The organism is Staphylococcus arlettae (genome assembly GCF_025560845.1).
Classification (GTDB): Bacteria; Bacillota; Bacilli; order Staphylococcales; family Staphylococcaceae; genus Staphylococcus; species Staphylococcus arlettae.
Genome location: NZ_CP094803.1, coordinates 2,364,525 through 2,595,210, shown reverse-complemented (window position 1 = coordinate 2,595,210; position 230,686 = coordinate 2,364,525). Strand labels below are relative to the sequence as shown.

Below are 230,686 nucleotides of genomic sequence, written 5' to 3'. Positions count from 1 at the left end.
TGTAAAAGTAATGATTAAATTTACGCGAGGCAATGTTATTATTGTGGCTGTTGTGACCGCACTAATTGGAACATGTGCACAGTTAGATGGTGCAGGAGCAACAACATTTTTATTAGCAATACCCGCATTATTACCTTTATATCGTGCACTAAAAATGAGTCCGTATTTATTAGTATTATTGTTAGCCCTAAGTGCTGCAATCATTAATATGGTCCCATGGGGTGGCCCAATGGCTAGGACAGCGTCAGTTATTGGCGTCGACAATATTAATGACCTGTGGTATCAAGTCATTCCATTACAATTAATCGGTATTGTGTTAGTCGTATTATTTGCGATGTTCCTAGGTATGCGAGAAAAAAGAAAAATTGCCCGTAGTTATAGTGATATGGATAGGGAAAAAATAGATATTCAAAGTATTGTTGAGGGTTATGAGCAACAACAAAATGAAAATTCTCCTATTATAGGTGAAGCGGCTAAACATAAATATATTTTATGGCTTAATTTAATTTTAACTATAATTATTGTCGCTATGATGCTCTTAGATATAGTTCCACCTGAGTTGGCGTTTATGATTGGTGTGGCGATTGCACTACCGCTTAACTTTAGAAATGTAGACTATCAAATGGAACGTATACGTGCCCATGCACCAAATGCTTTAATGATGGCAGCAGTAATTTTAGCAGCAGCTGTGTTTTTAGGTATTTTAAATGAAACGGGAATGTTAAAAGCCATAGCATTATCATTAATTACGATATTACCAACAGCTGTCGGAACATACTTACATATTATAGTTGGTATGTTAGGTGTACCTTTAGATTTATTAACTAGTACAGATGCATATTATTTTGCAATATTACCAATTGTAGAGTCTACTGCAGGCCAGTTTAATGTGCCTACAGAATCTACAGCTTTTGCACTGATGATTGGAAATGTTATCGGTACGTTTGTGAGTCCATTTGCACCAGCAGTTTGGTTAGCAGTTGGTCTTGCTGAAATTAATATGGGTAAATATATTAAATACGCCTTTTTCTGGGTGTGGGGATTCTCAATTATAATGTTAATTATCGCAATTTGCTTAGGTATTGTAACGATTTAGTTTAGATTATAGTCTTAATATATTATTATTGATAATTTTATAAAAAAGCTGGGACATGTATGAACTTGTCCCAGCTTTTAATTGTATCGACTATAAAGTTACAATTGTACTTCTTCTTATGCATACATAGTAATAGACAGACTTTATAAGTGTGTGTCTTGAAGCTGTTTGTTGCTCTCTGTGAGTTGATTTTTATCTTATGGTGTATCTTTGTTTATTGCAGCCATTTGTTGAGAGAAATGCTCAAAAGTGATTTCATTTTTACCCATCGCCGCCAATTGAAGATACATCTGCTCGTTTTTACTATAGGTCTCTTTATACAAAGTGGATAAAAGTGATGCTTCATTTGGTAATGGTGACAACACATCTTTGAGTTGTGAAAATGCATGATAATAACGTATACCAAAAATTCTTTGGGAACGCGCGTTAATGTGTATACCATCTGGGTTAGGGCGTAATCCTTGTCCAGTTACGAAATAGCAGTATGGATCTGAGTTGCTCACTGATTGTATAATTTGATTGATTTCTTGGTATTGTGTTGTACTTTGGCCGAAACCAGATTGTCCTAAATAATCTCCTAGACCACCGACAATAAAGGGGAGGTCAGGTTGATCTAATGCATGACGCATATGTGCGATAAACTGCTGTAATTTCTCTTGGTAGTTTTGAAATTTATCATTATTACTATCATTTTCGCCTTGATGCCATAACACGCCAATGAGTTCACTTGTTTCCATTGCAAAATGCGCTTCAGATATGGCATGTCGTGTCAATATTTGATCAGGTGCCCAGTCGTCTATAGAGGTGCCACCATCTGCGCAAGGGATGAGACCTAGTGTTTCATTTGGATGCGCCTCTACCCATAATTGTGCGAAGGCAGCGGCAGGTCCAATACCGGCGACTGCTCTATCTTGGTGAATAGGTTCTTCCATAAATTGCCAACGTCCGTTTTTTAATACTTTAATGCGCTCGTTAATAATAGGTTCGACCTCTGTCATAAATCCGCGTCCTGCCATATTTGACTGGCCGACTAATAAGATTGATTTCATCGACGTTCACTCCTTTGTTGGTATACAACGTATCGTATATGCTCATTTAAATATAGAATGTTTGCTAATGTAAAGGATTTTGTGTGCGATGCTTTATCGCATAGTTGATTCTTGCTATAATAGGCGAGTATGTTTTAGCACACGTTGGATATTTTAGTCTCAGGGGAGTGTTAATTTAAAACCCAAGTTGGAGTTGCAACTGAACGAAAACACGTACAATAGACAGTAACATTAAGTCAGGGAGGACATAGCATTGAATCAAATTAAAAGCGTATTAGCATCTTTGTTTGAACCTTTAACCAAAGTTGAGACGTATCAAACCTTAATATCTAACATTATTATGGTAGTAATATATATTGTCGTTGCTTGGTTTGCGATACGTATTATTAATAAAGTGATAGAACAATTTTTTAAAGTGCAAAACAAAGGCAGAAATGCCAATAAAAAACGCTCACAGACATTAATTTCACTAGTACAAAATATTGCTTCATATGTAGTATGGTTTATAGTCATTACTACTATTCTTAGTAAGTTTGGTATTAGCGTAGAAGGTATAATTGCCAGTGCTGGTGTTGTTGGTTTAGCTGTTGGTTTTGGTGCGCAAACAATTGTTAAAGACATCATTACTGGGTTCTTTATTATTTTTGAAAACCAATTTGATGTTGGCGATTATGTTAAAATTAATAGTGCCGGAACAACTGTAGCTGAAGGAACTGTAAAAGCAATTGGATTACGTTCAACGCGTATTAATACGATAAGTGGCGAATTAACAATCTTACCAAACGGTAGTATGGGAGAGATTACTAACTTTTCAGTATCAAATGGTACAGCGATTGTGATGATGCCTGTGGCAATTGATGAAGATATAGATCGTGTGGAAACATTATTAAATGAATTATTTACTTCAATGCGTTCTAAATATTACTTATTCATTACTACTCCAGAATTCGTAGGTGTCGATTCCATTACGAGAGATGAAGTATTGATTCGTATTTCAGCAGAAACGATACCTGGTGAAGGCTTCTCAGGTGCGCGTATTTTACGTAAAGAAATTCAACAATTTTTCAAATTAAAAGGTATTAAAACACCGCAACCAGCCATGGTACAATATGACTCGAGTAACCCAAATCAAGCACAATAACTTCGGAGGTGTGACAGAATGACAGCTAAATACGGTCTGAATGATATAGTAGAAATGAAAAAGCAACATGCATGTGGTACGAATCGTTTTAAAATCATTCGTATGGGCGCAGACATCCGAATTAAATGTGAAAATTGTCAACGCAGTATTATGATTCCTAGACAAACGTTCAATAAAAAATTAAAAAAAGTACTTGAGTCTTATCAAGTAACTGATGAAAAGGAGAATGACTAATGGCTTTAACAGCAGGTATCGTAGGCTTACCTAACGTAGGGAAATCTACTCTATTTAATGCAATTACAAAGGCTGGCGCATTGGCAGCTAACTACCCATTCGCAACAATCGACCCTAACGTAGGTATTGTAGAAGTACCGGATAATAGATTGAATGTATTAACAGAGATGGTACAACCTAAAAAGACTATACCAACTACATTTGAATTCACTGATATTGCAGGTATCGTGAAAGGTGCTTCAAAAGGTGAAGGATTAGGGAATAAATTCTTATCTCATATTCGCGAAGTTGATGCAATATGCCAAGTAGTGCGTGCTTTTGATGATGATAATGTTACGCACGTTTCTGGACGTGTAGATCCTATTGATGACATTGAAGTTATTAATATGGAATTAATTTTAGCTGATTTAGAATCAGTGGAAAAACGTTTGCCGAAACTTGAGAAAATGGCAAGACAAAAAGACAAAAATGCAGTTAATGAAGTACGTATATTAACTACAGTAAAAGAAGCATTAGAAGAAGGTCGTCCAGTACGTAGTTTAGAATTTAATGAAGAAGACCAAAAATATATTAACCAAGCACAATTATTAACGTCAAAAGATATGTTATATATCGCCAATGTTGGTGAAAATGAAATTGGTGACGAAGATAATGAAAAAGTTAAGGCTATCCGTGAATACGCAAGTAAAGAAGGATCAGAAGTTATTGTAATCAGTGCTAAAATCGAAGAAGAAATTGCTACATTAGATGATGATGATAGAGCAATGTTCCTTGAAGATTTAGGTATCGAGGAACCAGGTTTAGATATTTTAATACGTACAACATATAATCTATTAGGCTTAGCAACATATTTCACAGCAGGTGTTGAAGAAGTACGTGCCTGGACCTTTAAGACGGGAATGACAGCACCACAATGTGCGGGCATCATCCATACAGATTTTGAACGCGGGTTCATCCGTGCAGAAGTAACGAGTTATGATGACTATGTAGAATTTAATGGTGAGCATGGTGCCAAAGAAGCGGGTAAACAACGTTTAGAAGGTAAAGATTACATCATGCAAGACGGTGACGTTGTTCACTTTAGATTCAACGTATAAAATTTTCAAAAGTTCCTGATTATGTCAGGAGCTTTTTTAATATCAAAGTACATAAAACACCTCCCAAGTTGCAATAGTGAAATGGGAGGTGTTGTTGTAGTGGTATTATTTTGGAGTGTTTACGACGTGAACCATTCGCTGCTGACACCAGACGAGATATAATTGGCATCGACTTTTTGATCTAATTCTTCAGAATAATGTTCATCGGTGTATTGCCATAAGGCATGATTCGTAGATGGTTGTTGCTCATTATAATTAGCCAACCAAACACCGTCATAATTATTAGGTGCTTGTGGAACATTTTCATTGATAAAGTTTTCGTATGAATAGAAAAGTACTTTATGATTTCCTGCTAGGCTTTTCATTTCATCGTACCAAGCTTTAGTACTTTGCTCCACGCCACCAGAAGTGACACTATTTTCTTCTAAATCATTGACATAAAATTCAGCTTTGGGTGCACGGTTGTGAAGTGTTCGAGCTTCATAGCGTGCATCGTCTGGATTTTCATACATACTATATGAATAGACGCCAAAATCTAAATTATATTTATCGAGTAGTGCTGAATTATGTTCGAGTGCAGCATCTTCAGTTTCAGAACCGTATTGGGCACGAATGATAATGAAGTCATAGTTTGCTTTCAATGCTTTAACTTGATTGGCAGTTAACTCTCCTTGCCATTCAGAAATGTCTAAAACGCGATTGTCGCTTTTTGCTCCGCCTGCTTCTCGTGTCACACTGTTATTTTGTGTTGCCATTGGATGTTCTTTGAGATAGTTTTCATATCCAGCGCCCATTGTGCCACGATGTGATGAATCTTCGTCGGCCGCATAAACTGTCGCACTAGCGAGTGGTGCACTGGCTAGCACTGTTGTTGCGACGATGCTTTTTTTCAAAAACGAAATCATAAAAGTACTCCTTTAGTTTGCTATAGTGAATTGTTGAATATGTAATTAATGGTGTCATAAATTTCTGACAAAGCTCATGCTAAAATAATTAGATTTTTTCGCAACCTTACTTCGTACAAGATTAAAGTGTAAAGAAAATTAATTAATTCAGAAATAAAATAATCGTTATTAACAGCAAGAAAATATTAATTCAAGTAGATTGTCACCTTTCGTATTATTGTAAATTGTAAAAGCTTATGCTATAATTCTTGATTGTGAGTAATGAAAATTATTCCTTGCCTATTGTTTTTATTGATAGGCCGTATAGACCACAAGGAGGTGCAATTATAAAATGAGAACATATGAAATTATGTACATCGTTCGTCCAAATATTGAAGAAGATGCTAAGAAAGCAGTAGTTGAGCGTTTCAACGGTATTTTAGCTTCAAACGGATCAGAAGTCCTAGAAGCAAAAGATCAAGGTAAACGTCGTTTAGCTTATGAAATCAACGATTTCACTGAAGGTTACTACAACTTAGTTCGTATTCAAACAGAAGGTAACGAAGCTACAGACGAATTCCAACGTTTGGCTAAAATCTCTGACGATATTATTCGTTACATCGTTATCCGTGAAGACGAAGATAAGACAAGAAAATAATTGGGGGCGCTTAAATGATAAACAGAGTTGTTTTAGTAGGTCGTTTAACAAAGGATCCAGAATATAGAACAACACCCTCAGGCGTGAGCGTTGCGACTTTTACTTTAGCAGTAAATCGTACGTTTACAAATGCGCAAGGGGAACGCGAAGCAGATTTCATTAACTGTGTAGTTTTTAGAAAACAAGCAGAAAATGTGAATAATTACTTATCAAAAGGTAGTTTAGCTGGCGTTGACGGTCGCATACAATCACGTAACTATGAAAACCAAGAAGGGCGTCGTGTGTTTGTCACTGAAGTTGTTTGTGACAGCGTTCAATTCCTTGAACCGAAAAATCAAAACCAACGTCACAATCAGTCTTCCGGTAATAATTTCCAAGATTATGGACAAGGTTTTGGTGGTCAACAAGCAGGTCAAAACACGTCATCTTATCAAAATAATAACAACAACAATTCATCAAACTCAGGTCAATCTGATAATCCTTTTGCGAATGCAAATGGACCGATTGATATCAGTGATGATGACTTACCGTTCTAAGCTCTGTATTTTGTGTGAATTTACAAGAGCAATAAATTAAAAGATTTTTAAAGTGTGAAAAATTGCATTATCGTGTGTGTAAATTGTGTGTAAAGTAATGCAATTTAAAGCGTATGTCTTCAGTGTGTGAAGATATACGCTTTTTTTGTGTTCAAATTGTTCTTCATTGAATAAAACAACTATTGTACGAGTTTTAGTAGCGATGTCGCGTTATTAAAATTATGAATATTCAGATGGAAAGTTACATATTACATCACTTATAAAACGTGGCTGGAGTTAATAAGTTTTAACACAAATTATATGCAATTTTAATAAAATTAACAAAACATTAATATACAAATATTTTAGAAATTAAAAGTTTTAAAAAATACAAAACAGGATAATTATTATTATATCTTAATGTATTATGTTTTATTAATGATTTGAAAAGATGTTAAAAGAATATTAATATTGAAGATGTATCCAATTGATAGGAGGCTTATTAAAATAGATGGAAACAAAATTATTGTCTTATGCACAAAATGAAATACTACAGATAGAACAGTACTATGAAAACACAAGTATTAACAACATTGCGGGAATTATGCACATGCGTAATGGTCTTGAATATGCAGAAATCAATGCAGCATTTAACGCATTGGTTGAAAGTCATGATAGTTTTCGACTGCAAGTTACACGACATGACGGTGAATATAAACAATATGTTACAGACTTTCAATATCATGACTATCCGTATTTAGATTTCTTCGAAGACGAAGTCGGTTACAATAAATGGCGTAATGAAACAGCGAGAAAAAATATCTTTGAGTTAGATGAACAGTTATTTAAATGCGTCTTACTTAGATTTCCAGAAGGTCATAATGGGCTATTTTTATTACAACACCATTTAATAAGTGATGGTTGGAGTATGACACTTGCTGTGAATTTTTTGATACGAAAGTTAGCGGGCAAAAATACAGAGAAAGATGCACGTGCCTCGTATTTAGATACAATCGCAACTGAAACAAAATATGAACAATCTCCTCGTTTTAATAAAGATAAACAATTTTGGCTAGAAAAGCTTGAAAATTTTGAAAATAATACCCTATTTGAAAAGACAACATTGGATAGTGCAGTAGGTAAGCGTCGAAGCTTTAGCTTATCAAACGCAGACACAAAACGAATTAAAGATTTTTGTGAAAATAATCAAATAAGTATTAGTAATTTATATTCCTCAGTGATGCTTATTTTAAAATATAAACAAACGTTGTCACAGACAAATTCCGTTGGTTTACTCATACATAATAGAGATAGTAAAAAAGAAAAGATTACTACTGGAGTCTATTCAAGAGTATTACCAATGATTGTGGAAGTCGACAAAGATCTATCAATCACAGAGTATCTAAATAAAATAAAACTAGAAACGTTTAATCTACTTAAACATAGAAAATATCCGTATGATTATATTGTCGAAGATAGCGGTAACAAAAAAGGTTTGTTGGATTGCTTCGTGTCTTTCCAAAATACACAATATAATACGGAATTTATTGAAGATGGCTTTTCGGATGAATGGTTAGATTCGGGGACGAATAACGCACCGTTAAGTTTAAATATCAGTAATAGAAGTAGTAAAAATGGTTTGGATATTGATTATGATTACCAAATTGATGCTTTGAATGATCGAGAAGTATGTCAATTGCACGATACTATTCAAAATGTTTTGAATAGTATGATAAATAATCCGGAACAAAAAATTAGTGATATTGAAATTGTGACACCGGAAGAAAAACAACAAATTTTACACACTTTTAATGATACTGCGAGAGCGTTAGATAATAGTCAAACATTTGTAGAACGCTTTGAAAGACAGGTTGCACTAACACCAACGAAAACTGCCATCACTTATGAAGGTACGAGTTTATCATATAATGAGTTAAATGAACGTGCGAACCAGTTGGCAGTAAAATTACGTGATGCCAATATTAAACCCAATGATTTTGTAGGCATTATGACCAATCGATATTTAGAAATGATGATTGGTATTTATGGCATTTTAAAAGCTGGAGGTGCTTATGTACCTATTGATCCGAATAATCCTAGTGAGCGTATTAATTATATTTTAGAGGACAGTCAACCTAAGGTGTTGTTAACGGATCGATCCATCGATGAGGCAATTACTTATAATGGACATGTGATTGATTTAACAACGGATAGTACTTTATCGTCGCTACCAACAGAAAATTTACCCCATGTGACTCAAGTTTCAGACTTAATGTATGTCATTTATACATCTGGTACAACTGGGAAACCTAAAGGCGTGATGGTACCTTATAAAGGTGTAATCAATCGCTTGAATTGGATGATTGATGAGTTTAACGTAAGTGAACAAGAAAAAGTGTTGTTTAAAACACCATTTACATTTGATGTATCCGTTTGGGAAATTTTTGGTTGGGCTATGGTCGGAGGTCAAGCAGTATTATTACCTTCAGGTGAAGAAAGTAATCCGGCAAAAATTACAAAACTTATTGAACAACATGATATTACGATGGTTCACTTTGTGCCATCAATGTTAAGTGTCTTTATTGATTTTATTAAAGCGTCTAACAATGTCGCAGCTATATCTTCAGTGAATAATGTTTTGGCGAGTGGTGAAGCGTTGAAAACTGAACACGTTAATCGTTTCAATGAGCGTATTGGTAGTCCTAATGAGACGTTGCTTATCGATTTATACGGACCAACTGAAACATCTATAGAAGTTATTTATTACCCATGTCACGCCGATAAAATCTATGACACAATACCTATCGGTAAGCCCATTGCCAATATTCAAGCTTTAATTTTGAATGAAGATAATAATTTATTAGGTATTGGTGTAGCAGGCGAGCTGTGTATAGGTGGAGTTGGAGTCACAGATGGTTATTTAAACCGTCCTGAATTAACAGCCGAACAATTTATCGATAATCCTTATGGTGAAGGTAAATTATATCGAACAGGCGATTTAGCTAAATGGAGCGAAGATGGCAATATAGAGTACATCGGACGTATCGATGAACAAGTAAAAATACGTGGTTATCGAATTGAGCTTGGGGAAATCGAAAGTTTATTACGACAAATGGATAATGTATCGGATGTTGCAGTAGTGGCCAAGCCAGTTCAAGGTTCTGAGTTGGCAATTTGTGCTTATTTGGCGTCTGAAGAGGCACTTGATTTTAATAGTACTAAGTCACTTTTAGCGAAAAAGTTACCGGAATATATGATTCCGTCCTACATGATGCAATTAGAACAATTACCAGTAACAGCTAACGGTAAATTAAATAAAAAAGCATTGCCTGACATTAAAATAGAAACAAAAACGTATGTTGCACCATCGACGGATATGGAGGCTGAAATAGCCAAAACTTTTGCTCAAGTGTTGAATGCACCGCAAGTTAGTGTGCAAGATAGTTTCTTTGAAATTGGTGGACATTCTTTAAGAGCAATTAGTGTAATTAATGATATAGAAAGTCGTATGGGTATACGATTACCATTAAAAGCTATCTTTGAACATCCAAGTGTAGCGCAATTAGCCACAGTCGTTGAAGCGCAAGCCAAAGAGACTGCAGGACATGACATTCCACAAGCTACAGACAAACCTTATTATCTGACGTCATCACCACAAAAACGACTTTATGTGTTACATGAGATGACGGATAGTCCAACGGCTTATAATATGCCAAGTATGTTAGAAATACGTGGGGATGTTGATATCACACGTGTACAAGAGGCTTTCCAAACACTGTTTAATAGACACGAAGCGTTAAGAACACATTTTGAGACGATAGACGGCGAACCAGTACAAGTCATTGAAGAACAAGCGACGATTAGCGTAGATTACGAAGTAGCACATACTGAAGATTATGATAGTTTGTTAACGGCTTTTGTACGTCCATTTAATTTAGCACAAGCACCGTTACTGAGAGTGAAAATCGTTAAATGTGCAGAACAGCGTTTTATTTTATTATTTGATATGCATCATATTATTTCTGATGGTTTATCAATTAATATTATCATCAAAGAATTTTCAGCACTTTATCAAGGTTATGCATTAGAAGAATTAAAAGTGCAATACAAAGATTATAGTGAATGGATGCACACACGTGATTTAACGAGTCAACGTACTTATTGGTTAGAACAATTTAAAGAGGAAGCACCCGTTTTAGATTTACCTTATGACCATGCTAGACCGAATAAACAAAATTTTGATGGGCGTTCTATTACAGTGCGTATGCCTGATGAAACACGTAGTGCTATTAGTCAGTTAGCGCAAACAACAGGCAGTACAGATTATATGATTTTACTAACGTCATTCATGGTATTATTACACAAATATAGTCGCCAAGAAGATGTGGTGATCGGTAGTCCAATTTCCGGACGTACACACAAAGATACTGAAAATATGTTAGGGATGTTTGTTAATACATTAGCTATGCGTGGTTATCCTGAACGTAATAAATCCTTTAACCAATTGTTGTCTGAAACGAAAGATGCATCTATAAAAGCGTTTGATAATCAAGAATACCCACTTGAAGCTTTAGTAGATGAAATTGTAGAAAAACGTGATTTAACGCGAAATCCGTTGTTTGATGTCTTATTTACGTTACAAAATAATGAACAACAAAAATTAGAAATCAATAATTGGGCGATTGAACCTAAGGCGGCTACACATACAGATGCGAAGTTTGATTTGAGTATGACTATAGAAGATGGTGAACACTATGATGTGTCATTAGAATATGCGAGTGAATTATTTGAAGAGGCAACGATTCAACGTATGCTTGGGCACTTCTTCGAAATTTTAGGTAATATCACGACAAATCCTGAACAAAAAATTAGTGACATTAACATAGTTACAGAGTCAGAAAAAACGACAATTTTTAATGATTTTAACGACACACAAGTTAACTTAAATAATACACAAACATTTGTCGAACGCTTTGAAGCACAAGTGGCGAAAACACCTGAACAAACTGCAATTATGTATGAAGGCGCAAGCTTAACGTATCGTGAATTAAACGAACGTGCGAATCAATTAGCGCGTGTGTTACGAGCACAAGGTGTAGCAGCAAATCATTTAGTTGGTTTAATGACAAACCGTCGTTTAGAAATGATGATTGGTATATACGGTATTTTGAAAGCTGGTGGTGCTTATGTACCAGTAGATCCTAACTATCCTAGTGATCGTGTGAATTATATTTTAGGAGATAGCCAACCGGACGTCTTATTAACAGATCATAATTTAAACGCTTCGATTGATTATGACCAACAAGTTATTAATTTAACAGATTCAGCCGTATATGAGAACCAAGCCAAAACAAATCTACCACATGCCACTGATGTGACAGACTTAATGTATGTCATTTATACGTCGGGCACAACAGGTAAGCCGAAAGGTGTAATGGTACCATACAAAGGTGTTATGAATCGCCTGAATTGGATGATAGATAAATATCACTTCAGTGCGCATGATACTGTGTTATTTAAAACACCATTTACGTTTGATGTGTCGGTATGGGAAATCTTTGGATGGGCAATGGTTGGCGGTCAAGCTGTACTACTACCTTCAGGTGAAGAAAGTAATCCAGAAAAAATTGCCGCACTCTTAGAACATCATCTCATTACAATGGTGCACTTTGTACCGTCAATGCTTGGGGTCTTTATCGACTTTATTAAAAATACGAATAAGCAACAAGCTATCGCTTCAGTTAATCACGTACTCGCAAGTGGTGAAGCGTTAAAACCAGAACAAGTAAATCAATTTAACACGATTATTGGTACACCAAATAATACTTTGTTACTTGATTTATATGGTCCGACAGAAGCATCAATTGAGGTTATTTATTACCCATGTCATGCTGGACAAACGTATGACACTATTCCAATCGGTAAGCCAATTGCTAACATTCAAGCATATATTATGAATGAAGATAATAACTTAATGGGGATCGGTGTTCCCGGCGAGTTATGTATCGGTGGTGTAGGTGTCACAGATGGTTATTTAAATAGACCTGATTTAACGCAAGAAAAATTTATAGATAATCCATTTGGTGAAGGTAAATTGTACCGTACCGGTGATTTAGCGAAGTGGAGTGCAGAAGGTAATGTTGAATATCTTGGACGTATTGACGAACAAGTAAAAATCCGTGGGTATCGTATTGAACTTGGTGAAATCGAAAGTACTTTAGGTCAAGTCGATGGGATTTCGGATGTGGCTGTCATCGCCAAAGCAGTCGTTGGTGACGAATTATCAATTTGTGCATATCTAGTGTCAGATGATGCGATTGATATAGAAACGATTAAAGCAACACTTGGACAAAAGCTACCAAGTTATATGGTACCGACTTTTATGACGCAACTTGAACAATTGCCTGTAACAGCCAATGGTAAATTAAATAAAAAAGCATTACCAGATATTAAAGTAGAAACAAAGGCTTATGTTGCACCAACAACACCAGAAGAAGCAAGTATCACTCAGGCTTTTGAAACTGTTTTACATTTAGAACAAGTCAGTGTATATGATGATTTCTTTGAAATTGGCGGACATTCATTAAAAGCAATAAGTGTAGTCAATGAAATTGAAAGTCATCTAGGGGTAAGACTGCCACTTAAAGCAATTTTTGAGAATCCTACTGCAGCCCAACTTGCAAAAGTAGTACTCAATAGTAGTGACAAAGCCCATACTCAAGCGATTGCTCCGGCTGAACATAAAGCACATTACTATGCATCATCACCACAAAAACGTTTATATGTGTTAAATGAAATGGTATCTGGTCAAACAGCATACAATATGCCGAGCATTTTAGAAATTCATGGGAACGTTGATGTAGAGCGTGTACAAGAGGCATTCCAAGCGTTAATTGACCGTCATGAATCATTACGCACACATTTCGAAGCGATTGATGGCGAGCCAGTACAAATTATTAATGAGCAAGCAGAAATCGCAGTGGATTATGAAGAAAATGCTAATCCTGATTATGATGCTTTATTAGAGGATTTTGTAAAACCATTTGATTTAGCGCAAGCACCATTGTTACGCGTGAAAATTGTGAAACAAGCAGAGCAGCATTATATTTTACTCTTTGATATGCACCATATTATTTCAGATGGTTTTTCTATTAATTTAATTATGAAAGAATTCTCTGCATTATATCAAAACCAAGCATTAACACCATTGACAGTACAATATAAAGATTATAGTGAGTGGATGCACAATCGCGATATGAGTGCACAACGTGCTTTCTGGTTAGCTCAATTTGAAGAAGAAGCACCAGTACTTGATTTGCCTTATGATCGTGCGCGTCCAAATAAACAAAGCTTTATTGGTGGGACAGTCTCAGTGGATGTGCCAGCGAAAATCACTCAAGACATCCATCAATTAGCACAAGAAACAGGTAGTACTGATTATATGATTTTATTATCATCGTTTATGGTGTTATTACACAAATATAGTCGTCAAGAAGATATCGTCATCGGTAGTCCAATTTCAGGACGGACACATAAGGATACTGAAAGTATGTTAGGAATGTTCGTTAATACGTTAGCAATGCGTGGCTATCCAACACGACAAAAAACATTTAATCAATTATTGGCCGAACTCAAAGAAACGTCGTTACAAGCATTTGATAATCAAGAGTATCCACTTGAAGCGTTGGTAGATGAAATTGTGGAAAACCGTGACTTAACACGTAATCCATTATTCGACGTACTATTCACACTACAAAATAATGACAAACAGAGCATAGACATTGAAGATTGGAACATTGAAACTAAAGAAGCAACAAACACCAATGCGAAATTTGATTTGAATATGACTATCGAAGAAGGCGACACGTATAAAGTGTTATTAGAATACGGTCAAGAGTTGTTTGATGCTGAAACAGTGCAACGTATGCTCGGACATTACATGGAAATCTTAAAAAATGTTACGCAAAATCCACAACTTAATATTGGAGAAATTGAAATTATTACCGCAGCAGAACAAACTGAAATCTTTGAAGTCTTTAATGATACGGCTGAATCGTTGAATAATTCGCAAACGTTTGTAGAACGATTTGAAGCACAAGTGGCACAAACACCACAACAGACGGCAGTTACGTATGAAGGAGAAAGTTTAACGTATAGTGAGTTAAACTCAAGAGCGAATCAACTTGCATATCGTTTACGTGAATTAGGCGTACAGCCAGATGATCTTGTAGGTCTTATGACATATCGCCGTTTAGAGATGATGGTTGGTATTTTCGGTATCTTAAAAGCAGGTGGCGCTTATGTGCCAGTCGATCCAAATTATCCAGTTGAGCGTATTGAGTTCATGTTAGAAGATAGTCAACCAGACATCTTATTAACAGACCATACACTTAATAGTGAATTAGCTTATGATAATACTGTTATTGACCTATTAACTACAGATTTAACTACATTACCAAAAGATAATTTACCGCATGTCACAGATGTGTCGAACCTTATGTATGTAATTTATACATCTGGTACAACTGGCAAACCTAAAGGTGTCCTTGTACCATACGAAGGTGTCCTTAATCGCCTGAATTGGATGATTGATAAATATAATTTCGATGAAAGTGACATTATATTATTCAAAACACCATTTACATTCGACGTATCAGTGTGGGAAATTTTCGGTTGGGCAATGGTTGGTGGCCAAGCTGTACTACTTCCGAGTGGTGAAGAAGTGAATCCAGAGAAGATTATGAACTTAATTCATGATCATCATGTGACGATGGTTCACTTTGTGCCTTCAATGTTAGGTGGCTTTATCGATTACATTAAATCGACGGACAATGTACCTAGCTTAGCATCATTAGAAACATTGTTAGCAACAGGTGAAGCGCTTAAACCTGTACTTGCAAATGAATTTAACACTGTAATTGGAAAAAGAAATAATACATTACTCGTCGACTTGTATGGACCAACAGAAGCATCGATTGAGATGTTACACTATCCTGTCCCTCATGGTAAGACACATGAAGTGATACCAATTGGTAATCCAATTGCAAACGTACACGCACATGTGATAAATGAAGATAATAAGTTGATGGGTATCGGTGTTCCGGGAGAACTATGTATTAGCGGTATCGCTGTAACAAGAGGCTATTTAAATCGCCCTGATTTAACTGCTGAAAAATTCATTGATAATCCATTTGGCGACGGTAAACTTTACCGTACTGGTGACTTAGCAAAATGGCGTGGCGACGGAATGGTGGAATACTTAGGTCGTATGGATGAACAAGTGAAAATCCGTGGCTATCGTATTGAACTGGGAGAAATTGAAAGTGTCTTAGGTAAAATGAGTGCAATTACTAATGTTGCAGTTGTTGCTAAACCAATGGCTGGTTCTGATTTAGCGCTATGTGCGTATCTCGTTGCCGAAGAAACATTAGATTTTGAAGCTATTAAAGTAGCATTAAATCAGCAATTACCAGAATATATGGTGCCAGCTTATATGATGCAATTAGATGCGTTACCAGTAACAGTAAATGGTAAGTTGAATAAGAAAGCATTACCAGAAATTGAAGTCGAAAGTGCTACTTATATTGAACCAAGCAATGATATGGAAACTACAGTCGCTGAAGCGTTTGAAACAGTATTGGACAGAGAACGCGTGAGCATTCAGGACAGTTTCTTTGAAATTGGCGGAGATTCAATTAAAGCTATTAAATTAACGTCGCTACTCTCTAAATCATATAATATTTCTATTAAAGATATTTTCGAATTACAGACCGTTGAAAGTATTAGTAAAGCATTAATCGAACGTGCAGATACTAATATTATGGCTAAATTGAGTGCTTTAAAAGAAGTAACAGTAGAGCATGAACATCGTTTCAGCAGCGACTTTATGAAAGAAGTAAATGACTACAAAGAGAAAAGTGCTCAGCAATATCAAGCTATTGATAAAACTGCGGTTAAACGAGATAAAAAAGTATTGTTAACAGGTGCTACAGGGTACTTTGGTATTCATGTCTTAAAAGATTTACTTGCGCGCACAGATTTTACTATTTATGTCATGGTGCGTAATAGTAATGAGTTAAGTGGTGAATCAAAACTTAACAATAATTGGCAGTATTACTTCAATGCTCAATTGAATTCAGCAGATACTAGTCGTATTCATTTAGTGGAAGGTAATATTGAAGCGGATGGCCTAGGCTTTGCAACGCAAACTTATGATTATTTAGCAAACAACATCGATATTATTATTAATGCTGCAGCTAATGTTAATCACTTTGCCACGGAAGCTTCGTCTTATGACACGAATGTTAATGCAATAAATAATATAGTTGATTTTGCCAAAGACCAAAAACTAAAAGAAATCCATCATATGTCAACGATGTCTATTGCTTCTGGTCATATCGAAGACAAAAAACAAGTGACGTTCTCGGAAGATGATATTGATTTAGGCCAAAAACCGAATAACGTATATTTAGATGGGAAAATTGAAGCTGAAAAACGCTTAGTAGCATATCGTGACGAAGGTGTAGAAACGAATATTTACCGTTTAGGTAATTTACAATGTGATTCTGAAACAGGTATTTTCCAAAAAAATGAAGAAAATAATGCCTTTTATAGTATTATCAAATCATTTAAAAAGTTACAAAAATTCCCTAACTTAGCACATGATGATGTTGATTTCACACCTGTTGATCAAGCAGCACAAGCGTGCAACAAGTTGATTTTAAATAATCAACTACGTAACGAAACGCACCATATTTATAACAATCAATTATTATCATTGAAAACTTTGATGGACGTCTATAACGACAACAATCATCGTATTGATGATATTCAGTGGAATGACTTTATGGATTACTTGATGCAGTGTATCGAACAAGGTGTAATGAGTGATGAAATCAATGACTTCTTATTACACACTGGTATTTTAGATAATACATTGTTTAACAAATCACATTTTGAAATCTTAGATTATAAAACAAACTTCGTGTTAGAACGATTAGATTTCCAATGGAAACCAACTAGTACAGAGACATTAGAGAAAATGATTAACCATCCTAAAAATAATTTTTAACAGTTAGGTAAGTGTTTAATAGTCGTACCATTTAACATGCGATGATTACACTGAAGATTTGAGTTACGTGTCGTTGTAATCATTTATGTAAGAGCATGCCGGAATTCACCAGTTGGATTCTGAGATGCTCTTGCATTTACATAATTTACTTAATGGGATGTGTCAGCATGGACGTAACAATTTACGTATTGAACACGAGTAATGCCGAGTATCAACATAAACAATATCAGCGATGGTACTCTCAACAATTTAAGCACTTTTGTATTGCTCAACATACAGGTTGTAATATGAAAGATATTACTTTGCATCGAGGCGAATATGGTAAACCGTTAATCACTACACCATCCCAATACTACTTTAATACTTCCCATACTAGTGGTTATTCTGTATGTATTGTGAGTGATTATAATGTTGGTGTAGATATCGAGAAAATAGCACCCATTGATTTATCAATTCCAGATAAATATTTTGCTGTAGAAGAAGCCCACTATATTAGAGCAGGTCGCATTGAGCAACAATTACTACGATTTTATGAACTCTGGACATTAAAAGAATGTTATTTAAAGTTAATTGGTACAGGATTGTATAAATCATTAGATTCATTTGCGATTGTGCCAGGCCATAACAACTATAGTATCAAAGATGATATGGCAACTCGGCCTGATCAACTATCAGTCTTTTCTCGGCAATTTAATAGAGATTATAGGTTGTCTATCATTATGGACACAGCAACAGCTAGCACTTTAAATGTCGAAATAACAAATATCACGCCAACATTTAACAAAGATTTTATACTTTAAGGGGTTGAGTATATGGTAAAAACAACATTATTTTGTATTCCATTTGCAGGAGGCAATAAGTCATTATATTATCCATTGAAGGATAAACTCCCAAGTGATATCATCTTAAAACCCTTAGAATTACCTGGTCGAGGTGAACGGTTAATAGAAGAACCATTAGAAGAAATTGAAGATATGGTAGATGATTTAGTAAAACAAATCATGCAAGAACGACCGGAAAAATTTATCATATTGGGTTATAGTTTAGGGACAATTTTAGCTTACGAAATATATTTTAAACTTTCAGAAATAGGTTATACGGCACCACGACATATGATTTTATGTGCATGTGAGCCAATAGGTTATACAGAGCGCAATAATAACATTGAGCATATGAATGATCTAGAATTTAAACGCTTCATCCAAAATAAAGGTGGGACACCGGAAGAAGTGCTAAATCATGAGGAGTTATGGGTTTTAGTGAAGCCATCACTAAAAAATGACTTTTTAGCTATTGATAATTACCACAATAGTCAACATGAAGACAAAGTAGAGACGACATTGTCTGTATTTGTCGGTGAAAACGATGATATAGCAACTGACACTGTCTATAAATGGTCGGAATTGACGGAAGCCGCAGTAGATTACAAATTTTTCCATGGGGACCACTTCTTTATTAATAATTCGTATGATCAACTGAGCGAGGAAATTAAAGCGCTTATTAATTAACTTCGCATTGATAAATGTAATTACCATAAAAATCTACTATCATTTATATTTTCCAATACAACGTATTGACAAATGACAGGCTATTTTATATTATTGATAGTGCACATATACACACACACAAGATTTTGCCGATACTTCACACATATCTATAAAAAATCTTTTAATAATAATAGAAATGATAACTAACAATCACAACACACACATAGTGATTGATAAACATTCTAATAATTGAGCGTATAAAAAACAAATTATCGTAAAAGGAGGCAGTTAACCATGGCAGGTGGACCAAGAAGAGGCGGACGTCGTCGTAAAAAAGTTTGTTATTTCACAGCAAATGGTATTACACACATCGACTATAAAGACACAGAATTATTAAAACGTTTTATTTCTGAGCGTGGTAAAATTTTACCTCGTCGTGTAACAGGCACTTCAGCTAAATATCAACGTATGTTGACTATCGCTATCAAACGTGCTCGTCATATGGCATTATTACCATATGTTAAAGAAGAACAATAATAAATATTGTATCTGCAAAACCCTCTAGTAAACAGACTAGAGGGTTTTTGGTGTTTTATTTGGAGATTTTATCTATTACATCATTGTTGGATAAGTCTAATATAAAATCCGAATGTTTTAATAAATCGTTATTTATTTTTTTGGTGCCTATTTTAACTAGTTTAATTTGAATACCATCTCTTCTTGCTTGTTTTAATGCAGGGATAAAATCAGCATCTCCAGTAACCATATATATTCTATCTACTATATTGTTATTTGATAGCCAGGCAACATCTAAACCAATCTTTATATCTACACCTTTTTGTTGGAAATCAGGTGTGAAATCATCATCACTTAACTTTGAAGTGTCTTTAATTATACCTTTTCTAATTTTTTCTAGAACTGGAATTTTTAGTTTCCAACCTCTAAAGAAAGTGTCCCCAAGCCTCATAGCAACAAAATCTTTGTTTGATAATTCGGTGATAAGGTTACTGGAATATTTATTAATTTGAGATTCTGAAAAATTTATTTTATCTTTTGAAATGGGTTTGTCTACAGTTTGTTTATTTGGGCTACCTTGATAATAAAAAATTCTAAAAAGTTCTTCGTCATTTGAATTAATAAGATTAGTTAAAAAATTATATTGATCTTCTAGGTTTGGATATTGTGTAGAAGATTGTGCATCTCTTATTCTATGTAATAAAAATTGTCCATCAACTATTATTGCTACTTTTTTCATGACTATCCCCTTTTATAAAAAAGCCCTGCCCAAGTATATTAAATGGCAGAGCTACAGGTATTTTAGTATTTTTATAGGTCTGTATTCGTGACCTTATGCTAAATATAATACATCTCAGTTTAAATATAGTCAATTCTAACTATCAATCTTTTCTAACTTCTTTATCATATCCCTACGGTATCATTATCTTCTTTATTATCATTTCCAATTAGTGAACTGTCCAAAATTTGGAAACCATTCTTGAGTACATATGCGTAACAACTCACAGGTGATATAATAATGAAGTCGCCTATTCCTCAGGCGTCAAGTTGACGTAGAGAGGAGGTGTATAAAGTGATACTTATTTTCGTTCACATCATAGGGCCAGTCATTAGTGGCTGTGCCATCGCGTACTTTACTTATTGGCTAAGTAAACGCAATAAAAACTAGGCGACCTTAAGCCACACCAACAAAAATCCCCTCACTATGACAGTAGTGAGGGGATTGGTGTATAAGTGAATACTTATTTTCGTTACGCATATTATAACACCATAGTGGATGGGAATGCAAAAATAGTTAACTGAGATATTTCTGTATTTCTTAATTAGCCTTATACCTAATATGATTTTGTTTCTTTTTCACTACAATTACTCTTCTTAGTTAAGATTTTCTTTGATAAGTACATATAAGCAGTTAACATTAGAAAAGCTACAAAGAAAATAGTAATAGCAAGTGCAATTGTGAAGTTATTAATAAACTTAACTATAACTATCAAAACAAAACCAATAGATATAAAATCAATAAAACTATGTATTTGAACTTTTCCTTTTTTATAATACTTAGGAATATCTTCTTCAAAACCAAAATAAATATTGATTAGTATATCGTATGTAGCTTTCATTGAAGTACCAAAGAATAATGTTGCTAGTGTTAATACTAAAGGGTTCATATATTCCACATCATTAGGTAAATTATCTATGTAATTATAAACAAAAAAATATAGTATAAATACTAGAATAAAAAAAGCCCAATTGAATACACTTATAACTTTCTTCTCCTTATTCTTTTCCGTATTACTCATATGTATATCTACCTCTCTATATAATTAAGTTAATTAGTATTATACATATTCATATACTTGCTATCACGTAACTCTAAAAAAATATAATAGATATAGTATAGTTTTCACCTATCTTATCTCTTAACATTTAACTATAGAGTATACTCCCAATGTAAATAGGACTATACAAAAAGTAACAACACCTGCAATTATTATAACACTTGATGTGAAGAGCCCTAGAAAGAAAAATGATTTATTACAATGTATTAGTAGAATAAAAATTTTGTACTGGCACTTTAATAAATCTATACATAGTATTACACCTCTCACGTTACAGATAATGTGAGAGGTGTAATCAAATATGAAAAGATCAAATTCGTATTTTTAAAACTACAAACATTAGCATATTTAATTAAAATAGCATCATGATTTCAATCTTTGTTTGGCTGAATGTATGTGTTTATTTACTTTTACTGGCTGTTCAACTTTTCCTAAACCAAAGTCTGGCATATTAATATAAATATTTTCATATGCTTGAGCTTTGACGTTATACGTTTCATGATAAAATCCAACAGCATCATTATTTTGAGTACGTTTCATAAATTTTTTCCAAGCTTTAAGATGATTGGGCATTTTTGAATAGGCGAGTAGCTTGTCATTCGATTCCCAATATTGCACTACTATATTTCCACGATATTTAAAAAACATTTCGAAAGATAAGCACCCCAGTGATTTATCACTCATTAATTCTTTCATCATTGGTGGCATAGCTAAAAAGACTGGTAGCCATTTGTGAACTGCGAACCATTTGTTGACACGCATGCCTATAAGAAATACAGTTACATCTTTATGCGGTAAAACAGTGTATCTACCATTATTCATACTAATCAGTCCTTTGCTTTTTTTAGTTGTTTATTAATAGCTTCAATATCTTTTTGATTTTTAGTATTAAGTATTTTCCAAATCACTACATAAATAATCACAAATATTATAATAAATATGACGATTGCCGAGATTTTGAAAGGAAACCAACCAGCTAGTATTGCTAAAGGAAAGAAGATAAAAAGCATGATGATAAAGTGAAGCATGGTGGTTTTTACTCGTGTATATCGCAAATGTGAAAAGACTAAACTGCTCGTGCTGAAAGTAATACCTAACAATATCCAAATCACTACAGCTATAATAAATGTTTGGATTTCAGTTAAGTGTTCATTGTAGATTTCCCCCATAAAAGAATGCGGATTGACTGGGTCATAGCTACCATCAGCAAAGATCAGTGAAAATATTATAGAGATTAAAACCCCTAGTGCAATGCCCATAGTACTTCCCATCAATAAACGTTTCATAATTTTAATGCCTCCTTAATAGACTTTAAATATCTTCTGGAAGAATACGTAGAGTCATTGTTGGTAAATATAATTTCGATAATGCCGTTTTTATTTAAAACTAAGTGATCGATAAACATTGTATTGATAATTTCAGATTTAGATATTTGTAAAAAATGACTTGCTAAATGTTCTTTAACTTTATAAAGTCGTTCATTTAAAATAAAAGTACCTTTTAATGTATAAATTTTTAATAACCTATTTTCAAAACGAAAACTATATATATCGTGTTGCGCAATAAAATAAATATCATTGTTGAGATCACGAACTTGGTAACTTGGCTGATTATAAAAATCATTAATGAGAGTCAATAATTTATCGATATCATGGTTGTGTTTATTACATGTAATGAGCAATTCATCGTGTGTCATTTGTTCACTATAGTCAACTTGAATTTTCAATTCCGTCCCCCCTTAAAGTAAGTTAATCAAATTTATAACAAAATTACTATAGCAATTGAACAAGTGGTGCACTATACAAGCTAAGTGGTATGGTGATGTAGTTCTGATTCATTGTGTAGTGGTTAACAATAGTACGTAATTAAAAGTATGAGGTTCGTACATATGAGTAGCTAAAATGTAATGGTGACAAGTTGTACGATAAAAGTGGATTGTGTGAAAAAACACGATATAAATAATGGCGTCGCTTTTAAATAAGGTGTAGACAATAAAGAATATTTCCCAAGAAATAACAAAAGCTACACCTAAGCATAGTGTTATAACTAGGTGTAGCTGCTTGTGCTCACAATATCAGAAGGGTACATTTTAGCGATTGTATTCACTACGCAGTAAACTGAAAACATAGCTATCTGAATATGAGCCGTTTAATTTTTCATTTTGTCTTAATATGCCTTCTTGTGTAAAACCAAGTTTTTTAGGAATGTTTTGGCTTTTCGTGTTTCGTGTTGCAGTACTGATTTCAATACGATTAAGCTTTAATTCTGTAAAACAATAATCTATTAAAAATTGTGTGCATTCAGTCATGATACCTAACTTTTGGTAGTCTTGATGTAGGTAATAACCAATTGAGGTAGTTTCATTTAACCAATTTATATAATGTAAACCGATGACACCTACTAATTTATCGTTATACCAAATGCCACAATGAAAGCCATCATGTGCAACGAATTGTTGTAATGCTGATTTAATAAATTGTTTCGTATCATCACTGCTTTTCGTTAAATTAACAAATGGTAACCATTCAGCCAAGTATGTACGAGATTCATCGACGACATTAAATAAAGCTTGAGTGTCGGATTCTTCTAATATTTTTAAACTTAATTGCTTATTAATATATGTTTTGAACATTGTACCCCTCATTTCATCTGCATTGTATTGTTTCAGTTTACACTAAATTGCTATAGTGGTGAACAGGAGTAGGTGTAATTTGGATAAATTAAAAATTGTGAACATATAGGTACTCATGTACAATTAATTTCAAATCCAGTATACATAGAGGGTGATGTTAATGAAAAAAGTTGTTGTTATGGGTTCTTCTGGTTCAGGAAAATCTACTTTGTGTCGCACATTAGCTAGCGAATTGCAATTACCGCTATATCACTTAGATGTGCTTTTTTGGAAGCCTCAATGGATAATGACAAGTGAGGATGAACAAGAAGAAATATTACAAAACATCATACCCAAACAATCATGGATTATAGATGGTAGTTATAGTGCTTGTTTAGCAGAGCGACTAAGCGCAGCAGATACTGTTATTTTTTTAGATTTGCCTCGTAAAATTTGCCTTTTTAGAATAGCTAAAAGATTATTGCAAAATTTAGGCAAGACACGAAAAGATATGGGTGAAGGATGTAAAGAAAGATTTAATCTAGAGTTTATTAAGTACATTTGGGATTATCCAAAAAAGCGTAAACCGTACATTTTAAACACAATAAAGCAAACAGTAAATCAGCAAAATGTCCATATTTTAACGAGTCCAGCTGCAGTTAAAGCGTTTATAGTTGCTAAGAAAATTGAGAATGAGAGGGAGAATTAACATGAATATCGTCGTTTATTGTGGTGCGAGTAAAGGAAACAAACAAGAATATGAAGACAGTGCGGTTCGATTAGGCGAATGGATAGCTAAAAATAATCACACTTTAGTATTTGGAGGGGGCAATGCAGGCTTAATGGGTACTGTAGCCAATACAGTAATACAACATCACGGCAAGACAATTGGAGTTATGCCTACATTTTTACAAGAGCGAGAATTAGCACATGATCAATTAGATGAACTTATTATTGTAGACAGTATGTCAGTAAGAAAAGAAACGATGTTAGCAAAAGGAGATGTTTGTATTGCCTTACCCGGAGGCCCAGGTACATTAGAAGAAATTACAGAAGTCGTTTCATGGACAAGAGTAGGCCAGAATAACAATCCTTGTATTTTCTTTAACACTGATAATTATTACGATTTGATCCAACAATTCTACGATCAAATGGTTACGAACGCATTTTTAACACAAGAAGATAGGGATAAGATTTTATTTTCTGATGCTTTTGATGAAATTGAAGACTTTATTGCGAATTATAAATCGCCGACAGTAAGAACGTACTAGCTATAGTAAACAATTTTGAATGAAAGTTTTACTGTGAAATTAACAGACATCATTTTACTTTTGGCACACTAATTATTACTGTTTGTTGGTGGAACGTTTACAATCAACAGAATATCCAGTATTTTTAAAGTTACAATTGATCAGCGTGCTGTTCAATTGTGTGTATCTCTTTTTTATATTGTACGTATTTTTAATAGTCTGAGCACTCTGAAGAGAATGCTCTCAAAACGTAAACAAACCCTTCGCTAATTAATGCGAAGGGTTTATTTGATAGCGAATAAACTTTGAATAAATAATCTGGGCAGTACTTTTGGCAGACTCCTACGGAAATAGCACTCACCGAAGTCTACAGGATAAGGCAGTGCCCGTGGAAAAGCGTGCACCAAAAAACTGACAACAAAGTCGAAAATTGACTGTGAGCACCTTGAAAAGAGTGTTCTTATTTTATTAATCTTTTTAATAAAACTTTACGAAAATGAAAACTAAGTGACATTAAAACATTTTAACATATATGATATATTAAAAATTGAATAGACAACTATTTATTTGTTTTAACAATATGATTGAATGACACTATTACAAGGAAAAGAGAACTACTTTTACGTCTTTAATGTGTGGTCATTTAATTTAAAAGTGATTAGAATACGCTTTGTCTATCACTATTACAAACAAAAAATAAAGTGCTAATAAAATTTTATTTGGTAACGTATTAAATTCATTACATATAGGTATAAAAACGTAATATAGTTTTATACTCATGTAATAGTGTAGCTTATGTCACTGTGTTATGGTTTATTAGGAATTTAGTTAATAAAAAAATAAACAATTAATTATAAAATTATTTATTTGAAAGGAAACTATTATGACTAAGGTTGTTACATATACATGTCTATTGATTGCTGTAATGTTAGTGTACGTCGTTGTGCAGAGTAATGGTAATACTGCAAAAGCAACAGCAAAAGTAACACATACAGAAGCAATGGACTATGCGGAATCATTAGAAGGAAAAGGCTGGGACTATGACAATGAATATGGTTGGCAATGTTTTGATTTAGTAAACATGCAATGGGATTATTTGTTTGGTCATGGCTTGGAAGGGGATTATGCTAAAGACATCCCAATGGAAAATAATTTTGATGGTGAAGCAACAGTACATAAAAGTACAGAAGGGTTTAAAGCACAAAAAGGCGATATCGTAGTTTTTAATGAAAATTACGGTGGGGGCGCTGGTCACACGGCAATTGTCACAAATGGTAATGAAGATGGTAACTATCAAAAGTTTGAATCTTTAGATCAAAACTGGGAAGGCAAAGGTGCTGAAAAAGAAGAAGTCGCACATAGAGTAGTTCATGATTATGAAAGTGAAATGTGGTTTATTCGCCCGGAATATAAATAATAAAAGGGTTAATGACAAAATTAAGTTAATGATTTTATTTAGGAAAATTTTAAATTTAATTGATCATTTACTTGACTTTACATTAAATTAAATATAGACAATAATTCTATCTATTTTTGGGGCGAGTGCTATCTAGTACTCGTCCTTTTTTATGCGTATTACTATCTAAAGACGCATGATTGAACTAAGTTTGATATAGTTATAGTCATCGTTATTTTGTGGTGCTACATAGTATTAATCATTGAATAAATTGTGTGAATTTTATTAAGAATCAGAAATTAAGTTGCACAATTCATAAGTGTAAGTTTATAATTAACAAGAGGTCTATAAGTGTAATAGGCCTCACTGCTCAGACAACAACCGGGGTAAGTATATAATTTTATATACTTACCTCTTCTATGTTAGCTATAAAACAGAAAAGTTTCTCAAAATATAAAAATAAAGTTATTGTATTGTGTTGTTATTTTTGCTATGCTTAACTTTGAAGATACACATTAGTTGTATTTTCGCCCTTTTGGCCGCCTTCGGGTGGCTTTTTTTATTTGTAACAAAAAATAATTGTATATATATCAAAAAAAGCGTTGCAAAAGTAAGTTTGCAATATATATAATATTGTTAGAATCAGTTTTTTGAATACTCTCTCTTTTCACTGATTCTAATAACAAACTATTGTAAGTCTTGGGGCAGGTACAAGAGTGCTTGCCTTTTTAGTTATAGGAGTAGATTGAGATGAAGAGCTATATGTATAGTATTCTTAAAAGTATAGTTTTGGCATTATGTATTTTTCTATTCATGATAGTAATTTGTGGTATAGAGGATTGGCTAGGTATTACTATTTTTTCTATACTAATAATGATTACCAGTTGTATATCAAATATTGTGGAAGCTAAACATAAAAGCAAACATAATTAGAGGATAGAAATGACAGACGCGATGGCGTCTTTTTTTAATTTTGGTGAAAAGTTAATGATTAAAAGTGAGCGGGTATAGTATGATTGACTAAGAAATGTAAATTAAGGAGAGGAATTATATGTTGATAACAGCAATAGTTTTCATCATTGTGGGGCTGATTTTATTAATCGTAGGTAAAAAAACCTCTCAACAAAGATCAGGTAAAAAACAAAGTTTCATCAGTTTTGGGGTAGTCTGTATTGTACTTGGTGTTTTCGCACTTGTAGGACAAATTATTAATGTTACTTTGGATAAGTAGTATGAATTATGAAGCGTCCGGGATATAAACAGCTCTGATTATAAAATAAACCTTACACTAGGCAAGCATGAACAATTAAAATCATAAAATTAACTATAAGCGGACCAATCCTTAATATAGATTGGTCCGCTTATTTTGAGTATAGGGATTTATGTCCTGTGCTCTTTTATAGTTAATTATTTTTTAGCTTGCTCGCCAGCTTTAATGCCTTGGCTTACGGCTTCAGCAAAATCATACATGTCCTGTCGATAATTGTTAGTGTTTTCGCGAGACTCTAAATCGGTATCATCGTCTTCAAAGAAAGATTCCCGCAACCCTTTGGAAATTTCTAATTGCACGCCAGATTTCGATTCATTTTTATTAATGATATTATCGCCGGAATTACCATTTATCATCTCCGGACTATGCGTTGCATTAAAACCTTTGTCTTCTAATTCTTGCTTTATTGCTTTGGCCATTTTTGTATCTTTGCCACCAACGTAAACAATTTCTTTACTTTCATCAACGCCGTGAATAGATATAGCCTCTTCTGATTTTTCAATAATATCAAGTAGTTTGGGTTCATCAAAATTCGTAGAAGTTATGTGTAAGCTTCGATTGTTTGAAGGTAGTAATCCTTCAAAACTGTAGAGTCCAAAGCTTCCTTTTTTGGCAATTAATTTCGCTAGTTCTGAAGTTCCTGGTTCTATACTGCCACCATGAATAGCGGTTATTAAAATATTGTCATCTGTGTCTTTGACATTGATTTGCCAATCTTTACCTTCTTTTGTGTCAGCTTTTAAAGCTGCAAAGTTATCATAAATATCGTTATTATTAGTGTTTTGTTGTTTCGTAATATAAAACCAATATAAGCCACTTAAAAATACTACAATAATAATAAATAGAATTACATAATACAATTTGCCATATAATTTCTTAAAGTGTTTCATACTAACTCCTTTAATCATACAATCCCATAGTGTTTATTACACTATGCAAACTGTATTTTACAATATCAAGCAAGTTATTACCATTTCTAGTTCTTAAAGGGGTATAAATAAAATATAAATATAATTCAATAATTAGGGAATAAGCAACTAATTAAACAGTTACATAATTAAATATAAATGTTGTTGCTAGTGAATAAAGTGATAGTACTTACGAAAATGATAAGAGGGTGGGATGAAAGATGAAAAGAATTTCCATTAATTTTTCTAAGGCTCACAAGAATTTATTACGTGCTAAGCTAGAATATGCTAAATGGCCTGTGCAGTTAGATGAGGACATTAATAATGGTATTTCTATTGAGCAAGTCAAGGAACTCACAGATTATTGGTTGAATGTATATGATTGGTCGAGTTTAGAGCGTCATTTAAATCAGTTTAATCATTATGAAACAGAAGTAGCAGGACAGCATCTGCATTTTATTTATGAACATGGTAAAACCGAACGTCGTATTCCATTGTTATTATTACATGGTTGGCCAGATAGTATTTTACGCTATACGAAAGTGATTGATAGTTTGACTCAAGGCTTTACGCTTAATGGTGAAAAAGTATCTTATGATGTCATTATCCCTTCATTACCAGGGTTTGGCTTTTCTAAATTCCAACATGGTGTAAGCAATGAAGAGATTGCTGAAATTTTAGTACAACTGATGAAACAAGCAGTGGGGGATCGTCCTTTTATAATATCTGGTGGAGATGTAGGTTCAAGTGTCGCACGATATATGGCTTCACAAAGTCCACAAGCGTTGTTAGGACTACATTTAACTGATGTAGGAATCATACGACCATTATTGAAGAAAACACATAGTCTTTCATTAGAAGAGGCTGATTACCAAGAACGTGCGCAAACGTTTTTTGAAACTGAAACAGGCTATATGGAAATTCAAGCGACTAAACCACAAACACTATCATTTGGTATTTCAGATTCTCCTGTGGGTTTGTTGGCTTGGTTAGGTGAAAAATATTGGGCATGGAGTGGTAAAGATCAAAATGGAGACAGTTTACTTTCACCGGAAGACATGATTCACCTTGTGTATTTATATTGGGAGACGAATTGTGCTGCTACAGCTGCCAATGTTTATTTGGAAAATGCGACTAAATTATTACCATTAGCGAACTTAACTGTGGCGACCGGTATTTCATTATTTGAACAAGATGTCATGTTACCGCCGACGACTTATGTGAAAGAACATTATAATTTGACATACTTACACGAAGTAGCACAAGGTGGACATTTCACTGCAATGGAAGTACCTAAACTTTTTGTGAATGAAATTATGGCATTTACTCGGACTGTATGGACAGAATAGCAAAAGACCTTGAGTCAATTTTCTTTCTTAAGCGCACTATTAATATATAAATGAACGCTCAAGTGTTTTATACTACTGAGCGTTCAATTGTTGGGATTAAGTTGTGTAGCTAAGTAAAAGTACAATGATTATTTAACTCGTGGCATTGCTTGCTCAATTATTAATTATCTTTAACAGAAAAATAGTTATCTTCATAGTCTGAGAAGTTGAATACTCTTCCCATAGGTAATGTCATTATTTCACCTACATTAACCCCTTGTTCTGTTAGCGATTGATAGAGATGGTCAAAGTCATTTGTAGAAAAAATTAATGACGGTGTCGTTGTACTGACTCCCATATCCATGGCATCAACTTTCGCTTTGTCTTGTAAGACAACGAGCGTTTGTGCTTGTGTGCTTGGTCGTAATTTGACTACACGCATCTCCATTTCTTCTGTATCTTCAACTATGCTGAAATTTAAATGTTCAGTCCAAAATTGTATCGCTTTATCATGATCGTAAACATAAACCATTATTTCTGCTACGTGGTTCATCATTGCAACATCTCCTCTAATAATGTTGTTTTAATACAATGTAAGTATACCCATTAGTTTTCTGTGGTACTCATGAGACTGATACAGAGTAATGTTTGAGTTAAGATAAAAACGTTAATAACTTATACTGTGTAAATAACTCTTAACAGATTGGGGAATTTTATAGATATTGTAACGAAAATGACGATTGCTGCACCTGCAGAACGTATTTTTGAAGCGTTTGTGGATAAGGATGAAATTGGAGGATTTTGGTTTTCTTCTAGCTCAGAGTCGTGGTCAGAAGGAAAAGAAATAACGTTAATATATGCAGAGTATAACGCTGAAGTAACTATCAATATTAAGGAGTTAGTACCTAATCAATATATTACATTTACTTGGGGCGACAAAACTGTAACGATTACTTTTACCGAACAAGATGGTGCAACATTAGTAACAACTACGGAAAATGGTTTTGATTCGGATGAACTAGAGGTTATGTTAGGGCAAAAGGAAGGATGGGTTTACATGTTAAGTTGCTTAAAAGCATATATAGAACATGGCGTTAAAATTAGAGCGGTATTACAGTAAGAATAAAGGAGTTAGTTAAACATGAAAATTGTAGCAACAAGTATTTTTGTAGAAGACCAAGAACGAGCACGTGATTTTTATACCGAAAAATTAGGATTTGAATTGAAACATGATATGGATATGGGCGATGCTAAATGGTTAACTGTGACTGAACCCAATAGTGACAATCCAGTAGAAATTGTTTTAGAACCTAATGCGCATCCTGTCGCGAAAAACTACCAATTAGGTTTGTTTAATGACGGCATTCCAGTTACGATGTTTGCGACTTCTAATCTAGCTGAAGAGTATGAGGCATTAGTAGCAAGAGGTGTGCAATTTACTACTGAGCCTAAAGAAGTTGAGGGTATTAATCTAGCAGTTTTTGATGATACATGTGGCAACTTAATTCAATTAATTGAACAATAAAAAGAGTTAGAGACATTCAGAGCTCTGACTAAAAAATTAACGCCAATTTCTAGCGCGATAAACTAGAAATTGGCGTTTTCTTTATTCGGAATTACAATAGCAATTTACTTCGATAGTGTAAGAGGAGCTGTGTTGTATTTTTACACAAGTCACTTTGTAACGTGCAGCAGCTAGAGAAACTATATGTTTGAATTATAGTTATAGGCAAGCATACACAACGGTCAAAATCGTAAACTTTTTATTTTGAGAATTCGCTCCTTTGTTTTATATCCAGTTGGAGTACAGTGTGTAAATCATGCAATGTTATTATGCTAAATGGCAATCAGTGCTAATAAAGCAGTTATTCTATCGCGGATATTTTATTAATTTTATCAAAAGAATCAGCATAAAAACCAAAGTCCAAACGATCTAATGGAGCATATCGCATGGAGACTTTGCCGACGACATCTTCTTTTTCAATTAAGCCTAATGAGCTACGACTATCTTTGCTAATTGCACGATTGTCACCGAGCACTAAATACTTACCTTTAGGAATAGTTTGTTGCTGATTAGCATGTTCGATATCTGCAGTATCAAAATCTTCAGTAAGTTGATTGCCAATTTTATGTTGCTTATTATAGTTGAGGTAAGGTTCTTTAACATACTGATTGTTAATATATAAGCGATCGTTTTTATAACGTACTTTATCACCAGGCATACCGATTAATCGTTTGATATAATCTTTGTCTTTAGTAGCATGGAAAACAATAACATCGCCACGACTAAAACTATCCATAGAAATGGAGAATTTGTTGATAAGTAAGCGATCATTATTTTTAAATGTTGGATACATCGAATCGCCGTTGACGTGATATTTGCTAAAAATAAATGTCGTAGCTATCCAAGCAATACTAATGCCGATAACAATTGCAATAAGCCATTCTATGACATTTTTACGCATGATGAAATAACCTCGATTTTAATATAGTATTATTAAATAATATTACCAAAAATAATAAATAACTTAAATTAATATATAAACAGTTTGAAGCGTAAGATATATTATTTTGACGATTTGTATATAAGTGCAAAGTTACTATGCTAAAAAGTGACAGTGAAGGTTAATGATAACGCGCAATAATGCTCTGCATTTGGTGTAAATAACTCTTTTTTAATTGCTCAGGATAGATAATGTCGACGTGTGTACCAAGAGACATTAAATAATGAGTCATGTAGTCTAATTCATCTATATTATAGCCGCCTACGATGTAGGGAGAACCGTCAATATATTGTAATTCCATATTAGGGTAGTGGTTTTTAGTAAATAATTCGACGCCAAAGGTTGAGAGTTTACATTTGAATGGAATATCGTGATATGTATCTTCGTATTGTGTTTGAAATTCGGCCAAAGTACTTCGTGCATAACTAGGGTGATCAGTAGTGTTAGCCTGTAGTTCTAAAATGCAATCGCAACGATAGATTCCCCACGTTTCACTTGGTATATCTAACGCACTACAAAACCAGACGCCGTTACGATAAAATAACTCATACACTTGAATGTCGGTTTCTATACATTGGTGTTGGTTGTAGCTAATATGCAAAGTGTATTCGTGAATAATCGAGTCTAAAATGTCGGACAGATAAAGCGTTTGTTGCTGTGTTGAAGCGTTATAATATTGAATAAAATCTAGAACAGTAGAAATTTCACTTTTTAATTGAGTTGGTATCGTGTGGTACAGTTTTTCTCTAATTTGTTTGTATGATTTTTCGAAAGGTGTACTAGACAACAAATCTAATGATTTTAAAGCGAAAAAAATGGCTAGCATTTCGTTGTTATTAAAGTATATTGGAGTTAATAAATTTTGAGATAAAATTTTATAACCACCATAACGGCCATTTTCTACATATAGACTTAAGCCCATTGCTTCCAAATCATTGATATCTCTGAGGGCTGTACTTTTGGAAATATTAAATTCAGACATTAGTTCTTTTAGATGAAAACTATGTTTTTGACTTAAGTATATTAACTCTTGATTTAAGCGTTCAGATTTTTTCATAATTTCTCCTTTCAAAAGTTTCGTTATTTGACACCATTGAGCGATATACTTAATTTATCAAGTTTAAAGGAGTATGTTCAATGAAAACGTTAATTATTAATGCCCATCCCGATTATCAAAATGAAACAACTTTCTCTGCTAAGCTACAACAGTTATTTTTGCAGCATTATCAAACCATCTGTCCAGCTGAAGAAGTAGAGATCTTAAATTTATATCAAACTGAAATTCCTCGTATTGAAACGACGCAACTATTAAAAATATGGGAAAAAGAAAGCCAGCAGCAAGAAATGACACGTGATGAACAAAAAATTGCGCAACGCTCGAAAGCATTAATAGCGCAATTTAAAGCCCATCATCGTATTGTTATTGTGACACCAATGCACAATTTTAATATTACTTCTCGGTTGAAAGATTATATGGATAATATATTAGTACCGCGACAAACCTTTAAATATACTGATACGGGTTCAGTAGGTTTAATGACTGATGACTATCAGGCATTGCTACTTCAAGCAAGTGGTTCGGTGTACACTAATGATGATCGTTATACAGCTTTAGAATTTTCATATCATTACTTGAAAGGTATGTTTGAAGAAATAATGGGATTTGATGCTTTGCATATTGTGCGTGCCCAAGATACTGCTACGACAGATGAAGCAACTGTAATGCAACAAGCAGCTAATGACTTAACAACACCACTATCTACTATGTATAATATATAAATATAGCGTGCGTAACTAAGCTTTATTAAAGTGATGTTACGCATTTTTATGCTCTTTGATGAATTATTAAAGATATATATGTTATTGTATATAATTATTATGATTATTTGTAGTCTAGTTTACATTTGACGATTTTAATAGTAAAATGATGATTCCGGCTTTATTTACTGAATTTTCTAACTATTAAGTTAATTTTAGTAATGCCAAAATTTCATTGTTAAAGGCAATGTTATTTCAAAAGAGAATGAAAAGTAAAGTAATAAATTAAGAAAGAGGCGAGATGTGAATATGACAGAAAATAGTAATTTAGTATCTTCTACACAAGAAATTATAGAAGAAGCTTTACATAATTTAGGTTTTGATAACGGTATGTTTGATTTAATAAAAGAACCATTAAGATTTCTAGAGGTACGAATTCCAGTGAAAATGGATGATGGTACTGTAAAAACATTTACAGGTTACCGTTCACAACATAATGATGCTGTAGGACCAACGAAAGGTGGTATTCGTTTCCATCCAGATGTTACTAAAGAGGAAGTAAAAGCACTTTCTATGTGGATGACTTTGAAAAGTGGTATTGTCGATTTACCTTACGGCGGTGGTAAAGGTGCAATTATTTGTGATCCACGTCAATTAAGTCAATTAGAATTAGAACGTTTATCTCGTGGTTACGTTCGTGCAATTTCTCAGTTTGTGGGGCCAGATAGTGATATTCCAGCACCAGATGTTTATACAAATGCACAAATAATGTCGTGGATGATGGATGAATATAGTAAAATCAGTCGAGCGAATGCATTTGGATTTATTACTGGTAAGCCAGTTGCGCTTGGCGGTTCTGAAGGAAGAGAACAAGCTACTGCATTAGGTGCTGTAATTACTATAGAAGAAGCAATTAAACGTTTGGGACGTGACATTAAAGGTGCACGAGTTGTAGTGCAAGGTTTTGGTAATGCTGGTAGTTTTATTGCAAAGATTTTGTACGATAAAGGTGCTAAAATTGTCAGCGTTTCTGAAAGTTTAGCTGGTGTATATGATGCGAATGGACTAGACATTGATCGTTTAATAGAATTGCGTGCTGAACATGGACGCTTTACTAATGTGATTGATGATACTATTTCTAATGATGAATTGTTAGAAGTAGATTGTGACATTTTAGTTCCAGCAGCTATTGCGAATCAAATTACAATTGATAATGCACATAAAATTAAAGCAAGTATCATTGCAGAAGCTGCGAATGGACCAACAACTAAAGAAGCAACACGTATTTTAACTGAACGAAATGTGTTATTAATACCGGATGTGTTAGCTAGTGCTGGCGGTGTTACAGTATCTTATTTCGAATGGGTGCAAAATAAGCAAGGCTTATATTGGTCTCAAGAAGAAGTTAATGAGCGCCTAAGCGTGAAGATGGTAGAAGCGTTTAACACGATTTATGATTTAGCGCAAGATCGTAACATTGATATGCGTCTAGCGGCTTATGTTATAGGTGTGAAACGTACTGCAGAAGCAACTCGTTTCCGTGGTTGGGCATAAACAAATGTCTTAAAACCTATATTGTGTTTATAATTACATATAAACACAATATAGGTTTTTTATTATTGCCCTTAATAACATAAGTGGCTTCTCTATATATAATGAAATTTTGATACACTTGTAGGTAATAACTAAACGTAAGGAGAGACGAGGATGAATTTAGATGCGTTTCGCATAGGTGACACATATACTACGCAAAGCTATACAGTAACAGAAGCAGATATTATGGAATTTGCACAAATGTATGATCCGCAATATATGCATATTGATAAAAACCAAGCAGCAGATACGCGCTTTAAAGGTATCATTGCTTCGGGCATCCATACATTGGCATTGACTTTTAAATTATGGGTAGAAGAAGGTAAATATGGTTCAGAAGTTATAGCAGGAACTGAAATGAATAATGTTAAATTTATGAAACCTGTTTATCCTGATGATCGCCTATATGTCATAGTGGAAGTCATCGATAAAACTCATATGAAAGAGACTACGGGGAGACTGACGGTTGCGTTAAATACTTATAATCAAAATGAGCAGAAGGTATTTGCAGGTGAAGTGACGGCCTTAATGCATCGTTAAATATTAATAAATATAGGCAGCTGCTTAGTCGAAGCATTGTAGTATGATGTTGGTGGGTATGTGTTCTTAATAATCAAAACAAGGTATGAAAATAGAGCTGGGACATTAATCATGTTCCAGCTCTAAGTGTTGTTGGTTAGTGTAAATATTTAAATAATCAGTTGCGATACAGTAGTGCATAATTAATAAATATTTGTCTGCGTAAATTCTTAAAGTTAATCGAGCTGATGTATTGCATGACGTGCTGCTTGTGCAACTAACTCATCTTGTGGTTGTGCGTCTTGTTGCTGATGTTTCGTAAAGACGACTAAAATAATTGGTTTTGTTTGATGTTTTGGATAGATGACGGCAACATCATTACGCGTGCCATAAGTTGTACCTTGGCCACTTTTGTCACCTACTTTATAACTGTTAGGGACACCTTTTTTGATTAAACTCTCACCTGTTTTATTGTTCAACATTAAATTTTGTAAAAACTTACGCTGTTGTGGTGCAACGGCATCTGTTGTTAATAGATTTTGCAAATTATGGGCAGTAGCACGAGGTGTTGATGTATCTGCCGTACTTTGTGGATCATAGTTATTTAATTCGGGTTCATAACGTTGTGGGTTTGTTGTTGTATCTCCGAGTGCTTGTAAGCGAGACGAAAGCTGATCCAGACCACCGAGTTGTTCCATTATGATATTGCTAGCAGTATTGTCACTCTGTAACATAGCAGCGGAAATGAGTTGACGTAGGGTCATTGTTTTTCCAACATATTGTTCAGTAACAGGTGAATATGCCACGATATCTGATTCTTTTATTGTTACAGTTTTGTTTAATGCTTCAGGAGAATTTTGCTGTAATAATAACCCACTCGTAATGGCTTTAAAAGTTGATGCATAAGCAAAACGGGTATCAGCGTTGTGCGAATAAGTTTGTCCAGTAGCAGTATTAATGCCATAAACACCTACTGTGGCATCATTTTTATGTTCTAATTTAGTTAAACCTTGCGCTGAAGCAGTAGCAGTTGTGTAAGCGAAGCAAACACAGAGTAAGACAAAGATAGTAAAAAACTTTTTCATAGTTACCTCCTAAATATTACAAATGTAATCTTCGTGAATGATTATATTACACTTGTAATATTTAAGTCAAGCAAGTATCATGGGAAATAATGAAAGAGGTGAATGTGCGAGTGTTGAAATTTGTAATATTGAGTACATTAAGTGCGGTAATAGTTTATGCTTTTTTATATTTATTTAAAGCGATATGTACGAAATACTGGCATAGCACTATAAGCTATAAAATGTGGTATTTAGTTTACGTAGCGATGTTTATACCATTATTACCTCAACAGTGGATTAGAGGATTAGTGAGCTCGCACAAACAGGGTGATGTTGGTCAATCTGCAACTACAACAGGAGCAACGAGTACACCCAATGCTTGGTCGCAAACAAAAGATTATGCTTTAAATACAACGCAAATGAATTGGGAAGCTATTACTTGGCTTGTAACGACATTGTGGCTTATAGGCGTGTTTGTAGGGGTTGTGTATTTTGTGCGTGGTTGTTTACAACTGCGCAATTTGGTGCGCTCAACAGTATCGATTAGCGAGGGTGAAAGTTTAAATATAGTAAAGTTACACAGTGCTCATAAACGCATATCTGTAGCAGAGAGTCCTCTAGTGGAAACTCCTGTTTCATTTTGGTGGGGAGGTTATTGGATTATTATACCGACCAATATGGATCAACGCTTTAGTGCACAAGCATGCAAATATATGATGCTACATGAACTAGCGCATATTCAACGCAAAGATCCCTTACATGTATTGTTTATTAACTTATTAACTAAATGTTTTTGGTTTAATCCCATACTTTATTATGTGCGTCGCCATATGAAAAAAGAATGTGAATTGATTGCAGACCAAAAAGTATTAACTCAATTGCAACCAGCAGAGTATAAATTATATGGACAGACACTTATCGCTAGTACAATGTCTAGAGTACAAAAAGAGCACAGTATCTATGTTCAGTCATTCAGTGGAAAAAAAGTAGAACTAAAACAAAGAATATTGCAAATCAAAAATTTTCATAAACAGACACACCGCCGTTTGCTTTTGATGATAGGTGTAGTACTATGTTCTAGTTTATTAATAGTCCAAATACCTTTAGTAGGCGCACAAGAAAATGCTAATGGACGTTACACAAAGGCATTAGATAATTTAAGACACATAGATGAACATGAACATTTTCGCCAATTAGAAGGTTCTTTTGTATTATTTGACCAGCAACGACAACAGTACGCTGTTTATAATGAGGCAGGGAGTAGAGAACGCTTTGCACCGGATTCGACTTTTAAAATATATTTAGCGCTGTTTGGATTAGATCAAAAGAAAATATCAGCACAACACTCTACAAAACAGTGGCAAGGTGAATCATATCCTTTTGCTGAATGGGAACGTGATCAAGATGTCCAGAGTGCTATTAGCTATTCAGTAAATTGGTATTTTGAACAACTGAATAAACAATTGGGTAACCAAGAGGTGCGTAACTATCTACAAAAGTTAAATTATGGTAATGAAACGTTGAGTAATGCATCTGCATACTGGCAAGAAGATGCCCTCAAAGTTTCTAATTTAGAACAAGTGAAAACTTTAGCAACGGTAAAACAACAACAGTTAGACTTTCGCGCAAGTGATGTTGCTTATTTAGATACATTGCTACATGAACAAGACTATCAAAAAGCGCAACTCTATGGGAAAACAGGTACTGGTAAAGTAAATGGCAAACTACAAAATGGTTGGTATACAGGATATGTGACAACAGCTAATAACACATATTACTTTTCAACACATGTACATGGAGCAGCAAATGCATCAGGAACACAAGCTAAAGCTATAAGTAAGGCTATTTTGAAGGAGAGAGGAATAATTAATGACTGAGAAAGCACCTGATATTTCAAATGCAGAGTGGGAAATTATTAATGTCTTATGGACACAGTCCCCCTTATCTGCGAATCATATTATTGAGCAAGTACAACAGTCTAAAGCGTGGAATGAAAAGACGATACGTACATTAATTACGCGTTTATATAAAAAAGGACTGTTATCTAGGGAAAAACAAGATGGCGTTTATCAGTACACACCAACAGTGGAGGAAGATTATATGAAATATGAAAAAACTAAAACGTTAGTTAATCAACTCTATGGTGGTGATGTGAAATCCCTAGTATTAAATTTCGTTGAACAAAAAGAATTAAATGAACAAGACCTTCAAGAATTACATGATTTATTGGAAGACCTTGATAAATGATAAGTTGTTGACGTGTAATACTGATGCGTAACTATAAATGTTTTAGTAGAAAGTGTAAGATGGAGAAGCAGCAATTAGTAAGTAGAAGAGGTGAGTTATGTTTTTAGCTTGGAATGAAATCAAACGCAATAAATTAAAATTCAGTTTGATCATTGGTGTGTTAATTATGATAAGTTATTTACTGTTTTTATTATCGGGTTTAGCCAATGGCTTAATGAATATGAATAGAGAAGGCATAGATAAATGGCATGCTGACGCTATTATTTTAAATAAGGATGCAAATCAAACAGTGGAACAATCGTTGTTTAACGCAGATGATGTGAAAGGTACGTATGATAAACAAACGACATTGAAACAGACAGGTGTTATTGCGTCTAATGGTGATGTCGAAGAAAATGCATTGCTTTTTGGTGTGACAAAAAATAGTTTTCTAATGCCTGATTTGATTGATGGTCGTCAAGCCACAGCCGATAATGAGGTTGTCGGTGATGAAACATTGAAAACAAAAGGCTTTCAAATTGATGATACTTTAACGTTATCGCAATCGGACGAAAAGTTGAAAATAGTTGGTTTTACTGAAAGTGCTAAATACAATGCTTCACCAGTACTATTTACGAATAATAATACAATAGCAAATATCAATCCGAAATTACAAAATGACCAAACTAATGCAGTCGTCGTTAAAGATGATAACTGGTCGTCACAGCAACTAGAGAATGATAAAGAAGCGGTGTCTATAGATAACTTCATTGAACAATTGCCAGGCTATCAAGCACAAAACTTAACATTAAACTTTATGATTACGTTTTTATTTGTTATTTCTGCTACTGTTATTGGTATTTTCCTATATGTGATTACATTACAAAAAACACATTTATTTGGTGTTTTAAAAGCACAAGGATTTACGAATAGTTACTTGGCACAAGTAGTAGTAGCACAAACGTTTATATTAGCTTGTATCGGCACGGTTATAGGTTTAGGATTAACGTTACTAACGAGTCTCTTTCTACCTGAAGCGGTACCGGTGAAGTTTGAAGTTTTAACGTTACTCATTTTTGGCATCGTCTTAATCTTAGTATCATTACTAGGTAGTTTGTTTTCAATTTTATCTATTAGAAAAATTGACCCATTAAAAGCGATTGGGTAATAGGAGGATACAGTATGCTAATTTGTGAGAATGTCTCGAAATCATTTAAAGATGGCAATCAGATAATAGAAGCGGTCAAACCTACTAGTATTACGTTTCAACAAGGAGAATTAAATGCCATTGTTGGCCCATCTGGTTCTGGTAAAAGTACGTTTTTAACTATAGTAGGTGCTTTACAAACACCGACATCTGGAGAAGTTACTATTCAAAATCAAGCTATTTCTATGATGAATCAAAAACAACTTGCACGTACACGGTTACAAGAAATTGGATTTATTTTACAAGCGACGAATTTGGTGCCCTTTTTAGATGTGAGTCAACAGTTCAAATTATTACGTAAACAAAAACAAGAGGTTATGTCTCAAAGTGAATATAACAACCTGATGACTCAGTTGGGGTTAACAGGCGTGCAACACAAATTACCAAGCGACATCTCAGGTGGTCAAAAACAACGTGTAGCTATAGCCAAAGCCTTGTACACTAAACCATCCGTAATTTTAGCTGACGAACCAACAGCAGCTTTAGATACCGAAAATGCGATTGCTGTCATGGAGATTTTACAGCAACAAGTGAAAGCACTGAATAAAACTTGTATTGTTGTGACACATGATGAGCGCTTAACAGAGTATTGTGATCACGTCTATCATATGGAGGACGGCGTACTTACAGAAAAGTAAGGTACTAGGAAATACTTTTCTGTGGAATAGCCTTGTATTCTGGACTTTTAATTTAATGACAAACAATAATTAAGTGTTCCGGACATAAATATACCTGACTAAAAATAAACGTCAATTTCTATTGAGAAAATATAGAAATTGACGTTTATTTTAGTTTTATAAAATTTTGTATACTTAATGATATTAAGAAATAACCAAGTTCTTGGTTAACTTATTGTACTAATTTTTTAGCGTGCTGACGCCCGAAGGGAAATAGTGTGAGAATACATGCTAAGGCAGTGCCCGCGGAATGCGTGCACAGAAACTGCCAACAAAGTCAGAGACTTTATATATCTTGTTATAGATGTCATTACGATAATAAACGAATTATATTATTAATAATGATTATGCTAACAATTAACACAATAATACTCGACACTTTATTCAACAGTAAGATGTATTTACCAGTCTTATCTATTGAGCCTAGTAATTTTCCCAGTATAGCTAGTAAGATAAACCATAACCACGATACAAGAATAGTAGCCAGACTAAATAATAGTTTATCTGAGCCAGTATAGACTGATGCGCTAGTGCCAATTACACCAATAGTATCCATGATGGCATGTGGATTCAATAATGATACGGACAGCGCAAACCCTATTTGTTTTTTAGCTGACATTGAGTGTTGTTGAGCCAAATTATTTGGTTGTTCATGCCAAAGTGACCAAGCCATATAAAATAAAAATATCAAGCCGATAATATAGATAACTAATTGTAATGCAGGTAAAGACATTAAAACTAACGAAACGCCCAAAATCGCTAAGATAATAAGTAACGTATCACAAAGACCGGCAGTGACGATGACAGGCACGGCATGTATTAATTTGCGATGGTTTGCCCCCTGATTAAAGACAAAGACATTCTGTGCACCTAAGGGTAAAATGAGCCCTAAAGCGAGTAAAAAGCCGTGTAGTATAGGTTGTAACATAATATGCCTCTACTTTCATGAAGTATTTTAAACCGATATAAACCAACCAGATTGGATGGTTGTAGCTATAATGGAATGTGAATTATAGCTAATATGGTTATATGATACAATAACTATTATTCAAATAAACCAACCAGTTGTGAATTAAAATCCCAACCAAGGGAGAGTGCAAAATGAAGCAAGCAAAGTACCAATATATTGTTGATGATATTTTAGCGCAAATGACTGACAATAGCTTACGGCCAGGAGATAAATTACCTAGTCAACGTGTACTTGCGCAACAGTATCGAGTTAATCGTTCTACAATCATAGAAGCATTTGATATTTTGGAAAGTTACGGTGCAATAGATCGCATCGAAAAACGTGGTGTCTACGTTTCGCAGTACAAATGGAATCAATATGTTAAAGATAATATACGGTGGCATGATTATTTTGGCCATAGCAGGTCACAAAATAATCAATATTATATTCGCAAAATTAATGAGTTAGAATTTGATACACACTTAATACGCACGGGAACTGGTGAATTAGAACCAGAATTAATCCCTAATGATTTGTTTAAAGAGATAATCGCACAAGATGTGGAAGGCGCGTTAACAACTAATTACGAACCACCGAAAGGGAAATTAGCTTTACGTCATGCTGTTGTCGAGCATTTGGCACGCAAAGGCATTAGTTGTAATGTTGAGCAAATTTGTATCGTGTCAGGTGCGTTACAAGGGTTGAAGTTAATTGCCGATGGTTTATTAGTACCACAGTCTAAAGTATTAATTGAAACCCCATCGTATATTAATTCTGTGCATACGTGGCATAGTATGAAAGCAAAGATGTTACCGATACAAATAGAAACAATAGAACAACATATTAATCATATTTTTCGTGCAAATAGTGAGTATAAGCATAGTATATTTTACTGTATTCCAACGTTACATAATCCTACACAACATACGTACAGTAAGACACAAAAGCAAAAAATTATTAATCAATGCCAACAACAAGGTATACCTATCGTTGAAGATGATGTGTATGGTGATTTATGGTTTGAGGGTGACAGACCGTTACCAATGAAGGCGCTCGACAATAACGATAATGTATTATATTTAGGAAGTTTATCCAAAACGGTAAGTCCTGGTTTGCGTGTAGGTTGGATTGTCGGTGATGAGCGTGTCATTAGTCATTTAGCAGATTTGAAAATGCAAAATGACTATGGTGCCAGCTCTATAGCACAATTTATCGCCCAAAAGTGGTTAACAGAACCTAAATATTATCATAATCATTTAATACAATTACGGCAGAGATTACAGCGTAAAAGTGCACATTTTATTCAATGTTTAGAAACATATCTAGCTGATTGTGGTACATGGCAACAACCTCAAGGCTCTTTTTATATTTGGTTTCAGCTGACGGTACCTATAGATATGAAAACACTATTCAACCAAGCGCTTGAGCAAGGATTAATTATTTATCCAGGTGAAATTTATGACAATGAAGCCAAACTATATTTACGTTTTTCTTACGCCTATATCGCTGAACAAGATATGGAGCCAGCCATTCAATGTTTGGCAGAATTGATAATGCAGCATCAACATTAAGGGCAAATGACCTATTTTGTGAAAATGAGGAGCTCCATGTTGACTGTTCTTTTTACTATTATTTGAAAAATGATATTTTACACTATCAAGAGGCTAGGACAATATTGATTCGTCCTAGTCTATTTTCATATGGGCAGTAGCTGACTGTATTGAAAATGCGCTTCAAATCAAGTTTTTTTCAATACTAGTCATCCTTGCCGGGGTGGGACGACGAAATCATTTTTTCAAAATCAGATTTCTGTCCCACTCCCTTTTGTTTAGACGTTAATTATAATTATCATTTATATCTAATGATTATCAATTTAATCAACAAATTAATATAAAATTATCGACAATACAGGAAAAGTTGATATAATAGATTATAATAATTACAAAAAAGTAATTGTTATAAAGTGTGTAACTAATGAGCTATTATGTGTGACGGTTAAAGCACAAAGTGGAGCTCATAGTTATAGCTTTAAATATGATTACACGTAAAGTGTACACGCGACACATCGTTATCATAGAGACATCAATATATAGAATCGAGAAGGAGTATAGAGATGAATAATAAATTAACAGGTTTATTCGGGACACCCGTTTCAGATAGAGAAAATAGTATGACAGCTGGTCCAAGAGGGCCTTTAGTAATGCAAGATTGGTATTTCTTAGAGCAAATGGCACATTTTGATAGAGAAGTAATTCCAGAACGTCGTATGCACGCTAAAGGATCTGGAGCTTTTGGTACGTTTACTGTAACAAATGATATTACGCAATATACTTGTGCAGATATCTTTTCAGAAGTTGGTAAACAAACAGAAATGTTTGCACGCTTTTCAACGGTAGCTGGTGAACGTGGTGCTGGTGATGCAGAACGTGATATCAGAGGTTTTGCCTTGAAGTTTTATACTAAAGAAGGGAACTGGGACTTAGTTGGTAATAATACGCCAGTCTTTTTCTTTAGAGATCCTAAGCTATTTCCAAGTTTAAACCATGTCGTGAAACGAGATCCAAAAACAAATATGAAAAACCCACAAAGTAATTGGGATTTTTGGACATTGTTACTTGAAGCATTACACCAAATCACTATTTTGATGACTGATAGAGGTATTCCAAAAGGTTATAGACATATGCATGGATTCGGCTCACATACATATTCAATGTATAATGCTGAAGGCGAACGCTTCTGGATTAAATTCCACCATAGATCTCAACAAGGTATTGAAAACTTTACAGCAGAAGAAGCAGAACAAGTTATAGCAAAAGATAGAGATTCATCACAACGTGACTTGTTTAATGCTATAGAAGAAGGGAATTTCCCTAAATGGAAAATGTATATTCAAGTTATGACAGAAGAACAAGCACGTAACCATAAAGATAATCCATTTGATTTAACTAAAGTATGGTATAAAGATGAATACCCATTAATCGAAGTAGGAGAATTTGAGTTGAATCGTAACCCAGAAAACTACTTCCAAGATGTAGAGCAAGCAGCGTTTGCACCAACTAATATCATTCCTGGTTTAGATTTTTCTCCAGATAAAATGTTACAAGGTCGTTTATTCTCTTATGGTGATACACAACGTTATCGTTTAGGTGTGAACCATTGGCAAATACCAGTCAATCAACCTAAAGGTGTTGGCGTCGAAAATATTTGTCCATTTAGTCGCGATGGTCAAATGCGTATTTTGGATGGCAATCAAGGTAGCAGTACACATTATTATCCAAACAGTTACGATGCCTTTCAAGATCAACCACAACACAAAAAACCTGCATTAGAACTGGAAGGCAGTGTTTACGAACATGATTTCCGTGAAGATGATGATAATTATTTCGAACAACCTGGGAAACTATTCCGTTTATTATCAACAGAACAACAACAAGCATTATTTTACAATACCGCAAATGAAATGGCACCCGTTACTGATGAGTTGAAACATCGTCATATTAGACATTGTTATAAAGCAGACGTACAATATGGTCAAGGCGTTGCACAAGCAATGGGTATAGACATCAATGACGTAGATCTAGAAAAAGCAGATTAATCTATAGATGAGGTGAGAGCATGATTTTAGATAATGTAAATCCGGATGATTTATATCCTACAGAAACAAAAGGACCAGCAGTACTAGGTGACATGCCTTATACGATACAAGGTACAGAACATATATACCAAGGTGCATATATTGCAACGAATGAACGTTTAATTTTAAATGTAGATATGGATGGTCAATTTTATTATAGAAGTATTCGTTATGATGAATTACAACATATTTCACATGATGAGTCTTCAGTAGAATTACGTTTTGATATCGGTGCCTTTCCTATTTCTAACATTGAAAAAGGGGATATAGCAGCTTTTGTTGACTATGTAAAAGCACAAGCACAACTGTAAATAAATACAAAAAGCTTAGCAATCTGTCGTGGATTGCTAGGCTTTTTTTAATTAATCTAATGTTTGAGTTTTAGGGAATTTGTATTTCATCATCCAGCTAAAGAATAGCACGATCAATGATATAACAATTAAAATAATAAGATATATCACTGCATCATGATATGGTATTGCTCCTGTGAAGCCGAAGATACTTTCTCTAATTCCTTTAATCACATAAGTCATAGGTAAGATAGGGTTAAGGAATTGGAAAAAGCCATTCGACGTTTCAATTGGGAACGTACCTTCACTTGAACCTAATTGTAAGATTAATAGCATTAAGGCTAAGAACTTACCAACATTGCCTAATAGTGTTGTTAATGTAGTGACAAGGAACATAGAAGCTAAGCCCCATAATACAATTAAAGTTATAAATCTTACAATATCATCGATTTCGATTTGGAATACAAAGACAAGGAACAGTGTTAGGATAGCACTCGTTACAATACTTTGAATGAGGTATAGCAAGAATTTACTCATAAACGTTTGACCAACAGAATTGCGTGTTAGCATATTTTTGCCTACAGGGTAGACTGCACTGAAAGTTATAGCGCCGACAAATAAGCTCACAGCAATAATGTATGGTGCGAAACTTTGACCATAGTTTTCAACTTCAGTAACATCTTGTTGCTTCATATTTATTGGATCTGCAACATACTCTGCATTTTTTTCTTCAAAATGTGTATCTGAAGACTGTTGCATATTTGCTTTAAGGTTATTATTTAATTTTTCATTGTTTTCTTGTAATGAAGCTAAACCGTCAGTCACTTGGGTATTGCCTTGTGCAATTTGACCTACTGCATTTGGGTTTAAAGGTTTCAGTTGTTCTAAACCAGCTTGCACTTGTTGGTTACCATCTATCAACTGTTGTTCAGCATTATTCATGTCATCTAAGGCTTGGATTGTTTGTTCATTACCTGCGATTAACTTTTTCATATTGCTGAATACTTCCTTAGTATAAGTGCTACGAATTTCATCGCTTAATTTTTGTTGGATACCTGTTGCTGATTGGCCACCGATATTAGCACCGATATAATTATATCCAGGATTAGTTTTCACTGTGATATTAGCTTTTTCGGGTTGTTCATCTAATAGTGTGCTTGCTTTTTTAGAAGTGTTTGCCGGTATCTCTATATAAGCAAAGGATTTACCTTTATCAATATTTTCTTTCGCTTCTTTACTGTCTTCATGGAATTGCCAATCGAAGTTATCATCATTCTTTAATTTATCTTCGAGTTTATTACCAATATTAATCTCTTCGCCATTAATTTTAGCCCCATCATCTTTATTGACAATATCTACAGTTAATGACTTTGTTTCATTATATGGATTCCACATCGATCCGATAAATACAGCGCTATAGATTAACGGTATTAACGCTATAGCAATCATAGAAACGAGTTGGAAAGGATGTTGTTTTAAATATTTTAAATCTGCAAACATAATTGATCGTGTCTCCTTTATATGGTTGTGCACCTTGTATATAATACATTTTTAGTTTACAGGGGTCAACAACTTTGCGTAATTAAATTTAACAAAATTAAAACACTAAAAGAACTGTGTTGACGGGCCAGTATATGGTAACGCTAACACAGTTTTTTAGTGCAATAGTAATTTTAGTCAACGATAAAGGCGTGCTGTTTTAAATCAGTGATCGCATTGTCTAAAATTTTTTCGGTGTGTGCAGAAATGGTATGTAAATGCACGCCTTGCGTAAGATTAGCGAGCATTTGACCTTGGTATTTCGTCATTTGTGTTAAAAATTGTTGTAAATCTTCGTTAGTTTCAATCATTAATTTTGCTTTGATGGTGCCATAAACAGGATGGTCTATAGCTACATCATCTATCATTGCCCCGTTATCTAAAATGATTTGTAATTCTTGAGCCATCCTATCGCGTGTATGTTGGCAGGCGATGACACGTTTGAATGATTTACCTTGAGGTTCTTGATTGAGGATATAACCTTTACTTGTGGCATGTATAGTATAATCTTGTGATTTTAGTACCGAAATATCTTTGACGATAATTTGGCGAGAAACAGCAAAGTGTTCGCTAAGTTGTTTGCCACTCAGCGGTGTAGTAGCTGATTCAAGTAAATGTAAGATTTGAGCTCTACGCTTATTAGGTGTATCCATAGCTTTCGTCTCCTTGAATAAGTGTGTGTAAATGTTGGAAACACGTCGCAATATCTTGTTGAGTCGTATATTTTGAAAATGATAAACGTAAATATTGGTCGTGTACATGATTAGGTATTGTCTTTATTTTAACCTGTAAACCGTCACTTAACAACATACCATGACCACAAGCGGTACCGGTAGATACACAGATGTTTTTACTGGCGAGATACTGCATGACATATTGCCCTTCGAATTGCGGTGAGAGGAGCGCTAAAATATGTGGCGCAGTTTGATCGTACTCAATAGGAGTGAAACCTGAGGCTATCGCTTGTTGTAGTGCAAAAGATTTGATTTGACTAAGATAATCGCTATGTGTATCCATAGATAGTGCTTTAGTCATCGCAACTATACTTGGTGTATCTATTGTGCCATTTTGTGTCGCAGATTCATGTAAGTAATGGCTGTTTAATGGTTGAATGTAACTATGGTCTATCAATAAAAATCCTGCACCTTTCGTACTGTGAAATTTATGACCTGAACCTACATAAGAGGTAATAACATCTAATGTGAGGTTCGGTACTTTGGTAATTGCTTGTACGCCATCGACATGGACCGGAATAGCAAATTGGTGCGCTAAAGTTGCAATTTCACTAACTGGTAAAATATATCCTGTTTCTGAATTAACATGCTGCATGATAATCAAGGCAACATCATCTGTTAATAGATGTTGTGTTGCACTGACATCAATAGCACCGTCTGCTGTCAAAGGTAGCGTCACGATATTAAAAACATCTTCGTAAGGTGCTAATGCTGCAGCGATTGATGGATGTTCATAAGGCGATACTAAAATTTGGGTTTTTGTTGTATGCTCCAAATAACTGCGGATAGCAATGTCATTAGCATGAGAGCCACTGCGCGAGAAAATAACTTCTTTATCAGTATGAAAGTATTTTTGAATATAGTAACGACATGATTGTAAAAGCTGTGAGACATGTAAACCACCCACATGTAAACTTTCGCTATTATAAAAAGCGTTGGTTTGTGTATCGTTGAAAATCGTTAATATTTGAGAATCAGGTTGTGTAGTTGATGCATTGTCTAAATAAATCATAGGCTTACCTCACTTGTATTATAATCGGAAATATGTAAATATATGTGTATACTAAATGTAACATAAGTGTAAAGTTAGGTGTAAACATGAAAAGAATTATTTTAATTGGCAGTGGTCTTGCTGCGCTATCTTTTATTGAAGCATTAGAAGAAGATGTACACGTTATTTGTCTTACTAAAGACAGTAAAACTACAAACAACAGTTATTTAGCTCAAGGAGGTATTTGTTTTTCAAAATACGAACATGACTCTGGTGCATCACATGCGCAAGACACATATGAAGCTGGTCATCTTTTAGGTGACCAGCGTGTGATTACGTCGATGATTTGCGCCAGTTATGAAGCTATTCAAAAATACATAAATCAAGGTATCAACTTTGATCGACAAGTAGACACTCACGATTTTGACTGGGCTTTAGAAGGGGCACATACGGTACCACGCATTTTACATATAGGAGGAGATCGTACAGGGTACGGCTTAATGCAACATCTAACAGCATGCCTGACTCGACATTCGCACATCACTACTTATGAGCAAGCTGAAGTCATTGATTTAGTGCATGATAGAGACGGCAAGATATGTGGTGTCTATATGTTTGATCAGAATAACGAATTGCAACAAATATTAGGACATGAAGTTGTATGTGCAACCGGAGGATATAGTAATATTTTTCGTCATAATTCTCATGCTGCGTCGACAGTCAGCTCGGGTCATATTATTGCTTTTCATCATGGGGTGCCATTACGGCATATGGAGATGATTCAATTTCATCCTACATTATTAGGTACGCCAACCAACAATTATGGCTTGATTTCTGAAGCGGTTCGAGGAGAAGGCGGTATTTTAAAGAATGCACAAGGCGTTCGCTTTATGGATGATTATCATCCTTTGGGTAGCTTGGCACCTAGAGACATTACAAGTAGGGCGATCTTCGAACAGCACCAACAATGCTATATAGATATTCGTCAGGTACGGGGTTTTAAGCAAAGATTTCCCGGGATATATCAACAAGCACAACGCTATTGCTCAGATGATTATTCGCAAGGATACCTACCAGTAACTGTTGGTGCACATTATACAATGGGGGGTATTAAAACAGACCTAGCAGGCCGTACAAATTTACCTCATTTTTATTGTATTGGTGAAGCAAGCAATACTAACTTTCATGGTGCGAACCGTTTGGCAAGTAATTCTTTATTGGAAGCTATTGTAATGGGGCAACATTGTGCTGCAGTGATTAATCAACAGCCCAGCCGTCCACTCGTAGATCCTCAACCGTCGTTAGTGCAGATACCTAAAATTTCTGAGGCTGTGTTAAAACCACTACAAGCAGAAAGCGAGGCTATACTTGGGATTGAACGACATGGAGCGTGTATGACAGGTTATTTAACACGTTTACATCAGGCTTTAGAGCAAGCTGAGCATATCACTCTAACTCAACTTACACCCACATTGTGGCAACGCTATGTCAGAGTAAAAATGTTAGAAATCATCTGTGAAGCTGCCTTACATCGTACAGAATCTCGAGGTGCACATTATCGGTTAGATAAACCAAAGATGCAAACAGCATTACAACAAATAGACATTGAAATTGTAAAGGGGGAAGACATGCATGCTCAACATATTAAGCGTACAAGAGAAAATCAAACAGTTTTACCTGGAAGATAATCATTATGGTGACTTAGCAACGAGTATTTTTGACACAACACAACGTGGCACTATGAATCTAATTGCCAAAGAAAGCGGAATATTTTGTGGTGAGGTCATATTACATAATAGTTTTACATTGTTAGAACCAGAAATAGCTATTGAGTTATATATTGATGATGGCGATCAAATACAACATGGACAACATATTGCTAAGATTAGCGGCAAAATACAAACGTTACTCACTATGGAAAGAATTGTCTTGAATTTAATTCAACGCATGTCCGGTATAGCAACTAAGACACACCAGATGGTTGAGCTTATTCAGCATACATCAGCACAATTAGTTGACACTCGTAAAACTACTCCCGGATTGGGCATGTTTGAAAAATATGCGGTACGCGTTGGGGGTGGGGTAAACCATCGTCGCACACTTAATGATGGAATTATGTTGAAAGATAATCATATCGCAGCACAACAATCATTAAGTACAGCAGTGGCTATGGCACGTCAATTGCAAGGACCGATGGATAAAATCGAAGTAGAAATAGAAGATGAAACGATGCTACAAGCAGCAATAGCAGCAGAAGTTGATGTGATTATGTTTGATAATCGACAACCAGCATGGATTGCGGAACAACTGTCACATGTACCAAAACATATCAAAACAGAAGCTTCTGGTAATATTCAACAACATAATATTGTAGCTTATGCCGAAACAGGTGTGGATTATATTTCTGTAGGTTCACTCTTTTATGCGACACACGCACTCGATATTTCAGCAAAGGTGGTTTTATAATGTTTAATCCAATATTAACGGATGCACAAGCGTTACCAGAATACTATTTACAACTTTCAAATCAAGAATTAGAAGAAAAAATTTGGCGTATTAAGGAACAATTAGGGTCACAGTTGTTTATGCCAACCCATCACTACCAAAAGGATGAAGTTGCACAATTTGCAGATGTTATGGGAGACTCATTAGAATTGGCAAGAATTTGCCGCACGAATACTGAAGCGCGTTATTTTGTGTTTAATGGTGTACATTTTATGGCGGAAACTGCAGATATTTTGACGTCTGAGGATCAACATATATATTTGCCTGACTTGTCAGCTGGATGCTCGATGGCAGATATGGCAAACATTACACAGGCACAGTATGGCTATCATTATTTAACAGAAATGTTAGGAGATAATATTTTACCGTTAACATATGTTAATTCTACAGCAACAATCAAACAGTTTGTGGGTGAACATGGAGGGTCATGTGTGACCAGTGGCAATGCAGCTACAGTCATACAATGGGCTTTGGATCAAGGGCAGCGTATTTTATTTTTGCCAGATCAACATTTAGGTCGTAATACTGCCTATCAGCTTGGTGTGGATTTAACCGAAATGGCCGTATGGAATCCTTTGACTAAGAAATTAGAATACGATGGCGATGGTGACAATATTAGAGTTATTTTGTGGAAAGGTCATTGTTCCGTACATGAAAAGTTTCATGTTAGTCATATTAAACAAGCACGTCAACGTAACCCACACGTGAATGTTTTAGTACATCCAGAATGTACATTCGATGTGGTCCAAGCAGCAGATTATGCTGGTTCGACTAAATATATCATTGATAAATTAAATGATGCACCACAAGGGAGTGAATGGGTCATCGGTACAGAAATGAATTTAGTAGAGCGTTTGAAAAAGCAACACCCTGAATTAAATATTCGTTCATTGAATCCGTTGATGTGTGCGTGTTTGACGATGAATCGCATAGATTTACCACATCTCGCATGGTGTCTGGATAAAATTCAACAAGGTGATTTATCGAACCGTATCGCAGTCGATAGTAACGTAGCATATAGTGCCAAACAAGCTTTAAATCGAATGTTAGAATTAACCTAATATAAAAAAATCAGCACCGTTCTCAACTCTGAGAACGGTGCTGTTGTATTAATGCATAGAACTTGTGTGACTGTATGGTTGTTCTGAGCATTTATATTACGCTACATGGATAATAGCGTTATTATGTAATAATGGTATTTATTGAAGAAGGGAGTAAGCGCCTAAGTTGATATATGGATTAGTAGATGATGTAAATTGTAAATTTTCCGACTTTTTACTTATCAAATCGACGGTATAGGCGTAATATATATGCTAGGATTGAGCATATAGCTTATGAAATGTTAGAATGCTTTATTTAGTATAAGGATGTATATTGAAGGAGAAAATTATGAAAAAAGAAGATTTAATAGCCCCACAAACATATAATATAGTTTCAGAAATTGAAAAATACGCGGAAAATCCTGCGAAAGAAGCAATTTTATTTGAAAATGAAGCGGGAGAAACGCAAACAATTACTTATGCAAATCTAATTAAAAATGCGAATCGTGTTGGGCACGTTTTTTTAAATCATGGGCTAACTAAAGGTGACAAAGTATTAATTTTGATGCCTCGTGCCATTGAAACGTATGAAATTTACTTAGCAGCACTAAAATTAGGTTTGGTGATTATTCCAAGCTCCGAAATGTTACGGACAAAAGATTTACAACATAGAATTTCGCATGGTGAAGTCAGTGCAGTAGTTGCTATTGCTGAGCATCTGGATGAATTCACTCAAATTGCAGAATATGAGCAATTAATTAAATTTGTGGTTGGTGGACAAGCAGAGCAGTGGCATGATTTAACTGCAGAAAAACATAATGCATCAGCTGAACTTGCCATGGTAGAAACATCTAAAGATGATATTGCATTATTGTCTTATACATCAGGTACGACAGCTAAACCGAAAGCAGTGATTCATTCACATGGCTGGGGTTATGCACATATGCAAACTGCACCTAAATATTGGTTAAGTATTGAAGAAGGCGACACTGCTTGGGCTACTGCAGCACCAGGTTGGCAAAAATGGGTTTGGAGTCCATTTTTATCTATCATGGGTTCAGGTGGTAAGGCATTTGTTTATAATGGTAAATTTAATGCTGAGAAGTATTTAGAGTTACTACAAAAGCATCAGATTAATGTCTTATGCTGTACACCAACAGAATACCGTTTAATGGCAAAGTTACCTAATTTGAGTGACTATGACTTATCACAATTACACAGTGCAGTATCTGCAGGTGAACCATTAAACCAAGAAGTCATTGAACAATTTCGCAAAAACTTTGACCTTACTGTTAGAGATGGTTATGGTCAAACTGAAAATACGTTGTTAATAGGTTCATTGAAAGGTACGGAAACACGTATTGGTTCTATGGGTCGAGCGATTTTAGGAGATCAAGTGGCTATTATTGATGAAGATGGCAATCGTATAGAAGACGGTACAACTGGAGATATTGCTGTTGCTTTAGATTCTCCAGCATTATTTAAAGGTTATTATAAAGATGAGCAACGTACAGCAGACTCCAAACGAGGTAACTATTATGTGACTGGAGACAGAGCACGCGTTGATGAAGATGGTTATTTTTGGTTTGAAGGTCGACGCGATGATATTATCATAAGTTCAGGCTATACTATTGGTCCATTTGAAGTTGAGGATTCCTTAATTGGGCATCCAGCCGTCAAAGAGTGCGCAGTAGTTGCGAAACCACATGATATTCGTGGAAATATTGTCAAAGCCTTTGTGATTTTACAAGATAATTACTCGGCAGATGATGCATTAGTAAAAGACTTACAAAATTATGTCAAACAGGACGTAGCACCATACAAATACCCACGTGAAATTGAATTTGTCACTGATTTACCGAAAACAAATTCAGGTAAAATACGTCGTGTAGAGTTAAGAGAAGCGGAAATAGCAAAATATAATAATCAATAACACAGTAGACAGGTGTCTTGCGTGTCAAAATTAAAATGACTAATCCATTAATTGTAGGATTAGTCATTTTTTATAGTTGAACAGGTTTAGTATAGTCTATTGTTAGGTTAGTACTGAGGCAAAATAGTTGTATAGTTGCTTGAGTGCACAGTATAATTTTGATTAAGTTCTATTGAATTAAGTACAATTGAATGTTTTTTAATATTATAGAATGATAATTTAAAATTTAAAAGAGGTGCTTTATATGTCAAAAGCAATTTATACAACTAGTATGATCAGCAATGGTGGTAGAGATGGACGTGTCTTTAGCCCTGATAATACATTTACCCATAACTTAGCCACACCGAAAGCTATGGGTGGTAATGCTGTAACTGAAACCAACCCAGAACAATTATTTGCAGCTGGTTATAGTGCTTGTTTTAATAGTGCGCTTTCTCTCATATTACAACGTAATAAAGTGACAGATGCACAACCTGAAGTTGAGGTGACGATTGATTTATTGACCGATGAGGAAGACAATGGCTTTAAATTAGGTGGTACGATAAATGTCACACTAAATAATATGTCTCAAGAAGTTGCGGAAGACTATGTTAATCAAGCCCATGCATTTTGTCCATACTCTAAAGCGACCAAAGGAAATATTGAGGTGCAAATAGAGGTTACCGCACAGTAATAAGTACACATTAGCAGAATAAGCGATAAGAGGCCCGAATTGATAGTCAGTTCGGACCTCTTGTTAATAAGGGCGTGTATAGCATCGCCTGGCGTTATATTGTTGACCCAGATACTGTAGACGCATTTGTAAAGCATAGTAATAGTAGGTATTTGAAAGGGCATAAAAAAAGTACACAACTGATGTTTTCAACAATTGTGTACTCATAATGGTTTGAATGTGACTACTTTATAAAGAATATTCATGCACGTCCTTATAATCAAAGTTTTTAATAATAGCACAACCTAAAGGATGGAAGCCATTATCAACATGTTGATTAATTTCTTCTAATACAGCTAAAATTTCATATTCTGGTGTGTGAATATCGAAAGTATATTTGAATAAGTGCTGTTTATCTGAACGTACAGTTGCAACGAGTTTGTCTTGTTCCATTTTATAATCAAGTAATTGCATAACGATCTCACCTTTCATCAAATTTTAAATCTCTAATATGTGCTTAAAACAAGTTTTAATCCATTTAGCTAGTGTGTCTTACGTGATTGTGTTAGTTTGGTATACTACGAAAAATCAAAGTGACAACTTACTATTACGAAATAAATCTTGTGATACTTTATTATTCTCAATTTCACATTAGAATAATTCTAATGTGATTTCATTATACATTAAAACGATTAAAATGTGGAGAGTTTTGGCTTAATTTTTGATATAATGAAAACGTATTTATAGAATCAAAAGTAAAATAAAGTGAAAAATGAAAAGTTTTATTGACCGAGTATGGACTATTTGATAAGCTAAAAGTAATTAAATAAAAGCTTTCTAGGGTTCCGTAACAGTCGTTAGTCTGGTCCGAGAGAAAGCCACATGTATTCATGTGACACGGAAGGATAAAAGCCTGGGAGATAGTGATAGCACTATTTCTCAGGCTTTTTATTTTATAGGAGGTTTAAAAAATGAACTGGTTGAAAATTATTATTGCAGCTATTTTTGAAGTAGGATGGGCTGTCGGATTAACGCATGCAAGTACTACATTAGAATGGTTATTAACTATCATTGCTATTATTGTTAGTTTCTATTTACTAATTAATGCATCACAATATTTGCCGGTAGGTACATCATATGCAGTTTTCGTTGGATTAGGCACGACTGGCGTAACGATTCTTGATTTTGTAGTATTTGGGCAACCCGTAATAATAGGGAAAATCGTCTTGATTTTTGCTTTGTTAGCCGGTGTTATTGGCTTGAAACTTGTAACGCCAAGTGAAGGAGGTAAAAAATAATGGTTTGGTCAATTTTAATTTTAGCAGGTATATTTGAAATGTTAGCAATTACAGCATTAAACGCATACACACATCATAAACGTAGTAAGGACTTGTTAGGCATGTTAATATTGTTTGCCTTGAGTTTTGTAGCGTTAACTTATGCTATGCAAAATTTACCAATGAGTACTGCTTATGCTGTATGGACTGGAATAGGTGCAGTAGGTGGTGCCTTGATAGGGATGTTGTTTTTCAAAGAATCTAAAGACATTAAACGGATTATATGTATTGCAGTGATTTTAGCAAGCACAGTGGGGTTAAAGTTATTGAGTTAAAATATAAAAAAAGAGGCAACACATAGTTGCCTCCAAGAGTAATATGTTCATGAATATAAAAGACTAGTAGTCGGATTCCAACTACACCATTAATATATCATATATACGAGTCAATAATCAATGAAATCAAACAATATAATAGTAAAAATAACATAATAATATAATAAAATGTATAGCTATATAGAGTAGGGAGCGACTCTATAAATTTAGCGTAGGTAATTGCGCAGTTGATGCTAGATTGATAAGCTAACAATAAAAAATAAAGGGGGAAGCTGTGTTGGAAGGATTACTTACGTTTATTACCATCACGCTAATGATTATTATTGTGCCTGGACCTGACTTTTTTATTGTAATGAAAAATTCTATTTCTTCAGGTCGTGTTAACGGGACAATGGCAGCATTAGGCATTACATCAGGCCATGTTATTTATTCGTTATTAGCGATCTTTGGTATCATTTTTATTTTAGCGCAAATGTATTATGTGTTTTTAATAATAAAAATATTGGGAGCATGTTATTTAATTTACTTAGGTATTCGCAGTATTATTAGTGCACGCCAAGGTCTAAATTTCAATCCAGAAACAATGAAAATAGCTCAAGTTAGTTATTTGAATTCTTATAGACAAGGTATTGTAAGTACTTTATTAAACCCTAAAGCGTTACTATACTATATTAGTATTTTACCGCAGTTTCTTTCTACTGGTGAGGCAGTGACATCACAAATAGCTATCTTATCAGCTATTGTGACTTTAGTTATTTTATTATGGTTTATTTTTTGTGTATTTATTTTCCAATATATTAAAAAATATTTGCTAATCGTAAAATTAAAGCACTATTTGATTACGCTGTAGGTTTTATTTTAGTAGGTTTATCTATTAATTTATTGTTGAGTAAAGCAAATTAATTAAAGGTTGAGTTGTCGAAGTGTGAGTGTTAACACTAAGCAACCCAACCTTTTTATGGATAAAAATAAGTTGTTTCAGAAACAAGAACTTTTACACCGCGATAAACATTCTTAATTGTATACCATATAGTTAAGATAATTAAAATAATAGTAATAATTATAGCTGTTACTGTCACCCAATTAGACGTAGCGTCTTGCATGGTAGATAGACTTAATCCACCACTGATCATTAAAGCGAAAGGGCAAATTAATGTAATGATATGATAAATTAATGCTTTCATAGCGTGTGAAGATGCTGGTTTGTGAGCAAAGATCCACACGATAAGTGGTAAAATTAAAGGTGCAAAAAAGATGCTAAAATAACTGATTGCAGCTAGTACACGACCACCTTGTGTATCTTGAGTACTTGTTTGATATTCCATAGTAATCACCTCGGTTCACAGCATAACAAATAGTGCACCATTAATATAGTTGTGAAGTACGATGTGACAGTATTGTTAGCTTGAGCTAAAATGAAAATATAATAGAAGTGAAAGAAAAGAGGCGAGTGTAGTGAAAATTTATTTAGTAAGACATGGGGAATCTCAATCTAATTATGATAAAAAGCAAGGTAATAATTATTTTTGTGGACAATTGGATGTCCCGTTAACTGAAAAAGGTACGCGAGACGCTCAATTTTTACAATCATATTTTGATAAGCATCACGTACAACAAATTTATTTATCTGATTTGCAACGTACAAGACAAACATATAATGCAATTTTTGATAAAGATATACCTGCCCAGCCAACAGCGTTACTAAGAGAACGCTCCCTTGGTATTTTTGAAGGATTACATGTAGCAGATGTAGAACAACAAAGCGAGTATGCGCATTATTTTAATGATGACAATTTTAAAGATTTTAGACATAGTTTTACTCAAAAAGCACCTGATGGCGAAAGTTATGAAGACGTATTAGCACGTGTGAGACAATTTTTCGAGCAAGAAGTTGATAAGTCGCTGGATAGTATTGCTATTGTAGCGCATCAAGTAGTGATTCGTTGTATTTTTGTCTATTTAGGCTACGAAACTAAAGAACAAGTAGTAGATAAAAAAATAGAAAATTGTAAGCCTTATTACGTTGAGTTGTAATAAGGCTTAAGTATGTATCGTTATGAAGCGACGCACAGTGTAGTGATCGCACTTGCAGTAATTACTATTGTTGATAAAAATAAGACAAAAACAAGTATCGGTACTGCAGTTGTAAAGAGGATACCTAACGTTAAAATAAATGCAGGTATCGCAAACAAAATTTGATATATGCTAGAAAGTACACGAGTAGCTGTAGAATTAAAAATTCCTAGTATTAGCGCTGGCAAAAAGATACCTACTGTAAAACCAACAATCATCCATATATCTTGTGGTTGATCAATAGCGACACCACTTCCCCCTGACGGATTGTTAGATGCAATAGTAAGGATTGACAGCGAAATGGACATAATAGCTAAAAATAACATAGGAAGACGATATTTCATTTTTCCTGACACCCCAATGTTTATAATATTGTTTATATTGTCACATAACTTAAATGTATAGTAAAGAACAATTTACATTTTTTGTAGCTTAATATCATCAAAAATCATTTTAAAAAATTATAAAATGAATATTCCTAAACTAAAACGGTGTACAGCAAAGTAGTCAAAAACTAAAAAGGGAGTGGGACAGAAATCTGATTTTGAAAAAATGATTTCGTCGTCCCACCCCGGCAAGGCTGACTAGCGTTGAAAAAAGCTTGGTTTGAAGCGCATTTTCAATGCAGACAGCTACTGCCCATATGAAAAGAGATTTCGAATAAAACATGAAGTGGGACAGAAATCTGATTTTGAAAAAATGATTTCGTCGTCCCACCCCGGCAAGGCTGACTAGCGTTGAAAAAAGCTTGGTTTGAAGCGCATTTTCAATGCAGACAGCTACTGCCCATATGAAAAGAGATTTCGAATAAAACATGAAGTGGGACAGAAATCTGATTTTGAAAAAATGATTTCGTCATCCCACCCCGGCAAGGCTGACTAGCGTTGAAAAAAGCTTGGTTTGAAGCGCATTTTCAATGCAGACAGCTACTGCCCATATGAAAAGAGATTTCGAATAAAACATGAAGTGGGACAGAAATCTGATTTTGAAAAAATGATTTCGTCGTCCCACCCCGGCAAGGATGACTAGCATTGAAAAAAGCTTGGTTTAAAGCGCATTTTCAATGCAGTCAGCGACTGCCAATATGAAAAGAGACTAGGACAAATCAATATTGTCCCAGCCTCTAATATTTTTTGGCTGCTGTTATACTATTGTGAAAGCCTTCGAAAAAGACATCGATGTTATCTAAGACACTGCCAACTACAACTGCAATCACTACATAAGTAATGCTTAAAAGAATGTGTTTAGCAGAAATAAAGCCATATTTTTCTTGTTTATCTACGAGACCTAGTGCGATGAAGACAGCAGCCATTGCTCCAATTAAAATTGTAAGAACCATGTGTGCCTCCAGTCTGAGTTTATACTCTGTGCTAATACAAACTCAGTTTAACAAATAGAACTTAGTGTCAAAAGTTAAATAACAATAAAAAACCTTACAATTATGTAAGGTTTTTTACGAAAAGTATGCTATTAAAGAACATGCATGATGTGTAACATTGCTTTAAACGGTTAGTAGCGGTGCTATTGGACGTTGTCATCATTTTGTAATGATTGTATTATTTTGTTGATAGGTGTTAATGAAATAACTCAATGATTGTGCAATTTTTCTTGTGAATTTATAATTTGTACTTTATTTATCGATAGCATCGCTGTTAATATCATGTTTTTCTAAAAATTGCTTAATTTTCTTTTGTTGCTTACCATTAACGTCACCAGCATGTTTGGCTGATACATCAACAACATTTAGTTTATTTTGTGGTTGATAATCTAATTCTTCAATATCTTTATCGACATTTTTGATTGTAGAGTTTAAGGCAGTGAAATATTTTAAGATTCGTTCAGCATGGGGTTTATATCCTTCTGGCAAGTCGTTAGATTCGATGAATTTTTTGAAACGAACATCGTTTTTAACAGCGTTTTGAGATAATTTAGATAAGCGTTGTGCTTGTTTATCAGTGATTTTAGTATCGGTACCAGTTTGTCTATCTAATTTGTATTGCATAAGATATTTGTTATCGATAATGTCAGAGTTAACATCAAGGTATTTTTTAATAGCTTTATTCATTTCTGCTGTACTTATTTTTTCTCCAGTTTTTGAGGATGAAAATATGTCATCTTCAGAAATATTTTGGACATTTTTAGGTGCATTTTTTTGACTGTGTTTATTATCATCATCCTCGTTATTAGAACATGCAGCAAGCATGAATAGCGTAGCAAATAATAATAACAAAATTCTAAATTTCTTCATTCAGTAATTTAACTCCTTTATATTGTTTAATCGTGTTATTTAATTAACGACGGTAATTTGTTCAGTATATAGAGCAATATATAATAACCTCTTAATATTATAGGCATTGCTAACTGAGATAACAAGAAAAGATATTTACTGAAGTTGTTTTAATTTACGTTCTATTAATCTATAGATAATTATAAGTAGTAATAAATAGATAATGACCTCAATAATTAAAATGATACCATTGCGATAACTTATGAATAACCATATATCGATGAGTGTTAAAGGCAAGGCGATGACAAAAACTTTGCGAAATATATATGTAGTTAATCGTTGGTACATATGCTGTGCTGTTTTCCAATAAAGGGGACCTAACATGGCGCGCTTTGATTGGTAAGCTGTGCCGTTATGACTTGAATTATTTGTTGGAGATGTAGTTTTCAAACGTTTCATTAAGTAGAGATGGATGCTGGCAACAATAAGTAAAAACATAAAAACACCTAATTTCTAGTACTTTAGAGCCGATTATAACATAAAAAGGAGAGTCAAAAAGACTCTCTTCAGACTGTCGACAAATTATACCTATGTAGGCAGTTTATTTATGCACGCTTTGCGCGGGCCCTTGCATTAGCCTGTAGTCTTTGGCTAATGTTATTCCCACAGAAGTCGGCATAAAACACTGTCAATCTATAAAAGATTTTAGGAGAACTAATATTTAAGGTCCTTACAGACAAAAAATTATATATAGAAAATAAAAACCCCTTCGCAAATTAATGCGAAAGGGGTTGTCTACTTTGTGTGTTATCGTCAATTTATTGATGTACAGGTTCAGCGCTATTACGAATAATATAATCAAATGCATTAAGTGCTGCATTTGCGCCTGCACCCATAGAAATAATAATTTGTTTATTGCGATCATCTGTTACATCACCAGCAGCGAATACGCCTGGCATACTTGTCGCATTACGACGATCAATTTTAATTTCATGTGCTTCATTTAATTCAACAGCGTCATCTAACCATTCTGTATTTGGTAATAGACCGATTTGAACAAAGATACCGTCAAGAGTAATGTCATGTTTGGCACCAGTTGCTAAATCTTCATAGGCAATACCAGTTACAGCATTGTCGCCCAATACTTCAGTTGTTTGAGCGTTTTTGATTATTGTTACATTTGATAGTGAAGTTAAACGCTGTTGTAATACATCGTCAGCACGTAATTCAGCATTACGTTCTAATAAGGTTACGTGGCTTGCTATACCAGCTAAGTCTATTGCTGCCTCAACACCAGAATTACCGCCACCTACAACTGCAACATCTTTATTTTCGAATAATGGACCATCGCAGTGAGGGCAGAAAGCAACACCTTTATTAATTAAGGCTTCTTCACCAGGCACTTGCAGTTTACGCCAACGTGCACCAGTAGCAAGAATAACTGTTTTACTTTGTAACTTAGCACCATTATCTAAAGTTACAAAAATACCACTGTCAGTTTTTTCGATATCATCCGCACGCACACCAGTCATAACGTCGATATCATAATGGTTAATATGGTCCTCAAGTGCTGAAGAGAACTTAGGTCCGTCAGTTTCTTTAACGGTAATGAAGTTTTCGATAGCTGCTGTATCATTAACTTGACCACCAATACGGTCAGCAACAATACCTGTACGCAACCCTTTACGTGCAGTGTAAATACCAGCACTACCACTTGCAGGACCGCCACCAATGATTAATACATCGTATGGCTCTTTGTTATCAAACTCAGCTGGATCAGCTGTACTACCTAAACTTGTTAAGATATCTTGTACTGTCATACGACCATTACCAAATTCTTCTCCGTTAAGGAAAATGGCAGGTACGGCCATAATGTTTTCAGCTTCCTCTCTGAAAATAGCACCGTCAATCATAGTATGAGTGATATTAGGATTTAATAAACTCATTAAGTTTAGGGCTTGTACTACATCCGGACATTTTTGACATGTTAAACTAATATATGTTTCAAAATGTAGTGGACGATCTAAAGCTGAAATTTGATCGATAACCGCTTGTTCTTCTTTTGGTGCTCGACCACTTACTTGTAATAAGGCAAGAACAAGTGAGTTAAATTCGTGACCCATTGGTAAACCAGCAAAAGTAATACCAGTCTGTTCATTAGGACGGTTGACTGAAAAGCTAGGTGTACGTTTAAGGTCAGCATTTTCTACTGAGATATGAGATGATATACTTGCAACTTCGTCTAATAATGTTTCTAATTCTTTAGATTTATCATCAGAACCGATACTTGCTTGAAGTACTACATCGCCTTCCATAAGTTCCAGTAGTTGTTTAAGTTGTGATTTTAACTCATCATTAAGCATTCGAATCAATGCCTCCTTAAATTTTACCTACTAAATCAAGACCAGGTTGTAATGTTTCTGAACCTTCTTCCCATTTAGCTGGGCATACTTCACCTGGGTGTTGACGTACATATTGAGCTGCTTTAAGTTTGTGTACTAACGTACTAGCATCACGGCCAATACCATCAGCATTTACTTCAGCTGCTTGAACTACACCATCAGGGTCAACAATGAAAGTACCACGTTGTGCAAGACCAAGATCTTCGTCTAACACATCGAAGTTACGAGTGATTGTTTGAGAAGGGTCTCCGATCATAGTGTATTTGATTTTGTTGATTGCTTCTGAATGATCGTGCCAAGCTTTGTGTACGAAATGTGTGTCAGTTGATACTGAGAATACATTTACACCAAGCTCTTGTAATTTATCATATTGACCTTGTAGGTCTTCTAATTCAGTTGGACATACGAATGAGAAATCTGCAGGATAGAAGCATACTACACTCCAAGAACCTTTAAGATTTTCCTCTGATACTTCGATGAACTCATCTTGTTGTGGATCATAAGCATTCGCTGTGAATGGTAAAATTTCTTTATTGATTAAAGACATGAAAAACATCCTCCTAAATTGTATGTTACTTTTATTGACACGAAGATTGTAACAATTGATTATTTCAATTGTTTGATGATAATTATTCTAATCTCCGATATTCATTATCACATGACATTGTGAAATAGTCAACAAACAACATTGCATAATAAATGTTTATTACGACCTAGTTTCTATAACTATCAGTGTCATTCTGATATCGTATTCGGTAAAGTGTATTTTGTTAGGTAGTAATAACTTATTTAGCAATCTACTAATATCAATTAGCCACTTTTATTCTCAACTAAACATCATTTAGAAGATGAAAATACCCTAAAATAATAAAAAGGGAGTGGGACAGAAATCTGATTTTGAAAAAATGATTTCGTCGTCCCACCCCGGCAAGGATGACTAGCGTTGAAAAAAGCTCGGTTTGAAGCGCATTTTCAATGCAGTCAGCTACTGCCCATATGAAAAAGGTTTCGACTAAAACAGGGAGTGGGACAGAAATCTGATTTTGAAAAAATGATTTCGTCGTCCCACCCCGGCAAGGCTGACTAGTATTGAAACAAGCTTGATTTGAAGTGCATTTTCAATGCAGTCAGCTACTGCCCATATGAAAAAGGTTTCGAATAAAACATGAAGTGGGACAGAAATCTGATTTTGAAAAAATGATTTCGTCGTCCCACCCCGGAAAGGATGACTAGCATTGAAACAAGCTTGATTTGAAGCGTATTTTCAATGCAGTCAGCTACTGCCAATATGAAAAGAGACTAAGACAATCAATATTGTCCCAGTCTCGTTTTATCAGGCATGTATGGTAGCTTAATCAACAAAGGTTACGCTAATTTCACCAATATCAGTAAAAGTAGCGTGGTACGTACCATGAGTTATTGGTAAGGCTCTTATAAACGTACCGGAAGCCACAAGTTGACCTTTCGTTAATTGTTTGTTGTGCTGTTGTAATTTAGAAACTAACCATGTTAATGATTTGAAGGGGTTTCCCAAGACGATTTCGGCGGAACCTTCAGCAACCTCTATACTATTGTGTGTTAATGTCATTTCTACATTCGCTAATGCGGAAATTGTTGATGCTGGAACAATTTCTCCAACGACAACAAGTCCTGTGGCTGAATTATCTGAGATAAAATCACTTAAAGTAAAGTTGGGGAACCAATTTTTATAGCGGGCGTCGGCAATTCCTAAACCTGGTGCGATATCAACACATGACAAAATAGTAGCATCATCAGCATCCATAGGAATGTCGTCTGTTACGATAAACATAATTTCAGGTTCTATGAGAGGATTAAATAGGCTCGATAATGAGATAGATTCATTGGATTGAACAATTTTACTGGATAAAATAGTCCCGTATGCAGGTTCATTAGTATTCGCAAGTATTTGAGTAGCGTCATTAGTCATATTAACACGATAGCCAGCGATATTAGAGTTATCAACAGTTTGCAATTGTTCTATTAATAATGATTGCGTATGATATGCGTCAGCTTCAGTTATATTATATGTGTTGCTCACAAAATCAATAGGTTCATGCGCCTTGAAAGCAGTGAAAAGTGAATCTGCAATAACTTTAGTATCCTTTGACATATAATCTCTCCTTAAATTTTCAGAAAATTGTTACTATTATCATTATAATTATCATAACGAGAAATGATTTTACTTTCAATATATTTAAAAGTTGAGAAAACGGGTAAGCATTATAATAAGGGTTAATCGATTTTATTTGTTAAAGTGAAGTATGAAATTTACAAATAAGGAGCGATTAATGTGACAGATTATGTATATAACTTATTGAAACAACATCATTCAGTAAGAAAATTCAAGCCTAATGACATTCCCGAGGAAACGATAAAAGAATTAATAGAAGCAGGTCAAAATGCTTCTACATCTAGTTACCTACAAACGTATTCGATTATCGGAATTAATGATCCTACTATTAAAGAGCAATTAAAAGAAGTGTCAGGACAGCCTTACGTTGTTGAAAATGGATATTTATTAGTGTTCGTTATGGATTATTACAGACATGCTACGATTAACGACGATAAAAAAGTAGACATGAGCGTGTCTTTTGAATCTGCTGAAGGTCTATTAGTCGGTGCAATTGATGTGGCTTTAGTAGCACAAAATATTGCCGTTACTGCTGAAGATAAAGGTTATGGCATGGTTTATTTAGGATCTTTACGTAACGACGTAGCACGTGTTAAAGATATTCTTGGTTTACCTGAACATACTTTCCCACTATTTGGTATGGCTCTCGGCGAACCTGCAGACGATGAAAATGGCGAACCTAAGCCACGTCTACCTTTAGAACACATCTTCCATCAAAACAAATATAATAGCGACAAAGAACGTCAACGACAAGAAATTGAAGCTTTTGACCAAACAGTAAGTGAATATTATCGTAATCGTACGAATGGAGAACGTTCAGAAACATGGTCAGATCAAATTGCTGGCTTTATGAGTAGTAAACAAAGACTTGAAATGTTGGAACAACTGAATAAGTCAGGTTTTATTAAGCAGTAAGCAAGCTATACCATGACATGGTGTTAGTGTCGAAAAGTTTTTTAGTTTTGTGTAACTATAGAGAGGGGTTGGTTGTGTTGAGCATGTTTGATAAATTATTTAAGAAGAATGAAAACACAGATGTAGTGGGTCCAAGTGAAAAAAAGCGTGATACACATATAGATAACAACCAACTTACTCCAGAAGAAGCACAACAATATTGGGCGAAAATAGCGAGTAAAATCATTGTAAGTACATTAAACTGCGTAGATCATACGGCAGAACGTATATTTATATTAATTTCCTTTGATGAAAAAGATCCAACTATGGACATTTTCTTTCAAATGAATGGTCAGGTAAGAATGTGGAATGATTTGGATAATACACAGCACAAAAACATCATTGCACACAATCTATTGCCGCAAGTGGATAATATTGTAAAACAAGCACATTGTTTATATGATCGTGCACACTTAACGCGAATGGCTTACACACAAATTCAATTCGAATTTGAAAGTAAAACCTGGTATTTACATGACATTTCGGAAGAAAGTATGGAAGCCCAACTTGATAAATATGCAGCATTTTTAAAGTGGTTTGATGACGTCTCTCATGAGATTAAGCAAACGCCATTAGATAGTAAGAAGAAGATTACTTGGGGCCCTTTCAAACCTATAGCATAAAGAAGCTAGCAATTTGAGTGTCTGGTGAAAACATACAAATAAAGACAAAAGCTGTAGCAAGATGAACAACGACTTATTCCTCTAACGAAAAGGGTTAAGTCGTTGTTTTTAAATTGGTGAATAATAGGAAGGGCATAGGGAGACTTGTTACTAAAAAAGTAAGCAATCTATATAAAAAAACACTTCGTTAAAATTCATGCTGTGATGAATTTAACGAAGTGTTTTTTGTTAGATAAATATTACATAGTAACTAGGTGTTTAATTATTGGCAGTAAGTTCATCGTAAGTACTATCGTTGTACGTATCTTTATCTAAGTTATCTGTAAGTTTAGCAGTACCTGCACCAGCAAGCATAGAATCGTTGACGTTTAATGCCGTACGACCCATATCGATTAATGGTTCTACTGAGATTAAGACACCTGCTAATGCGACAGGAAGATTTAATGTTGATAATACGAGTATAGAGGCGAAAGTTGCACCGCCACCAACACCGGCTACACCGAATGAACTTATAATAACAACACCGATAACGGATAAAATGAATTGTAAATTCACTTCAACGCCAGCTGCTGGCGCAACCATCACAGCTAACATTGCGGGATAAATACCGGCACAACCGTTTTGTCCTATAGACAAACCGAATGATGCGGAGAAGTTAGCAATACCATCAGGTACACCTAAACGTGTTTTTTGTGTTTGCACATTAAGTGGTAATGTACCAGCGCTTGAACGTGATGTAAAAGCGAAAAGTAATACTTCTCCCGTTTTTTTCACGAAGGTAATAGGATTTAATCCAATACCACCAATAATAATTAAATGGATAATATACATAGTAATAAGTGCTGCATAAGATGCAATTACAAATTTACCAAGTGTCCAAATTGCCGCAAAGTCACTTGTAGCAATAGTATTAGTCATAATTGCTAAAATACCATAAGGTGTTAAGCGTAATACGAACGTTACTATAGACATGACTAATGCGTATAATGCATCGATACCACGTTTTAAAACATTGCCACTTTCAGGTTGTTTACGCATAACACGTAAAAATGCAAAACCTATAAAGGCTGCAAAGATAACGACTGCAATTGTTGATGTAGTACGTTGTCCTGTGAAGTCTAAGAATGGGTTACTTGGTAGTAACTCTAAAATTTGTTGAGGTAATGTTTGTGCTGTCATATCTTTTGCTTGGCTAGCAATTTCACTACCACGTGAGCTTTCAGCATTACCTAAGTCAATTGTTGAAGCATCTAATCCAAATATTAATGCTGAAATAATACCAACAATAGCTGCAATAGCTACTGTACCAATTAAGAATACGAAGATCCAAACGCCTATCTTCGCAAATTTTTCACCGATTTGTATTTTGGTGAACGCTGAAACAATAGAAATAAAAATTAATGGAATAACAATCATTTGTAACAAGGCAATATAACCGTCTCCGACAACACTAAACCAATCAGTTGTTTGTTTAGTTATACTACTATCGACATCATAGATAAGATGGATGGCTACCCCGTATAAAATCCCTACACCTAATGCAGTGAATACACGTTTAGGGAAAGATACGTGTCTTTTAGCCATAATATATAATCCGATGATGAAGGCCACAAATACAATTATGTTAATAATAGTAAATAACATAGTAAAGACCTACACTTTCTTTTAATATAATTTAATCCGACATACCTAATAAGGATAGTAGCAAAACAATATTTATTCAAGAGGAAAAACTCAAATATTACTATAAAAATTATAGTCAGAATATTATTACAATCTTTAGAGCATTAAAAAAAGTCTAGACCGGAATCTAGACTATAAAAATAGCTTTATATTATAAATTAAACAGACGTGCAAAGAAGCCTTTTTTCTCACCTTGTGATTGTGAATTGTATTGTGCAGATTCACTTGCTGGTTCGGATTGAGCTGAGTCATTTATGCTGAATGTATTAGTTGTCTCACTGTGATCTTCAGATTTTGTCGTTGATTCTTCAGATGATGATTCAGATTCAGCAACATTTGTTGATGAAGTACTTTCCGCAGTTGATTCAGTAATTTCATCTGTAGTTGTTTTAGCTGAAGTTGCTTCAGTCGTACTTGCAGTTTGTGGTGTTTTTGCTGCATGGTTTTCAGAATTAGTTGAAGTAGATGTAATCTCGTCTTCAGTTAATTTAGCTGACGCTGTTTCTGATTGACTGTCGTTCGTTGACGTAGCAGTTTCAGTATTAGCTTCAGATGTTGCCGTCTGAGCTTCCTGCTTAGGTTTAGCTGCAATTGTTTCATTTGCCACACTGGATTTTACTAATTCAGATTGCTCTTTTTGCGCACTTTGAATATCAGACTGAGTTGTTTTAATTTCTTCAGTAGATGTTTGTAATGCAGTCAGTGATTCCGTATTTGCGTCTATTTTTGTAGTGATTTGATTTTGTAACTCACGTAATTCGTTTTGTTGATTATGTACTTGGCTAATCATTTGACCAAGCATGTGGCGCTCTTCACGCATTTTTTCCAATTCTGTACGTAAGTCTTCAATGACATTAGCAACATTTTGGTCAGCTGGTAATTGTTCGTCTGTGTCTTTGACTAATACTTGTAAGAAGTCTTTTTCTTTTTCTAGTTCGTCAAAGGCTAAATCGTAACTATTTGTTTGTTTGACTTTTTCTGCGATATCTTGGAATAATTCAATATCTTCTTCATGGAAATCAGTAGCTTCACGGCCACGGTATTCAGTTTTACTAAGTTGATAACCACGTTCTTCTAAATGTTGTACTATTTTACGTACTTGTTTTTCACTTAGTTCAACACGTTGAGCAAATTCTTTCGTTAACATAGAGATAATCCCTTTCTTAATATGTGATTATGTATACGGACGTTTGTCTTCGGTTAGTGAAACGTCAGCCTTACTTCTATGTTAGTTTAACCCCTTTAAGTCTTCATTTCAAGTGTTCCTTGTAAAATTAAGACTGCTTACGTAGGTCCATTTCCTCTAAAAGGGGGTAGATTTCACTGCGAGGTATTTTGTTAGCGAAAACGTATTTTAAGATATAATTTGATTTGATACTAGCGCCATAAATATCTTTTGTTAATTCGATATTTGGTTTAATAAATAAATCCATAGGTGACTCTAGACTTTCCCCTTTACGTTGCGGTGCGATATAGTCAATGTCGTTTTGTTTTTCAAAGCCATGTTCAAACAGAAAGCGGCGACGATTACTTAAAATAGTTGATTGGTCTTCAAGTTGTTCTGTGTCTTCAGGCTCTTGTTTCACTTCTAGCATAATAAAGTTAACATCTCGTGAATGTAATTGATTGGATAAATGGTTAATCTCTTTTTGAATTTCTTCTAATGTTAAAGCGATAACTTCGTCGTGGTTCGGGTTGTCTTTAGCGATGAGATAAATTAAAAATGATGAGTTGGTCGTAGCTTCGTAATGTGCAGTTGCTAAACTAACTGCAACGCCATTTTCAAGACCTACTAGGAAGATATAATCATCTTTAGTATATTTATTTTCTAAAGATTGGCGAAATATTTTTTCTCCTTCAGCTAAAGATACGTCTAATTTAGCATCATAAAGCTGGATTGCTTCTTTAAATAATGGATCATTGACGGATTTCACTACTTTAAATTCCATACTTAAACCTCCACGTTTGTTGTTTTGCCCATTATAGCATATGGCTTTTTCTATGTATGGATGAAATATTTTTTTATTATGAAAAGGAATGCAGCATAGCTTCCTGCTATGTTGGCAGTTTTTGTGCACGCTTTCCGCGGGCACTGCCTCAGCCTGTAGTCTTCGCTGAGAGTTATTTCGCAGGATTTTGCCCATACCCATATTTATGAAAAGTAGTAGCAGAACTGATACCTAAAGTGTAACTACAGACAATATAAAAAGACTGGACTATTATTAAAAATAGTCCAGTCTTTTACTGTTTGTAGCTTTAAGATTTTGGTCCGCGTGTTTCTTCAGAAAAATGTTTACCGAGAATCTTTTCATCATATGCGGCATTTAAGTGATTCACTTCTTCATGGGAACTTGTATCTTTAGCAGCAACTAAAATAAATTTATTGTCCATAAGTTCTTTTTTATAACGTTCAGACGCTTCATCAGAAAGGTTGTAGTTTGCAAGTACTACACTTTCAGTATCTTCGCCAGTCATGATTTTAGCCACTTTATCACTAAATGTGCCACCAGTAGATGTTAGATTGATTTCTGAATCATGTAATTCATCTAAATGTAATTTAGATTTACTTAACACAGTTAGTTCATAATCTTTATACCCCTCTGCTCTTTTGCCATCAATTGCTTGATATAAAGCCTCTGCATTATCGACTACAGTAAATTCTGTCATGGTTACCCCTCCACTTGTTGTTTTCACTTATTGCATGTTTACCCTTGAAGCATGAAAATAAAACGAATTTATTAAATTATATAATGTTTCTCTTATCTTGACAAACACCATGAAAACACTATAGAAAACGATTGCAACGTGCAGTGTAACCGCGCTCACAAAAATATTGTGGACAATGTATATATTGAAAAAAAAGGTGGAATTTGGTATTATCGTATAATAATTTATCTAACTCATATAATCTGAAGAATACGGCTTTAGAAGTTTCTACCATGTCGCCATTAACGATATGACTATGAGTAACACCCCAATACAAAACAATGTAAAACTATTGCTTTTATTATTCACATGATTATAAAAACAATAGGGCTTATCATACATAAAGTACTTGCACAGAATAGCAACGGGAAATGTTTATTCAACTTTAGTACTTAGATAAGCAATTATCTGGCTTTTAAATGCTAGTTACATAGTTGTATGGCTTGTTCACTCGTAGATCCTGAAACTTTGTTGGTTTAGGGTTTTTTTTGTATACAAATTGAGGAGGTTTTTTCGAGTGGATTTGTTGGAACGCAAAGTAAAAGAGGACGGTATTGTAATTGATGAAAAGATTTTAAAAGTAGATGGTTTTTTAAATCATCAAATCGATGCAGACCTGATGCAACAAGTGGGACAAACGTTTTATGAGCAATTTAAGGATGAAGGCATTACTAAAATATTAACGATCGAAGCTTCAGGTATCGCGCCTGCAATAATGGCAGCATTACAGTTTAATGTACCGTGTTTGTTTGCGAAAAAAGCAAAACCAAGCACTTTAACACAAGATGTCTATCATGCTGATATTCATTCATTTACTAAAAATACAACGAGTACGGTTATTGTCTCAAATGAATTTTTAGACAAAGATGACCGAGTACTTATTATTGATGACTTTTTAGCTAATGGAGATGCCTCATTAGGATTGAATGAAATTGTTAAACAAGCCCAAGCTTCAACAGCGGGAGTAGGCATTGTTATCGAAAAAAGTTTCCAACCTGGCAGACAACGATTAGAGGACGCAGGATTACGTGTTTCTTCATTATGTAAAGTAGCTTCATTGCAAGGTAATAAAGTGACATTTGCCAGCGAAGAAGTAGGCACACAAATATGAAGACGTTTATTTTAAGTGTTCAACATTTATTAGCTATGTACGCGGGAGCCATTCTCGTACCTATTATTGTAGGGACTAGTTTAGACTTTACGCCTGAACAAATTGCATTTTTAGTTACGATAGATATTTTTATGTGTGGTGTCGCGACATTTTTACAAGTATGGAAAGGGACGGGGACAGGTTTACCTATAGTTCTAGGTTGTACATTTACAGCCGTAGCTCCAATGATTTTAATAGGACAGACTAAAGGTATAGATGTATTATATGGCTCATTATTCTTATCAGGTATTTTAGTCGTCATCATTGCACCGTTTTTCTCGCAACTCGTTAGATTTTTCCCGCCTGTTGTAACAGGTAGTGTCGTTACAATTATTGGGATTAATTTAATGCCAGTGGCTATGAATTATTTAGCTGGTGGTGAAGGTGCTAAAGATTACGGCAATGGCAATAATATTGTGTTAGGTGTTGTTACATTGTTAGTCATCTTGATTATTCAACGTATGACAACTGGATTTTTTAAGTCTATCGCAATTTTGATTGGATTAATCGTTGGGACTTTACTTGCATCGGCATTTGGTATTGTTGATGTGAAGCAAGTAGGAGAAGCGCATTGGTTTGCATTACCTCAGCCATTTCGTTTTTCAATGTTTAGTTTTGATTTTGGAGCAACACTTGTATTCTTTATTGTAGCTTTAGTGAGTTTAATCGAATCGACTGGTGTGTATCATGCGCTAAGTCAAATTACAGGAAAACAATTAGAACGTAAAGATTTTCGTAAAGGTTATACTGCCGAAGGACTTGCGATTATGTTAGGTTCTATATTCAATGCTTTTCCGTATACGGCATATTCACAAAATGTAGGCTTGGTTTCATTGTCAGGTGCTAAGAAAAACAATGTTATCTATGGCATGGTTATTCTGTTGTTGATATGTGGTTGTATCCCAAAATTGGGTGCATTGGCTAACATGATACCATTACCGGTATTAGGCGGTGCCATGATTGCTATGTTTGGCATGGTTATGGCATATGGTGTTAGTATATTAGGTAATATCGATTTTAAAAATCAAAATAATTTATTGATAATTGCGGTATCAGTTGGACTAGGAACGGGTATAAGTGCAGTACCTCAAGCGTTTGAATCATTAGGCGAGCAATTTGCCTGGTTAACGCAAAACGGTATTGTTCTAGGCGCATTATCAGCAATTATTCTGAATTTCTTTTTTAATGGTATAAAGTATCAACAAACGACAGAAGTTATGAAATAATGTAACTATAAATAAAAATTGGAGGCTGTACTAAATGTGGGAAAATAAGTTTGAAAAAGAATCTTTAACTTTTGATGATGTATTATTGTTACCGGCGGAATCAGATATCTTACCGAAAGACGTGGATTTAAGCGTGCAATTATCGGATAGAATTAAATTAAATATTCCAGTTATTTCTGCTGGTATGGATACAGTTACTGAATCTAAAATGGCAATTGCTATGGCACGTCAAGGTGGACTTGGTGTTATTCATAAAAATATGAACATTGAAGATCAAGCTGATGAAGTACAAAAAGTAAAACGCTCAGAAAATGGTGTTATTACTGATCCATTTTATTTAACACCAGAAGAAAGTGTATATGAAGCAGAAGCATTAATGGGTAAATACCGTATTTCAGGTGTGCCAATTGTTAATAACAATGAAGAGCGTCAATTTGTTGGTATCATCACAAACCGTGATTTACGCTTTATTGAAGATTTTTCAATTAAAATTTCAGATGTTATGACAAAAGAAGACTTAGTCACAGCACCAGTAGGTACAACACTTGATGAAGCAGAAGAACTGCTACAAGAACATAAAATCGAAAAATTACCACTTGTCGAAAATGGTCGTTTAGAAGGTTTAATTACAATTAAAGATATTGAAAAAGTATTAGAATTCCCACAATCAGCTAAAGACGATCACGGTAGATTACTTGTTGGTGCGGCAATTGGTATCGCAAAAGATACAGATATTCGTGCTGAAAAATTAGTTGAAGCAGGCGTTGATGCTTTAGTTATCGACACAGCACATGGTCATTCTAAAGGTGTCATTGAACAAGTAAGACATATTAAAGAAACATTCCCAGAAGTAACATTAGTTGCGGGTAATGTTGCTACAGGTCCAGCTACAAAAGCGTTATTCGAAGCAGGCGCAGATGTTGTGAAAGTTGGTATCGGCCCAGGCTCAATCTGTACTACTCGTGTCGTTGCAGGCGTAGGTGTACCACAAATTACAGCTATTTATGATTGTGCATCTGAAGCACGTAAACATGGTAAAGCGATTATTGCTGACGGCGGTATTAAATTCTCTGGTGACATCATTAAAGGATTAGCTGCTGGAGGACATGCTGTAATGTTAGGTAGCTTACTTGCAGGTACTGAAGAAAGCCCTGGCGAAACTGAAATTTTCCAAGGTAGACAATATAAAGTATATCGTGGCATGGGCTCTCTAGGAGCTATGGAAAGTGGTTCAAACGACCGTTACTTCCAACAAGATAAAACGCCTAAAAAATTCGTACCAGAAGGTATTGAAGGACGAATTGCTTTCAAAGGTTCATTACAAGATACTGTATACCAATTAATGGGTGGCGTAAGAGCAGGAATGGGTTACACAGGTTCAAGAAACTTAGAAGCGTTAAGAGAAGAAGCTCAATTTACACGCATGGGACCTGCTGGTTTAGCAGAAAGTCATCCACACGATATTCAAATTACTAAAGAATCACCAAACTATTCATTCTAAGTTAAAGGAGATAAACAATTATGGAAATGGCGAAAGAGCAAGAATTAATCCTTGTACTAGACTTTGGTAGCCAATACAATCAATTGATTACGCGACGCATTCGTGAGATGGGCGTCTACAGTGAACTACACGACCATGAAATTTCAATAGAAGAAATTAAACGTATGAATCCAAAAGGAATCATATTATCAGGTGGACCGAATTCAGTATATGAAGAAGGCTCATTTACAATTGATCCAGCAATTTATGATTTAGGTATTCCTATTTTAGGTATTTGCTATGGTATGCAACTAACTACTAAATTATTAGGTGGTAAAGTAGAGCGTGCAAACGAGCGTGAATATGGTAAAGCTGTGATTAATGCTAAAACAGATGAATTGTTCTTTGGTTTACCTGAAGAGCAAAATGTTTGGATGAGTCATTCAGATAAAGTAATTGAAATTCCAGAAGGTTTCGAAGTAATTGCAGATAGCCCTAGCACAAATTACGCTGCAATTGAAGATAAAGCACGCCGTATTTACGGTGTGCAATTCCACCCAGAAGTACGTCATACTGAATTTGGTAATGACTTATTACGTAACTTTGTACGCCGTGTTTGTGAATGTACAGGCGAATGGTCAATGGAAAACTTTATCGAAATTGAAATTGACAAAATTCGCGAACAAGTTGGTGACCGTCGTGTCTTATGTGCGATGAGTGGCGGTGTAGATTCATCAGTAGTAGCAGTGCTGTTACACAAAGCGATTGGTGACCAATTGACATGTATTTTTGTAGACCATGGTTTATTACGTAAAGGTGAAGGCGACATGGTTATGGAACAGTTTGGTGAAGGCTTCAATATGAATATTATTCGTGTAGATGCCCAAGAACGTTTTATGAATAAGTTAGCAGGCGTATCTGACCCTGAACAAAAACGTAAAATTATTGGTAACGAATTTGTTTATGTCTTTGACGATGAAGCTTCAAAACTAAAAGGTGTCGATTTCTTAGCACAAGGTACGTTGTACACTGACGTCATTGAATCAGGTACTAAAACTGCACAAACAATTAAATCACACCATAACGTTGGTGGATTACCAGAAGACATGGAATTCCAATTAATCGAACCAATCAATACACTATTCAAAGATGAAGTCCGTGCATTAGGTATCGAATTAGGTATTCCAGAGCATTTAGTATGGAGACAACCTTTCCCGGGTCCAGGACTAGGAATCCGCGTGTTAGGTGAAATTACTGAAGACAAATTAGAAATTGTACGTGAATCAGATGCTATTTTACGCCAAGTCATTCGTGAAGAAGGGTTAGAACGTGAAATCTGGCAATACTTTACAGTATTACCAGGCATTCAATCTGTAGGTGTCATGGGAGACTACCGTACATACGATCATACGGTCGGAATCCGTGCTGTAACATCGATTGATGGTATGACAAGTGACTTTGCCCGTATCGATTGGGAAGTCTTACAAAAGATTTCAAGTCGTATCGTTAACGAAGTAGATCGCGTGAACCGCGTAGTCTACGATATTACTTCTAAGCCACCAAGCACAATCGAGTGGGAATAATATATAAGCATAAGAAAAGAGTTAGAAACGTTGCTATAATGCACTTTCTAGCTCTTTTTATTTTGCTTTGAATACGTTTTGAATACGTTCCGTCTAAAAATTGATATAGTTAGCGAATTTATCGGCAACTTTATCACGTTGTTTTTCAGTAACATGTGCGTATATATCCATTGTGGTTTTAATATCGCCATGACCTAACCTATCTTGTACTTCTTGTATAGTTAGACCAGCTTCAAATAAAAGCGAACAATGAACATGACGAAAACCATGTACCTTAATGCGTTTAAAGTTGTTGTCGTTACAAATATCATTTAACGCTTTATTAACGTGTTCAGGATATAAAATTTTATTAGTAGTAACATCAGTAAATACATGCTGCTTCTTATCCATCGTATTGTGACCGAATTTCAATGATTCAATACGTTGTTGCGTTTTCCAATACTTTAATACATCTAACGTTTTATCATCAATACTGATTGTTCTTAATGATGATTTAGTTTTAGGTGCTTGAATAACCAGCTTGTAGTCTTTACCTCTAGCACATGTTTTGTTGATAGATATAGTTTTCTTCTCAAAGTCGACATCTTCCCAAGTTAAAGCCATCAATTCACCACGTCTAAAGCCCATAAACGCCAAAGTTCTAAATATGGCATGATACATTGGTTTATCTTTTACAAAGCCTAGAAACGTCTGTAATTCGTCACTAGAGTAATATGTGAGTGAATCATCTTGCTTAACCTCATTCTTACGTGGTTGCTTCGTATGCTTAAATGGATTATCGGCAATGATTTTTAAATTTACAGCATAATCAAGCACATTAGATGCATATATTCTAATTGCCTTCATATCCTTATATTTTTTATTCCATTTATTAATAACCTTTTGACAGTAAGGAATAGTAATTTTCTTAACTGGTACATCTTTGAAATGTTCTAGTATTGCAGTATCAAATAAAGTGAGTACACGCTGGTACGTGCTTTCTCTTACAGTATTTTGATATTGTTCTAACCACAACTCGTAAACCTCTTTAAAAGTTGTAATTTCGTTATTCAAAAATCCGTTTTGTTGTACTTCTGTTTGCAACTTAGCTTCTGCAATTTTTGCTTCTCTTTCAGATTTAAAACCACGTCTAGTAGTACGTTTTTGTTTTCCAGTAACTGGATCAATGCCTAAATATGCAACAAACATATAGGCGTTAGTACCGTCTTTTTTCTTATATTTCTTAATCATAAAACCAATCCTTTCCTCTTTGCCCGCATGCGTGAGATTGGATTGACACACCAATAAGGAGTGGTTACCTCATGGTGTGATTAATTATTATTATTATTATTGACCTCTTGTTTTATCTCATTTATTTTTTTATACATTTTTTCTTTTTCTTTATCCTCAAAAGGCATAACATCAACTAGAGATTTTAATTCTTCAGCTAAACTCACAAAAGTTTTATCAGTTCTCTTCATTCCTTGTATTCCAACTTCATAATGTTTAATTCTAAAATTTGTATCAAGGTTAGCTTCGCTTAATTTTTCTTTAATAACACTTTCTAAATCAATAGAATTATTATAAATTTTCACAAAATTATGTTTAAAACCTTTAGATTCTAACGCATTCAATTCATCTTCATAGATTAAGCTATTAAAAAAGAATTTTCCCGAATTTTTAAGTGAATTACTTGTTTTCGTAACGCTAAGGTTTGTATCAAATTCAAGTTCTATTCCATTAATATCGTAAATTAAAGAAACTGCAACACTAGAGTTTTCTTCAGTAACTTCAAAATCAGTTGTCATTGGTACATCTTCTAATAAAACATTTTTTAATTTTACTTCAACCGGTGAGTAAACTAACAGTTCACTCATATCCACATCGAAAAATTTACATAATTGATTAATTGTTTCATATCGTATGCTTTGGTTATCATTTCTTATTAAAGATAGCAATGTAGGTCGAGTAATACCAGTTTTACTAGCTACTTCACTTTGAGTTTTATCGTTTACTTCCATTAATTTGTTTAAAGTACATATAATCATTTTCTCACCTCTCACATCATTATGAATGATTCCTTTACAAAAATCTACAAATATTGAAAAAAACTTGCACTTATTTTATTTATGTGATTTAATTATATTTGTAAAGCAATCGTTCAAATTATTAATTTTTTGAATGATTTCAATTCAAAAGACTGGAGGTATAAAAAATGAGTATCTACATCAAAAACCATTATTTAAAGAAAGTCATGTTTTTAAAAGGTTACAATCTTTCACAACTAGCCATTGAAACTGATGTGAGCCTTTCATACATGAGTTTAATAATGAATGGTAAACGTAATCCTAGCGCAAAATTAGCAAAGAAAATTGCTGGTATTTTAGAAGTAGAAATCCAAGATCTATTCATTTTTGAAGAAAGTGTGGTGAATTAAATGAATCAACTATTAAGCAATGAAGCAAGTCAGCAACTTGTGAATGACATTGTAAGCCTTGCCGAGAAGTTAGCAATAGAAAAGGCTAGGCAGTCACAGAAACGTTGGCTAAGACAGAATGAAGTTATGAAAGAGTACCGTTGTACACATGGTGATATTACAAATTGGGAAATTGCTGGACTTCGCAAACGTAGACAAGGTAAGTCATGGTATTACGATCGTAAGGATATCGACGAAGTATTGGAAACATTAAAACAATAACGCCCGCAAGCGTGAGATTAAGTTTGAAATTTAAGGAGGATAACATGAAATTATTTGCAACACTTATCGCAGCAAGCTCATTGACTTCATTTACAGTAGGTTATGTGACAGAAGATATTTTTAATAGTATGGCTTTATATAGTCCACTAGCTATTACATCATGGGCAATAACAGAATGGTCTAATGATAGAAAAATTAGAAAACAATTATTGGAGGAAAAATAAAATGAATCAAGAAATATTGAACGCATTTGAAGAAATGTCGAGCGCTTCTAATAAAGTTTATTCAATAGGTGGTGAAATAGATAGACTTTCAGAACTGTCAGGAGTATTAAGTGAAAAAGTTACAACGTACAGAGAAGTAGGAGATTATGACGGTGCAAATGCAATTAGTGTGATATTGATAGACGATATCAAATCAGAATTTGATGATTTGTTTGAACAATTTCATGAAGCTATGGAAATATTCAAACGAAAAGCAAAAAAATTAAAAAATGTATGTGCTTATCATGGGATTAACATCAAATTAAGCAAAAGCGATAATGTCGTTAAATTTAATAAACAAGGAGAGTTATAAAATGACAAAAGATGAATATATAGAGCAGACAGAAAAAATGCATCATTTAATGGGTCAAAGTGATTACTCAAACGAATTAATGCAGTGGTTAGTTGATTACTGTAATTCAAAACCACTTGAAAAAGAAATTAGCGAAGATTTGGGAGAATTGCTTTTTAATTTAAATAACAAGTTAACTATCGATTTAGCAGATTTAAAAATGCAAATGACAAATATTAGAAAAGGGAGTAAGTAATATGAATTTTGAAATGGATAATATAGGTACACAACTAGAATTATTGAAGGAAAATTTTGAAGATTTGAAAGAAGCGCAAGGTTGGTTTGACGATGAGTGTTTACCGTATGACCGCAATTACCTTATGACTAAAGATGAAGCTCTTTCATACGCTCGTGCTTATCACGAACATCGTGTTCACAGTAAACAAATGTTTGACCTATTGAGATTGTATATAAACGAATTTGATACGATTATTAAAGAGTTTAGAGAATTAGAAAAAGCGTCATCTGTAATGTCGGCAAACGGAACAGATAACGCTTAAACACAGATATTTAATTAAATACCTAACAAGAATATAACATATATGAAAGGTTGATTGTATGGACGAAACAACACTTTATAAGCAACATTTTGAATTTCATTCAAATTTAGATTATATCAATACGCAAAGTTTATCAAAAATTAAGGAGATTAGTAAGCGAATTAATTTCGCTTCTATCTCTAGTGATAAACAAGTTTTTAATAATAAAGGTAATTTATACCATCGTGAAAAAAATGATATAGGCGATTACATTAGTAACCTTACTTTAGATTATATCATAATTCCTAAAGAAATTGGGATTATTTATGGAATTGTAACTTCAAAAATTACAGAAAATGATAATGGAGAAGAAGAAAAGAAAGCAAGTTTTACAGCAGGCTCATTTAATAACTACGCAAGATTTATTGCAAATCTAATTACAGATAAAGTGATTTATTCAGATGAACTAGATTGTTTTATTATAGTGAAAAATAACACATACGAAGTGATAGATGAAACTAATTTCGCTTTAAAATATCCAGTAGATAATAAGCACCAGATAAACGACTTTTTAGAAGTCATGCTTGAAATGTATCGAGAACACTTAAATGTAGAGCATGGTTACAATATCTTCCCGTATACCATTGCAGGTAATGACTGGATATATGATTGTCGAAATTTAGAGTTTAGGAAGAAATCACTCAATTCAGATGAACTATACGCCAAAAAGTACGATGTAAAGGAATCAGATATTAATTTAGAAACGCCTAAGAAATTCTATGATTTGGTAACTGAAAATGAAAAGAGTAAAAATAACTTAATGCTAGTACATGCATATACAATGTATCGAAAAATGGAACTTATCCAAGCAGAAAAATGGATGCTAATGAAGGACTTCGGTCGTTCGGGTAAAGGATTGTTTATGACTACATTTGAAGCATTGTTACAAGTTAATAAAGTGAATTTCGACAGTTTTATTTCTGGTGGTTTTGAAGCATCTAATGAGTGGATGAACTTTTACGGTGCAGATATTGCACATGCAAATGAAACAGGCGAAATTACTAAAGGTATGATGCGTATATTGAGAAAAATTGCGACTGGTGAAGTGATTTCAGGACGCGGTATTGGTAGGAATGCATTCACATTCGAGAATAGAGCCGTATTAGTTCTTGATACAAATGAAAGTGTAGATACAGGAGAAATTACAGCGAACACTACAAGAACAATTAAAATTTCACTCAAAGATAGACCACTCAATGAAACAGATGAAGAACGCTATCAAGTGTTTAAGCCATATTGGGATTTTGTAAAACCTAATGGCAAGAAATCAGTTGCTGCTGCCGTTTCATTCTTAATTGCTAGTTTAGAATACCTTAAAGAAATCGGCAGAGAATTTAAGTTTAACGATGTAACACTTAAACATTACTTTAGTGAAGATGAGTTAACGGAAACACAAGTTGCATTGTTGAAATCATTATCTAGGCAAAATTTCATTTTTGCTGGAGATGAAACGTTACAAAAGTTAATTGAACAAGATTATAGAAGTTTACGTTACAAACAAGCTAAAGATGATATGAAAAAAATCGGTATCAGTATTAATAATCAAAAATGGATAGATGGAGTAAATACAAGGGTTCATAACGTGGGAAATCCAGAATTGTTTAATATGGCATTAGATTTAATTAATGAAGATTAAGGGTTAGTATAACTCTTACTAACTCTTAATATAACTCTTAAAACATTGTAACAACAGTCACTAACTCTTATATCTCTGATTTCTATAGCGTTTATTATAAGGTAGAAATAATTTAGCTACTATAGAGAAAATATAGGTTATAAGCGTTAGTAAAGGAGGTATTCAATGACAGGTTATCATGTAGCAAAATATTTATTAAATAAGAATATTCAAGTTATACCTTTAAATGAGTACAAAAAGCCAAGTGTTTCATTTGCTGATATAGATATTACTGATGATTTCATTGAATATCATTCTATTCTATACAATAAAACAAATGTGTTAGGCGTGCTTACACGTGGTCTGTGGTGTATCGATATTGATGTAGATCACGCTAAAGGTAAAAACGGATTCGAGAGTTTAAAGATGATTCCTTACAAAGATGAGATTGTAGCAAACGCTCAAAATACTTTGGTACAAACTACACCTAGTGGTGGCAAGCACATAGTATTCAAAAAACGTGTCGGTATTGAATACGGTCAAAAAATAGATTATTTACCATCAGTAGATATAAAGGCACATAATAATAACTATTTTGTGTTAGCAAACAGTCGAACACATAAAGGTACTTACAAACACAATGGAATAAATGTATCTGAATATAACGGAGAATTTGAAAATCGTATATTTTCTAAACGTGGCAATTACACACAACAAGTATTAGAACCGTATTCTATGAAACGAGTGTTATCAGACTATAATTTTGACCATTTAGGTGCTGGTAAAGGTGGATTAGGTAAGCAAGCCTATCAACGTATTGTAAATGGTGAAAGTGAATATAGAAATGATGATTTATATAAAGCAGCAAGCTATGCGAAGCAATGTAACATCGACATTGAACCGTTGCGTATATTAATTGGGGATAATAAAAACGGCGATATATTTGATGAGAGAAGTTGGGAGGCGACTGTAAGAAGTGCAGGCTACTAATATTGAAACAAATTATGATGCACAAGCAAATAAGGCAGGTTTAATAGTTGGGATATCAGAAGAAATGTATTTCTGTTCAATCAGTAAGGTGTCGCAAGTATATGTTGAGGATATTGATAATAATTGGGTGTCATGGCGTGAAAGCTATGTGCCCAATAGTAATAGGCGCACCAGTTATAAAATGATTGCTCATGGTGGTTTTGAATTAGTAATGGCACGTACTAAAAATTACTTAGGATATATCAAAAAGAATAGAGGGCGAAGAAAATGAGATACCTATACAACAGTGGCAATAGATATGGAACAGTAGTAACTAATAACAATACACATCGTGTGATTATGGATTATCCACGTGAAGTATTTAATTTTACCGATGAAGAATTGAAACAGTATATGAGTGATAACAATTTAGGATTTAATGCAATTGATTTTAATGATATGACAATGGAACAACTTGAAACAGTATTGATGTGGTGTAAACAGTTAGAGCCGATGAAATCAGTAAACGAAAATTGTTCGAGCTATAACTTAAAGCACATGTTTGAACGTGAGCCTTATGGCTTTTATGTATCAAATGGAAATATGAAAGAAGTCATGGCACTTGCTGGATTTAAGCCCAAAAGTGCTGATGATCTCAACTGGTTTTATCCAATAAGTGAACGCAGTATCAAACAATTACAAAAGTAATCAATATAGTTACTAGAAATCATACAGTTACAATATTTTGGTAGATATTAAAGATTGTTTATATCTATATAATAAAAGGAGATATGCAAATGTGGTATAGGGATGTGGCTAATCAAATTGTTGCTAGATTACCAACTAATATAAGTAATGTGTCAGAGAGTTATTTAGATACAGTAATCAGACGTTATGTAACTAAGCGTGAAGATATTGAAGAAGTGAAGCAATGTATTAATGAAACGAAACGCAGTAAGAAAATTAAAACGTATAAGGATTTTATAACTAAAAAATAAAGGAGTTTTTTTAAATGACTAAAGTAAATGAAAAATCAATCGAAGTATTCAACAAGGTAATTGAACCAAAAGTAGAGAATAAAAAAAATGTAGCATTAGAAAAGATTAAAGTCACTGACAAATTAAAAGAATTTGATTTTAAGATGTCACATTATCGAAATGAAAATGATTACACTATGATTGCATCACTTAAAAAGGAACAAGGAAAACTTGAAGATGAAATTGTAGCATTACATGCGCAAAGTGAAGATGATAATCATAAGTTGTTAGATAAAGATGTAAAAGCGTTTAATGTTGCATATGATAAAGAGATTAAAGAATTAAAAGATAATAACAGTAAACTAATACAAGAATTCAATGATAAATTACATGAAGCATATGAAGTATATGAGAGTATTGCAGCTAATAAAGTAGAAGCTATACGAAGAGCATCAAGACGTAATTATATGAATACTGCTATTAACAATCCAGACCAATGGAGATTGAGTTTACAACGCAATACAAATTTAGTTGATGATCCATTTAGAACGGATACTGACCCAACTACATTAGCCAATAGTTTTAAGGAAAAGTTATTTAATATAAATGGTCGTGCTGATTCAGAATACAATAACGGAAATCATAAATGGTAAGAGGGGGAATATAAAATGAGTTACACAGTATTAAGCCCAATAAAACAAGATTATGCTTTGGGTTTTGATGAAAAGAAAAACACTATTATTTTAAAACCATTATATTCAAATACACAAGTTGGTATTGCTACAGTTGAGGGTGTGGCCAGTTCTGATATTAATTATAAAAAAGGTTCTTTAACTAGAAGAGTGTTTAAAAACTTTAAAGATACTGATGGTATAAACATTGTGATAAACAACAATGAGAATTCATTTGTTGCTAACAGTAAAGATTCAGGCGTACTTACTGTTATTAAAGAAGAATTTATTGGCTTTGGTATTCAAGTTGATAGGGTTCAAGATAAAGGCGAAGGGCTAAAAGAATTAATAGACATAGCTAAGAATAAACGTTCAGTGTCAGTACAATGTTACGCTAGTAAATTGGGTATGGATAATACAACTATTGGCAACATTGATAAGATCGAATTAATATCGGTTAATACAAAATAAACAAACTATAAAATAGTATTGTTATAATATGTTTTATGTAGTATAATGTAATTAGGTAGAAATCTACCTTGAATGCTTTATAAAACATTCAACGAATTCTTCTGGTATCGGTTGTTTAAACGCTTGTTCTTGAAAGTTGCATACTTCCTTTGTACGCCATCATCACTTGTTCTGCTCTTATACTTGTGGTGGTGGCTGTTTTAATATCGAGGCTATATACAGTGTTATAGATCATTCGTTAAGTAATCATATATAACATGTGATTCATAGATTGTTATTGAACATTAATTCAGAAGAGAATAATAATAAGTTGTTGTGATGTTAAGTTGAGAAGCATTCAAGATAGATAATGATTGAAGTTGTATTGAACATTGATTAAAAGATTAGATCAATTGTGATAAAGATAAAGTTGTTACATCAACAATGATATTAAGATAAGTAAAATATATTTAAATAAATAATTAAATTATAATGAATTCATTTATATTATCAAAAAAAGAATGATCAACTAAATAACTTTGGTGAACAAACTTAAAAGATAAATGATTACAAAATGTTTTTGTTCTTTCATTTAAAACAAATTATAAAAATAAACTTAATAAATAATTATAAATAAAAATTCAACATGAACATCAATACAATAAGTATCTTCATACCAATTCATAGGTTGAATGCTTAATAGTGTTAATAGGTTAATAGCAAATAGATAACTGATACAAAGGTCATAATAGTTTAGTTATATCAATGTGAATAGATTGTTTAAATAATCATAAAGTAAGCTAAATAGCTTATATAAATACAGTTGTAATAGCTAGTAATATACATGATAAACAGAGCAATAAAAGGCTTAATATCAAGACTTCATACAAGGCATTTAGAGCCTGTTCCAGAGCATATAACAACAGTGTGATTAAATCTATATAAATAATAAATGTACGTCATATTAGTACGGATATTACCAATTGAATAGGAGTAATTAAAAAAGGGAGGCATCTATTAGGCGCCCACTATATTTTTTTATTTCTGTAATCGCTCGATACTTAATCTTAACCGAATGTTGAAAATGAAAGTTGAAAATGTGTAAAGTATATATACTTTACGTAGTGTGGATATTAAATCTTATATAAAAAGGGGAAATTGAATGGCACAAAGAAAACTATTGTCACAACAAAAGAGTAGATTAACTACAGAAGCACAGGAAACGAAACAAGCTACAGAAGAGGCATTGCAGCAATTAACAAAACTATCACCAGAACCTCCTGAATGGCTAGATGATACAGCTACAAAAGAATGGCATAGGATATTTCCATTACTACAAGAATTACCTGTAGCTAGTTTAGATTTAGCATTAGTTTCTGCTTATTGTACAGCTTATTCAGACTACATCAACGCAACTATACGTATGAAAAATGAGGATGCAATTATTGTTACTGAACGTGGTACAAAACTTAATCAGAATCATGCTATAAAAAGAGATTCGTTATCACAATTAAATAGCATTGCACCTAAACTAGGTTTAACTGTGGAATCAAGATTGAAAATTTTGGAACCTAAAGCACCAAAAACACAAGATGATGCATTGGCTGAAATGCTTGCTAGTAAAGGTAGAAATAAAACAGTGTATGACATATTCGGTGTAGATGATGATGACTAATTTATAAAATTCTAGGAGGGCTACTATGATATTAAAACGGTGTAAATCAGTTTTGTGGTATTACGAAGAAAAGAAAATTACTGAATATGAATTGTTAACGCATTATAATCCACAGTTCATTAATAGGAAGATACGAGCTTTACAGGAACAAATCGATGCAATGTACCACTTAAATACATCTCATATGAGTTGTGATGATGTGATGGGCGTGATTTCTATTTCATATCCATTAGAGAAGTTAGTTTTATGGATTATAGATCAAAAAGAAGAATTGAATCGTTTTAAAAATAGTAGTACTAAGAAGTTAAATTTATTAAAGAAAATCATCCATAATTACACACCAAAAGAGCAGCAAGAAGTGATGAGATATTTCAAATCTAATGGCAGTAACAAGCAAATTAAGACGATTGATAAGTTACAAGAAGATTTATATAAAGTACATCATCATAAGCGTATAGAGCGTAATAAACAGCAAGAAAAAGAGAGTGAAGTCATTTATCAAAACTTTGTAGTAGAAGTTAAAAAATCATTAAATAACGAACGTGAGGAGTTGGTTGTGTGATAAGAAGTTTAAACGATGTGGATTATCCTATATTAGAACGCTACATGCGTAATTATCATAGTATGGTTGATATTTATAAGAATAAACCTAGTGATATGGAAGACCTACAATATATGAACCTAGAATCGATTGTAAAGGGCGTTACTCAAGTTTATAACGATAGTGATGTGAAAGTGCAGCAGATTATTAAACTCACATGGTGGCATGATAAGAAGTATACAGATGAAGTTATAGCTGATGTGATAGGTGTTAGTCAGTTAACGTTAAGGCATGCGAGAGAAGTTATATTAAAACATGTTGCAAAGGCAGTAGAATATGTATGAGGTATGATAAAGCAACAGTAAAAGAGTTTATATTGAACTATCATAAGACAATAAATAATAGTGATGCATATAATGAAGATATTGATATAGATGATTTCTTTAATGTGAATGATCAAGCAGATACTCAAGATATAGATAATAATAATGTTGAAGAAAGTATATTTTATAACGAATTAGAAGCTGTTATTGAAAGGGTAGCGACTGAAAAAGAACACAATTTATTTTTGTTGATATGTAATGGTGTGAGTTTTGAAAAGATTGGAAGTATATTTGGGGTTAAAGAAGCAAGAACTAAGCAAATGTTGAATAGATTGTTGGATAAGTTGGAATGAAAAACTAGGGGTAGGCACGTAATAGGTGCTTGCCCTATTTTTTTATAAAAAGCTTTACTAAATATGACTTAAAAGGTTAAAATATTATATAAAAAGTATTGTTAATACTATATAATAGAGAAAAAAGGAGGATTCGAAAATGGAAAAAGTTAATGTATTTGATGTCGCTGATTATATAGTGAAAAACGTAGGTGATATAACAGCTATGAAATTACAAAAGCTAGTTTATTATAGTCAAGCGTGGTCTTTAGCTTGGGATGACGAACCTCTATTTGAAGAAGATTTTCAAGCTTGGGCTAACGGCCCTGTTTGCTTTGAATTATACAAATCTCACAGAGGACTGTTCCGCCTTGAAGATGACTTATTCGAAGGTTATGCCAATAAAAATATTGAATTAAACGATAATCAAAAAGAAACAATAGATGCTGTACTTAAACATTACGGAGATAGAACACCTCATTTTTTAAGTGAATTAACTCATAAAGAAGACCCTTGGAAAAATGCTAGAAAAAATTTACCGTCTGGGGAACCAAGTCAAGACGTTATAACAAAAGAGTCTATGCAGTTATATTATGGTGGTATGATTGGCTGAAAATAACAAGAATCCAAAGATTACTAAAAAAATTAAAGAAAGCAAAGTTCCTTTTACTAATGTAGATGGTTCAAGTTATTTGAAGAAACAACCATCTTGGAGATTCGCAAAAAATAAAAACCATAATTTTGATAATTGGAAAATATTGAACCAAACTCAAGAAAAAATTAACGATATTATTGACTCATTGATAAGTTTTGAAGGTATGACTTGGGACAGTATTATGAAAGCTAGCGGCGGTCGAAAAAATGGAACAAATCACCACTGGATTAATAAAGATAAATTGTGTTCTGAAGCTCAAGAATATATGGAAAAGTTTCAATTAGATGACGAGATATTTTCGTTGAGACTTAATGGACAGAATAGATTATTTGGCCAAATAGAAAATGGTGTATTCATCATACATTGGTATGACGCTACTCATGAAATTTGTCCATCTTTAAAGAAGCATACTTAACACTCACCAACTGGTGGGTGTTTTTCTTTTATTTTATATACATTGACAGTGTTAGATACTTAATATTATAATAGTTTACATTAACCACTCTTCGGAGTGGTTATTTTATTTGTTATACTATCCATTCATCTTCTTCAAGTTCTTCATATCGTTCTATGAACCAATCTAAGCAATTTAAGCATACAACTTTCTTTTCTGGTCCTTCTGGTAAATCAATTTCATCTAAAAGTTTACCACATGAATGACAATGTCCTTCTAGTTCGCCTATCTCAATCATATTTTCATCAACGAATTTTATGTATTTTTCAATATCATTCTCGTTGAATTTTTTCGGTTTGGTATTTTTAACAATATTTTTCAGATTATATTTATTAGCTATAAATTGTTGGTCATGTTCAACGACAAAATAATCTTCAAAATCCTTTGGATCAAGTACATATTCATCTTTGATTAACTTTAAGACTTTTGTAAAAGCATTATCTATTTCTTCGTTTTTTATATACGCAATTAGATAATTTATAATTAATTCGCTTATTTCTCTGTCTTCTATTTCATAATATTGCTCAACATCTTCAACAAATAATTTATAAATGCTTTTATTAGACAATTGCTTATTAAATATCAACCTTTTATACGTTTCTAAAATTGATACATCTCTAAACTTAGTAATTAAGTTGTTTTTAAGTTTCTCTTCTTCTAAGCTATTATTTTTATCATAATAAAGATACGTAGAGTTTATCAAATCACCTAGTAATCGATCCATATTGATAAAATTACATAAATTGAAATAAACCCTAGCTCTATCCAAGTCCTTTTTTTGTTTTAAGAAATAATATGCTAAATCAAAAAAAATAAATTCTAAATCGTTATAATAGTCGCAAGCTGGAGACATTTGTTCAATTTCATAATTGTAAATTTCAAACACCTTATCATCACTGAATTTATTTATATAATTATTGGCGATATAATAAGCTCGTGATAATTTCATACTGCTATATATAAAGTGTGGGAGATAATTTGTTTTTTCAAGTAATACATTACCATATTCTGTAGTGGTATATACTAAAGGTAACTCTAAATCAACTACATTTATGTTATCGAGGTTATTAATAATACGATTAATAAGAGTTGCTTTTCTACCAGAAATTTTCAAACCATAGCTTTTTAAAATCCTTTTTAAGTCTGGTATTTTAAGCTTATTTATACAAAATTCTAATGTACTATCTTTGATTAATACTTTTTCAGAAATTAATTTTTCAATTGATTGTATAATTTCTGTATCATTCTTAGCTAAACAATTATTGAGAAGTATCTCTTTTCCCACAATTCTATTTTGATTCTTATGTAGTACTAATATATCAAATGCATTTAATTCCATAGAATTTGAGCCTCCTTAACTTAGTTTATTTGTATATTATTTATAATTATACCAAATAACAAAATAAAAATATCTATTAGAATTATTGAACATCAAACGAACAACTATACGTAAACTGATTTCTCGATGCAGCACAGAGTGAATGTCAGAGTGATATTCTGAACCAAAAAGATAAATTCTAATTCAAATGTATTCAAATGTATTTACTTATAAGAATAAAATGTTATAATAAATTTACAGATCAATTAGAGGACCCTAGTATATTTTAATATATATGTGGGGTTCTTTCTTTATATTAAGGGGATAGTCATGGAAAAAGAATATACTACGTTAAGAAATAGACTTGATAAATTGAGGGATAGAGGAATGATAATCCCAACTAATAAAAGTAAAGAGCGAAATGTAGTCAAAAAATATAATTATTATAACCTTATAAATGGTTATAAAGAACCCTTTTTAGAAGCTCGTGGTAACTATCCTCCTCATGCAAATGTTAAAGAGGATTATTTTATAGTAGGTACTTCGCCATCACATTTAGAAGCATTAATGAAATTTGATGAGAGAATTAGAAATATATTTTTACAAAGAATTTTAAAAATAGAAGAAAAATTAAAAGATGTAATAGTACAATCTTTTTATGAATATCATACTAATAATGGAAAAAAGAAAAGTGTGTTACATGTATTACATAGAGAAAGTGAATATTTAAAAAGAGCTTATTATAATTTAAATGAAAAAAAGACTTTTCAAATTTTAGAAAAAAGTCAATATCGTTATACAGTGTTCTCAAATGTAAAATCTGATTCCACGATGAAAAATAAACCCAAAACATACATAATAAAAAAAAGCGAAACTTATGATAAGTTGATAGCAAGGATTTATGGGGATATTGGACGACAAAGAAGAAAAAGTAAATACATAAGTTCTTATCTTGATAAACACACTTATTTACCTATGTGGGTACTTACAAATATTCTAACATTTGGCCAAATAAGTAAACTATACGATATTCAAAAAGAGGATATTCAAAATAAAATTATATCTAAACTGAAATTAGAAGAGAGCAATGTAGATATTGATATAAGTGTTGTAAACTTATCACGTGTTATGAATATACTAGCTATATTTAGAAATTTATGTGCGCACAATGAAAGAATGTATTGTGAAAAAATATCTATTCCAATTGATGATGATTTTATGAAATACTTAGATAAGTTCCCGTATGCTCAAGAAGTGAATAATAAAAAAGGAACAAATAGGCATTTAGTAAATACCAAAGCTCACAAGTTAAAAGAATACAGAGAAGGTTTATACACCTTAATGTTTTGTGTATCACTTTTTTTAAAGGAACGTGAATTAAAATCATTTAAGAGTGAAATTAGAAGCGAACTTAAAGAATTAAAAATTAAGTTATCATCATTTGAAAGTGCTAAAAATAAGTATACAAATAAGCCGTATGAAAATATTTTAAAATTGATGGGGTTGAATTTTGATTGGTATTCATTATTGAAAAAATAAACAATTCATAAATATTTTTCAATGATAAGTTATAAATTTATAGTGTTAATGTATTAAATTAAAAAATACATAACTAGGAGTGATACATAGTGAGTGGCTGGCGTCGTTGTCCGAGATGTGGTTCAGGATCTGTTGTTGTAAAATCTACCGAAACTGGTTGCACGGGGTGTTTACTTTTATTTATGTATGCTATTACTGGAATTACAGTTTTAGGAGCGGTACTTTCTGGAGCTATTATAAAGGCACCATTAAGTGCATTACCTAGTATTTTATTGCTTATTGGTATTATAGTATTGATTAAGTTCGTTAAAAGAAAATTCAGCGAAGGACCTAAAAGTAATTTATATTGTAAATCATGTGAATTACATTTTAAAAATTAATAAATAATAAAAGACTCACGCATACGGGAATGAATACGTAATTGAATACGTAAATTTTAAAATGTTGCAAATTAATGCGATTAAATAAAATAGCAAAATACTGATATATCAACTGTTCACAAGTATTGTAAAACTGTGAAAAAGCATCACTTCATCGAGTGGGAATAATAGAATGATGCAACCCCTTAGGTATAAGACTAAGGGGTTTTTAATGTGTTTAAAGTTATATGTGTTTTAAGAACATAAAAAATTTGCTAACTATTTGTTACTATTTAATGTTGTGTTACGCTTAAATTAATACGTTGAAAGGAGTTATATTGTATGAAAAAGTTAACTTTAGCTAGTGTTACAATTACATTATCATTAATACTTGTAGGTTGTAATAGTGATACTTCAGAAGGCTCAAACAATACACAAAGTGATAACACAGACAATCAAGCAAAGACTGAAGAAAAGAATAAAGATGATGCAACGATAGAAGAAAGTAAAAATAATGAAGCTACTAACGATGATAAAACTGAAGCAAGTAGAGAAGACAACACTAAAAACAACACTAATAAAAATGAGTCAGAAGAAAAACAAACCAAGAATAATAAAGAAAGTTATTTAGATGATTTTAGTTCTAAAGAAATAGAATATGCTAGAATCTGGGAACAATTAGGACCTATGAAAAATAATATGAAAGGTATGGATACGTTATATGTGAAAGAAATACCAAAAGGATCAAAAGTAAATCCACAGGCTGAAAATAGCGCTGTGTATCAGGAAGATGTTGTGAAATTAGAAGCACCTATAAAGGCTGGTGGCTCAGTGACCTATAGTAGTAATGGCGATGGGACGATAAATGTGTATAATAAAGTTCCTTACCGGTGGGCAGATTCACAAATGAGTGATTACAGCAACATGGATGAAGTGACAAAGAAAGCAATTGAAGAAAATATCGAAACTGTTGATGTTAAGCCTACAGATAACAAAACAATAGCTGAATTAGCAAGTAAAATTGAATACAGTAAATAACATTATGCGTCAAAAATTATTATAATAGTGATGGTATACTTATTTTATAGATAATGTTATGTGCATAAATTTGAAAATTAAACAATGACAGTAAAGAGGAATATTTATATGTGGAAGAATATCGAGATAAGTGTATCTTTTATTATCTTTTTAGTTGCATTCATTTTTGCTATATACTCATTTTATGATAATTCTATTGCATTAGGTGTTGGAGCATTCATATGTTCCTTAGTAAACCTTTACTACATGATTAAAGAGTTAAAAGAAAAGAGAGAAGGTAATTATTAAAATTCTCGCTAATATAAAATATTAAGGATGTGGTTAATTGGTTTTCGTATACATAATTTTATCTGCTATTTTACTTTATTATGCGATTAAATATGGTATAAGAGATGGTTTGATTGATCGAGATGCTAATAAAGAAAAACTTATTTATTTAAATAAAAATGAAAGCATATTTGAAGAAATTGACGATATATATAGAACAGTAAACAAAGAAAAGAAATCTGAAGCTAAAAGAATTTATGACGAGTCATATGATGTATTATTATCTAAAACTGCACCTAAGGAAAAATATGATACCTTAGTACAATATAAACAGAAAATAAAGAATTTAGAAAATGGATAAATCTATAAAGGGTTAGAAATTTTGTTATCATGCAGTTTCTAGCTCTTTTTATTTTGCCTTTAATAGGAATAGGTGACGTCTAAAAATTGAAGATTTTAGGTGATTTTTCGATGTGTGATAGTAATAAAAAGGTAACTAAAACTTGGTACAATTGAATAAATGGTTATTGAAGCAAAGTGACGTTGATATTGCAAAAATTCACTCAAAAATAAAGGGGATAAGGTGTGAATATTATGTATTTTGATAAAGACAATATAGATATTAAAACATTAAATTTTCGGAATTTAGAAAGCACATGTCATTTAAGTTTAAGTGAGGGTCAATACCAGTTATTAGATGGTGGTGACACTATAAATCAAGATTATTTTTCAACTGTTTATAAAAATGCTATAAATATTTTTGAAGACTTATTTTGGTCTTCTGATTTTATAAATTTAGTTCACGTTGTATATACTTATAATAAACCTTATAAAAAAACGAATATGATTAAAAAATTTACAACGCTGAGTCTTGAAGAGTTATTCTATTTTAAAGAATATCGAAAAGTGGACGACAATGATGTTTTGTGTGATGAGTTCACATACCATTGTTTTGTAAGTAACATTAAATATAAACGGTTATTAAAAGCTATATCCAATCAAGATTTTAAAGGGTTAATTCCAAATATTAAGCAAGATTATAATTACTCTGAAATATATATAATAAATAACACCAAAAATTTAATATATCATTTATATGATGATAGAGGTCTTTGGTTAGCTTTTAATAAGGATGAGGACTTTTCAAGATATTGTAAAAAGTATAGTCATTTAATATTTGATATTGATAATGAGGAGATTTAGTATTTTTAGTCATTACTCTAGTTTTTATTTTTTAGATAACAGTGAAGTTATAGATTTAGTTTGTTATTCATTGAAAAAAGTTATATTAAAAGGAGCAATGGACATTTAAGTTCATTGCTCCTCTAGTTTAATATTGGATAAGTTTGCTTACTATTAATACTAAATTGCTTTATTTGCGAGTCTCAAAGCCACAGCATAAACAGATTATAGCTGCGACTAAAACGACTGGGACAAATTTAGCAGTGATTAAGAGAGGAATCGCCATTAGCAAGTAGTTATAATCATATGTATATTTGCTCATTTTTATAATACACTACCTTATTTAGATTTTCTCGTATTCAAATATTTACTAGTTACTAGTGTGAGCATTGGTGTAAAAGTTATTAAACTCGAAGTAGCTAGGAAGGCTGCAGTGGTACTTTCTTTCGTTAATATCGTATGTATCGATAAGATAATAAAGTACATGTATATTGGCAAGGTAGCCCAAAATATTGCTTTAATGTTATTACTAGATGGTTCGGATTTGTTAGAAATTATAATACACCCCCATTGTGACACTGTCACTTCTATTTGAAATCTTCTGGTTTAGTGTCGCTATTCTTCACTTGTTTGCTGTTTGCTCTTATTAATAAGATGGTATTAATGATAAAGAGTATGGCTAATACAATTAAGGCTGGTGTGCCACCAAAATTAGTGAAATTCAATATAAATAAAATAATCATGAATATAAGATTAATTACGTGATGTATGTACAAGATCGTGGTCATTTTATCACCTCCTATGCTGGGTAGGTTAACTACTTTAGTGCTAATTTAACATGCAACGCTGTATCTGAACAATGGAGTTTAAGTGGTAGCGTTTATTTAGTGAAAATTAAAAAAATGCGTATCATTTTTAGCTAGCTATATGGTAGTATGTACGGGTTAATTAAAAGTAAGGGAAGGTGAGAAGATGGTAGCAATGTTCAACAATCATTATAAAAATATCATTCTTTGTTTAATTGGTACTTTGATAAATGCTATCGGCGTAAATGGTTTTTTATTAGGATCTAATTTGGGAGATGGCGGAACGGTCGGTATTTCATTAGCATTAAAATATGCTTTTGGTTTTTCACCAGCAATCACCACATTACTAATAAATGTAGTTCTTATTATTATAGGTTGGAAATTTTTAAGTAAAAAAGTAGCTATTTATACTGTTATATCCAATACTGCACTTTCATTATTTTTAGGACTTACTAAAGATATAAATTTAGGGATTGATGATTTTGTTATCAACTCAGTATTTGGTGGAGCGATTATTGGTATTAGTGTGGGTATCGTTTTGTCGACAGGCAGTACGGTAGGAGGACCTGCTGTTATTGCTAGAATATTAAATAAATATTTTGGATTTAAAACTGCTAAATCTATTTTCTTACTAGATAGTTTAATCGTGTTATCATTTTTAATGGTATTACCTTTAAAAAACGTACTATTTACGATAATTATGTTGTTTATTACGGAACGCGCAACATCGTTTGTCATTGAAGGTTTTAACCCTAAAAAAGCGGTAACGATTATTTCAGAACATAATGAACAAATTGCTGACAAAATTAATAGTTTCACTGGTAGAGGTTCAACGATTTTACCGAGTAAGGGTGGTTACTCAAAAAATGACTCAGGTATGCTTTATGTAGTAGTGCCTCAATCGCAAGTGACAAAAATTAAAAATTTAGTATATTTAGAAGATGATAAAGCATTTTTAGTGATACATGATGTCAGAGATGTACTAGGCAGTACTTTTATTAATAACATCACATAATAAAAAAGTTAATACACATAAAGTAAGCTAGAAAAGTATAATTCAACTTTTCTAGCTTATTTGTTTATTGCCAATAATTGAATAAAGGACCTTGGCTACCAAATAAAGGGTCTTTTGCAGGTAGTGTTACCGTTGCGATGTTATCGACATTTTGAGGACGTTCTTGTGGTTGTCCTGTACAGAAATCATAACTTATACCATTAGGATAGGCGCCAACAACAGTAAAATCGGGACTACTATCGACTAATTTATGACCAGTGCCTGCTGGTAAAATGAGGACATCACCAGATGCGACAGCTAATTGTTTACCTGAAGCACCGCCAAGTTGGAGAAAAGCTTCTCCAGTTACAACTGCAAGTACTTCATGGGTATTACTGTGATAATGGTGTTGGTTGAATATGCCACCACGCCAACTGCCTAGCCAATTATTATGTGCTAAAATCTGTTCGGGATTATCAGTGCTAGTGAGTATATCTTTATATATAACTAATGGATATGTGGGGTTATTCGGAATTGTGCCATCATCGGTAAATTGATAAGTACTAATTTGGTTGTCTGTTAATTCATTCATATGCGTGACCTCCTTACATTACTAATTCTCTCATCAGGTAGGCTTTTAAACATATTTCATCAGAATTAAGTATGCATTATGATGAAATATTAGCTATCTCGACTACGCTATATTAAAGTTATATTTAAAAGTTAATTGATTGAGGGGGAGGAGTAGTACAATGATAAATGAACAAGATTTAAAGTACTTACGACGCTGTATTACATTGGCTGAAACTGCATTGCAAACGAATGACGAACCCTTTGGCTCTATACTTGTTGCAGCAGATGGGGAAATATTATTTGAGGATTTTAACCATGTCTCTGGTGGTGATCATACACAACACCCTGAATTTGCGATAGCGCGTTGGGCAGCAAATCACTTATCTGAAACTGAACGTGCTACAGCTACGGTTTATACTTCTGGAGAACATTGTCCAATGTGTGCAGCTGCACATGGTTGGGTAGGTCTTAACCGCATTGTCTACGCAAGTTCATCGGTTCAATTGGCTCAGTGGCTAAAAGAGTTAGACGTCCCGCCTGCTAAAGTTCGTAATTTACGCATTCAAGATGTCATTGCTGATACTGAAGTTGAAGGACCAGTAGAAGATTTAGCTGAAGAAGTAAGACAATTACATTATCGTTTTCATCAACAATGATAAAAGACTGTATAATTCAAACATTTATCTAAATAATAAGTGCAAGCATGTGATCAAACCTTAAGTGATAATTTACTTAAGGTTTTTTGTATATTACTGGCAGTAATTTGAGCCGACTCCAGCGGGAAGAGCACTCGCCGCAGACTATAGTCTAAAGCAGTGCCCGCGGAAAGCGTGCACAAAAAACAGCCAACAAAGACAGAAACTTTGTTGGCCTAAATTCATATATTAATCAATACGTTGAAGCGCCTTTGAAGGTACTTGTTGTTGCGAGACTTCTTTATAACTTTGAACTCTATCTAATTTTACTTCTACTTTTAAATAATGATTAATTTTTAATTTATCTGAAAAAGCATTAAATGTAATCATTTTGCGATGACCATTTTTATCTACTGCCTGCTGTTTATATTTATAAACATTGTGTGAATTATCCTGTTTATCAACCTTTGTTGGTTCTTGCGTTTTAATATAATAATTTTCACTTTGTATTAATGGATTAAACTTTGCCAAGTCTGCAACTGCTGAATTATCAGTATGTTGCTCTGCGTAAACCTTCCAAAGAAGCAAAGCACTCCAAACTATTACGATAAAAATAAATATACCTATGATTGATTTGATTAATCGTTTCACATAATACCTCCTAACGTTATTACTTTCAGTATAAGGAGCTACATGATAAATTTCGACAATATGAAGTGACATTTCAAGTGACAATCTTGTCATACGATTTATTTGAAAAGTAAACACTCGCGATTATTCATTAAATGCATTTGCTTATTTCGAAAAGTTCTAATATAATACAAAACGTAATAATTACGATTTAGAAAGGTTTTGATGTTATGGGCAAAATTCCAGTTACGGTATTAAGTGGCTACTTAGGGTCAGGCAAGACTACGTTACTCAATCACATTTTGCAAAATCGTGAGGGCAGACGTATAGCGGTTATTGTGAATGATATGAGTGAAGTGAATATTGATAAAGACTTGGTTGCAGACGGGGGTGGCCTGTCACGTACTGATGAAAAATTAGTAGAACTATCAAATGGTTGTATTTGTTGTACGTTGCGTGATGATTTGTTGCAAGAAGTACAGCGACTTGTACATAAAGGAAATATTGATCAAATAGTAATTGAATCTACTGGTATCTCTGAACCAGTGCCAGTAGCACAGACGTTTACTTATATGGATGATGCTTTAGGTATTGATTTAAGTGCGATTTGTACATTAGATACTATGGTTACAGTAGTCGATGCCAATCGTTTTATTAATGATATTAACTCAGAAGATTTATTAATTGATCGTAGTCAAGGCGCAGATGATAGTGATGAACGTTCTATTGCTGACTTATTAATTGACCAAGTAGAATTTTGTGATGTACTTATCTTAAATAAAACAGATTTAGTGAATGAAGCGGATTTAACACATTTAGAAAGTATATTACGCCAACTACAACCCTCAGCGAAAGTGATTCGTACGGTTAATGCTGAAGTTGATTTGTCTGAAGTATTAAATACGCAATTATTTGATTTTGAACAAGCTAGCCAATCAGCAGGTTGGATTAAAGAGTTAACGGAAGGTGGACATAGTACGCACACACCAGAAACTGAAGAATATGGTATTACTTCTTTTGTGTATGCTAGACGTTTACCATTCCATGCAGAACGTTTCCACGCATGGTTAGAGCAACTGCCACAAAATATCATACGTACGAAAGGAATTGTGTGGTTAGCGCAATACAATCAAGTAGCATGTTTGTTATCTCAAGCTGGTTCATCATGTAATATAAGTCCGGTAACATATTGGGTAGCGAGTATGTCACCGGAGGCACAGCGAGACATATTAGCAGACAGACCGGACGTTGTTGAAAATTGGGACGTTGAATACGGAGATCGTCATACACAGTTTGTCATCATAGGTACAAATCTACAACAGGATGAACTTATTCAACAATTAGATGATTGCTTATTGAAACACGATGAAATAGACGGGGCTTGGGATGCATTGCCTGAACCATATAAGTGGCAATTGGCACCAGCACAATAATATGCAATTATAAAAGTTGTAAATGGTGCATTATTTTAATTTATAGATATTACATCGTGTGAAATCTACTGTTTTGGAAAATTTTAAAGTGGGAAGAGATAGGATAACTGTTGTAAAAACGAGCCATGTTGACACGCGGCTAACGAATTGAACACAGTAATAGCGAAAGCATAAAACAAGGTGATATGATGGAATTAGTTGCAGGTATCATAGCAATCATAATGATTGGTGTTGTCTTTGGCGTAGATGTATTTTTCAGTATCATTGGTGTTCAAGCATTGCGTAAGTGTAGAGATAAAAGTATGGTAGACGTATTAGGTCATATGCATCAAATAGCAGATAAGCGCATGCCTCAATTTGGAACAGTTGGCATATTTGCTATTGTGGCTGCAGTGATATTTAATGGTGGGCTCCGCGTAGGAAATTTAGAATATGTGATAGCATTTTTACTAATGTTAGGTTATATCTTTATATATAATTTTAAATCTAAACCGATTCATAAAGTTATCACCACTGCAGCAGAAGCACATAAAGTACCTTCTAATTTACGAACAATACAAACGCATTGGGATCGTATCATTATAGGTAGAGCAATATTATTAACTATCGTGATGATTCTTTTGTGTATAGGCATTATGTGACTAGTTATCCACTAAAATGTTTCATACGAAACATTTTAAAAAAGAAGCCCCATTCATTACATGAGTGTAATGAATGGGGCTTCTGTTATATCAATAGAGTCTCTCAACTTAAAACATTAAGATTTTTTAGGTTGTTTGATCATGAGTGTTAAAGCAAATCCAATAAATAATAAAATAGTAGTAAAGATAAAGGCGGCATCGACACCTAAAACTGTAGAATGTTGCATTATATCTATTTTACTTTGGTCTGCATGTGCAACAGCATAATTTTTACGTACAATAGATAAAATAGTAATCATCACAGCAGTGCCGATTGCTCCTGCTATAATACGTAGCGAATTCATGATAGCTGTTCCATGAGAAATATTTTCTGGTTGTAGCGCATTTATACCAATTGTATTCAAAGGCATAATGATGAGTGCTACAGCAAACATTCTCACCGCGTAAATAACTACGATATACCAATAAGGAGTTTCTGTAGTTAAGAAACAATGTAAAATTGTCATAATGATGAGTAAGATAAAGCCTGGGATAGCTAAGATTTTCAAACCATATTTATCGTAAATTTTACCGGTGTAAACAGACATAAAAGCATTGACGACGGCTCCTGGTAAAATAACTAAGCCTGATAAAATTGCCGATAAACCTAAACCTGATTGAATATACATTGGGATTAATAAGGCAGGGCCTACAATACCAATAAATAGAATCATTGAACTAAAAGCTGATAACGAAAATGTTCTATTGGCAAAAACTTTCATATTTAATAATGGATTATCGAGTTTAATTTGACGTAGAACAAATATAGCTACAATGATTAAACCAATAATTAAGGACAGTATGACGATGGGTGAGCCAAAGCCAAGATTACCTGCGCTACTAAAGCCATAGAGCATTAACCCAAAACCTAAAGTAGAATAAACGACGGAAGTTTTGTCTAGTTCAGTGTGTTTTGTAGTGTTATTGCTCTCTACAAAGATTGTTCCAACAATAAAGGCAATAATAGCAATCGCTGCTACCACGATAAATGGCGCACGCCAACTAAACGTATCGATTAAAAAGCCGGTTAAAGTAGGTCCAATAGCCGGTGCTGATTGCGCTACAATACCTGTAAGACCCATGGCAAAGCCACGTTTTTCCGGTGGAAAGAGCGTAAAAACAGTAAATTGCATGAGTGGTAATAAGATACCGGCTCCGACTGCTTGTATGATACGTGCAATCATGAGCAAGGTAAAACTAGGAGAAAGTGCGGCGACAATAGAGCCGACTAAAAAAGCACTCATGGCAAAAATATAAAGCGGTCTAGTATGGAATCGATCCATGAGGAAGGCAGTTAGTGGAATCATAATACCATTCACTAACATGAAACCAGTAATCAACCATTGTGCAGTAGTTTCTGTGATTTGTAATCCTGTAATAATGGCTGGTAAAGCTGTATTTAGTAAAGTTTGGTTTAGCATGGCCACAAAGGCACTACTTAACATTACTAAAATTATGGTATTTCTCTTTTTATTAGATAGTATACTATCTGACATGACACATTACCTCTTTTCTAAAACATCACAGTTGTCAATTTTAACTGTTTTTAGTTAGCAAAGCAAACCATTATGTTTAAAAAAATAATGTTAAAATTATTAGAATTTTTTAACTATATATCTACTTTCGATTAAAGTACTATGTCACAACAAAACAGTTATATCATTGTACGATTACAAAGATATAACTGTTGAAAGTTTAGTATGAAGTTAGTTGTCTTTAGCAATAGCATCATTGACGGCATGGGCGTAATTATACATATCAGCATTATAATTTAATAAATTCATTCTCGAGATTTTTGAAATATCATTATTGCTAAATAACGATTGTCTCATAGCTGTGGTTAATTCAAGTTGAACACCTTCACCACGCTGATTTTTATTGACTATATTATTGTCGGAACTACCCGAAAGGTGGTTCGGAGATTCTTGAACCTCAAAACCCGCGTTTCTTAATTCGTCTTCAACTCTCGAGATCAATGATTGGTCTTTGCCTCCTATATATGTAACGGGCTCAGTACCCAAAGCTCCGTGTATAGTGACAGAGCGGTTAGCAGTGGATTGCATATGTTGAATAATAGGTTCATCATAATTTGTAGATGTGACATGTAATTCTCCATTATTTGTTGGACGCACACCTTGAAATGAATAATAGTTATAGCCCCCATTGCTCGCGATTAGACTTGCGAGTTGTGAAGTAGCAGGTTCGATACCGCCTCCATGTATAGCAGCAATTAATACATCGCTACCCCGATCCGTAGTCGTGATTTGCCAGTCGCTACCTTCAGTTGTGTTTTCCATGAGTTCACTCATAGAACTAAAGGCATCATCTGCTTTAGCGGTATTGTATGGCAAGATGCTAGTAATTAGTACAGAAAGAATGCTTATGACGATAAATTTATGTATTAAGAACTTTGGCTTAAGTGAAAAAAATGACATGCTGTGCGTCCCCCATCATTAGTTTGTCTAAAGCTTATCATAATCATATGTAAATAATAAAATATTTATATAAGTTAATAAAATAAATTATTAAATATGAATATGATGTTAATGGTGGGTTAAATTTTGGGTGACAATTTTAATTATGTTAAAGTCAGCAGTGGCTTGTGGTTAGCATGTTGATGTTATGTAATACAAGTTAAGTTTAATTAAGAAGTGTGAACCTATAGCAAAACGGGGATAGATACAACGATAAGTTAAAAGGAGGTTTAATTATGATTAATATCATTTCAGCCATTGGTTCAATTGGGACATTTGTTATGGCATTATTTTATTTTGTTTCTGTGTCTATCCAATTGTATCAAATGAAAATAAGTTTTATTCCAGCATTAGGATTTAACCAAATACTCATTTCGCGAAATGATGGTAGATTAAAAGTTAGAAATATAGAGGATCATAACGAGTTAGAAAATGTAGACTATATCAAACTTTATAATTTAGGTGGCGGAGCTGCCAAAAATATTGAAATAGAAATCTTTATTGGAGAGAACGATGTACTTCAACGTAAACATGTTAGTATGTTGCCAAGTAAAGAAGGTTATTTATTACCGATAAATAATGATGTTTTTAAAGAAATCGATCGTACTTTGAAAAATAATGGCTACGAATCAGATTTACATGTCAAAATAACATATAAACATAACGTTAGTAGAAAGGCTCAAGAAGTCTATCTTAATGCTAAAATCGATAACTTTAACTCTTATGACGATAAAGCCGTTTATGAGTTACAATTTATTAGTAATGAATAGTTAGTTATATCATAATGATGTTGGTGAGTAAGACTGCTCATCAGCATTTTTTACTGTTTAACTAAGATAGCATCCATAACTACTGATGTTTGTTATAATAAAAGTGAGAATAAAAGCGTGGAGTGACAAAGAATGATTAAAGTAAAAGAACCCAATCCAATATATTTAGAGCATGAAGGTGCAGCCCATGCGGTATTATTATTACATTCGTTCACTGGGACGGTGCGTGATGTTAAACTGTTAGCTACGAAATTACATAAAGCAGGCTACACTTGCTACGTCCCTTCGTATAAGGGGCATGGAAAAATGCTTGAAGATTTGATGGCATACACTATAGAAGATTGGTGGCAAGATGCTCAAGATGGTTATGAGCTGTTACAAGACAAAGGTTATGATAAGATCACAGTGTTAGGTGTGTCTTTGGGAGGATTGCTATCCCTTAAACTGAGTGAAACCAAGTCAGTGCATAGTGTCGTTGCGATGTCAGTACCGTATAAAAAAGACGATGCTGGCTTAGCAATGCGTTTAGAAGCATATGGTCGACGTATGGGTGATATTTTAGGCTTAGACCAAACCGAAATAGAACGTCAAGTGGCTGATATACGCTCATACGAAGCGGGATTTGAAATGTTTAAAAATGTTGTAGATAACATTATGCTACAGTTGCCAAGTATCCAAGCACCTATAGTTATTAAATATGGTCAACAAGATGAACCAGCTTATGCTAAAAGCGCACATTATATTTATGAGCATATTGCACATCAACATAAGTCAGTCAAAGGTTATGAAGAGGGTGAGCATTTAATAACGCATGGTAAAGCTCGAGAAGCGGTAGAACAAGACATACTTCACTTTTTAGCCGAGTTACAATAGATATAAAAAACCTACTACCTTAACGCTAAGATAGTAGGTTTCATGCTGTCGACAACGTCTCCGACTTAGTTGGCAGTTTTTTTATGTCCGCAATGGTGGGTTTATTATGAATAATAGACCATCTATAGCTCTTGTTATTTACGCCAAAAAGTCGTGCAGTCTGCCTTGTCATCAATATTAAATTGAATCATGTCTCGCAGTAAAGCATAATCGATATCTTGTGTCCATTTAATACGGAATAAATTTTGTGTTTGGCTATAGCCTGCTTCAGTAATACGCTCAACAAAAGGTGATAGCCCTTGAGCTTCCGGCGTAACAGAAAAATGTTGTTTTGCCACACTAAAACCAATAATAAAAGTACCATGATCTGTAAACATTGGTTGGTTCCATTTGATTGTCGTTTCAAGTTGTGGGAAGGTCTCTGCCACCCATGTGAATAATTCAGCAACTTTTGTTCGGTGAGTTTCATTTTCGATAGTTTGTAAAAAAGGATTGAACATTTGCATAACATTCTCCTCCAGTATATATGTCTTACTTATCTAAGGATATTATATAGTAACCAGTAACGTATGACTAGTACAGAGACATCAGCTGTGCAATTAAGCATAATAATAAAATAAGCGATGGTGCCTTTAGGGCAGCCATCGCTATAAATTGAACGTTAATTTTGGTGAGTTTCCGGTTTTACGTTATTTCTTAGGAAATAATCAACAACAAGGCCAACGATTGTTAACACAATAAATGGTATGAGCCATGCTAATTGGATATTTGCTAATGGCAATAGTGTGTAGAGACGATTTAGTATGTTTAGTAAATCAAAATCAACAGCTATTTGTAGTAGTGAAATAATTAAAGTCACAATGGTTGGTATTATAAAAGTATATTTCATATCAAATTTAATGAAAATACTAAGTAACGAAATGAGTACTAATACGATAGACGTAGGATAAATAAATGTTAACAATGGTACTGCAATTTGTAAGATTAAATTCAGACCAAGTGTTGAAACTAAAAAGCCTAATAGTGAAAAAATTAGTACAAAGGATTTATATGAAATTTTTGGAAGTTTTTCCATTGCAAATGCGGCACAGGCATTAACTAAACCGATGCAAGTCGTAAGACACGCCAAGATGACAATAATACCAAAGATTAAGTTACCAAAAGTACCAAAAACACGTAATGAGTTAAAGGTTAGTATATCAGTACCATTTTTGAAACCAGGATGTGTGGTAGAGGCACCAAGATAAGCTAATGAAAAGTAAATAATTACTAATAATAGCGCTGAAATTAACCCGGCTTTAATGACACTTTTGACTAATGTTTTATGATCATTCACACCATTTAATTTAAACATTTGCACAATAACTACCGAAAAGGCGAGTGCAGCTACTAAATCCATTGTGAAATAGCCTTCGAGTATACCTGAGACTATTGGTGTTGATGTGTATTCTCCTCCCGGTTGTTGGACGGAACCTTCAGGGTTAATAAAGACTAACACACATAATAGTGCGATTATAAATATCAGAATGGGTGTTAAATATTTGCCTAAATTATCAATTATACGGCTTGGATAAAGTGTAATGATATACACAATGAAAAAGAAAACAATAGAAAATGCTATAAGTGTCCACTGATTATGTACGGGTAGTAAGTTTTTTGTGCCAATTTCATAAGCTACGTTAGCCGCTCGAGGAATACCATAAAGTGCACCGATTGATAAATAAATGCATATCGCAAAGATTAACCCGAAAATGGGGTGCACTTTATTTCCAATACTCTCTACACCGCCATTTTTATAAGCTACGACAATAACTGTTAAATAAGGCATTAAAATACCAGTTATTGCAAATCCGGCCATCGCTATCCACATGTTACTTTGAGCAGTATATCCGAGCATCGGCGGGAAAATTAAATTACCTGCCCCAAAAAAGAATGAGAATAGCATGAAACCAGATATTAATATTAATTTGTTCATTTCAATTACCTCAATTATTAGAAAAATCAAACTATTTTGATAAAGATAAATCTTGCACAAAACGCATACTAGTATACCATAATTTTAGGGTAAATACAATGAAATTTCTGACAATTATATTGAGCTAAAAGCCAATCTATAGGTTTATTTTTATTATAAAAATATATAAATAATAACTTCTTTAGATTCTATTGTGTTGGATTTTGAAAAATGGTATAGTAGATTCTATGTTTATTGAACGCTTTAACGTAATGAAGTTATATATAAAGGATGTTGGAAATGACTAAACAATCGCAATGGAAGACATCGACTGGTTTTATTTTAGCAAGTGCTGGCTCCGCTATTGGACTAGGAGCTATGTGGAAATTTCCATATATGGCAGGGGTAAACGGGGGCGGCGCCTTCCTATTAATGTTCTTAATCTTTACCTTACTTGTGGGTTTACCGTTACTAATTATGGAATTTACAGTCGGTAAAATGGGACAAACGTATACCACTAAAATTTACGAAAAACTAACAGGAAAAAAATGGATAAATATTATCGGTTGGAATGGTAATTTAGCAGTGTTTATCTTATTTGGCTTTTATAGTGTAATAGGTGGTTGGATTATTATTTATATTGGTAATGTGATATATCACATTGTAACATTACAAAGTAATCAAATTGGCAACTTACAATTCGATGCGTTAATAGGTAATCCATGGCTAACAATAGTTGGACAAGGGATATTTATACTCTTAACGATGGTGATTGTTATGTTAGGGGTAGAAAAAGGTTTGGAGAAAGCATCAAAATTTATGATGCCTTTACTCTTTATCTTCTTAATATTAATTGTGGTGAAATCATTGTCACTTGATGGTGCGATGAGTGGGCTACGTTATATTTTAGAACCGCGTGTACAAGATATTACGGTAGAAGGGGTCTTGCTAGCATTAGGGCAATCGTTTTTTACATTATCTCTAGGGACAACGGGTATGATTACTTATGCTAGTTATGCATCGAAAGAAATGACAATCAAAACATCAGCACTTTCTATTGTAGCTATGAATATTTTAGTGTCTATTTTAGCAGGTTTAGCAATCTTTCCAGCTATATCAGCTTTCGGTTACCAACCAACGGAAGGACCAGGGCTGTTATTTATAGTGTTACCGAAAGTATTTGAACAAATGTCCTTTGGATCAGGGTTTTATTTAATATTTTTAATACTATTTTTATTTGCAGCACTCACTTCTTCTATTTCGCTATTAGAATTGAATGTCTCAAATTTCACTAAAAATGATAATACTAAGCGTAAACGTGTAGCAGTGATAGGTAGTATACTTGTTTTTGTTATAAGCATACCTGCTACGTTATCATTTAGTAGTTTGAGTAACATTCGGTTTGCTGCAGGGACGATTTTTGATAATATGGATTTCTTAGTATCTAATATCCTAATGCCCATTGGCGCTTTAGGGACGACGTTAGTAGTTGGTCAATTATTGGATAAAGAAGCGTTACGTGAATATTTTGGACGCGATAAATTTAAACTGTTTAGTCCATGGTATTATTTAATTAAATTTATTTTACCTATTGTCATTGTCTTGATTTTTGTTGTTCAATTTATATAGTGTCACATAAAAGTACAAAGGTGGGACATCATTAGATTTCTGTCTCACTCCAAAACTGCCGATAAAGTCTCTGACTTTGTTGGCATTTTTTTGTGCACGCTTTCCGCGGGCACTGCCTTAGCCTGTAGTCTTCGGCAAGTGCTATTCCCGCAGGAGTCGGCCCAAAGCACTGCCAATATTATAGAAAAGACCTTAGAAGGACTAATATCCAAAGTCTATTTACTGACAATACAACAAGTGAATATAGATGAAGTTTCTGAATTTGTTGGCAGTTTTTTTTGTGCACGCTTTCCGCGGGCACTGCCTTAGCCTGTAGTCTTCGGCAAGTGCTATTCCCGCAGGAGTCGGCCCAAAGCACTGCCAATATTATAGAAAAGACCTTAGAAGGACTAATATCCAAAGTCTATTTACTGACAATACAACAAGAGACTATGATAAACTCTCTGACTTTGTTGGCATTTTTTTGTGCACGCTTTCTGCAGACACAGCCTCAGCCAGTAGTCTTCGTCTCGTGCTTGTTCCGCAGGAGTCGGCCCAAAGCACTGCCGATATTATATAAAAAGTCTTAGTCGGAATATCAGCTGAAGTTTCTCTATGTTCTAAAACAAGAGTGAGAAACATCATTGTTTCATCCCACGTCATAGATTGTCGATAAATTACTCGTCTTTGTTGGCAATTTATTATGCACGCTTTCCACTTTTTCAATGCTAGTCATCTTTGCTGGATTGGGAGGCTAAAACTTTTAAATATTACTTGATTGCTGTCCTTATCCCTTTTATGTTCAATAAGTGTAACTGCTTAAGTGCATTCGTCGATAAAAAATAAACTATCTATGACGAATGACAGACCGCAACATTCATGATAAATTTTTTACAAGTCAACGATAGAGGTGAAAATTAGGGGTGAACATTATGCAATTAGAAAACTATTCTACAAAATATGAGTTGCAGATACAGCAATATGAGTTAACAGAAACACAATTACAATTTACGGACTACCCTTGTAATAATATTCAACAAGCTAGTGACAAGCATCATCCGATTGTGTGTTTCAATCAAGATCGACATTTAGTTTGCTATTTCGCCTTACAAGAGCACCATGAATTTGAATCCTACACAAAACACAGTTCAACATTATTGTTACGTTGTTTTTCTACTGATACACGTTTTTTACATCAAGGATATGCAACAGCAGCTTTGCAAGAATTGCCAGCCTTTATTGCCGAATATTATCCACATATAACTAGCATAGTTTTAGGTGTAAATATAGATAATACAACTGCACAGGCACTTTATACAAAATGTCAATTTAAAGATTCAGGCCAACGTGTTCAGTGGCGTAAAGGCACATTAATGATTATGGAATTAGTACTCTCAAAATAAATGAAAACAACGATGGCATCGAACGTTTATATTATATAAGCGTTTGATTTTTTGTTTAGCGAAAGGCTTTAATTGTTTAAGCAAAGCTATTGCTTCATTATAGTTTACGGTGCACTATAAAATTAAATGATATTGAAAAGGATGATTTAAGATGACTGATTTTACACAGCTAGATGAATATATTAACGCTGATGTCGACACATATAACGAAGTGAATTTGGCCACGTTGAATCACCTCATTCAACATTATGTATTACATGTACCATTTGAAAATATTAATGTACAAAATAAGCAACCCATTGCATTAGATGATGAAAGTATGTTGCATAAAATTATTGTCGAACAACGTGGAGGCTTTTGCTATGAGCAAAACCGTTTGTTTCGCAACTTTTTAATGGCAAAAGGATTTACAGTCAAAATGGTTGCGGCAACGATTCATACGGGTGATGGATGGGCTATGGAAGGTTCGCATATGTCACTTGTCGTGACTTTACCAGAGGGAGAATTTGTAGCAGATGTGGGTTACGCAGATGTACCACAACAAGCCTTACCATTATCACAACCAAAAATTATCGAAGATATTAATGGTTACTTTAAAATTGAATGGGTAGACCAAACGAATTATCGGTTTTTGAAATATAACGGTAGTGCATGGGTTATACAGTATCAAGCTACGACTGAATCTCAAACGCTTGATGATTTTGCTGCAGGTATTGAATTTAATCAGCATGATCCACAGTCTATTTTTGTGCGAGAATTAATTGTTAGTAAGGCTAAAGTAGATGGACGTGTCACAATGTCTAAACGTAATATTACAATATCTACAAGCGACCAGAAAGAAAAAATAGCGATTGATAATATTAATTATCGAACATTGCTAGCATATTATTTTGGTATTGAAAATATTAAAATCAAGACTTTTGACGAGTAAAAATTAATGACATTTACATAACATATGAAGTTTTAACTAAAGTGTACGTTCTAATACCTTATATTATAAAAATATAGAGGCAATCAATTGAATTGTATATTTTTAATTAATTTTTACAATGCTTTGTAATCATAATGTCATCAAAAAAATATACTAATTAACAATTAGGACGTGTATAATATGAAAAGAAATGAAATGAATTTTAAGTTTTTACAGTATTAGGGAGGCTTATCAAAAGTGCAAAAGAAAATAATTGCGACAGTCATTGGAAGTAGTGCTGTGGCAGCAGTAGCCGCAACGCATGCAGAAGGGGCAACGACGTATAAAGTGCAGAGTGGGGACTCACTGTGGTCGATTGCGAATAAATATAATATATCTGTTTCGAAATTAAAATCACTAAATAACTTAACATCTAACGTTATTTTCCCAAACCAAGTATTAACAGTATCAGGATCAACAAGCTCATCTAGTTCAACATCAACGAGCTCAAGTTCTACATATTACACAGTAAAATCAGGAGACTCACTATCTTCGATTGCAGCTAAATACGGCACGTCTTATCAAAAGATTATGAGTTTAAATGGTTTAAATAATTATGTTATTTATCCAGGACAACGCCTAAAAGTTTCAGGATCTACATCAACTTCTACATCTGGCTCAACAAGTTCAAATACTTCGACAACATCTTATTATACTGTGAAATCCGGAGATTCATTATCTGCGATTGCAGCGAAGTATGGAACAACTTACAAAAAAATTATGGAGCTTAATGGATTGTCTGATTATTTCATATATCCAGGCCAGCGTTTGAAAGTATCTGGTAGTTCAAGTACTTCTAGTGGTTCTACATCATCAGGTACGAGTTACAAGACGCCAGTGTTTAATCACTCTAATTTATATGATTGGGGTCAGTGTACATGGCATGTATTCAATCGTCGAGCTCAAATTGGTAAAGGCATTAGTACGTATTGGTGGAATGCTAATAATTGGGATAATGCTGCACCACAAGATGGTTATACAGTAGATCGTAAACCTACAGTCGGCTCTATTTTACAAACTGATGCAGGGTATTATGGTCATGTTGCATTTGTAGAACGTGTGAATAGTGACGGCAGTGTCTATGTTTCGGAAATGAACTATAGTGCAGCACCAGGTGTTAAAACATTTAGAACGGTGCCTGCTTCACAAGTAGCAAATCATAAATTTATACATTAAATAAAAAATAGCGTAAACGTAGAGTGTGACTCTAGTGTTTACGCTATTTTTTTATTTCATTGATTTTAATCGCTTCACCGTAGTGACCAATGTACTTGCTAAGGTAAAAGTAGAAAATAATTTTACAAATTTTCGTGGTGATTTTAATGCAGTATAAAAATCTAAAATCGCACCAGTTGTTGAAATGGCCATGCTCGCATAAAGCAGTTTTTTGTTGTTAGAGCGATATGCATACCAATTAAATCCTTCTATCGCAACTCCAGTAAAATTAATGAAATTAGAGACGCGATGTAGTTTTGTTTTTTTAGCCATGATGTTACCTCCATTTATCTGTCGTTGGTGATACTTGTTTATAGTTATGTTGTATGTCTTATTTGATTGCAAGTTGAGCTATTCGCTCAATACTGCAATATGATAACATAACAATACTAACGAATGAAAATATTGTAATTGGAAATAACTAGAAGGTGTGATACGACATGATTACCTGTGTATGTTTAGTAGTGGAAACAGAGTCTGAATTATTACTTGTACAAGCTAGAAATAGAGCTAAATATTATTTCCCGGGTGGTAAAATTGATGATAATGAAACGTTGACCGCTGCACTCGTAAGAGAACTTGAAGAAGAATTAGGTTTAACTGTAGCGGAACATGAGTTGTATTATCGTAATATTGTTGTTGGTGAGGCCTATCCTCAACCCAATACATTGACTAAGCTGATTTGCTTTAGTACAACCCAAGACATCAATTGGCAGAACATCGAACCTGCAAGTGAAATTACTGATGTACAGTGGATAAAAAAAGATGATGTGACACGTATAGCACCAGCTGTACTAACTTGGTTGCAATCAGAAGATAATGAAAAGAGGAAGTAATATGTATTTTGAAAGTTATCGACCACAATTAATTCAAGATGTAATGGATTTTTATATACAATCCCACGATAGACAGTTTACTAAAACACCCGAAGATAACATTAAATTAGCAGAGCTTGATAATGAACGTTGTCCGACATTGGTCTATAATGATCGTCAGCAGTGCATCGCCTTTTTCACTTTGCATTTTGGTGGAGGAATAAAACCGTATACTACAAATGAACAAGCAGTGTTTTTTCGTTCATTTAGTGTCGACGCGCGTTATCGTAATCTCGGCATTGGTACAGCAGTAATCCAAGCGTTGCCACAATACATACATGAACAATTTCATATGATTACCGAAATTTATTTAGCGGTCAATGACACAAATGAACAAGCACAACGATTATATGAACGTTGTGGTTATCAATATTGTGGTGAGGGTGAGTTAGAAGACAAACGCGTGTATATTTTAAAACAAATAATAACTTGAATGATGTGTAATGTGTTATGAAAATTGACACACTATGTTACTTTTCATAACGCATTTTTGCTTTTGCACTATCAACGGTATATGCTCCTAAAAAGGAGTGAAGTATATGAATATGTCAGATACATTGTTTGTTTTTCTATGTACATTACTGGTGTGGTTAATGACACCGGGACTAAGTCTTTTTTATGGTGGCTTAGTGCAATCTAAAAATGTTTTAAATACTGTAATGCAAAGTATGTCTGCTATTGTCATTGTAACTTTTGTGTGGGTTTTGTCAGGATTTTCGCTTAGTTTTGGTCAGGGCAATGGGTGGTTAGGAGATTTTAGTTTTCTCGGATTACACAACGTAGGATTTGCTACTCATGAAAGTTTGTCGCCGCATGTGCCATTAGCTTTATTTATGTTATTTCAATTAATGTTTTGTACGATAGCAGTATCGATTTTATCAGGCTCGATTGCTGAAAAAATGAAATTTATACCCTACTTAATATTTGTAGGTTTATGGGTATTGCTTGTTTATAGCCCAGTAGCTCATTGGGTATGGGGAGGCGGATGGATCGAACATTTAGGTGCGATTGATTATGCTGGCGGTACAGTAGTACACATTACGTCCGGTGTTTCAGGTTTAGTGTTAGCTGTAATGATTAAGGCTGGACATAATGTAGATAAGCGACCACCACATAATTTAGTCATTACCTTAATTGGAGGTATATTTGTATGGTTAGGTTGGTATGGCTTTAATGTTGGAAGTGCATTTACATTAGATAATATTGCAATACTTGCTTTTGTAAATACTGTCTTAGCAGCCAGTGCAGGTGCATTAGGTTGGTCAGTATTAGAATATATATCCAAACAAACAACAAGTTTAATTGGGATGTTGTCAGGTATGTTAGCTGGACTTGTGGCTATTACGCCAGCAGCAGGCTTTGTTAACTATATAGAAGCAATAATCATTGCCTTAATTGGAGGTGGCTGTTGTTATTTAGTCATTAACTACATCAAAGTGAAACTCAACTATAATGATGCCCTAGATGCATTTGGTATTCATGGAATTGGAGGTATTGTTGGGGCGTTATTAACCGGAGTTTTCCAATCCAAAAACGCAAACCCTTCAATTCAAGATGGCTTACTTGCAGGAGGTCATTGGCAAGCAGTTGGCAGCCAATTCCTAGCTGTCTTTGTCACTATTATATTTAGTGTAGTTATGACATATATACTTGCACGTTGTATCGGTTATTGGACTTCATTGGCTACGACAAAAGATGAAGAACAGCTTGGACTGGATGAGACAGTGCACGGTGAACAAGCTTATTTTTATGGTGAAATGAATAAGTTCAAGCAACGCCGTTAATGTTGCACTTAGACAAGCAAAATGAGGCTGGGACAAATTAAAAATGTCCCAGCCTCATGTCGTATTGTCAGTAGATGGCTGAACTGATAACATGCTTCAACTCAACCTTTTGAACACAATTATTGCTCACATTACTTATCATTATCAGTTGTTTTGGTACTACGTTGTTCTTTAACAATCAGCCAGGATGTTAACCACGCAGTTATAGGTATACTTATAGCAACTGCAATACCACCTAGTAAAATAGTGACAAATTCTTGTGCGAAAATTTTAGAGTTAATAATGTGACCGAATGAATATTTTAGGTTGAAAAACCAAAAGAATAATGTGAGTTGGCCACCAAAATATGCAAGGTATATTGTATTGGCAGATGTTGCTAATATTTCACGACCTACACGCATGCCTGAATAAAATAATTCAGCTTGCGTTAAATGCGGATTGGTATCATACAATTCGTAAATTGGAGAACTGATCGTGATGGTTAAATCTATAACTGCAGCTATAACAGCTAGAATAACAGTAAAGACCATAAATTTTACCATATCTACGCCTATATTCATGGAAAATATATATGTTTCATCTTGTTGTTCTGTTGTGAACCCTTGTAAGTGACCTACAGCAACAGAACAATAAATCGCTACAATTAATAATAAAGTCGTTAGGATAGTAGCGTAAAACGCAGCACGTGTTTTAATATTATAGCTATTTAATACAAAGAGGTTGCACGCTGCAATGACAATACAAAAAATTATTGTCACTAAATAAATGGGTGCTCCTAAAATAATAAATACAATTGAAATAATGACAATGATAAAATTTAAAAATAAGGTAAGGTAAGAGATTAATCCTTTTTTACCACCAAAAACAAGCATCAGAACAAATAATATTAAACCTAAAATAGTAATTGCGCTCATTGCTTAACACCTCGCAATTTGAAGACCAGTTGCATCAAGATAATCGTTAATGGAATTGTTAACACAATACCAATGCCACCTGTGATTGCACGAGATATTTCTAAAGACCAATTGATAGAGAGCGTATAAGTTATAGTATTTGCGTTTTTTAAATAAATTAAAATCATTGGTAAACTACCAGATAAATATGAAAACAGCAAAATATTGGTCATTGTGCCCATAATATCTTGTCCAATGTTACGTCCAGCTAATGCCCAGCGTGTCATCTCAATGTTAGGGCTACGACGTAAAATTTCATACATACCACTCGCTATTGTAATAGCTACATCCATTACTGCACCAAGTGAGCCGACGATAACGGATGCTAAAAAGATAGTTTTAGGCGGTAACGTTAAGAAACTCATCGTTTCAAATTTCATCCCAGCACCATCCGTTGCTTGTATAACACCATAGGTAATCCCTATACAAAGGAAGGTACCTAACAGCGTACTTATAATTGTGACCAACGTTCGCCAGTGCCAACCGGTAATGAGTAATAAGGTTATCGTAGTTGACAATGTAATAGCGATACTCATTAAACCAAATAGACTAGTGTTAGGAAACTGTAAATGAAGATAAATTGCTGTCAGTATAGCTATGGTATTGAATATAAGGGATAGAATAGACTGAATACCGACCTTTTTACCTACTAATAAGATGACTAGTAAAAAAACACCCATAACTACCACGATGAGACTATCACGCTTTTTTTCTACAATATAGCCATCTCTTGGCTTTTTATCAATATGCATAAGTACTTTGTTGCCTGGAGAAAAAGCTTCACTGTCTGCTTGAGACTCTGTATATTCGTGTTTGATTTTAGTCGTTTCACCTTGGTATTTGCCATTCAACATATGTATGGTCAATTGATCTTGGTGCTTTGTATCATGGTTATGATGTTCATCGACAACCTGTTCGGTTTTCAGGTTTTGGATATTCGTAATTTGACCAATAGGTGTACGGTACATTTGGTCGTTTACTAAAGTGAAGATAAATACACAGATAAAAATAATACAAAATAATGTAATACTCCAAACAAATGGAGATTTAAACTGTCTTTTAAGGTTCATGTAGCGGACTCCAAACATTTAGTATTGTGACAGTGTGATTATACGCTTTGAATTTTAGGAATTCAAAAAATTGTATAACGATCAAAGATATGATGCATATGATTAATGATATGTAGCATCACGACTTAACAAAGTGATAATCGTGTTTTTGAGTAACGGCATATCGTGTTTACGATTGTCTTTGCGCGTCGCACAACAAATGGTACGTTTTAATTCAGTGTGAGCCAAAGAGCTTTCTACCCATTTGTTGTTAGGCTTATCAATAATGTGATAGGACGGTGTAATTATAAAACCACGGTTGTGTGTTAATAAATATTTTGCTAATTGTTTGTGCGTAATTATACGTACGCGCTGTTGAATTTGCTGTTCAAGGGTGTGCTTGATTGATTGTGGTGTTGCGTATAATTGATAAATGGTTTTGTCTTTAAATTGTGATAAAGGTGGATTGGTTGCTAATGCAATCGGGTCTTCTTTAGGTACACAAATATTATAAGTTTCCTCAAATAATGGAATGGTATCAAGGTCTCGGTGTTGTTTGATATCAGTGGATAAATCCATAAAAGCAACGTCGATTTGGTCAGATAGTAACGCGTTGGTGATTTCTGTTTCTTCCATTAACATAGGTTCTATTTTAGAGTCGCTTTGACCTTCGAATGTTTGAATTAATAAACTTAGCATTTGAGCAGTATAGCTTTCAACATAACCGATACGAATAACATAATGGTTTGTTTCAGATTGGTTATGAAATAAACGAACAGTGTCCTCAGCTTGTTCGACGATTTTGTTGGCTTCAACAAGTAACTTATGGCCATCGTCGGTTAAATGAATATTACGACCCTCTCGCTTAAATAGTGTGACGTTTAACTCACTTTCTAAATGACTAATTTGTCTACTAATGGCAGATTGCGCAATGTCTAATTCTAATGCAGCTTCTGAAAGATGCTCTCTTTTAGCAACTTCAATAAAGTATTTTAATTGTTTAATTTCCATGACAACACACCCTTTACACAATCGTTCTATTAATTAGAATAATATCATCTATTTTATATATTGAACAGATTGATTAGGTGCTATATAGTAATTCTACGTAATGAATATTCTGAATTTTCGTAAAAGGGGTGAATGTCATGCTCGAATCTGTAAAAAATGTGGGCTTATATGATAGTAGAGAAGAACATGATGCGTGTGGTATAGGGTTTTATGCCAACATGGATAATAAAAGAACACACGATATTGTTAATAAATCATTGGAGATGTTACGTCGATTAGACCATCGTGGTGGTATTGGTGCTGATGGAATGACGGGTGATGGTGCAGGTATCATGACAGAGATTCCATTTGAATTTTTCGCTAATCACGTTGATATTGATTTACCAGCTGAAGGTCACTATGCAGTAGGACTCTTTTTTGCTAATGAATCCATTGCAGGGACAAAGCATGAAAGCCAGTTTAATGCATATTTTGCTGAAGAGGGCATGACGGTATTAGGCTACAGAGAAGTTCCAGTCAACACTGATGCTATTGCACCACATGTTGCGAAAACGATGCCGGTAATTCAGCAAGTTTTTGTAGCATTAAATGATGTGTCGACTATAGATAAAGCATTGTTTTTAGCACGTAAACAAATCGAATATTACAGTGAAACACAAGGCTTAGCATTGTATTTTACGAGTTTATCGCATAAAACGATTGTTTATAAAGGTTGGTTGCGTTCCGATCAAATTAAACGTCTATATATAGATTTAACTCATGAATCTTATATTTCTAAGTTAGGTTTAGTACATTCACGATTTAGTACTAATACATTTCCAAGTTGGAAACGTGCGCACCCTAATCGCCTATTAATGCATAATGGGGAAATTAATACGATAAAAGGTAATGTGAATTGGATGCGTGCACGACAAGAACGATTAGTAGATACTGTTTTTGGAAAAGATAAACATAAAATTAAAACAATTGTAGATGAAGATGGTAGTGATTCGGCAATAGTCGATAATGCCTTAGAATTTTTAGCGTTAGCGATGGAACCTGAAAAAGCAGCGATGCTGTTAATTCCTGAACCTTGGTTATACAACAAAACTAATGATGCGAATGTTCGCGCATTTTATGAGTATTACAGTTACCTCATGGAGCCGTGGGATGGACCGACGATGATTTCGTTTTGTAATGGTGATAAAATTGGCGCGTTAACAGATAGAAATGGTTTACGACCAGGACGTTATACAATTACCGAAGATAACTACATTGTTTATTCATCAGAAGTTGGAGTTATCGATGTGCCTGAGGAACAAGTAGCTTTCAAAGGACAGTTAAATCCTGGGAAGTTGTTACTTGTAGATTTCAACCAAAATAAAGTGATTGAAAATAATGAGCTGAAAGCAAAAATTGCTGACGAGTTACCATATGAAAGTTGGCTAAGCCAATTTAAAGAAGATTTAGATTTAGCGCAAGTGCAATATCAGACTTCAGAGTGGGATGAGGAGACATTATCACGTTTACAAAGACAATTTGTCTACACTAAAGAAGAAATAGACAAATATATGACTGAAATAGTTGAAAATAAAAAGGATCCAATTGGTGCAATGGGGTATGATGTGCCAGTAGCCGTCTTGAATGACAAAGATGAATCTTTGTTCAATTATTTTAAACAACTATTTGCACAAGTTACAAATCCACCCATTGATGCTTATCGTGAAAAGATAGTAACAAGTGAGTTGTCTTATTTAGGTAGTGAAGGCAATTTATTACAACCTAATGAAGATGCGTTAAGTCGTATTCAATTACAAAAACCGGTATTAACAGAAGCGCAATTAGCTAAAATTGAAAATAGTCGCTTTAATGTGCAACGTTTATCGACATTGTATAGTCGTCGTTTAGAGGATGCTTTAGATGAGTTAGGAGAACAAGCGATTGCAGCTGTGAAACAAGGCAAGGAAATAATAGTGCTTGATGATAGTGCTTTAGTTGATGACACTGGTTTTGCTATGCCTATATTGCTAGCAGTCAGTCATATTCATCAACTGCTAATCACGCAAAATTTACGTATGGATACGAGTATTGTTGCGTTATCAGGTGAAACACGTGAAGTGCATCATGTAGCGTGTTTATTAGGCTATGGAGCGAATGCGGTCGTACCGTATTTAGCACAACGTACTATTGAAGCATTGACTAAGGATGGTCGTTTGTCTGGTGAAGTTATATCTAATGTTCAAACATATACAGACACACTTTCTGAAGGTGTAATTAAAGTTATGGCGAAAATGGGTATTTCCACAGTTCAAAGTTATCAAGGGGCACAAATTTTTGAAGCTGTAGGTTTAAGTCATGATGTGGTTGATCGTTATTTCACAGGCACGCAATCAAAATTATCAGGCATCTCAATTGACATGATTGATCAAGAAAATAAAGCGCGTCAAAGTGCAACATCACCTTATATTGAGTCGGGAAGTACATTCCAATGGCGTAAACAAGGCCAACGTCATGCGTTTAATCCGACATCCATTCATTTATTACAACATGCATGTCGTTTAAATGATTATGAGAAATTCAAAGCCTTTTCTGAAGAAGTCAATACAAAACGTACAGACCATATTCGGCATTTAATGGAATTTAAGCAACAAACACCGATTGATATTACTGAAGTAGAACCGGCAAGCGATATTGTACGCCGCTTTAATACAGGTGCTATGAGTTACGGTTCGATTTCAGCAGAAGCGCATCAAACATTAGCGGAAGCGATGAATCGTATTGGTGGTAAAAGTAATAGTGGTGAAGGTGGAGAAAACCCAGAACGTTATATTATTGACGAAGAAGGACGTAATCATTCAAGTGCTATTAAACAAGTAGCTTCAGGACGTTTTGGAGTAACGAGTGATTATTTACAACATGCGAAAGAAATTCAAATTAAAGTTGCGCAAGGCGCTAAACCAGGGGAAGGCGGACAATTGCCAGGTAGTAAAGTTTATCCGTGGATTGCGGAAGTAAGGGGTTCAACACCAGGAATAGGTTTGATTTCACCACCTCCACATCACGATATTTATTCAATAGAAGACTTAGCGCAGTTAATACATGATTTGAAAAATGCGAATAAAGATGCTGATATCACAGTGAAATTAGTGTCGAAAACAGGAGTAGGCACGATTGCTGCAGGTGTAGCGAAAGCCTATGCAGATAAAATTGTTATTAGTGGTTATGATGGCGGGACAGGTGCATCGCCGAAAACAAGTATTCAACATGCTGGCGTTCCATGGGAAGTAGGTTTAGCCGAAACGCACCAAACACTTATGATGAATGATTTGAGATCACGTGTAAAAGTAGAAACGGATGGCAAATTACTTACTGGTAAAGATGTAGCTTACGCTTGTGCTTTAGGTGCTGAAGAATTTGGTTTTGCTACAGCACCATTAGTAGTACTTGGATGTATTATGATGCGTGTGTGTCATAAAGATACATGTCCAGTAGGCATTGCAACACAAAACCAAGATTTACGTGCATTATTTAATGGACGTGCAGATCATGTAGTGAATTTCATGCATTTTGTAGCTGAAGAATTACGTGAGATTTTAGCGCAACTTGGCTTGAAATCCGTAGATGAACTTGTGGGACGCACAGATTTATTACAACGTGCACCTTACCAAAAACAGCGACCTAAAGCGAATACAATGGATATTGAAGCTTTGTTGTATCAACATGATGGGGAACGACATAAATCAATTGAGCAAAATCATCATTTAGACGAAGGCTTTGATTTAACACAATTATTCCCAGATGCTCAAGCAGCGATTAACGAAGGTAAGACTTTTAAAGGAAACTATCAATTAAAAAATGAACAACGTGATGTAGGCGTAATTACAGGTAGTGCTATCACGCGTGTTCATGGTGCAGAAGGTATGGCTGAAGATAGTATCAATGCCTATACAAATGGTCATGCAGGACAAAGTCTAGCAGCTTATACACCTAGAGGCTTAACGATTCATCACACAGGTGATGCTAATGACTATGTTGGTAAAGGATTATCTGGCGGTAAAATCATTGTTAACGCCCCTAATGCAGCGCGAGAGAATGAAATTATTGTTGGTAATGTATGTTTTTACGGTGCTTCTCATGGTAAAGCATTTATCAATGGACGTGCAGGCGAACGTTTCTGTATTAGAAATAGTGGTGTGCAAGTTGTAGTCGAAGGCATAGGGGACCATGGATTAGAATATATGACTGGTGGACGTGTAGTCATATTAGGAGATGTAGGTAAAAACTTTGGTCAAGGTATGAGTGGCGGAGTTAGTTATATCTTCCCATCAGATGTTGAACAATTCAAACAAGATAACGCCTTAGATACACTCGACTTTGATGAAGTGACGGTCGATGAAGAACGTTCTGTCTTAAGAGAGATGCTTGAAGAACATGTGAAATATACAAATAGTAAAAAAGCACAAGCACTTCTGCAAGACTTTGAACATATTGAAAGTAAGGTTGTCAAAGTAATACCAAAAGATTTCAAATTAATGATGCAGAAAATTGACTTACAAAAGCAAACAACACCGCAACTAGACGAGGCATTGCTTAAAGCATTTAATGATGAGCGCACACATATAGAAACTGACAAACCATTGTCGGCAGTATATTAAATCATAAGGGGGGATTTGCATGGGTGAATTTAAAGGATTTATGAATTATGACAAACAACAATTAGATGAGTTGTCATTAGTTGATCGTTTAAAGCATCATGCTGCAATACAACATAGATTTACTCGGGAAGAGGCATCTGTACAAGGTGCACGTTGTATGGATTGTGGTACGCCATTTTGCCAAACGGGGGAGCCTTTCGGTCGTGAGACGATAGGCTGTCCAATTGGTAACTATATTCCTGAATGGAATGATTTGGTATACAAAAAAGATTTTAAAACTGCGTATGAACGATTAAGTGAAACAAACAACTTTCCAGAATTTACAGGTTATGTTTGTCCAGCACCTTGTGAGCAATCATGTGTCATGAAAATTAATCGTGAATCTGTAGCAATCAAAGGTATTGAGCGTACCATTATAGATGAAGCATTTGAAAATGGCTGGGTACAGCCTACCCCGCCCAAAAAACGTAAACAAGAACGGGTAGCTATTGTGGGTAGTGGCCCGGCAGGTTTAACAGCGGCGGATGAGTTGAATAAATTAGGTTACAAAGTCACAGTATACGAACGCGCACAAGAAGCGGGTGGTTTATTGATGTATGGTATTCCTAATATGAAACTAGATAAAGATGTAGTGCGTCGTAGAATTCGTGTGATGGAGCAATCAGGTATCGAATTTCAAACTGACATAGAAATCGGTGTTGATATTTCTAAAGAAGACTTAACAGAAGCGTATGATGCGATAGTGTTATGTACAGGTTCGCAAAACGCACGTGATCTACCATTAGAAGGACGTATGGGCCAAGGTATTCATTTTGCAATGGATTATTTAACTGAACAAGCACAGTACTTAAATGGTGAAATTAGTGAAACTACGATTTCAGCTGAAGGTAAAAATGTAGTCGTCATTGGTGCTGGTGATACAGGTGCAGACTGTGTAGCTACTGCATTACGTGAAAACTGTAAATCTATCGTCCAATTCAATAAATATACGAAACAAGCAGAAGCTTTTGAATTTGAAGAAAATACCCATTGGCCATTACCGATGCCGGTCTTTAAGATGGATTATGCGCATAAAGAATACGAAGCGAAATTTGGTTTTGAGCCACGCGCATACGGTGTTCAAACGATGCGTTATGATGTGGATCATATAGGTAACGTCAAAGGAGTGTATACTCAAATATTAGAAGAAACTGATGAAGGTATGATGATTGTGGATGGTACAGAGCGTCACTGGCCAGCAGATTTAGTATTGTTGTCCATTGGATTTATAGGTACAGAAACTACAGTACCCCACGCGTTTAATGTACAAACTGAACGCAACAAAATTGTGGCTGACAACAAAGATTTCAGAACTAATCAAGCCAAAATTTTTGCTGCTGGTGATGCACGCAGAGGTCAAAGTTTAGTAGTGTGGGCGATTCAAGAAGGCAGAGCTGTAGCGGATGCTGTAAACAGTTACTTACTAGAGAAAACGCCAGTATAGATATAAAAATTATATTGACTTTTGAAACGGGCTATAATATCATTGATGTTGTGTTCGTTTGGAGGAATACCCAAGTCCGGCTGAAGGGATCGGTCTTGAAAACCGACAGGGGCTTAACGGCTCGCGGGGGTTCGAATCCCTCTTCCTCCGCCATTAAGAAGTAATCCAAGACTAATAGATACAAAAGGCAAGTATTCAAGTTGTTATTGAATATTTGCCTTTTTTATTTGTCTAAAACTCATAAGATAGCTCTTATACCCATTGTTATCAGTAAAGTGAAAGAAATAAAATGAAAACCTTTACATAACTTGTCTATACATGTATACTTTCTATAAAGATTAAGTGAATGGGAGTGATCTATCTTGGCTGTAAATAAAAAGGATGTTCAAGATATTGTTGCAGCAATTGGGGGAAAGGACAACGTTGACACTGCCACACATTGTGTGACGCGTTTACGATTGGTTTTAAAAGATGATGCTAAAGTAGATAAGGACAAGTTAAGTGATAATAAATTAGTAAAAGGACAGTTTAAAGCAGACAATCAATATCAAATAGTAATCGGTCCAGGTACTGTTGATGAAGTCTATAGTCAATTTATCGAAGAAACGGGGCAAACAGAAGCATCAAAAGATGATGCCAAAGCTGCTGCTGCCAAAAAAGGTAATGTAGTACAAAGGCTTATTAAATTATTAGGTGATATTTTTATACCTATTTTACCTGCCATTGTTACAGCCGGTTTGTTAATGGGGATTAACAACTTATTGACGATGGAAGATTTATTCGGACCAGATCCGTTAGTTAAGCAGTTTCCGCAACTCGGTGATATTTCTGATATCATAAATGTTATTGCCAATACTGCATTTACGTTTTTACCAGCTTTAATTGGTTGGAGCAGTATGAAAGTGTTTGGCGGAAGTCAAATTCTTGGGTTAGTACTTGGGTTAGTTTTGATGAATCCACAATTAGTATCGCAATATGATATTGCAAAAGGTAATATTCCAACGTGGGATTTATTTGGATTAGAGATTAAACAGTTAAACTATCAAGGTCAAGTGTTACCGATTTTACTTGCAGCTTATGTGTTAGCTCAAATTGAAAAATTCCTTAACAAACGTGTGCACGATTCTATTAAGATGTTAGTAGTAGGACCAGTAGCGTTGTTAATTACAGGATTTTTAGCATTTATCGTCATAGGCCCACTTGCATTATGGATAGGTGGAGGCATTACTAGTGCTGTTACATTTATTTTCCAACATGCAGGTTGGTTAGGTGGTGCCATTTATGGATTATTATACGCGCCACTTGTAATTACAGGTTTACATCATATGTTCTTGGCAGTCGATTTCCAATTGATGGGTAGTCAGTTAGGAGGTACTTACCTCTGGCCGATAGTAGCAATTTCAAATATTTGTCAAGGTTCAGCAGCTTTCGGTGCTTGGTATATTTACAAAAAACGTAAAATGGCCAAAGAACAAGGGCTTGCAGTAACTTCCGGAGTTTCAGGATTTTTAGGTGTTACAGAACCTGCAATGTTCGGTGTCAATTTACCATTGAAATATCCATTTGTTGCATCTATTGCGACATCATGTATTTTAGGAGCAATTGTAGGTGCGAGTGGTGTGTTAGGTAATGTTGGTGTAGGTGGCGTACCAGCTTTCATTTCGATTCAAAAAGAATTTTGGGTTGTGTACTTAATATGTACTGTCATTGCAATGATAGCACCATTTATTTTAACTATTATCTTTTCTAAATTTGCGAAAGATAATACGAAAGAATTAGTAGAAGAGTAAGTAGGTAATTGAATTAATATCAAGTGAAAATTAAACTCGCTAGTACGTTTATAGCGAGTTTTTATTTAATAATAGAAGAAGGTGGAATGTACTATGGCACATAACGACTGGAGAAAGTCGGTTGTTTATCAAATTTATCCAAAATCGTTTAATGATACGACGGGTAATGGTGAAGGAGATATTAATGGCATAATTGAAAAGTTGGATTATCTACAGTATTTAGGTGTTGACTACCTTTGGTTGACGCCGATATATGAATCACCAATGAATGATAATGGGTATGATATTAGCGATTACTATAAGATTAATGAACGTTTTGGAACAATCGAAGAATTTGAAACACTAATTAGTGAAGCACATAAACGCGATCTCAAGGTTATGTTAGATATTGTAATTAATCACACGTCAACCCAACATGAGTGGTTTAAACAAGCGTATTCGGCGAAAGACAGTCAGTATAGAGATTACTATTTCTTTAGAAAATCTTCAGATGGACAGCCTCCTACGAATTGGGAATCTAAATTTGGAGGTAATGCATGGCAGTATGACGCTGACACAGATGAGTATTATTTACACCTTTTTGATGTTACCCAAGCTGATTTGAATTGGGATAATAAGGCTGTACGTGATGCACTATATGACATGATCAATCATTGGATTGATTTTGGTGTTGATGGTTTTCGTTTTGATGTAATTAATTTGATTTCAAAAGGTGAATTTAAAGATTCTGACAAGATAGGTAAAGAATTTTATACAGATGGGCCACGTGTACATGAGTATTTACATGAAATGAACCGTCGTACTTTTGGTGATAAACCGATGATGACGGTAGGAGAAATGTCATCTACGACTATCGATAATTGTGTTAAGTATACGAATCCAGAACGACAAGAGTTAAGTAGTGTCTTCAATTTCCATCATTTGAAAGTAGATTATGTTGATGGCGAAAAATGGTCGAATGCTAAACTAGATTTCATTAAATTGAAAGAAATTTTGATGGAGTGGCAATTAGGTATATATGAAGGTGGCGGCTGGAATGCTATTTTTTGGTGTAACCATGACCAACCACGTGTAGTTTCTAGATTTGGGGACGATTCAACGCCAGAATTGCATCAAAGTAGTGCTAAAATGTTGGCAATTGTGCTGCATATGTTGCAAGGTACACCTTATATCTATCAAGGCGAAGAAATCGGCATGACTGATCCGTACTTTAGTGACATAAGTCAGTATAGAGATGTAGAATCACTCAACGCTTATCGTAAAATGAAACAAGACGGATATGCTGAAGATGAAATCATTGAAATTTTAGGGCAAAAATCACGAGATAATGCTAGAACACCAGTGCAATGGACAAATGAAGCTAATGCAGGATTTACTTCAGGTACGCCATGGATTGATATTCCTAATAACTACGATGTCATCAACGTAGAAGCGGCGATTAACGACCCGAACTCAGTATTACACACATACAAAAAGTTAATTGACTTACGCCATAACAACGATATTATTACGTACGGTAGTATAGAGCCTCTTTATATGGACCATAATGAATTGTTTGTATACAAACGCCATTATCAAGGTGCAACGTGGTTAGTTATAGCGAACTTCTCTAAAGAGTCTGTTGCCTTACCAGATGACTTGAATATTGATGGAGAATATATTGTACAAAATGGTGAGATACAGCATAATATATTAAGTGGTTTTGGAGCGGTAGTCATCGCTCAATAATTAAGTAAAAGAGTTGGCTGTTATGACGAAGAAAAAATTTATAACTATATATGAAGCATTGAAAGAAGAGATATTAGATGGAAGTTTGTCATACGGTGATCAAATTCCGTCAGAAAATGATTTAGTGCAAACTTACCAAGCATCACGTGAAACAGTAAGAAAAGCTTTGCATCTGTTAGTGAGTGATGGCATGATTCAAAAAATTAGAGGCAAAGGATCCATTGTCATTTATCAACAGCTAACTGAGTTCCCATTTGCAGATTTAATGAGCTTTAATGAAGTGAAAAACGAACGCGCACTCAAACACGCGACAAAAGTTCTGAAATTAGAACTTATTCCAGCAAGCGATGTTCCAATGGTTAAAGACAAGTTAGGATTAGCGCTGGGTGCCAAACTATGGCATATAGTTAGAGTGCGAACGGTTAATGGCCAAGTTAAAATTTTAGACGAAGATTATTTAGTCGAGTCTATCATTCCAAAAATAACTTTAGATATTGCACAACAATCAATTTATCAACACATTGAAGAAACATTAGGCTTAGAGATAAGTTATGCTAATAAATCTATTACTTTTGAAGCGTTTGGTGAGCAAGAAAAACGTGTTTTTGGTCCAGTCGAACCACCATATACGGCCACAGTTAGAGGCGTCGTACATTTAAAAAATACAGAACGTTTTCAATATACTGTGTCTAAACATATAGCGACTGAATTTAGGTTTAATGATTTTTCACGACGTCGTAAATTATAACGATTGGTCATTGGGCTTTAAGGTTGTGTAAAAAAATTATTAAGGCAATTTAAACGTTTAGCTTGCATTAATTAATGATTTTATAGTAATATAAAGTTTGCCGTGCTAGGTGGGGAGGTAGCGGTTCCCTGTACTCGAAATCCGCTTTACGCGAGACTTAATTCCTTTGCTAAGGGTACGTTTTTGTGAAGTCTGCCCAAAGCACGTAGTGTTTGAAGATTTCGGTCCTATGCAATATGAACCCATGAATCATGTCAGGTCCTGACGGAAGCAGCATTAAGTGGATCATCATATGTGCCGTAGGGTTGCCGAGATTTAGCTGTCGACTTTGGTAACGTTTGTGATACTTATTCGAAGCAAAGGTGCACGGTTTTAATATTAAAAATTATACATTTACATAAATTTTGAGGCTGGGACAATATTGATTCGTCCTAGTCTCTTTTCATATTGGCAGTAGCTGACTGCATTGAAAATGCGCTTCAAACCGAGCTTTTTTCAACGCTAGTCATCCTTGCCGGGGTGGGACAACGAAATCATTTTTTTCAAAATCAGATTTCTGTCCCACTCCCTTTTATTCATTAGCTAATATATAGGTATATCGAAAGAAATAGTGTAGTATGTACATAAAAGATAGCTGTACGGAGGGAAGATATGCAGATATATTTAAGTACTTTAACTGAAAGTGATTATGAAGCAAGTTTACAAACAATAGTAGAAGCCTTTCAAGATGTGTCAGAATCCAACCACGATGAACAAGAATTAGTAAAACGTATTCGTAGTGACGCAAATTATAATTATGAGCTTGAAGTCGTAGCTAAAAATGATGATGGTGAAGTGGTAGGGCATATTCTATTATCGGAGATTAAAATTGTGAGTGAACAAGCAACTTATACCGCATTAGCGTTAGCACCACTAGCTGTATTAAAACCTTATCGCAATCAAGGTATTGGCAAAGCTTTAGTGCAAGCGGGTGAAGAACGAGCTGCTACTCAAGATTATGATACAATTATTGTTCTAGGTGACCCGGGTTACTATGGACGTTTAGGTTATGAAGAAGCAGAGCAATATGGGATTTATTCGCCATTTGAGCTTCCGTCAGCTTATTTTATGGTGAAGTTTATTACAGAAGATGCGCAGACAGCACCACGAGGAAAAGTCGTATATTCAGATGCGTTTAATGGATAGCCATGAACGAAAATTCAATGATATAATAATGAACGGATGTAAATGGAGGTGCGAAAGTGAATTATCAAGCTTTATATAGAATGTTTAGACCACAAGCGTTCAGTGACGTAGTAGGTCAAACACATGTCACCAAAACATTGCGCAATGCTATCTCAAAACTAAAGCAATCCCATGCTTATATTTTTAGTGGCCCGAGAGGTACAGGTAAAACGAGTATTGCAAAAGTGTTTGCGAAAGCAATCAACTGTGAACATAATGATGATGGTGAGCCGTGTAATGAATGTGCGATCTGTACAGGTATTACACAAGGTACCAATTCAGATGTTATTGAGATTGATGCGGCGAGTAACAATGGTGTAGATGAAATACGAAATATTAGAGATAAAGTAAAATATGCTCCAAGTGAATCACAGTATAAAGTTTACATTATCGATGAGGTTCACATGTTAACGACAGGTGCCTTCAATGCATTATTAAAAACACTCGAAGAGCCTCCAGCGCATGCGATATTTATTTTGGCTACAACAGAGCCGCATAAAATACCACCTACAATTATTTCACGTGCGCAGCGTTTTGATTTCAAGGCTATTAATGAAGAAGAAATCGTAGAGCGCTTGAAATTTGTTGCTGAAGAACAAGAAATTGATTATGACGACGAAGCACTTACTTTCATTGCTAAAACTTCTGAAGGTGGTATGCGAGATGCGCTGAGTATCATGGACCAAGCGATAGCCTTTGGAGATGAACACTTGACGCTTCAAGATGCACTGAATGTGACAGGAAGTGTTGATGAGGCTTCATTAAACCAATTATTCACAGAAATAATTGATGGCGATGTTAAATCAGCTTTTACTACGTATCACCAGTTTGTATCTGATGGTAAAGAGGTCAATCGTTTGATTAACGATATGATTTATTTTGTGCGTGATACGATAATGAATAAAACTTCTGAATCAACTGTAGAATATGACGCGTTAATGGGCTTTGAGTTAGAAACTTTATATCAAATGATTGATGTGATTAATGATACTTTAGTGTCGATACGTTTCAGCGTGAATCAAAATGTACATTTCGAAGTACTGTTGGTGAAATTATCAGAGATGATTAAAGGACAAGCTACTACTGTGCAACACGTGGCGACAACAAGTGTAGCAGCTGAACCAAATAACGATGTGTTATTACAACGAATGGAACAATTAGAAAATGAATTGGAAACATTGAAAGCCCAAGGCGTAGCAACTGTTGCTCCTACACAATCGACTAAAAAACAAGCGCCTAGCAGAGGAGCACAATCTAAAAATACTTTCTCTATGCAACAAATAGCTAAAGTGTTAGATAAAGCGAATAAAGATGATATCAAACTATTAAAAAGTCATTGGGAAGAAGTTGTGGATCATGCCAAAACGAATGATATGAAATCACTCGTAAGTCTATTGCAAAATTCAGAGCCGGTAGCGGCAAGTGAAACACATGTACTGATTAAATTCGAAGAAGAAATACATTGTGAAATTGTAAATAAAGATGATGATAAAAGGGCTAATATTGAAAATGTAGTCTGCAACATCATAGATAAAACAGTCAAAGTAGTAGGTGTACCTTCTGATCAATGGATGCGTGTACGCTCTGAGTATCTACAAAATAGAAAGTCCGGACAATCTGACGAAACAACAAGTTCTGTAGAAGGTGAACATACAGCTGATACGTCAGAGGAAGTAGACGTCGTTCAAAAAGCAAAAGACTTATTTGGAGATAATACAGTCAATGTTATTGATGAAGAGTGACACATGACAATAAATACAAAGGCATGTATAATATTAGGAAAGCATAATTATATAAATTATAATTAATACACTAAGGAGGATATACATTATGCGCGGTGGCGGAAATATGCAACAAATGATGAAACAAATGCAAAAAATGCAGAAGAAAATGGGCGAAGAACAAGAAAAGTTAAAAGAAGAACGCGTTGAAGGTACAGCAGGAGGCGGCATGGTTACTGTTACTGTAACAGGCCATAAAGAAGTTGTAGACGTGGTTATCAAAGAAGAAGCGGTTGATCCAGACGATGTAGAAATGTTACAAGACTTAGTGATTGCTGCTACGAATGAAGCTATGAATAAAGCAGATGAGTTAACTCAAGAACGCTTAGGCAAACACACTCAAGGCTTAAACATCCCTGGAATGTGATCCCATGCATTATCCTGAACCGATTTCTAAACTGATTGACAGTTTCATGAAACTGCCAGGCATTGGCCCTAAAACGGCACAACGTCTGGCATTTCATGTATTAGATATGAAAGAAGACGACGTTGTACAATTTGCAAAAGCGTTAGTAGATGTAAAAAGAGAATTAACTTATTGTAGTGAATGTGGCCATATCACAGAACAAGACCCATGTTATATTTGTCAAGATAAACAGCGAGATAGAACAATTATCTGTGTAGTAGAAGATGATAAAGATGTAATCGCTATGGAAAAAATGCGTGAATATAAAGGTCTATACCATGTTTTACATGGTTCGATATCTCCGATGGATGGCATTGGACCAGAAGATATCAATATCCCAACATTAATTAATCGTTTAAAAGACGAAGGTGTGACAGAATTGATTTTAGCGATGAATCCAAACTTAGAAGGTGAATCTACAGCGATGTATATCTCTCGTTTAGTGAAACCTATTGGCATAAAAGTTACAAGACTAGCCCAAGGATTATCTGTGGGTGGAGATTTAGAGTACGCAGATGAAGTCACTTTATCGAAAGCGATAATGGGAAGAACAGAGATGTAAATAGTTATTTATATAGAAAAAACGAGTTTTGACATCATCCTTTTTAAGGTGATGTCTTTTTTTGTAAAAAACTTAAAAAAGTTTAAAGTTTGGTTTTTAAACATTTAAAGTTCATAACTTTAGAAGACTTTAGTAATATAACGTGAAAAAGCGTACTAAAAACGAAAATACCCAATATAAGTTTGGTTATTGGCTGTTTTGAGTTGGTATTGAGTGAGAGGAGTGTAAATTTTACTGTTGTCGACACCTTGAAAACCCTGTATAGTATTTACTTGTCGAGCGAAACAACACGATAACAACACAAATTAACACTCAAATTAATTTTAAAAAGTTATTGACTTCTTGAGTTATAGAGAGTATAATTAATTCTTGTGTTCGAAAGAACTTGAACGAATGAACATTGAAAACTGAATCGCAATATGTCAACGTTAATTCCAAACGCAACGACAACGATCGTTGGTTTAAACGTGTTAGAGATAACACACAATTAGTATTTATGAGCTAATCAAACATCATAATTTTTTATGGAGAGTTTGATCCTGGCTCAGGATGAACGCTGGCGGCGTGCCTAATACATGCAAGTCGAGCGAACAGATAAGGAGCTTGCTCCTTTGACGTTAGCGGCGGACGGGTGAGTAACACGTGGGTAACCTACCTATAAGACTGGAATAACTCCGGGAAACCGGGGCTAATGCCGGATAACATTTAGAACCGCATGGTTCTAAAGTGAAAGATGGTTTTGCTATCACTTATAGATGGACCCGCGCCGTATTAGCTAGTTGGTAAGGTAACGGCTTACCAAGGCAACGATACGTAGCCGACCTGAGAGGGTGATCGGCCACACTGGAACTGAGACACGGTCCAGACTCCTACGGGAGGCAGCAGTAGGGAATCTTCCGCAATGGGCGAAAGCCTGACGGAGCAACGCCGCGTGAGTGATGAAGGGTTTCGGCTCGTAAAACTCTGTTATTAGGGAAGAACAAACGTGTAAGTAACTGTGCACGTCTTGACGGTACCTAATCAGAAAGCCACGGCTAACTACGTGCCAGCAGCCGCGGTAATACGTAGGTGGCAAGCGTTATCCGGAATTATTGGGCGTAAAGCGCGCGTAGGCGGTTTCTTAAGTCTGATGTGAAAGCCCACGGCTCAACCGTGGAGGGTCATTGGAAACTGGGAGACTTGAGTGCAGAAGAGGAAAGTGGAATTCCATGTGTAGCGGTGAAATGCGCAGAGATATGGAGGAACACCAGTGGCGAAGGCGACTTTCTGGTCTGTAACTGACGCTGATGTGCGAAAGCGTGGGGATCAAACAGGATTAGATACCCTGGTAGTCCACGCCGTAAACGATGAGTGCTAAGTGTTAGGGGGTTTCCGCCCCTTAGTGCTGCAGCTAACGCATTAAGCACTCCGCCTGGGGAGTACGACCGCAAGGTTGAAACTCAAAGGAATTGACGGGGACCCGCACAAGCGGTGGAGCATGTGGTTTAATTCGAAGCAACGCGAAGAACCTTACCAAATCTTGACATCCTTTGACCACTCTAGAGATAGAGTTTTCCCCTTCGGGGGACAAAGTGACAGGTGGTGCATGGTTGTCGTCAGCTCGTGTCGTGAGATGTTGGGTTAAGTCCCGCAACGAGCGCAACCCTTAAACTTAGTTGCCAGCATTTAGTTGGGCACTCTAGGTTGACTGCCGGTGACAAACCGGAGGAAGGTGGGGATGACGTCAAATCATCATGCCCCTTATGATTTGGGCTACACACGTGCTACAATGGACAATACAAAGGGCAGCTAAACCGCGAGGTCATGCAAATCCCATAAAGTTGTTCTCAGTTCGGATTGTAGTCTGCAACTCGACTACATGAAGCTGGAATCGCTAGTAATCGTAGATCAGCATGCTACGGTGAATACGTTCCCGGGTCTTGTACACACCGCCCGTCACACCACGAGAGTTTGTAACACCCGAAGCCGGTGGAGTAACCATTTATGGAGCTAGCCGTCGAAGGTGGGACAAATGATTGGGGTGAAGTCGTAACAAGGTAGCCGTATCGGAAGGTGCGGCTGGATCACCTCCTTTCTAAGGATATATTCGGAACAACTTCTACGAAGTTGAAAAAGGAATAACATTGACATATTGTATTCAGTTTTGAATGCTCATAATTTGAGGATTCAACATAAATTGTACATTGAAAACTAGATAAGTAAGTAAAATATAGATTTTACCAAGCAAAACCGAGTGAATTAAAGTTTGAAAAAGCTTGAATTCAAAACAAATAATCGCTAGTGTTCGAAAGAACACTCACAGATTAATAACATTTTGGGTTTAAATGAAACGATGTTTGATTTAAACAAACGATTAAGTTATTAAGGGCGCACGGTGGATGCCTTGGCACTAGAAGCCGATGAAGGACGTTACTAACGACGATATGCTTTGGGGAGCTGTAAGTAAGCTGTGATCCAGAGATTTCCGAATGGGGAAACCCAGCACGAGTTATGTCGTGTTATCGACATGTGAATATATATCATGTCTGAAGGCATACCCGGAGAACTGAAACATCTTAGTACCCGGAGGAAGAGAAAGAAAAATCGATTCCCTGAGTAGCGGCGAGCGAAACGGGAAGAGCCCAAACCAATAAGCTTGCTTATTGGGGTTGTAGGACACTCTATACGGAGTTACAAATGTATAAATTAGACGAATTATCTGGAAAGATAAATCAAAGAAGGTAATAATCCTGTAGTCGAAAATTTATACACTCTTGAGTGGATCCTGAGTACGACGGAGCACGTGGAATTCCGTCGGAATCCGGGAGGACCATCTCCCAAGGCTAAATACTCTCTAGTGACCGATAGTGAACCAGTACCGTGAGGGAAAGGTGAAAAGTACCCCGGAAGGGGAGTGAAAGAGAACTTGAAACCGTGTGCTTACAAGTAGTCAGAGCCCGTTAATGGGTGATGGCGTGCCTTTTGTAGAATGAACCGGCGAGTTACGATCTGATGCAAGGTTAAGCAGCAAATGTGGAGCCACAGCGAAAGCGAGTCTGAATAGGGCGTTGAGTATTTGGTCGTAGACCCGAAACCAGGTGATCTACCCATGACCAGGCTGAAGTTCAGGTAACACTGAATGGAGGGCCGAACCGACTTACGTTGAAAAGTGAGCGGATGAGTTGTGGGTAGCGGAGAAATTCCAATCGAACCTGGAGATAGCTGGTTCTCTCCGAAATAGCTTTAGGGCTAGCCTCAAGTGATGATTATTGGAGGTAGAGCACTGTTTGGACGAGGGGCCCTTCTCGGGTTACCGAATTCAGACAAACTCCGAATGCCAATCAATTTAACTTGGGAGTCAGAACATGGGTGATAAGGTCCGTGTTCGAAAGGGAAACAGCCCAGACCACCAGCTAAGGTCCCAAAATATATGTTAAGTGGAAAAGGATGTGGCGTTGCCCAGACAACTAGGATGTTGGCTTAGAAGCAGCCATCATTTAAAGAGTGCGTAATAGCTCACTAGTCGAGTGACACTGCGCCGAAAATGTACCGGGGCTAAACATATTACCGAAGCTGTGGATTGTCCGTAGGACAATGGTAGGAGAGCGTTCTAAGGGCGTTGAAGCATGATCGCAAGGACATGTGGAGCGCTTAGAAGTGAGAATGCCGGTGTGAGTAGCGAAAGACGGGTGAGAATCCCGTCCACCGATTGACTAAGGTTTCCAGAGGAAGGCTCGTCCGCTCTGGGTTAGTCGGGACCTAAGCTGAGGCCGAAAGGCGTAGGCGATGGACAACAGGTTGATATTCCTGTACCACCTCAATTCGTTTTAAGCGATGGGGGGACGCAGTAGGATAGGCGAAGCGTACGATTGGATTGTACGTCCAAGCAGTAAGACTGAGTATTAGGCAAATCCGGTACTCATTAAGGTCAAGCTGTGATGGGGAGAGGAATTTATTCCTCGAGTCGTTGATTTCACACTGCCAAGAAAATCCTCTAGCTAGAATTATGGTGCCCGTACCGCAAACCGACACAGGTAGTCAAGATGAGAATTCTAAGGTGAGCGAGCGAACTCTCGTTAAGGAACTCGGCAAAATGACCCCGTAACTTCGGGAGAAGGGGTGCTTTCTAGGGTTCACGCCCAGGAAAGCCGCAGTGAATAGGCCCAAGCGACTGTTTATCAAAAACACAGGTCTCTGCTAAACCGTAAGGTGATGTATAGGGGCTGACGCCTGCCCGGTGCTGGAAGGTTAAGAGGAGTGGTTAGCTTCTGCGAAGCTACGAATCGAAGCCCCAGTAAACGGCGGCCGTAACTATAACGGTCCTAAGGTAGCGAAATTCCTTGTCGGGTAAGTTCCGACCCGCACGAAAGGCGTAACGATTTGGGCACTGTCTCAACGAGAGACTCGGTGAAATCATAGTACCTGTGAAGATGCAGGTTACCCGCGACAGGACGGAAAGACCCCGTGGAGCTTTACTGTAGTCTGATATTGAAATTCGGCACAGCTTGTACAGGATAGGTAGGAGCCTTAGATACGTGAGCGCTAGCTTACGTGGAGGCGTTGGTGGGATACTACCCTCGCTGTGTTGGATTTCTAACCCGCACCATTTATCATGGTGGGAGACAGTGTCAGATGGACAGTTTGACTGGGGCGGTCGCCTCCTAAAGAGTAACGGAGGCGCTCAAAGGTTCCCTCAGAATGGTTGGAAATCATTCACAGAGTGTAAAGGCATAAGGGAGCTTGACTGCGAGACTTACAAGTCGAGCAGGGTCGAAAGACGGACTTAGTGATCCGGTGGTTCCGCATGGAAGGGCCATCGCTCAACGGATAAAAGCTACCCCGGGGATAACAGGCTTATCTCCCCCAAGAGTTCACATCGACGGGGAGGTTTGGCACCTCGATGTCGGCTCATCGCATCCTGGGGCTGTAGTCGGTCCCAAGGGTTGGGCTGTTCGCCCATTAAAGCGGTACGCGAGCTGGGTTCAGAACGTCGTGAGACAGTTCGGTCCCTATCCGTCGTGGGCGTAGGAAATTTGAGAGGAGCTGTCCTTAGTACGAGAGGACCGGGATGGACATACCTCTGGTGTACCAGTTGTCGTGCCAACGGCATCGCTGGGTAGCTATGTATGGACGGGATAAGTGCTGAAAGCATCTAAGCATGAAGCCCCCCTCAAGATGAGATTTCCCAACTTCGGTTATAAGATCCCTCAAAGATGATGAGGTTAATAGGTTCGAGGTGGAAGCATAGTGATATGTGGAGCTGACGAATACTAATCGATCGAAGACTTAATCAATTTTAATAGGTTTTACTTGGTTCACTTATTTTACTTACTATCTAGTTTTGAATGTATAACTTACATTCACATACATTGTCTGGTGACAATGGCAAGGAGGTCACACCTGTTCCCATGCCGAACACAGAAGTTAAGCTCCTTAGCGCCGATGGTAGTTGGATTTACATCCCGCTAGAGTAGGACGTTGCCAGGCAAAAGTATACAATTGTTAAAACAATTGCATAAGTAGTACTAATTCATTGCATGCAAAGTACTACTTTAGAGCCGAGACCGAGAGGTCTCTTTTTTTATGTTGAAAAATATACAAACTAGACCGTAAGGTCTTTATTATAAAAGTAGAAACGAGGCGAAGTGAAAGCGATTGAAGCTGACGAATGAAACTTGTGACGCAACGCGCTTAAGAGAGGTAAGCAAGTCAGGACAAAAGGTGTACAATTGCTGGAGCAATTGCATAAGTAGTACTAATGCATTGCATGCAAAGTACTACTTTAGATGCGAACGCTTGTCACAAGCCGAAAGCCCTTAGCGCCGAAGGTAGTGGTTAACATCCGGCTTAGTAGTACTAATGCATTGTACGCAAAGTACTACTAATGTAAACTACTTTTAAATCTGATAAGATAGAACGTGTTAAATTATAAGATATATGGATGTGATTACTATGCATAAGCCAGTAATAGCTAAATTAAAAAGCATTTTAGAACAACGACCTATTTCACTCCATGTCCCGGGACATAAAAATAATACTATTGGTAATTTACAACAATTAGATGTTTCGATGGATATGACTGAAATTACCGGATTAGATGATTTGCATCATCCTGAAGGTATTATTCAGGAAACAATGGAAAACTTATCTAAACATAAAGATTATGATGCTTTTTTATTAGTAAATGGTACGACATCCGGTATTATGTCTGTTATACAGGGTTTTGCATCGTTATCGGGATCCTATATAATTGCGCGTAATGCACATAAGTCTGTATTTCACGGTCTCGAATTGGCCAACGGTGATGCCACACTATTACCAATGCAGTTGAGTAAACAAACGAGACAATATATAGGTCCAGATTTAGCACGCGTTGATTGGTATGCGCGTCAACATAAGTTAGCGATATTAACTTATCCTAATTATTATGGAGAATGTTTTGATATTGCATCAGCGATTCAGCAGTTTAAAGACCACAACATTCCTATACTTATTGATGAAGCGCATGGCGCACATTTTGGTTTACCTAGTTTCCCACAATCTACAATGACAATGGGTGCCGACTATGTAGTGCAGTCGTATCATAAAACCTTACCTGCATTAACAATGAGTTCAGTCCTATATATACATAAAAATGCACCAATGCAAGCGGCAGTACGTAAATATTTAAGCTATTTTCAAACTTCAAGCCCTTCATATTTGATGATGTCGAGTTTGGAATTGGCACATGAGTTTTATGAGACGTATGATAATAAGGAATTTAGACATAAACGTGAACAGATTATTGCAGCATTACATACACAGGGGTTCGACGTTATAGAAAGTGATGATCCATTAAAACTAGTTATACAAGCTCCAGGTTATAATGGGTATGAAATACAGCAACTGTTTGAAAATGAAGCGATATATGTAGAATTGGCTGACGAATTACAAGCACTATTGATTTTACCATTGTGGCATGAAAATGATAGTTATCCGTTTGATAATTTAGTAGCAAGAATTCGCAAAATGCAATTACAGCAAAAAGCAACATATCAGCAAAGTATCAATTCTGTTGACAGTGAACAGGGCTATTATAAAGCGATGAGTATAAATAAAACTAAGCTACTTAATATTGAAGAAGCAACAGGATATTATTTAGCACAACACATTGTACCTTATCCACCAGGAACTCCAATTATGTTTCAGGGCGAAAAAGTGACCGAAAATATGATAGAATTAATGCGATATTGGTCTACTCAAAAAACAAGGGTAGAAGGTATGAAAGATAATAAAATAGAAGTTAAGGATGAATAACATGTCAGCATTTATCACACTGGAGGGTCCTGAAGGATCGGGAAAAACTACAGTTCTACAACAGGTTGCAGAAAAGCTAGCAACAGAATATAATATTATTTCAACAAGAGAGCCAGGTGGCGTTAATACAGGTGAGCAAATTAGAAAAATATTGCTAGAAGGTGAAGCGATGGATGAACGCACAGAAGCGTTACTATTTGCTGCATCGAGACGTGAACATCTTGTAGGAAAAGTAATTCCTGCATTAGAAGAAAACAAAGTTGTCCTATGTGATCGTTATATAGATAGCTCATTAGCTTATCAAGGTTACGCAAGGGGTATAGGAATAGAAGAAGTGAGAAGCATAAATGAATTTGCGATTAATGGTTTATATCCGGATTTAACTATTTATTTAGATGTTAGTGTAGAAGTAGGACGTAATCGTATTATAAAAAATCTTCGTCAGCAAAACCGTTTGGATCAAGAAGATCTAGCATTTCACGAAAAAGTAGTAGCAGGTTACCATCAGCTTATTAAAGAAGATGATAATGGACGTTTTGTAGTGATTGATGCAGATAAAAATATTGACGATGTAGTAAATGAAACTTATAAATCTATCATCAAATATTTAAAAAAATTATGATATAATAATCAAAAGAGGTGTTTGAAAATGAAAATGATTATAGCGATTATACAGGATCAAGATAGTCAGGAACTTTCGGAACAACTTGTAAAACATAATTTTAGAGCTACTAAACTCGCAACAACAGGTGGCTTTTTAAAAGCAGGTAATACAACGTTCTTGTCTGGTGTTGAAGACGATCGTGTAGACGACATGTTACAAGTAATTAACGATACATGTGGAAATAGAGAACAACTCGTATCACCTATTACACCTATGGGTGGTAGTGCAGACTCTTATATTCCGTATCCAGTTGAAGTAGAAGTTGGGGGCGCAACGGTATTTGTAATGCCAGTTGAAGCATTCCATCAATTCTAAAATTACGGTTGCTATATGGCATTCCTCAGGTGAAAAGCAGTTGCTTAAACCTAAAGATTGCCTTATATGCAGCCTTTTTATATAAAGGAGTATTTTAGCGATGGACGAATTAGCGATGCTGACAAATGCATATCAATCAAATAAGTTATCACATGCCTATTTATTTGAAGGTGACGATGCCCAAACAATGCAGCAAGTCGCAATTGACTTTGCAAAACTTATCTTATGTGATGACCAACAACAATGTCAGTTAAAAGTAGAAAATTTCAATCACCCTGACTTTATGTATATATTTTCCGAAGAGACAACAATAAAAAAAGAGCAAATTGAACAATTAGTGCGACATATGAATCAATTGCCAATTGAAAGTACGCATAAAGTATATATCATTGAATCGTTTGAAAAATTAACAGTTCAAGGTGAAAATAGTATTTTGAAATTTTTAGAAGAGCCACCAGAGAACACAATCGCTATTTTACTATCCACTAAACCAGAGCAAATTTTAGATACGATTCATTCGCGCTGTCAGCATGTTTATTTTAAACCGATTGATAAGCTGAAATTTATTCAACGACTTGAAGAACGTGAAATATCACGGCCAGTTGCAGAGTTGATTAGTACATATACAACGCAAATTGATACCGCAGTGGCTTTAAATGAAGAGGCAGATTTGGCAGCGTTTCGTAAAAGTGTGTTGCGTTGGTGTAATTTATTGTTAACGAATAAATATATGGCACTTATCGGCATTGTAGAGCTCTTAAAACAAGCAAAAAATAGAAAATTACAGTTACTAGCCTTATCGGCAATTAACGGTTTCTTTGAAGATGTTATGCATGCTAAAGTAGGTACAGAGCAAAACTACATTTATCATGATATCAAGACAGATATTGAAAAGTATGCTAAGCAAATGGCATATAATCAAATTATTTTAATGTATGACCAAATTACGGAAGCACATAAAAAATTGAACCAAAATGTAAATCCTACATTAGTGTTTGAACAAATAGTTATAAAAGGGGTGAATTGATATGCAAAATGTGGTTGGTATCGACTTTCAAAAATCAGGGAAACTAGAATATTATTCACCTATGAATGTTGATTTAGAAGTAGGTCAATGGGTTGTTGTAGAATCAAAAAGAGGAATAGAAATGGGTCGTGTAAAATACGGACCTTTAGATGTTGCTGACGAAGATGTGACATTACCGTTAAAACAAATTGTACGAGTTGCAACAGCAGAAGATATTGAACATTACGAACAAAACGAACAAGATGCAGCAGAAGCGTTGGAATTATGTAAAAACACAGTGCAACAATTAGACTTAGCGATGCGTTTAGTTAATTGTGAATTTACGTTAGATAAATCTAAAGTTATTTTTAACTTTACTTCTGACGATAGGGTAGATTTTAGAAAACTAGTAAAAATTCTAGCACAAAAGTTGAAAACTCGAATAGAGCTAAGACAAATTGGTGTAAGAGACGAAGCGAAATTACTTGGTGGCATAGGTCCGTGTGGACGTTCGTTATGTTGTTCCACGTTTTTAGGTGATTTTGAGCCAGTATCTATTAAGATGGCGAAAGATCAAAACCTGTCGTTAAATCCAACAAAAATTTCAGGCGCATGTGGACGTTTAATGTGTTGTTTAAAATATGAAAATGATTATTATGAAGAAGCACGTGCACAATTGCCAGATGTAGGAGATGCTATTGAGACTCCTGAAGGAAACGGTAAGGTTGTGGGATTAAATATATTAGATATTTCTATGCAGATAAAAGTAGATGGTTTAGAACAACCTTTAGAGTATAAAGTTGAAGAGTTAGAAGCGTTTAATTAGGAGGCTTTCACTAAGTTGAATAGAAGTGAAATATTTGAAAGACTTGCGGATTTAGAAGCGCATGTAAATCAAATTAATAAAAATATGGTAGAATTGAAAAACTTAACTGTAGAATTAGTTGAAGAAAATGTCGCATTACAAATAGAAAATGAGAATTTTAAAACGTTAATAGATAAAGAAGAAGTCACAAAAGAAGTTGTCAATGATGCAACTGTAAATAAAAAGCAACCATTGAGAAGTAAAGATAATCTAGCGATGTTATACAAAGAAGGTTTTCATATTTGTAAAGGCGAATTATTTGGAAAACACCGTAAAGGCGACGATTGCTTATTTTGTCTTGATGTCTTGAGTGAATAAACAATTGTTTTAAAAATAGTTATAGATAGCAAGAGAGGATGAAGTGTCAGCGATAGGCTTGAATAATAGCAAGCATTGCCATTTCATTCTTTTTTTGGAGCGTGGAGGCAAGGTATGGAATTATTGGCAAATGAACGATTAGACCATTTAATTAAAGAGAAATTAAGTATTATTCAAAATAATGAAGTGTTTTCATTTTCGACCGATGCGTTATTACTGGCATACTTTACAGAAGTACGGAAAAATGACCGGATACTAGATTTATGTTCTGGGAATGGCATCATTCCGTTATTATTATCGGATAAAGGCAATCAGCAAATTGAAGCTATAGAAATTCAAGCGCAACTTGTGGATATGGCAAATAGAAGTATTCAGTACAACCAACTCACAGACCGTATTAAAATGCATGAAATGGATTTGAAAAATGCTCACGTAAACTTTAAGCCTTCACAGTATAATTTAGTAACGTGCAATCCACCGTATTTTAAAGCGAATCAGTTACACCAGCATCAAAAGGATGCACATAAAATTGCGAGACATGAAATATTATGTACATTAGAAGATTGTTGTTTGGCAGCAAGGCATTTATTGAAACAAGGTGGTCGTTTTATGATGGTCCATCGTGCAGAACGGGTGATGGATGTACTAAGTGAAATGCGCAAATTTCAAATTGAACCGAAAAAGTTACATTTGATTTATAGTAAAACAGAACGGTCAGCACAAACGATTGTTGTTGAAGGACGTAAAAATGGGAATCAAGGACTAGCGATTCAACCACCGTTTTATATTTATAATGAAGATGGCACGTATTCTGATGAAATGAGAACAGTTTATTATGGATAATCATTATATTTATATCGTGAAATGTAGTGATGGCACTTTATATACAGGTTACGCTAAAGATATAGAGCAACGCATAGCTAAACATAATGCTGGTAAGGGTGCAAAGTACACTAAAGTTCGACGTCCAGTGACATTAGTCTATTCGGAAGTGTTTGAAACTAAATCGGCAGCACTAAAAAGAGAATATGAAATCAAAACATTTTCAAGACAAAAAAAATTACAGATGATTAGTGAGGTGAACTAAATGGCTACGTTATATTTAGTAGGTACACCGATAGGGAATTTGGCAGATATTACATATAGAGCAGTTGACACTTTGAAGAATGTCGATGTAATTGCGTGTGAAGATACACGTGTTACTAAAAAATTATGTAATCATTATATGATTGATACGCCTTTAAAATCATATCACGAACATAACAAAGCACAACAAACCGATTACCTCATCGAACAATTATTAAATGATACCAATATTGCGTTAGTATCTGATGCAGGATTACCGTTAATCAGTGATCCTGGTTATGAGTTAGTAGTTGCTGCACGGGAACATAATATCAAGATTGAAACGATACCAGGGCCTAATGCTGGTTTGACTGCATTAATGGCTAGTGGTCTACCATCATTTGTGTATACTTTTATTGGCTTTTTACCACGTAAGGAAAAAGACAAATTACAGGTGCTTGAAACACGCATGTATGAAGACAGTACGGTGATTTTATATGAATCTCCACATCGTGTGACAGATACATTAAAAGCTATTCGTAAAGTAGATGAATGTAGGCGTGTAACAGTAGGTAGAGAACTAACGAAAAAATTTGAACAGATTGAAACGGCTACTGTAAATGAGATATTGGTACAAATCGAAGCGGCTACTATCCCATTGAAAGGTGAATTTGTCCTATTAATTGAAGGTGCCACTGCAACTCAAGATACTTCATGGTTTGAATCAATGTCCATTGAGGAACACGTGCAATACTACACTGCACAAAACATGAAGCCTAAAGCAGCAATTAAACGAGTGGCTGAAGATAGACAAATGAAAACTAATGAAGTTTATGATATATATCATAACGTTAATGCTGATAATCAATAAACACAAGGAATACAGAAGTTATACTTCTGCATAAGAAGCTCTAATCTTAATAAATTAAGAAGAGCATAAGGAATACAGAAGTTATACTTCTGCATAAGAAGCACTAATCTTAATAAATTAAGAAGAGCATAAGGAATACAGAAGTTATGCTTCTGCATAAGAAGCACTAATCTTAATAAATTAAGAAGAGCATAAGGAATACAGAAGTTATGCTTCTGCATAAGAAGCACTAATCTTAATAAATTAAGAAGAGCTTCTAAAAAAATTTACCATAAAGGGCTTGATTTATGGTAATGTAGATAGGATAGAGCATATAATTATATTTAATACAATGACTTATTTATTTAGGATACATAGAAGTGATTTTGTGTATATTGTACGTCGGATAGACAAGGGACTGCACATACAGACACATCTCGACTTCATTGAAAACAAAAATAAATTTAGATATATTTATAGTGTAAGAAACGAGGAGGAGCATTAATGGTGAAAGAAACATTTTATATCACTACCCCAATATATTATCCGAGTGGAAACTTGCATATCGGCCACGCATACACAACAACTGCTGGTGATGTGATTGCACGCTATAAAAGAATGCAAGGCTATGATGTTCGATATTTAACTGGGACAGATGAACACGGACAAAAAATCCAAGAAAAAGCACATAAAGCAGGCAAAACAGAATTAGCGTATTTAGACGAAATGATTGATGGGATTAAAGCCTTATGGGAAAAATTAGAAATCTCGAATGATGATTTTATTCGTACAACAGAAGAACGTCACAAAAAGGTTGTACAACAAATCTTTGAACGCTTATTAGCGCAAGATGATATTTATTTAGGCGAATACGAAGGTTGGTACTCTGTGCCTGATGAAACGTATTATACTGAAACTCAATTGGTAGACCCAATTTATGAAAATGGTAAAATTGTTGGCGGTAAAAGCCCTGATTCTGGTCACGATGTAGAATTGGTGAAAGAAGAAAGTTACTTCTTTAATTTATCTAAATATACGGACCGTTTGTTAGAATTTTACGATGAAAATCCTGACTTTATTCAACCACCATCACGTAAAAATGAAATGATTAATAACTTTATTAAACCAGGATTAGAAGACTTAGCTGTATCACGTACGTCATTTGATTGGGGTATTAATGTTGAATCTAATCCTAAACATGTTGTTTATGTGTGGATAGACGCGCTCGTAAACTATATTTCATCTTTAGGTTACTTATCAGACGATGAGTCATTATTCAACAAATACTGGCCAGCTGATATTCACATTATGGCGAAAGAAATTGTACGTTTCCATTCTATTATTTGGCCAATTCTATTAATGGCATTAGACATTCCATTACCGAAAAAAGTATTTGCACATGGTTGGATTTTAATGAAAGATGGCAAAATGAGTAAATCTAAAGGTAATGTTGTAGACCCTAATGTATTAATTGATCGTTATGGCTTAGATGCGACACGTTACTACTTAATGCGAGAATTACCATTTGGTTCAGATGGTGTCTTTACGCCTGAAGGTTTCGTAGAACGTACAAACTATGATTTAGCGAATGACTTAGGTAACCTTGTAAACCGAACAATTTCTATGGTAAATAAATATTTTGATGGTGAATTACCGGCATATGAAGGACCTAAACATGAACTAGATGAACAAATGGAAGCTATGGCTATGGATACAGTAAGTACGTTCCATGAAAACATGGAAAACTTACAGTTCTCAGTAGCACTATCAACTGTTTGGAAATTCATCAGCCGTACAAATAAATATATCGATGAGACAACACCATGGGTATTAGCAAAAGACGACAGTCAAAGAGACATGTTAGGTAATGTAATGGCGCACTTAGTAGAAAATATCCGTATTATCGCTGTGTTGTTAAGACCGTTCTTGACACATGCACCATATCAAATTTTCGAGCAATTAAACATTAATGATCCGAAATTACATGAGCTTGAAAGTATTGAATCCTATGGACATTTAACAGCTCCAATTACAGTAGTGTCAAAACCAACACCAATTTTCCCTCGTTTAGAGACTGAAGCGGAAATTGCTTATATTAAAGAATCCATGCAACCACCTGCTGCAAAAGAGCCTGAAGCTGAACCTAGTAAAGCGCTTATCGATATTAAAGACTTTGATAATGTGGAAATTAAAGCAGCGACAATTACAGATTCTGAAAAAGTTAAAAAATCAGATAAACTATTAAAAATCCAAGTAGATTTAGATTCTGAACAGCGCCAAATTGTTTCAGGTATTGCGCAATTTTATAGCCCTGAAGATATTATTGGTAAAAAAGTAGCAGTAGTAACTAACTTAAAACCAGCTAAATTAATGGGTCAAAAATCTGAAGGTATGATATTATCTGCTGAAAAAGATGGAGTCTTAACATTGGTAAGTCTACCAAGTGCTATTCCAAATGGTGCGACGATTAAATAATAATCTGAAGGAGCGATATAGATGCTTATCGATACACATGTACATTTAAATGCAGACGAATATGATGAAGATTTAGAAGCAGTCATAACACGTGCTCGAGAAAATGGCGTGGATCGTATGTTTGTGGTAGGTTTTGATACACCAACTGTAGAACGTACGATGGAGTTGATTGAGCAGTACGATTTCATCTATGGCATTATTGGTTGGCATCCTGTTGATGCTATTGATTGTACAGAAGAGCGATTAGAATGGATAGAAAAGCTTGCTGAACATCCAAAAATTATTGGTATAGGTGAAACGGGTCTGGACTATCATTGGGATAAATCGCCAAAAGATATACAACAAGAAGTGTTTAGAAAGCAAATTGCTTTAGCGAAACGTGTTAACTTACCGATTATTATCCATAATAGAGAAGCGACTCAAGATTGTGTAGATATTTTAAAAGAAGAACATGCTGAAGAAGTAGGTGGCATTATGCATAGCTTTAGTGCTTCACCGGAAATTGCTTTGGATGTTATTCATAAACTCAATTTTTACGTTTCATTAGGTGGACCTGTGACTTTTAAAAATGCTAAGCAACCAAAAGAAGTTGCGCAACAGGTACCATTTAATAAACTGTTGGTAGAAACGGATGCACCATTTTTATCTCCGCACCCATATAGAGGTAAACGAAATGAACCGGCACGTGTAACATTAGTTGCAGAGCAAATTGCTGAATTACGCGGTGTAAGTTATGAAGAAGTATGTCAACAAACAACTAAAAACGCAGAAACATTATTTAAATTGTAACTAAACTGTTGAGAAAGATATTGCTACACACTATGGGATTAACTTTAGAAGTTGAATATAACCATAATGTCGTAGTGATATCTTTCTTATTTTTTGAAATAGACTTAGCTGTAGAAAGGTGTAACAATAAATGAAAATAACTGAATTTATTGTAGTTGAAGGTAGAGATGATACTGAAAAAGTCAAAAGAGCTGTAACATGTGATACGATTGAGACCAATGGTAGTGCCATTGACCAAGCAACATTACAAGTTATTGCGCATGCATATGAAACGCGTGGTGTAATCGTGTTAACAGACCCAGATTTCCCAGGTGATAAAATACGAAATACTATTCGTCAGCACATTCCAGGTGTAAAACATGCATATATTGACCGTGAGAAAGCTAAAAATAAACATGGGAAGATAGGTGTAGAACATGCCGGTCTTACAACGATTCGTGAAGCGTTAAGTAATGTAAGTACCCCATTTGAAGAAGGTCATGAATCTATTAGTAAAGAAGTGCTCATTGATTTAGGTTTAATCATTGGCAAGGATGCACGCCAAAAACGAGATGTTCTAGGTGCCAAACTGCATATTGGACATTCTAATGGTAAACAATTATTAAATAAATTAAATGCGTTTGGTTATACGGAACAAGATGTCCGTTATGCACTCGCGGATGAAAAAGGAAGTGATTCATAATGGAAATGAAGGATATTGCAACGCCATCGCGCACAAAAGCATTGTTAAATCAATATGGATTTGATTTTAAAAAAAGTTTAGGTCAAAACTTTTTAATAGATGTAAATATCATTCACAAAATAATAGATGCAAGTGATATTGATGAACATACTGGTATTATTGAAGTTGGTCCTGGCATGGGTTCATTAACAGAGCAATTAGCAAAACACGCTCAAAAAGTACTATCTTTTGAAATTGATCAACGTCTTATCCCAGTGCTTGATGAGACATTAGGACCTTATGATAACGTGACAATTATTAATGAAGATATTTTAAAAGCAGATATTGCTACATATGTCCATCAACATTTAGCAGATTGCGATAAAATTATGGTAGTAGCCAATTTACCATACTACATTACAACGCCAATTTTATTGAATTTAATGCAACAAACATTACCAATTGATGGTTATGTCGTGATGATGCAAAAAGAAGTTGGTGAACGCTTAAATGCCCAAGTAGGGACTAAAGCATATGGTTCACTCTCTATCGTAGCTCAATATTACACAGAAACAAGCAAAGTACTAACTGTGCCTAAATCAGTATTTCTACCACCACCCAATGTTGATTCAATTGTCGTGAAATTGATGAAACGTGAAGCACCTCAAGTTCAAGTTGATAATGAAAATGACTTTTTCAAATTAACAAAAGCTGCGTTTAGCCAACGCCGAAAAACTATAAATAATAACTATCAAAGTTTCTTTAAAGAGGGGAAAAAGCATAAAGCACTGATTGCAGAATGGTTAGAAAGTGCAGATATTGATCCGAAAAGAAGAGGAGAAACACTTTCTATTAAAGAATTCGCACTCCTCTATAACAATTTAAAAAAATTCTCAGAATTACAATTTTAAAGTGTTGACATTTGAGCCCCACCTTGCTAAAATTAAAATTTATTTGACAATTTATCGCTAAATGTGTTATTATACATTATGTAGCGAGGTGGAGCAATATGCCAAAATCTATTGGAGACATCAAAAATACACTTGATTGTCAATTAGGAAACCGTATTGTACTAAAAGCGAATGGTGGTCGTAAGAAAACAATTGAACGTAGTGGAGTGTTAAAAGAAACATATCCATCTGTTTTTATTGTTGAGTTAGACCAAGATAAACATAACTTCGAGCGTGTGTCTTATACATACACTGATGTTTTAACAGATAACGTACAAGTTTCTTTCGAGGAAGATAGTCATCACGAAGCAATTGCACACTAAATATGCGTGTTTTTTCTAACACGTTATTTAAGTACACACGTATTAAACTTAATAATTGTTTACATAATGAGGTGCACTAGCACCTCATTATTTTTGTGCCCAATTTTGCACTGTTTATAATATAACTTAGAAGTTATTTTAGCGAATACAAGATTATAAGTTTATTCACTTTTTCATATCGTGTAGAATAGTATGATAAGAAATGATTTTGAAGGATCGATGTTTAAGCAATATATTAAAAGCGTATATTATAGTATGATTTGCTATTTAATATTAATTTTTTAAACAAACTTTATTGAATAACTCTAAATATGACATAACATTATGTTAAAATCATTTTATTACCATATCGAAGTGAAAGAGGGTGGAGATATGATTTATGAAACAGCACCAGCTAAGATTAATCTCACTCTGGACACGCTCTTTAAACGAGATGATGGTTATCATGAAATTGAAATGATTATGACGACAATTGATTTGAATGATCGTCTCTCATTTGAACGACGTAGTGATTGTAAAATTGTCGTACAAGTTGAACAAAATTATGTACCGTCAGATAGTAAAAATTTGGCGTATAAAGCTGCTCAATTAATGACTGAAACTTACGGTGTACAACAAGGTGTAACGATTACTATCGATAAGGGAATACCAGTATCTGCAGGATTGGCTGGAGGATCAACTGATGCTGCTGCTACGATGAGGGGATTGAATCGATTATTCGGATTAAATCGCCCACTAAGTGAGTTGTGTAACTTAGGTATTACTATTGGCACGGATATACCATTTTGTATTTATGGAAAAACAGCCATATGTAAAGGGAAAGGTGAAATCATAGAATTTTTAAATAAGCCACCATCTTCATGGGTTATTGTCGCTAAACCTAGTGTGGGAATTTCATCGCCTGATGTATTTAAACGGTTAAATCTTGAAGAGTATCATGAAGTACATACAACAGCTTGCCAAGAAGCACTACTAAGTGGGGACTATGAAAAATTGTGTGAAAGTCTTTCGAATAGATTGGAACCTATCTCAAGTAAGATGTATCCAGAAATTTTGAAAATCAAAGAAAATATGCTCAACAGTGGTGCCGATGGATCAGTAATGAGTGGTAGTGGGCCCACAGTCTATGCGTTAGCTCAAAAAGAGCGCCAAGCAAAACATGTTTACAATTCAGTGAATGGCTGCTGTAATGAAGTGCATTTAGTAAGATTATTAGGTTAGAAGGTGAATTTTATGAGATATAAGAGAAGTGAACGAATTGTTTATATGACTCAGTATTTAATGAATCATCCTAATAAATTGATTCCGTTAACATACTTTGTTCAAAAATTTAAGCAAGCTAAATCTTCAATTAGTGAAGATGTACAAATTATTAAAACAACATTCCAAAAAGAAAAACTTGGTACAGTGACAACAACAGCAGGTGCAAGTGGCGGTGTGACTTATAAGCCGGAAATGAGTAAAGAAGAAGCAAGTGAAGTCATTGATGAAGTCATTGATATGCTACAAGAAAAAGATCGTTTATTACCAGGGGGCTACTTGTTTTTATCAGACGTTATGGGCAATCCAACGTTATTGAATAAAGTTGGGAAATTGATTGCAACTTTATATATGGACAAAGAGCTAGATGCAGTCGTGACTATTGCTACCAAAGGTATATCTTTAGCCAATGCAGTTGCGAATGTATTGAATTTACCAGTAGTAGTTATAAGAAAAGATAATAAAGTGACAGAAGGATCAACAGTATCTATTAATTATGTTTCAGGATCATCTCGTAAAATAGAAACGATGGTACTTTCCAAGCGTACATTACCAGAAAATTCCAATGTACTTGTCGTTGACGATTTTATGCGTGCTGGCGGTTCAATTAATGGCGTGATGAATTTGATGAATGAGTTTAAAGCTCATGTTAAAGGGGTATCAGTACTTGTAGAATCGAAAGAAGTTAAACAACGATTGATAGAAGATTATACTTCCTTAGTTATGCTATCTTATGTGGACGAATATAATCAGAACTTTAACGTAGAAAGAGGCAATAGCCTAACTAAATTTTCTTAAAGGAGCGATAGACGACACCATGAATGTAATAAATACAAAACAAGCGCCTGAAGCACTCGGGCCATATTCACATGCAACTGAAATTAATGGTTTTATCTTCACATCTGGACAAATCCCATTAAATACAAAGGGGGAAATTGTAAGTGAAGATGTGCAAGTGCAAACTAAGCAAGTATTCGAAAATTTAAAAGTTGTACTTGATGCAGCTGGTTCAGATTTAGAATCAGTCATTAAAGCAACAATTTTCATTAAAGATATGAATGAATTTCAACAAATTAATGAAGTGTATGGTGAATACTTTAGTAGCCACCAACCAGCGAGAAGTTGCGTTGAAGTGGCACGACTTCCAAAAGATGTAAAAGTTGAAATTGAATTAATTGCTAAAGTTAAATAAGGAATTATAACTTATATTGATATTGTTAAGCTTCTATAGAACTACAGATATACTTAGGGGGGCTCACTACATGAAAGTGACAGATGTAAGACTTAGAAAGATTGAAACAGATGGAAGAATGAAAGCGCTCGTGTCTATAACACTAGACGAATCATTTGTTGTACATGATTTGCGAGTGATTGAAGGCAACTCAGGTCTTTTCGTCGCAATGCCAAGTAAACGTACACCAGATGGTGAATTCCGTGACATCGCGCACCCAATTAATTCAGAGATGAGACAAGAAATTCAAGATGCAGTGATGAAAGTGTATGAAGAAACTGACGAAGTCATTCCTGATAAGAATGCACAGCAATCAGATGATGATAAAGATGAAGCTTAATATAAATAGATAATGATTAACAAATGAGGCTGGGACGCAATTGATTCGTCCTAGTCTTTTTTCGTATTGTTAGTAGCAGATGGATTGAAATAAAGTATATGCGATGTTGATGGCAGTTTTTGTGCACGCTTTCCGCGGGCACAGCCTCAGCCTGTAGTCTTCGACTAGTGCTATTACCGCAGGAGTCGGCCCAAAAATGACTGCCAATTTTAAATGAAAGTCTTAAACGCACGATCATTTAAAGATTCTTTACATTCTAAAATATGACACTGTTCGTTATTGATTTGTCTCAGCATCACACAAAGTTACTGGTTTTGATGGCAGTTTTTGTGCACGCTTTCCGCAGGGACGGCCTTAGCCTGTAGTCTGCGGAAAGTGCTATTCTCGCAGGAGTCGGCCGAAATGACTGTACTGAAAATATTATGCCACTCAAGCTTTCAATTTTAGTTATGTTTAACGAGCTGAATGGTACACGTTTTGAATTAAAGATAAATATCAGTCTCATTCTTTTTGGCTGAACATCGATAAACTACATAAAATAAATGTGACAATTTTTCAAATAATTATTGTAAAAAATTAAAGGTGACAATTTAAAGGGTAACAATAATAGTAAGTAACAAAAAAACTAAAAAAACAATGTAATAATGTTCATAACCTTTCAACGTTTAGTACGATGATTTAAGGAAAGTAAGCGATTTAGAAAAAATTAATATCACTTGGTAATTATTAGAAATAAATGTATAAATATGTAAAAAAGATGACATTTTTTATGCTTTTTTGCAATGCAATTCGGTATATTTATTATTATCTTTGTACATTATTGATGGTTTGAGTCTTGAAACTGTTACTAGCGTTAAATTATAATAGTTATGAAGTGTATATTTTAATGGAGGGTTAGCACTCATGCAAAGACATGCAATAGTACTTGCAGCAGGCAAGGGTACACGTATGAAATCAAAGAAATACAAAGTACTTCACGAAGTTGCGGGTAAAACAATGATTGAACATGTCATCGATAATGTGAAACAATCAGGTGTTGAACAACTGGTTACAATCGTTGGACATGGCGCAGAAAGTGTCAAAGAAACTTTAGGTGACAAATCGCTTTACAGTTTTCAAGAGACGCAGTTAGGTACTGCACATGCTGTGAAAATGGCAAGCGAACATTTACAAGAGAAAACAGGGACTACTTTGATTGTTTGTGGTGATACACCACTTATTACTGCTAGCACTTTACAATCTCTAATTGAGCATCATGAACGTAATCAAGCACAAGCTACTGTATTATCTGCTACTGCACCAAATCCACATGGCTATGGTCGCATCGTGAGAAATGCCAATAATGATTTAACGGCAATTGTAGAACAAAAAGATGCTTCTGTAGAACAACAATCAATAACTGAAATAAGTTCAGGTATTTTTGCTTTCGATAACCAAGTATTATTCGATACAATTGAACAAGTAAATAACAATAATTCACAAGGTGAATATTATTTGCCAGACGTTTTGAGTTTGATTTTAGAAGCACAAGGCAAGGTTCAAGTTCACCACACAAGTGATTTTGATGAAATTATGGGTGTCAATGATCGCGTGATGTTGAGCAATGCGGAATTCGCAATGAAATCACGTATCAATGAATACCACATGCGCAACGGCGTTACATTATTGGATCCGGCTTCTACTTATATTGGTCCAGATGTAGTCATTGGTATGGATACAACAATTGAACCAGGTGTAAAGCTAGCTGGCACAACAGTTATTGGTGAAGATGCTATTATTGGACAGTATTCAGAAATTACAGATAGTGAATTGGGTAACGGTGTTCATATCAAGCATTCTGTTGTAAATGACGCGCAAATTGCTGATGATGTTATCGTAGGTCCATTTGCACAATTACGCCCGGGTGCTAATCTTGGACGCAAAGTAAAAGTAGGCAATTTCGTAGAAGTGAAAAAATCAATCGTTAAAGAAGGTGCGAAACTGCCTCATTTGAGTTATATTGGAGACGCTGAAATTGGCGAACGTACAAATGTTGGTTGTGGTTCGATAACAGTTAATTACGATGGAAAAAATAAATTTAAAACTATTGTTGGTAACGATGCATTTATTGGTTGTAATACCAACTTGATTGCTCCTGTCACATTAGGTGACTTTGCATTGACTGCGGCAGGGTCAACAATTACAGATGATGTACCTAATGATAGTTTAGCAATAGCTCGAGTAAGACAGACGACAAAAGACGGTTATTTAAAAAAATAAATATTATCTTGTAGACATAAAATGTAATAGCAGTGAAATTAAAAGTGAAAAGTAGATAAATGTGAGCGATATATCCACTTAAGCACAATATATTAGAATGTCTAGTAAGTTAAATATATGGAAGTAATTAATTGGAGGACTATAAATGTTAAACAATGAATATAAAAATTCTGCTTTAAAAATCTTTTCTTTGAAAGGGAACGAGCCATTAGCGCAAGAAGTAGCGGATCATGTTGGTATTGAATTAGGTAAATGTTCAGTTAAACGTTTCAGTGATGGAGAAATTCAAATCAATATCGAAGAAAGTATTCGTGGTTGCGACGTTTTCATCATTCAACCAACATCAAATCCAGTAAACTTACACTTGATGGAATTATTGATTATGATTGATGCGTGTAAACGAGCATCAGCAGCAAACATCAATATTGTGGTACCTTACTATGGATATGCTCGACAAGACAGAAAAGCACGCAGCCGTGAACCTATTACAGCTAAGTTAGTCGCTAACCTAATTGAAACAGCTGGCGCAGATAGAATGATTGCGTTAGACTTACATGCACCACAAATCCAAGGCTTCTTTGATATGCCGATCGATCACTTAATGGGTGTTCCAATTTTAGCAGATTATTTCCAAAACGAAGCGGATATCGATCCTGAAGAATGTGTTGTTGTTTCACCTGACCATGGCGGTGTAACAAGAGCACGTAAGTTAGCAGATATCTTAAAAACTCCAATTGCAATTATAGACAAACGTCGTCCAAAACCAAATGTAGCTGAAGTGATGAATATCGTTGGTGAAATTGATGGTCGTACGGCAATTATTATTGATGACATTATTGATACAGCAGGCACAATTACTTTAGCTGCACAAGCCTTGAAAGATAAAGGCGCTAAAGAAGTTTATGCATGTTGTACACATCCAGTATTATCTGGCCCAGCGAAAGAGCGTATAGAAAATTCAGCGATTAAAGAATTAGTAGTAACTAATTCTATCCAATTAGATGATGAGCGCAAACCTGAAAAAACAAAAGAATTGTCAGTAGCAGGCTTATTGGCGCAAGCTATTATTCGTGTGTACGAACGTGAATCTGTTTCAGTATTGTTTGACTAATTAAGATAGACAAGGTATAATATTTCTGTTCGTGACAATACGAATAAATAAACACTTGCAAGCAACAATACTGTTGATGGGTAAGTGAGGAGCTCAATTATTGAGCAAAAGTGAAAGGTGGAAATGAATATGGCTTCATTAAAGTCAATCATTCGTCAAGGTAAACAAACTCGTTCTAACTTAAAAGCAATCAGAAACGCTGGTAAAGTACCTGCAGTTGTATACGGCTATGGTACAAAAAACGTTTCAGTTAAAGTAGACGAAGTTGAATTCATTAAAGTTATCCGTGAAGTTGGACGTAACGGTGTTATCGAATTAGGCGTAGGTTCAAAATCAATCAAAGTAATGGTTTCTGACTACCAATTCGATCCACTTAAAAACCAAATCACTCACATTGACTTCTTAGCAATCAACATGAGTGAAGAACGTACTGTTGAAGTACCAGTTCACTTAGTAGGAGAAGCTGAAGGTGCTAAAGAAGGCGGCGTTGTTGAACAACCATTATTCGACTTAGAAATAACTGCTACACCTGATAGTATCCCTGAAGCAATTGAAGTTGACATTTCAGCTTTAGCAATCGGTGATAGCTATGCTGTTGCTGATATTAATGTTACTGGTGACTTCACAATCGAAAATGACCAAGAAGAGTCAATCGTAACAGTTGTTGCTCCAACTGAAGAGCCAACTGAAGAAGAAATCGAAGCAATGGAAGGCGAGTCTACTACTGAAGAGCCTGAAGTTGTAGGTGAAGACAAAGAAGAAGAAGGCGAAGATAAAGAAGCGTAAGCTTTTATCGTCACTATTCAATAATTGTAAATTTCAAAGCACCATGCTTATTTGCTTAAGCTGGTGCTTTTTTATGTTATTATAATATATAATATTTTTAATGTGTGAATGAGAAATTACAGAGTATGTACACATAAATAAAGAATGACAGTAAATGGAGGAAATACAATGAAATGTATTGTTGGCCTTGGCAACATAGGGAAGCGCTTTGAATCAACTCGGCACAATATTGGATTTGAAGTGATTGATTATATGTTATCACAACATAACTTCACATTAGATAAACAAAAGTTTAAAGGTGCATATACGATCGAACGTATTGGTCAAGAGAAAGTGATGTTTATAGAACCTTTAACGATGATGAATTTATCGGGGGAAGCAGTGGCACCATTGATGGATTACTATAATATAGCAGTAGAAGACTTAATTGTTTTGTATGATGATTTAGACTTACCACAAGGTGAGATTCGCTTGCGACAAAAAGGAAGTGCGGGTGGTCATAACGGTATGAAATCTATTATTCACATGTTAGGCACAGATCAGTTTAAACGTATTCGAATTGGAGTTGATCGACCAAGTAACGGAATGGCTATAGTTGATTATGTGTTGCAAAAATTTTCCAAAACGGAAAGGGTAATTATGGATAAAGTAATAGACCATTCAGCACGAGCAGTAGAAGCGTTTATTGAGACATCTCGCTTTGATAATGTGATGAATGAATATAATGGTGAAATAAAGTGAAATCAATAATTACAGACTATATTAACAATGACAAACGTTACCAAGAATTAAACGAAGTATTTGGTGAAGATAATATCTTAGTGACAGGATTATCAGCGTCTGCAAAAGCAACAATTATTGCAGAAAAGTTTTTGCAAAGTAGTAAACAGCTCTTAATTGTGACTAATAATTTATATCAAGCTGATAAACTAGAAACAGATTTATTACAATTTGTGCCTGCTAATGATATTTATAAATATCCAATGCAAGATATTATGACAGAAGAATTTTCAACACAAAGCCCTCAATTTATGAGTGAGCGTGTCCGAACTTTAACGGCACTGGCTCAAAATCAGAGAGGCTTATTTATCGTTCCATTAAATGGCTTGAAAAAATGGTTGACACCTGTAGATATGTGGAAAGCACATCAGCTTACGTTACAAGTTGGTGATGATATTGATGTCGATGCATTTTTAACAAAGTTAGTTAATATGGGATATCGCCGTGAAAGTGTTGTATCAAACCTTGGAGAATTTTCTTTGCGTGGGGGCATTATAGATGTGTATCCATTAATTGGGGAACCCGTACGTATCGAATTATTTGATACGGAAGTCGACTCAATTAGAGATTTTGATGTTGAAACACAACGTTCTAACGAAAATATAGAGCAAATACACATTACGACTGCTAGCGACTATATTATTACAGATGAAGTATTACAACATACTAAGGAACAGTTGCAAAAAGCATATGAAGAAACAAGACCTAAAATTGATAAATCAGTAAGAAATGATTTAAAAGAAACATATGAAAGTTTTAAATTATTTGAAGATACTCATTTTGACCATCAAGTATTGCGACGCTTAGTTGCATTCATGTATGAACAACCTGCAACAATCGTAGACTATTTCCAAGAAGATGCAATCATTGCTGTCGATGAATACAATAGAATAAAAGAAACAGAACAAACTTTAACAACTGAAGCCGATGAGTTTACGCAAAATTTAATAGAAAGTGGTAAAGGTTTTATCGGCCAAACATTCGTCAGTTACGATAATTTTGAATCACATTTGAATGTATTCAATGTTGCTTACTTCACTTTATTTACTGCGACTATGCCTGTGAAACTAAATCATATTATTAAATTCTCTTGTAAACCTGTGCAACAATACTATGGTCAATACGATATTATGCGCTCAGAATTTCAACGTTTCATCCAAAATGATTATACTATTGTCATTTTAGCTGAAACTGAAGTGAAAAAAGAAAGAATACAGTCTATGTTAAGTGAAATGCATATACCTACGTTCATAGATGGTCCTAATAATGACATTGAAGGTGGCTGCGCAGTAATTACTGAAGGTAGCCTATCAGAAGGTTTTGAATTACCTTATATGCAATTGGTTGTAGTAACTGAACGTGAATTGTTTAAGTCTAAACAAAAGAAAAAGCGCAAGCAACAGAAAACAATATCAAATGCTGAAAAAATTAAATCATATCAAGATTTAAAAGTTAGCGACTACGTGGTACATGTGCATCACGGAGTAGGACGCTATTTAGGTGTAGAAACACTTGAAGTTGGAGGCGTGCACAAAGACTATATCAAGCTACAGTATAAGGGTACTGACCAATTGTTTGTACCTGTTGACCAAATGGATCAAGTACAAAAATACGTTGCCTCTGAAGATAAATCACCTAAATTAAATAAATTAGGTGGAACTGAATGGAAAAAAACTAAAGCAAAAGTACAACAAAGTGTTGAAGATATTGCGGATGAGTTAATTACTTTATATAAAGAACGTGAAATGTCAGTTGGTTATCAATATGGTCCAGATACTGCTGAGCAAAATGATTTTGAATTAGATTTCCCATACGAGTTAACAGCGGACCAAGCGAAGTCTATCACAGAAATCAAACAAGATATGGAACAACAACGACCTATGGATAGGCTGCTATGCGGTGATGTGGGTTACGGTAAGACAGAAGTAGCTGTACGAGCTGCATTTAAAGCAATCTACGAAGGCAAACAAGTCGCGTTTTTAGTGCCGACGACCATTTTAGCTCAACAACATTACGAAACATTAATTGAACGAATGCAAGATTTTCCTATAGACATTGAACTGATTAGTCGTTTTAGAACAACGAAGGAAATTAAAGAAACTAAAGAAGGATTAAAATCCGGAAAAGTAGATATTGTCGTTGGAACACATAAGTTATTAGGTAAAGATATTAGTTATAAAGATTTAGGGTTACTTATCGTAGATGAAGAACAACGTTTTGGTGTACGCCATAAAGAACGTATTAAATCTTTAAAAACAAATGTTGATGTTCTAACACTTACGGCAACACCTATCCCACGAACGTTGCATATGAGTATGTTAGGTGTACGTGATTTATCTGTTATTGAAACGCCACCGGAAAATAGATTTCCTGTACAAACGTATGTGCTAGAACAAAATACGAATTTTATAAAAGAAGCATTGGAACGTGAAATATCACGTGAGGGCCAAGTGTTCTATTTGTATAACAAAGTTCAGTCTATCTATGAAAAGCGTGAACAGTTGCAAATGTTGTTGCCAGATGCGAATATTGGCGTGGCACATGGTCAAATGACTGAGCGTGATTTGGAAGAAACTATGTTAGGTTTTATTAACCATGAATATGATGTGTTAGTGACAACAACGATTATTGAAACAGGCGTTGATGTACCGAATGCTAATACTTTAATTATAGAAGAGGCTGATCGTTTTGGTTTAAGTCAGCTTTATCAATTACGTGGTAGAGTAGGCCGTTCTAGTCGTATAGGCTATGCATATTTCTTACATCCAACGAATAAAGTTTTAACGGAAACCGCAGAAGAAAGATTACAAGCTATCAAAGAATTTACAGAGCTTGGTTCTGGATTTAAAATTGCGATGCGTGATTTAAATATTCGTGGTGCTGGTAATTTACTAGGTAAGCAACAGCATGGGTTCATTGATTCTGTAGGCTTTGACTTATATTCACAAATGTTAGAAGAGGCAGTTAATGAAAAACGTGGTATCCAACCTGAAACCGAAGAAGCGCCAGAAGTAGAAATAGAACTGAATATAGATGCTTATTTACCGGCAGAGTATATTCAAAATGAACAAGCAAAAATTGAAATCTATAAAAAACTACGGAAGATTGAAAGCGAAGCGCAGTTAATAGATGTTAAAGATGAATTGTTGGATCGTTTCAATGAATATCCGATTGAAGTCGAACGCTTATTAGATATGATGGAGATTAAAGTACATGCATTACATGTAGGTGTGACTTCAATTAAAGATAAAGGAAAACAGATAGAAATTTATCTGTCGGAAAAAGCGACACAAGATATCAATGGCGAAACATTATTTAAACAAACGCAACCATTAGGTCGTGCAATGAAAGTCGGCGTACAAGATGGTAAAATGAAAGTAACATTAACTAAAGCGAAGCAATGGTTTGAAAACTTGAAATTTTTAGCGAAATGTTTAGAAGAAAGTATGGTAATAGAGGATGCGAATTAAAACTAATACAGCGTTTAACGGTGTGGTTATTCTGACAATCGCCTTAATTATGGTGAAAATACTAAGTGCTATTTATCGGGTGCCATACCAAAATGTATTAGGAGATGCTGGATTATATGCCTATCAACAAGTGTATCCGCTTGTGGCATTGGGTGTCATTTTGTCGATGAATGCTATTCCTAGTGCAGTGACACAAACGTTGGGGAATGATAGACAGCATGGTGTCTACACTAAGGTATATCTACGATTACAATGGTGCAGCGTGGCTTTGTTTTTAATCGTTTGCCTAGGCGCACAGTGGATAGCACAGCTAATGGGTGACAGCAATTTGGCGCCGATGTTACGTACAGCTAGTATTAGTTTCTTATTTATAGCAATATTAGGTGTATTACGAGGATATTATCAAAGCCAACAACAAATGAATATTCCAGCAATATCACAAGTGCTAGAACAAGTAATACGTGTCGCAATTATTATGGTGGCTATTGTGCTGTACAGTAATTACAATTGGTCAATTTATGCATCGGGTGCGTTAGCTATTGCAGGCTCTGCTTTGGGATTTTTAGTCGCTAGTCTCTTTTTATTGCAACAGAAACCATTTAAATTTCAACAAACAACACAAACCATAGCATGGCGACAGTTATCATTAGCGATTATTGTATTTGCGGTGAGTCATTTGATTGTCATTTTATGGCAAATTATTGATAGCTTTACAATGATACATGCATTGCAACTCCAAGGATTAAGCTTTGAGAATGCCATCATGCTTAAAGGCGTATTTGATCGAGGTGCATCATTTATTCAGATGGGTTTAATTGTGACGACAACGTTTTGTTTTGTACTTATTCCTTTATTAACGGATGCTAAAAAACAAGAGCAGACCGTATTGATGAATCGTTATGCCAATGTGTCTCTTAAAATTACAATGGTAATTAGTACAGCGGCAGGCATTGGATTAATCAATTTACTGCCAGTTATGAATCGTGTATTTTTTGAAAATGATAGCCAAACAGCAACGCTGATCGTTTATATGTTGACGGTTATTTGTGTCTCTTTAATTATGATGGAAATGTCATTATTACAAGTTGTAAATAATGAAAAAATAGTATTTATCGGCTGTGCGGTGGGCATGATTACGAAGGGGATATTAAATATTATCCTCATACCTCAAATAGGTTTACTAGGAGGGAGTTGTGCCACTGTGCTATCTCTCGTCGTGACAGTACTCATTTTACAAAGACAGGTATTGAAACATTACCACATTCGCAACTTAAAAATATTTAGCATCAAATTAACGATTGCGATGGTAGTGATGTCATGCGTTGTCCAACTTTGTTTATGGTTGATACCTTCTACAGGACGACTTAGTGGATTAATCGAGTTACTAATTGCTGCTGTGGTCGGTGTAGTAACCTTGATTAGTGCTATAATATGGATGAAAATACTTAAATATCGAGAATTAAAACATTTGCCGTTTGGAGACAAAATTTATCACATTAAGAGAGGGCGACACTGATGAGTCATAAAATCACAATCGTAGGCTTAGGAAATTATGGTATTGATGAGCTACCGTTAGGTGTTTATCGTTTTTTACAACAACAACAGCAAGTATATACTCGTACTTTAGATCATCCAGTCATTACAGAATTACAAGCAGAACTTCAGTTTGAAAGTTTTGATAATATATATGAAACTTACGAGTCATTTGAAGCCGTGTATGATCATATTGTCAATCATTTAATAGAAGCGGCTAAACATACTGATATCGTCTACACAGTTCCTGGACATCCTCGGGTGGCAGAAACGACAACGACTAAATTGTTTGAACTGACAAAAGATAGCACAGACATTGAAGTAGAGGTTCTAGGGGGTAAAAGTTTTATTGACGATGTATTTAATGCGGTAAATGTGGACCCTAATGATGGCTTCACTTTATTAGATGCTACAGCGATTCATACAGCACAGCTAAATATAAGAACACATACTTTAATTACACAAGTCTATAGCGCCCTAATTGCTGGTGAACTCAAAGTGACATTAATGGAACGCTATCCTGATGAACAAATGGTCTATATTGTTGATGGTGCACAAGGTAGCCAAGCACGTGTTATCGAAACACCTTTATTCGAATTAGACCACTATAGCGATATTTATAGTAATGTGACGAGCGTTTTTATTCCTATAGTTGAAAACGAGCAAGCATTTTATAATGATTTTGCTTTCGCGACACAAGTTATCGATCGTTTAGTTGATGATGAAGTAGGTTGTCCGTGGGATAACAAACAAACACATACATCACTAAAACGTTATTTAATCGAAGAATCTTTTGAGTTGTTCGAAGCGATAGATAATGAAGATGATTGGCATATTGTAGAAGAATTGGGCGATATTTTACTACAAGTATTCTTGCATTCAAGTATTGGTAAAAAAGCAGGCTACTTCGATATAGATGAAGTACTATCTAGTGTGACTGCTAAAATGATACGTCGACATCCTCATGTGTTCGGAGATGAGCAAGCAGAAAATATTGAAGAGTTAAAAGAAATTTGGTCTACAGCTAAAGCTAAAGAAGGTAAAGAAACTCGTGTGAAGTTTGAAAAAGTATTTGCAGACCATTTCTTAAAATTATATGATGAAACCAAAGCAATGGCGCTCGATGAAACGCAATTAAAACAATATTTAGTACAAGGAGGAACCGACAATGAGATTAGATAAATATCTCAAAGTGTCACGTTTAGTAAAACGTCGTACTTTAGCTAAAGAAATTAGCGATCAAGGTCGAATTACCGTTAATGGTAGTGTAGCTAAGGCCGGTACAGATGTTAAAGTTGATGATGAATTAGTAATTCGTTTTGGTCAAAAAATCATCACGATAAAAGTTACTGGTCTCAGTGAACATGCGACAAAAGAAAATGCGAAAGGCATGTTCGAATTACTTAAAGAAGAACGTGTGAATGATAATTAATTAGGAGGTGACAAGCGATGGGAAAAAAAGTAGAAAATATAGGCAATACCTATACTTCTGACAAAAACCAACAGAAAAAAAAGCAACAAATGCGCCGTCGCGTAGTACGCAAACGTATCACCTTATTTGGTGGTATTTTATTAGCTATTATTTTAATTCTCGTTGTTATGCTTGTCACTCAAACAAAAAGTAACGAGGAAGCTTCAATAGAACGACAAGATAAACAAGAAAGATACCAAAAGCAGCAAGATGAAGAGCTCGCACTTAAAGAAGAATTAAATAATTTAAATGATAAAAGTTATATTGAAAAAGTAGCACGTGATGATTATTATTTAAGTAACGATGGTGAAGTTATTTTTAAATTACCTGGTGATAAATCTAAACAAGAAGATAAAGCATCTAAACAAGATAAATAAAAAAATATTTATTTAATTTAAATACCATTGTTAAATTATAGAAACAAGCATATAATAAGGTTAAAATCGAATCTAATCGGGAGGATTTATTTACAATATGTCAATCGAAGTAGGAAACAAGCTTAAAGGTAAAGTCACTGGTATTAAAAAGTTTGGCGCATTTGTCGAGCTTCCTGAAGGTAAAAGTGGCTTAGTTCACATAAGTGAAGTTGCAGATAATTATGTTGAGAATGTTGAAGATCATTTATCTGTTGGGGATGAAGTTGAAGTAAAGGTACTTACAATTGCTGACGACGGCAAAATTAGTCTCTCTATTAAAAAAGCAAAAGATCGTCCACGTAGACCACAACAAAGTAAACCAAGTCAAAAACAGGTACAATCTAAACCAGAAGATTTTGAAAAGAAATTAAATAATTTCTTAAAAGATAGTGAAGATAAATTAACATCCATAAAACGTCAAACAGAATCTAGACGCGGTGGCAGAGGTTCAAGACGTTAATATAAAGGTTGATTGTTGTTCTGACTAAAGTGTACGTTGCTGTATCTGGCAATAACAACCACAGACTGTTTTCTGTTAGATAGAAAACAGTCTGTTTTTATTGTAGGTTCAAATTTACACTTGAATTGCACAAGTAATATATCATAGTTTTGGAGGTGTTGAGTTGGAACTTAATACAGAGAGTTGGTCAACAGCAGATCATATTGTGTTAGCTGTCTCAACAGGTATAGATAGTATGGTATTGTTGCATGCACTAACAACAACATTTGCAGATAGTTACAAACAGTTAACATGCCTCCATGTCAATCATGATATAAGGGAAGCATCTACGGATGAAATGCATTTTATTCAACGCTATTGTGAGCAGCATCATATCAACTTATTTACTACGACACTTGATTTATCAACGTTGATGGCACAAGGAAAAAGCATTGAACATGAAGCACGTACGCTAAGATATAGTTGGTTTGATGCGCAGATGCATCAACTTGGCGCGGATGTCTTATTGACAGCACACCATCAAGACGACCAAATAGAAACAATTTTTTATCGCTTGATGACAGGAAAATCCACAAGAAGCGGCTTAGGTATGGCATCAGTTAGTTATCGCAATGGCTATAAAATAGCACGCCCCTTACTTGAAGTAACTAAAGCGGATATTAAAGCTGTACAAAAGAAATATGAGATACCATTTTTTGAAGACGTTACAAATCATGATAATAAATATGTACGTAATGATATTCGCAATCGTATATTACCTACCATCGAAGAAAATACCCACTTATCAACGCAACACCTATTAAAATTAAAAACTTGGCACGATGAACAACGAGAAATACTACATAAGCAGGCACGTTCATTTGTGGCTGAACATGGTAATTACAGCACCACGAAATTAACACTTGCACGAGAACCATTTAATAACTTACAGTATTCATTGAAAGTCTCTGTACTTGATAACGTATTGAATGACATGGATGCACTTTTTGGTTTTGCCGAAAAAACATATATTGAATGGTTTCGACAACTTGCGAGTAGTGTAGCGCAAGCAACATTATTTTCTACGGATAAATGGATAATTCACATTGCATATGATAAATTTATAATAATGGCAAAAGATAATCAGATCTTGAGGACAATGCAAATTTCACAGGAAGGTCACTATCGTTTTGGTCATTATCAAATTCATATTCATGAGACTTTACCTTCCGAAGAATACCCACTGACAATCCGAACTCGGAAACCAGGTGATCGTTATCAATTAAGTGGTCAACAAGGGCATAAAAAGGTGAATAGACTTTTTATTGATCGTAAAGTAGTGGACGCGGAGAGGGATCAGACTCCAATAGTAATAAACGCACAAAATGAGATTATTGCAGTTGGCACTTTGTATAAAGCAGAATACATTCAAAATTCAATTTTGATAAAATTTATGGGAGATGAAAGAGACAATGCATGAGGATTTAAAAGAAGTATTACTCAGTGAAGACGATATTCAAGAGATTTGTCGTGATTTAGGAGCTAAATTAACAGCAGATTACCAAGGGAAACCATTAGTTTGTATTGGTATTTTAAAAGGTTCAGTTATGTTTATGGCTGACTTAATTAAGCGTATTGATACACACCTAGCTATCGATTTCATGGATGTATCTAGTTACCATGGGGGCACTGAATCTACTGGGGAAGTAAAAATTTTAAAAGATTTAAGCTCATCAATAGAAGGTAAAGATGTCGTTATTTTAGAAGATATTTTAGAAACAGGAACAACATTAAAGTCAATTACAGAACTATTGGAATCACGTCGCGTCAACTCATTAGAAATTGTTACGTTATTAGATAAGCCTAACCGTCGTAAAGCCAACATCGAAGCTAAATACGTTGGTAAGAAGATTCCAGATGAATTTGTTGTAGGATATGGCCTAGATTATGGAGAACATTATCGTAACTTGCCTTACATTGGTACATTAAAACCAGAAGTTTATTCAAAATAAGGCAATAACGTTTCATCATAAATCATATTGTTATATACTATAAATTCCACCCGATTTATTTAAGTAATTAAAAGTTGGTGTTTTATTTTTTACATAGTATAAAATAAATGAACTATTTAACAATGAATTTAGAATAAATAACAAGGAAAACAACGGGATTGAAAGCGCAACGCAAAAGGTGAAATACTAGCCTACCATTTAAGTGTTGTGTTACAATTTTTGTTAGTTTTATTATTGAAGTAGGAGGAAACAACGCATGCAGAAAGCCTTTCGCAATGTGCTAGTTATCGCAATTATTGGCGTTATAATTTTTGGCTTATTTTCATGGTTAAATGGAAATGGCAATATGCCAAAACAGCTTACTTATAACCAATTTGTTGAAAAATTAGATAAAGGTGACTTAAAATCACTTGAAATTCAACCTGAACAAAGTGTTTATATGGTAAGTGGTAAAACTAAAAATGATGAAGATTATTCTTCAACTATTTTATATAACAACGACAAAGAATTACAAAAAATAACTGATACAGCACAAAAACAAGATAACTTGAAATTTACAGTTAAAGAAGAAGAAAAACAAAGTGTATTTGTCAGCATATTAACAACACTGATTCCAGTATTAATTATTGCACTACTGTTTATATTCTTCTTAAGCCAAGCCCAAGGTGGCGGTGGCGGCGGTCGTATGATGAACTTTGGTAAATCTAAAGCTAAAATGTACGATAGCCAGAAAAAACGTGTTCGCTTCTCTGACGTAGCTGGTGCAGATGAAGAAAAACAAGAATTAGTGGAAATTGTGGACTTCTTAAAAGACAATAAGCAATTCAAACAAATGGGTTCACGTATACCTAAAGGTGTTCTTTTAGTTGGTCCTCCAGGTACTGGTAAAACATTACTTGCACGTGCAGTTGCAGGTGAAGCAGGTACGCCATTCTTCTCTATCAGTGGTTCTGACTTCGTAGAAATGTTTGTCGGTGTCGGTGCGAGCCGTGTACGTGACTTATTCGAAAATGCTAAGAAAAATGCACCATGTATTATTTTCATTGATGAAATTGATGCTGTAGGTCGTCAACGTGGTGCTGGTGTTGGTGGCGGTCATGACGAACGTGAACAAACACTAAACCAATTACTTGTTGAAATGGATGGCTTTGGTGAAAACGAAGGTATCATTATGATAGCTGCGACAAACAGACCAGACATTCTAGACCCTGCATTATTACGACCAGGTCGTTTTGACCGACAAATTCAAGTGGGTCGTCCAGATGTTAAAGGTCGTGAAGCAATCTTACATGTACATGCGAAAAATAAACCACTTGATGAAACAGTTGACTTAAAAGCAATATCACAAAGAACACCAGGCTTCTCAGGTGCCGATTTGGAAAACTTACTAAATGAAGCATCATTAGTTGCTGTGCGTGAAGGTAAGAAGAAAATCGATATGCGTGACATTGAAGAAGCAACAGACCGTGTAATTGCCGGTCCTGCTAAAAAATCACGTGTTATTTCAGAAAAAGAACGCAATATTGTCGCACATCACGAAGCGGGTCATACTATTATAGGTATGGTACTAGACGAAGCTGAAGTTGTGCATAAGGTGACAATTGTACCACGTGGCCAAGCAGGTGGTTATGCAATGATGTTACCTAAACAAGATCGTTTCTTAATGACTGAACCTGAATTACTCGATAAAATTTGTGGTCTACTCGGTGGACGTGTTTCAGAAGATATTAACTTTGGTGAAGTATCAACAGGTGCTTCAAACGACTTTGAACGTGCAACACATATTGCTCGTCAGATGGTTACAGAGTATGGTATGAGTGAAAAATTAGGTCCACTTCAATTTTCAAGTGGTAGCGGTGGTCAAGTATTCTTAGGCAAAGATATGCAAGGTGATCCAGAATACTCCGGTCAAATCGCTTATGAAATTGATAAAGAGGTACAACGTATTGTTAAAGAGCAATATGCACGAGCTAAAGACATTTTATTAGAACATAAAAAACAATTAGTTTTAATTGCTGAAACATTATTAACAGAAGAAACATTAGTTGCTGAACAAATCAAATCATTATTTAACGATGGCGTACTACCAGAAGTTAATTACGACGATGCTAAAGTTGTCGACAAAACTGATTCTGAATTTAAAGAAGGCAAGTATGGTAAATCTTACGATGAAATTCGTAAAGAACAAGATTTAGATACAGATGACAGCGACGATACACAAGAAAATCACTCAACGGATGATGACACTGACGATAATACTTCACAAGAAGATACTGGCCATGAACAAGCGCCAAATATCGATAAGCCAAGCAATCCAAGTGATCCAAATGATCCTAGCACCAGAAATTAATCACTGTAAAATAAAAACTCTTTCCGCTATATTGAAATAGTGGAAAGAGTTTTTTGATGTAATAAAAGCTACATTGTGTCAGACAAATATTTAGCAATTTTTAGCTATTCCCATTAGAATATATGGAATGAAAAGTTATTTCACGAAATCATGTTGATGATTGATCAATTAAGGATATGATATAACTATAAACACAAAAAGGAGAATAGAGTAATGACGAAGGATTATATTATTAAAGCACTTGCATTTGATGGTCAAATTAGAGCATACAGTGCATTGACAACAGAGGCAGTGCAAGAAGCGCAAACAAGACATTATACTTGGCCGACAGCTTCAGCTGCCCTAGGCCGTACCATGACTGCTACATTAATGATGGGTGCAATGTTAAAAGGTGAGCAAAAATTAACAGTAACTTTAGATGGGCAAGGACCAGTAGGTAAAGTGATTGCAGATGCAGATGCAGAAGGTAATGTTAGAGGTTATGTGACTCAACCACAAACACATTTTCCATTAAATAGTGTCGGCAAATTAGATGTCAGTAGAGCAGTTGGTACCAATGGTTCGCTAACAGTAGTTAAAGATATCGGTATGAAAGATTACTTCTCCGGTTCAAGTCCAATTGTCTCTGGAGAAGTAGGTGACGATTTCACTTATTATTTTGCTAAAAGTGAACAAGTACCATCATCAGTAGGTTTAGGTGTGTTGGTAAATCCAGATAATACAATTAAAGCTTCTGGGGGCTTTATTATTCAAGTAATGCCAGGAGCACAAGAAGAAACAATTGCACAATTAGAAGAAGCAATCAACAACATGACTCCAGTTTCACAATTGATTGATCAAGGCACTTCAGCAGAAGGATTATTATACGAAATTTTAGGCGAAGAGAATGTCCAAATTTTAGAAGAATTACCGGCACAGTTTGAATGTAATTGTGGTCATGATAAGTTCTTAAACGCTATTAAAGGATTAGGGGAAGCAGAAATCAAAGATATGATTGAAAAAGATCACGGCGCTGAAGCTGAATGTCATTTTTGTCGTAACAAATATCAATTTAGTGAAGCAGAGTTACAAGCATTAATATAAAAAATCGAAAGTTATCGTGTAAATTTATTTTCTATAGTTATAAAAATAAATATTTTCACAGAAATAAACGCTTATAGTTGTATTTACAGAAAAATCTGATAAAATAAAAGATATCCGAGAGAAAAAGTAAGTTTTATTTCCAACTTAAACTTTTATTAAAAGGAGCATTTTTTTATGACAAACAACAGATTCGAAAATATTGTAGACGTAATAGGTAATACACCCGTAGTTAAATTAAATAGAGTAACAGATGAAAATGCTGCAGATGTATACGTAAAATTAGAATATCAAAACCCAGGTGGCTCTGTTAAAGACCGTATTGCATTAGCAATGATTGAAAAAGCTGAAAAAGACGGTAAAATCAAACCAGGGGACACTATTGTAGAACCAACAAGTGGTAATACTGGAATTGGTTTAGCATTTGTTTGTGCTGCTAAAGGTTATAATGCAGTTTTCACTATGCCAGAAACAATGAGTCAGGAACGCCGTAACTTATTAAAAGCATACGGTGCAGAAGTAGTATTGACTCCAGGTGCTGAAGCGATGAAAGGTGCTATTAAAAAAGCTAAAGAACTAAAAGAAGAAAAAGGTTACTTCGAGCCACAACAATTCGAAAACCCTGCTAACCCAGAAGTACATGAATTAACAACAGGTCCAGAGTTAGTTAATCAATTCGAAGGTAAATCAATCGATGCATTCTTAGCTGGTGTTGGTACAGGCGGTACGCTAAGTGGTGTTGGTAAAGTGCTAAAAGAAACTTACCCTGATGTTCAAATTGTCGCAATTGAACCAGAAGATTCACCAGTACTTAGCGGTGGCGAACCAGGACCACATAAATTACAAGGTTTAGGTGCAGGTTTCGTACCAGACACTCTAAATACTGAAGTATATGACGACATTATTAAAGTAGCTAACGAAACAGCTATGGATATGTCACGTCGTGTAGCTAAAGAAGAAGGTATCTTAGGCGGTATTTCATCTGGAGCTGCTATAGTAGCTGCATTAGAAAAAGCCAAAGAATTAGGTAAAGGCAAAACAGTTGTAACAGTATTACCAAGTAATGGTGAGCGTTACCTATCAACACCGTTATATTCATTTGATAATTAATAATATAATATATAACAATTTACATTTACCGAGCGCATTTATTGTGCTCGGTTTCTTTGTGATTATACATAACAACAATAAGCTGAATAAGGTTCAATTATTTAAGCTCTTACTACTGAAAAAAATAGAAAATCGCGTTATTATTAATAATGTATATAATCTGCCAATATAGAATTTATAAGTGAAAAGGAGAGCATCATGGGACAAACTAAGATTATGGGGATACTTAACGTCACACCAGATTCATTTTCTGATGGTGGCAAATACAATACAGTTGAAAATGCAGTTCAACGCGCAACAGAAATGATAGACGAAGGCGTAGATATTATTGATATCGGAGGTATATCTACACGTCCAGGATATGAAGAAATTAGCATTGAAGAAGAATTGGAACGTGTAGTGCCAGTAGTTAAAGCTTTAGCACCATATGATGTTCAATTGTCTATCGATACTTATCGTAGTGAAGTTGCTGAGGCTGCTATGAAATTAGGCGCAACAATGATTAATGATCAATGGGCGGGCCTATACGATGAAAAAATGATTGATGTTGTAGCTAAATATGAATGTGAAATTGTACTTATGCATAATGGTGATGGTCATAGAACAGAGCCAGTCATGGATGAAATGCTAGTGTCTCTCTTAAAACAAGCAAATAAAGCAGAGATGGCAGGAATACCAAAACATAAAATTTGGTTAGATCCAGGTATTGGTTTTGCTAAAACACGAGAAGAAGAAAATGAAGTGATGGCACGACTAGATGAATTGGTAGCGACAGAGTATCCGATACTATTAGCAACAAGCAGAAAAAGATTTATCAAAGAAATGATAGGACATGATACAGAACCATTAGAACGTGATGAAGCGACTGCAGCAACGACTGCATATGGTATAATGAAAGGCGTTCAAGGAGTAAGGGTACATAACGTGCAACTAAACTCTAGGATTAGTCACAGTTTAAATTTTTTAAAGGAGAATGAGTATGCACGACACAATCTTTCTTAATGGACTGAAATTTTACGGGTACCATGGAGCACTAGCTGCAGAAAATGAAATCGGACAAATATTTATTGTCGATATTACACTAAAGGTTGATTTGACAGAAGCGGGACATTCTGATGATGTGGCTGACACAGTACATTATGGTGAAGTATTTGAAGATGTGAAAGCAATTATGGAAGGTACAGCAGTAAATTTGTTAGAGCATCTAGCAGAACGTATTGCAAAACGTATAAATTCACACTATAATCGTGTAATGGAAACGAAAGTCAGAATCACTAAAGAAAACCCACCAATTCCAGGTCACTATGATGGAGTGGGAATCGAAATAGTGAGGGAGAATGACTAATGACATATGCATATTTAGGTTTAGGTAGTAATGTAGGCGACCGATTATCACAATTAGAGCAAGCGATAGAGATTTTAGACCATACAGAAAACATTAACGTGACACAAGTATCCCCGGTTTATGAAACAGAACCAGTAGGTTACGTAGAACAACCACAATTTTTAAATTTATGCATAGAAGTAGAAACATCATTAACACCGAAAATGTTATTACAAAAATGCTTACAAACAGAACATCAATTACATCGTGTAAGAGATATACGCTGGGGTCCGAGAACGTTGGATGTAGATATTTTACTTTATGGTGATGACATTATAGAGGAAGCGGATCTTGTTATACCTCATCCTAGGATGTTTGAACGTGCGTTTGTTTTAATTCCATTAAATGATATAGCGGGTGCGTATAAAGAACCACGTTCACACAAAACTATTGAAGAATTAGTCATCCCAGATGACTCAGTAAAGAAGTATAAAGCGTAAGCTTGCACAAAATGTCTAGATAATACTAGCATTGATGTTGTAATGAATGATAAGTAGAAAACATTAGTACCCGTCGATGAATTGATGAAAATTACATTACGCAGCAACTATTAAAAGTAGAAATTACTTTATTACATTTGCATCGTTTAGTAAAATTAAAAGGTGAAAAGTTGGCGTCATAGTATAATGTAAAAATGCCTGTTGGTATCTAAAGGATCTAGATGATAACAAAAGCACAAAAAAAGCACAAAAAAAGCTAAACCAATTAGAAACAGAGCTAGCAATGATTAATGTACTAGAAGCGTGTCAAACAGAACAAAAGTAGAACAAGAAGCATAAAGGAGAGAAAGTAAATGTCAGAAGAATTGAATGACCAAATGCAGGTGCGTCGCCAAAAACTACAAGAGTTATACGATTTAGGAATTGATCCATTCGGAAAACGTTTTGACCGTACTGCGGAAGCAGACCAACTCCATCATGATTGGGATGCCTTTACTAAAGATGAGTTACATGACAAAGAAGAAGAAAGTCAAGTGGTTATTGCAGGACGCATAATGACTAAAAGAGGTAAAGGTAAAGCTGGCTTTGCCCATGTACAAGATTTATCAGGTCAAATTCAAATATACGTACGTAAAGACCAAGTAGGAGAAGATCAATTTGCAATATGGAATTCATCTGATCTAGGTGATATCGTTGGTGTCGACGGTGTAATGTTTAAAACAAATACAGGTGAACTTTCAGTTAAAGCAAAATCATTCACATTACTAACAAAATCATTACGTCCATTGCCAGATAAATTCCACGGCTTACAAGATATCGAACAACGTTATCGTCAACGTTATTTAGATTTAATTACCAACCAAGAAAGTACACAAACATTCATCAACCGCAGTAAAATTTTACAAGAAATGCGTAACTACTTAAATAAACAAGGATTCTTAGAAGTAGAAACACCAATGTTACATCAAATCGCTGGAGGTGCAGCAGCTAGACCATTCGTAACACACCACAATGCTCTAGATGTTACATTATATATGCGTATAGCAATTGAACTACATTTGAAACGTTTAATTGTTGGTGGTTTAGAAAAAGTATATGAAATTGGGCGTGTGTTTAGAAACGAAGGCGTATCAACGCGTCACAACCCTGAATTTACGATGATAGAATTATATGAGGCATACGCAGATTATAAAGATATCATGGACTTGACTGAATCTATGGTAAGAGAAATTGCAAACAATGTATTTGGAAGTGCGAAAGTACAATATGGTGAAGACACAATAGATTTAGAGTCCCCATGGAAACGTGTGCACATGGTAGATGCAGTGAAAGAGACTACTGGTGTCAATTTCTATGAAGTAGAAACAGATGAAGAAGCTAAAAACCTAGCAAAAGAACATGGCATTGAAATTACAGATAATATGAAATATGGACATATTTTAAATGAATTTTTCGAACAAAAAGTCGAAGAAACATTGATGCAACCAACATTCGTATATGGTCATCCTATTGAAATTTCTCCATTGGCGAAAAAGAATCCAGAAGATCCACGTTATACAGATCGTTTTGAATTATTTATCGTTGGTAGAGAACACGCAAATGCCTTTACAGAACTAAATGATCCAATCGATCAACGTGAACGCTTTGAAGCACAATTAGTCGAAAAAGAAGAAGGTAATGATGAAGCGCATGAAATGGATGAAGACTTTATCGAAGCATTAGAATATGGTATGCCGCCAACAGGTGGTTTAGGTATTGGTATTGATAGATTGGTTATGTTGTTAACTAATTCAGCGTCTATCAGAGACGTATTACTGTTCCCAACAATGAAACAAAAATAAAATAGTCGCTTAACAAAGCCATCATCTATGTGTGTTATAAATAGATGATGGCTTTTTGTTTGCATTCATTTTACAAATATAGTATTAATATTTTAAATAGAAAATGAAGTAATAAGAAACTTTAAAAGAATATTGTATGAATAAAATATAAAATTAATCTTAAAAAACAGTAGAAATGAATAGATTTCTGTGATAGACTTAATCAAGTCGAGTTGAGGAAACACTACTCAACACAGTAATTGTGAGTCTTAACTATTAAGAACAACAATTAATAAAAAAAGTGAAAAAGTGATTGACACTTTGTAGAAAATGAAGTAATATATAAAAGTCGTCAAAAACAACTTGCTTCGAAAAATGATTTTGTAAATGAAATGTTAAAAACATTTTAATGAAGTGTAAAATTGACTATTGCAAGTGATTGCAAAACAATGTATTATTTAAAAGGTAAGTTAATTGTCTGGTGGCAATGCCAAAGAGGTCACACCTGTTCCCATGCCGAACACAGAAGTTAAGCTCTTTAGCGCCGATGGTAGTTGGATTTACATCCCGCTAGAGTAGGACGTTACCAGGCGAATACATACACGGAGAATTAGCTCAGCTGGGAGAGCATCTGCCTTACAAGCAGAGGGTCGGCGGTTCGAACCCGTCATTCTCCACCATTTTTAGCCGGCCTAGCTCAACTGGTAGAGCAACTGACTTGTAATCAGTAGGTTGGGGGTTCAAGTCCTCTGGCCGGCACCATCTCATGAGCCATTAGCTCAGTTGGTAGAGCATCTGACTTTTAATCAGAGGGTCAGAGGTTCGAATCCTCTATGGCTCATCAAGATTTTAATTTAATATATTTGCAGAAGTAGTTCAGCGGTAGAATACAACCTTGCCAAGGTTGGGGTCGCGGGTTCGAATCCCGTCTTCTGCTCCATTTATTTGATAGTGCCGGGGTGGCGGAACTGGCAGACGCACAGGACTTAAAATCCTGCGATAAGTGATTATCGTACCGGTTCGATTCCGGTCCTCGGCACCATCTTTTAATTTAGCGCCCGTAGCTCAACTGGATAGAGCGTTTGACTACGGATCAAGAGGTTATGGGTTCGACTCCTATCGGGCGCGCCATTATTATTTTACAACTATATACGGGAAGTAGCTCAGCTTGGTAGAGCACTTGGTTTGGGACCAAGGGGTCGCAGGTTCGAATCCTGTCTTCCCGACTCTTTTAAAAATGGGGGCTTAGCTCAGATGGGAGAGCGCCTGCTTTGCACGCAGGAGGTCAGCGGTTCGATCCCGCTAGTCTCCACCATTATTTAATAAAGATATGAACATTGAAAACTGAATCGCAATATGTCAACTTTAATTCCAAACGCAACGACAAGATCGTTGGTTTAAACGTGTTAGAGATAACACACAATTAGTATTTATGAGCTAATCAAACATCATAATTTTTTATGGAGAGTTTGATCCTGGCTCAGGATGAACGCTGGCGGCGTGCCTAATACATGCAAGTCGAGCGAACAGATAAGGAGCTTGCTCCTTTGACGTTAGCGGCGGACGGGTGAGTAACACGTGGGTAACCTACCTATAAGACTGGAATAACTCCGGGAAACCGGGGCTAATGCCGGATAACATTTAGAACCGCATGGTTCTAAAGTGAAAGATGGTTTTGCTATCACTTATAGATGGACCCGCGCCGTATTAGCTAGTTGGTAAGGTAACGGCTTACCAAGGCAACGATACGTAGCCGACCTGAGAGGGTGATCGGCCACACTGGAACTGAGACACGGTCCAGACTCCTACGGGAGGCAGCAGTAGGGAATCTTCCGCAATGGGCGAAAGCCTGACGGAGCAACGCCGCGTGAGTGATGAAGGGTTTCGGCTCGTAAAACTCTGTTATTAGGGAAGAACAAACGTGTAAGTAACTGTGCACGTCTTGACGGTACCTAATCAGAAAGCCACGGCTAACTACGTGCCAGCAGCCGCGGTAATACGTAGGTGGCAAGCGTTATCCGGAATTATTGGGCGTAAAGCGCGCGTAGGCGGTTTCTTAAGTCTGATGTGAAAGCCCACGGCTCAACCGTGGAGGGTCATTGGAAACTGGGAGACTTGAGTGCAGAAGAGGAAAGTGGAATTCCATGTGTAGCGGTGAAATGCGCAGAGATATGGAGGAACACCAGTGGCGAAGGCGACTTTCTGGTCTGTAACTGACGCTGATGTGCGAAAGCGTGGGGATCAAACAGGATTAGATACCCTGGTAGTCCACGCCGTAAACGATGAGTGCTAAGTGTTAGGGGGTTTCCGCCCCTTAGTGCTGCAGCTAACGCATTAAGCACTCCGCCTGGGGAGTACGACCGCAAGGTTGAAACTCAAAGGAATTGACGGGGACCCGCACAAGCGGTGGAGCATGTGGTTTAATTCGAAGCAACGCGAAGAACCTTACCAAATCTTGACATCCTTTGACCACTCTAGAGATAGAGTTTTCCCCTTCGGGGGACAAAGTGACAGGTGGTGCATGGTTGTCGTCAGCTCGTGTCGTGAGATGTTGGGTTAAGTCCCGCAACGAGCGCAACCCTTAAACTTAGTTGCCAGCATTTAGTTGGGCACTCTAGGTTGACTGCCGGTGACAAACCGGAGGAAGGTGGGGATGACGTCAAATCATCATGCCCCTTATGATTTGGGCTACACACGTGCTACAATGGACAATACAAAGGGCAGCTAAACCGCGAGGTCATGCAAATCCCATAAAGTTGTTCTCAGTTCGGATTGTAGTCTGCAACTCGACTACATGAAGCTGGAATCGCTAGTAATCGTAGATCAGCATGCTACGGTGAATACGTTCCCGGGTCTTGTACACACCGCCCGTCACACCACGAGAGTTTGTAACACCCGAAGCCGGTGGAGTAACCATTTATGGAGCTAGCCGTCGAAGGTGGGACAAATGATTGGGGTGAAGTCGTAACAAGGTAGCCGTATCGGAAGGTGCGGCTGGATCACCTCCTTTCTAAGGATATATTCGGAACAACTTCTACGAAGTTGAAAAAGGAATAACATTGACATATTGTATTCAGTTTTGAATGCTCATAATTTGAGGATTCAACATAAATTGTACATTGAAAACTAGATAAGTAAGTAAAATATAGATTTTACCAAGCAAAACCGAGTGAATTAAAGTTTGAAAAAGCTTGAATTCAAAACAAATAATCGCTAGTGTTCGAAAGAACACTCACAGATTAATAACATTTTGGGTTTAAATGAAACGATGTTTGATTTAAACAAACGATTAAGTTATTAAGGGCGCACGGTGGATGCCTTGGCACTAGAAGCCGATGAAGGACGTTACTAACGACGATATGCTTTGGGGAGCTGTAAGTAAGCTGTGATCCAGAGATTTCCGAATGGGGAAACCCAGCACGAGTTATGTCGTGTTATCGACATGTGAATATATATCATGTCTGAAGGCATACCCGGAGAACTGAAACATCTTAGTACCCGGAGGAAGAGAAAGAAAAATCGATTCCCTGAGTAGCGGCGAGCGAAACGGGAAGAGCCCAAACCAATAAGCTTGCTTATTGGGGTTGTAGGACACTCTATACGGAGTTACAAATGTATAAATTAGACGAATTATCTGGAAAGATAAATCAAAGAAGGTAATAATCCTGTAGTCGAAAATTTATACACTCTTGAGTGGATCCTGAGTACGACGGAGCACGTGGAATTCCGTCGGAATCCGGGAGGACCATCTCCCAAGGCTAAATACTCTCTAGTGACCGATAGTGAACCAGTACCGTGAGGGAAAGGTGAAAAGTACCCCAGAAGGGGAGTGAAAGAGAACTTGAAACCGTGTGCTTACAAGTAGTCAGAGCCCGTTAATGGGTGATGGCGTGCCTTTTGTAGAATGAACCGGCGAGTTACGATCTGATGCAAGGTTAAGCAGCAAATGTGGAGCCACAGCGAAAGCGAGTCTGAATAGGGCGTTGAGTATTTGGTCGTAGACCCGAAACCAGGTGATCTACCCATGACCAGGCTGAAGTTCAGGTAACACTGAATGGAGGGCCGAACCGACTTACGTTGAAAAGTGAGCGGATGAGTTGTGGGTAGCGGAGAAATTCCAATCGAACCTGGAGATAGCTGGTTCTCTCCGAAATAGCTTTAGGGCTAGCCTCAAGTGATGATTATTGGAGGTAGAGCACTGTTTGGACGAGGGGCCCTTCTCGGGTTACCGAATTCAGACAAACTCCGAATGCCAATCAATTTAACTTGGGAGTCAGAACATGGGTGATAAGGTCCGTGTTCGAAAGGGAAACAGCCCAGACCACCAGCTAAGGTCCCAAAATATATGTTAAGTGGAAAAGGATGTGGCGTTGCCCAGACAACTAGGATGTTGGCTTAGAAGCAGCCATCATTTAAAGAGTGCGTAATAGCTCACTAGTCGAGTGACACTGCGCCGAAAATGTACCGGGGCTAAACATATTACCGAAGCTGTGGATTGTCCGTAGGACAATGGTAGGAGAGCGTTCTAAGGGCGTTGAAGCATGATCGCAAGGACATGTGGAGCGCTTAGAAGTGAGAATGCCGGTGTGAGTAGCGAAAGACGGGTGAGAATCCCGTCCACCGATTGACTAAGGTTTCCAGAGGAAGGCTCGTCCGCTCTGGGTTAGTCGGGACCTAAGCTGAGGCCGAAAGGCGTAGGCGATGGACAACAGGTTGATATTCCTGTACCACCTCAATTCGTTTTAAGCGATGGGGGGACGCAGTAGGATAGGCGAAGCGTACGATTGGATTGTACGTCCAAGCAGTAAGACTGAGTATTAGGCAAATCCGGTACTCATTAAGGTCAAGCTGTGATGGGGAGAGGAATTTATTCCTCGAGTCGTTGATTTCACACTGCCAAGAAAATCCTCTAGCTAGAATTATGGTGCCCGTACCGCAAACCGACACAGGTAGTCAAGATGAGAATTCTAAGGTGAGCGAGCGAACTCTCGTTAAGGAACTCGGCAAAATGACCCCGTAACTTCGGGAGAAGGGGTGCTTTCTAGGGTTCACGCCCAGGAAAGCCGCAGTGAATAGGCCCAAGCGACTGTTTATCAAAAACACAGGTCTCTGCTAAACCGTAAGGTGATGTATAGGGGCTGACGCCTGCCCGGTGCTGGAAGGTTAAGAGGAGTGGTTAGCTTCTGCGAAGCTACGAATCGAAGCCCCAGTAAACGGCGGCCGTAACTATAACGGTCCTAAGGTAGCGAAATTCCTTGTCGGGTAAGTTCCGACCCGCACGAAAGGCGTAACGATTTGGGCACTGTCTCAACGAGAGACTCGGTGAAATCATAGTACCTGTGAAGATGCAGGTTACCCGCGACAGGACGGAAAGACCCCGTGGAGCTTTACTGTAGTCTGATATTGAAATTCGGCACAGCTTGTACAGGATAGGTAGGAGCCTTAGATACGTGAGCGCTAGCTTACGTGGAGGCGTTGGTGGGATACTACCCTCGCTGTGTTGGATTTCTAACCCGCACCATTTATCATGGTGGGAGACAGTGTCAGATGGACAGTTTGACTGGGGCGGTCGCCTCCTAAAGAGTAACGGAGGCGCTCAAAGGTTCCCTCAGAATGGTTGGAAATCATTCACAGAGTGTAAAGGCATAAGGGAGCTTGACTGCGAGACTTACAAGTCGAGCAGGGTCGAAAGACGGACTTAGTGATCCGGTGGTTCCGCATGGAAGGGCCATCGCTCAACGGATAAAAGCTACCCCGGGGATAACAGGCTTATCTCCCCCAAGAGTTCACATCGACGGGGAGGTTTGGCACCTCGATGTCGGCTCATCGCATCCTGGGGCTGTAGTCGGTCCCAAGGGTTGGGCTGTTCGCCCATTAAAGCGGTACGCGAGCTGGGTTCAGAACGTCGTGAGACAGTTCGGTCCCTATCCGTCGTGGGCGTAGGAAATTTGAGAGGAGCTGTCCTTAGTACGAGAGGACCGGGATGGACATACCTCTGGTGTACCAGTTGTCGTGCCAACGGCATCGCTGGGTAGCTATGTATGGACGGGATAAGTGCTGAAAGCATCTAAGCATGAAGCCCCCCTCAAGATGAGATTTCCCAACTTCGGTTATAAGATCCCTCAAAGATGATGAGGTTAATAGGTTCGAGGTGGAAGCATAGTGATATGTGGAGCTGACGAATACTAATCGATCGAAGACTTAATCAATTTTAATAGGTTTTACTTGGTTCACTTATTTTACTTACTATCTAGTTTTGAATGTATAACTTACATTCACATACATTGTCTGGTGACAATGGCAAGGAGGTCACACCTGTTCCCATGCCGAACACAGAAGTTAAGCTCCTTAGCGCCGATGGTAGTTGGATTTACATCCCGCTAGAGTAGGACGTTGCCAGGCAATTCCATTTTGACCGTAAGGTCGTTTTTTTATGGAAGTTTTATCGATAAAAAAATAATTTTATTTCATTATTGACTTTATAAGTTGATTCATGTATAATTAATTCTTGTCGGTAAAAGAAATGAACATTGAAAACTGAATCGCAATATGTCAACGTTAATTCCAAACGCAACGACAACGATCGTTGGTTTAAATGTGTTAGAGATAACACACAAATTAGTATTTTATGAGCTAATCAAACATCATAATTTTTTATGGAGAGTTTGATCCTGGCTCAGGATGAACGCTGGCGGCGTGCCTAATACATGCAAGTCGAGCGAACAGATAAGGAGCTTGCTCCTTTGACGTTAGCGGCGGACGGGTGAGTAACACGTGGGTAACCTACCTATAAGACTGGAATAACTCCGGGAAACCGGGGCTAATGCCGGATAACATTTAGAACCGCATGGTTCTAAAGTGAAAGATGGTTTTGCTATCACTTATAGATGGACCCGCGCCGTATTAGCTAGTTGGTAAGGTAACGGCTTACCAAGGCAACGATACGTAGCCGACCTGAGAGGGTGATCGGCCACACTGGAACTGAGACACGGTCCAGACTCCTACGGGAGGCAGCAGTAGGGAATCTTCCGCAATGGGCGAAAGCCTGACGGAGCAACGCCGCGTGAGTGATGAAGGGTTTCGGCTCGTAAAACTCTGTTATTAGGGAAGAACAAACGTGTAAGTAACTGTGCACGTCTTGACGGTACCTAATCAGAAAGCCACGGCTAACTACGTGCCAGCAGCCGCGGTAATACGTAGGTGGCAAGCGTTATCCGGAATTATTGGGCGTAAAGCGCGCGTAGGCGGTTTCTTAAGTCTGATGTGAAAGCCCACGGCTCAACCGTGGAGGGTCATTGGAAACTGGGAGACTTGAGTGCAGAAGAGGAAAGTGGAATTCCATGTGTAGCGGTGAAATGCGCAGAGATATGGAGGAACACCAGTGGCGAAGGCGACTTTCTGGTCTGTAACTGACGCTGATGTGCGAAAGCGTGGGGATCAAACAGGATTAGATACCCTGGTAGTCCACGCCGTAAACGATGAGTGCTAAGTGTTAGGGGGTTTCCGCCCCTTAGTGCTGCAGCTAACGCATTAAGCACTCCGCCTGGGGAGTACGACCGCAAGGTTGAAACTCAAAGGAATTGACGGGGACCCGCACAAGCGGTGGAGCATGTGGTTTAATTCGAAGCAACGCGAAGAACCTTACCAAATCTTGACATCCTTTGACCACTCTAGAGATAGAGTTTTCCCCTTCGGGGGACAAAGTGACAGGTGGTGCATGGTTGTCGTCAGCTCGTGTCGTGAGATGTTGGGTTAAGTCCCGCAACGAGCGCAACCCTTAAACTTAGTTGCCAGCATTTAGTTGGGCACTCTAGGTTGACTGCCGGTGACAAACCGGAGGAAGGTGGGGATGACGTCAAATCATCATGCCCCTTATGATTTGGGCTACACACGTGCTACAATGGACAATACAAAGGGCAGCTAAACCGCGAGGTCATGCAAATCCCATAAAGTTGTTCTCAGTTCGGATTGTAGTCTGCAACTCGACTACATGAAGCTGGAATCGCTAGTAATCGTAGATCAGCATGCTACGGTGAATACGTTCCCGGGTCTTGTACACACCGCCCGTCACACCACGAGAGTTTGTAACACCCGAAGCCGGTGGAGTAACCATTTATGGAGCTAGCCGTCGAAGGTGGGACAAATGATTGGGGTGAAGTCGTAACAAGGTAGCCGTATCGGAAGGTGCGGCTGGATCACCTCCTTTCTAAGGATATATTCGGAACAACTTCTACGAAGTTGAAAAAGGAATAACATTGACATATTGTATTCAGTTTTGAATGCTCATAATTTGAGGATTCAACATAAATAATAGATGAGGGCCTATAGCTCAGCTGGTTAGAGCGCACGCCTGATAAGCGTGAGGTCGGTGGTTCGAGTCCACTTAGGCCCACCATTTTTATTTTATTGTACATTGAAAACTAGATAAGTAAGTAAAATATAGATTTTACCAAGCAAAACCGAGTGAATTAAAGTTTGAAAAAGCTTGAATTCAAAACAAATAATCGCTAGTGTTCGAAAGAACACTCACAGATTAATAACATTTTGGGTTTAAATGAAACAATGTTTGATTTAAACAAACGATTAAGTTATTAAGGGCGCACGGTGGATGCCTTGGCACTAGAAGCCGATGAAGGACGTTACTAACGACGATATGCTTTGGGGAGCTGTAAGTAAGCTGTGATCCAGAGATTTCCGAATGGGGAAACCCAGCACGAGTTATGTCGTGTTATCGACATGTGAATATATATCATGTCTGAAGGCATACCCGGAGAACTGAAACATCTTAGTACCCGGAGGAAGAGAAAGAAAAATCGATTCCCTGAGTAGCGGCGAGCGAAACGGGAAGAGCCCAAACCAATAAGCTTGCTTATTGGGGTTGTAGGACACTCTATACGGAGTTACAAATGTATAAATTAGACGAATTATCTGGAAAGATAAATCAAAGAAGGTAATAATCCTGTAGTCGAAAATTTATACACTCTTGAGTGGATCCTGAGTACGACGGAGCACGTGGAATTCCGTCGGAATCCGGGAGGACCATCTCCCAAGGCTAAATACTCTCTAGTGACCGATAGTGAACCAGTACCGTGAGGGAAAGGTGAAAAGTACCCCGGAAGGGGAGTGAAAGAGAACTTGAAACCGTGTGCTTACAAGTAGTCAGAGCCCGTTAATGGGTGATGGCGTGCCTTTTGTAGAATGAACCGGCGAGTTACGATCTGATGCAAGGTTAAGCAGCAAATGTGGAGCCACAGCGAAAGCGAGTCTGAATAGGGCGTTGAGTATTTGGTCGTAGACCCGAAACCAGGTGATCTACCCATGACCAGGCTGAAGTTCAGGTAACACTGAATGGAGGGCCGAACCGACTTACGTTGAAAAGTGAGCGGATGAGTTGTGGGTAGCGGAGAAATTCCAATCGAACCTGGAGATAGCTGGTTCTCTCCGAAATAGCTTTAGGGCTAGCCTCAAGTGATGATTATTGGAGGTAGAGCACTGTTTGGACGAGGGGCCCTTCTCGGGTTACCGAATTCAGACAAACTCCGAATGCCAATCAATTTAACTTGGGAGTCAGAACATGGGTGATAAGGTCCGTGTTCGAAAGGGAAACAGCCCAGACCACCAGCTAAGGTCCCAAAATATATGTTAAGTGGAAAAGGATGTGGCGTTGCCCAGACAACTAGGATGTTGGCTTAGAAGCAGCCATCATTTAAAGAGTGCGTAATAGCTCACTAGTCGAGTGACACTGCGCCGAAAATGTACCGGGGCTAAACATATTACCGAAGCTGTGGATTGTCCGTAGGACAATGGTAGGAGAGCGTTCTAAGGGCGTTGAAGCATGATCGCAAGGACATGTGGAGCGCTTAGAAGTGAGAATGCCGGTGTGAGTAGCGAAAGACGGGTGAGAATCCCGTCCACCGATTGACTAAGGTTTCCAGAGGAAGGCTCGTCCGCTCTGGGTTAGTCGGGACCTAAGCTGAGGCCGAAAGGCGTAGGCGATGGACAACAGGTTGATATTCCTGTACCACCTCAATTCGTTTTAAGCGATGGGGGGACGCAGTAGGATAGGCGAAGCGTACGATTGGATTGTACGTCCAAGCAGTAAGACTGAGTATTAGGCAAATCCGGTACTCATTAAGGTCAAGCTGTGATGGGGAGAGGAATTTATTCCTCGAGTCGTTGATTTCACACTGCCAAGAAAATCCTCTAGCTAGAATTATGGTGCCCGTACCGCAAACCGACACAGGTAGTCAAGATGAGAATTCTAAGGTGAGCGAGCGAACTCTCGTTAAGGAACTCGGCAAAATGACCCCGTAACTTCGGGAGAAGGGGTGCTTTCTAGGGTTCACGCCCAGGAAAGCCGCAGTGAATAGGCCCAAGCGACTGTTTATCAAAAACACAGGTCTCTGCTAAACCGTAAGGTGATGTATAGGGGCTGACGCCTGCCCGGTGCTGGAAGGTTAAGAGGAGTGGTTAGCTTCTGCGAAGCTACGAATCGAAGCCCCAGTAAACGGCGGCCGTAACTATAACGGTCCTAAGGTAGCGAAATTCCTTGTCGGGTAAGTTCCGACCCGCACGAAAGGCGTAACGATTTGGGCACTGTCTCAACGAGAGACTCGGTGAAATCATAGTACCTGTGAAGATGCAGGTTACCCGCGACAGGACGGAAAGACCCCGTGGAGCTTTACTGTAGTCTGATATTGAAATTCGGCACAGCTTGTACAGGATAGGTAGGAGCCTTAGATACGTGAGCGCTAGCTTACGTGGAGGCGTTGGTGGGATACTACCCTCGCTGTGTTGGATTTCTAACCCGCACCATTTATCATGGTGGGAGACAGTGTCAGATGGACAGTTTGACTGGGGCGGTCGCCTCCTAAAGAGTAACGGAGGCGCTCAAAGGTTCCCTCAGAATGGTTGGAAATCATTCACAGAGTGTAAAGGCATAAGGGAGCTTGACTGCGAGACTTACAAGTCGAGCAGGGTCGAAAGACGGACTTAGTGATCCGGTGGTTCCGCATGGAAGGGCCATCGCTCAACGGATAAAAGCTACCCCGGGGATAACAGGCTTATCTCCCCCAAGAGTTCACATCGACGGGGAGGTTTGGCACCTCGATGTCGGCTCATCGCATCCTGGGGCTGTAGTCGGTCCCAAGGGTTGGGCTGTTCGCCCATTAAAGCGGTACGCGAGCTGGGTTCAGAACGTCGTGAGACAGTTCGGTCCCTATCCGTCGTGGGCGTAGGAAATTTGAGAGGAGCTGTCCTTAGTACGAGAGGACCGGGATGGACATACCTCTGGTGTACCAGTTGTCGTGCCAACGGCATCGCTGGGTAGCTATGTATGGACGGGATAAGTGCTGAAAGCATCTAAGCATGAAGCCCCCCTCAAGATGAGATTTCCCAACTTCGGTTATAAGATCCCTCAAAGATGATGAGGTTAATAGGTTCGAGGTGGAAGCATAGTGATATGTGGAGCTGACGAATACTAATCGATCGAAGACTTAATCAATTTTAATAGGTTTTACTTGGTTCACTTATTTTACTTACTATCTAGTTTTGAATGTATAACTTACATTCACATACATTGTCTGGTGACAATGGCAAGGAGGTCACACCTGTTCCCATGCCGAACACAGAAGTTAAGCTCCTTAGCGCCGATGGTAGTTGGATTTACATCCCGCTAGAGTAGGACGTTGCCAGGCAAAAGTATACAATTGTTAAAACAATTGCATAAGTAGTACTAATGCATTGCATGCAAAGTACTACTTTAGAGCCGAGACCGAGAGGTCTCTTTTTTTATGTTGAAAAATATACAAACTAGACCGTAAGGTCTTTATTATAAAAGTAGAAACGAGGCGAAGTGAAAGCGATTGAAGCTGACGAATGAAACTTGTGACGCAACGCGCTTACGAGAGGTAAGCAAGTCAGGAGCAAGTTGAAAGAGGATAGATGCGAACGCTTGCCACAAGCCGAAAGCCCTTAGCGCCGATGGTAGTGGTTAACATCCCGCTAGAGTAGGACGTTGCCAGGCAAAAGTATACAATTGTTAAAACAATTGCATAAGTAGTACTAATGCATGACATGCAAAGTACTACTTTAGAGCCGAGACCGAGAGGTTTCTTTTTTTATCTTTAAAATATACTATCTAGACCGTAAGGTCTTTATTATAAAAGTAGAAAGTTACGAGGTAAAAAGGTATACAATTGCTGGAGCAATTGCATAAGTAGTACTAATGCATTGCATGCAAAGTACTACTTTAAATGCATTACATGTAAAGTACTACTAATCTTATTTTACAAAGGCATTAATCAATGCATCTGTATGACTTTGGAGTGCTGCTTTTGGTATACCTCCAAATCCAATGATAAATTTGGGTTGTGTCTCTTTTGGATTATATTGGTTCATTGGAACGACCTTTACTTGGTGATCAGACGCTTGTTTTAAGCATTCTTCTAATGTGCTACCGTTAGTAATAGTTAAGGTAAAATGCATTCCTGTTAATGCGCCTTCAATTTGTAATTGGTTTGCATAGGGTTTCAGTCGTTCTAAAATAAATTTGAGCTTATCACTATAAACAGTTCTCATTTTATTAAGGTGACGTTCAAAGCTGCCAGAGTGCATGAAATTCGCTACTAATTGTTGTAAATGCATTGGTACGGTATTACCTTCTTTGTACGGAAGTTGCTGATATCGTGTGAGTAATGGGTTAGGTAGAACGACATATGCAATTCGACAACTCGGATATAAAGATTTCGAGAAAGTACTAATATATATCACTTTATCTTTAGTATCTAGACTTTGTAAGGCCGGAATAGGTTTCCCGGAAAAGCGAAACTCAGAATCATAATCATCTTCAATAATATAACGATTGTCATCTTTTTGAGCCCAATGAATCAGTTGGGTTCTTTTTTTTAGGTTCATGACATAACCAGTTGGAAACTGATGGGATGGCGTAACATAGGCAACATGATGCTTACTTTGTTTAAATGCGTCAATATCAATTCCAGTAGGTGTAACAGGAACTTGTAAATAAGGTATTTGTTTTTTATCCAACACTTGCTTAATTGGAGGATAACTAGGTTGTTCTATAATAAATGATTGATCATCTAAGATATCCGTTAATAAATTAATGAGTTGTTCAGTCGATGAACCGATAATAATTTGATTTGGATGGCTGGTCACGCCACGGCTATTAAATAAATAATGTGCTATTTCTTGTCTTAATTCTTTTAAGCCTTGTGAATCACGATGTTGTAGCAAAGCACGTTGATCATCTTCAAAGATATCACGCGCATGTCGTCTAAATTGTTGCATTGGAAAATATTCAGCGTCAATTTCTGCCATATTAAAAGCGTATTTGTGATGTATAGTCTCTTCGTTTTTTTCTTGATTATCGACATGGGAAGGTTGTGGTGTATCATTTTTATAAATAACAGGTAAAGATTCAATATCTGACACATAATAACCAGAACGCGGTTTAGCATAAATAAACCCTTCATCTAATAAAATTTGATAGGCATGTTCGATAGTAGTATTACTGACTGACAAATGTGCACCTAAAGCACGTTTAGAAGGGAATTTATCATCAGCATGATATTGACCTTCAATGATTTGTTGTTTTAAAGTTTCATAAAGATTGAGGTAAAGCGGTTGTTTCGGCATATAACTGACCCCTTAATTTTATTGAGAATTGTACCTTTTTAAATACCAGTTTATCTCTTAAAATGAATTTAATCAACTATGAAAAGGGGTAAGTAATATGTCAAAAATTACTGGATCAGATAGAGTAAAACGAGGAATGGCTGAAATGCAAAAAGGCGGCGTTATTATGGACGTTGTTAATGCAGAACAAGCTAGAATTGCTGAAGAAGCAGGCGCAGTTGCTGTAATGGCTTTAGAACGTGTGCCTTCTGATATTAGAGCTGCTGGTGGCGTAGCACGAATGGCTAATCCAAAAATTGTAGAAGAAGTAATGGAAGCAGTGTCTATCCCTGTAATGGCTAAAGCACGTATTGGTCATATTACAGAAGCACGTGTTTTAGAATCAATGGGCGTAGATTACATTGATGAATCTGAAGTGTTAACACCTGCAGATGAAGAATATCATTTATTAAAAGATCAATTCACAGTACCATTTGTTTGTGGTTGTCGTAACTTAGGAGAAGCAGCTCGCCGTATTGGTGAAGGTTCTGCGATGTTACGTACTAAAGGTGAACCAGGTACTGGTAATATAGTGGAAGCAGTTAGACATATTCGTCAAGTTAATTCAGAAGTAAGTCGTTTAACTGTAATGAATGATGATGAAATCATGACTGAAGCTAAGAATATTGGTGCACCATATGAAGTATTAAAATCAATTAAAGACAATGGACGTTTACCAGTTGTAAACTTTGCAGCGGGTGGTGTAGCAACACCTCAAGATGCTGCTTTAATGATGGAGTTAGGCGCTGATGGTGTCTTTGTTGGTTCAGGTATTTTTAAATCAGAAGACCCTGAAAAATTCGCAAAAGCCATTGTTCAAGCGACAACACATTATCAAGATTATGAATTAATTGGTCGTTTATCAAAAGAGCTAGGTACTGCTATGAAAGGTTTAGATATAAATCAACTTTCTTTAGAAGAACGTATGCAAGAGCGTGGTTGGTAATATGAAAATTGGCGTACTGGCATTACAAGGTGCAGTTAGAGAACATATTCGTCACATCGAACTGAGTGGACATGAAGGTGTAGCCATAAAACGTGTAGATCAATTAGATGAGATAGACGGTTTAATACTACCTGGTGGTGAGTCGACAACATTGCGTCGTCTAATGGACTTGTATGGATTTAAAGAAGCACTACAACAATCAACATTGCCAATGTTTGGTACTTGTGCAGGTTTAATTGTCTTAGCTAACGATATTGTTGGTGAAAGTGGTTATTTAAACAAGTTGAACATTTCAGTACAACGTAATTCATTTGGGCGTCAGGTAGATAGCTTTGAAGCTGAATTGGATATTCGTGGGATTGCTAAAGATATTGAGGGTGTGTTTATTCGAGCACCACATATTGAATCAGTGCAAGCAGGCGTAAACGTACTGTGTACAGTAGGTGAGAAAATTGTAGCGGTACAAGAAGGGCAGTATTTAGGAGTATCTTTCCATCCAGAATTGACGGATGATTACCGAGTAACACAATATTTCATTGACCATATTGTGCAAGGACAACAAACACACCAAGTATGACAAAATGTATTTAAGTCCATACAAAACTTTATATCATAGTGAAATAACATGTTAGAAGAGTATAAATAAAAAAGGACCTAGAACATTGCAATATGTTCTAGGTCCTTACATTTTTTATGCTGCTGAATATTTTTTATAAAGAACAAATGATGTCGTAGCTCCTGCAACTAATACAGATGTTAAAGATGCCACTTGTTTAATTATTTTCTTTTTACGTTTGGATGAAAATTCCAATTCCCTTTGTACTTGAATTTCAAAATCTTCTCGTGAATCAAAATTAATTACGTCATGAGCCATTTTCATGGAACATCTCCCCTTAATATATAATAATCAGTGCAGTATTTGAGTATTGTGTCAATTTAAAGTACTAATTGTAGTGCTTAATAGCTATAAAACAAAAGCGAAAGTACACGGACTATAGCTGTAAGTTAGAGTGTTACATTGTATAAATTGTGTTACTTCCTTTGAATTAAAATTTGATACTGCACTTCTTGTTCATAGGTATGAATAAATGCACCTACTTATTGAATGATACATGTTTAGATGTAAATTTACAAGTGACAACATTTTAATATGCTACACTATTTAAAATGAAAACACACTCAACGATATTAGGCGATGAGTGTGTTTGTTAGGTTTGTTGTTGTAAAAAATTGATTTAAGCTATTTTAAATTGTATCACTAAATAAAGAAGCCTGCGATTGCTGATGAAATAAATGAAACTAATGTAGCACCGAATAATAATTTCAAACCAAAGCGGGCTACCATGTCACCTTTTTCGTTATTTAATGATTTAATTGCACCGGAAATAATTCCGATTGAACTGAAGTTGGCGAAAGATACTAAGAAAACTGAAACGATACCTTTAGCATGCTCACTCATACCTTTAACTTCACTTAAACTTTGCATCGCAACAAATTCATTGGATAGTAGTTTTGTTGCCATAACAGAACCAGATTGTACTGCATCGCTCCAAGGAATACCAGCTAAAAATGCAAATGGCGCAAAGATAAAACCGATAATTGTTTGGAAGTCCCAATCAATTTGTCCACCTGACAAGCCTGAGAAGATACCGGCAACAAGTCCGTTAAGTAAAGCGATTATAGCAATGTACCCTATTAACATTGCACCAACGATTACAGCAACTTTAAATCCGTCTAAGATGTATTCTCCCAATACTTCAAAGAATGACTGTTTTGAAGCTTCACTTTCTTGCACAATTAATTTATCCTCTTTTTCATCCACACGATATGGATTGATGATAGAAGCGATAATAAAACCACCGAATAAGTTTAAGACTACTGCAGTAACAACGTATTTAGGTTCGATTAATGCAAAGTACGCACCAATGATAGACGCTGATACTGTAGACATAGCAGAAGCTGTTAATGTATATAAACGTTGTTTAGGTATGTATGCTAATTCTTTTTTTAGTGATATAAAAACTTCTGATTGTCCCAAAATAGCAGCGGCAACTGCGTTGTATGATTCTAAGCGTCCCATGCCATTGATTTTAGAAATAAGAAATCCTAGAACATTAATAATCCATGGTAAAATTTTTGTATATTGTAAGATACCAATTAATGCTGAAATAAACACAATAGGTAATAAAACATTAAAGAAGAATGGAGGGTTTTCAGGATCTATATATTCAAATCCTCCAAATACAAAATTTACCCCTTCTGCTGCTTGCGCTAATAGATAGTTAAAACCATTTGAAATACCACCAATAACAGTAATACCAAATTTTGTTTTAAGTAAGATAAAAGCAAAAACTAACTGTATCCCAAGTAACAAACCGACATAATTCCAACGTATATTTTTTCTGTCTGAACTAAACACAACGGCTAGTGCTAAAAATACTACGATACCAATTAAGCCAATAATAATATGCATATTGTTTTTCATCCCTTTAATTTTTTCTTAATATCTATAATACAATAAAAGTAATATAAGTAACATGGATTTTTAAAATTTTTAAATCATATTGGTTGAAAAAGGTCAAAGTTGGTCATATAATATAGTCAAAGAAGGTCAAAAAGAGGTGATAATCATGCACAATATGTCTGACATCATAGAGCAATACATTAAAAAATTATTTGAAGACTCCAATGAAGATGCTGTAGAAATTCAGCGCGCACATATAGCGCAACAATTTGATTGTGTACCTTCGCAACTTAATTATGTCATTAAAACACGTTTTACAAATAAACATGGTTATGAAATTGAAAGTAAACGAGGTGGTGGAGGCTATATTCGAATCACAAAAATTGAAAATAATGACGCAAGCGGATATATTAATCATCTACTCCAAATTATTGGTCCTTCAATATCTCAACAACAAGCGTACTATATTGTAGATGGCTTATTAGAAAAAGGTTATATTAGCGATAGAGAAGCTAAAATGATTAATGCAGTAGTAGATAGAGAAACATTAAAAATGGATGTAGTAGCACGTGATATTATTAGAGCTAATATTATGAAAAGACTATTACCGATCATAAATTATTATTAAAAGAGCGAGGTGATTACCGTGTTGTGTGAGAATTGTCATTTAAATGAAGCCGAAGTTAAGGTAGCAGTAAAAGGAAAAGACGGTATTCAAGAAAAATGGGTATGTACCACTTGCGCTAAAGGGAACAACCCTTGGACACAAGATAGTCAAGTAGAACAACAAGATGATATAGAAGGTGCCTTTGTTGTAAAACAAATATTACAACACTTAGCAGCTAAACACGGTATCAATTTTGATGAAATTACGATTAAAGAAGCTAAACGTTGTCCAACATGTCAAATGTCTTTACGTGATATCGCACATGTAGGTAAGTTTGGCTGTGCACAATGTTACGATACATTTAAAGAAGATATTGTAGATATTGTAAGACGTGTGCAAGGGGGTCAATTTGAACACACAGGTAAAACACCTCATTCGTCCCATAAAAAATTAGCGTTAAAAAAACAAATTGAAGAAAAAACCAACCATTTAACACAGTTAATTGAAGAACAAAACTTTGAAGAAGCTGCTATTGTCAGAGATGAAATCAAAGCATTAAAAGCAGACAGAGATAGCGAGGTGACACGTGATGAGTGATAAAGACTTAAATGCACATATGAGTGATTGGATGCGTGAAGGAACTGATTCACCAGTTATTATGTCATCAAGGATTAGATTGGCACGAAATTTAGAAAAACACGTGCACCCGTTAATGTTTCCATCTGAACAAGAAGGTTATAGAGTAGTTAATGAAGTTCAAGATGCGCTTCCCGAGTTAGCTGTACAACATTTAGATCAAATGGATCAACGCAGTAAATTTAAACTCGTTGCGAAACATCTTATTAGCCCTGAATTAATTAAACAACCAGCGGCAGCAGTGTTATTAAATGAAGATGAATCATTAAGTTTAATGGTCAATGAAGAAGATCACTTACGTATTCAAGCAATGGGCAATGATTTATCACTACAATCATTGTTTGAACAAGCTTCACAAATTGATGATCAGTTGGATGCTAAGTTAGACATCAGTTTTGATGAAACTTTAGGTTATTTAACAACATGTCCTACAAACATTGGTACAGGGATGCGTGCTAGCGTGATGCTACACTTACCTGGATTATCCATTATGAAAAGGATGAATCGTATTGCACAGACTATTAATCGCTTTGGATTTACAATGCGAGGGATATACGGTGAAGGTTCACAAGTATATGGGCACATCTATCAAGTATCTAATCAATTAACGTTAGGTAAAACAGAAGCCGAAATTATCGATAGTTTAACTGAAGTAGTACAACAAATTATTAATGAAGAATTACAAATTAGAGAACAGTTAGACCGTCATAATTACGTTGAAACACAAGATAGAGTATATCGTTCGTTAGGAATCTTAAAGTATAGTAGACTGATATCAATGGAAGAAGCTTCATTTAGGTTAAGTGAAGTTAAATTAGGGTTAGATTTAGGATATATCACACTTGAAGATTTTAAGTTCAATGAGCTGATGATTGCCATTCAGTCACCATTTTTAATAGATGATGAAGATGAAAAATCAGTGAATGAAAAAAGAGCTGATATCTTGAGAACATATATAAAATAGGAGGTCTCGTTTTATGTTATTTGGTAGATTAACTGAACGTGCGCAGCGCGTATTAGCACATGCACAAGAAGAAGCAATCCGTTTAAATCATTCAAATATAGGTACTGAGCATTTACTGTTAGGTTTAATGAAAGAACCAGAAGGTATTGCGGCCAAAGTGCTAGAATCATTTGAAATTACTGAAGAAAAAGTAGTCGAAGAAGTGGAAAAACTTATCGGACATGGACAAGAACAAATGGGCGCACTACATTATACACCAAGAGCTAAAAAAGTCATCGAATTATCTATGGATGAGGCGCGTAAGTTACACCATAACTTTGTAGGTACTGAGCACATCTTATTAGGACTTATTCGTGAAAATGAAGGTGTTGCAGCGCGTGTATTTGCAAACTTAGATTTAAATATAACTAAAGCACGTGCACAAGTAGTGAAAGCTTTAGGTAGTCCAGAAATGAACAATAAAAATGCACAGGCAAATAAATCTAATAACACGCCAACATTAGATAGTTTAGCACGAGACTTAACTGTCATTGCTAAAGATGGAACATTAGACCCAGTTATAGGAAGAGACCAAGAAATTACACGTGTCATTGAAGTGTTAAGTAGACGTACTAAAAATAATCCAGTACTTATTGGTGAGCCAGGTGTAGGTAAAACTGCAATTGCTGAAGGCTTAGCTCAAGCAATTGTTAACAATGAAGTACCTGAAACATTGAAAAATAAACGTGTCATGTCATTAGACATGGGTACAGTTGTTGCTGGTACAAAATATCGTGGTGAATTTGAAGAACGCTTGAAAAAAGTTATGGAAGAAATTCATCAAGCAGGTAATGTCATTCTATTTATCGATGAGTTACACACACTTGTAGGTGCAGGTGGCGCAGAAGGTGCTATTGATGCATCCAATATCTTGAAACCAGCTTTAGCTAGAGGCGAATTACAATGTATTGGTGCAACTACATTAGATGAGTATCGTAAAAACATCGAAAAAGATGCAGCGTTAGAACGTCGTTTCCAACCTGTACAAGTAGATGAACCAACTGTTGAAGATACTGTAGAAATCTTAAAAGGATTACGTGATCGTTATGAAGCGCATCACCGCATCAACATTTCTGACCGAGCAGTTGAAGCGGCAGTACAATTAAGTAATCGTTATGTATCAGATCGTTTCTTACCGGATAAAGCGATTGACTTAATAGATGAAGCAAGTTCAAAAGTTCGACTCAAAAGTCATACAACACCACCAAATCTCAAAGAGATTGAACAACATATTGAACAAGTGAAAAATGAAAAGGATGCAGCTGTACATGCACAAGAGTTCGAAAATGCAGCTAATTTACGCGATAAACAAACAAAATTAGAAAAACAATATGAAGAAGCAACAAACAACTGGAAAAATGCCCAAAATGGCGAAAACACAGCATTATCAGAAGAAGATATTGCAGAAGTTATCGCTGGTTGGACAGGTATTCCATTAACTAAAATTAATGAAACTGAATCACAACGCTTGCTTAACTTAGAAGATACGTTGCACGACAGAGTTATCGGCCAAAAAGAAGCGGTTAACTCTATCAGTAAAGCAGTAAGACGTGCTAGAGCTGGCTTGAAAGATCCTAAACGTCCAATTGGTAGCTTTATTTTCTTAGGACCTACAGGTGTAGGTAAAACAGAATTAGCGCGTGCTTTAGCAGAATCAATGTTTGGTGAAGAAGATGCAATGATTCGCGTTGACATGAGTGAATTCATGGAGAAACATGCTGTGAGTCGTTTAGTCGGAGCTCCTCCAGGCTATGTTGGACATGATGATGGTGGACAATTAACAGAAAAAGTTAGACGTAAACCATATTCTGTTATCCTATTTGATGAAATTGAAAAAGCACATCCAGATGTCTTTAATATTTTATTACAAGTCCTTGATGACGGACATTTAACAGATACTAAAGGTCGTCGCGTAGATTTCCGTAACACAGTCATTATTATGACTTCAAACGTTGGCGCACAAGAATTACAAGATCAAAGATTCGCTGGCTTTGGCGGTGCAGAAGAAGGGCAAGATTATGAAACAATTCGTAAAACAATGTTAAAAGAATTGAAAAATGCCTTCCGTCCAGAATTCTTAAACCGTGTCGATGACATTATTGTCTTCCACAAATTGAATAAAGAAGAATTGAAAGAAATTGTTACAATGATGGTTAACAAATTAACAAATCGTCTGTCAGAACAAGACATTAGCATCAGTGTTACTGATTCAGCGAAGGAAAAAATTGCTGAAGAAGGCTATGATCCAGAATACGGTGCTAGACCATTAATCAGAGCTATTCAAAAAACGGTCGAAGATAACTTAAGTGAATTGATTTTAGATGGTAACAAAATCGAAGGTAAAGACGTAGTTATTGATCATGATGGTAAAGAATTTAAATATGACATCAAAGATAGAGCAAATGAACCAAAAGAACAAGAACAAACAGAAACATCAGAATCATAAGTAGCTTTCTAACGTTAGTTTGGCCGGCACAATCTTAAAGATTGTGTCGGTTTTTTTATAGTGATAGTGAGGTAGCGCTCACCATTGAACTATATACACTTAGTCATTGAATGACTTATAAGAATAAACTAATTTCAAGGGTGAAAAAGTCCGGTTTTTAGTGATGAAACTAGGTATTAGGGCGAGGATACTTAGTTAATAGTACATTTTATGTGAACATTCTGCTGTATCTTAATTCAGTCACTGTTTTGGCATAATAATAGTGTCTCAATTTATGACAGAATATGATAAAGTAGTAAAATGTGTAAGCGTGACATTGAATAGGAAATGTCATATTAATAACTGTTAGCTTTAAGAAATAATCAATGTAGGATTGACTAGTAAGTTAAATAGGGTGATATCAACCTATGGATCACTTGATATTTTAATTGTTTTTACAGCAACAGAGGTATAGAATAGATTTGTTCAAGTAAAGTTGGAGGTGCGAATTTGGCCAAAAAGAAAGTGATATTTGAATGTTTGGCATGTGGGTATCAGTCTCCGAAATGGATGGGGAAATGTCCAAATTGTGGTGCGTGGAACCAAATGGAAGAGAGTATAGAGCAACAAGCCTCAAGCCCAAAACATGGCGTGAGAAGTAAGGATACTGCATCAAAAGTTCAGAAATTGAATGAAGTTAATAATGAAACGGCACCTAGAATAGAAAGTAAATCAACAGAGTTTAACAGAGTATTGGGTGGTGGCATAGTCAGTGGTTCGTTAGTACTTATTGGTGGTGATCCCGGAATTGGGAAATCAACGCTATTGTTACAAATATGTGCAGCGTTATCACAAAGCTATAATGTACTTTATATTACGGGGGAAGAATCATTAAATCAAACTAAGCTAAGAGCTGAACGTTTAGATGAAGATTCGAGTCAATTAAATGTATTTGCTGAAACGGATTTAGAGATTATTCATGAGACTGTGAAAAAAATGCAACCTGATTTGATTGTAGTAGACTCGATTCAAACGATATTCCACCCTGAAATTAGTTCGGCACCTGGCTCTGTGTCACAAGTAAGAGAAAGTACGCAAAGTTTGATGAATATTGCTAAACAAATGAATATTGCGACCTTTATTGTAGGGCATGTAACTAAAGAAGGCCAAATTGCTGGACCGCGATTATTGGAACATATGGTAGATACAGTGTTGTATTTTGAAGGTGATGAACATCATGCCTATCGTATTTTACGTGCGGTCAAAAACCGTTTTGGTTCAACCAATGAAATGGGAATTTTTGAAATGAAACAAAGCGGACTAAAAGGTGTCAAAAACCCTTCAGAGATGTTTTTAGAAGAGCGTTCGACGAATGTGCCAGGTTCAACTATTGTATCAACGATGGAAGGGACAAGACCACTATTGATTGAAGTACAAGCATTAGTTACACCAACGACCTTTAATAACCCGAGACGTATGGCGACAGGTATTGATCATAATAGGCTTAGTTTATTGATGGCAGTGTTAGAGAAAAAAGAGAATTTTTTATTACAACAACAAGATGCATATATTAAAGTTGCTGGTGGTGTACGTCTAACAGAACCTGCTGTTGACTTAGGAATTATAATGGCTACGGCTTCTAGTTTTAAAGATTTAGCTGTTGATGGTTTCGATTGTTTCATCGGAGAAGTTGGACTTACTGGTGAAGTACGTCGTGTATCCAGAATCGAACAACGTGTACAAGAAGCTGCAAAGCTTGGTTTTAAAAGGGTTGTTATCCCTGAAACAAATATTGGAGGCTGGACTTTCCCTGATAATATTCAAGTTATCGGTGTTTCTAGCGTTCATGATGCATTAAAATATGCATTGAAACAATAAATATAAATAAGGAAAATGAATAGTACTGCCACCGATATGTAGTCACTATGGAAAGGAAGTATTATTGAATATGATAAGAGTCATTGTAATCTTGTGCTATGTCATATTAGGTGCAAGTTTGGGCGTCTATTTTATACCAGAAATTATAAATGATACAGGACTAAGTCATTATCCACTATTAAAAAATAGTTATTTTACTGGTCTATTAGGCATAGTTATTTTCTTCCTTTTGTTTGGGTGGTTTATACGAAAAATCGCCTTAGGCTTAAGAGAAGTTGAGCAAACGATTATGCGTCAAAGTGCAATTGAAATCTTATTTGCCACAATTGGTCTAATGATAGGACTATTAATTTCAGTTATGATTTCTTTTATTTTCCAAATAATTGGTAATAATGTATTAAATCATTTTGTACCGATTATTATTACTATTATATTAGGTTATCTTGGTTTCCAATTTGGCTTGAAAAAACGAGATGAAATGTTGTTGTTTTTACCTGAAAACATGGCGCGTTCGATGTCTATTAATGCTAGAAATGCAGTACCTAAAATTATTGATACGAGTGCCATTATCGATGGTCGTATTGTTGATATTATAAAATGTGGTTTTATTGACGGTGAAATATTAATACCACAAGGCGTTATAAATGAGTTGCAAATTATTGCTGATGCCAATGATAGTGTGAAACGAGAAAAAGGACAACGTGGATTAGATATATTAAATGAACTTTATGATACGGATCATCCGACACGCATCATCCATCCTACAAAATCACATAGTGATATTGATGCAATGCTCATTAAATTAGCTCAACATTATAGAGGTCATATTATCACGACTGATTTTAATTTGAACAAAGTATGTCATGTGCAAGGGATACAGGCATTAAATGTGAATGACTTATCTGAAGCAATTAAGCCAACTGTCCATCAAGGTGACCGTTTTAACTTATTATTAACGAAAATGGGCAAAGAAAGTGGACAAGCTGTAGGTTACTTAGATGACGGTACGATGGTCGTAGTAGACAATGCCAAAAAGCATATTGGAGAACATATTGATTTAGAAGTGATTAGTTTATTACAAACTTCATCAGGTCGTATTATTTTCGCCAAAAAAATTAGTGCATAATAAATTATAATCTATGTAATGCCATGTAATTGATAGGGTGTTACATAGATTTTTTAATACATAGATATAGGCATGGTGTTATCAATTTATACTGTATCGTGCTACAATAGATAGCGAAAAATGCCTTTAGCTATGTATTGGCGAAGTAAGCTATTACTTCGATAATTATCTATAAATTAGAAAAAAGTGATAAGCAAAATATGCTGAGCTATGGTATCATTAATTAGAAAATATAACAAAGCATATTCATAGTTAATGGTGTGGGTATAGGTATAACAAGTATAAGTTGTTACAGCATGTTTCAACTTTTTTGATGTGCCGTCAATACGCACGCATGTTAATTGATAATATTAAAATGGTAAACAGGAGTGAACATAATGAGTGATCGCGTAAGAGTTAGATATGCCCCTAGTCCAACGGGCTATTTGCATATAGGTAACGCTAGAACAGCTTTATTTAACTATTTATTTGCAAAACATTATGATGGAGACTTTATTATTCGTATTGAAGATACAGATAGTAAACGTAATTTAGAAGATGGCGAATCTTCTCAATTTGATAACTTAAAATGGTTAGGCATTGACTGGGATGAATCAGTAGATAAAGATAAAGGCTATGGACCATACCGCCAATCAGAGCGTGCAGAAATTTATAATCCATTAATTCAACAATTATTAGACGAAGACAAAGCATATAAATGTTATATGACTGAAGAAGAATTAGAAGCTGAACGTGAAGAACAGATAGCAAACAATGAAATGCCACGTTACGGTGGAAAACACGCACATTTAACTGAAGAAGAAAGACAACAATTTGAAGCGGAAGGTCGTAAACCATCAATTCGTTTCAGAGTACCTAAAGATACGACATTTAAGTTTGATGATATGGTTAAAGGTGAAATTTCATTTGATTCCAATAATATAGGTGACTGGGTTATTGTGAAGAAAGATGGCGTGCCAACTTATAACTTTGCAGTAGCAGTTGATGATCATTACATGGAAATTTCAGATGTTATTCGTGGCGATGACCACATTTCTAATACACCAAAACAAATTATGATTTATGAAACATTTGGTTGGGAAGTACCACGTTTTGCGCACATGTCATTAATAGTTAATGAAGAACGTAAAAAATTAAGTAAGCGTGATGGTAAAATTTTACAATTTATCGAACAATATCGTGATTTAGGTTATTTACCAGAAGCGTTATTTAACTTTATTACTTTGCTAGGTTGGTCACCAGAGGGCGAGGAAGAAATTTATTCTAAAGAAGAATTTATTAAGATTTTTGATGAACAACGTTTATCTAAATCACCTGCCTTCTTTGATAAACACAAATTAGCTTGGGTAAACAACCAATATATGAAGCAAAAAGATACTGAAACAGTATTTGAATTAGCTTTACCTCATTTAATTAAAGCTAACTTATTACCAGAACAACCAACAGAAGCAGACCTAGATTGGGGACGTAAATTAGTAGCGTTATATCAAAAAGAAATGAGTTACGCTGGAGAAATTGTTCCGTTATCTGAAATATTCTTCCGTGATGAGCAAGCACTAGGTGATGATGAACAAGAAATCATTGCTGGAGAACAAGTGCCAGAATTGATGGAACATTTATATAGCAAATTAGAAGCGTTAGAAGTCTTTGAAGCGACAGAAATTAAAAAAACAATTAAAGAAGTACAAAAAGAAACAGGAATTAAAGGTAAGCAATTATTTATGCCGATTCGTGTTGCGGTTACTGGGCAAATGCATGGCCCGGAATTACCTAATACAATTGAAGTATTAGGTAAAGATAAAGTGTTAACAAGATTACAACATTACGTAAAATAAATCTGTGGCACTTAGTAACTTGAAATACAGTACGAGAACCCCTATGATAAGAATTGACAATGCAAAGGATTAGTAAGTAGTAAAAGTGTTCAGAGAGTGTACGGGAGCTGCGAGTACATCACTGATACTATGGAATGCACCTTTGTTGCTAACAATTAAATGATGTAAATGAGTGTATATAAGTGCAATTTTGGGATGAAATATCAAAATTAAACTTATATATAAAGAAGAGTGGGACCGTGCCAAAGCACCTCTAGCATATTGTGTTAGAGGTGCTTTTTTAGTAGGGAGGAAAAAATCTTGTTTAAAGTTTTAAAAAGAGTAAAAGATGATATAAATATGGTTTTTGAACAAGACCCAGCAGCAAAAACGACGTTTGAAGTTGTGACATCATACGCAGGTTTACATGCTGTATGGAGTCATCTCATTGCGCACACATTATATAAAAAGGAAAAATATGTTCTTGCAAGATTAATATCACAAATTACGCGGTTTTTTACTGGTATAGAAATACATCCAGGTGCAAAGATAGGGAGACGTTTATTTATCGATCACGGCATGGGAGTAGTAATTGGTGAGACATGTCGAATTGGAGATAATGTAACTATATATCAAGGTGTGACACTAGGCGGAACTGGAAAAGAGAAAGGCAAAAGACATCCAGACATTGGAGATAACGTACTGATTGCAGCGGGAGCTAAAGTACTAGGTAATATTGAAATTCATTCAGATGTAAATATTGGTGCTAATTCTGTAGTACTAACTTCTGTGCCAAGTTTTTCAACTGTAGTAGGTATACCAGGGCATATAGTAAAACAAGATGGTAAACGTATCGGTAAAACATTCGATCATTTAAATTTACCTGACCCGATTTATGAGCAAATGAAAGAGTTAGAGAAACAACTTGAAAAAACAAGAAATGGAGAGATTCAAGATGATTACATTATATAATACATTAACACGCCAAAAGGAGACTTTTGAGCCTCTTGAACCGGGTAAAGTGAAGATGTATGTATGTGGACCTACAGTTTATAACTATATTCATATAGGGAATGCTCGACCAGCAATTAACTATGATGTAGTACGCAGATACCTTGAATACAAAGGTTATGAGGTAGAATATGTATCTAACTTTACCGATGTAGACGATAAACTCATTAAACGTTCAAACGAATTGAACGAATCAGTACAGTCGATTGCTGATCGCTATATTGAAGCATTTTATGAAGATACGTCAGCATTGAATGTTAAGAAAGCCACGTCGAATCCACGTGTTATGAATCATATGGATGACATTATTCAATTTATTCAAGAATTAGTTGATGAAGGTTATGCTTATGTCAGTGGTGGCGATGTTTATTTTAGAACACGTAAGTTTGAAGATTATGGTAAATTAAGTCATCAATCACTCAATGATTTAAAAGTAGGTGCTCGTATTGAGCAAGGTGAACAGAAAGAAGATGCACTTGATTTTACATTGTGGAAACAAGCAAAACCCGGTGAAATTAGTTGGGAGAGTCCATTTGGAGAGGGACGTCCAGGTTGGCATATCGAATGTTCTGTAATGGCATATAAAGAATTAGGTGCCACAATTGATATTCATGCTGGTGGGACAGATTTACAATTCCCACACCATGAAAATGAAATTGCGCAATCAGAAGCACACAACCATGCACCATTTGCGAATTATTGGATGCATAATGGTTTTATTAACATTGATAATGAAAAAATGAGTAAATCGTTAGGTAACTTTGTGTTAGTACATGACATTATTAAAGAAATTGATCCTGACGTATTACGTTTCTTCATGATTAGCGTACATTATCGTAGCCCAATTAATTACAATATGGAACTTGTTAATGCAGCTAGAAGTGGATTAGAGCGTATACGTAATAGTTATAATGCTGTGTTAGAGCGTGCAGCAATTGCTACAGATATAACAGATCAAAGTGACTATTTAGAGCAAATTGATAGCATATTAACACAATTTGAAACTGTAATGAATGACGATTTTAATACCGCGAATGCTATCACGGCATGGTACGATTTAGTTAAATTAGCAAATAAATTTGTATTGGAAAATACCACTTCACTGGCGGTACTAGAACGTTTTAAAGAAGTGTTCCATATCTTTAGCGATGTGTTAGGCGTGCCATTAGAAGGTGCTTCAACTGATGAATTATTAGATGAAGATGTTGAAGCATTAATAGCAGAACGTGATGCTGCTAGAAAAAATAAAGATTTCGCACGCGCAGACGAAATTCGTGATGACTTAAAAGCACAAAATATTATACTTGAAGATACGCCTCAAGGTGTGAGGTTTAAACGTGGCTAATACTAATCCTAAACTTTTGAACCCATTGACATTAGCGTATATGGGAGATGCTGTGTTAGATCAACACATTAGAACCTATATCGTTTTGAAATTACAAAGTAAGCCCAATCGTTTACATCAGGTGGCAAAACAATATGTTTCTGCTAAAAGCCAAGCACAAACACTAGAATATTTGATTGCGAACACTTGGTTTACAGATGAAGAATTAGAAATAGTACGTCGTGGACGCAATGCTAAAAGTTATACTAAAGCTAAAAATACAGATATACAAACATATAAGAAAAGTTCAGGCTTGGAAGCAGTCATTGGCTTTTTATATTTAGACACACAAGAAGAGCGTCTGACAGCATTATTAGAGGCAATTGTAGAAAGTGTAAATGAAAGGGAGTGACATGTTGGAAGATATCGTTATCGTCGGTCGACATGCGGTAAAAGAAGCTATTACCAGTGGCCATACAATTAATAAAATTTTAATTCAAGATGGAATTAGAAAACAACAAATCAATGAGATATTAAAAAAAGCTAAAAACGAGAAAATCATTGTACAAACCGTTCCTAAATCTAAGATAGACGGTTTGTCAGAATCACCACACCAAGGTGTCGCTGCATTAGTAGCGCCTTATGAGTATACTGATTTTAATGACTTTATAGCGCAACAAGACAACAAAGATACTTTAGCCACAGTGTTGATTTTAGATGGGTTAGAAGATCCACATAATTTAGGATCGATTATTCGTACGGCTGACGCTTCGGGTGTAGATGGGATTATTATACCTAAACGTCGTTCCGTTGCTCTAACACAAACAGTTGTAAAAGCAAGTACAGGTGCTATCCAACATGTGCCGATTATGCGCGTGACAAACTTAGCACAAACGATCGAGTCGTTAAAGGAACATGGCTATTGGGTAGCAGGAGCGGAAGCAGATAACGCAACCGATTATCGTGAGTTGGATGCTGGCATGCCACTTGCTTTAGTTATCGGTAGTGAAGGCCAAGGTATGAGTAGATTAGTGAAAGATAAATGTGATTTTTATATCAAGATTCCTATGGTTGGACACGTCAATAGTTTGAATGCATCTGTAGCAGCAAGTTTACTGATGTACGAAGTTTATCGTAAACGGAATCAGATTGGAGATGCATAATGAAGGAAAGGTACTTAATCATAGATGGATATAATATGATTGGCCAATCTAAAACGTTAAGCAAACTCGCACAGGAAAATCTAGAAGAGGCTCGTGAACAATTATTGATTGCTATTGCAAACTTCAGTGCGGTCGTTGCTGATGAAGTCATTTGTGTATTTGATGCTTACGACCAATCTGGTTTGCAATCTGAGTATGAGTATCATGGTGTTAAAACAGTGTTTACGAAAGAAAAGGAAACAGCTGATAGCTACATCGAAAAGTATGTTTACGATTTGTATAATAAACATACGACACATATTACAGTAGTAACGAGTGACATGAGTGAACAACATGCAATCTTTGGCACAGGCGCCTATCGCATCTCATCGAGAGAAATGTGGCGCGATTTAGAAGAAAACGAAACGACTATTTCTAAGTCATTAGATGGCTTCAATGAAACTAAACCAAGAACACGTATCCCATTATCAAATGAGATATTGCAAGAATTCGAAAAAATTAGGCGTGGTAACCACAAGAAAGACTAATTTTGCCCTCTTGCTTTTTAGTGATCTCGCTTTGTATGATATGAATATTCTAACGGAAAGGAACATATCATGAGAGACCATATGACAACTAAAAAGCAATCTGTAGCCCATGCCACTAATGAACATAATCAAACATTAGTAAACCACATCATTGCACAGGTCACACCTAAGATTAAAGCAAGTTTAAATTGCAGCTCAATTACTAAAGATAGTAAAGATGATTTGTTTCAAGACATTATCCTGAAGCTTTTACTCAATATAGCGCATTTTGACTTTAAGCAAGACACACCAATTGAACATTACATCAATAAAATAGTGAAAACAACAAAAGCAGATTACTTTCGACGACGCGCGTTACAAAATGTGCAACGGCAAGCATTAGTGCAAGAGTTTCGTGTGAATTATGAATCACGTACACAACAGCAAAATATTGAAGTGATTATATTACGTAATGAGTTGAAAACAATATTAAATCAGAGCTTCGAACGATTGACCATATTAGAACGTACTATTATGACTGATATTGTTTATGGCTATAAACCGCATTCTATTGCACAGCGTTTTAATATAGAGCACAAAGTAGTCTATAACGGGGTTCAAAGAGCAAAACGCAAAATTAAGCGTTATTTACTACTCTGGTGGCAATAAAATGTAGTACACTGAATATGGTGATATGACAACACGTGATACATTTTACAATAGTATTGATGTTTGACAATTGCTATATGACTTATGTATAGTAGATTGGTATTATAATGAATAAGGTGAGGTTTATTGAAAAAAGTACCGTTGAATTGTGAAGAATGTGGCAGCCGAAATTACAATTTACCCAAACACAACGATGCAACTACGAGACTTACATTGAAAAAATATTGCCCTAGGTGTAATACACATACACTGCATAAAGAAACAAAATAAATGTTAGTGTATTTCATATTAAGTAGCTGCAAACGCGAACGGATAACATAGTAGTAATGGATGACTCGAGTATAATGAGATGGAGGGTTTATAATGGCTAAAAAAGATGGTTTCTTTCAAGGCGTAAAGTCTGAAATGGAAAAGACAAGTTGGCCAACTAAAGAAGAATTATTTAAGTACACAGTAATTGTGGTTGCTACAGTAATCTTCTTTCTAGCTTTCTTCTATGCCTTAGACTTAGGAATTGGCAGACTTATAGAATTAATTAAATAGTGAGGAGTGACGACATGTCTGAAGAAGTTAGTGCAAAGCATTGGTATGCAGTGCATACTTATTCTGGTTATGAGAATAAAGTTAAAAAGAATTTAGAAAAACGTGTAGAATCTATGAATATGACAGAACAAATTTTTAGAGTTGTCATACCAGAAGAGGAAGAAACACAAGTTAAAGATGGTAAAGCGAAAAAGCTAACTAAAAAAACATTCCCAGGATATGTGTTAGTTGAATTAGTGATGACCGATGAATCTTGGTATGTTGTAAGGAATACGCCAGGTGTAACTGGTTTCGTTGGTTCTGCTGGCGCAGGCTCAAAACCTAATCCTTTATTGCCTGATGAAGTACGTTTTATCTTAAAACAAATGGGCATGAAAGAAAAAACGATAGATGTTGAAGTTGATTTAGGTGAACAAGTACGAGTGAAATCTGGTCCGTTTGCTAACCAAGTTGGTGAAGTACAAGAAATTGAAGCGGATAAATTCAAATTAACAGTTTTAGTAGACATGTTTGGAAGAGAAACTCCGGTAGAAGTAGAATTTGATCAAATAGAAAAATTATAATAATTAAAAGGAAAATTACTATTGATTTCTAATATAGATTGATGGTATAATACTGTGGTCGCGCTTTAGAGCGTTCCATTTCGTCACGAAATGTAGAAGAGTGGGAGGGCAAAACTCAGTCCTGTGACCACATCACGATATCAAGGAGGTGCACATCGTGGCTAAAAAAGTAGAAAAAGTAGTTAAATTACAAATTCCTGCAGGTAAAGCAAACCCAGCACCACCAGTTGGTCCAGCATTAGGTCAAGCAGGTGTGAACATTATGGGATTCTGTAAGGAATTCAACGCACGTACTCAAGAAGATGCAGGTTTAATCATTCCGGTGGAAATCAGTGTTTATGAAGATCGTTCATTTACATTTATTACTAAAACACCACCAGCTCCAGTACTACTTAAAAAAGCAGCTGGCGTTGAAAAAGGTTCAGGCGAACCTAATAAAAACAAAGTTGCTACAGTAACTAAAGATCAAGTACGCGAAATTGCTAACAGCAAAATGCAAGACTTAAACGCTGCAGACGAAGAAGCAGCTATACGTATTATCGAAGGTACTGCACGTAGTATGGGTATCACAGTAGAATAATTATAACAATTAACATGAAACAGATAGACGGATAGTAGCAGATGACAGAGATGACAAACATGATCGCAGTATTCAACATTGTCGTAAATGAAGAAGTAGAACTGTTGAGGAAGTCTCCCAAAGTCCATACACACTTCACTGTTATCTGCTCTTAACTTGCGCAGGCAAGTAAACGTGGGAGGAAATTCCGCTAAAACCACTAAAGGAGGAACAATAAATGGCTAAAAAAAGTAAAAAGTATCAAGAAGCAGCTAGTAAAATAGACCGCCAAAAACATTACGATGTTGAAGAAGCTGTCGCATTAGCTAAAGAAACAAGCATCGCTAACTTTGATGCTTCAGTAGAAGTAGCATTCCGTTTAGGCATTGATACACGTAAAAATGACCAACAAATCCGTGGTGCAGTAGTACTACCAAACGGTACTGGTAAATCACAACGTGTATTAGTATTTGCTAAAGGTGACAAAGCAACAGAAGCAGAAGCAGCAGGCGCTGATTACGTAGGCGAAGGCGACTACGTAAACAAAATCCAACAAGGATGGTTTGACTTCGATGTAGTTGTTGCAACACCAGACATGATGGGTGAAGTTGGTAAATTAGGTCGTGTATTAGGACCTAAAGGTTTAATGCCAAACCCTAAAACAGGTACAGTTACTATGGATGTGAAAAAAGCTGTTGAAGAAATCAAAGCTGGTAAAGTAGAATACCGCGCTGAAAAAGCTGGTATTGTACATGCATCTATTGGTAAAACTTCATTTGATACTGATAAATTAGTTGAAAACTTCAGAGCTTTACAAGATGTATTAGCAAAAGCTAAACCATCTTCAGCTAAAGGGACTTATTTCAAATCTGTTGGTATTACTACAACAATGGGTCCTGGCGTTAAAGTTGATACTTCAGGCTTTAAACTATAATAAATCATATCTAATATAAATAGACTGAAAGTATTCCTTTCAGTCTATAAATAAATATTGACATATTACAATAAACCAGTTATATTGGTTTATGTGATTATTTTACCTAAGACAGTAGGAGTTATACATTAACTTAAAATTACATCCTGCCGAGGCTAAAATTGACTTGAACGTGAAGAAACTTTCAAGCACTTTTTGCCGTGGGTAGAAAGTGCTTTTTTTATTGAGTGATGCTTTTAACTCTTAAGCTAGAGTATTATTCAAAATTAAAAGCACCAAAATAAATTGTATGGAGGTGTCTAAATGTCTGCTATCATTGAAGCAAAACAACAACAAGTTGATACTATTGCTGAACAACTTAAAAACTCAGTATCTACTGTAATCGTAGACTACCGTGGTTTAAGTGTAGCTGAAGTGACAGAACTACGTTCACAATTACGTGAAGCTGGTGTTGAGTACAAAGTTTACAAAAACACTATGGTTCGTCGTGCTGCTGAAAAAGCTGGTATCGAAGGATTAGATGAATTCTTAGTAGGACCTACAGCTGTTGCAACATCTACTGAAGATGTCGTTGCACCAGCAAAAGTACTTGCAGGATTTGCTAAAGAACACGAAGCATTAGAAATTAAAACAGGTATTATGGAAGGTAGCGTTATCTCAGCTGAAGAAGTTAAAACAGTTGGATCTCTACCATCACACGACGGTCTTGTATCAATGCTATTATCTGTATTACAAGCACCAGTCCGCAACTTCGCATATGCAGTTAAAGCTGTTGGTGAAGAAAAAGAAGAAAGCGCTGAATAATTGCGCATAAAAAAACTTAACTTAATGGAGGAATATTAAAATGGCTAATCAAGAACAAATCATTGAAGCAATTAAAGAAATGTCAGTATTAGAATTAAACGACTTAGTAAAAGCAATTGAAGAAGAATTTGGTGTAACTGCAGCAGCTCCAGTAGCAGAAGCAGGTGCAGCAGGCGGCGCAGATGCAGCTGCTGAACAAACTGAATTTGACGTAGAGTTAACTTCAGCTGGTTCATCTAAAATCAAAGTTGTTAAAGCTGTTAAAGAAGCAACTGGCTTAGGATTAAAAGATGCTAAAGAATTAGTAGACGGAGCTCCTAAAGTAGTTAAAGAAGGCTTATCTAAAGAAGATGCTGAAGAGCTTAAATCACAATTAGAAGAAGTAGGCGCTACAGTAGAATTAAAATAATTCTAGCCTCTTAACTAATGAATAATTTTATATTGCAGGCCGAGAGTTACATTATCAAAGTGATATGTAAGCAACTTGCAGTCTGAGATTTTTGAGAAATGAAAACCCCGTTATCACTATAACGGGGTTTTATCTTTTGATTATCTTTAAAGGTCTACGTTATCATTTGAACTGAGCACTAGCTAAGATAATACATAATCCGCAATTTGTGGATTAAAATGAGGTGTAGTCATGAGCCACTATTATGATGCGAATCCTGAAGTTGAAAGTGATGAAACTGTTTTTACCTACTCCTACGATAATCATAATTTAAAACTAACAACAGATACAGGTGTCTTTTCGAAAGGGAAGATAGACTTTGGTTCTGACTTGTTAGTTACAACATTTTTGAAAGCAAATCCCCCTGGACCTACGAAAAATATAATTGATGTTGGATGTGGCTATGGGCCCATTGGCTTAATGGTTGCTAAAGTAGCACCACATCATCAGGTTACAATGGTAGATGTGAATCAGCGTGCGTTAGCATTAGCAAAGCGCAACAAACAAAAAAATCACATCGAAAATGTTGAAATTGTAGAAAGTGATGGTTTAACTCAAGTAGAGGACGCTACGTTTGACTTTGTGTTAACCAATCCACCTATTAGAGCAGGAAAAACTGTGGTGCATCAAATACTAACGGACGCCAGTAGTAAGTTGAAACAAGAAGGCGCGCTCTATGTTGTTATTCAGAAAAAACAAGGAATGCCTTCAGCGAAGAAGAAAATGCAAGAAGTATTTGAAAACGTAGAAGTAGTAGAAAAAAGTAAAGGCTATTACATTTTGCGAAGTGTAAAGCTTGATTAAAATACTTGATTCTGATATAGTTATAGAATGTAAAAATTTATGTTCAATAAGTGTGTACTTTTACGTATAAAATAACAATGTATATTGCTAATATAGTAAATAGAAAATGGTGTCATAAGGAGTGCTACCGTTTTCTTTTTGTCTTATTATATTTGGTTATTTATCAAAAGTAAACACACAATTTTTGAGGGGTGAATCTGTTTGGCAGGTCAATTTGTCCAATATGGAAGACATCGTAAACGTAGAAATTATGCGAGAATTTCAGAAGTATTAGAATTACCGAACTTAATCGAAATTCAAACGAAATCATATGAGTGGTTCTTAAAAGAAGGGTTACTAGAAATGTTCCGTGATATTTCACCGATTGAAGATTTCACAGGTAATCTGTCTTTAGAGTTTGTAGATTACAGACTTGGTGAACCAAAATATGATTTAGAAGAATCGAAAAACCGTGATACAACGTATGCTGCACCACTTCGAGTGAAAGTACGTCTTATTATTAAAGAGACTGGCGAAGTAAAAGAGCAAGAAGTGTTTATGGGAGACTTCCCATTAATGACAGATACAGGTACATTTGTGATTAACGGTGCAGAACGTGTTATCGTATCACAACTTGTTCGTTCACCATCCGTTTACTTCAACGAAAAACTAGATAAAAATGGTCGTACGAACTATGATGCAACTATCATTCCTAACCGTGGCGCATGGTTAGAGTATGAAACAGATGCAAAAGATGTTGTATATGTACGTATCGACAGAACTAGAAAGCTACCTTTAACTGTGTTATTACGTGCTTTAGGTTTCTCTACAGATCAAGAAATCATCGATCTATTAGGAGATAATGAATATTTACGTAACACACTAGAAAAAGATGGTACTGAAAATACAGACCAAGCTTTACTAGAAATTTATGAACGTTTACGTCCTGGCGAGCCACCTACAGTAGAAAATGCTAAAAGCTTATTATATTCACGTTTCTTTGATCCAAAACGATATGATTTAGCAAGTGTAGGTCGTTATAAAGCAAACAAAAAACTACATTTAAAACATCGTCTGTTTAATCAAAAATTAGCAGAACCGATTGTTAATGCTGAGACAGGTGAAATTGTAGCTGAAGAAGGCACAGTTTTAGATCGTCGTAGCTTAGATGAAATCATGGATGTTTTAGAAGCAAATGCAAATAGTGAAGTATTTGAATTAGAAGGTACAGTAATTGATGAACCAGTTGAAATTCAATCAATCAAAGTATATGTACCAAATGATGAAGAAGAACGTACTACTACAGTAATTGGTAACGCGTTCCCTGATTCAGAAGTTAAATGTATTACACCAGCAGATATTATCGCATCTATGTCATACTTCTTTAACTTATTAAGTGGTATTGGCTTTACTGATGATATTGACCATTTAGGTAATCGTCGTCTACGTTCAGTAGGTGAATTATTACAAAACCAATTCCGTATTGGTTTATCAAGAATGGAACGTGTGGTTAGAGAAAGAATGTCTATTCAAGATACAGACTCAATCACACCACAACAATTAATCAACATTCGTCCAGTTATTGCATCTATCAAAGAATTCTTTGGTAGTTCACAATTATCACAATTCATGGACCAAGCTAACCCATTAGCTGAGTTAACACATAAACGTCGTTTATCAGCATTAGGACCTGGTGGTTTAACACGTGAACGTGCTCAAATGGAAGTACGTGACGTACACTATTCTCACTATGGCCGTATGTGTCCTATCGAAACACCAGAGGGACCAAACATCGGTTTAATTAACTCACTATCAAGTTATGCACGTGTAAATGAATTTGGCTTTATCGAAACGCCGTACCGTAAAGTAGATTTAGCAACAAACTCAATTACAGATCAAATTGATTACCTAACTGCTGATGAAGAGGACAGCTATGTGGTAGCACAAGCCAACTCTAACTTAGATGAAAATGGTAAGTTTTTAGATGACGAAGTTGTTTGTCGTTTCCGCGGTAATAACACAGTTATGGCTAAAGAAAAAATGGACTACATGGACGTATCACCTAAGCAAGTAGTTTCAGCTGCAACGGCATGTATTCCTTTCTTAGAAAACGATGACTCTAACCGTGCATTAATGGGTGCGAACATGCAACGTCAAGCAGTACCGTTGATGAACCCTGAATCACCTTTCGTAGGTACAGGTATGGAACACGTAGCTGCTCGTGACTCTGGTGCTGCAGTTATTGCAAAATACAAAGGTCGCGTTGAGCACGTTGAATCTAATGAAATCCTAGTTCGTCGCTTGATTGAAGAAAATGGTCAAGAATACGAAGGTGAATTAGATCGTTATCCATTATCTAAATTCAAACGTTCTAATACTGGTACTTGTTATAACCAACGTCCAATCATTGCAAAAGGTAATGTTGTGACAAAAGGTGAAATCCTAGCTGACGGTCCTTCAATGGAATTAGGTGAAATGGCCTTAGGTAGAAACGTAGTTGTTGGTTTCATGACTTGGGACGGTTATAACTACGAGGATGCTGTAATCATGAGTGAACGTCTTGTTAAAGATGACGTTTACACTTCAATCCATATTGAAGAATATGAATCTGAAGCACGTGATACTAAATTAGGACCTGAAGAAATTACGAGAGACATTCCAAACGTTTCGGATAACGCACTGAAAAACTTAGATGATCGCGGTATTGTCTATGTTGGTGCCGAAGTTAACGACGGTGATATTTTAGTTGGTAAAGTAACGCCAAAAGGTGTCACAGAATTAACTGCTGAAGAGCGTTTGTTACATGCAATCTTTGGTGAAAAAGCACGAGAAGTTCGTGATACTTCATTACGTGTACCTCATGGTGCAGGCGGTATCGTGCTAGATGTTAAAGTCTTCAATCGGGAAGAAGGAGACGACACACTTGCGCCAGGCGTAAATCAATTGGTACGTGTTTATATCGTTCAAAAACGTAAAATACACGTTGGTGATAAAATGTGTGGACGTCACGGTAACAAAGGTGTAATTTCGAAAATTGTTCCTGAAGAGGATATGCCTTATTTACCAGACGGTACGCCAATCGATATCATGTTAAATCCATTAGGTGTGCCATCACGTATGAACATTGGACAAGTACTTGAATTACATTTAGGTATGGCTGCGAAAAACTTAGGTATTCATGTTGCATCACCAGTATTTGATGGTGCCAACGATGATGATGTTTGGTCAACTATTGAAGAAGCAGGCATGGCTAGAGACGGTAAAACTGTACTTTATGATGGTCGTACTGGTGAACCATTCGATAATCGTATTTCAGTTGGTGTAATGTACATGCTTAAACTTGCGCACATGGTTGATGACAAGTTACATGCGCGTTCAACTGGACCATATTCACTTGTTACACAACAACCACTTGGTGGTAAAGCACAATTTGGTGGACAACGTTTCGGTGAAATGGAGGTATGGGCACTTGAAGCATATGGTGCTGCCTATACATTACAAGAAATCTTAACTTATAAATCCGATGATACAGTAGGTCGTGTGAAAACATACGAAGCTATTGTTAAAGGTGAAAATATCACTAGACCAAGTGTTCCAGAATCATTCCGCGTATTGATGAAAGAATTACAAAGTTTAGGTTTAGACGTTAAAATTATGGATGAACACGATAATGAAATCGACATGCATGATACAGAAGATGAAGAAGCAACAGAGCGTAAAGTTGACTTACAACAACAAGGCGCGCCAGAATCACAAAAAGAAATCACTGACTAATTGTATTTAAGACTAAATAAAGAATAAATTCACAGGTTGTCGTACATAGCGCGTTTATCGTGCTATGTATACGCAACTTGACACTTTTATTATTCATTTTGTTGATATAAGCCAATCAATCAATTTGCACAGTTAATCTAAATTGAAGGAGGTAGGCTCCTTGATTGATGTAAATAATTTCCATTATATGAAAATAGGACTTGCTTCACCTGAAAAAATCAGATCTTGGTCTTTTGGTGAAGTCAAAAAGCCAGAAACAATAAACTATCGTACACTTAAACCAGAAAAAGATGGTCTTTTCTGTGAAAGAATTTTTGGACCTACAAAAGACTGGGAATGTAGTTGTGGTAAATACAAACGTGTGCGTTATAAAGGCATGGTTTGTGACAGATGTGGTGTGGAAGTAACTAAATCTAAAGTGCGTCGTGAACGCATGGGACACATTGAATTAGCAGCACCAGTATCACATATTTGGTATTTCAAAGGTATCCCAAGTCGTATGGGCCTTTTATTAGATATGTCACCAAGAGCATTAGAAGAAGTTATTTACTTCGCGTCTTATGTGGTAGTTAACCCAGGACCAACAGGTTTAGAGAAGAAAACATTACTTTCTGAAGCAGAATACAGAGAGTATTATGATAAATTCCCAGGCCAATTTAGCGCTAAAATGGGTGCTGAAGGTATTAAAGATTTATTAGCAGAAATAAATTTAGATGATGAATTAAAACACTTACGTGATGAGCTTGAATCAGCTACAGGGCAAAGATTGACTCGTGCTATTAAACGTTTAGAAGTTGTTGAATCATTTAGACATTCTGGTAATAATCCTGCTTGGATGATTTTAGACGTATTACCAATTATTCCACCAGAGATCAGACCAATGGTTCAATTAGATGGTGGACGTTTTGCTACAAGTGATTTAAACGATTTATATCGTCGTGTTATTAACCGTAATAACCGTTTAAAACGTTTATTAGACTTAGGTGCTCCTGGCATCATCGTACAAAACGAAAAACGTATGTTACAAGAAGCAGTAGATGCTTTAATTGATAATGGTCGTCGTGGCCGTCCAGTTACTGGTCCAGGTAACCGTCCATTAAAATCATTGTCACATATGTTAAAAGGTAAACAAGGTCGTTTCCGTCAAAACTTATTAGGTAAACGTGTTGACTATTCAGGCCGTTCTGTTATTGCAGTAGGACCTAGCTTGAAGATGTACCAATGTGGACTACCTAAAGAAATGGCATTAGAATTATTCAAACCATTCATTATGAAAGAATTAGTACAACGTGAAATTGCAACGAATATTAAAAATGCCAAAAGTAAAATTGAACGCATGGACGATGAAGTATGGGATGTTTTAGAAGATGTTATCGTAGAACACCCAGTATTACTTAACCGTGCGCCTACACTTCACAGATTAGGTATCCAAGCCTTTGAACCAACATTAGTTGAAGGTCGTGCGATTCGTTTACATCCACTTGTAACGACGGCTTATAACGCTGACTTTGATGGTGACCAAATGGCTGTTCACGTACCTTTATCTAAAGAAGCACAAGCTGAAGCACGTATGTTAATGTTAGCTGCACAAAATATCTTAAACCCTAAAGATGGTAAACCAGTTGTAACACCATCACAGGATATGGTATTAGGTAACTATTATTTAACATTAGAACGTGCAGATGCTGTGAATACAGGTACAATTTACAACGATACTAACGAAGTATTAAAAGCGTATGCTAATGGTTATGTGCACTTACACACACGTATTGGTGTGCACGCACAATCATTTAATAATCCAACATTTACAGAAGAACAAAATCGTAAGATCTTGACAACATCTGTAGGTAAAGTGATATTTAATGAGATTATTCCTGATTCATTCGCCTATATTAATGAACCTTCACAAGCTAATTTAGAAGATAAAACACCAGATAAGTACTTTGTTTCTGCAACTGAACTAGGTGAAGGCGGATTACAAGAATACTTCAAAGATCAACCACTTGTTGATCCATTCAACAAAAAATTCTTAGGTAATATCATTGCCGAAGTGTTCAATCGCTTTAGCATCACTGACACATCAATGATGCTTGATAGAATGAAAGACTTAGGATTTAAGTTCTCTTCTAAAGCGGGTATTACTGTTGGTGTATCTGATATTGTGGTATTAGCAGACAAGCAAGATATTTTAGATGAACATGAAGAATTAGTTGAACGTATTACAAAACAATTTAATCGTGGTTTAATTACTGAAGATGAGCGTTATAACCGAGTAGTCGAAATTTGGACAGACGCCAAAGATAAGATTCAAGGTGAATTAATGCAGTCATTAGATAAAACAAACCCTATCTTCATGATGAGTGACTCTGGTGCCCGTGGTAACGCATCTAACTTTACACAGTTAGCAGGTATGCGTGGACTTATGGCTGCGCCATCCGGTAAAATTATTGAGTTACCAATTACATCATCATTCCGTGAAGGTCTAACAGTATTAGAGTACTTTATTTCTACTCACGGTGCGCGTAAAGGTCTTGCCGATACAGCACTGAAAACTGCCGATTCAGGTTACCTTACTCGTCGTCTTGTTGATGTGGCTCAAGATGTTATTGTCCGTGAAGAAGATTGTGGTACAGACCGTGGTTTACTTGTTTCAGACATCAAAGAAGGTACTGAAATGATTGAACCATTCATCGAGCGTATCGAAGGTCGTTATTCTAAAGAAACAATTCGTCACCCTGAAACAGATGCAATTATCATCCGTCCAGACGAATTGATTACTGCAGATATCGCTAAACAAATTACAGATGCTGGTATTGAAGAAATGTATATCCGTTCAGCATTTACATGTAATACACGTCATGGTGTATGTGAAAAATGTTACGGTAAAAACCTTGCTACAGGTGAAAAAGTCGAAGTTGGTGAAGCAGTTGGTACAATTGCAGCCCAATCAATCGGTGAACCTGGTACACAGCTTACAATGCGTACATTCCACACAGGTGGGGTAGCAGGTAGCGATATCACTCAAGGTCTTCCTCGTATCCAAGAAATCTTTGAAGCGCGTAATCCAAAAGGACAAGCGGTAATCACTGATATCGAAGGTACAGTAGAAGACATTAAACTAGCGAAAGACCGTCAACAAGAAATTGTCATTAAAGGTAATAATGAAACTAGATCTTACCTTGCTTCAGGTACTTCAAGATTGAAAGTAGAAGTTGGACAAGCAGTAGAGCGTGGAGAAGTATTAACTGAAGGTTCAATTGAACCGAAAAACTTCTTATCTGTTGCTGGCTTGAACGCAACTGAAAGCTACTTACTAAAAGAAGTACAAAAAGTTTACCGTATGCAAGGTGTTGAAATCGACGATAAACACGTTGAGGTTATGGTAAGACAAATGTTACGTAAAGTACGTATCATTGAAGCAGGCGATACGAAACTATTACCTGGCTCATTAGTAGACATTCACAACTTTACTGATGCTAACCGTGAAGCGTTCAAAGAACGCAAACGTCCAGCAACAGCTAAACCAGTATTATTAGGTATTACGAAAGCATCTCTTGAAACTGAAAGCTTCTTATCTGCGGCTTCATTCCAAGAAACAACTCGTGTCCTAACAGATGCTGCAATTAAAGGTAAACGTGATAACTTACTTGGCTTAAAAGAAAATGTTATTATCGGTAAATTGATTCCAGCAGGTACAGGTATGAGACGTTATAGAGACGTTAAATACGACAAAGCTGCTCCGGAACAAGAAATAGAAGAAGCTATTATTACTGAATAATAGGGTGTATAAAACACAGTGACCGATGTTAAGTCGGTCACTTGTTTTTTTGATATTTAAGGCTATTTATAGTTGACGCGGCACCACGTAGATGTTACTATTATTAAGGTTGATGCAAGCAGAACTTTGGAGGATATTTTATGTCTAATGAAAAAGTTGCACGCTTTAACAAACAACACTATGTTATTGGTCAGAGACAGACGCTGAAAGCGCTGAGCAACGATCAAGTTACATCATTGATTATCGCTGAAGACGTAGAAGTTTATGTACTTTCTCGCGTGTTAAGCCAAATCAATCTACAAACAATGCCTATATCATTTTTTGCGAGCAAACAAGCTTTAGGAGAATGTGTAGGGATTAATGTTAATGCTTCTATTGTTGCATTACTAAAATGAGATTAGTGAGAAGATATTCTTACTAAATTTTATTTAACCTAAAAATGAACCACCTGGATGTGTGGGATTAAAAAAGAAGAGAGGAGGACATTTTAAATGCCAACTATTAACCAATTGGTGCGTAAACCAAGACAAAGTAAAGGTAAAAAATCTGATTCACCAGCTTTAAACAGAGGTTTTAACAGTAAAAAGAAAAAATTTACTGACTTAAATTCACCTCAAAAACGTGGTGTTTGTACTCGTGTTGGTACAATGACACCTAAAAAACCTAACTCAGCGTTACGTAAATATGCACGTGTGCGTTTATCAAATAACATTGAAGTAAATGCATACATTCCTGGTATCGGCCATAACTTACAAGAACACAGTGTTGTACTTGTACGTGGTGGACGTGTAAAAGACTTACCTGGTGTGCGTTATCATATCGTACGTGGTGCGCTTGATACTTCAGGCGTTGATGGACGTAGAAAAGGTCGTTCATTATACGGAACTAAGAAACCTAAAAAATAAGTTTAAAATTTCGTAAATTTTACTTATAAAATCTCAAAATATATTATAATAGGAAGGGAGGACTTACATTATGCCTCGTAAAGGATCAGTCCCAAAAAGAGACGTATTACCAGATCCAATTCATAACTCAAAATTAGTTACAAAATTGATCAACAAAATTATGTTAGATGGTAAACGTGGAACAGCTCAAGGAATTCTTTATAATGCTTTCGAACTAGTTCAAGAACGTAGTGGTAGAGATGCATTAGAAGTATTTGAAGAAGCTATTGAAAATATCATGCCAGTATTAGAAGTTAAAGCTCGTCGTGTTGGTGGTTCTAACTATCAAGTACCTGTAGAAGTTCGTCCAGAACGTCGTACTACATTAGGATTACGTTGGTTAGTAAACTATGCTCGTCTTCGTGGTGAAAAAACTATGGAAGAGCGTTTAGCTAACGAAATCTTAGATGCAGCTAACAATTCAGGTGGCGCAGTTAAGAAACGTGAAGATACACACAAGATGGCTGAAGCAAACAAAGCGTTCGCTCACTATCGCTGGTAAGATGGTAGTTTTTACCCTGAGTATGTTCCAATTTGATAGTTTACTATCTGTGGCTCGTGCTTAGGGCATCGCCATATTTATAGTATTTATTCGCAGTAATACTGGAAGGAGAAAAAATACATGGCTAGAGATTTTACTTTACAAAGAACTCGTAATATCGGTATCATGGCTCACATTGACGCTGGTAAAACAACTACGACAGAACGTATTCTTTACTATACTGGCCGAATCCATAAAATCGGTGAAACACATGAAGGTGCTTCACAAATGGACTGGATGGAGCAAGAACAAGATCGTGGTATCACTATCACTTCAGCTGCAACAACAGCACAGTGGGATGATCACCGTGTAAATATCATTGATACACCAGGACACGTAGACTTCACAGTTGAGGTTGAACGTTCTTTACGTGTACTTGATGGTGCGGTAACAGTACTTGATGCGCAATCAGGTGTTGAACCACAAACTGAAACAGTTTGGCGTCAGGCTACAACTTATGGTGTACCTCGTATTGTATTCGTAAACAAAATGGACAAGTTAGGTGCAAACTTTGAATATTCTGTTAGCACTATACATGATCGTTTACAAGCGAATGCGCAACCTATCCAATTACCAATTGGTGCGGAGGACGAGTTCGAAGCAATCATTGACCTAGTAGAAATGAAATGTTTCAAATACAACAATGACTTAGGAACTGAAATTGAAGAAATCGAAATTCCTGAAGATCAAAAAGACAGAGCAGAAGAAGCACGTGCTAACTTAATCGAAGCCGTTGCTGAAACTAATGAAGACATCATGGAAAAATATCTTGGTGATGAAGAAATCACTATTGATGAATTGAAAGCTGCTATCCGTAAAGCTACTACTGATGTAGAATTCTACCCAGTACTTGTTGGTACAGCATTCAAAAACAAAGGTGTTCAATTAATGCTTAACGCTGTTATTGACTACCTACCATCACCATTAGATGTTAAACCAATCATTGGTCACCGCGCTGACAATCCTGACGAAGAAGTTATTGCTAAAGCGGATGACGATGCAGAATTTGCTGCATTAGCATTCAAAGTAATGACAGACCCTTACGTTGGTAAATTAACATTCTTCCGTGTGTACTCAGGTACGTTAACATCAGGTTCATATGTTAAAAACTCAACGAAAAATAAACGTGAACGTGTAGGTCGTTTATTACAAATGCACGCTAACTCTCGTCAAGAATTAAACACTGTATACTCAGGCGATATCGCTGCTGCGGTAGGTCTTAAAGATACAGGTACTGGTGATACTTTATGTGGTGAGAAAAATGACATCATCTTGGAATCAATGGACTTCCCAGAGCCAGTTATTCACTTATCAGTAGAACCAAAATCTAAAGCAGACCAAGATAAAATGACTACTGCTTTAGTTAAATTACAAGAAGAAGATCCAACTTTCCATGCTCACACAGATGAAGAAACTGGACAAGTTATCATCGGTGGTATGGGTGAACTTCACTTAGATATCTTAGTAGACCGTATGAAGAAAGAATTTAACGTTGAATGTAATGTTGGTGCGCCAATGGTTTCTTACCGTGAAACATTCAAGCAATCAGCACAAGTTCAAGGTAAATTTGCTCGTCAATCAGGTGGACGTGGACAATATGGTGACGTTCAAATCGAATTTACGCCTAACGAAACTGGCGCAGGTTTCGAATTTGAAAATGCCATTGTTGGTGGTGTAGTTCCTCGTGAATACATTCCATCTGTTGAAGCTGGTCTTAAAGATTCAATGGAAAATGGTGTATTAGCTGGATATCCATTAATTGATGTTAAAGCTAAATTATTTGATGGTTCATACCACGATGTCGATTCATCTGAAATGGCCTTCAAAATTGCTGCATCATTAGCACTTAAAGAAGCTGCTAAAAAATGTGATCCAGTTATCTTAGAACCAATGATGAAAGTAACAATCGAAATGCCTGAAGAGTACATGGGTGACATCATGGGTGACGTAACATCTCGTCGTGGACGTGTAGATGGTATGGAACCACGCGGTAACGCACAAGTTGTTAACGCATTTGTACCACTTTCAGAAATGTTCGGTTATGCAACATCATTACGTTCAAACACTCAAGGTCGCGGTACTTATACTATGTACTTTGACCACTATGCAGAAGTTCCAAAATCAATCTCTGAAGAGATTATCAAGAAAAACAGTGGAAACCAAGCTGAATAATTAAACTTGTGTTGTACGACAAACGTCAGTAAAATACAAAATAAGCTTAATTATAAGCCATCCAATTGTTTGAATTGATTTTTTGGTCTAAATGCATTATAAAGGAACTATGTTCCTTTGCATTAACTAGTTATCTGTCTTCTCATGATGGTGAGAAACTGTCATGAGAGATAATTATTAAATATATTTTCTAAGAGAATAGGAGAGATTTTATAATGGCTAAAGAAAAATTTGATCGCTCAAAAGAACATGCCAATATTGGTACTATCGGTCACGTTGACCATGGTAAAACAACATTAACAGCTGCTATCGCAACTGTATTAGCAAAAAATGGTGACGCTGTAGCTCAATCATATGACATGATTGACAACGCTCCAGAAGAAAAAGAACGTGGTATTACAATCAATACTTCACACATCGAATATCAAACTGAAAAACGTCACTATGCTCACGTTGACTGCCCAGGACACGCTGACTATGTTAAAAACATGATCACTGGTGCTGCTCAAATGGACGGCGGTATCTTAGTAGTATCTGCTGCTGACGGCCCAATGCCACAAACTCGTGAACACATCTTATTATCACGTAACGTTGGTGTTCCAGCATTAGTAGTATTCTTAAACAAAGTTGACATGGTTGACGATGAAGAATTATTAGAATTAGTAGAAATGGAAGTTCGTGACTTATTAAGCGAATATGACTTCCCAGGTGACGATGTACCTGTAATCGCTGGTTCTGCTCTTAAAGCTCTAGAAGGCGACGCTGACTACGAGCAAAAAATCTTAGACTTAATGCAATCAGTTGATGATTTCATCCCAACTCCAGAACGTGACTCTGACAAACCATTCATGATGCCAGTTGAGGACGTATTCTCAATCACTGGTCGTGGTACTGTTGCTACAGGCCGTGTTGAACGTGGACAAATCAAAGTCGGCGAAGAAGTTGAAATCATTGGTATGCAAGAAGATTCAAGCAAAACAACTGTTACTGGTGTAGAAATGTTCCGTAAGTTATTAGACTACGCTGAAGCTGGTGACAACATTGGTGCTTTATTACGTGGTGTTGCTCGTGAAGACATCCAACGTGGTCAAGTATTAGCTGCTCCTGGATCAATTACACCACATACTAAATTCAAAGCTGAAGTTTATGTATTATCTAAAGACGAAGGTGGACGTCATACTCCATTCTTCAGTAACTACCGCCCACAATTCTATTTCCGTACTACTGACGTAACTGGTGTTGTTAACTTACCAGAAGGTACTGAAATGGTTATGCCTGGCGATAATGTTGAAATGGACGTTGAGTTAATTTCTCCAATCGCTATCGAAGACGGTACTCGTTTCTCAATTCGTGAAGGTGGACGTACTGTAGGATCAGGCGTTGTTACTGTAATCGAAAAATAATTTAAACTTTATCTAATATAGATGTAGTTTGAAGCCTCCATTATTGGAGGCTTTCAGAACGTGGACAAACCCTTCGCAAGTTAATGCGAAGGGTTTATTTATTTTCTTTTTTTATAGTTTTTTTCAAAATTGCAGTGGTCTTTCAGACCATTACTGGGCCTTTTATTAGCCACATTGCGATTTTTTTAAGATTCATGGCAGCACAAATTAGCGTGGTATCCATGGAAACTTTGTCATGTCCTCTATATCTCGTCCATCTCATACCATGCTGTTCTTTTGCATCGCCAAATTTTCTCTCTATTGTTTGACTTCGCATTTTATATTGTTTTTTAATTGTATCCACAAACCTTAAATCTTCAACTATATCTAAATCATCTTGCCAAACATGTCTTCTAATTTGTTTTATGGCATCTTTACTTTCAGTACATTTATTTAGTAGTGGACAGTCTCGACATATTGAAGCATCTGATACATATAATCTGTGTCCTGTTGGCATTGTTCTTTTATATAGTAAAGTTTCATCATTAGGACAAATATAAGTATCATAATGTTCATCGTAGATGAAATCTTTTGTTCTGAAAAAACCAGGTTTTCCTTTAGGTCTCGTATATGGCATTGCTGGTACAATTGCTTTTTCAAGCAAAAAGTGTGCATTAAAAGGTGTTTTATAACCTGAATCAATTGCTAATGTGATAGGCAACATCTGCTTGGTTTCCAATCTTTCAATCATTGGTTTGAGTTGTGTACTGTCGTGAATATTACCAGGTGTCACGTGCTTATCAATAATATAACCATTTTTATCTACACATGCGTGTAAACTATAAGCAAATTGCTTTTCTCGTTCACCTTTAACGTAGTACCCAGCTTCTGGATCAGTCGTACTTACTTTTTTGGTTTTATATTCCTCCTTGCTTTTATTTTTTATTGGCTTTTTTCCTTGTGCTCGCCTTTGTTCATTTATTTCATTATCCAATTCTTCTTGGAAGTGAAGTGTATCTTTTTTTACAATTTTTTTGATGTATTTATTCTTATTTGCATTTGCTTTAATATGTGTAGAATCAATGAATAAAGATGAGTGATCTATTAAGTTATTTTTGATAGCTATTTCTAGTATTTTCTCAAATATTTGTTCAAATAAATCTGTATCATGAAAACGACGTGTATAGTTCTTACTAAAAGTTCCGTAATGAGGTACTTTATCTAAAAAGCTATATCCTAAATACCAACGGTAAGCTACATTTGTTTCTATTTCTTTAATTGTTTGTCTCATTGATTTAATGCCAAACAACCTTTGTATGAGTAATATTTTTACTAAAATAACAGGATCTATAGATGGTCTACCATTATCAAGGCAATATTTGTCTTCGACAAGTTCATACACAAAATTTAAATCTAATATCGCATCGACTTTACGTAATAAATGATTATTAGGGACTAATTCAGAGATAGAAATCATTTCATATTGATCTCTTTTATCAATTGATTTATTCAACATAATAAACACCACCACTGTTTAATTTACATATATTATAATGTTTTTGTGTAATATTGGCAGTAATTTATGCCGACTCCTGCGGGAATATCACTAGCCGAAGACTACAGGCTAAGGCAGTGCCCGCGGAAAGCGTGCATAAAAAAACTGCCAACAAAGTCGGAGACTTTGTCGACAGTCTGGAAGCCTCCATTATTGGAGGCTTTTTTTGTATTCAAAAAAGATAGGTAGCATTGTTGTACCTATCTTCTGAAGTATTATTTAGTTATAATGACTTGCTCTAGTTCTAAAATTTTTAAAAAGGTGCTGACTGCATATTTCATCGCAGATTCGTCAATATCAAAATACGGACTGTGATGTGGCGCAGTTGTGCCTTTGGTTTCGTCTCCACAACCAGTGAGGAAAAAAGCACCCGGACGTACGCGTTGATAATGAGAAAAATCTTCTCCGACCATCATCAATTCAGCATTATTAAAGCGGAAATTTAATTGATCTGCAGCAGCTTGTACGACATCATAAGCTTGTGGATGATTATGCACTGGTAAATACCCTTTAATATAATCAAAGGTATACGTGATGTCGTTCGCGACTGCTAAACCTTCTAATATTTTTTCCAATCGTTCAATAACATGTTGCTGTATTTCTGTATCAAAAGTGCGTACTGTGCCACGACAATAAGCAGCGTCAGGGATAACATTGTCAGCATCGCCAGCTTTAATCATTCCAAAACTCACTACGGCTTGTTTAACCGGGTCTATCGTACGTGAAACGATTTTTTGTGCGCTTAAAATAAATTCAGCCATAACGACTACAGGATCTATTGTTTCGTGTGGTTTAGCGCCATGACCACCTTGTCCTTGAATCTTAATATTAAATTCATCAGGTGAAGCCATCATCGCGCCATTGCGTGAATAGATAGCACCAGTAGGATAGCCACTCCATAAATGGTTTCCATATATACGATCTACATCTTGTAAACAGCCAGCATCAATCATTTCTTGAGAACCACCAGGCATTATTTCTTCACCATATTGGAAAATCAGTACGACATCTCCATTTAGGTTATTGCGGTGTTCATCTATAAGTTCAGCCACACCTAATAAAATAGCTGTATGGCCATCATGTCCACATGCATGCATTTTTCCAGGATGCTTTGATTTAAAGTCTAAATTCGTTAATTCATCTATGGGTAAAGCGTCAAAATCGGCACGTAAAGCGATTGCTGGACCATCACCTTTGCCTGAAAATCTTGCAACGATACCATTACGGCCAACAGGTGATTGTATATCGCACGATAATTGGCTTAATTGATTTAAAATAAAATCATACGTATGTTCTTCTTCGAATGATAACTCAGGATATTGATGGAGATATCTGCGAATTTGAATCATTCTATTTTCTTTCATATTTGCTAGTTGATACCAATCAAACAATTTCAACCCTTCTTCCTATTCTATTTTCATATGACTTCAGTATAACATTTTCCTTCTAAAGCCTATAGAGCACGAGTCAAAATATTATCTTTAGAATTAATTTTCAATGCCGTATTTAGTACTTTTAACTTAAATCAAAATGCGATATGATGGGGTTAAGTACATAGACAACTCAAAGGGGGAATCACAGTGGTACAATCACTGAATGACTTTTTAACAGAGAATATTAATTATTTAAAAGATAATGGACTCTACAACGAAATAGACACAATTGAAGGTGCGAATGGCGCTGAAATTAAAATTAATGGTAAAAACTATATTAATCTATCATCAAACAACTATTTAGGACTAGCGACAGATGAAGACTTAAAAACAGCAGCTAAAAATGCTATTGATACGCATGGTGTGGGTGCAGGTGCAGTACGTTCAATCAATGGGACATTAGATTTACATGATGAATTAGAGCAAACATTGGCGCAATTTAAAGGAACAGAAGCAGCTATTGCTTATCAATCTGGCTTTAATTGTAATATGGCTGCGATATCTGCAGTAATGAATAAAAATGACGCTATTTTATCAGATGAATTAAACCATGCTTCTATTATTGATGGTTGCCGTTTATCAAAAGCTAAAATTATCCGCGTGAATCATTCTGATATGGAAGACTTACGTGCCAAAGCAAAAAAAGCAGTGGAATCAGGACAATATAATAAAGTAATGTATATTACAGATGGCGTCTTTAGTATGGATGGAGATGTTGCAAGATTACCAGAAATCGTAGAAATCGCTGAAGAATTTGGATTGTTAACTTATGTTGATGATGCACATGGTTCAGGTGTTATGGGTAACGGCGCTGGTACTGTAAAACATTTCGGTTTACAAGACAAAATTGATTTCCAAATCGGCACATTATCAAAAGCAATTGGTGTTGTAGGCGGTTATGTGGCAGGTACTCAATCATTAATCGATTGGTTAAAAGTACAATCAAGACCTTTCTTATTCTCTACTTCATTAGCTCCTGGAGATACAAAAGCGATCACAGAAGCTGTTAAAAAATTAATGGCTTCAACTGAATTACATGATAAATTATGGGAAAATGGCAATTATTTAAAAGCAGGTTTAAAAGAATTAGGCTTTGATATTGGTCAATCAGAAACGCCGATTACACCAGTCATTATTGGTGATGAACAGAAAACACAAGATTTCAGTAATAAACTGAAAGAAGAAGGTGTTTATGTAAAATCAATCGTATTCCCAACTGTACCAAGAGGCACAGGACGTGTACGTAATATGCCAACTGCAGCACATACTAAAGAGATGTTAGATGATGCCATTGCAGCATTTGAAAAAGTTGGAAAAGAATTAAATATTATTGAATAGATTAATTGAGCATATTTCATAGAAATTTTTGCTGTAATAAATGAATAATGACTATAAGAAGAAGCTAGAACAGACAATTGTTCTAGCTTCTTTGTTATCATGTGACTAATGGGCATGTCTTTTAGTAATGGAATCTTTGGCAGTATTAGTATCGTCACGTTGTTTTGCATCTTGTTGTGCTTTAGCTTCTTTTGCCTCTTTAGTTTGTAGAAATGGTATAGTACACCACACGACATGCAATAAAATCGTAAATATAATGAGGACGATTGGTATGAAAATTTGAATGATACTGATATCAACAATAAAAGAAATGATAATAAATGCTGTGATGGATGGTAACGCACAGACAATTACTAACGTAAGTAACACAAATTGTAATACTTGTGTAGCGACTGAGTTAAATAAGTCTAACACTAAGATAAAGATATAAAATAGTGTAATGAGTACAAGCAATACAACAATCCAACCTTCAGATAAGCCACTTTGACTCTCGATGTAAGATTGATATGGTGTTAGTGTTGGTAAAATAAAAATCAGCATCGTTGCCAACCAAGCTAAAATTCCAAAGAATGTGAATAAAATATTAGACAGATGTTTATTCATTGTAACAACCTCCTTAAATGCTTGGTTCTAGCATGTTATAACAAAGAAAATATCAATGTTTATAAGTGTAAAATTACTTATTATCAGTATACCCATCTCGAAAAAAAGTAAGCATGGCGGAATTTTTTACTAACAAATTAGAAAGTAGTATGATAGGGTCAACTAGCTTAATTAACGGTGTGCAATATACAGAAAATTGTGGTTTTTTATTTTAAAAGGGGAATAACTAAATGAAATACAATTTAAGGTTGCATTTTCAGACACAACGTCTTATCATTAGACCGTTGGAAAAAAATGACTATCATTCATGGTATAACGGTTATAGTAACAGTAAGCTAGCACAATATAAATATGATAAGGGACAACTTGATTTATTAGAGAAGACCGAATCATGGTTTTACACACTTGTGCGTAACCAACAAGAAGCGATAAAAGAAGATGATATTTATTATTTTGCTATCTTTGATAAACGTGGGCAACATATCGGAATGATAGATTTGAAAACATTAAGTAGGGACAATTTTCAATGGGCAGAATTAGGCTACTTTATTCACAACCAATTTTGGAGACGTGGCTATGCCTATGAAGCACTAGTTGAAATCGTGGCACAAGCACAACAGATATTACATTTTCATAGAATAGAAGCACATGTCAATCTTGATAATGAACCATCACAAAAGCTATTAGAAAAAGTGGGCTTCCATTTTGAGTGTATACGTAAGGGATTTATATTTGAAAATGGTCAATGGACGGATCATTTTGTTTATTATTTAAACACACATAATAATGATATAAGTAGTTAGAAGGAGGCACATCAGCATGGCTGAATTTAGAGAGTTGGCAATGTCAGATGAATCTTTATATTGTAATTATATGAAGGAATGGATAGATAATGATGAGCAAATCGTTCCATCGATTACAAGTATTACAAAATATAGTTGTTTCGAAGAATTAGTGCATGAACTAGCACATAATAAAACACGCGATGAAACAGTGGATAACACAACATTCTTCTTAATTGATGATGAAGAAATTATCGGTGCAGTTAATATTAGACATCATTTAAATGATTCATTGAAAAAAGTCGGTGGTCACGTTAGTTACGGCATACGCAAAAAATATCGTGGTAAAGGTTACGGT

209 protein-coding genes, 10 tRNA genes, 10 rRNA genes, 1 other RNA gene, 1 pseudogene, 2 riboswitches and 1 other annotated feature (2 of these 234 only partly in view) are annotated in these 230,686 nt (G+C 35.5%); of the genes and pseudogenes, 181 read left to right on the top strand and 50 right to left on the bottom strand.

Translation table 11 applies throughout. The annotated features are described in order from the left end of the window. Nucleotides 1-1,096 carry the 3' portion of a CitMHS family transporter gene (locus MUA37_RS12750; protein WP_262624690.1) on the top strand. The gene continues 266 nt to the left of window position 1, outside the view, so 1,096 of the gene's 1,362 nt are visible here — the last part of the coding sequence; its start codon lies off the left edge, out of view; its stop codon occupies nucleotides 1,094-1,096. Nucleotides 1,097-1,293: 197 nt separating this feature from the next. Here MUA37_RS12750 and MUA37_RS12745 read toward each other — a convergent pair whose 3' ends face one another. Further along, on the bottom strand, nucleotides 1,294-2,145 hold the full coding sequence (locus MUA37_RS12745; RefSeq protein WP_262624689.1) for a sialate O-acetylesterase: 852 nt from the start codon (nucleotides 2,143-2,145) through the stop codon (nucleotides 1,294-1,296). Between the two features lie 253 nt (nucleotides 2,146-2,398). On the opposite strand from MUA37_RS12745, the gene MUA37_RS12740 reads away from it, so the two are divergent. The 3 genes from MUA37_RS12740 to ychF are packed head-to-tail and all read left to right on the top strand — an operon-like array spanning nucleotide 2,399 to nucleotide 4,617. Continuing rightward, on the top strand, nucleotides 2,399-3,286 hold the full coding sequence (locus MUA37_RS12740) for a mechanosensitive ion channel family protein (RefSeq protein ID WP_002509655.1): 888 nt from the start codon (nucleotides 2,399-2,401) through the stop codon (nucleotides 3,284-3,286). 18 nt (nucleotides 3,287-3,304) lie between these two features. Further along, entirely contained in the window at nucleotides 3,305-3,520 is a 216-nt protein-coding gene (locus MUA37_RS12735) for a DUF951 domain-containing protein (RefSeq protein WP_142020034.1), read from the top strand. Then, complete coding sequence (ychF, locus tag MUA37_RS12730) at nucleotides 3,520-4,617, top strand: redox-regulated ATPase YchF (protein ID WP_107373828.1); 1,098 nt, start codon at nucleotides 3,520-3,522, stop codon at nucleotides 4,615-4,617. The genes MUA37_RS12735 and ychF overlap by 1 nt, the downstream gene beginning before the upstream one ends. 119 nt (nucleotides 4,618-4,736) lie before the next feature. On the opposite strand, the gene MUA37_RS12725 is transcribed toward ychF, so the two are convergent. Then, a complete protein-coding gene (locus MUA37_RS12725) occupies nucleotides 4,737-5,522 on the bottom strand; it encodes a GH25 family lysozyme (RefSeq protein WP_262624688.1) in 786 nt (261 codons plus the stop codon). A 331-nt stretch (nucleotides 5,523-5,853) separates the two neighbouring features. On the opposite strand from MUA37_RS12725, the gene rpsF reads away from it, so the two are divergent. From rpsF to rpsR, 6 genes are all read left to right on the top strand, one after another. Beyond that, nucleotides 5,854-6,159: a 30S ribosomal protein S6 gene (rpsF, locus tag MUA37_RS12720; protein WP_002509651.1), complete on the top strand. Its 306-nt coding sequence runs from the start codon at nucleotides 5,854-5,856 to the stop codon at nucleotides 6,157-6,159. 14 nt (nucleotides 6,160-6,173) lie between these two features. Next, nucleotides 6,174-6,695 (top strand): single-stranded DNA-binding protein, encoded by a 522-nt coding sequence (gene ssb, locus MUA37_RS12715; RefSeq protein WP_002509650.1) that lies wholly within the window; start codon nucleotides 6,174-6,176, stop codon nucleotides 6,693-6,695. 490 nt (nucleotides 6,696-7,185) lie between these two features. After that, a complete protein-coding gene (locus MUA37_RS12710; RefSeq protein ID WP_262624687.1) occupies nucleotides 7,186-17,745 on the top strand; it encodes a non-ribosomal peptide synthetase in 10,560 nt (3,519 codons plus the stop codon). 167 nt (nucleotides 17,746-17,912) lie between these two features. Continuing rightward, the gene (locus MUA37_RS12705) at nucleotides 17,913-18,545 is read left to right on the top strand and encodes a 4'-phosphopantetheinyl transferase family protein (protein ID WP_002509647.1); all 633 of its coding nucleotides are present in this window, start codon (nucleotides 17,913-17,915) and stop codon (nucleotides 18,543-18,545) included. Nucleotides 18,546-18,557: 12 nt separating this feature from the next. Then, on the top strand, nucleotides 18,558-19,253 hold the full coding sequence (locus MUA37_RS12700; RefSeq protein WP_262624686.1) for a thioesterase II family protein: 696 nt from the start codon (nucleotides 18,558-18,560) through the stop codon (nucleotides 19,251-19,253). 273 nt (nucleotides 19,254-19,526) lie between these two features. Beyond that, a complete protein-coding gene (rpsR, locus tag MUA37_RS12695) occupies nucleotides 19,527-19,769 on the top strand; it encodes a 30S ribosomal protein S18 (RefSeq protein ID WP_002464877.1) in 243 nt (80 codons plus the stop codon). Nucleotides 19,770-19,824: 55 nt separating this feature from the next. On the opposite strand, the gene MUA37_RS12690 is transcribed toward rpsR, so the two are convergent. Further along, entirely contained in the window at nucleotides 19,825-20,487 is a 663-nt protein-coding gene (locus MUA37_RS12690) for an NYN domain-containing protein (protein ID WP_262624685.1), read from the bottom strand. Nucleotides 20,488-20,820: 333 nt separating this feature from the next. On the opposite strand from MUA37_RS12690, the gene MUA37_RS12685 reads away from it, so the two are divergent. Continuing rightward, nucleotides 20,821-20,916 (top strand): type I toxin-antitoxin system Fst family toxin, encoded by a 96-nt coding sequence (locus MUA37_RS12685; RefSeq protein WP_107373825.1) that lies wholly within the window; start codon nucleotides 20,821-20,823, stop codon nucleotides 20,914-20,916. Between the two features lie 166 nt (nucleotides 20,917-21,082). Here MUA37_RS12685 and MUA37_RS12680 read toward each other — a convergent pair whose 3' ends face one another. The 5 genes from MUA37_RS12680 to MUA37_RS12660 form a co-directional block, all read right to left on the bottom strand. After that, nucleotides 21,083-21,415 (bottom strand): hypothetical protein, encoded by a 333-nt coding sequence (locus MUA37_RS12680; RefSeq protein WP_107389166.1) that lies wholly within the window; start codon nucleotides 21,413-21,415, stop codon nucleotides 21,083-21,085. Nucleotides 21,416-21,949: 534 nt separating this feature from the next. Continuing rightward, nucleotides 21,950-22,408 (bottom strand): DUF4188 domain-containing protein, encoded by a 459-nt coding sequence (locus tag MUA37_RS12675; protein WP_142020022.1) that lies wholly within the window; start codon nucleotides 22,406-22,408, stop codon nucleotides 21,950-21,952. A gap of 5 nt (nucleotides 22,409-22,413) precedes the next feature. Further along, nucleotides 22,414-22,872 carry a DUF3021 domain-containing protein gene (locus MUA37_RS12670; protein WP_204172191.1) on the bottom strand — a complete coding sequence of 153 codons (459 nt, stop codon included), beginning with the start codon at nucleotides 22,870-22,872 and terminating at the stop codon, nucleotides 22,414-22,416. Then, entirely contained in the window at nucleotides 22,869-23,312 is a 444-nt protein-coding gene (locus tag MUA37_RS12665; protein ID WP_002509640.1) for a LytTR family DNA-binding domain-containing protein, read from the bottom strand. Before MUA37_RS12665 ends, MUA37_RS12670 begins: the two co-directional genes overlap by 4 nt. 363 nt (nucleotides 23,313-23,675) lie before the next feature. Next, nucleotides 23,676-24,218 (bottom strand): GNAT family N-acetyltransferase, encoded by a 543-nt coding sequence (locus MUA37_RS12660; RefSeq protein ID WP_107376750.1) that lies wholly within the window; start codon nucleotides 24,216-24,218, stop codon nucleotides 23,676-23,678. A 160-nt stretch (nucleotides 24,219-24,378) separates the two neighbouring features. On the opposite strand from MUA37_RS12660, the gene MUA37_RS12655 reads away from it, so the two are divergent. From MUA37_RS12655 to MUA37_RS12640, 4 genes are all read left to right on the top strand, one after another. Beyond that, nucleotides 24,379-24,906: a DNA topology modulation protein gene (locus MUA37_RS12655; RefSeq protein ID WP_021459356.1), complete on the top strand. Its 528-nt coding sequence runs from the start codon at nucleotides 24,379-24,381 to the stop codon at nucleotides 24,904-24,906. A gap of 1 nt (nucleotide 24,907) precedes the next feature. Then, nucleotides 24,908-25,468, top strand: a complete 561-nt coding sequence (locus tag MUA37_RS12650; protein WP_002509637.1) for an LOG family protein — start codon at nucleotides 24,908-24,910, stop codon at nucleotides 25,466-25,468. A gap of 862 nt (nucleotides 25,469-26,330) precedes the next feature. Beyond that, entirely contained in the window at nucleotides 26,331-26,864 is a 534-nt protein-coding gene (locus tag MUA37_RS12645; RefSeq protein ID WP_262624684.1) for a CHAP domain-containing protein, read from the top strand. Nucleotides 26,865-27,894: 1,030 nt separating this feature from the next. Next, nucleotides 27,895-28,074 (top strand): hypothetical protein, encoded by a 180-nt coding sequence (locus tag MUA37_RS12640; RefSeq protein ID WP_021459354.1) that lies wholly within the window; start codon nucleotides 27,895-27,897, stop codon nucleotides 28,072-28,074. A gap of 176 nt (nucleotides 28,075-28,250) precedes the next feature. Here the strand turns inward: MUA37_RS12640 and MUA37_RS12635 are convergent, their stop codons facing one another. Beyond that, nucleotides 28,251-29,003, bottom strand: a complete 753-nt coding sequence (locus MUA37_RS12635) for a poly-gamma-glutamate hydrolase family protein (RefSeq protein ID WP_021459353.1) — start codon at nucleotides 29,001-29,003, stop codon at nucleotides 28,251-28,253. 239 nt (nucleotides 29,004-29,242) lie between these two features. Here MUA37_RS12635 and MUA37_RS12630 point away from each other — a divergent pair, with 239 nt between their 5' ends. Further along, complete coding sequence (locus MUA37_RS12630) at nucleotides 29,243-30,370, top strand: epoxide hydrolase family protein (RefSeq protein WP_002509633.1); 1,128 nt, start codon at nucleotides 29,243-29,245, stop codon at nucleotides 30,368-30,370. A 160-nt stretch (nucleotides 30,371-30,530) separates the two neighbouring features. Here MUA37_RS12630 and MUA37_RS12625 read toward each other — a convergent pair whose 3' ends face one another. After that, nucleotides 30,531-30,905: a VOC family protein gene (locus tag MUA37_RS12625; protein WP_262624683.1), complete on the bottom strand. Its 375-nt coding sequence runs from the start codon at nucleotides 30,903-30,905 to the stop codon at nucleotides 30,531-30,533. 177 nt (nucleotides 30,906-31,082) lie between these two features. Here MUA37_RS12625 and MUA37_RS12620 point away from each other — a divergent pair, with 177 nt between their 5' ends. Further along, complete coding sequence (locus MUA37_RS12620; RefSeq protein WP_262624682.1) at nucleotides 31,083-31,469, top strand: SRPBCC domain-containing protein; 387 nt, start codon at nucleotides 31,083-31,085, stop codon at nucleotides 31,467-31,469. 21 nt (nucleotides 31,470-31,490) lie between these two features. Beyond that, nucleotides 31,491-31,874, top strand: coding sequence for a VOC family protein (locus MUA37_RS12615; RefSeq protein WP_262624681.1), 384 nt, complete (start codon nucleotides 31,491-31,493; stop codon nucleotides 31,872-31,874). 340 nt (nucleotides 31,875-32,214) lie between these two features. Here the strand turns inward: MUA37_RS12615 and lepB are convergent, their stop codons facing one another. Next, a complete protein-coding gene (gene lepB / locus MUA37_RS12610) occupies nucleotides 32,215-32,814 on the bottom strand; it encodes a signal peptidase I (RefSeq protein ID WP_262624680.1) in 600 nt (199 codons plus the stop codon). A gap of 160 nt (nucleotides 32,815-32,974) precedes the next feature. After that, nucleotides 32,975-33,910 carry a helix-turn-helix transcriptional regulator gene (locus tag MUA37_RS12605; protein WP_204172197.1) on the bottom strand — a complete coding sequence of 312 codons (936 nt, stop codon included), beginning with the start codon at nucleotides 33,908-33,910 and terminating at the stop codon, nucleotides 32,975-32,977. An 80-nt stretch (nucleotides 33,911-33,990) separates the two neighbouring features. Between MUA37_RS12605 and MUA37_RS12600 the strand changes: the two genes are divergently transcribed. The 3 genes from MUA37_RS12600 to MUA37_RS12590 all read left to right on the top strand — a co-directional run bounded on the left by MUA37_RS12600 (nucleotide 33,991) and on the right by MUA37_RS12590 (nucleotide 36,744). Next, nucleotides 33,991-34,632, top strand: a complete 642-nt coding sequence (locus MUA37_RS12600) for an FMN-dependent NADH-azoreductase (RefSeq protein WP_204172198.1) — start codon at nucleotides 33,991-33,993, stop codon at nucleotides 34,630-34,632. Between the two features lie 288 nt (nucleotides 34,633-34,920). Next, nucleotides 34,921-36,165: a Glu/Leu/Phe/Val family dehydrogenase gene (locus MUA37_RS12595; protein WP_262624931.1), complete on the top strand. Its 1,245-nt coding sequence runs from the start codon at nucleotides 34,921-34,923 to the stop codon at nucleotides 36,163-36,165. 153 nt (nucleotides 36,166-36,318) lie between these two features. Continuing rightward, entirely contained in the window at nucleotides 36,319-36,744 is a 426-nt protein-coding gene (locus MUA37_RS12590) for a MaoC family dehydratase (protein ID WP_262624679.1), read from the top strand. Between the two features lie 215 nt (nucleotides 36,745-36,959). On the opposite strand, the gene MUA37_RS12585 is transcribed toward MUA37_RS12590, so the two are convergent. Next, nucleotides 36,960-37,808, bottom strand: a complete 849-nt coding sequence (locus MUA37_RS12585; RefSeq protein WP_087587938.1) for a class A beta-lactamase ARL-6 — start codon at nucleotides 37,806-37,808, stop codon at nucleotides 36,960-36,962. Nucleotides 37,809-37,897: 89 nt separating this feature from the next. On the opposite strand from MUA37_RS12585, the gene MUA37_RS12580 reads away from it, so the two are divergent. The 4 genes from MUA37_RS12580 to MUA37_RS12565 all read left to right on the top strand — a co-directional run bounded on the left by MUA37_RS12580 (nucleotide 37,898) and on the right by MUA37_RS12565 (nucleotide 41,858). Continuing rightward, on the top strand, nucleotides 37,898-39,664 hold the full coding sequence (locus tag MUA37_RS12580) for a BlaR1 family beta-lactam sensor/signal transducer (protein ID WP_262624678.1): 1,767 nt from the start codon (nucleotides 37,898-37,900) through the stop codon (nucleotides 39,662-39,664). Beyond that, nucleotides 39,657-40,034 carry a BlaI/MecI/CopY family transcriptional regulator gene (locus MUA37_RS12575; RefSeq protein WP_002509622.1) on the top strand — a complete coding sequence of 126 codons (378 nt, stop codon included), beginning with the start codon at nucleotides 39,657-39,659 and terminating at the stop codon, nucleotides 40,032-40,034. The genes MUA37_RS12580 and MUA37_RS12575 overlap by 8 nt, the downstream gene beginning before the upstream one ends. A 97-nt stretch (nucleotides 40,035-40,131) precedes the next feature. After that, entirely contained in the window at nucleotides 40,132-41,181 is a 1,050-nt protein-coding gene (locus tag MUA37_RS12570; protein WP_262624677.1) for an ABC transporter permease, read from the top strand. A 14-nt stretch (nucleotides 41,182-41,195) separates the two neighbouring features. Then, nucleotides 41,196-41,858 (top strand): ABC transporter ATP-binding protein, encoded by a 663-nt coding sequence (locus MUA37_RS12565; RefSeq protein WP_002509620.1) that lies wholly within the window; start codon nucleotides 41,196-41,198, stop codon nucleotides 41,856-41,858. A gap of 349 nt (nucleotides 41,859-42,207) precedes the next feature. Here MUA37_RS12565 and MUA37_RS12560 read toward each other — a convergent pair whose 3' ends face one another. Beyond that, a complete protein-coding gene (locus MUA37_RS12560; RefSeq protein ID WP_107376739.1) occupies nucleotides 42,208-42,825 on the bottom strand; it encodes a LysE/ArgO family amino acid transporter in 618 nt (205 codons plus the stop codon). A gap of 173 nt (nucleotides 42,826-42,998) precedes the next feature. Here MUA37_RS12560 and MUA37_RS12555 point away from each other — a divergent pair, with 173 nt between their 5' ends. The 3 genes from MUA37_RS12555 (at nucleotide 42,999) to MUA37_RS12545 (ending at nucleotide 46,791) form a co-directional block, all read left to right on the top strand. Further along, nucleotides 42,999-44,417: an aminotransferase-like domain-containing protein gene (locus tag MUA37_RS12555; protein ID WP_142019998.1), complete on the top strand. Its 1,419-nt coding sequence runs from the start codon at nucleotides 42,999-43,001 to the stop codon at nucleotides 44,415-44,417. A 542-nt stretch (nucleotides 44,418-44,959) separates the two neighbouring features. Continuing rightward, nucleotides 44,960-46,441 (top strand): catalase, encoded by a 1,482-nt coding sequence (locus tag MUA37_RS12550; protein ID WP_262624676.1) that lies wholly within the window; start codon nucleotides 44,960-44,962, stop codon nucleotides 46,439-46,441. Nucleotides 46,442-46,461: 20 nt separating this feature from the next. Next, entirely contained in the window at nucleotides 46,462-46,791 is a 330-nt protein-coding gene (locus MUA37_RS12545) for a PH domain-containing protein (RefSeq protein ID WP_002509616.1), read from the top strand. 51 nt (nucleotides 46,792-46,842) lie between these two features. Here the strand turns inward: MUA37_RS12545 and MUA37_RS12540 are convergent, their stop codons facing one another. From MUA37_RS12540 to MUA37_RS12530, 3 genes are all read right to left on the bottom strand, one after another. Beyond that, complete coding sequence (locus MUA37_RS12540; protein ID WP_262624675.1) at nucleotides 46,843-48,270, bottom strand: YhgE/Pip family protein; 1,428 nt, start codon at nucleotides 48,268-48,270, stop codon at nucleotides 46,843-46,845. A 173-nt stretch (nucleotides 48,271-48,443) separates the two neighbouring features. Continuing rightward, nucleotides 48,444-48,962, bottom strand: a complete 519-nt coding sequence (locus MUA37_RS12535) for a transcription repressor NadR (protein ID WP_002509613.1) — start codon at nucleotides 48,960-48,962, stop codon at nucleotides 48,444-48,446. Continuing rightward, complete coding sequence (locus tag MUA37_RS12530) at nucleotides 48,949-50,055, bottom strand: cysteine desulfurase family protein (protein ID WP_232198554.1); 1,107 nt, start codon at nucleotides 50,053-50,055, stop codon at nucleotides 48,949-48,951. The genes MUA37_RS12535 and MUA37_RS12530 overlap by 14 nt, the downstream gene beginning before the upstream one ends. 86 nt (nucleotides 50,056-50,141) lie before the next feature. Here MUA37_RS12530 and MUA37_RS12525 point away from each other — a divergent pair, with 86 nt between their 5' ends. From MUA37_RS12525 to MUA37_RS12505, 5 genes are all read left to right on the top strand, one after another. After that, complete coding sequence (locus MUA37_RS12525) at nucleotides 50,142-51,722, top strand: L-aspartate oxidase (protein ID WP_167868064.1); 1,581 nt, start codon at nucleotides 50,142-50,144, stop codon at nucleotides 51,720-51,722. Beyond that, the gene (nadC, locus tag MUA37_RS12520; RefSeq protein WP_103388609.1) at nucleotides 51,667-52,500 is read left to right on the top strand and encodes a carboxylating nicotinate-nucleotide diphosphorylase; all 834 of its coding nucleotides are present in this window, start codon (nucleotides 51,667-51,669) and stop codon (nucleotides 52,498-52,500) included. The genes MUA37_RS12525 and nadC overlap by 56 nt, the downstream gene beginning before the upstream one ends. Then, the gene (gene nadA / locus MUA37_RS12515) at nucleotides 52,500-53,600 is read left to right on the top strand and encodes a quinolinate synthase NadA (RefSeq protein WP_232198555.1); all 1,101 of its coding nucleotides are present in this window, start codon (nucleotides 52,500-52,502) and stop codon (nucleotides 53,598-53,600) included. Before nadC ends, nadA begins: the two co-directional genes overlap by 1 nt. Before the next feature lie 328 nt (nucleotides 53,601-53,928). Next, entirely contained in the window at nucleotides 53,929-55,512 is a 1,584-nt protein-coding gene (gene mbcS, locus MUA37_RS12510) for an acyl-CoA synthetase MbcS (RefSeq protein ID WP_262624674.1), read from the top strand. Between the two features lie 244 nt (nucleotides 55,513-55,756). Further along, on the top strand, nucleotides 55,757-56,185 hold the full coding sequence (locus MUA37_RS12505; protein ID WP_002509601.1) for an organic hydroperoxide resistance protein: 429 nt from the start codon (nucleotides 55,757-55,759) through the stop codon (nucleotides 56,183-56,185). Nucleotides 56,186-56,413: 228 nt separating this feature from the next. Here the strand turns inward: MUA37_RS12505 and MUA37_RS12500 are convergent, their stop codons facing one another. After that, entirely contained in the window at nucleotides 56,414-56,638 is a 225-nt protein-coding gene (locus MUA37_RS12500; RefSeq protein WP_002509600.1) for a hypothetical protein, read from the bottom strand. Between the two features lie 352 nt (nucleotides 56,639-56,990). Continuing rightward, nucleotides 56,991-57,086, top strand: a riboswitch (guanidine-I (ykkC/yxkD leader). A gap of 49 nt (nucleotides 57,087-57,135) precedes the next feature. Here MUA37_RS12500 and MUA37_RS12495 point away from each other — a divergent pair. From MUA37_RS12495 to MUA37_RS12485, 3 genes and pseudogenes are all read left to right on the top strand, one after another. After that, nucleotides 57,136-57,462 (top strand): DMT family transporter, encoded by a 327-nt coding sequence (locus tag MUA37_RS12495; protein WP_002509599.1) that lies wholly within the window; start codon nucleotides 57,136-57,138, stop codon nucleotides 57,460-57,462. Next, complete coding sequence (locus MUA37_RS12490) at nucleotides 57,462-57,776, top strand: DMT family transporter (RefSeq protein ID WP_021459332.1); 315 nt, start codon at nucleotides 57,462-57,464, stop codon at nucleotides 57,774-57,776. The genes MUA37_RS12495 and MUA37_RS12490 overlap by 1 nt, the downstream gene beginning before the upstream one ends. 277 nt (nucleotides 57,777-58,053) lie before the next feature. Then, nucleotides 58,054-58,679: pseudogene (locus tag MUA37_RS12485) on the top strand (LysE family translocator). 53 nt (nucleotides 58,680-58,732) lie between these two features. Here MUA37_RS12485 and MUA37_RS12480 read toward each other — a convergent pair. Further along, nucleotides 58,733-59,101 carry a magnetosome magnetite crystal formation protein family gene (locus MUA37_RS12480; protein ID WP_107373810.1) on the bottom strand — a complete coding sequence of 123 codons (369 nt, stop codon included), beginning with the start codon at nucleotides 59,099-59,101 and terminating at the stop codon, nucleotides 58,733-58,735. 130 nt (nucleotides 59,102-59,231) lie between these two features. Here MUA37_RS12480 and MUA37_RS12475 point away from each other — a divergent pair, with 130 nt between their 5' ends. Beyond that, nucleotides 59,232-59,810: a histidine phosphatase family protein gene (locus MUA37_RS12475; RefSeq protein WP_002509595.1), complete on the top strand. Its 579-nt coding sequence runs from the start codon at nucleotides 59,232-59,234 to the stop codon at nucleotides 59,808-59,810. A gap of 20 nt (nucleotides 59,811-59,830) precedes the next feature. Here MUA37_RS12475 and MUA37_RS12470 read toward each other — a convergent pair whose 3' ends face one another. The 7 genes from MUA37_RS12470 to MUA37_RS12440 form a co-directional block, all read right to left on the bottom strand. Beyond that, nucleotides 59,831-60,193, bottom strand: coding sequence for a hypothetical protein (locus MUA37_RS12470; RefSeq protein WP_262624673.1), 363 nt, complete (start codon nucleotides 60,191-60,193; stop codon nucleotides 59,831-59,833). Between the two features lie 779 nt (nucleotides 60,194-60,972). After that, complete coding sequence (locus MUA37_RS12465; RefSeq protein WP_021459327.1) at nucleotides 60,973-61,188, bottom strand: hypothetical protein; 216 nt, start codon at nucleotides 61,186-61,188, stop codon at nucleotides 60,973-60,975. A gap of 291 nt (nucleotides 61,189-61,479) precedes the next feature. Then, a complete protein-coding gene (locus MUA37_RS12460; protein WP_107373808.1) occupies nucleotides 61,480-62,097 on the bottom strand; it encodes an NDxxF motif lipoprotein in 618 nt (205 codons plus the stop codon). Between the two features lie 135 nt (nucleotides 62,098-62,232). Then, the gene (locus tag MUA37_RS12455) at nucleotides 62,233-62,574 is read right to left on the bottom strand and encodes a hypothetical protein (RefSeq protein WP_002509591.1); all 342 of its coding nucleotides are present in this window, start codon (nucleotides 62,572-62,574) and stop codon (nucleotides 62,233-62,235) included. 320 nt (nucleotides 62,575-62,894) lie between these two features. Further along, the gene (gene ahpF / locus MUA37_RS12450; RefSeq protein ID WP_262624672.1) at nucleotides 62,895-64,439 is read right to left on the bottom strand and encodes an alkyl hydroperoxide reductase subunit F; all 1,545 of its coding nucleotides are present in this window, start codon (nucleotides 64,437-64,439) and stop codon (nucleotides 62,895-62,897) included. 16 nt (nucleotides 64,440-64,455) lie between these two features. After that, a complete protein-coding gene (ahpC, locus tag MUA37_RS12445) occupies nucleotides 64,456-65,025 on the bottom strand; it encodes an alkyl hydroperoxide reductase subunit C (RefSeq protein ID WP_002509589.1) in 570 nt (189 codons plus the stop codon). Between the two features lie 804 nt (nucleotides 65,026-65,829). Continuing rightward, nucleotides 65,830-66,609, bottom strand: coding sequence for a 2-keto-4-pentenoate hydratase (locus MUA37_RS12440; RefSeq protein ID WP_103388597.1), 780 nt, complete (start codon nucleotides 66,607-66,609; stop codon nucleotides 65,830-65,832). 180 nt (nucleotides 66,610-66,789) lie between these two features. On the opposite strand from MUA37_RS12440, the gene nfsA reads away from it, so the two are divergent. Together nfsA and MUA37_RS12430 are read left to right on the top strand one after the other, a co-directional pair. Continuing rightward, nucleotides 66,790-67,545, top strand: a complete 756-nt coding sequence (gene nfsA / locus MUA37_RS12435; RefSeq protein WP_002509587.1) for an oxygen-insensitive NADPH nitroreductase — start codon at nucleotides 66,790-66,792, stop codon at nucleotides 67,543-67,545. 83 nt (nucleotides 67,546-67,628) lie between these two features. Continuing rightward, nucleotides 67,629-68,207, top strand: coding sequence for a hypothetical protein (locus MUA37_RS12430; protein ID WP_142019976.1), 579 nt, complete (start codon nucleotides 67,629-67,631; stop codon nucleotides 68,205-68,207). 258 nt (nucleotides 68,208-68,465) lie between these two features. Here MUA37_RS12430 and MUA37_RS12425 read toward each other — a convergent pair whose 3' ends face one another. The 4 genes from MUA37_RS12425 to MUA37_RS12410 all read right to left on the bottom strand — a co-directional run bounded on the left by MUA37_RS12425 (nucleotide 68,466) and on the right by MUA37_RS12410 (nucleotide 72,557). Next, on the bottom strand, nucleotides 68,466-69,851 hold the full coding sequence (locus tag MUA37_RS12425; protein ID WP_232194410.1) for an L-cystine transporter: 1,386 nt from the start codon (nucleotides 69,849-69,851) through the stop codon (nucleotides 68,466-68,468). A 190-nt stretch (nucleotides 69,852-70,041) separates the two neighbouring features. After that, nucleotides 70,042-71,037, bottom strand: coding sequence for a hypothetical protein (locus tag MUA37_RS12420; protein WP_002509584.1), 996 nt, complete (start codon nucleotides 71,035-71,037; stop codon nucleotides 70,042-70,044). A gap of 127 nt (nucleotides 71,038-71,164) precedes the next feature. Beyond that, nucleotides 71,165-71,839, bottom strand: coding sequence for a hypothetical protein (locus MUA37_RS12415; RefSeq protein ID WP_112368930.1), 675 nt, complete (start codon nucleotides 71,837-71,839; stop codon nucleotides 71,165-71,167). Nucleotides 71,840-72,146: 307 nt separating this feature from the next. After that, nucleotides 72,147-72,557, bottom strand: coding sequence for a general stress protein (locus MUA37_RS12410; protein ID WP_103388595.1), 411 nt, complete (start codon nucleotides 72,555-72,557; stop codon nucleotides 72,147-72,149). A gap of 213 nt (nucleotides 72,558-72,770) precedes the next feature. Beyond that, a riboswitch (purine riboswitch) is annotated at nucleotides 72,771-72,873 on the top strand. Nucleotides 72,874-73,113: 240 nt separating this feature from the next. On the opposite strand from MUA37_RS12410, the gene xpt reads away from it, so the two are divergent. The 4 genes from xpt to guaA are packed head-to-tail and all read left to right on the top strand — an operon-like array spanning nucleotide 73,114 to nucleotide 78,035. After that, nucleotides 73,114-73,707 (top strand): xanthine phosphoribosyltransferase, encoded by a 594-nt coding sequence (gene xpt, locus MUA37_RS12405; RefSeq protein WP_142019969.1) that lies wholly within the window; start codon nucleotides 73,114-73,116, stop codon nucleotides 73,705-73,707. After that, nucleotides 73,704-74,972 carry a xanthine permease PbuX gene (gene pbuX / locus MUA37_RS12400; RefSeq protein WP_112368928.1) on the top strand — a complete coding sequence of 423 codons (1,269 nt, stop codon included), beginning with the start codon at nucleotides 73,704-73,706 and terminating at the stop codon, nucleotides 74,970-74,972. Before xpt ends, pbuX begins: the two co-directional genes overlap by 4 nt. A gap of 34 nt (nucleotides 74,973-75,006) precedes the next feature. Beyond that, nucleotides 75,007-76,473 (top strand): IMP dehydrogenase, encoded by a 1,467-nt coding sequence (gene guaB, locus MUA37_RS12395; protein ID WP_142019967.1) that lies wholly within the window; start codon nucleotides 75,007-75,009, stop codon nucleotides 76,471-76,473. Between the two features lie 20 nt (nucleotides 76,474-76,493). Next, nucleotides 76,494-78,035: a glutamine-hydrolyzing GMP synthase gene (gene guaA, locus MUA37_RS12390; RefSeq protein WP_021459319.1), complete on the top strand. Its 1,542-nt coding sequence runs from the start codon at nucleotides 76,494-76,496 to the stop codon at nucleotides 78,033-78,035. A 93-nt stretch (nucleotides 78,036-78,128) separates the two neighbouring features. Here guaA and MUA37_RS12385 read toward each other — a convergent pair whose 3' ends face one another. Together MUA37_RS12385 and MUA37_RS12380 are read right to left on the bottom strand one after the other, a co-directional pair. Then, nucleotides 78,129-79,265: a site-specific integrase gene (locus tag MUA37_RS12385; protein ID WP_262624670.1), complete on the bottom strand. Its 1,137-nt coding sequence runs from the start codon at nucleotides 79,263-79,265 to the stop codon at nucleotides 78,129-78,131. Between the two features lie 80 nt (nucleotides 79,266-79,345). Continuing rightward, nucleotides 79,346-80,062, bottom strand: coding sequence for a helix-turn-helix domain-containing protein (locus MUA37_RS12380; RefSeq protein ID WP_262624669.1), 717 nt, complete (start codon nucleotides 80,060-80,062; stop codon nucleotides 79,346-79,348). Nucleotides 80,063-80,229: 167 nt separating this feature from the next. Here MUA37_RS12380 and MUA37_RS12375 point away from each other — a divergent pair, with 167 nt between their 5' ends. The 19 genes from MUA37_RS12375 to MUA37_RS12285 all read left to right on the top strand — a co-directional run bounded on the left by MUA37_RS12375 (nucleotide 80,230) and on the right by MUA37_RS12285 (nucleotide 90,489). Next, a complete protein-coding gene (locus MUA37_RS12375; RefSeq protein WP_262624668.1) occupies nucleotides 80,230-80,451 on the top strand; it encodes a helix-turn-helix transcriptional regulator in 222 nt (73 codons plus the stop codon). Beyond that, entirely contained in the window at nucleotides 80,452-80,712 is a 261-nt protein-coding gene (locus MUA37_RS12370) for a hypothetical protein (RefSeq protein WP_069826733.1), read from the top strand. It begins immediately after the preceding gene. Between the two features lie 44 nt (nucleotides 80,713-80,756). After that, the gene (locus MUA37_RS12365) at nucleotides 80,757-80,936 is read left to right on the top strand and encodes a hypothetical protein (RefSeq protein ID WP_262624667.1); all 180 of its coding nucleotides are present in this window, start codon (nucleotides 80,757-80,759) and stop codon (nucleotides 80,934-80,936) included. A 1-nt stretch (nucleotide 80,937) separates the two neighbouring features. Further along, complete coding sequence (locus MUA37_RS12360; RefSeq protein ID WP_041079687.1) at nucleotides 80,938-81,288, top strand: hypothetical protein; 351 nt, start codon at nucleotides 80,938-80,940, stop codon at nucleotides 81,286-81,288. 1 nt (nucleotide 81,289) lies between these two features. Continuing rightward, nucleotides 81,290-81,523, top strand: a complete 234-nt coding sequence (locus MUA37_RS12355) for a hypothetical protein (protein WP_262624666.1) — start codon at nucleotides 81,290-81,292, stop codon at nucleotides 81,521-81,523. A 1-nt stretch (nucleotide 81,524) separates the two neighbouring features. Then, entirely contained in the window at nucleotides 81,525-81,827 is a 303-nt protein-coding gene (gene tscT / locus MUA37_RS12350) for a type II toxin-antitoxin system toxin TscT (protein ID WP_262624665.1), read from the top strand. 58 nt (nucleotides 81,828-81,885) lie between these two features. After that, a complete protein-coding gene (locus MUA37_RS12345) occupies nucleotides 81,886-83,502 on the top strand; it encodes a phage resistance protein (protein WP_262624664.1) in 1,617 nt (538 codons plus the stop codon). Between the two features lie 165 nt (nucleotides 83,503-83,667). Beyond that, the gene (locus tag MUA37_RS12340) at nucleotides 83,668-84,471 is read left to right on the top strand and encodes a bifunctional DNA primase/polymerase (protein WP_232197779.1); all 804 of its coding nucleotides are present in this window, start codon (nucleotides 83,668-83,670) and stop codon (nucleotides 84,469-84,471) included. Further along, nucleotides 84,458-84,742, top strand: coding sequence for a pathogenicity island protein (locus tag MUA37_RS12335; RefSeq protein ID WP_262624663.1), 285 nt, complete (start codon nucleotides 84,458-84,460; stop codon nucleotides 84,740-84,742). The genes MUA37_RS12340 and MUA37_RS12335 overlap by 14 nt, the downstream gene beginning before the upstream one ends. Beyond that, nucleotides 84,739-85,158 (top strand): hypothetical protein, encoded by a 420-nt coding sequence (locus MUA37_RS12330; RefSeq protein ID WP_262624662.1) that lies wholly within the window; start codon nucleotides 84,739-84,741, stop codon nucleotides 85,156-85,158. The genes MUA37_RS12335 and MUA37_RS12330 overlap by 4 nt, the downstream gene beginning before the upstream one ends. 89 nt (nucleotides 85,159-85,247) lie before the next feature. After that, a complete protein-coding gene (locus MUA37_RS12325) occupies nucleotides 85,248-85,448 on the top strand; it encodes a hypothetical protein (protein ID WP_232197781.1) in 201 nt (66 codons plus the stop codon). Nucleotides 85,449-85,462: 14 nt separating this feature from the next. Continuing rightward, nucleotides 85,463-86,080, top strand: a complete 618-nt coding sequence (locus MUA37_RS12320; protein ID WP_232197782.1) for a hypothetical protein — start codon at nucleotides 85,463-85,465, stop codon at nucleotides 86,078-86,080. A gap of 15 nt (nucleotides 86,081-86,095) precedes the next feature. Next, nucleotides 86,096-86,569, top strand: coding sequence for a hypothetical protein (locus MUA37_RS12315; protein WP_262624661.1), 474 nt, complete (start codon nucleotides 86,096-86,098; stop codon nucleotides 86,567-86,569). A 1,141-nt stretch (nucleotides 86,570-87,710) separates the two neighbouring features. Next, a complete protein-coding gene (locus MUA37_RS12310; RefSeq protein ID WP_262624660.1) occupies nucleotides 87,711-88,223 on the top strand; it encodes a phage terminase small subunit P27 family in 513 nt (170 codons plus the stop codon). A gap of 25 nt (nucleotides 88,224-88,248) precedes the next feature. Beyond that, nucleotides 88,249-88,785, top strand: coding sequence for a pathogenicity island protein (locus MUA37_RS12305; RefSeq protein ID WP_262624659.1), 537 nt, complete (start codon nucleotides 88,249-88,251; stop codon nucleotides 88,783-88,785). After that, nucleotides 88,782-89,108, top strand: a complete 327-nt coding sequence (locus MUA37_RS12300) for a hypothetical protein (RefSeq protein ID WP_262624658.1) — start codon at nucleotides 88,782-88,784, stop codon at nucleotides 89,106-89,108. Before MUA37_RS12305 ends, MUA37_RS12300 begins: the two co-directional genes overlap by 4 nt. Then, nucleotides 89,105-89,440: a sigma-70 RNA polymerase sigma factor region 4 domain-containing protein gene (locus MUA37_RS12295; RefSeq protein WP_262624657.1), complete on the top strand. Its 336-nt coding sequence runs from the start codon at nucleotides 89,105-89,107 to the stop codon at nucleotides 89,438-89,440. Before MUA37_RS12300 ends, MUA37_RS12295 begins: the two co-directional genes overlap by 4 nt. 139 nt (nucleotides 89,441-89,579) lie before the next feature. After that, on the top strand, nucleotides 89,580-90,032 hold the full coding sequence (locus MUA37_RS12290) for a Panacea domain-containing protein (RefSeq protein ID WP_262624656.1): 453 nt from the start codon (nucleotides 89,580-89,582) through the stop codon (nucleotides 90,030-90,032). Further along, nucleotides 90,025-90,489, top strand: coding sequence for a hypothetical protein (locus tag MUA37_RS12285; RefSeq protein ID WP_262624655.1), 465 nt, complete (start codon nucleotides 90,025-90,027; stop codon nucleotides 90,487-90,489). Before MUA37_RS12290 ends, MUA37_RS12285 begins: the two co-directional genes overlap by 8 nt. A gap of 112 nt (nucleotides 90,490-90,601) precedes the next feature. On the opposite strand, the gene MUA37_RS12280 is transcribed toward MUA37_RS12285, so the two are convergent. Beyond that, entirely contained in the window at nucleotides 90,602-91,867 is a 1,266-nt protein-coding gene (locus tag MUA37_RS12280) for an SAP domain-containing protein (protein ID WP_107374018.1), read from the bottom strand. 309 nt (nucleotides 91,868-92,176) lie between these two features. Here MUA37_RS12280 and MUA37_RS12275 point away from each other — a divergent pair, with 309 nt between their 5' ends. The 6 genes from MUA37_RS12275 to MUA37_RS12250 all read left to right on the top strand — a co-directional run bounded on the left by MUA37_RS12275 (nucleotide 92,177) and on the right by MUA37_RS12250 (nucleotide 96,252). Beyond that, complete coding sequence (locus MUA37_RS12275) at nucleotides 92,177-93,385, top strand: Abi family protein (protein WP_262624654.1); 1,209 nt, start codon at nucleotides 92,177-92,179, stop codon at nucleotides 93,383-93,385. An 89-nt stretch (nucleotides 93,386-93,474) separates the two neighbouring features. Beyond that, nucleotides 93,475-93,765 (top strand): hypothetical protein, encoded by a 291-nt coding sequence (locus tag MUA37_RS12270; protein WP_262624653.1) that lies wholly within the window; start codon nucleotides 93,475-93,477, stop codon nucleotides 93,763-93,765. 321 nt (nucleotides 93,766-94,086) lie between these two features. After that, nucleotides 94,087-94,782: a hypothetical protein gene (locus tag MUA37_RS12265; RefSeq protein WP_262624652.1), complete on the top strand. Its 696-nt coding sequence runs from the start codon at nucleotides 94,087-94,089 to the stop codon at nucleotides 94,780-94,782. A gap of 108 nt (nucleotides 94,783-94,890) precedes the next feature. Further along, the gene (locus MUA37_RS12260) at nucleotides 94,891-95,070 is read left to right on the top strand and encodes a hypothetical protein (protein WP_021459317.1); all 180 of its coding nucleotides are present in this window, start codon (nucleotides 94,891-94,893) and stop codon (nucleotides 95,068-95,070) included. Nucleotides 95,071-95,107: 37 nt separating this feature from the next. Then, the gene (locus MUA37_RS12255) at nucleotides 95,108-95,410 is read left to right on the top strand and encodes a hypothetical protein (RefSeq protein ID WP_002509919.1); all 303 of its coding nucleotides are present in this window, start codon (nucleotides 95,108-95,110) and stop codon (nucleotides 95,408-95,410) included. A gap of 233 nt (nucleotides 95,411-95,643) precedes the next feature. After that, nucleotides 95,644-96,252 (top strand): DUF3885 domain-containing protein, encoded by a 609-nt coding sequence (locus MUA37_RS12250; RefSeq protein ID WP_021459316.1) that lies wholly within the window; start codon nucleotides 95,644-95,646, stop codon nucleotides 96,250-96,252. A gap of 566 nt (nucleotides 96,253-96,818) precedes the next feature. Here the strand turns inward: MUA37_RS12250 and MUA37_RS12245 are convergent. Beyond that, the gene (locus MUA37_RS12245; protein WP_002509921.1) at nucleotides 96,819-97,019 is read right to left on the bottom strand and encodes a hypothetical protein; all 201 of its coding nucleotides are present in this window, start codon (nucleotides 97,017-97,019) and stop codon (nucleotides 96,819-96,821) included. Nucleotides 97,020-97,203: 184 nt separating this feature from the next. Here MUA37_RS12245 and MUA37_RS12240 point away from each other — a divergent pair, with 184 nt between their 5' ends. After that, nucleotides 97,204-98,052, top strand: coding sequence for a YitT family protein (locus tag MUA37_RS12240; protein ID WP_021459314.1), 849 nt, complete (start codon nucleotides 97,204-97,206; stop codon nucleotides 98,050-98,052). 64 nt (nucleotides 98,053-98,116) lie between these two features. On the opposite strand, the gene MUA37_RS12235 is transcribed toward MUA37_RS12240, so the two are convergent. Further along, complete coding sequence (locus MUA37_RS12235; RefSeq protein WP_002509922.1) at nucleotides 98,117-98,623, bottom strand: cupin domain-containing protein; 507 nt, start codon at nucleotides 98,621-98,623, stop codon at nucleotides 98,117-98,119. 160 nt (nucleotides 98,624-98,783) lie between these two features. Here MUA37_RS12235 and MUA37_RS12230 point away from each other — a divergent pair, with 160 nt between their 5' ends. Then, complete coding sequence (locus MUA37_RS12230) at nucleotides 98,784-99,260, top strand: nucleoside deaminase (protein ID WP_002509923.1); 477 nt, start codon at nucleotides 98,784-98,786, stop codon at nucleotides 99,258-99,260. 228 nt (nucleotides 99,261-99,488) lie between these two features. On the opposite strand, the gene MUA37_RS12225 is transcribed toward MUA37_RS12230, so the two are convergent. Next, nucleotides 99,489-99,890, bottom strand: a complete 402-nt coding sequence (locus tag MUA37_RS12225) for a YxeA family protein (RefSeq protein WP_262615156.1) — start codon at nucleotides 99,888-99,890, stop codon at nucleotides 99,489-99,491. Nucleotides 99,891-100,099: 209 nt separating this feature from the next. On the opposite strand from MUA37_RS12225, the gene MUA37_RS12220 reads away from it, so the two are divergent. Together MUA37_RS12220 and MUA37_RS12215 are read left to right on the top strand one after the other, a co-directional pair. After that, a complete protein-coding gene (locus tag MUA37_RS12220; RefSeq protein WP_262615155.1) occupies nucleotides 100,100-101,302 on the top strand; it encodes a GTP-binding protein in 1,203 nt (400 codons plus the stop codon). Between the two features lie 185 nt (nucleotides 101,303-101,487). After that, entirely contained in the window at nucleotides 101,488-101,943 is a 456-nt protein-coding gene (locus MUA37_RS12215) for a hypothetical protein (protein WP_142385145.1), read from the top strand. Between the two features lie 116 nt (nucleotides 101,944-102,059). On the opposite strand, the gene MUA37_RS12210 is transcribed toward MUA37_RS12215, so the two are convergent. Both MUA37_RS12210 and MUA37_RS12205 read right to left on the bottom strand, forming a co-directional pair. After that, nucleotides 102,060-103,478, bottom strand: a complete 1,419-nt coding sequence (locus MUA37_RS12210; protein WP_002509927.1) for an MDR family MFS transporter — start codon at nucleotides 103,476-103,478, stop codon at nucleotides 102,060-102,062. A gap of 210 nt (nucleotides 103,479-103,688) precedes the next feature. Then, a complete protein-coding gene (locus MUA37_RS12205; protein ID WP_037579900.1) occupies nucleotides 103,689-104,291 on the bottom strand; it encodes a poly-gamma-glutamate hydrolase family protein in 603 nt (200 codons plus the stop codon). Between the two features lie 401 nt (nucleotides 104,292-104,692). On the opposite strand from MUA37_RS12205, the gene MUA37_RS12200 reads away from it, so the two are divergent. Beyond that, complete coding sequence (locus tag MUA37_RS12200) at nucleotides 104,693-105,226, top strand: hypothetical protein (protein WP_002509929.1); 534 nt, start codon at nucleotides 104,693-104,695, stop codon at nucleotides 105,224-105,226. A 132-nt stretch (nucleotides 105,227-105,358) separates the two neighbouring features. Continuing rightward, a complete protein-coding gene (locus MUA37_RS12195) occupies nucleotides 105,359-106,099 on the top strand; it encodes an alpha/beta hydrolase (RefSeq protein WP_262624651.1) in 741 nt (246 codons plus the stop codon). A 134-nt stretch (nucleotides 106,100-106,233) separates the two neighbouring features. Here MUA37_RS12195 and MUA37_RS12190 read toward each other — a convergent pair whose 3' ends face one another. Continuing rightward, nucleotides 106,234-106,605: an iron chaperone gene (locus MUA37_RS12190; RefSeq protein ID WP_002509931.1), complete on the bottom strand. Its 372-nt coding sequence runs from the start codon at nucleotides 106,603-106,605 to the stop codon at nucleotides 106,234-106,236. Nucleotides 106,606-106,760: 155 nt separating this feature from the next. After that, nucleotides 106,761-108,074, bottom strand: coding sequence for a branched-chain amino acid transport system II carrier protein (brnQ, locus tag MUA37_RS12185; RefSeq protein WP_262624650.1), 1,314 nt, complete (start codon nucleotides 108,072-108,074; stop codon nucleotides 106,761-106,763). Between the two features lie 279 nt (nucleotides 108,075-108,353). Between brnQ and MUA37_RS12180 the strand changes: the two genes are divergently transcribed. The 4 genes from MUA37_RS12180 to MUA37_RS12165 all read left to right on the top strand — a co-directional run bounded on the left by MUA37_RS12180 (nucleotide 108,354) and on the right by MUA37_RS12165 (nucleotide 113,210). Next, nucleotides 108,354-109,682: a sodium-dependent transporter gene (locus tag MUA37_RS12180; RefSeq protein ID WP_262624649.1), complete on the top strand. Its 1,329-nt coding sequence runs from the start codon at nucleotides 108,354-108,356 to the stop codon at nucleotides 109,680-109,682. Nucleotides 109,683-110,593: 911 nt separating this feature from the next. Beyond that, entirely contained in the window at nucleotides 110,594-111,064 is a 471-nt protein-coding gene (locus MUA37_RS12175) for a GNAT family N-acetyltransferase (RefSeq protein ID WP_262624648.1), read from the top strand. 151 nt (nucleotides 111,065-111,215) lie between these two features. Then, nucleotides 111,216-111,995, top strand: coding sequence for an arylamine N-acetyltransferase family protein (locus tag MUA37_RS12170; RefSeq protein WP_262624647.1), 780 nt, complete (start codon nucleotides 111,216-111,218; stop codon nucleotides 111,993-111,995). Nucleotides 111,996-112,232: 237 nt separating this feature from the next. Continuing rightward, nucleotides 112,233-113,210, top strand: coding sequence for a LysM peptidoglycan-binding domain-containing protein (locus MUA37_RS12165; protein WP_262624646.1), 978 nt, complete (start codon nucleotides 112,233-112,235; stop codon nucleotides 113,208-113,210). 51 nt (nucleotides 113,211-113,261) lie between these two features. Here the strand turns inward: MUA37_RS12165 and MUA37_RS12160 are convergent, their stop codons facing one another. Then, nucleotides 113,262-113,522, bottom strand: coding sequence for a hypothetical protein (locus tag MUA37_RS12160; protein WP_021459301.1), 261 nt, complete (start codon nucleotides 113,520-113,522; stop codon nucleotides 113,262-113,264). A 167-nt stretch (nucleotides 113,523-113,689) separates the two neighbouring features. Between MUA37_RS12160 and MUA37_RS12155 the strand changes: the two genes are divergently transcribed. The 3 genes from MUA37_RS12155 to MUA37_RS12145 all read left to right on the top strand — a co-directional run bounded on the left by MUA37_RS12155 (nucleotide 113,690) and on the right by MUA37_RS12145 (nucleotide 115,908). Then, a complete protein-coding gene (locus tag MUA37_RS12155; RefSeq protein WP_021459300.1) occupies nucleotides 113,690-114,085 on the top strand; it encodes an NUDIX hydrolase in 396 nt (131 codons plus the stop codon). A gap of 1 nt (nucleotide 114,086) precedes the next feature. Then, nucleotides 114,087-114,557 carry a GNAT family N-acetyltransferase gene (locus MUA37_RS12150; protein ID WP_262615149.1) on the top strand — a complete coding sequence of 157 codons (471 nt, stop codon included), beginning with the start codon at nucleotides 114,087-114,089 and terminating at the stop codon, nucleotides 114,555-114,557. A gap of 106 nt (nucleotides 114,558-114,663) precedes the next feature. Then, nucleotides 114,664-115,908 (top strand): ammonium transporter, encoded by a 1,245-nt coding sequence (locus tag MUA37_RS12145; protein WP_262615148.1) that lies wholly within the window; start codon nucleotides 114,664-114,666, stop codon nucleotides 115,906-115,908. A 131-nt stretch (nucleotides 115,909-116,039) separates the two neighbouring features. On the opposite strand, the gene MUA37_RS12140 is transcribed toward MUA37_RS12145, so the two are convergent. The 3 genes from MUA37_RS12140 to gltC all read right to left on the bottom strand — a co-directional run bounded on the left by MUA37_RS12140 (nucleotide 116,040) and on the right by gltC (nucleotide 118,921). Further along, nucleotides 116,040-116,822 carry a YibE/F family protein gene (locus tag MUA37_RS12140; protein WP_262624645.1) on the bottom strand — a complete coding sequence of 261 codons (783 nt, stop codon included), beginning with the start codon at nucleotides 116,820-116,822 and terminating at the stop codon, nucleotides 116,040-116,042. After that, nucleotides 116,819-117,931 carry a YibE/F family protein gene (locus MUA37_RS12135; RefSeq protein ID WP_262624644.1) on the bottom strand — a complete coding sequence of 371 codons (1,113 nt, stop codon included), beginning with the start codon at nucleotides 117,929-117,931 and terminating at the stop codon, nucleotides 116,819-116,821. Before MUA37_RS12135 ends, MUA37_RS12140 begins: the two co-directional genes overlap by 4 nt. Before the next feature lie 102 nt (nucleotides 117,932-118,033). Next, a complete protein-coding gene (gene gltC, locus MUA37_RS12130) occupies nucleotides 118,034-118,921 on the bottom strand; it encodes a glutamate biosynthesis transcriptional regulator GltC (RefSeq protein ID WP_002509943.1) in 888 nt (295 codons plus the stop codon). Nucleotides 118,922-119,058: 137 nt separating this feature from the next. On the opposite strand from gltC, the gene gltB reads away from it, so the two are divergent. The 67 genes from gltB to rrf (MUA37_RS11795) all read left to right on the top strand — a co-directional run bounded on the left by gltB (nucleotide 119,059) and on the right by rrf (MUA37_RS11795) (nucleotide 187,821). Next, entirely contained in the window at nucleotides 119,059-123,555 is a 4,497-nt protein-coding gene (gltB, locus tag MUA37_RS12125; protein WP_002509944.1) for a glutamate synthase large subunit, read from the top strand. Between the two features lie 19 nt (nucleotides 123,556-123,574). Next, nucleotides 123,575-125,038 carry a glutamate synthase subunit beta gene (locus MUA37_RS12120; protein WP_002509945.1) on the top strand — a complete coding sequence of 488 codons (1,464 nt, stop codon included), beginning with the start codon at nucleotides 123,575-123,577 and terminating at the stop codon, nucleotides 125,036-125,038. Between the two features lie 60 nt (nucleotides 125,039-125,098). Then, a tRNA-Ser gene (locus tag MUA37_RS12115) sits at nucleotides 125,099-125,191 on the top strand. A gap of 209 nt (nucleotides 125,192-125,400) precedes the next feature. Then, nucleotides 125,401-126,828, top strand: a complete 1,428-nt coding sequence (treP, locus tag MUA37_RS12110) for a PTS system trehalose-specific EIIBC component (protein WP_262624643.1) — start codon at nucleotides 125,401-125,403, stop codon at nucleotides 126,826-126,828. 93 nt (nucleotides 126,829-126,921) lie between these two features. Further along, nucleotides 126,922-128,556, top strand: a complete 1,635-nt coding sequence (treC, locus tag MUA37_RS12105) for an alpha,alpha-phosphotrehalase (RefSeq protein WP_021459292.1) — start codon at nucleotides 126,922-126,924, stop codon at nucleotides 128,554-128,556. A 22-nt stretch (nucleotides 128,557-128,578) separates the two neighbouring features. Then, nucleotides 128,579-129,304 carry a trehalose operon repressor gene (treR, locus tag MUA37_RS12100; protein WP_021459291.1) on the top strand — a complete coding sequence of 242 codons (726 nt, stop codon included), beginning with the start codon at nucleotides 128,579-128,581 and terminating at the stop codon, nucleotides 129,302-129,304. A gap of 100 nt (nucleotides 129,305-129,404) precedes the next feature. Next, nucleotides 129,405-129,674: signal recognition particle sRNA large type (gene ffs / locus MUA37_RS12095), an RNA gene on the top strand. A 281-nt stretch (nucleotides 129,675-129,955) separates the two neighbouring features. Continuing rightward, the gene (locus MUA37_RS12090; RefSeq protein ID WP_262624642.1) at nucleotides 129,956-130,489 is read left to right on the top strand and encodes a GNAT family N-acetyltransferase; all 534 of its coding nucleotides are present in this window, start codon (nucleotides 129,956-129,958) and stop codon (nucleotides 130,487-130,489) included. A 56-nt stretch (nucleotides 130,490-130,545) separates the two neighbouring features. Then, nucleotides 130,546-132,270 carry a DNA polymerase III subunit gamma/tau gene (gene dnaX / locus MUA37_RS12085; protein ID WP_262624641.1) on the top strand — a complete coding sequence of 575 codons (1,725 nt, stop codon included), beginning with the start codon at nucleotides 130,546-130,548 and terminating at the stop codon, nucleotides 132,268-132,270. An 88-nt stretch (nucleotides 132,271-132,358) separates the two neighbouring features. Next, complete coding sequence (locus MUA37_RS12080; RefSeq protein ID WP_002510514.1) at nucleotides 132,359-132,676, top strand: YbaB/EbfC family nucleoid-associated protein; 318 nt, start codon at nucleotides 132,359-132,361, stop codon at nucleotides 132,674-132,676. A gap of 4 nt (nucleotides 132,677-132,680) precedes the next feature. Next, nucleotides 132,681-133,277 carry a recombination mediator RecR gene (gene recR / locus MUA37_RS12075; RefSeq protein WP_002510513.1) on the top strand — a complete coding sequence of 199 codons (597 nt, stop codon included), beginning with the start codon at nucleotides 132,681-132,683 and terminating at the stop codon, nucleotides 133,275-133,277. Between the two features lie 521 nt (nucleotides 133,278-133,798). Next, nucleotides 133,799-135,351: ribosomal RNA gene (locus MUA37_RS12070) — 16S ribosomal RNA — on the top strand. Between the two features lie 277 nt (nucleotides 135,352-135,628). Then, nucleotides 135,629-138,550 (top strand): 23S ribosomal RNA (locus tag MUA37_RS12065). 78 nt (nucleotides 138,551-138,628) lie between these two features. Next, nucleotides 138,629-138,743, top strand: a 5S ribosomal RNA gene (gene rrf / locus MUA37_RS12060). Together the 16S, 23S and 5S rRNA genes form the textbook arrangement of a ribosomal RNA operon. Before the next feature lie 465 nt (nucleotides 138,744-139,208). After that, nucleotides 139,209-140,552: an aminotransferase class V-fold PLP-dependent enzyme gene (locus MUA37_RS12055; protein ID WP_142019927.1), complete on the top strand. Its 1,344-nt coding sequence runs from the start codon at nucleotides 139,209-139,211 to the stop codon at nucleotides 140,550-140,552. Nucleotide 140,553: 1 nt separating this feature from the next. Continuing rightward, nucleotides 140,554-141,174, top strand: coding sequence for a dTMP kinase (gene tmk, locus MUA37_RS12050; RefSeq protein WP_103388823.1), 621 nt, complete (start codon nucleotides 140,554-140,556; stop codon nucleotides 141,172-141,174). Between the two features lie 27 nt (nucleotides 141,175-141,201). Next, nucleotides 141,202-141,531: a cyclic-di-AMP receptor gene (locus MUA37_RS12045; protein ID WP_002509784.1), complete on the top strand. Its 330-nt coding sequence runs from the start codon at nucleotides 141,202-141,204 to the stop codon at nucleotides 141,529-141,531. Nucleotides 141,532-141,631: 100 nt separating this feature from the next. Beyond that, entirely contained in the window at nucleotides 141,632-142,558 is a 927-nt protein-coding gene (locus MUA37_RS12040; RefSeq protein ID WP_262624640.1) for a DNA polymerase III subunit, read from the top strand. 1 nt (nucleotide 142,559) lies between these two features. Next, entirely contained in the window at nucleotides 142,560-143,363 is an 804-nt protein-coding gene (locus MUA37_RS12035) for a PSP1 domain-containing protein (RefSeq protein ID WP_107374084.1), read from the top strand. A 15-nt stretch (nucleotides 143,364-143,378) separates the two neighbouring features. Beyond that, complete coding sequence (gene yabA / locus MUA37_RS12030) at nucleotides 143,379-143,720, top strand: DNA replication initiation control protein YabA (RefSeq protein WP_002509787.1); 342 nt, start codon at nucleotides 143,379-143,381, stop codon at nucleotides 143,718-143,720. A gap of 114 nt (nucleotides 143,721-143,834) precedes the next feature. Beyond that, nucleotides 143,835-144,563 carry a tRNA1(Val) (adenine(37)-N6)-methyltransferase gene (locus tag MUA37_RS12025; RefSeq protein WP_262624639.1) on the top strand — a complete coding sequence of 243 codons (729 nt, stop codon included), beginning with the start codon at nucleotides 143,835-143,837 and terminating at the stop codon, nucleotides 144,561-144,563. After that, nucleotides 144,556-144,807, top strand: coding sequence for a GIY-YIG nuclease family protein (locus MUA37_RS12020; RefSeq protein ID WP_103388826.1), 252 nt, complete (start codon nucleotides 144,556-144,558; stop codon nucleotides 144,805-144,807). The genes MUA37_RS12025 and MUA37_RS12020 overlap by 8 nt, the downstream gene beginning before the upstream one ends. Then, nucleotides 144,808-145,656, top strand: coding sequence for a 16S rRNA (cytidine(1402)-2'-O)-methyltransferase (gene rsmI / locus MUA37_RS12015; protein ID WP_103388827.1), 849 nt, complete (start codon nucleotides 144,808-144,810; stop codon nucleotides 145,654-145,656). A gap of 483 nt (nucleotides 145,657-146,139) precedes the next feature. Further along, nucleotides 146,140-148,110, top strand: coding sequence for a methionine--tRNA ligase (gene metG, locus MUA37_RS12010; RefSeq protein WP_142019921.1), 1,971 nt, complete (start codon nucleotides 146,140-146,142; stop codon nucleotides 148,108-148,110). Nucleotides 148,111-148,131: 21 nt separating this feature from the next. Further along, nucleotides 148,132-148,899: a TatD family hydrolase gene (locus MUA37_RS12005; RefSeq protein ID WP_262615143.1), complete on the top strand. Its 768-nt coding sequence runs from the start codon at nucleotides 148,132-148,134 to the stop codon at nucleotides 148,897-148,899. Between the two features lie 130 nt (nucleotides 148,900-149,029). Beyond that, complete coding sequence (gene rnmV / locus MUA37_RS12000; protein WP_262624638.1) at nucleotides 149,030-149,581, top strand: ribonuclease M5; 552 nt, start codon at nucleotides 149,030-149,032, stop codon at nucleotides 149,579-149,581. Beyond that, nucleotides 149,578-150,471 (top strand): 16S rRNA (adenine(1518)-N(6)/adenine(1519)-N(6))-dimethyltransferase RsmA, encoded by an 894-nt coding sequence (gene rsmA / locus MUA37_RS11995; RefSeq protein WP_172604846.1) that lies wholly within the window; start codon nucleotides 149,578-149,580, stop codon nucleotides 150,469-150,471. The genes rnmV and rsmA overlap by 4 nt, the downstream gene beginning before the upstream one ends. 98 nt (nucleotides 150,472-150,569) lie before the next feature. Continuing rightward, complete coding sequence (gene veg, locus MUA37_RS11990) at nucleotides 150,570-150,833, top strand: biofilm formation stimulator Veg (protein ID WP_103388831.1); 264 nt, start codon at nucleotides 150,570-150,572, stop codon at nucleotides 150,831-150,833. Between the two features lie 372 nt (nucleotides 150,834-151,205). Continuing rightward, nucleotides 151,206-152,054 (top strand): 4-(cytidine 5'-diphospho)-2-C-methyl-D-erythritol kinase, encoded by an 849-nt coding sequence (gene ispE, locus MUA37_RS11985; RefSeq protein ID WP_142019915.1) that lies wholly within the window; start codon nucleotides 151,206-151,208, stop codon nucleotides 152,052-152,054. 12 nt (nucleotides 152,055-152,066) lie between these two features. Next, nucleotides 152,067-152,891, top strand: a complete 825-nt coding sequence (purR, locus tag MUA37_RS11980) for a pur operon repressor (protein WP_262624637.1) — start codon at nucleotides 152,067-152,069, stop codon at nucleotides 152,889-152,891. Nucleotides 152,892-152,910: 19 nt separating this feature from the next. After that, complete coding sequence (locus MUA37_RS11975) at nucleotides 152,911-153,285, top strand: RidA family protein (RefSeq protein WP_002509799.1); 375 nt, start codon at nucleotides 152,911-152,913, stop codon at nucleotides 153,283-153,285. Nucleotides 153,286-153,355: 70 nt separating this feature from the next. Further along, entirely contained in the window at nucleotides 153,356-153,664 is a 309-nt protein-coding gene (gene spoVG / locus MUA37_RS11970) for a septation regulator SpoVG (protein WP_002509800.1), read from the top strand. Nucleotides 153,665-154,567: 903 nt separating this feature from the next. Continuing rightward, on the top strand, nucleotides 154,568-155,923 hold the full coding sequence (glmU, locus tag MUA37_RS11965; protein ID WP_262624636.1) for a bifunctional UDP-N-acetylglucosamine diphosphorylase/glucosamine-1-phosphate N-acetyltransferase GlmU: 1,356 nt from the start codon (nucleotides 154,568-154,570) through the stop codon (nucleotides 155,921-155,923). Between the two features lie 145 nt (nucleotides 155,924-156,068). Continuing rightward, the gene (locus tag MUA37_RS11960; protein WP_002509802.1) at nucleotides 156,069-157,034 is read left to right on the top strand and encodes a ribose-phosphate diphosphokinase; all 966 of its coding nucleotides are present in this window, start codon (nucleotides 156,069-156,071) and stop codon (nucleotides 157,032-157,034) included. Nucleotides 157,035-157,163: 129 nt separating this feature from the next. Continuing rightward, nucleotides 157,164-157,820 (top strand): 50S ribosomal protein L25/general stress protein Ctc, encoded by a 657-nt coding sequence (locus MUA37_RS11955; protein WP_103388833.1) that lies wholly within the window; start codon nucleotides 157,164-157,166, stop codon nucleotides 157,818-157,820. Nucleotides 157,821-157,988: 168 nt separating this feature from the next. After that, a complete protein-coding gene (gene pth, locus MUA37_RS11950) occupies nucleotides 157,989-158,561 on the top strand; it encodes an aminoacyl-tRNA hydrolase (protein WP_107374089.1) in 573 nt (190 codons plus the stop codon). Then, complete coding sequence (mfd, locus tag MUA37_RS11945) at nucleotides 158,558-162,070, top strand: transcription-repair coupling factor (protein ID WP_262624635.1); 3,513 nt, start codon at nucleotides 158,558-158,560, stop codon at nucleotides 162,068-162,070. The genes pth and mfd overlap by 4 nt, the downstream gene beginning before the upstream one ends. Beyond that, the gene (locus tag MUA37_RS11940; protein WP_262624634.1) at nucleotides 162,060-163,586 is read left to right on the top strand and encodes a polysaccharide biosynthesis protein; all 1,527 of its coding nucleotides are present in this window, start codon (nucleotides 162,060-162,062) and stop codon (nucleotides 163,584-163,586) included. The genes mfd and MUA37_RS11940 overlap by 11 nt, the downstream gene beginning before the upstream one ends. Next, nucleotides 163,586-164,785 carry a MazG nucleotide pyrophosphohydrolase domain-containing protein gene (locus MUA37_RS11935; protein WP_103388836.1) on the top strand — a complete coding sequence of 400 codons (1,200 nt, stop codon included), beginning with the start codon at nucleotides 163,586-163,588 and terminating at the stop codon, nucleotides 164,783-164,785. The genes MUA37_RS11940 and MUA37_RS11935 overlap by 1 nt, the downstream gene beginning before the upstream one ends. Further along, the gene (locus MUA37_RS11930; RefSeq protein ID WP_002509808.1) at nucleotides 164,772-165,035 is read left to right on the top strand and encodes an RNA-binding S4 domain-containing protein; all 264 of its coding nucleotides are present in this window, start codon (nucleotides 164,772-164,774) and stop codon (nucleotides 165,033-165,035) included. Before MUA37_RS11935 ends, MUA37_RS11930 begins: the two co-directional genes overlap by 14 nt. A gap of 17 nt (nucleotides 165,036-165,052) precedes the next feature. Next, nucleotides 165,053-165,451 carry an FtsB family cell division protein gene (locus MUA37_RS11925; protein ID WP_002509809.1) on the top strand — a complete coding sequence of 133 codons (399 nt, stop codon included), beginning with the start codon at nucleotides 165,053-165,055 and terminating at the stop codon, nucleotides 165,449-165,451. Nucleotides 165,452-165,548: 97 nt separating this feature from the next. Beyond that, a complete protein-coding gene (locus tag MUA37_RS11920; RefSeq protein ID WP_002509810.1) occupies nucleotides 165,549-165,950 on the top strand; it encodes a S1 domain-containing RNA-binding protein in 402 nt (133 codons plus the stop codon). A gap of 163 nt (nucleotides 165,951-166,113) precedes the next feature. Continuing rightward, entirely contained in the window at nucleotides 166,114-167,409 is a 1,296-nt protein-coding gene (gene tilS, locus MUA37_RS11915; protein ID WP_262615139.1) for a tRNA lysidine(34) synthetase TilS, read from the top strand. Next, nucleotides 167,402-167,941, top strand: coding sequence for a hypoxanthine phosphoribosyltransferase (gene hpt / locus MUA37_RS11910; RefSeq protein ID WP_002509812.1), 540 nt, complete (start codon nucleotides 167,402-167,404; stop codon nucleotides 167,939-167,941). Before tilS ends, hpt begins: the two co-directional genes overlap by 8 nt. 256 nt (nucleotides 167,942-168,197) lie before the next feature. After that, the gene (gene ftsH, locus MUA37_RS11905; protein ID WP_021459058.1) at nucleotides 168,198-170,291 is read left to right on the top strand and encodes an ATP-dependent zinc metalloprotease FtsH; all 2,094 of its coding nucleotides are present in this window, start codon (nucleotides 168,198-168,200) and stop codon (nucleotides 170,289-170,291) included. Nucleotides 170,292-170,504: 213 nt separating this feature from the next. Beyond that, nucleotides 170,505-171,374, top strand: coding sequence for an Hsp33 family molecular chaperone HslO (hslO, locus tag MUA37_RS11900; protein ID WP_002509814.1), 870 nt, complete (start codon nucleotides 170,505-170,507; stop codon nucleotides 171,372-171,374). Nucleotides 171,375-171,548: 174 nt separating this feature from the next. After that, a complete protein-coding gene (cysK, locus tag MUA37_RS11895; protein ID WP_002509815.1) occupies nucleotides 171,549-172,481 on the top strand; it encodes a cysteine synthase A in 933 nt (310 codons plus the stop codon). Nucleotides 172,482-172,679: 198 nt separating this feature from the next. Beyond that, nucleotides 172,680-173,483 carry a dihydropteroate synthase gene (gene folP, locus MUA37_RS11890; RefSeq protein WP_112369444.1) on the top strand — a complete coding sequence of 268 codons (804 nt, stop codon included), beginning with the start codon at nucleotides 172,680-172,682 and terminating at the stop codon, nucleotides 173,481-173,483. Continuing rightward, nucleotides 173,461-173,826, top strand: a complete 366-nt coding sequence (gene folB / locus MUA37_RS11885) for a dihydroneopterin aldolase (RefSeq protein ID WP_002509817.1) — start codon at nucleotides 173,461-173,463, stop codon at nucleotides 173,824-173,826. Before folP ends, folB begins: the two co-directional genes overlap by 23 nt. After that, complete coding sequence (gene folK, locus MUA37_RS11880) at nucleotides 173,826-174,305, top strand: 2-amino-4-hydroxy-6-hydroxymethyldihydropteridine diphosphokinase (RefSeq protein WP_002509818.1); 480 nt, start codon at nucleotides 173,826-173,828, stop codon at nucleotides 174,303-174,305. The genes folB and folK overlap by 1 nt, the downstream gene beginning before the upstream one ends. 353 nt (nucleotides 174,306-174,658) lie before the next feature. Further along, a complete protein-coding gene (gene lysS / locus MUA37_RS11875; RefSeq protein WP_002509819.1) occupies nucleotides 174,659-176,146 on the top strand; it encodes a lysine--tRNA ligase in 1,488 nt (495 codons plus the stop codon). 456 nt (nucleotides 176,147-176,602) lie between these two features. Continuing rightward, nucleotides 176,603-176,717: ribosomal RNA gene (rrf, locus tag MUA37_RS11870) — 5S ribosomal RNA — on the top strand. A gap of 12 nt (nucleotides 176,718-176,729) precedes the next feature. Further along, a tRNA-Val gene (locus MUA37_RS11865) sits at nucleotides 176,730-176,805 on the top strand. Nucleotides 176,806-176,811: 6 nt separating this feature from the next. Next, nucleotides 176,812-176,887: transfer RNA gene (locus tag MUA37_RS11860), tRNA-Thr, on the top strand. A gap of 6 nt (nucleotides 176,888-176,893) precedes the next feature. Beyond that, nucleotides 176,894-176,966, top strand: a tRNA-Lys gene (locus MUA37_RS11855). A 24-nt stretch (nucleotides 176,967-176,990) separates the two neighbouring features. Then, nucleotides 176,991-177,065 (top strand) — tRNA-Gly (locus tag MUA37_RS11850). A 13-nt stretch (nucleotides 177,066-177,078) separates the two neighbouring features. Further along, a tRNA-Leu gene (locus MUA37_RS11845) sits at nucleotides 177,079-177,167 on the top strand. Nucleotides 177,168-177,179: 12 nt separating this feature from the next. After that, a tRNA-Arg gene (locus MUA37_RS11840) sits at nucleotides 177,180-177,256 on the top strand. A 21-nt stretch (nucleotides 177,257-177,277) separates the two neighbouring features. After that, nucleotides 177,278-177,351 (top strand) — tRNA-Pro (locus tag MUA37_RS11835). Between the two features lie 13 nt (nucleotides 177,352-177,364). Further along, nucleotides 177,365-177,440: transfer RNA gene (locus MUA37_RS11830), tRNA-Ala, on the top strand. A gap of 142 nt (nucleotides 177,441-177,582) precedes the next feature. After that, nucleotides 177,583-179,135 (top strand): 16S ribosomal RNA (locus tag MUA37_RS11825). Nucleotides 179,136-179,412: 277 nt separating this feature from the next. Continuing rightward, nucleotides 179,413-182,334: ribosomal RNA gene (locus MUA37_RS11820) — 23S ribosomal RNA — on the top strand. 78 nt (nucleotides 182,335-182,412) lie between these two features. Beyond that, a 5S ribosomal RNA gene (gene rrf / locus MUA37_RS11815) occupies nucleotides 182,413-182,527 on the top strand. Between the two features lie 251 nt (nucleotides 182,528-182,778). Beyond that, nucleotides 182,779-184,331: ribosomal RNA gene (locus MUA37_RS11810) — 16S ribosomal RNA — on the top strand. 112 nt (nucleotides 184,332-184,443) lie between these two features. Then, nucleotides 184,444-184,520: transfer RNA gene (locus MUA37_RS11805), tRNA-Ile, on the top strand. A gap of 186 nt (nucleotides 184,521-184,706) precedes the next feature. After that, nucleotides 184,707-187,628: ribosomal RNA gene (locus MUA37_RS11800) — 23S ribosomal RNA — on the top strand. 78 nt (nucleotides 187,629-187,706) lie between these two features. Next, nucleotides 187,707-187,821: ribosomal RNA gene (gene rrf / locus MUA37_RS11795) — 5S ribosomal RNA — on the top strand. Between the two features lie 586 nt (nucleotides 187,822-188,407). Here rrf (MUA37_RS11795) and pdxR read toward each other — a convergent pair. Next, nucleotides 188,408-189,781: a MocR-like pyridoxine biosynthesis transcription factor PdxR gene (pdxR, locus tag MUA37_RS11790; protein WP_142019901.1), complete on the bottom strand. Its 1,374-nt coding sequence runs from the start codon at nucleotides 189,779-189,781 to the stop codon at nucleotides 188,408-188,410. Between the two features lie 97 nt (nucleotides 189,782-189,878). Here pdxR and pdxS point away from each other — a divergent pair, with 97 nt between their 5' ends. Together pdxS and pdxT are read left to right on the top strand one after the other, a co-directional pair. Beyond that, complete coding sequence (gene pdxS, locus MUA37_RS11785) at nucleotides 189,879-190,766, top strand: pyridoxal 5'-phosphate synthase lyase subunit PdxS (RefSeq protein ID WP_002509395.1); 888 nt, start codon at nucleotides 189,879-189,881, stop codon at nucleotides 190,764-190,766. Between the two features lies 1 nt (nucleotide 190,767). Next, nucleotides 190,768-191,343 carry a pyridoxal 5'-phosphate synthase glutaminase subunit PdxT gene (gene pdxT / locus MUA37_RS11780; protein ID WP_103388474.1) on the top strand — a complete coding sequence of 192 codons (576 nt, stop codon included), beginning with the start codon at nucleotides 190,768-190,770 and terminating at the stop codon, nucleotides 191,341-191,343. A gap of 114 nt (nucleotides 191,344-191,457) precedes the next feature. On the opposite strand, the gene MUA37_RS11775 is transcribed toward pdxT, so the two are convergent. Both MUA37_RS11775 and MUA37_RS11770 read right to left on the bottom strand, forming a co-directional pair. Beyond that, nucleotides 191,458-191,646 (bottom strand): hypothetical protein, encoded by a 189-nt coding sequence (locus MUA37_RS11775; RefSeq protein WP_002509397.1) that lies wholly within the window; start codon nucleotides 191,644-191,646, stop codon nucleotides 191,458-191,460. A 378-nt stretch (nucleotides 191,647-192,024) separates the two neighbouring features. Next, nucleotides 192,025-193,239, bottom strand: coding sequence for a NupC/NupG family nucleoside CNT transporter (locus tag MUA37_RS11770; protein WP_262624633.1), 1,215 nt, complete (start codon nucleotides 193,237-193,239; stop codon nucleotides 192,025-192,027). 157 nt (nucleotides 193,240-193,396) lie between these two features. Here MUA37_RS11770 and MUA37_RS11765 point away from each other — a divergent pair, with 157 nt between their 5' ends. The 28 genes from MUA37_RS11765 to tuf all read left to right on the top strand — a co-directional run bounded on the left by MUA37_RS11765 (nucleotide 193,397) and on the right by tuf (nucleotide 224,638). Beyond that, nucleotides 193,397-193,858: a CtsR family transcriptional regulator gene (locus tag MUA37_RS11765; protein ID WP_107376800.1), complete on the top strand. Its 462-nt coding sequence runs from the start codon at nucleotides 193,397-193,399 to the stop codon at nucleotides 193,856-193,858. Nucleotides 193,859-193,876: 18 nt separating this feature from the next. Next, nucleotides 193,877-194,434: a UvrB/UvrC motif-containing protein gene (locus MUA37_RS11760; protein WP_142019897.1), complete on the top strand. Its 558-nt coding sequence runs from the start codon at nucleotides 193,877-193,879 to the stop codon at nucleotides 194,432-194,434. Then, entirely contained in the window at nucleotides 194,427-195,437 is a 1,011-nt protein-coding gene (locus MUA37_RS11755; protein ID WP_142019895.1) for a protein arginine kinase, read from the top strand. The genes MUA37_RS11760 and MUA37_RS11755 overlap by 8 nt, the downstream gene beginning before the upstream one ends. 13 nt (nucleotides 195,438-195,450) lie before the next feature. Then, nucleotides 195,451-197,922, top strand: coding sequence for an ATP-dependent Clp protease ATP-binding subunit (locus tag MUA37_RS11750; protein WP_262624632.1), 2,472 nt, complete (start codon nucleotides 195,451-195,453; stop codon nucleotides 197,920-197,922). Nucleotides 197,923-198,411: 489 nt separating this feature from the next. Then, a complete protein-coding gene (gene radA / locus MUA37_RS11745) occupies nucleotides 198,412-199,779 on the top strand; it encodes a DNA repair protein RadA (RefSeq protein WP_262624631.1) in 1,368 nt (455 codons plus the stop codon). Nucleotides 199,780-199,843: 64 nt separating this feature from the next. Continuing rightward, a complete protein-coding gene (locus MUA37_RS11740; RefSeq protein ID WP_103388468.1) occupies nucleotides 199,844-200,905 on the top strand; it encodes a PIN/TRAM domain-containing protein in 1,062 nt (353 codons plus the stop codon). Between the two features lie 377 nt (nucleotides 200,906-201,282). Continuing rightward, on the top strand, nucleotides 201,283-202,740 hold the full coding sequence (gltX, locus tag MUA37_RS11735) for a glutamate--tRNA ligase (RefSeq protein WP_002509405.1): 1,458 nt from the start codon (nucleotides 201,283-201,285) through the stop codon (nucleotides 202,738-202,740). Nucleotides 202,741-203,040: 300 nt separating this feature from the next. Then, the gene (gene cysE / locus MUA37_RS11730; RefSeq protein ID WP_002509406.1) at nucleotides 203,041-203,691 is read left to right on the top strand and encodes a serine O-acetyltransferase; all 651 of its coding nucleotides are present in this window, start codon (nucleotides 203,041-203,043) and stop codon (nucleotides 203,689-203,691) included. After that, a complete protein-coding gene (cysS, locus tag MUA37_RS11725; RefSeq protein ID WP_002509407.1) occupies nucleotides 203,675-205,075 on the top strand; it encodes a cysteine--tRNA ligase in 1,401 nt (466 codons plus the stop codon). The genes cysE and cysS overlap by 17 nt, the downstream gene beginning before the upstream one ends. 40 nt (nucleotides 205,076-205,115) lie before the next feature. After that, nucleotides 205,116-205,466 carry a Mini-ribonuclease 3 gene (locus MUA37_RS11720; protein WP_083848125.1) on the top strand — a complete coding sequence of 117 codons (351 nt, stop codon included), beginning with the start codon at nucleotides 205,116-205,118 and terminating at the stop codon, nucleotides 205,464-205,466. A 4-nt stretch (nucleotides 205,467-205,470) separates the two neighbouring features. After that, on the top strand, nucleotides 205,471-206,217 hold the full coding sequence (rlmB, locus tag MUA37_RS11715; RefSeq protein WP_002509409.1) for a 23S rRNA (guanosine(2251)-2'-O)-methyltransferase RlmB: 747 nt from the start codon (nucleotides 205,471-205,473) through the stop codon (nucleotides 206,215-206,217). Continuing rightward, on the top strand, nucleotides 206,217-206,744 hold the full coding sequence (locus MUA37_RS11710; RefSeq protein WP_002509410.1) for an NYN domain-containing protein: 528 nt from the start codon (nucleotides 206,217-206,219) through the stop codon (nucleotides 206,742-206,744). The genes rlmB and MUA37_RS11710 overlap by 1 nt, the downstream gene beginning before the upstream one ends. Nucleotides 206,745-206,825: 81 nt before the next feature. Beyond that, nucleotides 206,826-207,392 (top strand): sigma-70 family RNA polymerase sigma factor, encoded by a 567-nt coding sequence (locus tag MUA37_RS11705; protein ID WP_262624630.1) that lies wholly within the window; start codon nucleotides 206,826-206,828, stop codon nucleotides 207,390-207,392. Between the two features lie 126 nt (nucleotides 207,393-207,518). Next, nucleotides 207,519-207,662: a 50S ribosomal protein L33 gene (rpmG, locus tag MUA37_RS11700; protein WP_002509412.1), complete on the top strand. Its 144-nt coding sequence runs from the start codon at nucleotides 207,519-207,521 to the stop codon at nucleotides 207,660-207,662. Between the two features lie 93 nt (nucleotides 207,663-207,755). After that, a complete protein-coding gene (secE, locus tag MUA37_RS11695) occupies nucleotides 207,756-207,935 on the top strand; it encodes a preprotein translocase subunit SecE (protein ID WP_002509413.1) in 180 nt (59 codons plus the stop codon). A gap of 14 nt (nucleotides 207,936-207,949) precedes the next feature. Beyond that, nucleotides 207,950-208,498: a transcription termination/antitermination protein NusG gene (nusG, locus tag MUA37_RS11690; RefSeq protein ID WP_002509414.1), complete on the top strand. Its 549-nt coding sequence runs from the start codon at nucleotides 207,950-207,952 to the stop codon at nucleotides 208,496-208,498. 157 nt (nucleotides 208,499-208,655) lie between these two features. Beyond that, nucleotides 208,656-209,078, top strand: a complete 423-nt coding sequence (gene rplK, locus MUA37_RS11685) for a 50S ribosomal protein L11 (protein ID WP_002509415.1) — start codon at nucleotides 208,656-208,658, stop codon at nucleotides 209,076-209,078. Nucleotides 209,079-209,295: 217 nt separating this feature from the next. Next, a complete protein-coding gene (rplA, locus tag MUA37_RS11680) occupies nucleotides 209,296-209,991 on the top strand; it encodes a 50S ribosomal protein L1 (RefSeq protein WP_002509416.1) in 696 nt (231 codons plus the stop codon). A gap of 87 nt (nucleotides 209,992-210,078) precedes the next feature. Next, nucleotides 210,079-210,221 (top strand) — a sequence feature (ribosomal protein L10 leader region). 73 nt (nucleotides 210,222-210,294) lie between these two features. Next, on the top strand, nucleotides 210,295-210,795 hold the full coding sequence (gene rplJ / locus MUA37_RS11675; RefSeq protein WP_002509417.1) for a 50S ribosomal protein L10: 501 nt from the start codon (nucleotides 210,295-210,297) through the stop codon (nucleotides 210,793-210,795). Nucleotides 210,796-210,835: 40 nt separating this feature from the next. Further along, entirely contained in the window at nucleotides 210,836-211,204 is a 369-nt protein-coding gene (gene rplL, locus MUA37_RS11670) for a 50S ribosomal protein L7/L12 (RefSeq protein ID WP_262624629.1), read from the top strand. A gap of 231 nt (nucleotides 211,205-211,435) precedes the next feature. After that, complete coding sequence (locus tag MUA37_RS11665; protein WP_002509419.1) at nucleotides 211,436-212,047, top strand: class I SAM-dependent methyltransferase; 612 nt, start codon at nucleotides 211,436-211,438, stop codon at nucleotides 212,045-212,047. Nucleotides 212,048-212,248: 201 nt separating this feature from the next. Continuing rightward, on the top strand, nucleotides 212,249-215,800 hold the full coding sequence (gene rpoB / locus MUA37_RS11660) for a DNA-directed RNA polymerase subunit beta (protein WP_103388464.1): 3,552 nt from the start codon (nucleotides 212,249-212,251) through the stop codon (nucleotides 215,798-215,800). A 187-nt stretch (nucleotides 215,801-215,987) separates the two neighbouring features. Then, complete coding sequence (gene rpoC / locus MUA37_RS11655; protein ID WP_262615969.1) at nucleotides 215,988-219,578, top strand: DNA-directed RNA polymerase subunit beta'; 3,591 nt, start codon at nucleotides 215,988-215,990, stop codon at nucleotides 219,576-219,578. 140 nt (nucleotides 219,579-219,718) lie between these two features. Further along, nucleotides 219,719-219,973, top strand: coding sequence for a ribosomal L7Ae/L30e/S12e/Gadd45 family protein (locus MUA37_RS11650; RefSeq protein WP_002509423.1), 255 nt, complete (start codon nucleotides 219,719-219,721; stop codon nucleotides 219,971-219,973). A 96-nt stretch (nucleotides 219,974-220,069) separates the two neighbouring features. Then, a complete protein-coding gene (gene rpsL / locus MUA37_RS11645) occupies nucleotides 220,070-220,483 on the top strand; it encodes a 30S ribosomal protein S12 (protein WP_002509424.1) in 414 nt (137 codons plus the stop codon). Nucleotides 220,484-220,553: 70 nt separating this feature from the next. Further along, nucleotides 220,554-221,024 (top strand): 30S ribosomal protein S7, encoded by a 471-nt coding sequence (gene rpsG, locus MUA37_RS11640; RefSeq protein ID WP_002509425.1) that lies wholly within the window; start codon nucleotides 220,554-220,556, stop codon nucleotides 221,022-221,024. A 120-nt stretch (nucleotides 221,025-221,144) separates the two neighbouring features. Continuing rightward, a complete protein-coding gene (gene fusA / locus MUA37_RS11635; RefSeq protein ID WP_021459830.1) occupies nucleotides 221,145-223,235 on the top strand; it encodes an elongation factor G in 2,091 nt (696 codons plus the stop codon). 215 nt (nucleotides 223,236-223,450) lie between these two features. Continuing rightward, complete coding sequence (gene tuf, locus MUA37_RS11630) at nucleotides 223,451-224,638, top strand: elongation factor Tu (protein WP_002509426.1); 1,188 nt, start codon at nucleotides 223,451-223,453, stop codon at nucleotides 224,636-224,638. A 142-nt stretch (nucleotides 224,639-224,780) separates the two neighbouring features. Here tuf and MUA37_RS11625 read toward each other — a convergent pair whose 3' ends face one another. Both MUA37_RS11625 and MUA37_RS11620 read right to left on the bottom strand, forming a co-directional pair. Beyond that, entirely contained in the window at nucleotides 224,781-226,133 is a 1,353-nt protein-coding gene (locus tag MUA37_RS11625; RefSeq protein WP_021459431.1) for an IS1182 family transposase, read from the bottom strand. A gap of 254 nt (nucleotides 226,134-226,387) precedes the next feature. Further along, complete coding sequence (locus MUA37_RS11620) at nucleotides 226,388-227,563, bottom strand: M20 family metallopeptidase (protein ID WP_103388462.1); 1,176 nt, start codon at nucleotides 227,561-227,563, stop codon at nucleotides 226,388-226,390. Nucleotides 227,564-227,752: 189 nt separating this feature from the next. Between MUA37_RS11620 and MUA37_RS11615 the strand changes: the two genes are divergently transcribed. Next, nucleotides 227,753-228,943, top strand: coding sequence for a glycine C-acetyltransferase (locus tag MUA37_RS11615; protein WP_262624628.1), 1,191 nt, complete (start codon nucleotides 227,753-227,755; stop codon nucleotides 228,941-228,943). Between the two features lie 105 nt (nucleotides 228,944-229,048). On the opposite strand, the gene MUA37_RS11610 is transcribed toward MUA37_RS11615, so the two are convergent. Next, nucleotides 229,049-229,546 carry a hypothetical protein gene (locus MUA37_RS11610; protein ID WP_002509429.1) on the bottom strand — a complete coding sequence of 166 codons (498 nt, stop codon included), beginning with the start codon at nucleotides 229,544-229,546 and terminating at the stop codon, nucleotides 229,049-229,051. 230 nt (nucleotides 229,547-229,776) lie between these two features. Between MUA37_RS11610 and MUA37_RS11605 the strand changes: the two genes are divergently transcribed. Next, the gene (locus tag MUA37_RS11605; protein ID WP_002509430.1) at nucleotides 229,777-230,349 is read left to right on the top strand and encodes a GNAT family N-acetyltransferase; all 573 of its coding nucleotides are present in this window, start codon (nucleotides 229,777-229,779) and stop codon (nucleotides 230,347-230,349) included. Nucleotides 230,350-230,365: 16 nt separating this feature from the next. Beyond that, nucleotides 230,366-230,686 carry the 5' portion of a GNAT family N-acetyltransferase gene (locus MUA37_RS11600; protein ID WP_002509431.1) on the top strand. The gene runs 186 nt beyond the window's last position, so only the first 321 of its 507 coding nucleotides appear in the window; its start codon is at nucleotides 230,366-230,368; its stop codon lies beyond the right edge, outside the window.

Bases quoted from the DNA above. Each gene is read 5' to 3' on its own strand.
- recR (WP_002510513.1), top strand. From the start codon at position 132,681: ATGCATTATCCTGAACCGATTTCTAAACTGATTGACAGTTTCATGAAA.
- MUA37_RS11775 (WP_002509397.1), bottom strand. From the start codon at position 191,646: ATGAAAATGGCTCATGACGTAATTAATTTTGATTCACGAGAAGATTTT.
- ahpC (WP_002509589.1), bottom strand. From the start codon at position 65,025: ATGTCTTTAATCAATAAAGAAATTTTACCATTCACAGCGAATGCTTAT.
- MUA37_RS12035 (WP_107374084.1), top strand. From the start codon at position 142,560: ATGCAAAATGTGGTTGGTATCGACTTTCAAAAATCAGGGAAACTAGAA.
- MUA37_RS12625 (WP_262624683.1), bottom strand. From the start codon at position 30,905: ATGATGAACCACGTAGCAGAAATAATGGTTTATGTTTACGATCATGAT.
- MUA37_RS12620 (WP_262624682.1), top strand. From the start codon at position 31,083: ATGACGATTGCTGCACCTGCAGAACGTATTTTTGAAGCGTTTGTGGAT.
- MUA37_RS11770 (WP_262624633.1), bottom strand. From the start codon at position 193,239: ATGCATATTATTATTGGCTTAATTGGTATCGTAGTATTTTTAGCACTA.
- MUA37_RS12080 (WP_002510514.1), top strand. From the start codon at position 132,359: ATGCGCGGTGGCGGAAATATGCAACAAATGATGAAACAAATGCAAAAA.
- MUA37_RS12560 (WP_107376739.1), bottom strand. From the start codon at position 42,825: ATGTTACAACCTATACTACACGGCTTTTTACTCGCTTTAGGGCTCATT.
- MUA37_RS12040 (WP_262624640.1), top strand. From the start codon at position 141,632: ATGGACGAATTAGCGATGCTGACAAATGCATATCAATCAAATAAGTTA.
- MUA37_RS11765 (WP_107376800.1), top strand. From the start codon at position 193,397: ATGCACAATATGTCTGACATCATAGAGCAATACATTAAAAAATTATTT.
- veg (WP_103388831.1), top strand. From the start codon at position 150,570: ATGCCAAAATCTATTGGAGACATCAAAAATACACTTGATTGTCAATTA.
- glmU (WP_262624636.1), top strand. From the start codon at position 154,568: ATGCAAAGACATGCAATAGTACTTGCAGCAGGCAAGGGTACACGTATG.
- MUA37_RS12420 (WP_002509584.1), bottom strand. From the start codon at position 71,037: ATGTTAACGAAAGAATTTGCTCAACGTGTTGAACTAAGTGAAAAACAA.
- MUA37_RS11975 (WP_002509799.1), top strand. From the start codon at position 152,911: ATGAATGTAATAAATACAAAACAAGCGCCTGAAGCACTCGGGCCATAT.
- MUA37_RS12500 (WP_002509600.1), bottom strand. From the start codon at position 56,638: ATGCAATTACTTGATTATAAAATGGAACAAGACAAACTCGTTGCAACT.
- MUA37_RS12605 (WP_204172197.1), bottom strand. From the start codon at position 33,910: ATGAAAAAATCTGAACGCTTAAATCAAGAGTTAATATACTTAAGTCAA.
- MUA37_RS12205 (WP_037579900.1), bottom strand. From the start codon at position 104,291: ATGAGTGAACTCATGGAAAACACAACTGAAGGTAGCGACTGGCAAATC.
- MUA37_RS12120 (WP_002509945.1), top strand. From the start codon at position 123,575: ATGGGTGAATTTAAAGGATTTATGAATTATGACAAACAACAATTAGAT.
- MUA37_RS12455 (WP_002509591.1), bottom strand. From the start codon at position 62,574: ATGTTTTTACTTATTGTTGCCAGCATCCATCTCTACTTAATGAAACGT.
- MUA37_RS12540 (WP_262624675.1), bottom strand. From the start codon at position 48,270: ATGTTTGCAGATTTAAAATATTTAAAACAACATCCTTTCCAACTCGTT.
- MUA37_RS12580 (WP_262624678.1), top strand. From the start codon at position 37,898: ATGAAAGAGGTGAATGTGCGAGTGTTGAAATTTGTAATATTGAGTACA.
- ispE (WP_142019915.1), top strand. From the start codon at position 151,206: ATGATTTATGAAACAGCACCAGCTAAGATTAATCTCACTCTGGACACG.
- fusA (WP_021459830.1), top strand. From the start codon at position 221,145: ATGGCTAGAGATTTTACTTTACAAAGAACTCGTAATATCGGTATCATG.
- MUA37_RS12045 (WP_002509784.1), top strand. From the start codon at position 141,202: ATGAAAATGATTATAGCGATTATACAGGATCAAGATAGTCAGGAACTT.
- MUA37_RS11750 (WP_262624632.1), top strand. From the start codon at position 195,451: ATGTTATTTGGTAGATTAACTGAACGTGCGCAGCGCGTATTAGCACAT.
- treC (WP_021459292.1), top strand. From the start codon at position 126,922: ATGGCACATAACGACTGGAGAAAGTCGGTTGTTTATCAAATTTATCCA.
- MUA37_RS12340 (WP_232197779.1), top strand. From the start codon at position 83,668: ATGACAGGTTATCATGTAGCAAAATATTTATTAAATAAGAATATTCAA.
- MUA37_RS12380 (WP_262624669.1), bottom strand. From the start codon at position 80,062: ATGATTATATGTACTTTAAACAAATTAATGGAAGTAAACGATAAAACT.
- MUA37_RS12690 (WP_262624685.1), bottom strand. From the start codon at position 20,487: ATGAAAAAAGTAGCAATAATAGTTGATGGACAATTTTTATTACATAGA.
- pdxS (WP_002509395.1), top strand. From the start codon at position 189,879: ATGTCAAAAATTACTGGATCAGATAGAGTAAAACGAGGAATGGCTGAA.
- MUA37_RS12655 (WP_021459356.1), top strand. From the start codon at position 24,379: ATGAAAAAAGTTGTTGTTATGGGTTCTTCTGGTTCAGGAAAATCTACT.
- MUA37_RS12215 (WP_142385145.1), top strand. From the start codon at position 101,488: ATGATGGAATTAGTTGCAGGTATCATAGCAATCATAATGATTGGTGTT.
- MUA37_RS12250 (WP_021459316.1), top strand. From the start codon at position 95,644: ATGTATTTTGATAAAGACAATATAGATATTAAAACATTAAATTTTCGG.
- pdxR (WP_142019901.1), bottom strand. From the start codon at position 189,781: ATGCCGAAACAACCGCTTTACCTCAATCTTTATGAAACTTTAAAACAA.
- MUA37_RS12705 (WP_002509647.1), top strand. From the start codon at position 17,913: ATGGACGTAACAATTTACGTATTGAACACGAGTAATGCCGAGTATCAA.
- folB (WP_002509817.1), top strand. From the start codon at position 173,461: ATGCACGACACAATCTTTCTTAATGGACTGAAATTTTACGGGTACCAT.
- ychF (WP_107373828.1), top strand. From the start codon at position 3,520: ATGGCTTTAACAGCAGGTATCGTAGGCTTACCTAACGTAGGGAAATCT.
- MUA37_RS12585 (WP_087587938.1), bottom strand. From the start codon at position 37,808: ATGAAAAAGTTTTTTACTATCTTTGTCTTACTCTGTGTTTGCTTCGCT.
- MUA37_RS12150 (WP_262615149.1), top strand. From the start codon at position 114,087: ATGTATTTTGAAAGTTATCGACCACAATTAATTCAAGATGTAATGGAT.
- MUA37_RS12365 (WP_262624667.1), top strand. From the start codon at position 80,757: ATGAAATTATTTGCAACACTTATCGCAGCAAGCTCATTGACTTCATTT.
- MUA37_RS12545 (WP_002509616.1), top strand. From the start codon at position 46,462: ATGATTTTAGATAATGTAAATCCGGATGATTTATATCCTACAGAAACA.
- pbuX (WP_112368928.1), top strand. From the start codon at position 73,704: ATGAAGACGTTTATTTTAAGTGTTCAACATTTATTAGCTATGTACGCG.
- MUA37_RS12155 (WP_021459300.1), top strand. From the start codon at position 113,690: ATGATTACCTGTGTATGTTTAGTAGTGGAAACAGAGTCTGAATTATTA.
- MUA37_RS12235 (WP_002509922.1), bottom strand. From the start codon at position 98,623: ATGAATGAATTAACAGACAACCAAATTAGTACTTATCAATTTACCGAT.
- MUA37_RS11955 (WP_103388833.1), top strand. From the start codon at position 157,164: ATGGCTTCATTAAAGTCAATCATTCGTCAAGGTAAACAAACTCGTTCT.
- MUA37_RS12525 (WP_167868064.1), top strand. From the start codon at position 50,142: ATGAAAAGAATTATTTTAATTGGCAGTGGTCTTGCTGCGCTATCTTTT.
- MUA37_RS12590 (WP_262624679.1), top strand. From the start codon at position 36,319: ATGAATTTAGATGCGTTTCGCATAGGTGACACATATACTACGCAAAGC.
- MUA37_RS12090 (WP_262624642.1), top strand. From the start codon at position 129,956: ATGCAGATATATTTAAGTACTTTAACTGAAAGTGATTATGAAGCAAGT.
- MUA37_RS12325 (WP_232197781.1), top strand. From the start codon at position 85,248: ATGTGGTATAGGGATGTGGCTAATCAAATTGTTGCTAGATTACCAACT.
- MUA37_RS12470 (WP_262624673.1), bottom strand. From the start codon at position 60,193: ATGAAATATCGTCTTCCTATGTTATTTTTAGCTATTATGTCCATTTCG.
- MUA37_RS11625 (WP_021459431.1), bottom strand. From the start codon at position 226,133: ATGTTGAATAAATCAATTGATAAAAGAGATCAATATGAAATGATTTCT.
- MUA37_RS12140 (WP_262624645.1), bottom strand. From the start codon at position 116,822: ATGAGCGCAATTACTATTTTAGGTTTAATATTATTTGTTCTGATGCTT.
- ftsH (WP_021459058.1), top strand. From the start codon at position 168,198: ATGCAGAAAGCCTTTCGCAATGTGCTAGTTATCGCAATTATTGGCGTT.
- guaB (WP_142019967.1), top strand. From the start codon at position 75,007: ATGTGGGAAAATAAGTTTGAAAAAGAATCTTTAACTTTTGATGATGTA.
- MUA37_RS12295 (WP_262624657.1), top strand. From the start codon at position 89,105: ATGAGGTATGATAAAGCAACAGTAAAAGAGTTTATATTGAACTATCAT.
- MUA37_RS12460 (WP_107373808.1), bottom strand. From the start codon at position 62,097: ATGAAGAAATTTAGAATTTTGTTATTATTATTTGCTACGCTATTCATG.
- MUA37_RS12355 (WP_262624666.1), top strand. From the start codon at position 81,290: ATGACAAAAGATGAATATATAGAGCAGACAGAAAAAATGCATCATTTA.
- MUA37_RS12310 (WP_262624660.1), top strand. From the start codon at position 87,711: ATGGCACAAAGAAAACTATTGTCACAACAAAAGAGTAGATTAACTACA.
- MUA37_RS12595 (WP_262624931.1), top strand. From the start codon at position 34,921: ATGACAGAAAATAGTAATTTAGTATCTTCTACACAAGAAATTATAGAA.
- MUA37_RS11710 (WP_002509410.1), top strand. From the start codon at position 206,217: ATGAAGGAAAGGTACTTAATCATAGATGGATATAATATGATTGGCCAA.
- MUA37_RS12330 (WP_262624662.1), top strand. From the start codon at position 84,739: ATGAGATACCTATACAACAGTGGCAATAGATATGGAACAGTAGTAACT.
- MUA37_RS12675 (WP_142020022.1), bottom strand. From the start codon at position 22,408: ATGAATAATGGTAGATACACTGTTTTACCGCATAAAGATGTAACTGTA.
- MUA37_RS11665 (WP_002509419.1), top strand. From the start codon at position 211,436: ATGAGCCACTATTATGATGCGAATCCTGAAGTTGAAAGTGATGAAACT.
- MUA37_RS11755 (WP_142019895.1), top strand. From the start codon at position 194,427: ATGAGTGATAAAGACTTAAATGCACATATGAGTGATTGGATGCGTGAA.
- rpsR (WP_002464877.1), top strand. From the start codon at position 19,527: ATGGCAGGTGGACCAAGAAGAGGCGGACGTCGTCGTAAAAAAGTTTGT.
- purR (WP_262624637.1), top strand. From the start codon at position 152,067: ATGAGATATAAGAGAAGTGAACGAATTGTTTATATGACTCAGTATTTA.
- tmk (WP_103388823.1), top strand. From the start codon at position 140,554: ATGTCAGCATTTATCACACTGGAGGGTCCTGAAGGATCGGGAAAAACT.
- MUA37_RS12660 (WP_107376750.1), bottom strand. From the start codon at position 24,218: ATGTTCAAAACATATATTAATAAGCAATTAAGTTTAAAAATATTAGAA.
- MUA37_RS12145 (WP_262615148.1), top strand. From the start codon at position 114,664: ATGAATATGTCAGATACATTGTTTGTTTTTCTATGTACATTACTGGTG.
- MUA37_RS11720 (WP_083848125.1), top strand. From the start codon at position 205,116: ATGGGAGATGCTGTGTTAGATCAACACATTAGAACCTATATCGTTTTG.
- MUA37_RS12265 (WP_262624652.1), top strand. From the start codon at position 94,087: ATGAAAAAGTTAACTTTAGCTAGTGTTACAATTACATTATCATTAATA.
- MUA37_RS12440 (WP_103388597.1), bottom strand. From the start codon at position 66,609: ATGTCAAAGGATACTAAAGTTATTGCAGATTCACTTTTCACTGCTTTC.
- MUA37_RS11705 (WP_262624630.1), top strand. From the start codon at position 206,826: ATGACAACTAAAAAGCAATCTGTAGCCCATGCCACTAATGAACATAAT.
- MUA37_RS12230 (WP_002509923.1), top strand. From the start codon at position 98,784: ATGATAAATGAACAAGATTTAAAGTACTTACGACGCTGTATTACATTG.
- MUA37_RS12320 (WP_232197782.1), top strand. From the start codon at position 85,463: ATGACTAAAGTAAATGAAAAATCAATCGAAGTATTCAACAAGGTAATT.
- cysK (WP_002509815.1), top strand. From the start codon at position 171,549: ATGACAAACAACAGATTCGAAAATATTGTAGACGTAATAGGTAATACA.
- MUA37_RS12710 (WP_262624687.1), top strand. From the start codon at position 7,186: ATGGAAACAAAATTATTGTCTTATGCACAAAATGAAATACTACAGATA.
- cysS (WP_002509407.1), top strand. From the start codon at position 203,675: ATGATTACATTATATAATACATTAACACGCCAAAAGGAGACTTTTGAG.
- MUA37_RS12005 (WP_262615143.1), top strand. From the start codon at position 148,132: ATGCTTATCGATACACATGTACATTTAAATGCAGACGAATATGATGAA.
- gltX (WP_002509405.1), top strand. From the start codon at position 201,283: ATGAGTGATCGCGTAAGAGTTAGATATGCCCCTAGTCCAACGGGCTAT.
- MUA37_RS12385 (WP_262624670.1), bottom strand. From the start codon at position 79,265: ATGATTAAGAAATATAAGAAAAAAGACGGTACTAACGCCTATATGTTT.
- MUA37_RS12615 (WP_262624681.1), top strand. From the start codon at position 31,491: ATGAAAATTGTAGCAACAAGTATTTTTGTAGAAGACCAAGAACGAGCA.
- MUA37_RS12025 (WP_262624639.1), top strand. From the start codon at position 143,835: ATGGAATTATTGGCAAATGAACGATTAGACCATTTAATTAAAGAGAAA.
- MUA37_RS12555 (WP_142019998.1), top strand. From the start codon at position 42,999: ATGAAGCAAGCAAAGTACCAATATATTGTTGATGATATTTTAGCGCAA.
- MUA37_RS12505 (WP_002509601.1), top strand. From the start codon at position 55,757: ATGTCAAAAGCAATTTATACAACTAGTATGATCAGCAATGGTGGTAGA.
- MUA37_RS11925 (WP_002509809.1), top strand. From the start codon at position 165,053: ATGGGAAAAAAAGTAGAAAATATAGGCAATACCTATACTTCTGACAAA.
- nusG (WP_002509414.1), top strand. From the start codon at position 207,950: ATGTCTGAAGAAGTTAGTGCAAAGCATTGGTATGCAGTGCATACTTAT.
- MUA37_RS12550 (WP_262624676.1), top strand. From the start codon at position 44,960: ATGAATAATAAATTAACAGGTTTATTCGGGACACCCGTTTCAGATAGA.
- folP (WP_112369444.1), top strand. From the start codon at position 172,680: ATGGGACAAACTAAGATTATGGGGATACTTAACGTCACACCAGATTCA.
- MUA37_RS12490 (WP_021459332.1), top strand. From the start codon at position 57,462: ATGGTTTGGTCAATTTTAATTTTAGCAGGTATATTTGAAATGTTAGCA.
- pth (WP_107374089.1), top strand. From the start codon at position 157,989: ATGAAATGTATTGTTGGCCTTGGCAACATAGGGAAGCGCTTTGAATCA.
- MUA37_RS12195 (WP_262624651.1), top strand. From the start codon at position 105,359: ATGATTAAAGTAAAAGAACCCAATCCAATATATTTAGAGCATGAAGGT.
- MUA37_RS12290 (WP_262624656.1), top strand. From the start codon at position 89,580: ATGGAAAAAGTTAATGTATTTGATGTCGCTGATTATATAGTGAAAAAC.
- tscT (WP_262624665.1), top strand. From the start codon at position 81,525: ATGAATTTTGAAATGGATAATATAGGTACACAACTAGAATTATTGAAG.
- nadC (WP_103388609.1), top strand. From the start codon at position 51,667: ATGCTCAACATATTAAGCGTACAAGAGAAAATCAAACAGTTTTACCTG.
- lysS (WP_002509819.1), top strand. From the start codon at position 174,659: ATGTCAGAAGAATTGAATGACCAAATGCAGGTGCGTCGCCAAAAACTA.
- ssb (WP_002509650.1), top strand. From the start codon at position 6,174: ATGATAAACAGAGTTGTTTTAGTAGGTCGTTTAACAAAGGATCCAGAA.
- MUA37_RS12190 (WP_002509931.1), bottom strand. From the start codon at position 106,605: ATGCAAATGTTCAATCCTTTTTTACAAACTATCGAAAATGAAACTCAC.
- MUA37_RS12055 (WP_142019927.1), top strand. From the start codon at position 139,209: ATGCATAAGCCAGTAATAGCTAAATTAAAAAGCATTTTAGAACAACGA.
- MUA37_RS12370 (WP_069826733.1), top strand. From the start codon at position 80,452: ATGAATCAACTATTAAGCAATGAAGCAAGTCAGCAACTTGTGAATGAC.
- MUA37_RS12200 (WP_002509929.1), top strand. From the start codon at position 104,693: ATGATTAATATCATTTCAGCCATTGGTTCAATTGGGACATTTGTTATG.
- hpt (WP_002509812.1), top strand. From the start codon at position 167,402: ATGCATGAGGATTTAAAAGAAGTATTACTCAGTGAAGACGATATTCAA.
- nadA (WP_232198555.1), top strand. From the start codon at position 52,500: ATGTTTAATCCAATATTAACGGATGCACAAGCGTTACCAGAATACTAT.
- brnQ (WP_262624650.1), bottom strand. From the start codon at position 108,074: ATGAACAAATTAATATTAATATCTGGTTTCATGCTATTCTCATTCTTT.
- folK (WP_002509818.1), top strand. From the start codon at position 173,826: ATGACATATGCATATTTAGGTTTAGGTAGTAATGTAGGCGACCGATTA.
- MUA37_RS12415 (WP_112368930.1), bottom strand. From the start codon at position 71,839: ATGGAATTTAAAGTAGTGAAATCCGTCAATGATCCATTATTTAAAGAA.
- MUA37_RS11920 (WP_002509810.1), top strand. From the start codon at position 165,549: ATGTCAATCGAAGTAGGAAACAAGCTTAAAGGTAAAGTCACTGGTATT.
- secE (WP_002509413.1), top strand. From the start codon at position 207,756: ATGGCTAAAAAAGATGGTTTCTTTCAAGGCGTAAAGTCTGAAATGGAA.
- MUA37_RS12630 (WP_002509633.1), top strand. From the start codon at position 29,243: ATGAAAAGAATTTCCATTAATTTTTCTAAGGCTCACAAGAATTTATTA.
- MUA37_RS12275 (WP_262624654.1), top strand. From the start codon at position 92,177: ATGGAAAAAGAATATACTACGTTAAGAAATAGACTTGATAAATTGAGG.
- MUA37_RS11930 (WP_002509808.1), top strand. From the start codon at position 164,772: ATGAGATTAGATAAATATCTCAAAGTGTCACGTTTAGTAAAACGTCGT.
- MUA37_RS12020 (WP_103388826.1), top strand. From the start codon at position 144,556: ATGGATAATCATTATATTTATATCGTGAAATGTAGTGATGGCACTTTA.
- MUA37_RS12240 (WP_021459314.1), top strand. From the start codon at position 97,204: ATGGTAGCAATGTTCAACAATCATTATAAAAATATCATTCTTTGTTTA.
- MUA37_RS12175 (WP_262624648.1), top strand. From the start codon at position 110,594: ATGCAATTAGAAAACTATTCTACAAAATATGAGTTGCAGATACAGCAA.
- rpsL (WP_002509424.1), top strand. From the start codon at position 220,070: ATGCCAACTATTAACCAATTGGTGCGTAAACCAAGACAAAGTAAAGGT.
- MUA37_RS12465 (WP_021459327.1), bottom strand. From the start codon at position 61,188: ATGGTTCTTACAATTTTAATTGGAGCAATGGCTGCTGTCTTCATCGCA.
- metG (WP_142019921.1), top strand. From the start codon at position 146,140: ATGGTGAAAGAAACATTTTATATCACTACCCCAATATATTATCCGAGT.
- rpoC (WP_262615969.1), top strand. From the start codon at position 215,988: ATGAAAATAGGACTTGCTTCACCTGAAAAAATCAGATCTTGGTCTTTT.
- rplL (WP_262624629.1), top strand. From the start codon at position 210,836: ATGGCTAATCAAGAACAAATCATTGAAGCAATTAAAGAAATGTCAGTA.
- mbcS (WP_262624674.1), top strand. From the start codon at position 53,929: ATGAAAAAAGAAGATTTAATAGCCCCACAAACATATAATATAGTTTCA.
- rpsG (WP_002509425.1), top strand. From the start codon at position 220,554: ATGCCTCGTAAAGGATCAGTCCCAAAAAGAGACGTATTACCAGATCCA.
- rsmI (WP_103388827.1), top strand. From the start codon at position 144,808: ATGGCTACGTTATATTTAGTAGGTACACCGATAGGGAATTTGGCAGAT.
- MUA37_RS12180 (WP_262624649.1), top strand. From the start codon at position 108,354: ATGACTAAACAATCGCAATGGAAGACATCGACTGGTTTTATTTTAGCA.
- guaA (WP_021459319.1), top strand. From the start codon at position 76,494: ATGGAAATGGCGAAAGAGCAAGAATTAATCCTTGTACTAGACTTTGGT.
- gltC (WP_002509943.1), bottom strand. From the start codon at position 118,921: ATGGAAATTAAACAATTAAAATACTTTATTGAAGTTGCTAAAAGAGAG.
- spoVG (WP_002509800.1), top strand. From the start codon at position 153,356: ATGAAAGTGACAGATGTAAGACTTAGAAAGATTGAAACAGATGGAAGA.
- MUA37_RS12600 (WP_204172198.1), top strand. From the start codon at position 33,991: ATGAAAACGTTAATTATTAATGCCCATCCCGATTATCAAAATGAAACA.
- MUA37_RS11960 (WP_002509802.1), top strand. From the start codon at position 156,069: ATGTTAAACAATGAATATAAAAATTCTGCTTTAAAAATCTTTTCTTTG.
- MUA37_RS12360 (WP_041079687.1), top strand. From the start codon at position 80,938: ATGAATCAAGAAATATTGAACGCATTTGAAGAAATGTCGAGCGCTTCT.
- MUA37_RS12345 (WP_262624664.1), top strand. From the start codon at position 81,886: ATGGACGAAACAACACTTTATAAGCAACATTTTGAATTTCATTCAAAT.
- MUA37_RS12410 (WP_103388595.1), bottom strand. From the start codon at position 72,557: ATGACAGAATTTACTGTAGTCGATAATGCAGAGGCTTTATATCAAGCA.
- MUA37_RS12210 (WP_002509927.1), bottom strand. From the start codon at position 103,478: ATGTCAGATAGTATACTATCTAATAAAAAGAGAAATACCATAATTTTA.
- MUA37_RS12495 (WP_002509599.1), top strand. From the start codon at position 57,136: ATGAACTGGTTGAAAATTATTATTGCAGCTATTTTTGAAGTAGGATGG.
- MUA37_RS12305 (WP_262624659.1), top strand. From the start codon at position 88,249: ATGATATTAAAACGGTGTAAATCAGTTTTGTGGTATTACGAAGAAAAG.
- MUA37_RS12680 (WP_107389166.1), bottom strand. From the start codon at position 21,415: ATGAACCCTTTAGTATTAACACTAGCAACATTATTCTTTGGTACTTCA.
- MUA37_RS12480 (WP_107373810.1), bottom strand. From the start codon at position 59,101: ATGGAATATCAAACAAGTACTCAAGATACACAAGGTGGTCGTGTACTA.
- MUA37_RS12575 (WP_002509622.1), top strand. From the start codon at position 39,657: ATGACTGAGAAAGCACCTGATATTTCAAATGCAGAGTGGGAAATTATT.
- pdxT (WP_103388474.1), top strand. From the start codon at position 190,768: ATGAAAATTGGCGTACTGGCATTACAAGGTGCAGTTAGAGAACATATT.
- MUA37_RS11605 (WP_002509430.1), top strand. From the start codon at position 229,777: ATGAAATACAATTTAAGGTTGCATTTTCAGACACAACGTCTTATCATT.
- tuf (WP_002509426.1), top strand. From the start codon at position 223,451: ATGGCTAAAGAAAAATTTGATCGCTCAAAAGAACATGCCAATATTGGT.
- lepB (WP_262624680.1), bottom strand. From the start codon at position 32,814: ATGCGTAAAAATGTCATAGAATGGCTTATTGCAATTGTTATCGGCATT.
- gltB (WP_002509944.1), top strand. From the start codon at position 119,059: ATGCTCGAATCTGTAAAAAATGTGGGCTTATATGATAGTAGAGAAGAA.
- MUA37_RS12425 (WP_232194410.1), bottom strand. From the start codon at position 69,851: ATGTTATTTACTATTATTAACATAATTGTATTTGTGGCCTTCATCATC.
- MUA37_RS12650 (WP_002509637.1), top strand. From the start codon at position 24,908: ATGAATATCGTCGTTTATTGTGGTGCGAGTAAAGGAAACAAACAAGAA.
- MUA37_RS12670 (WP_204172191.1), bottom strand. From the start codon at position 22,872: ATGAAACGTTTATTGATGGGAAGTACTATGGGCATTGCACTAGGGGTT.
- MUA37_RS12530 (WP_232198554.1), bottom strand. From the start codon at position 50,055: ATGATTTATTTAGACAATGCATCAACTACACAACCTGATTCTCAAATA.
- MUA37_RS12640 (WP_021459354.1), top strand. From the start codon at position 27,895: ATGTTGATAACAGCAATAGTTTTCATCATTGTGGGGCTGATTTTATTA.
- MUA37_RS12570 (WP_262624677.1), top strand. From the start codon at position 40,132: ATGTTTTTAGCTTGGAATGAAATCAAACGCAATAAATTAAAATTCAGT.
- hslO (WP_002509814.1), top strand. From the start codon at position 170,505: ATGACGAAGGATTATATTATTAAAGCACTTGCATTTGATGGTCAAATT.
- MUA37_RS12280 (WP_107374018.1), bottom strand. From the start codon at position 91,867: ATGGAATTAAATGCATTTGATATATTAGTACTACATAAGAATCAAAAT.
- MUA37_RS12430 (WP_142019976.1), top strand. From the start codon at position 67,629: ATGTTTGATAAATTATTTAAGAAGAATGAAAACACAGATGTAGTGGGT.
- MUA37_RS11610 (WP_002509429.1), bottom strand. From the start codon at position 229,546: ATGAATAAACATCTGTCTAATATTTTATTCACATTCTTTGGAATTTTA.
- ahpF (WP_262624672.1), bottom strand. From the start codon at position 64,439: ATGCTTAATGATGAGTTAAAATCACAACTTAAACAACTACTGGAACTT.
- treR (WP_021459291.1), top strand. From the start codon at position 128,579: ATGACGAAGAAAAAATTTATAACTATATATGAAGCATTGAAAGAAGAG.
- rnmV (WP_262624638.1), top strand. From the start codon at position 149,030: ATGAAAATAACTGAATTTATTGTAGTTGAAGGTAGAGATGATACTGAA.
- MUA37_RS12735 (WP_142020034.1), top strand. From the start codon at position 3,305: ATGACAGCTAAATACGGTCTGAATGATATAGTAGAAATGAAAAAGCAA.
- MUA37_RS11935 (WP_103388836.1), top strand. From the start codon at position 163,586: ATGAGTCATAAAATCACAATCGTAGGCTTAGGAAATTATGGTATTGAT.
- MUA37_RS12160 (WP_021459301.1), bottom strand. From the start codon at position 113,522: ATGGCTAAAAAAACAAAACTACATCGCGTCTCTAATTTCATTAATTTT.
- MUA37_RS12535 (WP_002509613.1), bottom strand. From the start codon at position 48,962: ATGGATACACCTAATAAGCGTAGAGCTCAAATCTTACATTTACTTGAA.
- rpsF (WP_002509651.1), top strand. From the start codon at position 5,854: ATGAGAACATATGAAATTATGTACATCGTTCGTCCAAATATTGAAGAA.
- rplA (WP_002509416.1), top strand. From the start codon at position 209,296: ATGGCTAAAAAAAGTAAAAAGTATCAAGAAGCAGCTAGTAAAATAGAC.
- MUA37_RS12700 (WP_262624686.1), top strand. From the start codon at position 18,558: ATGGTAAAAACAACATTATTTTGTATTCCATTTGCAGGAGGCAATAAG.
- MUA37_RS12375 (WP_262624668.1), top strand. From the start codon at position 80,230: ATGAGTATCTACATCAAAAACCATTATTTAAAGAAAGTCATGTTTTTA.
- MUA37_RS12170 (WP_262624647.1), top strand. From the start codon at position 111,216: ATGACTGATTTTACACAGCTAGATGAATATATTAACGCTGATGTCGAC.
- MUA37_RS12565 (WP_002509620.1), top strand. From the start codon at position 41,196: ATGCTAATTTGTGAGAATGTCTCGAAATCATTTAAAGATGGCAATCAG.
- MUA37_RS12245 (WP_002509921.1), bottom strand. From the start codon at position 97,019: ATGACCACGATCTTGTACATACATCACGTAATTAATCTTATATTCATG.
- MUA37_RS11650 (WP_002509423.1), top strand. From the start codon at position 219,719: ATGTCTAATGAAAAAGTTGCACGCTTTAACAAACAACACTATGTTATT.
- MUA37_RS11940 (WP_262624634.1), top strand. From the start codon at position 162,060: ATGCGAATTAAAACTAATACAGCGTTTAACGGTGTGGTTATTCTGACA.
- MUA37_RS12260 (WP_021459317.1), top strand. From the start codon at position 94,891: ATGTGGAAGAATATCGAGATAAGTGTATCTTTTATTATCTTTTTAGTT.
- MUA37_RS12220 (WP_262615155.1), top strand. From the start codon at position 100,100: ATGGGCAAAATTCCAGTTACGGTATTAAGTGGCTACTTAGGGTCAGGC.
- MUA37_RS12315 (WP_262624661.1), top strand. From the start codon at position 86,096: ATGAGTTACACAGTATTAAGCCCAATAAAACAAGATTATGCTTTGGGT.
- MUA37_RS12635 (WP_021459353.1), bottom strand. From the start codon at position 29,003: ATGAAACACTTTAAGAAATTATATGGCAAATTGTATTATGTAATTCTA.
- MUA37_RS12725 (WP_262624688.1), bottom strand. From the start codon at position 5,522: ATGATTTCGTTTTTGAAAAAAAGCATCGTCGCAACAACAGTGCTAGCC.
- MUA37_RS12135 (WP_262624644.1), bottom strand. From the start codon at position 117,931: ATGAACCTTAAAAGACAGTTTAAATCTCCATTTGTTTGGAGTATTACA.
- MUA37_RS12745 (WP_262624689.1), bottom strand. From the start codon at position 2,145: ATGAAATCAATCTTATTAGTCGGCCAGTCAAATATGGCAGGACGCGGA.
- rplJ (WP_002509417.1), top strand. From the start codon at position 210,295: ATGTCTGCTATCATTGAAGCAAAACAACAACAAGTTGATACTATTGCT.
- MUA37_RS12645 (WP_262624684.1), top strand. From the start codon at position 26,331: ATGACTAAGGTTGTTACATATACATGTCTATTGATTGCTGTAATGTTA.